At 72.8% G+C, this 224495-nt stretch carries 215 protein-coding genes, 1 tRNA gene, 1 pseudogene and 1 riboswitch (1 of these 218 cut by a window edge); of the genes and pseudogenes, 136 read left to right on the plus strand and 81 right to left on the minus strand.

What is annotated here, in order from left to right:
* Nucleotides 1-86 precede the first annotated feature (86 nt).
* Entirely contained in the window at nucleotides 87-695 is a 609-nt protein-coding gene (locus tag GFH29_RS07160; protein WP_153322691.1) for a sigma factor-like helix-turn-helix DNA-binding protein, read from the minus strand.
* Between the two features lie 81 nt (nucleotides 696-776).
* Complete coding sequence (locus tag GFH29_RS07165; RefSeq protein ID WP_228387821.1) at nucleotides 777-1244, minus strand: class I SAM-dependent methyltransferase; 468 nt, start codon at nucleotides 1242-1244, stop codon at nucleotides 777-779.
* Between the two features lie 196 nt (nucleotides 1245-1440).
* Between GFH29_RS07165 and dapB the strand changes: the two genes are divergently transcribed.
* On the plus strand, nucleotides 1441-2187 hold the full coding sequence (gene dapB, locus GFH29_RS07170; protein ID WP_153325683.1) for a 4-hydroxy-tetrahydrodipicolinate reductase: 747 nt from the start codon (nucleotides 1441-1443) through the stop codon (nucleotides 2185-2187).
* Nucleotides 2188-2199: 12 nt separating this feature from the next.
* Here the strand turns inward: dapB and GFH29_RS07175 are convergent, their stop codons facing one another.
* From GFH29_RS07175 to GFH29_RS07190, 4 genes are all read right to left on the minus strand, one after another.
* On the minus strand, nucleotides 2200-2502 hold the full coding sequence (locus tag GFH29_RS07175) for an AzlD domain-containing protein (RefSeq protein WP_153322693.1): 303 nt from the start codon (nucleotides 2500-2502) through the stop codon (nucleotides 2200-2202).
* The gene (locus tag GFH29_RS07180; RefSeq protein ID WP_153322694.1) at nucleotides 2499-3206 is read right to left on the minus strand and encodes an AzlC family ABC transporter permease; all 708 of its coding nucleotides are present in this window, start codon (nucleotides 3204-3206) and stop codon (nucleotides 2499-2501) included. The genes GFH29_RS07175 and GFH29_RS07180 overlap by 4 nt, the downstream gene beginning before the upstream one ends.
* A 65-nt stretch (nucleotides 3207-3271) precedes the next feature.
* Complete coding sequence (locus GFH29_RS07185; protein ID WP_153322695.1) at nucleotides 3272-3490, minus strand: hypothetical protein; 219 nt, start codon at nucleotides 3488-3490, stop codon at nucleotides 3272-3274.
* 112 nt (nucleotides 3491-3602) lie between these two features.
* Nucleotides 3603-4157 (minus strand): GNAT family N-acetyltransferase, encoded by a 555-nt coding sequence (locus GFH29_RS07190; RefSeq protein ID WP_153322696.1) that lies wholly within the window; start codon nucleotides 4155-4157, stop codon nucleotides 3603-3605.
* Between the two features lie 77 nt (nucleotides 4158-4234).
* Here GFH29_RS07190 and GFH29_RS07195 point away from each other — a divergent pair, with 77 nt between their 5' ends.
* Nucleotides 4235-5239, plus strand: a complete 1005-nt coding sequence (locus tag GFH29_RS07195) for an aldo/keto reductase family protein (RefSeq protein ID WP_153322697.1) — start codon at nucleotides 4235-4237, stop codon at nucleotides 5237-5239.
* Here GFH29_RS07195 and GFH29_RS07200 read toward each other — a convergent pair.
* Nucleotides 5236-6132 (minus strand): hypothetical protein, encoded by an 897-nt coding sequence (locus GFH29_RS07200; RefSeq protein WP_153322698.1) that lies wholly within the window; start codon nucleotides 6130-6132, stop codon nucleotides 5236-5238. The two genes, GFH29_RS07195 and GFH29_RS07200, sit on opposite strands and share 4 nt — an antisense overlap.
* Before the next feature lie 12 nt (nucleotides 6133-6144).
* Nucleotides 6145-6732 carry a DUF3043 domain-containing protein gene (locus GFH29_RS07205; RefSeq protein WP_153322699.1) on the minus strand — a complete coding sequence of 196 codons (588 nt, stop codon included), beginning with the start codon at nucleotides 6730-6732 and terminating at the stop codon, nucleotides 6145-6147.
* A 167-nt stretch (nucleotides 6733-6899) separates the two neighbouring features.
* Here GFH29_RS07205 and GFH29_RS07210 point away from each other — a divergent pair, with 167 nt between their 5' ends.
* From GFH29_RS07210 to pspAB, 4 genes are all read left to right on the plus strand, one after another.
* Nucleotides 6900-7685 (plus strand): PspA/IM30 family protein, encoded by a 786-nt coding sequence (locus GFH29_RS07210; protein ID WP_194289011.1) that lies wholly within the window; start codon nucleotides 6900-6902, stop codon nucleotides 7683-7685.
* Nucleotides 7682-7960, plus strand: a complete 279-nt coding sequence (gene pspAA / locus GFH29_RS07215) for a PspA-associated protein PspAA (protein ID WP_153322700.1) — start codon at nucleotides 7682-7684, stop codon at nucleotides 7958-7960. Before GFH29_RS07210 ends, pspAA begins: the two co-directional genes overlap by 4 nt.
* Before the next feature lie 101 nt (nucleotides 7961-8061).
* Nucleotides 8062-8988, plus strand: a complete 927-nt coding sequence (htpX, locus tag GFH29_RS07220) for a zinc metalloprotease HtpX (protein ID WP_153322701.1) — start codon at nucleotides 8062-8064, stop codon at nucleotides 8986-8988.
* A 14-nt stretch (nucleotides 8989-9002) separates the two neighbouring features.
* Nucleotides 9003-9584 carry a PspA-associated protein PspAB gene (pspAB, locus tag GFH29_RS07225; RefSeq protein ID WP_153322702.1) on the plus strand — a complete coding sequence of 194 codons (582 nt, stop codon included), beginning with the start codon at nucleotides 9003-9005 and terminating at the stop codon, nucleotides 9582-9584.
* Nucleotides 9585-9675: 91 nt separating this feature from the next.
* Here pspAB and GFH29_RS07230 read toward each other — a convergent pair whose 3' ends face one another.
* The 3 genes from GFH29_RS07230 to GFH29_RS07240 are packed head-to-tail and all read right to left on the minus strand — an operon-like array spanning nucleotide 9676 to nucleotide 12166.
* Nucleotides 9676-10032 (minus strand): zinc ribbon domain-containing protein YjdM, encoded by a 357-nt coding sequence (locus GFH29_RS07230; protein ID WP_153322703.1) that lies wholly within the window; start codon nucleotides 10030-10032, stop codon nucleotides 9676-9678.
* A gap of 5 nt (nucleotides 10033-10037) precedes the next feature.
* Nucleotides 10038-11213, minus strand: coding sequence for a quinolinate synthase NadA (gene nadA / locus GFH29_RS07235; protein WP_153322704.1), 1176 nt, complete (start codon nucleotides 11211-11213; stop codon nucleotides 10038-10040).
* A 59-nt stretch (nucleotides 11214-11272) separates the two neighbouring features.
* Nucleotides 11273-12166: a GNAT family N-acetyltransferase gene (locus GFH29_RS07240; protein WP_153322705.1), complete on the minus strand. Its 894-nt coding sequence runs from the start codon at nucleotides 12164-12166 to the stop codon at nucleotides 11273-11275.
* A gap of 23 nt (nucleotides 12167-12189) precedes the next feature.
* On the opposite strand from GFH29_RS07240, the gene GFH29_RS07245 reads away from it, so the two are divergent.
* Both GFH29_RS07245 and erpA read left to right on the plus strand, forming a co-directional pair.
* A complete protein-coding gene (locus GFH29_RS07245) occupies nucleotides 12190-13272 on the plus strand; it encodes a glycerate kinase (protein WP_153322706.1) in 1083 nt (360 codons plus the stop codon).
* 116 nt (nucleotides 13273-13388) lie between these two features.
* Nucleotides 13389-13751 (plus strand): iron-sulfur cluster insertion protein ErpA, encoded by a 363-nt coding sequence (gene erpA, locus GFH29_RS07250; RefSeq protein WP_153322707.1) that lies wholly within the window; start codon nucleotides 13389-13391, stop codon nucleotides 13749-13751.
* Nucleotides 13752-13977: 226 nt separating this feature from the next.
* Here erpA and GFH29_RS07255 read toward each other — a convergent pair whose 3' ends face one another.
* Together GFH29_RS07255 and GFH29_RS07260 are read right to left on the minus strand one after the other, a co-directional pair.
* Nucleotides 13978-15285: an HNH endonuclease signature motif containing protein gene (locus GFH29_RS07255; protein ID WP_153322708.1), complete on the minus strand. Its 1308-nt coding sequence runs from the start codon at nucleotides 15283-15285 to the stop codon at nucleotides 13978-13980.
* Nucleotides 15286-15869: 584 nt separating this feature from the next.
* Entirely contained in the window at nucleotides 15870-16133 is a 264-nt protein-coding gene (locus GFH29_RS07260) for a hypothetical protein (RefSeq protein WP_153322709.1), read from the minus strand.
* Nucleotides 16134-16196: 63 nt separating this feature from the next.
* Here GFH29_RS07260 and GFH29_RS07265 point away from each other — a divergent pair, with 63 nt between their 5' ends.
* Nucleotides 16197-17174, plus strand: a complete 978-nt coding sequence (locus tag GFH29_RS07265; RefSeq protein ID WP_153322710.1) for a carbohydrate kinase family protein — start codon at nucleotides 16197-16199, stop codon at nucleotides 17172-17174.
* 33 nt (nucleotides 17175-17207) lie between these two features.
* Here the strand turns inward: GFH29_RS07265 and GFH29_RS07270 are convergent, their stop codons facing one another.
* From GFH29_RS07270 to GFH29_RS07280, 3 genes are read right to left on the minus strand one after another with little or no spacing between them, the layout of a single operon-like run.
* Nucleotides 17208-17897: a hypothetical protein gene (locus GFH29_RS07270; protein ID WP_153322711.1), complete on the minus strand. Its 690-nt coding sequence runs from the start codon at nucleotides 17895-17897 to the stop codon at nucleotides 17208-17210.
* A gap of 59 nt (nucleotides 17898-17956) precedes the next feature.
* Complete coding sequence (locus GFH29_RS07275; RefSeq protein WP_153322712.1) at nucleotides 17957-18217, minus strand: sulfurtransferase TusA family protein; 261 nt, start codon at nucleotides 18215-18217, stop codon at nucleotides 17957-17959.
* Complete coding sequence (locus GFH29_RS07280) at nucleotides 18214-19371, minus strand: cysteine desulfurase family protein (protein WP_153322713.1); 1158 nt, start codon at nucleotides 19369-19371, stop codon at nucleotides 18214-18216. The genes GFH29_RS07275 and GFH29_RS07280 overlap by 4 nt, the downstream gene beginning before the upstream one ends.
* Before the next feature lie 95 nt (nucleotides 19372-19466).
* Between GFH29_RS07280 and coxB the strand changes: the two genes are divergently transcribed.
* The 4 genes from coxB to GFH29_RS07300 all read left to right on the plus strand — a co-directional run bounded on the left by coxB (nucleotide 19467) and on the right by GFH29_RS07300 (nucleotide 23920).
* Nucleotides 19467-20387: a cytochrome c oxidase subunit II gene (coxB, locus tag GFH29_RS07285; protein ID WP_153322714.1), complete on the plus strand. Its 921-nt coding sequence runs from the start codon at nucleotides 19467-19469 to the stop codon at nucleotides 20385-20387.
* 71 nt (nucleotides 20388-20458) lie between these two features.
* On the plus strand, nucleotides 20459-22135 hold the full coding sequence (ctaD, locus tag GFH29_RS07290; protein ID WP_153325685.1) for a cytochrome c oxidase subunit I: 1677 nt from the start codon (nucleotides 20459-20461) through the stop codon (nucleotides 22133-22135).
* Nucleotides 22135-22551: a cytochrome c oxidase subunit 4 gene (locus GFH29_RS07295; RefSeq protein WP_153322715.1), complete on the plus strand. Its 417-nt coding sequence runs from the start codon at nucleotides 22135-22137 to the stop codon at nucleotides 22549-22551. The genes ctaD and GFH29_RS07295 overlap by 1 nt, the downstream gene beginning before the upstream one ends.
* Nucleotides 22552-22690: 139 nt before the next feature.
* Nucleotides 22691-23920 (plus strand): L,D-transpeptidase, encoded by a 1230-nt coding sequence (locus GFH29_RS07300; protein WP_228387822.1) that lies wholly within the window; start codon nucleotides 22691-22693, stop codon nucleotides 23918-23920.
* Between the two features lie 22 nt (nucleotides 23921-23942).
* Here the strand turns inward: GFH29_RS07300 and GFH29_RS07305 are convergent, their stop codons facing one another.
* The 5 genes from GFH29_RS07305 to GFH29_RS07325 all read right to left on the minus strand — a co-directional run bounded on the left by GFH29_RS07305 (nucleotide 23943) and on the right by GFH29_RS07325 (nucleotide 29401).
* Entirely contained in the window at nucleotides 23943-24995 is a 1053-nt protein-coding gene (locus tag GFH29_RS07305; protein WP_153322716.1) for an LLM class flavin-dependent oxidoreductase, read from the minus strand.
* Between the two features lie 85 nt (nucleotides 24996-25080).
* The gene (locus GFH29_RS07310; RefSeq protein WP_153322717.1) at nucleotides 25081-26823 is read right to left on the minus strand and encodes a cytochrome b; all 1743 of its coding nucleotides are present in this window, start codon (nucleotides 26821-26823) and stop codon (nucleotides 25081-25083) included.
* A complete protein-coding gene (locus GFH29_RS07315; RefSeq protein WP_153322718.1) occupies nucleotides 26823-27875 on the minus strand; it encodes a ubiquinol-cytochrome c reductase iron-sulfur subunit in 1053 nt (350 codons plus the stop codon). The genes GFH29_RS07310 and GFH29_RS07315 overlap by 1 nt, the downstream gene beginning before the upstream one ends.
* Nucleotides 27872-28741 carry a c-type cytochrome gene (locus GFH29_RS07320; protein ID WP_153322719.1) on the minus strand — a complete coding sequence of 290 codons (870 nt, stop codon included), beginning with the start codon at nucleotides 28739-28741 and terminating at the stop codon, nucleotides 27872-27874. The genes GFH29_RS07315 and GFH29_RS07320 overlap by 4 nt, the downstream gene beginning before the upstream one ends.
* A 39-nt stretch (nucleotides 28742-28780) precedes the next feature.
* On the minus strand, nucleotides 28781-29401 hold the full coding sequence (locus GFH29_RS07325; protein WP_263457797.1) for a cytochrome c oxidase subunit 3: 621 nt from the start codon (nucleotides 29399-29401) through the stop codon (nucleotides 28781-28783).
* Between the two features lie 275 nt (nucleotides 29402-29676).
* Between GFH29_RS07325 and GFH29_RS07330 the strand changes: the two genes are divergently transcribed.
* Together GFH29_RS07330 and trpD are read left to right on the plus strand one after the other, a co-directional pair.
* The gene (locus GFH29_RS07330; protein WP_153322721.1) at nucleotides 29677-30087 is read left to right on the plus strand and encodes a response regulator transcription factor; all 411 of its coding nucleotides are present in this window, start codon (nucleotides 29677-29679) and stop codon (nucleotides 30085-30087) included.
* A gap of 1 nt (nucleotide 30088) precedes the next feature.
* Nucleotides 30089-31114 carry an anthranilate phosphoribosyltransferase gene (gene trpD, locus GFH29_RS07335; protein ID WP_153322722.1) on the plus strand — a complete coding sequence of 342 codons (1026 nt, stop codon included), beginning with the start codon at nucleotides 30089-30091 and terminating at the stop codon, nucleotides 31112-31114.
* Nucleotides 31115-31145: 31 nt separating this feature from the next.
* Here the strand turns inward: trpD and GFH29_RS07340 are convergent, their stop codons facing one another.
* Both GFH29_RS07340 and GFH29_RS07345 read right to left on the minus strand, forming a co-directional pair.
* Nucleotides 31146-31424: an Lrp/AsnC family transcriptional regulator gene (locus GFH29_RS07340; protein WP_153322723.1), complete on the minus strand. Its 279-nt coding sequence runs from the start codon at nucleotides 31422-31424 to the stop codon at nucleotides 31146-31148.
* A gap of 9 nt (nucleotides 31425-31433) precedes the next feature.
* Complete coding sequence (locus GFH29_RS07345; protein WP_153322724.1) at nucleotides 31434-33293, minus strand: DEDD exonuclease domain-containing protein; 1860 nt, start codon at nucleotides 33291-33293, stop codon at nucleotides 31434-31436.
* A 63-nt stretch (nucleotides 33294-33356) separates the two neighbouring features.
* Between GFH29_RS07345 and GFH29_RS07350 the strand changes: the two genes are divergently transcribed.
* The 5 genes from GFH29_RS07350 to GFH29_RS07370 all read left to right on the plus strand — a co-directional run bounded on the left by GFH29_RS07350 (nucleotide 33357) and on the right by GFH29_RS07370 (nucleotide 38741).
* On the plus strand, nucleotides 33357-34640 hold the full coding sequence (locus GFH29_RS07350) for an NYN domain-containing protein (RefSeq protein WP_153322725.1): 1284 nt from the start codon (nucleotides 33357-33359) through the stop codon (nucleotides 34638-34640).
* Between the two features lie 104 nt (nucleotides 34641-34744).
* Nucleotides 34745-34951: a hypothetical protein gene (locus GFH29_RS07355; RefSeq protein WP_153322726.1), complete on the plus strand. Its 207-nt coding sequence runs from the start codon at nucleotides 34745-34747 to the stop codon at nucleotides 34949-34951.
* 152 nt (nucleotides 34952-35103) lie between these two features.
* A riboswitch (cyclic di-AMP (ydaO/yuaA leader) is annotated at nucleotides 35104-35254 on the plus strand.
* 26 nt (nucleotides 35255-35280) lie between these two features.
* On the plus strand, nucleotides 35281-36276 hold the full coding sequence (locus tag GFH29_RS07360; protein ID WP_153322727.1) for a C40 family peptidase: 996 nt from the start codon (nucleotides 35281-35283) through the stop codon (nucleotides 36274-36276).
* 51 nt (nucleotides 36277-36327) lie between these two features.
* On the plus strand, nucleotides 36328-37512 hold the full coding sequence (locus GFH29_RS07365; protein WP_153322728.1) for a hypothetical protein: 1185 nt from the start codon (nucleotides 36328-36330) through the stop codon (nucleotides 37510-37512).
* Nucleotides 37509-38741: a M48 family metalloprotease gene (locus GFH29_RS07370; protein ID WP_153322729.1), complete on the plus strand. Its 1233-nt coding sequence runs from the start codon at nucleotides 37509-37511 to the stop codon at nucleotides 38739-38741. The genes GFH29_RS07365 and GFH29_RS07370 overlap by 4 nt, the downstream gene beginning before the upstream one ends.
* On the opposite strand, the gene GFH29_RS07375 is transcribed toward GFH29_RS07370, so the two are convergent.
* Entirely contained in the window at nucleotides 38732-40519 is a 1788-nt protein-coding gene (locus GFH29_RS07375; protein WP_153322730.1) for an AMP-dependent synthetase/ligase, read from the minus strand. The two genes, GFH29_RS07370 and GFH29_RS07375, sit on opposite strands and share 10 nt — an antisense overlap.
* A gap of 120 nt (nucleotides 40520-40639) precedes the next feature.
* On the opposite strand from GFH29_RS07375, the gene GFH29_RS07380 reads away from it, so the two are divergent.
* From GFH29_RS07380 to GFH29_RS07400, 5 genes are read left to right on the plus strand one after another with little or no spacing between them, the layout of a single operon-like run.
* Nucleotides 40640-41080 carry an SRPBCC family protein gene (locus GFH29_RS07380; RefSeq protein WP_153322731.1) on the plus strand — a complete coding sequence of 147 codons (441 nt, stop codon included), beginning with the start codon at nucleotides 40640-40642 and terminating at the stop codon, nucleotides 41078-41080.
* Nucleotides 41081-41109: 29 nt separating this feature from the next.
* Entirely contained in the window at nucleotides 41110-42324 is a 1215-nt protein-coding gene (locus tag GFH29_RS07385) for an ArsA family ATPase (protein ID WP_153322732.1), read from the plus strand.
* Nucleotides 42321-42806, plus strand: coding sequence for a hypothetical protein (locus GFH29_RS07390; protein ID WP_153322733.1), 486 nt, complete (start codon nucleotides 42321-42323; stop codon nucleotides 42804-42806). Before GFH29_RS07385 ends, GFH29_RS07390 begins: the two co-directional genes overlap by 4 nt.
* Nucleotides 42803-43744 carry an ROK family glucokinase gene (locus tag GFH29_RS07395; protein WP_153322734.1) on the plus strand — a complete coding sequence of 314 codons (942 nt, stop codon included), beginning with the start codon at nucleotides 42803-42805 and terminating at the stop codon, nucleotides 43742-43744. The genes GFH29_RS07390 and GFH29_RS07395 overlap by 4 nt, the downstream gene beginning before the upstream one ends.
* A 10-nt stretch (nucleotides 43745-43754) precedes the next feature.
* The gene (locus tag GFH29_RS07400) at nucleotides 43755-44714 is read left to right on the plus strand and encodes an ROK family protein (protein ID WP_153322735.1); all 960 of its coding nucleotides are present in this window, start codon (nucleotides 43755-43757) and stop codon (nucleotides 44712-44714) included.
* A gap of 12 nt (nucleotides 44715-44726) precedes the next feature.
* Here the strand turns inward: GFH29_RS07400 and GFH29_RS07405 are convergent, their stop codons facing one another.
* Both GFH29_RS07405 and GFH29_RS07410 read right to left on the minus strand, forming a co-directional pair.
* Nucleotides 44727-45125, minus strand: a complete 399-nt coding sequence (locus GFH29_RS07405) for a hypothetical protein (RefSeq protein WP_153322736.1) — start codon at nucleotides 45123-45125, stop codon at nucleotides 44727-44729.
* Nucleotides 45126-45157: 32 nt separating this feature from the next.
* Nucleotides 45158-45928, minus strand: coding sequence for an alpha/beta hydrolase (locus GFH29_RS07410; RefSeq protein ID WP_153322737.1), 771 nt, complete (start codon nucleotides 45926-45928; stop codon nucleotides 45158-45160).
* A gap of 57 nt (nucleotides 45929-45985) precedes the next feature.
* Between GFH29_RS07410 and GFH29_RS07415 the strand changes: the two genes are divergently transcribed.
* The 8 genes from GFH29_RS07415 (at nucleotide 45986) to bla (ending at nucleotide 52388) form a co-directional block, all read left to right on the plus strand.
* Nucleotides 45986-46726 (plus strand): lysophospholipid acyltransferase family protein, encoded by a 741-nt coding sequence (locus GFH29_RS07415; protein WP_153322738.1) that lies wholly within the window; start codon nucleotides 45986-45988, stop codon nucleotides 46724-46726.
* A gap of 65 nt (nucleotides 46727-46791) precedes the next feature.
* Complete coding sequence (gene macS, locus GFH29_RS07420; RefSeq protein ID WP_416224776.1) at nucleotides 46792-47874, plus strand: MacS family sensor histidine kinase; 1083 nt, start codon at nucleotides 46792-46794, stop codon at nucleotides 47872-47874.
* Nucleotides 47871-48452 carry a flavin reductase family protein gene (locus GFH29_RS07425; protein WP_153322740.1) on the plus strand — a complete coding sequence of 194 codons (582 nt, stop codon included), beginning with the start codon at nucleotides 47871-47873 and terminating at the stop codon, nucleotides 48450-48452. The genes macS and GFH29_RS07425 overlap by 4 nt, the downstream gene beginning before the upstream one ends.
* A gap of 70 nt (nucleotides 48453-48522) precedes the next feature.
* Nucleotides 48523-49155, plus strand: a complete 633-nt coding sequence (locus tag GFH29_RS07430; protein WP_228387884.1) for a response regulator — start codon at nucleotides 48523-48525, stop codon at nucleotides 49153-49155.
* Nucleotides 49148-50047 carry a hypothetical protein gene (locus tag GFH29_RS07435; protein WP_153322742.1) on the plus strand — a complete coding sequence of 300 codons (900 nt, stop codon included), beginning with the start codon at nucleotides 49148-49150 and terminating at the stop codon, nucleotides 50045-50047. The genes GFH29_RS07430 and GFH29_RS07435 overlap by 8 nt, the downstream gene beginning before the upstream one ends.
* Before the next feature lie 30 nt (nucleotides 50048-50077).
* The gene (locus GFH29_RS07440; protein ID WP_153322743.1) at nucleotides 50078-50695 is read left to right on the plus strand and encodes a GyrI-like domain-containing protein; all 618 of its coding nucleotides are present in this window, start codon (nucleotides 50078-50080) and stop codon (nucleotides 50693-50695) included.
* A gap of 118 nt (nucleotides 50696-50813) precedes the next feature.
* Nucleotides 50814-51419 (plus strand): hypothetical protein, encoded by a 606-nt coding sequence (locus tag GFH29_RS07445; RefSeq protein ID WP_153322744.1) that lies wholly within the window; start codon nucleotides 50814-50816, stop codon nucleotides 51417-51419.
* A 21-nt stretch (nucleotides 51420-51440) separates the two neighbouring features.
* On the plus strand, nucleotides 51441-52388 hold the full coding sequence (gene bla / locus GFH29_RS07450; protein WP_416224775.1) for a class A beta-lactamase: 948 nt from the start codon (nucleotides 51441-51443) through the stop codon (nucleotides 52386-52388).
* On the opposite strand, the gene GFH29_RS07455 is transcribed toward bla, so the two are convergent.
* Nucleotides 52372-53652, minus strand: a complete 1281-nt coding sequence (locus GFH29_RS07455; protein ID WP_153322746.1) for an HNH endonuclease signature motif containing protein — start codon at nucleotides 53650-53652, stop codon at nucleotides 52372-52374. The genes bla and GFH29_RS07455 overlap by 17 nt on opposite strands.
* A gap of 216 nt (nucleotides 53653-53868) precedes the next feature.
* On the opposite strand from GFH29_RS07455, the gene GFH29_RS07460 reads away from it, so the two are divergent.
* The gene (locus tag GFH29_RS07460) at nucleotides 53869-54747 is read left to right on the plus strand and encodes an alpha/beta fold hydrolase (RefSeq protein WP_153322747.1); all 879 of its coding nucleotides are present in this window, start codon (nucleotides 53869-53871) and stop codon (nucleotides 54745-54747) included.
* A 27-nt stretch (nucleotides 54748-54774) separates the two neighbouring features.
* Here the strand turns inward: GFH29_RS07460 and GFH29_RS07465 are convergent, their stop codons facing one another.
* From GFH29_RS07465 to GFH29_RS07475, 3 genes are all read right to left on the minus strand, one after another.
* Nucleotides 54775-55011: a DUF1059 domain-containing protein gene (locus tag GFH29_RS07465; protein WP_153322748.1), complete on the minus strand. Its 237-nt coding sequence runs from the start codon at nucleotides 55009-55011 to the stop codon at nucleotides 54775-54777.
* A gap of 84 nt (nucleotides 55012-55095) precedes the next feature.
* The gene (locus GFH29_RS07470) at nucleotides 55096-55956 is read right to left on the minus strand and encodes a sigma-70 family RNA polymerase sigma factor (protein WP_153322749.1); all 861 of its coding nucleotides are present in this window, start codon (nucleotides 55954-55956) and stop codon (nucleotides 55096-55098) included.
* A 34-nt stretch (nucleotides 55957-55990) separates the two neighbouring features.
* Complete coding sequence (locus GFH29_RS07475; protein ID WP_153322750.1) at nucleotides 55991-56782, minus strand: SDR family NAD(P)-dependent oxidoreductase; 792 nt, start codon at nucleotides 56780-56782, stop codon at nucleotides 55991-55993.
* A gap of 130 nt (nucleotides 56783-56912) precedes the next feature.
* Between GFH29_RS07475 and GFH29_RS07480 the strand changes: the two genes are divergently transcribed.
* Nucleotides 56913-57413: a MarR family winged helix-turn-helix transcriptional regulator gene (locus tag GFH29_RS07480; RefSeq protein ID WP_153322751.1), complete on the plus strand. Its 501-nt coding sequence runs from the start codon at nucleotides 56913-56915 to the stop codon at nucleotides 57411-57413.
* A 21-nt stretch (nucleotides 57414-57434) separates the two neighbouring features.
* Here GFH29_RS07480 and glpK read toward each other — a convergent pair whose 3' ends face one another.
* On the minus strand, nucleotides 57435-58910 hold the full coding sequence (glpK, locus tag GFH29_RS07485; RefSeq protein WP_153322752.1) for a glycerol kinase GlpK: 1476 nt from the start codon (nucleotides 58908-58910) through the stop codon (nucleotides 57435-57437).
* A 38-nt stretch (nucleotides 58911-58948) separates the two neighbouring features.
* Nucleotides 58949-59761, minus strand: coding sequence for a DUF1028 domain-containing protein (locus tag GFH29_RS07490; protein ID WP_153322753.1), 813 nt, complete (start codon nucleotides 59759-59761; stop codon nucleotides 58949-58951).
* Between the two features lie 66 nt (nucleotides 59762-59827).
* Here GFH29_RS07490 and GFH29_RS07495 point away from each other — a divergent pair, with 66 nt between their 5' ends.
* Complete coding sequence (locus GFH29_RS07495) at nucleotides 59828-60493, plus strand: hypothetical protein (RefSeq protein WP_153322754.1); 666 nt, start codon at nucleotides 59828-59830, stop codon at nucleotides 60491-60493.
* Between the two features lie 77 nt (nucleotides 60494-60570).
* Complete coding sequence (locus tag GFH29_RS07500; RefSeq protein ID WP_153322755.1) at nucleotides 60571-61599, plus strand: 6-phosphofructokinase; 1029 nt, start codon at nucleotides 60571-60573, stop codon at nucleotides 61597-61599.
* Here the strand turns inward: GFH29_RS07500 and GFH29_RS07505 are convergent.
* From GFH29_RS07505 to GFH29_RS20460, 3 genes are read right to left on the minus strand one after another with little or no spacing between them, the layout of a single operon-like run.
* On the minus strand, nucleotides 61556-62251 hold the full coding sequence (locus tag GFH29_RS07505) for a hypothetical protein (RefSeq protein ID WP_153322756.1): 696 nt from the start codon (nucleotides 62249-62251) through the stop codon (nucleotides 61556-61558). The two genes, GFH29_RS07500 and GFH29_RS07505, sit on opposite strands and share 44 nt — an antisense overlap.
* 8 nt (nucleotides 62252-62259) lie before the next feature.
* Nucleotides 62260-63594, minus strand: coding sequence for a UDP-N-acetylmuramoyl-L-alanine--D-glutamate ligase (gene murD, locus GFH29_RS07510; RefSeq protein WP_153337501.1), 1335 nt, complete (start codon nucleotides 63592-63594; stop codon nucleotides 62260-62262).
* On the minus strand, nucleotides 63581-64954 hold the full coding sequence (locus GFH29_RS20460) for a hypothetical protein (RefSeq protein ID WP_153337500.1): 1374 nt from the start codon (nucleotides 64952-64954) through the stop codon (nucleotides 63581-63583). Before GFH29_RS20460 ends, murD begins: the two co-directional genes overlap by 14 nt.
* A gap of 146 nt (nucleotides 64955-65100) precedes the next feature.
* Between GFH29_RS20460 and GFH29_RS07515 the strand changes: the two genes are divergently transcribed.
* From GFH29_RS07515 to GFH29_RS07525, 3 genes are all read left to right on the plus strand, one after another.
* Complete coding sequence (locus GFH29_RS07515) at nucleotides 65101-66555, plus strand: APC family permease (protein ID WP_153322758.1); 1455 nt, start codon at nucleotides 65101-65103, stop codon at nucleotides 66553-66555.
* A 74-nt stretch (nucleotides 66556-66629) separates the two neighbouring features.
* Nucleotides 66630-67982 carry a class II 3-deoxy-7-phosphoheptulonate synthase gene (locus GFH29_RS07520; RefSeq protein ID WP_153322759.1) on the plus strand — a complete coding sequence of 451 codons (1353 nt, stop codon included), beginning with the start codon at nucleotides 66630-66632 and terminating at the stop codon, nucleotides 67980-67982.
* Between the two features lie 20 nt (nucleotides 67983-68002).
* Nucleotides 68003-68995: a threonine aldolase family protein gene (locus GFH29_RS07525; protein WP_153322760.1), complete on the plus strand. Its 993-nt coding sequence runs from the start codon at nucleotides 68003-68005 to the stop codon at nucleotides 68993-68995.
* Between the two features lie 33 nt (nucleotides 68996-69028).
* On the opposite strand, the gene aroF is transcribed toward GFH29_RS07525, so the two are convergent.
* From aroF to pknB, 4 genes are all read right to left on the minus strand, one after another.
* Entirely contained in the window at nucleotides 69029-70084 is a 1056-nt protein-coding gene (gene aroF, locus GFH29_RS07530; protein ID WP_153322761.1) for a 3-deoxy-7-phosphoheptulonate synthase, read from the minus strand.
* A 163-nt stretch (nucleotides 70085-70247) separates the two neighbouring features.
* Nucleotides 70248-71165, minus strand: coding sequence for a deoxyribonuclease IV (locus GFH29_RS07535; RefSeq protein WP_228387824.1), 918 nt, complete (start codon nucleotides 71163-71165; stop codon nucleotides 70248-70250).
* A gap of 69 nt (nucleotides 71166-71234) precedes the next feature.
* Nucleotides 71235-71927 carry an MOSC domain-containing protein gene (locus GFH29_RS07540; protein ID WP_153322762.1) on the minus strand — a complete coding sequence of 231 codons (693 nt, stop codon included), beginning with the start codon at nucleotides 71925-71927 and terminating at the stop codon, nucleotides 71235-71237.
* A 200-nt stretch (nucleotides 71928-72127) separates the two neighbouring features.
* Complete coding sequence (gene pknB / locus GFH29_RS07545) at nucleotides 72128-74191, minus strand: Stk1 family PASTA domain-containing Ser/Thr kinase (RefSeq protein ID WP_416224773.1); 2064 nt, start codon at nucleotides 74189-74191, stop codon at nucleotides 72128-72130.
* A gap of 153 nt (nucleotides 74192-74344) precedes the next feature.
* Here pknB and GFH29_RS07550 point away from each other — a divergent pair, with 153 nt between their 5' ends.
* Nucleotides 74345-74719, plus strand: coding sequence for an Rv2175c family DNA-binding protein (locus tag GFH29_RS07550; RefSeq protein ID WP_153322764.1), 375 nt, complete (start codon nucleotides 74345-74347; stop codon nucleotides 74717-74719).
* A 127-nt stretch (nucleotides 74720-74846) separates the two neighbouring features.
* Here GFH29_RS07550 and GFH29_RS07555 read toward each other — a convergent pair whose 3' ends face one another.
* Nucleotides 74847-75923, minus strand: coding sequence for a polyprenyl synthetase family protein (locus GFH29_RS07555; protein ID WP_228387825.1), 1077 nt, complete (start codon nucleotides 75921-75923; stop codon nucleotides 74847-74849).
* A 74-nt stretch (nucleotides 75924-75997) separates the two neighbouring features.
* On the opposite strand from GFH29_RS07555, the gene metF reads away from it, so the two are divergent.
* Entirely contained in the window at nucleotides 75998-76888 is an 891-nt protein-coding gene (metF, locus tag GFH29_RS07560) for a methylenetetrahydrofolate reductase [NAD(P)H] (protein ID WP_153322766.1), read from the plus strand.
* Nucleotides 76889-76909: 21 nt separating this feature from the next.
* On the opposite strand, the gene GFH29_RS07565 is transcribed toward metF, so the two are convergent.
* From GFH29_RS07565 to GFH29_RS07575, 3 genes are read right to left on the minus strand one after another with little or no spacing between them, the layout of a single operon-like run.
* A complete protein-coding gene (locus GFH29_RS07565; protein ID WP_153322767.1) occupies nucleotides 76910-78226 on the minus strand; it encodes a phytoene desaturase family protein in 1317 nt (438 codons plus the stop codon).
* Nucleotides 78227-78236: 10 nt separating this feature from the next.
* Complete coding sequence (locus GFH29_RS07570) at nucleotides 78237-78614, minus strand: ArsC/Spx/MgsR family protein (RefSeq protein ID WP_153325688.1); 378 nt, start codon at nucleotides 78612-78614, stop codon at nucleotides 78237-78239.
* 10 nt (nucleotides 78615-78624) lie between these two features.
* Entirely contained in the window at nucleotides 78625-79107 is a 483-nt protein-coding gene (locus tag GFH29_RS07575; RefSeq protein ID WP_228387826.1) for a YbaK/EbsC family protein, read from the minus strand.
* A gap of 55 nt (nucleotides 79108-79162) precedes the next feature.
* Here GFH29_RS07575 and GFH29_RS07580 point away from each other — a divergent pair, with 55 nt between their 5' ends.
* The 4 genes from GFH29_RS07580 to GFH29_RS07595 all read left to right on the plus strand — a co-directional run bounded on the left by GFH29_RS07580 (nucleotide 79163) and on the right by GFH29_RS07595 (nucleotide 81666).
* Entirely contained in the window at nucleotides 79163-79675 is a 513-nt protein-coding gene (locus GFH29_RS07580) for a hypothetical protein (RefSeq protein ID WP_153322768.1), read from the plus strand.
* A gap of 115 nt (nucleotides 79676-79790) precedes the next feature.
* Nucleotides 79791-80252 (plus strand): SAV_6107 family HEPN domain-containing protein, encoded by a 462-nt coding sequence (locus GFH29_RS07585; RefSeq protein WP_228387827.1) that lies wholly within the window; start codon nucleotides 79791-79793, stop codon nucleotides 80250-80252.
* Between the two features lie 100 nt (nucleotides 80253-80352).
* Complete coding sequence (locus tag GFH29_RS07590; RefSeq protein ID WP_153322769.1) at nucleotides 80353-81084, plus strand: methyltransferase domain-containing protein; 732 nt, start codon at nucleotides 80353-80355, stop codon at nucleotides 81082-81084.
* Nucleotides 81085-81225: 141 nt separating this feature from the next.
* Nucleotides 81226-81666 carry a DUF3040 domain-containing protein gene (locus tag GFH29_RS07595; RefSeq protein WP_153322770.1) on the plus strand — a complete coding sequence of 147 codons (441 nt, stop codon included), beginning with the start codon at nucleotides 81226-81228 and terminating at the stop codon, nucleotides 81664-81666.
* Between the two features lie 97 nt (nucleotides 81667-81763).
* Here GFH29_RS07595 and GFH29_RS07600 read toward each other — a convergent pair whose 3' ends face one another.
* The 3 genes from GFH29_RS07600 to GFH29_RS07610 are packed head-to-tail and all read right to left on the minus strand — an operon-like array spanning nucleotide 81764 to nucleotide 86422.
* Nucleotides 81764-84145, minus strand: a complete 2382-nt coding sequence (locus GFH29_RS07600; RefSeq protein ID WP_153322771.1) for a transglutaminaseTgpA domain-containing protein — start codon at nucleotides 84143-84145, stop codon at nucleotides 81764-81766.
* The gene (locus GFH29_RS07605) at nucleotides 84142-85434 is read right to left on the minus strand and encodes a DUF58 domain-containing protein (protein ID WP_153322772.1); all 1293 of its coding nucleotides are present in this window, start codon (nucleotides 85432-85434) and stop codon (nucleotides 84142-84144) included. Before GFH29_RS07605 ends, GFH29_RS07600 begins: the two co-directional genes overlap by 4 nt.
* Before the next feature lie 10 nt (nucleotides 85435-85444).
* Nucleotides 85445-86422, minus strand: a complete 978-nt coding sequence (locus GFH29_RS07610; RefSeq protein ID WP_153322773.1) for an AAA family ATPase — start codon at nucleotides 86420-86422, stop codon at nucleotides 85445-85447.
* 442 nt (nucleotides 86423-86864) lie between these two features.
* On the opposite strand from GFH29_RS07610, the gene mraZ reads away from it, so the two are divergent.
* The 23 genes from mraZ to GFH29_RS20800 all read left to right on the plus strand — a co-directional run bounded on the left by mraZ (nucleotide 86865) and on the right by GFH29_RS20800 (nucleotide 107639).
* Complete coding sequence (gene mraZ / locus GFH29_RS07615; protein WP_153322774.1) at nucleotides 86865-87293, plus strand: division/cell wall cluster transcriptional repressor MraZ; 429 nt, start codon at nucleotides 86865-86867, stop codon at nucleotides 87291-87293.
* A 229-nt stretch (nucleotides 87294-87522) separates the two neighbouring features.
* Nucleotides 87523-87693 (plus strand): hypothetical protein, encoded by a 171-nt coding sequence (locus tag GFH29_RS07620; RefSeq protein ID WP_153322775.1) that lies wholly within the window; start codon nucleotides 87523-87525, stop codon nucleotides 87691-87693.
* Nucleotides 87694-87700: 7 nt separating this feature from the next.
* The gene (gene rsmH / locus GFH29_RS07625; RefSeq protein WP_153322776.1) at nucleotides 87701-88690 is read left to right on the plus strand and encodes a 16S rRNA (cytosine(1402)-N(4))-methyltransferase RsmH; all 990 of its coding nucleotides are present in this window, start codon (nucleotides 87701-87703) and stop codon (nucleotides 88688-88690) included.
* Nucleotides 88687-89313, plus strand: a complete 627-nt coding sequence (locus tag GFH29_RS07630) for a hypothetical protein (protein WP_153322777.1) — start codon at nucleotides 88687-88689, stop codon at nucleotides 89311-89313. The genes rsmH and GFH29_RS07630 overlap by 4 nt, the downstream gene beginning before the upstream one ends.
* 18 nt (nucleotides 89314-89331) lie before the next feature.
* Nucleotides 89332-91116 carry a peptidoglycan D,D-transpeptidase FtsI family protein gene (locus tag GFH29_RS07635; RefSeq protein WP_228387828.1) on the plus strand — a complete coding sequence of 595 codons (1785 nt, stop codon included), beginning with the start codon at nucleotides 89332-89334 and terminating at the stop codon, nucleotides 91114-91116.
* Nucleotides 91117-91222: 106 nt separating this feature from the next.
* Nucleotides 91223-92707, plus strand: a complete 1485-nt coding sequence (locus tag GFH29_RS07640) for a UDP-N-acetylmuramoyl-L-alanyl-D-glutamate--2,6-diaminopimelate ligase (RefSeq protein ID WP_153325692.1) — start codon at nucleotides 91223-91225, stop codon at nucleotides 92705-92707.
* Between the two features lie 130 nt (nucleotides 92708-92837).
* Nucleotides 92838-93908, plus strand: coding sequence for a phospho-N-acetylmuramoyl-pentapeptide-transferase (gene mraY, locus GFH29_RS07645; RefSeq protein ID WP_153322778.1), 1071 nt, complete (start codon nucleotides 92838-92840; stop codon nucleotides 93906-93908).
* On the plus strand, nucleotides 93908-94921 hold the full coding sequence (locus GFH29_RS07650; protein ID WP_153322779.1) for a hypothetical protein: 1014 nt from the start codon (nucleotides 93908-93910) through the stop codon (nucleotides 94919-94921). Before mraY ends, GFH29_RS07650 begins: the two co-directional genes overlap by 1 nt.
* 110 nt (nucleotides 94922-95031) lie before the next feature.
* On the plus strand, nucleotides 95032-96282 hold the full coding sequence (gene ftsW, locus GFH29_RS07655; RefSeq protein WP_153322780.1) for a putative lipid II flippase FtsW: 1251 nt from the start codon (nucleotides 95032-95034) through the stop codon (nucleotides 96280-96282).
* Between the two features lie 19 nt (nucleotides 96283-96301).
* A complete protein-coding gene (gene murG / locus GFH29_RS07660; RefSeq protein WP_153322781.1) occupies nucleotides 96302-97387 on the plus strand; it encodes an undecaprenyldiphospho-muramoylpentapeptide beta-N-acetylglucosaminyltransferase in 1086 nt (361 codons plus the stop codon).
* Nucleotides 97384-98811, plus strand: coding sequence for a UDP-N-acetylmuramate--L-alanine ligase (murC, locus tag GFH29_RS07665; protein WP_153322782.1), 1428 nt, complete (start codon nucleotides 97384-97386; stop codon nucleotides 98809-98811). Before murG ends, murC begins: the two co-directional genes overlap by 4 nt.
* On the plus strand, nucleotides 98804-99541 hold the full coding sequence (locus GFH29_RS07670) for a cell division protein FtsQ/DivIB (protein ID WP_153322783.1): 738 nt from the start codon (nucleotides 98804-98806) through the stop codon (nucleotides 99539-99541). The genes murC and GFH29_RS07670 overlap by 8 nt, the downstream gene beginning before the upstream one ends.
* Nucleotides 99542-99806: 265 nt before the next feature.
* Nucleotides 99807-101087: a cell division protein FtsZ gene (gene ftsZ, locus GFH29_RS07675; protein ID WP_153322784.1), complete on the plus strand. Its 1281-nt coding sequence runs from the start codon at nucleotides 99807-99809 to the stop codon at nucleotides 101085-101087.
* A gap of 49 nt (nucleotides 101088-101136) precedes the next feature.
* Nucleotides 101137-101859: a peptidoglycan editing factor PgeF gene (pgeF, locus tag GFH29_RS07680; RefSeq protein WP_153322785.1), complete on the plus strand. Its 723-nt coding sequence runs from the start codon at nucleotides 101137-101139 to the stop codon at nucleotides 101857-101859.
* Nucleotides 101856-102557 (plus strand): YggS family pyridoxal phosphate-dependent enzyme, encoded by a 702-nt coding sequence (locus GFH29_RS07685; protein ID WP_153322786.1) that lies wholly within the window; start codon nucleotides 101856-101858, stop codon nucleotides 102555-102557. The genes pgeF and GFH29_RS07685 overlap by 4 nt, the downstream gene beginning before the upstream one ends.
* Before the next feature lie 61 nt (nucleotides 102558-102618).
* Entirely contained in the window at nucleotides 102619-103110 is a 492-nt protein-coding gene (locus GFH29_RS07690) for a cell division protein SepF (protein WP_153322787.1), read from the plus strand.
* Between the two features lie 80 nt (nucleotides 103111-103190).
* On the plus strand, nucleotides 103191-103481 hold the full coding sequence (locus tag GFH29_RS07695; protein WP_153322788.1) for a YggT family protein: 291 nt from the start codon (nucleotides 103191-103193) through the stop codon (nucleotides 103479-103481).
* A 92-nt stretch (nucleotides 103482-103573) separates the two neighbouring features.
* Entirely contained in the window at nucleotides 103574-104332 is a 759-nt protein-coding gene (locus GFH29_RS07700; RefSeq protein WP_228387830.1) for a DivIVA domain-containing protein, read from the plus strand.
* A 203-nt stretch (nucleotides 104333-104535) separates the two neighbouring features.
* Nucleotides 104536-105405 (plus strand): TraR/DksA family transcriptional regulator, encoded by an 870-nt coding sequence (locus GFH29_RS07705; RefSeq protein WP_228387831.1) that lies wholly within the window; start codon nucleotides 104536-104538, stop codon nucleotides 105403-105405.
* Between the two features lie 56 nt (nucleotides 105406-105461).
* Nucleotides 105462-105926, plus strand: coding sequence for a signal peptidase II (gene lspA / locus GFH29_RS07710; protein WP_267128535.1), 465 nt, complete (start codon nucleotides 105462-105464; stop codon nucleotides 105924-105926).
* A complete protein-coding gene (locus GFH29_RS07715; protein WP_153322791.1) occupies nucleotides 105923-106858 on the plus strand; it encodes an RluA family pseudouridine synthase in 936 nt (311 codons plus the stop codon). Before lspA ends, GFH29_RS07715 begins: the two co-directional genes overlap by 4 nt.
* Nucleotides 106845-107309, plus strand: coding sequence for a GNAT family N-acetyltransferase (locus GFH29_RS07720; RefSeq protein WP_153322792.1), 465 nt, complete (start codon nucleotides 106845-106847; stop codon nucleotides 107307-107309). Before GFH29_RS07715 ends, GFH29_RS07720 begins: the two co-directional genes overlap by 14 nt.
* 9 nt (nucleotides 107310-107318) lie before the next feature.
* On the plus strand, nucleotides 107319-107639 hold the full coding sequence (locus GFH29_RS20800) for a transposase (protein ID WP_267128543.1): 321 nt from the start codon (nucleotides 107319-107321) through the stop codon (nucleotides 107637-107639).
* A gap of 66 nt (nucleotides 107640-107705) precedes the next feature.
* Here the strand turns inward: GFH29_RS20800 and GFH29_RS07730 are convergent, their stop codons facing one another.
* Both GFH29_RS07730 and GFH29_RS07735 read right to left on the minus strand, forming a co-directional pair.
* Nucleotides 107706-109019 (minus strand): HNH endonuclease signature motif containing protein, encoded by a 1314-nt coding sequence (locus tag GFH29_RS07730; protein ID WP_153322793.1) that lies wholly within the window; start codon nucleotides 109017-109019, stop codon nucleotides 107706-107708.
* Between the two features lie 8 nt (nucleotides 109020-109027).
* Nucleotides 109028-109435, minus strand: coding sequence for a hypothetical protein (locus GFH29_RS07735; protein ID WP_153322794.1), 408 nt, complete (start codon nucleotides 109433-109435; stop codon nucleotides 109028-109030).
* A 289-nt stretch (nucleotides 109436-109724) separates the two neighbouring features.
* Between GFH29_RS07735 and dnaE the strand changes: the two genes are divergently transcribed.
* Both dnaE and GFH29_RS07745 read left to right on the plus strand, forming a co-directional pair.
* A complete protein-coding gene (dnaE, locus tag GFH29_RS07740; RefSeq protein ID WP_153322795.1) occupies nucleotides 109725-113279 on the plus strand; it encodes a DNA polymerase III subunit alpha in 3555 nt (1184 codons plus the stop codon).
* Nucleotides 113264-113824: a hypothetical protein gene (locus GFH29_RS07745; RefSeq protein ID WP_153322796.1), complete on the plus strand. Its 561-nt coding sequence runs from the start codon at nucleotides 113264-113266 to the stop codon at nucleotides 113822-113824. The genes dnaE and GFH29_RS07745 overlap by 16 nt, the downstream gene beginning before the upstream one ends.
* On the opposite strand, the gene ybaK is transcribed toward GFH29_RS07745, so the two are convergent.
* Both ybaK and GFH29_RS07755 read right to left on the minus strand, forming a co-directional pair.
* Entirely contained in the window at nucleotides 113787-114275 is a 489-nt protein-coding gene (gene ybaK / locus GFH29_RS07750; RefSeq protein WP_228387832.1) for a Cys-tRNA(Pro) deacylase, read from the minus strand. The two genes, GFH29_RS07745 and ybaK, sit on opposite strands and share 38 nt — an antisense overlap.
* Nucleotides 114276-114300: 25 nt before the next feature.
* Nucleotides 114301-114966 (minus strand): LON peptidase substrate-binding domain-containing protein, encoded by a 666-nt coding sequence (locus GFH29_RS07755; protein ID WP_153322798.1) that lies wholly within the window; start codon nucleotides 114964-114966, stop codon nucleotides 114301-114303.
* Nucleotides 114967-115046: 80 nt separating this feature from the next.
* On the opposite strand from GFH29_RS07755, the gene hisD reads away from it, so the two are divergent.
* The 6 genes from hisD to hisF all read left to right on the plus strand — a co-directional run bounded on the left by hisD (nucleotide 115047) and on the right by hisF (nucleotide 120343).
* Nucleotides 115047-116345 carry a histidinol dehydrogenase gene (gene hisD, locus GFH29_RS07760; RefSeq protein WP_153322799.1) on the plus strand — a complete coding sequence of 433 codons (1299 nt, stop codon included), beginning with the start codon at nucleotides 115047-115049 and terminating at the stop codon, nucleotides 116343-116345.
* Nucleotides 116346-116352: 7 nt separating this feature from the next.
* Nucleotides 116353-117537 carry a histidinol-phosphate transaminase gene (locus tag GFH29_RS07765; protein WP_153322800.1) on the plus strand — a complete coding sequence of 395 codons (1185 nt, stop codon included), beginning with the start codon at nucleotides 116353-116355 and terminating at the stop codon, nucleotides 117535-117537.
* Nucleotides 117534-118142, plus strand: coding sequence for an imidazoleglycerol-phosphate dehydratase HisB (hisB, locus tag GFH29_RS07770; RefSeq protein ID WP_153322801.1), 609 nt, complete (start codon nucleotides 117534-117536; stop codon nucleotides 118140-118142). Before GFH29_RS07765 ends, hisB begins: the two co-directional genes overlap by 4 nt.
* 17 nt (nucleotides 118143-118159) lie before the next feature.
* On the plus strand, nucleotides 118160-118777 hold the full coding sequence (hisH, locus tag GFH29_RS07775; RefSeq protein WP_416224772.1) for an imidazole glycerol phosphate synthase subunit HisH: 618 nt from the start codon (nucleotides 118160-118162) through the stop codon (nucleotides 118775-118777).
* A 61-nt stretch (nucleotides 118778-118838) separates the two neighbouring features.
* Entirely contained in the window at nucleotides 118839-119585 is a 747-nt protein-coding gene (gene priA / locus GFH29_RS07780) for a bifunctional 1-(5-phosphoribosyl)-5-((5-phosphoribosylamino)methylideneamino)imidazole-4-carboxamide isomerase/phosphoribosylanthranilate isomerase PriA (protein ID WP_153322803.1), read from the plus strand.
* Nucleotides 119582-120343 carry an imidazole glycerol phosphate synthase subunit HisF gene (hisF, locus tag GFH29_RS07785; RefSeq protein ID WP_153322804.1) on the plus strand — a complete coding sequence of 254 codons (762 nt, stop codon included), beginning with the start codon at nucleotides 119582-119584 and terminating at the stop codon, nucleotides 120341-120343. The genes priA and hisF overlap by 4 nt, the downstream gene beginning before the upstream one ends.
* 35 nt (nucleotides 120344-120378) lie before the next feature.
* Here hisF and GFH29_RS07790 read toward each other — a convergent pair whose 3' ends face one another.
* A complete protein-coding gene (locus GFH29_RS07790; RefSeq protein WP_153322805.1) occupies nucleotides 120379-121044 on the minus strand; it encodes an AIM24 family protein in 666 nt (221 codons plus the stop codon).
* A gap of 389 nt (nucleotides 121045-121433) precedes the next feature.
* Nucleotides 121434-122618, minus strand: a complete 1185-nt coding sequence (locus GFH29_RS07795) for an HNH endonuclease signature motif containing protein (RefSeq protein WP_194289007.1) — start codon at nucleotides 122616-122618, stop codon at nucleotides 121434-121436.
* A 246-nt stretch (nucleotides 122619-122864) separates the two neighbouring features.
* Here GFH29_RS07795 and GFH29_RS07800 point away from each other — a divergent pair, with 246 nt between their 5' ends.
* The gene (locus GFH29_RS07800) at nucleotides 122865-123017 is read left to right on the plus strand and encodes a hypothetical protein (protein ID WP_153322807.1); all 153 of its coding nucleotides are present in this window, start codon (nucleotides 122865-122867) and stop codon (nucleotides 123015-123017) included.
* 39 nt (nucleotides 123018-123056) lie between these two features.
* Here GFH29_RS07800 and GFH29_RS07805 read toward each other — a convergent pair whose 3' ends face one another.
* Both GFH29_RS07805 and GFH29_RS07810 read right to left on the minus strand, forming a co-directional pair.
* A complete protein-coding gene (locus GFH29_RS07805; RefSeq protein WP_153322808.1) occupies nucleotides 123057-124421 on the minus strand; it encodes an FAD-binding oxidoreductase in 1365 nt (454 codons plus the stop codon).
* A 22-nt stretch (nucleotides 124422-124443) separates the two neighbouring features.
* Nucleotides 124444-124767, minus strand: coding sequence for a putative quinol monooxygenase (locus GFH29_RS07810; RefSeq protein WP_153322809.1), 324 nt, complete (start codon nucleotides 124765-124767; stop codon nucleotides 124444-124446).
* Between the two features lie 187 nt (nucleotides 124768-124954).
* Between GFH29_RS07810 and GFH29_RS07815 the strand changes: the two genes are divergently transcribed.
* The 6 genes from GFH29_RS07815 (at nucleotide 124955) to GFH29_RS07840 (ending at nucleotide 130272) form a co-directional block, all read left to right on the plus strand.
* Nucleotides 124955-126751, plus strand: coding sequence for an ABC transporter ATP-binding protein (locus GFH29_RS07815; protein ID WP_153322810.1), 1797 nt, complete (start codon nucleotides 124955-124957; stop codon nucleotides 126749-126751).
* Nucleotides 126748-128556 (plus strand): ABC transporter ATP-binding protein, encoded by a 1809-nt coding sequence (locus GFH29_RS07820; RefSeq protein ID WP_153322811.1) that lies wholly within the window; start codon nucleotides 126748-126750, stop codon nucleotides 128554-128556. The genes GFH29_RS07815 and GFH29_RS07820 overlap by 4 nt, the downstream gene beginning before the upstream one ends.
* A gap of 18 nt (nucleotides 128557-128574) precedes the next feature.
* Entirely contained in the window at nucleotides 128575-128919 is a 345-nt protein-coding gene (hisI, locus tag GFH29_RS07825; protein ID WP_153322812.1) for a phosphoribosyl-AMP cyclohydrolase, read from the plus strand.
* Entirely contained in the window at nucleotides 128916-129503 is a 588-nt protein-coding gene (locus tag GFH29_RS07830) for a Trp biosynthesis-associated membrane protein (RefSeq protein WP_194289006.1), read from the plus strand. Before hisI ends, GFH29_RS07830 begins: the two co-directional genes overlap by 4 nt.
* Nucleotides 129504-129572: 69 nt before the next feature.
* The gene (locus GFH29_RS07835; RefSeq protein ID WP_153322814.1) at nucleotides 129573-129767 is read left to right on the plus strand and encodes an HGxxPAAW family protein; all 195 of its coding nucleotides are present in this window, start codon (nucleotides 129573-129575) and stop codon (nucleotides 129765-129767) included.
* Nucleotides 129768-129828: 61 nt separating this feature from the next.
* The gene (locus GFH29_RS07840) at nucleotides 129829-130272 is read left to right on the plus strand and encodes a DUF2752 domain-containing protein (RefSeq protein ID WP_228387833.1); all 444 of its coding nucleotides are present in this window, start codon (nucleotides 129829-129831) and stop codon (nucleotides 130270-130272) included.
* A 40-nt stretch (nucleotides 130273-130312) separates the two neighbouring features.
* On the opposite strand, the gene GFH29_RS07845 is transcribed toward GFH29_RS07840, so the two are convergent.
* The gene (locus GFH29_RS07845; protein ID WP_194289005.1) at nucleotides 130313-130654 is read right to left on the minus strand and encodes a DUF4190 domain-containing protein; all 342 of its coding nucleotides are present in this window, start codon (nucleotides 130652-130654) and stop codon (nucleotides 130313-130315) included.
* 141 nt (nucleotides 130655-130795) lie between these two features.
* On the opposite strand from GFH29_RS07845, the gene trpC reads away from it, so the two are divergent.
* From trpC to pyk, 8 genes are all read left to right on the plus strand, one after another.
* Nucleotides 130796-131611, plus strand: a complete 816-nt coding sequence (gene trpC / locus GFH29_RS07850) for an indole-3-glycerol phosphate synthase TrpC (RefSeq protein WP_153322816.1) — start codon at nucleotides 130796-130798, stop codon at nucleotides 131609-131611.
* On the plus strand, nucleotides 131608-132876 hold the full coding sequence (gene trpB, locus GFH29_RS07855; RefSeq protein WP_153322817.1) for a tryptophan synthase subunit beta: 1269 nt from the start codon (nucleotides 131608-131610) through the stop codon (nucleotides 132874-132876). Before trpC ends, trpB begins: the two co-directional genes overlap by 4 nt.
* Complete coding sequence (gene trpA, locus GFH29_RS07860) at nucleotides 132873-133688, plus strand: tryptophan synthase subunit alpha (RefSeq protein ID WP_153322818.1); 816 nt, start codon at nucleotides 132873-132875, stop codon at nucleotides 133686-133688. The genes trpB and trpA overlap by 4 nt, the downstream gene beginning before the upstream one ends.
* Nucleotides 133681-134304: an SCO family protein gene (locus GFH29_RS07865; RefSeq protein ID WP_228387834.1), complete on the plus strand. Its 624-nt coding sequence runs from the start codon at nucleotides 133681-133683 to the stop codon at nucleotides 134302-134304. Before trpA ends, GFH29_RS07865 begins: the two co-directional genes overlap by 8 nt.
* A gap of 29 nt (nucleotides 134305-134333) precedes the next feature.
* The gene (gene lgt / locus GFH29_RS07870) at nucleotides 134334-135200 is read left to right on the plus strand and encodes a prolipoprotein diacylglyceryl transferase (protein ID WP_228387835.1); all 867 of its coding nucleotides are present in this window, start codon (nucleotides 134334-134336) and stop codon (nucleotides 135198-135200) included.
* 166 nt (nucleotides 135201-135366) lie between these two features.
* On the plus strand, nucleotides 135367-139920 hold the full coding sequence (gene gltB / locus GFH29_RS07875; protein WP_153322819.1) for a glutamate synthase large subunit: 4554 nt from the start codon (nucleotides 135367-135369) through the stop codon (nucleotides 139918-139920).
* Nucleotides 139913-141379, plus strand: coding sequence for a glutamate synthase subunit beta (locus tag GFH29_RS07880; protein WP_153322820.1), 1467 nt, complete (start codon nucleotides 139913-139915; stop codon nucleotides 141377-141379). Before gltB ends, GFH29_RS07880 begins: the two co-directional genes overlap by 8 nt.
* Nucleotides 141380-141495: 116 nt before the next feature.
* Complete coding sequence (pyk, locus tag GFH29_RS07885; protein ID WP_153322821.1) at nucleotides 141496-142971, plus strand: pyruvate kinase; 1476 nt, start codon at nucleotides 141496-141498, stop codon at nucleotides 142969-142971.
* A gap of 102 nt (nucleotides 142972-143073) precedes the next feature.
* On the opposite strand, the gene GFH29_RS07890 is transcribed toward pyk, so the two are convergent.
* Nucleotides 143074-143155, minus strand: a tRNA-Leu gene (locus GFH29_RS07890).
* Between the two features lie 49 nt (nucleotides 143156-143204).
* On the opposite strand from GFH29_RS07890, the gene GFH29_RS07895 reads away from it, so the two are divergent.
* Both GFH29_RS07895 and GFH29_RS07900 read left to right on the plus strand, forming a co-directional pair.
* Nucleotides 143205-143825, plus strand: coding sequence for an ANTAR domain-containing response regulator (locus GFH29_RS07895; protein WP_228387836.1), 621 nt, complete (start codon nucleotides 143205-143207; stop codon nucleotides 143823-143825).
* A gap of 189 nt (nucleotides 143826-144014) precedes the next feature.
* Nucleotides 144015-145286, plus strand: coding sequence for an ABC transporter substrate-binding protein (locus GFH29_RS07900; RefSeq protein WP_153322823.1), 1272 nt, complete (start codon nucleotides 144015-144017; stop codon nucleotides 145284-145286).
* Between the two features lie 101 nt (nucleotides 145287-145387).
* On the opposite strand, the gene GFH29_RS07905 is transcribed toward GFH29_RS07900, so the two are convergent.
* From GFH29_RS07905 to GFH29_RS07925, 5 genes are all read right to left on the minus strand, one after another.
* Complete coding sequence (locus tag GFH29_RS07905; protein ID WP_153322824.1) at nucleotides 145388-146233, minus strand: ABC transporter ATP-binding protein; 846 nt, start codon at nucleotides 146231-146233, stop codon at nucleotides 145388-145390.
* The gene (locus tag GFH29_RS07910; protein ID WP_153322825.1) at nucleotides 146226-147236 is read right to left on the minus strand and encodes an ABC transporter ATP-binding protein; all 1011 of its coding nucleotides are present in this window, start codon (nucleotides 147234-147236) and stop codon (nucleotides 146226-146228) included. The genes GFH29_RS07905 and GFH29_RS07910 overlap by 8 nt, the downstream gene beginning before the upstream one ends.
* On the minus strand, nucleotides 147226-148215 hold the full coding sequence (locus GFH29_RS07915) for a branched-chain amino acid ABC transporter permease (protein WP_153322826.1): 990 nt from the start codon (nucleotides 148213-148215) through the stop codon (nucleotides 147226-147228). The genes GFH29_RS07910 and GFH29_RS07915 overlap by 11 nt, the downstream gene beginning before the upstream one ends.
* 8 nt (nucleotides 148216-148223) lie before the next feature.
* The gene (locus GFH29_RS07920) at nucleotides 148224-149606 is read right to left on the minus strand and encodes a branched-chain amino acid ABC transporter permease (RefSeq protein ID WP_153322827.1); all 1383 of its coding nucleotides are present in this window, start codon (nucleotides 149604-149606) and stop codon (nucleotides 148224-148226) included.
* 348 nt (nucleotides 149607-149954) lie between these two features.
* Nucleotides 149955-150701, minus strand: coding sequence for a DUF554 domain-containing protein (locus GFH29_RS07925; protein WP_194289583.1), 747 nt, complete (start codon nucleotides 150699-150701; stop codon nucleotides 149955-149957).
* 172 nt (nucleotides 150702-150873) lie between these two features.
* On the opposite strand from GFH29_RS07925, the gene GFH29_RS07930 reads away from it, so the two are divergent.
* Nucleotides 150874-151452, plus strand: coding sequence for a GNAT family N-acetyltransferase (locus tag GFH29_RS07930; protein WP_153337498.1), 579 nt, complete (start codon nucleotides 150874-150876; stop codon nucleotides 151450-151452).
* Nucleotides 151453-151468: 16 nt separating this feature from the next.
* Here the strand turns inward: GFH29_RS07930 and GFH29_RS07935 are convergent, their stop codons facing one another.
* Nucleotides 151469-151936: a PaaI family thioesterase gene (locus tag GFH29_RS07935; RefSeq protein ID WP_153322829.1), complete on the minus strand. Its 468-nt coding sequence runs from the start codon at nucleotides 151934-151936 to the stop codon at nucleotides 151469-151471.
* A gap of 56 nt (nucleotides 151937-151992) precedes the next feature.
* On the opposite strand from GFH29_RS07935, the gene polA reads away from it, so the two are divergent.
* Entirely contained in the window at nucleotides 151993-154671 is a 2679-nt protein-coding gene (polA, locus tag GFH29_RS07940; protein ID WP_153322830.1) for a DNA polymerase I, read from the plus strand.
* Nucleotides 154672-154677: 6 nt separating this feature from the next.
* Here polA and GFH29_RS07945 read toward each other — a convergent pair whose 3' ends face one another.
* A complete protein-coding gene (locus GFH29_RS07945; RefSeq protein WP_194289004.1) occupies nucleotides 154678-155967 on the minus strand; it encodes a lipopolysaccharide biosynthesis protein in 1290 nt (429 codons plus the stop codon).
* A 117-nt stretch (nucleotides 155968-156084) separates the two neighbouring features.
* Between GFH29_RS07945 and GFH29_RS07950 the strand changes: the two genes are divergently transcribed.
* From GFH29_RS07950 to GFH29_RS07965, 5 genes are all read left to right on the plus strand, one after another.
* Nucleotides 156085-160137, plus strand: a complete 4053-nt coding sequence (locus GFH29_RS07950) for an alpha-(1->3)-arabinofuranosyltransferase domain-containing protein (RefSeq protein ID WP_194289003.1) — start codon at nucleotides 156085-156087, stop codon at nucleotides 160135-160137.
* Nucleotides 160134-161819 carry a hypothetical protein gene (locus tag GFH29_RS07955; RefSeq protein ID WP_153322832.1) on the plus strand — a complete coding sequence of 562 codons (1686 nt, stop codon included), beginning with the start codon at nucleotides 160134-160136 and terminating at the stop codon, nucleotides 161817-161819. The genes GFH29_RS07950 and GFH29_RS07955 overlap by 4 nt, the downstream gene beginning before the upstream one ends.
* Before the next feature lie 53 nt (nucleotides 161820-161872).
* Nucleotides 161873-162007, plus strand: a complete 135-nt coding sequence (locus GFH29_RS20805) for a hypothetical protein (RefSeq protein ID WP_267128536.1) — start codon at nucleotides 161873-161875, stop codon at nucleotides 162005-162007.
* A gap of 105 nt (nucleotides 162008-162112) precedes the next feature.
* Entirely contained in the window at nucleotides 162113-162907 is a 795-nt protein-coding gene (locus GFH29_RS07960) for a dolichyl-phosphate beta-glucosyltransferase (protein WP_153322833.1), read from the plus strand.
* Between the two features lie 2 nt (nucleotides 162908-162909).
* A complete protein-coding gene (locus GFH29_RS07965) occupies nucleotides 162910-164106 on the plus strand; it encodes a glycosyltransferase family 4 protein (RefSeq protein WP_153322834.1) in 1197 nt (398 codons plus the stop codon).
* Nucleotides 164107-164109: 3 nt separating this feature from the next.
* Here GFH29_RS07965 and GFH29_RS07970 read toward each other — a convergent pair whose 3' ends face one another.
* Both GFH29_RS07970 and GFH29_RS07975 read right to left on the minus strand, forming a co-directional pair.
* On the minus strand, nucleotides 164110-165150 hold the full coding sequence (locus GFH29_RS07970; protein WP_153322835.1) for a hypothetical protein: 1041 nt from the start codon (nucleotides 165148-165150) through the stop codon (nucleotides 164110-164112).
* A gap of 7 nt (nucleotides 165151-165157) precedes the next feature.
* Nucleotides 165158-165853: a class I SAM-dependent methyltransferase gene (locus tag GFH29_RS07975; RefSeq protein WP_153322836.1), complete on the minus strand. Its 696-nt coding sequence runs from the start codon at nucleotides 165851-165853 to the stop codon at nucleotides 165158-165160.
* Between the two features lie 153 nt (nucleotides 165854-166006).
* Between GFH29_RS07975 and GFH29_RS07980 the strand changes: the two genes are divergently transcribed.
* Nucleotides 166007-167011: a DUF3068 domain-containing protein gene (locus GFH29_RS07980; RefSeq protein WP_153322837.1), complete on the plus strand. Its 1005-nt coding sequence runs from the start codon at nucleotides 166007-166009 to the stop codon at nucleotides 167009-167011.
* A gap of 92 nt (nucleotides 167012-167103) precedes the next feature.
* Here GFH29_RS07980 and GFH29_RS07985 read toward each other — a convergent pair whose 3' ends face one another.
* Nucleotides 167104-167898 (minus strand): class I SAM-dependent methyltransferase, encoded by a 795-nt coding sequence (locus GFH29_RS07985; protein WP_153322838.1) that lies wholly within the window; start codon nucleotides 167896-167898, stop codon nucleotides 167104-167106.
* Between the two features lie 289 nt (nucleotides 167899-168187).
* On the opposite strand from GFH29_RS07985, the gene rpsA reads away from it, so the two are divergent.
* Nucleotides 168188-169666 (plus strand): 30S ribosomal protein S1, encoded by a 1479-nt coding sequence (gene rpsA / locus GFH29_RS07990; protein ID WP_153322839.1) that lies wholly within the window; start codon nucleotides 168188-168190, stop codon nucleotides 169664-169666.
* Nucleotides 169667-169762: 96 nt separating this feature from the next.
* On the opposite strand, the gene GFH29_RS07995 is transcribed toward rpsA, so the two are convergent.
* Entirely contained in the window at nucleotides 169763-170710 is a 948-nt protein-coding gene (locus GFH29_RS07995) for a helix-turn-helix domain-containing protein (protein ID WP_153322840.1), read from the minus strand.
* Between the two features lie 93 nt (nucleotides 170711-170803).
* Between GFH29_RS07995 and GFH29_RS08000 the strand changes: the two genes are divergently transcribed.
* Together GFH29_RS08000 and GFH29_RS08005 are read left to right on the plus strand one after the other, a co-directional pair.
* Nucleotides 170804-170950, plus strand: a complete 147-nt coding sequence (locus GFH29_RS08000; RefSeq protein ID WP_153322841.1) for a hypothetical protein — start codon at nucleotides 170804-170806, stop codon at nucleotides 170948-170950.
* Between the two features lie 45 nt (nucleotides 170951-170995).
* Nucleotides 170996-171505: a metallophosphoesterase family protein gene (locus GFH29_RS08005; RefSeq protein WP_153322842.1), complete on the plus strand. Its 510-nt coding sequence runs from the start codon at nucleotides 170996-170998 to the stop codon at nucleotides 171503-171505.
* Between the two features lie 10 nt (nucleotides 171506-171515).
* Here GFH29_RS08005 and GFH29_RS08010 read toward each other — a convergent pair whose 3' ends face one another.
* Nucleotides 171516-173138, minus strand: a complete 1623-nt coding sequence (locus GFH29_RS08010) for an arylsulfatase (RefSeq protein ID WP_153322843.1) — start codon at nucleotides 173136-173138, stop codon at nucleotides 171516-171518.
* Between the two features lie 135 nt (nucleotides 173139-173273).
* Between GFH29_RS08010 and GFH29_RS08015 the strand changes: the two genes are divergently transcribed.
* Genes GFH29_RS08015 through coaE form a run of 4 tightly spaced genes read left to right on the plus strand, consistent with a single transcriptional unit; the run spans nucleotide 173274 to nucleotide 177887 of the window.
* Nucleotides 173274-174386, plus strand: a complete 1113-nt coding sequence (locus GFH29_RS08015; RefSeq protein ID WP_194289001.1) for an extracellular solute-binding protein — start codon at nucleotides 173274-173276, stop codon at nucleotides 174384-174386.
* Nucleotides 174383-176131, plus strand: coding sequence for an ABC transporter permease subunit (locus tag GFH29_RS08020; protein ID WP_153322845.1), 1749 nt, complete (start codon nucleotides 174383-174385; stop codon nucleotides 176129-176131). Before GFH29_RS08015 ends, GFH29_RS08020 begins: the two co-directional genes overlap by 4 nt.
* A 5-nt stretch (nucleotides 176132-176136) precedes the next feature.
* Nucleotides 176137-177246, plus strand: coding sequence for an ABC transporter ATP-binding protein (locus GFH29_RS08025; protein ID WP_153337496.1), 1110 nt, complete (start codon nucleotides 176137-176139; stop codon nucleotides 177244-177246).
* 41 nt (nucleotides 177247-177287) lie between these two features.
* Complete coding sequence (gene coaE / locus GFH29_RS08030; protein WP_153322846.1) at nucleotides 177288-177887, plus strand: dephospho-CoA kinase; 600 nt, start codon at nucleotides 177288-177290, stop codon at nucleotides 177885-177887.
* A 187-nt stretch (nucleotides 177888-178074) separates the two neighbouring features.
* Here the strand turns inward: coaE and GFH29_RS08035 are convergent, their stop codons facing one another.
* Nucleotides 178075-179031 (minus strand): sigma-70 family RNA polymerase sigma factor, encoded by a 957-nt coding sequence (locus GFH29_RS08035; RefSeq protein ID WP_153322847.1) that lies wholly within the window; start codon nucleotides 179029-179031, stop codon nucleotides 178075-178077.
* A gap of 259 nt (nucleotides 179032-179290) precedes the next feature.
* Complete coding sequence (locus GFH29_RS08040) at nucleotides 179291-181495, minus strand: S9 family peptidase (RefSeq protein WP_153322848.1); 2205 nt, start codon at nucleotides 181493-181495, stop codon at nucleotides 179291-179293.
* A 23-nt stretch (nucleotides 181496-181518) separates the two neighbouring features.
* Here GFH29_RS08040 and GFH29_RS08045 point away from each other — a divergent pair, with 23 nt between their 5' ends.
* The 4 genes from GFH29_RS08045 to GFH29_RS08060 all read left to right on the plus strand — a co-directional run bounded on the left by GFH29_RS08045 (nucleotide 181519) and on the right by GFH29_RS08060 (nucleotide 184666).
* Nucleotides 181519-182241, plus strand: a complete 723-nt coding sequence (locus GFH29_RS08045) for a 5-oxoprolinase subunit PxpA (protein WP_153322849.1) — start codon at nucleotides 181519-181521, stop codon at nucleotides 182239-182241.
* An 82-nt stretch (nucleotides 182242-182323) separates the two neighbouring features.
* Nucleotides 182324-183118, plus strand: a complete 795-nt coding sequence (locus GFH29_RS08050; protein ID WP_153322850.1) for an SDR family oxidoreductase — start codon at nucleotides 182324-182326, stop codon at nucleotides 183116-183118.
* 46 nt (nucleotides 183119-183164) lie between these two features.
* Complete coding sequence (locus GFH29_RS08055) at nucleotides 183165-183761, plus strand: 5-oxoprolinase subunit B family protein (protein ID WP_153322851.1); 597 nt, start codon at nucleotides 183165-183167, stop codon at nucleotides 183759-183761.
* Nucleotides 183758-184666: a biotin-dependent carboxyltransferase family protein gene (locus GFH29_RS08060; protein WP_153322852.1), complete on the plus strand. Its 909-nt coding sequence runs from the start codon at nucleotides 183758-183760 to the stop codon at nucleotides 184664-184666. Before GFH29_RS08055 ends, GFH29_RS08060 begins: the two co-directional genes overlap by 4 nt.
* Here the strand turns inward: GFH29_RS08060 and GFH29_RS08065 are convergent.
* Nucleotides 184602-185975, minus strand: a complete 1374-nt coding sequence (locus tag GFH29_RS08065; RefSeq protein WP_153322853.1) for a DNA polymerase IV — start codon at nucleotides 185973-185975, stop codon at nucleotides 184602-184604. The two genes, GFH29_RS08060 and GFH29_RS08065, sit on opposite strands and share 65 nt — an antisense overlap.
* Before the next feature lie 236 nt (nucleotides 185976-186211).
* Between GFH29_RS08065 and GFH29_RS08070 the strand changes: the two genes are divergently transcribed.
* A complete protein-coding gene (locus tag GFH29_RS08070) occupies nucleotides 186212-187123 on the plus strand; it encodes a DUF4192 domain-containing protein (protein WP_194289000.1) in 912 nt (303 codons plus the stop codon).
* A gap of 113 nt (nucleotides 187124-187236) precedes the next feature.
* The gene (locus GFH29_RS08075; RefSeq protein ID WP_153322855.1) at nucleotides 187237-188703 is read left to right on the plus strand and encodes a glutamate--cysteine ligase; all 1467 of its coding nucleotides are present in this window, start codon (nucleotides 187237-187239) and stop codon (nucleotides 188701-188703) included.
* Nucleotides 188704-188732: 29 nt separating this feature from the next.
* Here GFH29_RS08075 and GFH29_RS08080 read toward each other — a convergent pair whose 3' ends face one another.
* A complete protein-coding gene (locus tag GFH29_RS08080; RefSeq protein WP_153322856.1) occupies nucleotides 188733-189188 on the minus strand; it encodes a hypothetical protein in 456 nt (151 codons plus the stop codon).
* Nucleotides 189189-189308: 120 nt separating this feature from the next.
* Here GFH29_RS08080 and GFH29_RS08085 point away from each other — a divergent pair, with 120 nt between their 5' ends.
* The 6 genes from GFH29_RS08085 (at nucleotide 189309) to GFH29_RS08110 (ending at nucleotide 194196) form a co-directional block, all read left to right on the plus strand.
* Nucleotides 189309-189713 (plus strand): universal stress protein, encoded by a 405-nt coding sequence (locus tag GFH29_RS08085; protein ID WP_153322857.1) that lies wholly within the window; start codon nucleotides 189309-189311, stop codon nucleotides 189711-189713.
* A gap of 29 nt (nucleotides 189714-189742) precedes the next feature.
* On the plus strand, nucleotides 189743-190135 hold the full coding sequence (locus tag GFH29_RS08090) for a hypothetical protein (protein ID WP_153322858.1): 393 nt from the start codon (nucleotides 189743-189745) through the stop codon (nucleotides 190133-190135).
* Nucleotides 190136-190239: 104 nt separating this feature from the next.
* The gene (locus tag GFH29_RS08095; RefSeq protein ID WP_153322859.1) at nucleotides 190240-191151 is read left to right on the plus strand and encodes a putative selenate ABC transporter substrate-binding protein; all 912 of its coding nucleotides are present in this window, start codon (nucleotides 190240-190242) and stop codon (nucleotides 191149-191151) included.
* Nucleotides 191151-191927, plus strand: a complete 777-nt coding sequence (locus tag GFH29_RS08100) for a phosphonate ABC transporter ATP-binding protein (RefSeq protein WP_153322860.1) — start codon at nucleotides 191151-191153, stop codon at nucleotides 191925-191927. Before GFH29_RS08095 ends, GFH29_RS08100 begins: the two co-directional genes overlap by 1 nt.
* Nucleotides 191924-193561, plus strand: coding sequence for a PhnE/PtxC family ABC transporter permease (locus GFH29_RS08105; protein WP_153322861.1), 1638 nt, complete (start codon nucleotides 191924-191926; stop codon nucleotides 193559-193561). Before GFH29_RS08100 ends, GFH29_RS08105 begins: the two co-directional genes overlap by 4 nt.
* A gap of 68 nt (nucleotides 193562-193629) precedes the next feature.
* Nucleotides 193630-194196, plus strand: a complete 567-nt coding sequence (locus GFH29_RS08110; protein ID WP_153322862.1) for an HhH-GPD-type base excision DNA repair protein — start codon at nucleotides 193630-193632, stop codon at nucleotides 194194-194196.
* Here the strand turns inward: GFH29_RS08110 and GFH29_RS08115 are convergent.
* Nucleotides 194156-195067 carry a hypothetical protein gene (locus tag GFH29_RS08115; RefSeq protein ID WP_194288999.1) on the minus strand — a complete coding sequence of 304 codons (912 nt, stop codon included), beginning with the start codon at nucleotides 195065-195067 and terminating at the stop codon, nucleotides 194156-194158. The two genes, GFH29_RS08110 and GFH29_RS08115, sit on opposite strands and share 41 nt — an antisense overlap.
* 56 nt (nucleotides 195068-195123) lie before the next feature.
* Between GFH29_RS08115 and GFH29_RS08120 the strand changes: the two genes are divergently transcribed.
* The 4 genes from GFH29_RS08120 to GFH29_RS08135 all read left to right on the plus strand — a co-directional run bounded on the left by GFH29_RS08120 (nucleotide 195124) and on the right by GFH29_RS08135 (nucleotide 201015).
* The gene (locus GFH29_RS08120) at nucleotides 195124-196437 is read left to right on the plus strand and encodes an LssY C-terminal domain-containing protein (protein WP_153322863.1); all 1314 of its coding nucleotides are present in this window, start codon (nucleotides 195124-195126) and stop codon (nucleotides 196435-196437) included.
* The gene (locus tag GFH29_RS08125; RefSeq protein ID WP_153322864.1) at nucleotides 196434-197090 is read left to right on the plus strand and encodes a DUF998 domain-containing protein; all 657 of its coding nucleotides are present in this window, start codon (nucleotides 196434-196436) and stop codon (nucleotides 197088-197090) included. Before GFH29_RS08120 ends, GFH29_RS08125 begins: the two co-directional genes overlap by 4 nt.
* A gap of 34 nt (nucleotides 197091-197124) precedes the next feature.
* Nucleotides 197125-200472, plus strand: coding sequence for a bifunctional lysylphosphatidylglycerol synthetase/lysine--tRNA ligase LysX (lysX, locus tag GFH29_RS08130; RefSeq protein WP_194288998.1), 3348 nt, complete (start codon nucleotides 197125-197127; stop codon nucleotides 200470-200472).
* 108 nt (nucleotides 200473-200580) lie between these two features.
* Entirely contained in the window at nucleotides 200581-201015 is a 435-nt protein-coding gene (locus GFH29_RS08135; RefSeq protein ID WP_153322866.1) for a hypothetical protein, read from the plus strand.
* Nucleotides 201016-201354: 339 nt separating this feature from the next.
* Here GFH29_RS08135 and GFH29_RS08140 read toward each other — a convergent pair whose 3' ends face one another.
* Entirely contained in the window at nucleotides 201355-202269 is a 915-nt protein-coding gene (locus GFH29_RS08140; protein WP_153322867.1) for an SDR family NAD(P)-dependent oxidoreductase, read from the minus strand.
* Between the two features lie 52 nt (nucleotides 202270-202321).
* Nucleotides 202322-203014 carry a nitroreductase gene (locus GFH29_RS08145; RefSeq protein WP_153322868.1) on the minus strand — a complete coding sequence of 231 codons (693 nt, stop codon included), beginning with the start codon at nucleotides 203012-203014 and terminating at the stop codon, nucleotides 202322-202324.
* A gap of 719 nt (nucleotides 203015-203733) precedes the next feature.
* Between GFH29_RS08145 and GFH29_RS08150 the strand changes: the two genes are divergently transcribed.
* The 3 genes and pseudogenes from GFH29_RS08150 to GFH29_RS08160 all read left to right on the plus strand — a co-directional run bounded on the left by GFH29_RS08150 (nucleotide 203734) and on the right by GFH29_RS08160 (nucleotide 207609).
* Nucleotides 203734-205119 carry a polysaccharide deacetylase family protein gene (locus GFH29_RS08150; protein ID WP_153322869.1) on the plus strand — a complete coding sequence of 462 codons (1386 nt, stop codon included), beginning with the start codon at nucleotides 203734-203736 and terminating at the stop codon, nucleotides 205117-205119.
* Between the two features lie 785 nt (nucleotides 205120-205904).
* A pseudogene (locus GFH29_RS08155) lies at nucleotides 205905-206876 on the plus strand (RNA polymerase sigma factor); the annotation flags it as partial.
* A gap of 148 nt (nucleotides 206877-207024) precedes the next feature.
* Entirely contained in the window at nucleotides 207025-207609 is a 585-nt protein-coding gene (locus GFH29_RS08160; protein WP_153322871.1) for a hypothetical protein, read from the plus strand.
* Between the two features lie 73 nt (nucleotides 207610-207682).
* Here GFH29_RS08160 and GFH29_RS08165 read toward each other — a convergent pair whose 3' ends face one another.
* Nucleotides 207683-207931 (minus strand): hypothetical protein, encoded by a 249-nt coding sequence (locus tag GFH29_RS08165; protein ID WP_194288997.1) that lies wholly within the window; start codon nucleotides 207929-207931, stop codon nucleotides 207683-207685.
* A 365-nt stretch (nucleotides 207932-208296) separates the two neighbouring features.
* Between GFH29_RS08165 and GFH29_RS08170 the strand changes: the two genes are divergently transcribed.
* The gene (locus GFH29_RS08170) at nucleotides 208297-210360 is read left to right on the plus strand and encodes a DNA gyrase/topoisomerase IV subunit B (protein ID WP_153322873.1); all 2064 of its coding nucleotides are present in this window, start codon (nucleotides 208297-208299) and stop codon (nucleotides 210358-210360) included.
* A gap of 154 nt (nucleotides 210361-210514) precedes the next feature.
* Here GFH29_RS08170 and GFH29_RS08175 read toward each other — a convergent pair whose 3' ends face one another.
* The 4 genes from GFH29_RS08175 to GFH29_RS08190 are packed head-to-tail and all read right to left on the minus strand — an operon-like array spanning nucleotide 210515 to nucleotide 216070.
* A complete protein-coding gene (locus tag GFH29_RS08175; RefSeq protein WP_153322874.1) occupies nucleotides 210515-211018 on the minus strand; it encodes a beta-class carbonic anhydrase in 504 nt (167 codons plus the stop codon).
* Nucleotides 211019-211039: 21 nt separating this feature from the next.
* A complete protein-coding gene (locus GFH29_RS08180) occupies nucleotides 211040-212848 on the minus strand; it encodes an MFS transporter (RefSeq protein WP_228387837.1) in 1809 nt (602 codons plus the stop codon).
* Entirely contained in the window at nucleotides 212845-213549 is a 705-nt protein-coding gene (locus GFH29_RS08185) for an LppX_LprAFG lipoprotein (protein WP_153322875.1), read from the minus strand. The genes GFH29_RS08180 and GFH29_RS08185 overlap by 4 nt, the downstream gene beginning before the upstream one ends.
* 4 nt (nucleotides 213550-213553) lie before the next feature.
* On the minus strand, nucleotides 213554-216070 hold the full coding sequence (locus GFH29_RS08190) for a DNA gyrase/topoisomerase IV subunit A (RefSeq protein WP_153322876.1): 2517 nt from the start codon (nucleotides 216068-216070) through the stop codon (nucleotides 213554-213556).
* Nucleotides 216071-216166: 96 nt separating this feature from the next.
* Here GFH29_RS08190 and GFH29_RS08195 point away from each other — a divergent pair, with 96 nt between their 5' ends.
* Genes GFH29_RS08195 through GFH29_RS08205 form a run of 3 tightly spaced genes read left to right on the plus strand, consistent with a single transcriptional unit; the run spans nucleotide 216167 to nucleotide 220630 of the window.
* Nucleotides 216167-218872, plus strand: a complete 2706-nt coding sequence (locus GFH29_RS08195) for a bifunctional GNAT family N-acetyltransferase/acetate--CoA ligase family protein (protein WP_153322877.1) — start codon at nucleotides 216167-216169, stop codon at nucleotides 218870-218872.
* A 55-nt stretch (nucleotides 218873-218927) separates the two neighbouring features.
* Nucleotides 218928-219512, plus strand: a complete 585-nt coding sequence (locus GFH29_RS08200) for a DUF5998 family protein (protein WP_153322878.1) — start codon at nucleotides 218928-218930, stop codon at nucleotides 219510-219512.
* A complete protein-coding gene (locus GFH29_RS08205; RefSeq protein ID WP_153322879.1) occupies nucleotides 219509-220630 on the plus strand; it encodes an alkaline phosphatase family protein in 1122 nt (373 codons plus the stop codon). Before GFH29_RS08200 ends, GFH29_RS08205 begins: the two co-directional genes overlap by 4 nt.
* A gap of 4 nt (nucleotides 220631-220634) precedes the next feature.
* Here the strand turns inward: GFH29_RS08205 and GFH29_RS08210 are convergent, their stop codons facing one another.
* The gene (locus tag GFH29_RS08210) at nucleotides 220635-221162 is read right to left on the minus strand and encodes a hypothetical protein (RefSeq protein ID WP_153322880.1); all 528 of its coding nucleotides are present in this window, start codon (nucleotides 221160-221162) and stop codon (nucleotides 220635-220637) included.
* 187 nt (nucleotides 221163-221349) lie between these two features.
* Here GFH29_RS08210 and GFH29_RS08215 point away from each other — a divergent pair, with 187 nt between their 5' ends.
* The 4 genes in view from GFH29_RS08215 to GFH29_RS08230 are tightly spaced (each overlapping or abutting the next) and all read left to right on the plus strand, a layout consistent with a single transcriptional unit that may run on beyond the window.
* Nucleotides 221350-222213: a hypothetical protein gene (locus tag GFH29_RS08215; RefSeq protein ID WP_153322881.1), complete on the plus strand. Its 864-nt coding sequence runs from the start codon at nucleotides 221350-221352 to the stop codon at nucleotides 222211-222213.
* On the plus strand, nucleotides 222210-222941 hold the full coding sequence (gene cpaB, locus GFH29_RS08220; RefSeq protein ID WP_153322882.1) for a Flp pilus assembly protein CpaB: 732 nt from the start codon (nucleotides 222210-222212) through the stop codon (nucleotides 222939-222941). The genes GFH29_RS08215 and cpaB overlap by 4 nt, the downstream gene beginning before the upstream one ends.
* Nucleotides 222938-224488: an AAA family ATPase gene (locus GFH29_RS08225; RefSeq protein WP_153322883.1), complete on the plus strand. Its 1551-nt coding sequence runs from the start codon at nucleotides 222938-222940 to the stop codon at nucleotides 224486-224488. The genes cpaB and GFH29_RS08225 overlap by 4 nt, the downstream gene beginning before the upstream one ends.
* A protein-coding gene (locus GFH29_RS08230) for a TadE/TadG family type IV pilus assembly protein (RefSeq protein ID WP_228387838.1) crosses the window boundary here: on the plus strand, nucleotides 224485-224495 show its beginning. Its footprint extends 349 nt past the window's final position; 11 of the gene's 360 nt are visible here — the first part of the coding sequence; it begins with the start codon at nucleotides 224485-224487; its stop codon lies beyond the right edge, outside the window. Before GFH29_RS08225 ends, GFH29_RS08230 begins: the two co-directional genes overlap by 4 nt.

Here is a 224495-nt window from a genome sequence, read left to right on the forward strand (position 1 = left end):
GCGCCCGGTGCGGCTCCACGAGCACGCCGCCGCGACGGTGGTGGCGGCGAGCAGCGCGGTGACCAGCTGGCCCCAGTTCTCCGGACTCATGGGCCCATCCCAGCACCAGGCACCCTCAGCAGGGGAGTGGCGAGGTGGGTGACGAGCTCGCGGGCGCGCCGTCCCTCGGCGAGCCCGGCGGCCTGGGCGCGTTGGCTGACCGCCGACTGGCTGATGCCCAGGCGGCGCCCGATCTCCTCGTGGGTGAGGCCCTGGTCGGCGAGGTCCACGACGTCCCAGCCCCGCGGCGTACGACGGGCGAGGACGGCCGCCCACAGCCACAGCGCCGACTCCAGGTGCCGGGCGTCGTCGGTGTCACCGTGCACGCGCAGGTGCCACGGGCTGTTCTTGGCCCGTCCGACCGCTTCGCGGGCGTGGAGGTACGCCGGGCCCCGGCCGGCGCGCGCGTGGTCGGGCAGCGGCTCCTCGACCGTGCCGGCGCCCAGGCCGATGTGCCAGGTGTCGTCTCGCAGCAGCGGCTCGAGCACGAGAGCCACGTGCTCGGGGCGGTCCAGGACGCCCTGGACCTCATCGCCGGCCGTGCGCTCGAGGGGCCGCAGGAGAGGCACCCCGGCGGTGGCCTCCATCGCGCGGGGCACCAGGTCGGCGCCGGCGCGGCTGGAGCGCTGGTCGACGGTGAGCACGAGCACGGGCACCGGCACCTCCGGAGTGAGCGGGTCAGTTCCGAGGATGCATCAGGAAATTTCCTAATGTCAATGCCAGATAAGGGGAAAACCTTATCGACGGCCGATGATGCCGATGACCGCCGGGTTCTTCTGCTCCACGACCGAGACCCGGAAGCCGCCCTTCGCGAGCGCCGCCGACGCCTTCGACACCACCGTGGGCATCTGGTCGGGGAACTTCACCTCGAAGAACAAGAAGACAGCACCGCCGGGCAGCACGCGCTCGTGCAGCAGCGCGATCTCGTCGTCGCAGTCACGCACCCAGAACAGGTTGACGTTGAACGCGTAGACCTTGTTGAGCCGCTTGACCGGGACCCGCAGCGTGGCCAGGTCGATCTGGCGCACCGTCAGTCGGCCGGCCTCCACGAAGCGCGCACAGCGTCGCTTCGTGCGGTCCACGCCAGACTCGGACCGGTCGATCGCGAAGAGCTTGCCGGTGGTCAGCCGGGAGCAAATAGCCTCCGCTCCAGCCCCGGGTCCACAACCGATCTCCAGGACGTGGTCGGTCGGCTGGACATCCATGAACTCAACCGCCCACCGAATCCGCGCAGGGATCGTCTGCACCACCATGGGGTCAAGACTGCCAGAAGCCCAGACCTCGTGGTGCCACCCGGTCCCCAAGGTGCGCTGAGTCTCACACCGATCGGTCTCGCCGGACCCGTCCCGGACCGGTCCTGGGGCCCCGACGTCCTAGGCTGGCGACGTGGCTGAGACGAGGGTGTTGAAGGTCGGTGTCCTGGGCGCGCGGGGCAAGGTCGGCTCGGAGGTCTGCCGCGCGGTCGAGGCCGCCGCGGACCTGGAGCTGGTGGCAGCTGTCGACGCGGGCGACCCGCTGGAGACGCTGGTCTCCGCAGGCGCGGAGGCGGTCGTCGACTTCACCCACCCCGACGTCGTCATGGACAACCTGCGGTTCTGCGTCGAGCAGGGCATCCACGCCGTCGTCGGCACCACCGGCTTCGACGACGAGCGGCTGGCGCGGCTCGGTGGCTGGCTGGAGGGCTCGCCCGGCACCGGTGTCCTGATCGCGCCGAACTTCTCCATCGGTGCGATCTTGATGATGCGCTTCGCCGCCGCGGCCGCCCCGTTCTATGAGTCGGTCGAGGTCGTCGAGCTGCACCACCCCGACAAGGCCGACGCCCCCAGCGGCACCGCCCGGCGCACGGCACAGCTGATCGCCGCCGCGCGTCGCGAGGCCGGCTGCGACCCGGTCCCCGACGCGACCTCGACCGCGCTCGATGGCGCGCGGGGCGCCGACGTGGACGGCATCCGCGTCCACGGCCTGCGCATCCGCGGCATGGTCGCCCACCAGGAGGTCGTGCTGGGCGGGGTGGGGGAGACCCTCACCATCCGCCACGACTCGATGGACCGTGCCTCGTTCACCCCCGGCGTGCTGACCGGGCTGCGCACGATCGCCGACCGGCCCGGCCTCACCGTCGGCCTCGAGCACTTCCTCGACCTGGACTGACGCGCCCAGCGCTCAGCCCAGGGCGCGAAGCGCCGCGGCGAGCAACGCCGAGCCGAAGACCACCACCAGGAACGGCGCCCGCAGCACCAGCAGCACCGCCGCCGCGGCGAGCGCCGCCAGCCGCGCGTCCACCACCAGCTCGCTGCCGCTGGCCGCGACCTGGACGGCGATCAGGGCGGCCAGCAGGGCGACCGGGATCAGGTCGGCCACGCGACGTACCAGCGGGTGCTCCAGGACCCGTGGCGGGACGCTGAGCCCGGCCAGCTTGAGCAGGTAGCACCCGGCCGCGGCGAGGAGCACCGCGAGCCAGGTCACGACGCCGCCTCGGGGCGCTCGGGGCGGCGCAGCAGGCCGGCGAGCACCGCGACCGCGCCCGCGGCCAGCACCGGTACGCCGGCGGGCGTGAGCGGCACCGCGCCCAGCGCGACCGCCGCGGCGAGCACCGCGACCACCCGGTGGTGCCAGGAGTCCAGGCGCGGCCACAGCAGCGCCAGGAACGCGGCGCCCACCGCGGCGTCGAGGCCGTAGGTCGCGGGGTCGCCGATGGCCGTGCCGGCGAGCGCACCGAGGAGCGTGAAGAGGTTCCACAGCACGAAGATCGAGACACCGGTCGTCAGGAACCCCAGCCGGGCTGCCGGCACCGAGTCGCGCCCGACGCTCATCGCCGTGGACTCATCGATCAGCAGGTGCGCCCCCAGGGCGCGTCGCCAGCCCCGCCAGCGCAGCAACGGGCCCACCTTGAGCCCGTAGAGGGTGTTGCGGGTGCCGAGCAGGAGCGCGGCGGCGGTGCCCGCCAGCGGCGCGCCACCGCCGGCGACGACGCCCACCAGCGCGAACTGCGAGGCGCCGGTGAAGACCAGCAGCGACAGCGCGCACGTCTGCCAGACGTCGAGCCCGGCCGCGACGGAGACGGCGCCGAAGGACACGCCGTACGCTCCGGTGGCGATGCCGACGCCGAGGCTGTCGCGCACGATCGCGGTGCGCTCCGGGGCCGGCAACGTCGGGTCGGACCTGGACACGCCGGGACCCTAACCGGTGGGCTCGGAGGCCTCGTGGGACGGGTGGCCGCAGGCGGCCGGGGCGCTCAGTGGCGGCGGGTGCGGGCCTGACGGGGGCGACGCGGCGCGTGCGGGTCGTGCAGGAGCCGGTGCGCGACGCCGACGCCGGTGAGTGCGCCGAGCACGGCGCCCCACGTGGTGGGAAGCGGTGTGGCCAGGGCGCTCCAGGCGCCGACCGTCGTGAGCGCCAGGATCACCACGGTGGCCACGACGAGCTGGTGCAGACGGGGCAGCGGGCCGAGCATGCGGGGGTCCTCTCTCCGGTGCGCGCGTACGGCGCGCCCCTCCATGGTGACGCATGTCACCACCCGAGCAAGACCTGAATGGGTGAAGTCGCCGCAGCGGCGTCTCCGGAGCTCAGGCCAGGGCGGTGTGCAGGCGCACCTGACGCACCCGGGTGACGCCGTCACCCTCGAGGTCGAGCTCGCGGTGTGCGCCGTCCGGCGCCCAGCCGGCGGAGGTGAGGAACGTGCGCAGGGTGTCGTCGACCGAGACCGCCCAGAGCACCGACCGGGTGAAGCGGTCCGCGCGCATGGTGTCGACGGCCGCTTGGAGCAGCCGCGAGCCGTGTCCGGCGCCGCGGTGTGCCGGGTCCACGGTCAGCTCCGCGAGCTCGGCGTCCGCGACCGGGTCGCAGTCGGGATCGCTCGCCGGGCCGGTGACCGCGAAGCCCACCACCTGGGCGCGCTCCAGCGCGACCAGCACCCGGTGGCGCGCGTCTCCCGGCTTGGCGAAGGCGGCCTGCCAGGCCTCGGTCGCGGCGGCCTCGGCCTCGGGGCCGCTGGGGAAGGCCTCCGGTGGGACCAGGCCGGCGTAGGTCTGCGGCCAGGTGCGCAGCTGCAGGCGCGCGACGGCCGGGGCGTCGTCGGCCCAGGCGACCCGCACGGACACGTCTGCGGTGGGGGAGCTCATGGCCTCATCCTTGCAGTCGCCGCCCGCGACCGCGTCGATCCCGCGCACGCGTTCGGGGTGCTGGCTATGGTCGGCCCATGGAGTTTCGCAACCTCGGCGCGAGTGGTCTGAAGGTCTCGGCCATCTCGTACGGCAACTGGCTCACCCACGGCTCCCAGGTCGAGGAGGACGCCGCGCTCGCCTGCGTGCGCCGCGCCCTCGACGAGGGCATCACGACGTTCGACACCGCGGACGTCTATGCCAACACCGCTGCCGAGAGCGTGCTCGGCAAGGCCCTGGTCGGTGAGCGCCGCGAGAGCCTGGTGGTCTGCACCAAGGTCTACTGGCCCACCGGTCCGGGCGGGCCGAACGACCACGGCCTCTCGCGCAAGCACATCGCGGAGGCCATCGACGGCTCGCTGCGCCGCCTCGGCACCGACCACGTCGACCTCTACCAGGCGCACCGCTACGACCACGAGACGCCGCTGGAGGAGACGATGCTCGCCTTCGCCGACATCGTGCGCGCGGGCAAGGCGCTCTACATCGGGGTCTCGGAGTGGCGCGCGGAGGAGATCCGCGCCGCCGCCGAGCTGGCGCGCGAGCTGCGGGTGCCGCTGGTCTCCAACCAGCCGCAGTACAGCATGCTGTGGCGCGTCATCGAGGAGGAGGTCGTGCCGGCCAGCGTCGAGGCCGGGATGGGCCAGATCGTGTGGTCGCCGATCGCCCAGGGCGTGCTCACCGGCAAGTACCTCCCCGGCGAGCAGCCGCCGTCCGGCTCACGCGCCACCGACGACAAGGGCGGCGCCGACATGATCAGCCGCTGGATGCGCGACGACGTGCTCGAGCGGGTGCAGCTGCTGCGCCCGATCGCTGCGGACGCCGGCCTCACGATGGCCCAGCTCGCGGTCGCGTGGGTGCTGCAGAACCCGCACGTCTCCAGCGCGATCATCGGGGCCAGCCGTCCCGAGCAGGTCAGCGACAACGTCAAGGCCGCCGGTGTGCGCCTGGACGCCGACCTGATGCGCTCCATCGACGAGGTGCTGGTCGGCGTGGTCGAGCGCGACCCCGCGCGGACCCAGTCGCCTCCGCAGCGGGACTTCTAGGCCCCCACGGGGTCGGGCCGGGTGGCCGCGCGGGCCTGGGCGCGCGCCAGCCGCACCGCGCCGTACGTCGAGACGAGCAGGCCGGCGACGACCGCCCAGCCCCACCCCTCCCGGACGCCGTCGCCGAGCGCGAGGATGCCGACGGCGGCCGGGATGAAGGTCTGCCCCACGATCATCGGCGCCGAGGCGGCGGCGACCGCGCCACCGCTCATCGCGCGGGAGTACACCCAGAACGCCACCAGGCTCAGCGACGGGACGGCCAGCGCGCACAGGACCGCAGGCCCGTCGAGGGGGAGCCCCACCCCGCGGACGGCGAGCGCGGACCCGGCGTACCCGAGGCCCGCCAGCGCGCCCAGACCTAGCCCGCCCAGACCCAGACCGCCCAGACCTGGCCCGCCCAGACCCCCGGCGAGCCGGCGCCGCTCCCGGGAGACGGTCGCGAGCGTGAGCACGCTGAGCACCACGAGGCCGGCCCACAGCCCGCCCGCGAGCCACCAGCTGGAGACCGCGTCGCCGGCGCTCCCGGAGCCGGCCGCCAGCAGCACGAGCCCCGCGCTGACCAGCCCGACCGAGCCCCACTGGCTCGCGTCCAGGCGCTCGGCGACGCGGCGCGAGGCCAGGGCCGTCACCGGCAGCGACATCGCCACGGTCGCCTGGGCCAGATAGAGCGGGAGCAGCCAGATCGCCACCGCGTGCAGCACGAACCCGACGAGGTAGCAGACCAGCACCACCCAGATCCAGGCGTCGCGCACGGCATGCCGGACGAACTCCACGAGCGTGTCCAGCCGGAAGCCGCTGCGGCGTACGGCGTGGGCCTGCGCGACCGCCGCGAGACCGAAGACCACGGCGCTGCCCAGGCCGGCCGACAGGCCGAGGACCTGGTCGGCACTCATGAGGGCCCCCGGTCAGCGGTAGGTGTCGGGGAGGCGCTGGCCGATCTTGACCTGCGACTTGGGCAGGCGCATGAACTTCATCTGCAGGGCGCGGGTGATCGCGTAGTACGTCGTGCCCTTGTGGGTCTCGTTCGGGAAGCGCGCGTCGAGCTCGCGACGCAGCCGCAGGCGCAGGAAGACCATGTCGAGCACGATCAGCACGATCGTGGCCATCAGCACCAGGCTGCTCAGGTTGGCCATGGCGGGGTTGCCGGAGTAGCCGAGGATCATCGAGACGATCAGCAGCGGGATCATCAGCTCGATGAAGGAGAAGCGGCTGTCGACGAAGTCGCGCACGAACCGACGCTCCGGGCCCTTGTCACGCGGCATGAAGTAGCGCTCGTCGCCGGTCTTCATGGCCTGGCGGACCTGCTGGCTGGAGGTCGCGCGGGCCTCGCGCTGGGCGCGGGCCTGCTCCTTGCGGGTGCGCGGCGCGGCCTTGGCACGCGCACGCGCGGCGGCCTCGGCCTCCTTGCGCGACGGCGTCGGACGACCCTTGCCCCCGGGCTTGGTCGCGACGGGCTCCGGGGTGACGGTGACGGTCTTGGTACGACGGAACAACGCGGGCCTTCTCGCTGAGGGCGTCCTGCTGCGGACGTGCGGGTGTGCGGAACGCCGCCACTCTACCGGCGTACTGGAGGTGAGGCCGCCGCACGGTTGGTCACGGTGCCCTAGAGTGAGACGAGACCTGCAGCACAGAACGTTTCGTCCGAGAGGGACCGCACCACATGAGCATCATGAAGCGCATGAGCCTGATCTTCCGGTCAAAGGCCAACAAGGCCCTCGACCGGGCCGAGGACCCTCGCGAGACCCTCGACTACAGCTATCAGCGCCAGCTGGACCTGCTGGCCAAGGTGCGCCGCGGTGTCGCCGACGTGGCGACCAGCCGCAAGCGCGTCGAGCTCCAGGTCAACCAGCTCGAGCAGCAGGCGACCAAGCTGACCGGCCAGGCCGAGAAGGCGATCCAGATGGGTCGCGAGGACCTCGCCCGCGAGGCCCTGACCCGCAAGTCCGCCCTCGCCGGGCAGATCAGCGACCTGCAGGGACAGCACGCCAACCTGATGGCCGAGGAGGAGAAGCTCACCCTCGCCCAGCAGCGCCTCCAGGCGAAGGTCGAGGCCTTCCGCACCCGCAAGGAGACCATCAAGGCCACCTACACCGCGGCCGAGGCGCAGACCAAGATCGGCGAGGCCGTCTCTGGCATCAGCGAGGAGATGGGCGACGTCGGCCTGGCGATCCAGCGTGCCGAGGACAAGACCGCCAACATGCAGGCCCGCGCCGGCGCCATCGACGAGCTGATCGCCTCCGGCGCGCTCGACGACGCGAGCTCGCTGAGCCGTGGCGACGACATCAGCCGCGAGCTCGAGGCGATGAGCTCGCAGTCCGACGTCGAGGCCGAGCTGGCCCGGCTCAAGGGCCTCGGCGCCCCCAGCCAGCCCGACGCCATCGAGAGCGGCGACGTGCTCTCGCCCGAGCAGCAGAAGCAGGCCGAGCCGCGCGAGGGCCAGGCATGATCGTCCGGATCCTGGGTGAGGGGCAGTTCGACCTGACCGAGGCCGACATCGACCACCTCAACACCCTCGACTCGGCCGTCGAGGCCGCCGTCGAGGCGGGCGACCAGGCGGCTTTCGAGCCCGCCCTCGCCGCGCTGCTGAACGCCGTACGCGCCCACGGGGGCGTGCACGACCCGGCTGCCCTGGACTCCTCGGACCTGATCCTGCCGCCCTCGGACGCCACGATCGAGGAGGTCCGCGCGATGCTCGGCGAAGAGGGCCTGCTGCCCGGCTGAGCACCTGGACCGCTCTGCGGTCCGCACAGCAGTCGCTGAAGGGCGCGTCCACCGGACGCGTCCTTCAGCAGTTTCTTGGGTGTGACAGGGACAATGTGGCCATGGCACACAGCCGCTTCCTCCCCGACCGTGGGCTCACCGCTCGCATGACCCTCGTGCTCTTCCTCCTGGGTCTCCTCTTCGTCGCCTTCGTGGCCGCCGTGATGGGTGTCTTCGCCCAGGCCGGCAGCCCCGGGATCGGCCTGCTGATCGGCCTCGCCGGTCTCGGGATCGTCTGGTACCAGTGGTACTCCTCCGACACGGTCGCGATGAAGGCGATGCGGGCGCGGGAGGTCACTCCGCAGCAGGCGCCGGAGCTGCACGGCATGATCGACCGGCTCTGCGCGATGGCCGACATGCCCAAGCCCCGCGTCGGGATCTCCGACAGCCCGATCCCCAACGCCTTCGCCACCGGCCGCTCGCCGCAGCGCTCGGCGGTGGTCGTCACCACGGGCATCCTGCACACGCTCACCACCGAGGAGCTGGAGGGCGTGCTCGCCCACGAGCTTTCCCACGTCGCCCACCGCGACGTCCTGGTCATGACCGCGGCCTCGTCGGCCGGCATCGTCGCCGGCATGCTCGCCCAGGGCTCGCAGTACGGCGCGATGTTCGGCGGCAACCGGCGCGACAACAACAACGGCCTGCCCATCTGGCTGCTGGTGCTGCTCGTCAGCATGGTGACCTACGCCGTGAGCTTCGTGCTGGTCAAGCTGCTCTCGCGCTACCGCGAGCTCTCCGCCGACCGCTCTGGCGCCTACCTGACGATGAACCCGCAGGCGCTCGCGTCGGCGCTGCAGAAGATCACCGGGGAGATGAACAGCATCCCGCAGAAGGACCTGCGCTCGGCGCAGTCGATGAACGCCTTCTTCATCGCCCCCGCCGTCCGCGGCGCCTCGCTGAAGACGCTCACCTCCACCCACCCGACCCTCGAGCAGCGCCTCGAGCAGCTCGCCCGGATTCAGGCCGACCTCGGCCGCCAGACGAACTGAGAGAGGCAGCACCCGTGGGATTCCTCGACGCCATCCTCGGCCGCACCAAGCCGAAGCAGGCCAACCTCGACTCGCTGTTCCTCGTGCCCGGCGCGGCGATCACCCTCGAGACCACCCTGGGCCTGCGCCCGACCGGCGACGGCTCGGTCTGCTACCGCGCGGCGAGCGGGCTGGCCTTCTCCCAGGTGCAGAAGGAGATCCTCGACCTGGTGCGCAGCACCGGCGAGGCGCCCGACGTGCGCGTCGTCCAGGACGGCTACGGCTACACCTGGGTCGAGGTCGACCGCGAGGAGGGCGCCGCGGTCGACGGCCTGTGCACCGCCCTGCACGCGGTGAACACGAGCCTCGAGGGACAGGGCTTCGGCCCCGGGCTGCTGTGCACGCTGATCGGCTTCGAGGACGGCGACGGGCGCCGGGTCGGGCTGGTCTACCTCTACAAGCAGGGCACCTTCTACCCGTTCGCGCCGGCCACGGGCGCGCGCGAGCAGCGCGACAACCTCCTCGAGCTGCAGGTGCGCGACGCCCTCGCCGGCGAGCTGCCCGTCGAGCAGGACCTCTCCCGCTGGCTCGCTGTCTGGGGCGCCCCCGGCCTCTGACCCAACCCCGTACGCCGACTCGGCGCCAATGGCGTGCCGAGTCGGCGCGTGTGGTGCGTCGAGTCGGCGCCAATGGCGGGGCGCGTCGCGCCTAGGAGCGCTTGACCACGCTCGACTTCAGCTGCATCGGCCCGAAGCCGTCGACCTTGCAGTCGATGTCGTGGTCGCCCACGCCCTGCACCAGGCGGATGTTCTTCACGCGCGTGCCGACCTTGATGGGCGTGGAGGAGCCCTTGACCTTGAGGTCCTTGACCACCGTGACGGTGTCGCCGTCGTGGAGCACGTTGCCGACCGCGTCGCGGATCTCGCGCTCACCCTCGGCGGCTCCGGGGTCCGCGGTGTCCGCGGGGGACCACTCGTGGGCGCACTCGGGGCACACCAGCAGGGCGCCGAGCTCGTAGGTGTACGCCGAGGCGCACGCCGGACAGGGAGGAAGCGCGTCGGACACCGCGATCAGGCCTGCGGCGCGGTGCGGCCGGGCAGCGCGAGCATCCGCTCCAGGGCGACCAGCGCCCAGCGCTCGGTCTCGGGGTCGACGGTGATCTGGTTGACGACCGTGCCCTCGACCAGCGACTCCAGCGCCCACACGAGGTGGGGCAGGTCGATGCGGTTCATCGTCGAGCAGTAGCAGACCGTCTTGTCCAGGAACGAGATGGACTTGTCGGGGTGAGCCTGCGCGAGCCGCTTGACCAGGTTGAGCTCGGTGCCGATGGCCCACGTCGAGCCGGCGGGCGCGGCCTCGATGGTGCGGATGATGAACTCGGTGGAGCCCACCAGGTCGGCGCGGGTGACGACCTCGTGCTGGCACTCGGGGTGCACGAGGATCTTGACGTCGGGGATCGTCGCGCGCAGTTCGTCGACGACCTCGGGGGAGAAGCGGCCGTGCACCGAGCAGTGGCCCTTCCACAGGATCATCCGCGCGTTGCGCAGCTCCTCCTGGGTCAGCCCGCCGTTCGGCTTGAACGGGTTCCACACGACGCAGTCCTCGAGGGACAGGCCGAGCTCGAGCACCGCGGTGTTGCGCCCGAGGTGCTGGTCGGGGAGGAACAGGATCTTAGCGTCCTCCTTCTGGGCGAAGGCCCAGTCGAGGGCGACCTCGGCGTTGCTGGAGGTGCACACGACGCCGCCGTTGCGACCGCAGAACGCCTTGATGTCGGCGCTGGAGTTCATGTAGGTCACCGGCACGACCTGGTCGGCCACACCGGCGTCGGCCAGCGCGTCCCAGGCGTCCTCGACCTGGGCGAGGCGGGCCATGTCGGCCATCGAGCAGCCGGCGGCGAGGTCGGGGAGGATCACCTGCTGCGCGGACGTGGTCAGGATGTCGGCGGACTCCGCCATGAAGTGCACACCGCAGAAGACGATGTACTCCGCGTCCGGACGCGCCGCCGCGTCGCGGGCGAGCTTGAAGGAGTCGCCGGTGACGTCGGCGAACGCGATGACCTCGTCGCGCTGGTAGTGGTGGCCGAGCACGAAGACCCGGTCGCCGAGCGCCTCCTTCGCCGCCCGGGCGCGGGCCACGAGGTCGGGGTCGGACGGCGACGGCAGGTCGCCGGGGCACTCGACCCCGCGCTCGGCAGCCAGGTCGGTGCCGCGGCCGAGGGGGAGCAGCGGGAGGTCGACGGTCGTCATGGGCCCATCCTATTCGGGCGCGCGGGGCCCGGGACCGTTTCGTCCCACGCCTCCGAGGCTCAGAGCAGCGTGCCGTGATGGACGTACGGCGTGGGCGGGCGCATCCCGCGCAGCGCCAGGTAGCCGCCCTGGCCGAGCTCGAGGCGCGCGGCCAGGCCGACGTCGAGGGCCCAGGTGTTCGCGGCGGTGAGGTGGCCCAGCCGCACCGGGCCGTCGCTCTCGGCCAGCGCGGCCCACAGCAGGCGCGCGGCGGTGCGGCGGTTGGTGGCGGCCAGCAGGCCCACCGACCCGCCCGGTTCGACGTAGACGTAGCCGGAGCCGGTGGTGGTGTCGGAGACCAGCAGCCGCTGCTCGCCCAGCAGCAGCTCGTGGTCGGGGCCGTGGCCGGCGCCGCGGGTGGCCCGGTCGACGGAGTCCATCAGGTCCACGTCGCCGGCCGAGCCGTCACGCACCTTCTCGATCACGGGGATCTCGGCCCGGTCGACGGTGCCGGTCAGGTGCATCTGCGGGTGCAGGGTGAACCCGGCCAGGCGGTAGCGCCGGGCGGCCTGCGGGTCGGCCATCGCGCTCACCATGCCCCGCAGGCAGGCGCGGCCGTGGTGCATCGCGGCCGCGAGCAGCTGGACCCCGGTCCCGCGGCCCTGGCGGCCCGGCAGCACGGCGTACGTCGCGAGGCACCAGGTGGTCTCGCGCACGAACGACGTCGCGAACCCGACCATCGTGTCGCCCTCCTCGGCGACCCAGCAGCCGCCGGGATCGGTGCGCAGCAGGTGGAGGGTGCGGCGCGCCCAGGACTCGCCGCGGTCGGCGGGGCGCGCCTGCGGCTCGGGAAGCGAGCGGGGGAGGTGGCGCCGCTCGACCTCCAGGAACGCCGCGGCGCTCAGCCGCTCGGCGGCCGGCACGTCCGCCGGCGTCATCGGCCGCACGATGACGGGATCGCCCTGCTCCACCATGCCTGGAACCCTAGGGTGAGCGCATGCGGATCCTCGTGGCGCCCGACAAGTTCGCCGGCACCCTCACGGCCGTGCAGGCCGCCCAGGCGGTGGCCGCGGGCTGGCACCGCCAGGCACCTGACGACGAGGTCGACCTCGCGCCGATGTCCGACGGCGGTCCCGGTTTCGTCGACGTGCTGCACGCCGCGCTCGGCGGGGACCTGCTCGCGGTCACCGTCCGGGGCCCCGGGCGCGAGCAGGTGCCCGGGACGGTGCTGCGGGTCGGCGACACGGCGTACGTCGAGTCCGCGCAGGCCTGCGGCATCCACCTGACCGGCGGCGCCTGGGAGAGCGCGACGACGCTGGGCGTCGGCGACCTGGTCGCCGCGGCGATCGACAGCGGCGCGCGGCGGGTGGTCGTCGGGCTCGGCGGGTCGGGGACCGACGACGGCGGCGCCGGGCTGCTGCACGCGCTCGGCGCGAGCGCGGACGCCGATCTCGACCGCGGCCCGGCCGGACTGGCCGGGATCACCGCCGTCGACCTTGCGGCTGCGCGTGCCCGGGTCGCGGGGGTGGAGCTGGTCGCGGCCAGCGACGTCGACAACCCGCTCACCGGGCTCTTCGGCGCGACGAAGGTCTTCGGTCCCCAGAAGGGGGTGCCGCAGGACCGCCTCGTCGGGGTCGATGCGTGGCTGGAGGGCTTCGCCGAGGCCACCGACCGGCGCCTGTCGCTGGCCAAGGGGGCCGGCGCCGCCGGTGGCCTCGGCTTCGCGCTGCTGCTCCTCGGTGGCACCCGCGAGCCCGGGCTCGGCCTGGTCTCCGCGGCCGTGCGGCTGCCCGAGCGGGCCCGTGCGGCCGACCTCGTGGTCACCGGCGAGGGTGCCTTCGACATCAGCAGCCGCGCCGGCAAGGTCCCGTACGGCGTGGGTGAGGTCGCGGCCGAGGCGCTGCGCCCCTGCGTGGTGCTCGCCGGCAAGGTGCAGGTCGGGGCCCGCGAGATGCGGACCCTCGGCGTGGAGTCGGCGTACTCGCTGGTGGACCTGGTGGGGGAGGAGCAGGCGTTGGCCGAGCCCGCCGCTGCCCTGGAGCAGCTCGCGGCCCGCGTGGCCCGCACCTGGTCGCGCTGAGCCTGCGAGGCTTTCTCGGGCAGGCCAGTTCTTGGCGGACCGGCGAGGAATATCCGGGTGTGTGCGACGATTGACGAAGTACCAACCCTTTGTCTTTCTATCTGGGAGCTGCACACATGACCGAGCAGGTGGACACGACCACTGAGCGTCGTACCGACCAGATCAACCTGAGCCCGGTGGCGGCGGCCAAGGTGAAGAGCCTCCTGGCCCAGGAGGGTCGCGAGGACCTCCAGCTGCGGATCTCCGTGCAGCCCGGTGGCTGCTCGGGCCTGCGCTACCAGCTCTTCTTCGACGAGCGCACGCTCGACGGTGACGTCGTCACCGACTTCGACGGCGTGGCCGTCGTCGTCGACCGGATGAGCGTTCCCTACCTCAACGGCGCGATGATCGACTTCGTCGACAGCATCGAGAAGCAGGGCTTCACCATCGACAACCCCAACGCGACCGGTTCCTGCGCCTGCGGCGACTCCTTCCACTGAGTCACCGCTGACGCTGGATCGGCCGGCCCGCACCGCGGGCCGCTCGACCCGGACACCCTCGACAGCCCCCGCCGCAAGGCGGGGGCTGTCGTCGTCTGTGGGGAGGCCGCGCCGATGATTCGAGCGGGGCCGGTGGCCGGGGGCGGTCCGGTGGTCGGGGCGCCCGATTGCCGGGCGCGGCCGGTTGAGGTTGTCGAGGCCGTCGCGGGCGGGGTCTCGACCGATCTCAATCGTCCGGTGGGTGCGCGGTGACGAGGCGCGTGGTGCCACTGTCCTTGATCAGGTGCAACCCGTGCGGGGATCGCCAGACGTAGGTGGCCGCGTCGGCCTTGTCATAGGTCCAGGCGGTGTGGGTCTTGGCCCGGTGATGTCGGCGGCAGAGCGGGGCGAGGTTGCAACTGCACGTCGGGCCGCCGGTCGGGCTGGCGCCGTGGGCGACGACGTGGTCGGTGTCGCAGCGGCGGGCGAGGCGCTCGCACCACGGGAAGGCGCAGACCGGCTGGGCCAGACGGGTCTGCTCGACCAACCGGTCGGGGATCGCGTAGGCGTCGGTGTGGTGGTGGGCCTCGAGGTCGATGATCGGCTTGATGACCACCTGGGCGTCGCCGCTGCACCACTCGCGGACCTGCTCGGTCGACACGATGCTGCGGGTCTCCTCGACCTGCGCAATCCCGGCCTCATCACGGGAGATCGCTGCGTGGGAAAGGTGCACGTGGATGACGACCTGGCGGGGCTTGACCACCGGTGCGGCACCGTCGCCGGCCTCCGCCCGGAGGTCGAAGGCGAGCTGGCGCCGGGCGAGCTCACCGGCGGCCATGGATCGGCGCACGTCCAACGACTCGGTGGATCCGAGGGCCGCGAGCTCCTCGGCGCCCTGCCGGATCGCGGTGTCCAGGTCGATCGCGTCGGCGAGGTCGAGGACACCTTCGACGTGGACGGTGCCGTCGTGGGTGGCCTCGCGGGTGTGGACGTCGAAGCGGCGTCCCTCGGCAGCGGCGAGACGTTCCTTCTCCGCACCTTCGGGGTCGAAGGCGACGCGGGCCTGGTCGACGAGCCGTTCGATCCCGGCCCAGCTGATCTTCCCGACGAAGGCGGCGAGCTGGCGGTCAACGAACTCCGCGCCGTCCATCGGCAGCGTGGTGGTCAGCTGCGCCAACCGCCGGGCCTTCCACAGCGGGACCTTGCCGGCCCGGACCAGCTTCCAGGTCCGCTTCAGCCGGTGTGCCAGCTCCAGCGCATCACCGACCAGCGCCCGCGCGGAGTCGGTCGACATGCCGATCGCGGCACCGAACTCCATCGGCGCGAACTCCGCCACCAGCGGAGCACCCTCCCCAGCAAGGGGCACCGCGAGCTCGCCGAAGACCAACCCGGTGGTCGGCGCCTCGGCGACCGACTCCTCCGGGTGCATCGACGCCCACACCAGAGCGGCCTCTAAGACCTCGATCTCCGCCCGCTGGGCGGCAGCCCGGCGGCGCTGTGCGAACGCCAGCACGGCGGCTGGGGTGTCGCAGTCGGGGAGTTCGGGGGAGGCCATGCCTCATCTTACCCGAACACACGTTCGAGAACAAGGGCTTTTCCACCGGTCGCTGATGATGATCTCGTCGCAGTCGTTGACCACGAGGACCTGACGCGTGGTCGACGTCGATCTTGGAGGAGGCGTTGTCGACGTGGATGGTGCCCGCGGTGCTCACCGTTCTGATGCGCGTGTCGGCGGGTAGGTCTGGGGCGGCTTCGGCCGGTGTCGCCCTTAGCTTCGCGGGACTCGACCCCCGGGCGTCGGGGGCCGGGGCTCGAGCACCGCAGTCGGCGCGTCGGTCTTCGCGCGGTAGAAGTGCCACCACCAACACCACCCGAACCGTCACCGATGTCTTGAGACATGACACCACCGTGTTTCAGGTTCCTCGACCGTGGTCTCGGCAAGCTCGACCAACGGGGTGCCGCTCGATCGTCGGATCGCCGTCCGGCGCGTGCCCCTGCGCGACACCAGCCCCCGCCGTACGACGGGGGCTGGCGCGGTCGGTGGCGATGGGAGGGGGGAGGGTGCCACCGACTCGAGAGCCGGGTGTCGTGGCTCTCGCTCGTCCGGGCCGCCGGCGTGCCTGCGGACCGGAGCGGTCGTCAGTCGAGGTGCAGGTGCAGCGCGTTGGCGAGGCGCTGCGCGGCGGCGGAGACCTCGATGCCGCGCTTGGGCTGCTCGGCGGGGTAGTCGGCGAACAGGATGCTCGGGGCGGGGCGCACGGCGGCGCGGGCGGCGCGCTCGAGGTCGCGGCCGCGGGCGCCGGCGGGGAGGTTCGCGGAGGCCGCGCGACAGTCGGCGTGCATCTCCTGGAGCGTGCCCAGATCGTCGTAGGCGGGGCGTGCGGCAGGCGGGAGGGCGGTCATGTCGTCGACGCTAGGGGCTACCGCAGGGTAGAGACAGCGGTACCGACGGGTAGTGTCCGCGCCATGTCTCTGCTGATCGCCGGATCGATCGCCACCGACCACCTCATGTCGTTCGGAGGGCGCTTCGAGGACTCCCTCGTTGTCGAGCAGCTGAGCAAGCTCTCGGTCTCCTTCCTCGTCGACGACCTCGAGATCCGCCGCGGCGGTGTCGCGCCCAACATCTGCTTCGGGCTGGCCGGCCTCGGTCTGCGCCCGGTGCTGGTCGGCGCGGCCGGCGAGGACTTCGCCGACTACCGCTCCTGGCTGGAGCGCCACGGCGTGGACTGCTCGCACGTGCGCATCTCCGAGAGCAAGCACACCGCGCGCTTCGTGTGCACCACCGACACCACGATGGCGCAGTTCGCCTCCTTCTACCCCGGCGCGATGAGCGAGGCCCGGCTGATCGAGCTGGAGCCGATCGTCGCCCGGGTCGGGGCCCCGACCTACGTGCTGATCGGCGCCGACGACCCCGACGGCATGCTGCGCCACACCGAGGAGTGCCGCCAGCGCGGCTACCCGTTCATCGCCGACCCCAGCCAGCAGCTGGCCTTCGGCGAGGGCGACCTGATCCGCCAGCTCGTCGACGGCGCCGCGATCCTGCTCACCAACGAGTACGAGTCGCACCTGATCGAGCAGAAGACCGGGTGGTCGGCCGACGACGTGCTGGCCCGGGTCGGCATCCAGGTCACCACCCTCGGCAAGGACGGCGTGCGCGTGCTGCGCAAGGGCGAGGAGCCGATCGTGGTCCCCGCGGCCCGCAACGTCACCGCCATCGAGCCGACCGGCGTCGGCGACGGCTTCCGGGCCGGTTTCCTGGCCGCCTCCGAGTGGGGGCTCGGCCTCGAGCGGGCCGCCCAGGTCGGCTGCGTGCTCGCCGCCTACGTGGTCGAGACCGTCGGCACCCAGGAGTACTCCTTCACCCGCGCGGAGTTCCTGGCCCGCTTCGAGGACTCCTACGGCGACGCCGCGGCCGCCGAGGTCGCCCCGCACCTCGCCGTCTGACTGGTGGGTCTCGTGCGCGCGGGCAGCTGATCCTCAGGGCTCCGGGTCGCTCAACGCCACGGCCTGGGGTTCGGTCCATCCGAGGAACTGAAGGATCCGCGCCCTCGTCCCATCGGGCTCGAGGTGTCCTTGGTCCCGTTCCACCCAGCGCCACAGGGCGCCGATCGCCTGTGCGGCCGACAGTCCCGGCCATGGTGAGCGGACCAGCCAGCGGTCGAGCAGCTCGTCGTCCTCGTCCTCGCCAGGACTCGGGCCCAGCTCGTCGAGCCAGCGCCGATGCTGCGAGGGCCAGAGCGGTCCGAGCCAGTCGGCCACCCCGGTCAGCTCGCGCAAGGGCACGAAGCCGTCCTTCCTGGCCTCGGTCAGGCCGGGCGGTTCCGGATCTGATCGCCGAGATCCCCGATCCGCCCGCCGGAACGCCGCAAGAGGCGCTCGGATGCCCTCTGTCACGTCCTCGTCGGCCACCGTCGGCCAGAAACCCGACGAGCGCATCAGCTCGGCTGCCGCGTCATCGTCCCCCGACGCGTAGACGTCTTCGCAGCGATCGCACAGCGCCCAGAACGTCGGCAGGGTGTAGCCCGTGCCCCGCACGCGAAAGGCCAGCAGGTCGTGGGCCAGGGGATGGACCCATGCGACATCGTGGGTGTCGCAGAAGGCGCACGACTGACCGACTCCACTCCTCGGCGTACCGTCCGGCCAACCCGGCGGATCCTCGGGCTCCATGGGCCCGATGCTCGCCCCTTCGGCTGGCCCTGGCAACGGGTCGAGCGGGGGAGTGCGGCTCAGCTGAGCCGGCGTACGACGTAGCGCGGCACGCCGTCCGCGGCGACGTCCTCCCCGACGTACTCCTGTCCGCGCATCCGGCACCACGCCGGTACGTCGTGGCGCGCGGCGACGTCGTCGGCGACGACGGCCACCCGTCCACCGACGGCGACCTCACCGACCCGGCGGCCCAGCGCGATCACCGGCAGCGGGCACAGCTGGCCGCGGCAGTCGAGCTCGAGGTCGACCTCGCCGAGGCCCGCCTCGGGCGCGCCGCTCACAGCCCCGCCTGGCGGCGCAGGTCGGCCACCACCCCGGGCAGCACCGCGAGGAACCGCTCCACGTCGGCCTCGGCGGCGTCGCGGGTCAGTGAGAGCCGCACGTTGCCGTGGGTGAGCGCCCCCATCGCGGCGAGCACGTGGCTGGGCTCCAGGCTCGAGGAGGTGCACGCCGAGCCGCTCGCGACGGCGAAGCCGTGCCGCGCCAGCCCGTCGACCAGCGCCTCGCCGTCGACGTAGAGGCAGCTGAAGGTCACCACGTGGGGGAGCCGGTCGTCGGGATGGCCCACCACCTCGACGTCGGGCATGGCCAGTACGCCGCGGCGCACCCGGTCCACCAGGGCGCGCTGTCGAGCGCCCAGCTCCTCGCTCTCGGTCAGCACCGCACGCAGCGCGGCGGCGGCGGCCAGGGCGGCCGGGACGTTCTCGAAGCCGGCGGTGCGCTCGTCGACCCGGTCGTCGCCGGGGAACGGGTTGCGCCAGCGCGCGCCCTTGCGCACCAGCAGCAGGCCCACCCCGGCCGGGCCGCCCCACTTGTGCGCGGAGGCGGCCGCCGCCGACCAGCCCCCCGGCAGCGGCACGCGTCCGGCCGACGCGCACGCGTCGACCAGCAGCGGCACCTCGCCGATCCGGGCCGCGACCTCGGCGACCGGCTGGCAGGTGCCGACCTCGTGGTTCGCGGACTGCAACGCGGCCACGGCGACCCCCGGCGCCGCGCAGGCCGCGGCGAAGTCGTCCACCCGGACCCGGCCGTCGCTGTCCACCGGGACCGCCACGTGGTCCCCGCCGGCCCAGGCGGCCGCGTGGAGCACCGCGGAGTGCTCCACGGCGCTGTGGACCAGGCGCTCGCCCACCCGTCGGCGACCGCGCAGCAGGCCGAGCAGGCCGCGGTGCACGGCCTCGGTCCCGGACCCGGTGAAGGACACCTCGTCGGGGCGCACGCCCAGGCAGCCGGCCACGACCTCGCGGGCGTTGTCGAGCATCAGGCGCGCCCCGCGGGCGGGCGGGTGCAGGCGCCGGGGGTCGGCGTACCCCTGCTCGAGCGCAGCGAGGAGCACCTCGCGGGCGGCCGGGTGAAGCGGCTCGGAGGACGCGGCGTCGAAGTACCGAGGCGGGGACTGTGGCGGGGACTGGGGAGTCCCAGCGTCGTTTGTCACACCGGGAACCTACCGGGCGACCCGCCCCTGACCGCCGGGCCCGGCCGCGATAGTGTGCGACGTATTCACGACCACCCGAGAGGAAGGCTCAGACGTTGAGTCTGCAACTCCCCAGGCGCAGGGCCGGATCCGGCGCTCGCCGGGTCCTCCTGCCAGCTGCCCTGGCTGCCAGCACGCTCGCTCTCGCCGGCTGCTCCGTCGACGAGGGCGCCATCAAGCGGATCGCCATGCCCGAACCGGCCACTACCCAGGGTGAGCACACCCTTGCCCTGTGGCAGGGCGCCTGGATCGCGGCGCTCGCCACGGGCGTGCTCGTGTGGGGCCTGATCTTCTACGTGATCTGGCGTTACCGCCGACGCCACGCTGATGAGGTCCCGATCCAGACGCGCTACAACCTGCCGCTCGAGATCTTCTACACGATCGCGCCGATCATGATGGTGGTCGTGTTCTTCGCGCACACCGTCCGCACGCAGAACGCGGTTCTCGAGGAGAGCCCCACCCCCGACAACATCGTCGAGGTGACCGCTCAGCAGTGGTCGTGGACCTTCAACCACGGTGTCGGCGAGCCCGACTACGCCGCGGAGGAGGACTCCAACGACGACGAGTGGGCCTACGACGAGTACGTCTGGGAGCTGGGCACTGGTTCCTACATCCCGACGCTTGTGCTGCCGGTCGGTGAGACGACCCGCTTCAACCTGCACTCGCCCGACGTCATCCACAGCTTCGGCATCCCCGGCTTCCTGATGAAGATGGACGTCATCCCCGGCCGGGTGAACCACTTCGAGGTCACCCCGAAGACCGAGGGCACCTACGTCGGCAAGTGCTACGAGCTCTGCGGCGTGTACCACTCGCGGATGCTGTTCAACGTGGAGGTCGTCAGCCCCGAGCAGTACGACGAGTACGTGGCCGACCTGGCCGCGGACAAGACGAGCACCAGCCCCCTCCGGGGCCAGGAGGACGCTCGCACGCAGGCTGGCCTTGCGGGCGAGGACGAGTCTGAGGGAGACACCGAGTGACCGCCACCGTTGCACGAGCGATCGACGTCGAGCCGGCCCGCCGGTCGCTCGGCCGTGAGCTCGTCCGCATCATGACGACCACCGATCACAAGCTGATCGGCAAGATGTACCTGATCACCTCGTTCGTGTGGTTCTGCGTCGGCGGCCTGATGGCGCTGCTGATCCGTTCCGAGCTGACCTTCCCGGGTCAGCAGGTCGTGAACGACGAGCTGTACAACCAGCTGTTCACCATGCACGGCACGATCATGCTGCTGCTGTTCGCGACGCCGCTGTTCTTCGGCTTCGCCAACGTGATGATGCCGATCCAGATCGGCGCTCCCGACGTGGCGTTCCCGCGGCTGAACATGCTCAGCTACTGGCTGTTCCTGTTCGGTGGCCTGATCGCGGCGTCCGGCTTCCTCACCCCGCAGGGCGCGGCCGACTTCGGCTGGTTCGCCTACACGCCGCTGTCGGACGCGGTCCGCTCGCCGGGTGTGGGCGGTGACCTGTGGATCATGGGTCTCTACATCGCCGGTATCGGCACGATCCTCGGTGCGGTCAACTTCATCACCACGATCATCTGCATGCGCGCCCCCGGCATGACCATGTTCCGGATGCCGCTGTTCACCTGGAACACCCTGATCACCAGCCTGCTGGTGCTGCTCGCCTTCCCGATCCTCGGTGGCGCGCTGCTCTCCCTGGAGGCCGACCGCCTGCTTGGGGCGCACATCTTCGACACCGCCCACGGCGGTCCGATCCTGTGGCAGCACCTGTTCTGGTTCTTCGGCCACCCGGAGGTCTACATCATCGCGCTGCCGTTCTTCGGCATCGCGACCGAGATCCTGCCGGTCTTCAGCCGCAAGCCGATCTTCGGCTACGTCGGCCTGGTCGGCGCGACCCTCGGCATCGCGATCCTCTCGGTCGCGGTGTGGGCCCACCACATGTTCGTCACCGGCGCGGTCGATCTGCCGTTCTTCTCCGGCATGACGTTCTTGATCGCGGTGCCAACCGGAGTGAAGTTCTTCAACTGGATCGGCACGATGTGGGGCGGATCGGTGTCCTTCGAGACCCCGATGCTGTGGACGATCGGCTTCCTCACCACCTTCCTCTTCGGTGGTCTGACCGGTGTCATCCTGGCGAGCCCGCCGCTGGACTTCCACGTCTCGGACTCCTACTTCGTGGTCGCGCACTTCCACTACGTCGTGTTCGGCACCGTGGTGTTCGCGATGTTCGCCGGCTTCTACTTCTGGTGGCCCAAGTTCACCGGACGGATGCTCGACGAGCGCCTGGGCAAGGTCCACTTCTGGCTGCTGTTCATCGGCTTCCACCTGACGTTCCTCGTGCAGCACTGGCTCGGTGTCGAGGGCATGCCGCGTCGCTACGCCGACTACCTGCCCGAGGACGGCTTCACCGCCCTCAACCAGGTCTCGACGGTGGGCGCGTTCCTGCTCAGCTTCTCGATGCTGCCGTTCTTCTACAACGTCTACGTCTCGCGTCGTAACCCGAAGATCGAGGTGGACGACCCGTGGGGCTGGGGCCGCTCCCTGGAGTGGGCCACCAGCTGCCCGCCGCCGCGGCACAACTTCCACAGCCTGCCGCGGATCCGCTCGGAGTCGCCGGCGTTCGACCTGCACCACCCCGAGGTGGCGGCACTCGAGCTGGAGGAGAACGAGGCGGCCCGTGACGGCTTCGCCGACGCTCCCGACATGGAGGGTCGCCAGCAGGTCATCGACGAGCGCACCCACGAGACCCCGGAGGACAAGTCCTGATGAAGGCCGAAGCCTGGATCTTCGCCACCTGCGCGATCTTCTTCACGCTGGTCACCCCGGCCTACTGGCTCATCACCGACGCCAGCGACACCGGCGCCGACTGGACCGGTACGTCGGCCCTCGCGATGGCGACGTTCCTCGCCATCATGGTCTCCCTCTACCTGGGGTTCCACGCCAAGCGCATGGACCCCCGTCCCGAGGACCGCAAGGAGGCGGAGATCGTGGAGGGCGCCGGTGAGCTCGGCTTCTTCCCGCCGTACTCCTGGTGGCCGCTGTGGTGCGCGAGCGCCATCGCCGTGATCGCCGTCGGCATCGCGTTCCTCGCCTGGTGGCTGGTGATCATCGGGTTCGCCCTCGGCGCCCTGGCCCTGTGCGGCCTGGTGTTCGAGTACTACCGCGGTGAGCACGCCCACTGATCCTGGGCACACTCGCAACAATCGCTGGCCCCCGTGCGTCTCAGACGCACGGGGGCCTTCGGTGTTTCCGGCCGCGTTCGTGCACGGCCGGTGGCACCCTGGAGGTCCCGCACCCATCCCCCCAGCATCCGGAGCACGCATGTCCACGCTGTCCCCGACCCGGCGCAGCCCCGCCGGGCGCCGTCGCGCCACCGTGACGGCCTCGATGCTCGCCGCGGTCCTCGGCCTCGCCCTGGTCGCCTGCTCCAGCGACGACGACGCGTCGCCATCACCGGACCGGCCCGCGGGCGGTGCGGCCGCCCAGGTCGCCCCCCTGGCCCTGCAGGTCAACGTGCGGCGCGACGCCCGCGACGTACCCGTCGAGCGCACCGTCGAGGTCGGCGCCGAGCACGGGCGGCTGAGCACCGTGCGCCTGGGCGCCGGCGATCGTCGCATCGCCGGCGAGCTAGCCGGCGACGGCGCGAGCTGGCGGGCCACCGAGCGCCTCGAGCCGGGTACGACGTACGCCCTGCGGGTGGTCGCGACCGACGAGGCCGGCAAGCGCGTGGTCGAGGTCCGGTCGTTCCGCACCCGCCCGCTGAGCCTGGCCGAGCAGACCTTCGCCTCGGTAGCGCCGCTGGACGGTGAGACGGTGGGCGTCGGCATGCCGGTCGTGGTCACCTTCGACGTCCCGGTGCAGGACCGCGCCACCTTCGAGCGCCACATGAGCGTCACCTCCGCACCCCAGCAGGCGGGCTCGTGGCACTGGATCTCCTCGACCGAGGTGCGGTGGCGCCCGCGGGAGTACTGGCGCCCCGGCACCCGGGTCAGCGTCGACCTCGACCTCAACAGCCTTCCGGCCGGCGCGGGCATCTACGGCCAGGAGAGCCGCCGCGTGGACTTCGAGGTCGGCGAGGCCCACCTCTACCGCGTGGACGCGGCGGCCCACCAGATGCAGGTGTTCACCGGCGACAAGCTGGTGAACAGCTTCCCGATCACCACCGGCAAGGAGGGGTTCACCACCCGCTCGGGAGTCAAGGTGATCATGGAGAAGTCGGAGAGCCGGCGGATGAACTCCGAGACCGTCGGCATCGCCGCCGGCAGCGCCGACGCCTACGACATCGACAACGTGCAGTGGGCGATGCGGGTGACCAGCTCGGGGGAGTTCATCCACGCAGCCCCGTGGTCGGTCGGCTCCCAGGGCGTCGCCAACGTCAGCCACGGGTGCACCGGCATGAGCACCGAGGACGCTGCCTGGCTCTACGCCCAGACCCGTCGCGGCGACGTGGTGGAGTACGTCGGCACCGACCGCCCGATGACCGTCGAGAACGGCTGGGGCGACTGGAACCTCCCGTTCCGCGAGTACCGCGACGGCAGCGCCCTGGGCTGACCCCCGCCAGCCCGCCAGCCCCTCAGTGCCCGGGCGCCGGGTCCTCGGCGAGCAGCGCGCGCACCCGCGGTGCCACCTCCGTGCCGTAGAGCTCGATGCAGCGCATCAGGCGGGCGTGCGGCAGCGGGCCGTTGCTGTACTTGAGGTCGAAGCGGCTGAGCCCGAGCGTGCGGACGGTGGCGGCGATCTTGGCCGCGACGGTCTCGGGGGAGCCGACCACCAGGGCGCCGTGGTCGGCCTCGCGCTCGAAGTCGGCGCGGTCCACCGGCGGCCAGCCGCGCTCGCGGCCGATCCGGTCCCGGCTGGCCTTGAAGTGCGGGAACAGCACGTCCCGTGCCTCGCCGTCGGTGTCGGCGACGAACCCGGGGGAGTGCACGCCGATCGGGAGGTCGGGTCGGCCGAGCTGGGCGAGCGCGCGGTGGTAGAGGTCGGTGTACGGCGCGAACCGCGCCGCCTCGCCCCCGATGATCGCGAGCATCAGCGGCAGCCCGTGCCGCGCGGCGCGTACGACGGACTCCGGCGAGCCGCCCACGGCGACCCAGGCGGGCAGGGGGCCGTGCTCGGGACGCGGGTGGACCTGGGCGTCGAGGAGGGGAAGGCGCGTGGTCCCGCTCCAGCTGACGGGGCCCTCGCCGCGGAGCGCGACGAACAGGTCGAGCTTCTCCTCGAACAGCACCTCGTAGTCGGCGAGGTCGAAGCCGAACAGCGGGAAGGACTCGGTGAAGGACCCGCGGCCCAGCGTCACCTCCGCCCGCCCGCCCGAGATCGCGTCGATGGTGGCGAAGCGCTCGTGCACCCGCACCGGATCATCCGAGCTCAGCACGGTGACGGCGGTGCCGAGGGTGATCCGGCTGGTCCGGGCGGCGATGGCGGCCAGCACCACGTCCGGGGCGGAGATCGCGAAGTCGTCGCGGTGGTGCTCGCCGACGTTGAACACATCGACGCCGACCCGGTCGGCCAGCACGCCCTGCTCGACGACGTCGCGCACGACCTGGGCGTGGGGGAGCGGGCGACCATCCTCGTCGACGGTGACGTCGCCGAAGGTGTCGAGGCCGAGCTGGAGCGGGCGGGTCATCGGGATCTCCTCGTGGGACGGGGAAGCGGGGACGAAATGGCCGAAGGCCCCGGACGGATCCGGGGCCTTCGGGTGACGCGGGTGATCAGTGCTTGTCGCGCAGCGGCTCGTCGTCGACGGGGTGCATGCCGTCGAACTGGTGGCCGTCGACGACGTGGCCGTCGAGCGCACCGGCGAGCTCGTGCTCGGGCTCGTCGTGGTGGTGCGCCGCCTCGAGCTCCGTGGCCGTCGGCTTCTGGACGTTGTCGGCGTACCAGAGCGCCCGCAGCTTGCGGCGCAGCTTCGCGCCGCGTCCGTCGTTCGACGGGTCGCCCTCGGTCTCGATGCTCTCGAGGTCCGGGTCACGGTCGCGGGCGGTGAGGGTGTAGGCCTCAGCCTCGCTGATCGGCAGGTGCTTCTCGGCGTAGGCACCCTGCGGCGAGCGCATGATGATGCCGGTCTCGTAGCCGTGCAGCAGCACGTCGTTGTCGTGACGCTGCAGCGAGATGCACCAACGACGGGTGATGAAGAACGCGATGGCCGGACCCACGATCACCAGGACGCGCATGGCGTAGGTGATCTGGTTGATGCTCAGGTGCAGCTTGATCGCGATGATGTCGTTGCCGCCGGCGGCCCACATCAGACCGTAGAAGGTCATCAGCGACACCATCAGCGCGGTGCGCGTCGGGGCGTTGCGCGGGCGCTCGAGCAGGTGGTGCTCGCGCTTGTCACCGGTGATCCAGGCCTCCAGGAACGGCAGGAGGAGCAGGATCGTGAACATCAGGCCCGGCAGGACGATGATCGGCAGGAAGACGTTCCAGGACAGGGTGTGACCCCAGAACTCCGACTCCCAGCCCGGCATGATGCGCAGCGCGCCGTCCGGCCAGCCCATGTACCAGTCGGGCTGGGAGCCCGCGGTGACCTTGGTCGGGTCGTACGGACCGAACTTCCACACCGGGTTGATCGTCATCAGGCCACCCATGAGGGCGCTGACGCCGAAGACGATGAAGAAGAAGCCACCGGCCTTGGCGGCGTACACGGGGAGCATCGGGAAGCCCACGACGTTGCCCTCGGTGCGGCCGGGGCCGGCCCACTGGGTGTGCTTGTGGTACACGAGCAGCAGCATGTGCGCCGCGATGAGCGCGAGCAGCAGGCCCGGCAGCAGCAGCACGTGGGCGATGTAGAAGCGGGTGATGATGTCGTCGCCGGGGAACTCGCCGCCGAAGATGAGGAACGACAGGTAGCTGCCGACCACCGGGATGGCCTTCATGAAGCCGTCCGCGGCCCGGACGCCGGTGCCCGAGAGCAGGTCGTCGGGCAGCGAGTAGCCGGTGAAGCCCTCGAGCGTGCCGAGGATCAGCAGCAGGCAGCCGATGACCCAGTTGAGCTCACGCGGCTTGCGGAATGCGCCCGTGAAGTACACGCGCAGCAGGTGGATCATCATCGAGGCGATGAAGAGCATCGCCGCCCAGTGGTGCATCTGCCGCATGAGCAGACCGCCACGGATGTCGAAGGAGATGTCCAGGCTCGAGGCGAAGGCCTCCGTGACGTACATGCCACGGAACTGGTCGTAGGAGCCGTTGTAGACGATCTCGGCCATCGTCGGCTTGAACCACAGCGTCAAGAAGACGCCGCTGATCAGCAGCACGACGAAGCTCCACAGGGCGATCTCGCCCAGCATGAAGGACCAGTGGTCCGGGAAGACCTTGCGCAGGTTCTTCTTCATCATGCCGGCGACGCCCAGGCGCTCGTCGGCCCAGTTGGCGACGACGCCGGCCTTGCTCGGCTTGGAAGGCGTGGCAGCGGTCTTGCCGTTGCTCGACGCCACCTTGCTGGTGTCGGTGCTCATCAGCCACGCTCCCAGTAACTCGGCCCGACGGGCTCGGTGAAGTCGCTCTGCGCGATCAGGTAGCCCTCGTCGTCGACCGCCAGCGGAAGCTGGGGGAGGGGACGGGCGGCCGGGCCGAAGACGACGCGGGCGGAGTCGCCCAGGTCGAAGGTCGACTGGTGGCAGGGGCAGAGCAGGTGGTGCGTCGTGCGCTCGTAGAGCGAGATCGGGCAACCCACGTGGGTGCAGATCTTGGAGTAGCAGATGATGCCGTCGACGCTCCAGTCCTCACGGCCGGGGCCGGGGATGATCTCGTCGGGCTCCATGCGGACGATGACGATGGCCGTCTTGGACTTGTTCACCTGCAGGTTGACGCCGTGGGCGTCCTCCGCCGGGTAGCCGTTCTCCGGAGTCGGGAAGAGCGCCTCGGGAAGACCGTTGACCAGGTCGCCGACCTCGAGGTCGGAGACCTTGATCGGGGTGCCGACGACGTCGCGGACCAGGCGCATGCCCGGGGCCCAGATGGTGCGGCCCAGCGCGGGGATGTCGATCTTGCCGAGGTCGCGCAGCAGCACGACGCTGGGCAGGGCGAGCATGCCGATCGCGCCGAGCATCGAGTTGCGGACCAGCGGGCGACGGGCGATGCCGGCCTCCTCCAGGCCCTGGGAGAGAGCCGCGAGGGTGGCCTCGCGGTCCTCCTCCGAGGACTTGGCGGGGTGGCGCATCTCCACGATCTCCTGGTCACCCATGAGCTTGCGGGCCCACTGGATGATGCCGATGCCGATGAAGAGCAGGGCGAGGCCGAGGAACACGCCGAGGAGGACGTTGGAGGCGCCGAGGTAACCCAGGCGAGTCGGGTTCTCGGTGCCGCCCTCCACGGCGAAGTACGCGACGACGAAGGCGATGGCGCTCAGTGCGGAGAGGCCGAAGAAGGCCGCCACCTGACGCTCGGCGCGCTTCTCCGCCTTGGGGTCGACATCGGTCGGGCGCCACTGGTGGGGCGCGAGCCCCGGGTCGCCGATCGGTTCCTGCTCCGCCGACTGGGCGGGCAGGTTGGGGTCGTGGGCGCTCACGCTTCCACCTTCTCCTTCTTCGAGCGCGTGGTGTGGGCCGCGATCCAGATCGCGAAGCCCACGAGGCCGCCGATGCCGAGCAGCCAGGCGAACATGCCCTCGCTCACCGGGCCGAGGGAACCGAGACCGAAGCCGCCGTAGCTGGGCTGCTCCTCGGTCGCCTCGAGGTAGGCGATGACGTCGCGCTTCATCTCGGGCGTGATGTTGCCGTTGGCGAAGTTCGGCATCTGCTGGGGTCCGGTCAGCATGGCCTCGTAGATGTGCTTGGCATCGACGCCGCGGATGGTGGGCGCGTTGCCGCCGCGCGGCATGGCACCGCCCGAGCCGTCGAAGTTGTGGCACGCGGTGCAGTTGGTGAGGAAGATCTGGCCACCGCGGACGATCGCCTCCTGGCGCTCCTCCTCGGTGAGGTCAGCGGTGCTGTAGTCCGCCTCGGTCGGGATGGCCGGGCCAGGACCCAGGGACGCGACGAAGGCCGCGAGCTGGTCGATCTCCTCCTGGTTGTAGACGACGTCCTTGCGGGGCGCCTGGGCGCCCGGCTGGGTCATCGGCATCCGGCCGGTGCCGACCTGGAAGTCGACGGCAGCGGCGCCCACGCCGACGAGCGAGGGGCCGATCTGGTTGCCGTTCAGGGTGCTGACACCCTCGCCGTTCTCGCCGTGGCAGAAGGCGCAGCCGACGAGGAACAGCTCGCGGCCCTTCTCCACCTCGGCTGCGGTGGTGTCGGTGTTCTCCGCGGTGGCCGGCGAGAGTGCGGCGTACAGGCTTCCGGTCAATACCAGACCGAGGAGCAGCAGCACCAGCCCGGCGACCTTCCCGCGACGATGGCGCGAGAGTCGTCCGGCGGAGCGGTTCAGAAGACGCACGGATTCAGTCCTGTTCGATGGCTGCAGGGACGGGGCGGATTACTGGACGAGGTAGATGGTGGCGAAGAGAGCGATCCACACCACGTCGACGAAGTGCCAGTAGTAGGACACGACGATCGCGCTCACCGCTTGTTCGTGGGTGAAGCGCCGCGCCATGTAGGTGCGTCCGAGGACGAAGAGGAAGGCGAGGAGACCGCCCACCACGTGGATGCCGTGGAAGCCGGTGGTCAGGTAGAAGACCGAGCCGTAGGCGGAGGACTGGATGGTGACGTCCTCCTGCACGAGGATCGCGTACTCCACGGCCTGACCGGCGACGAAGACCGCGCCCATCAGGTAGGTCAGGATGAACCACTCGCGCAGTCCCCAGCCCTTGACGTTGAGGAGCGATCCGGTGCGTCCCGCCTGGCCGCGCTCGGCGGCGAACACGCCGAGCTGGCAGGTCAGGGACGACAACACGAGGATCGTCGTGTTCACCGAGGCGAACGGAACGTTCAGCAGCTCGGTGTTCTGCGACCACAGGTCCGGTGAGACCGAACGGATCGTGAAGTACGCCGCGAACAGGGCCGCGAAGAACATCAACTCGCTCGAGAGCCAGATGATGGTCCCGACGCTGACCATGCTCGGACGGTCGTGATGCCCGTGAAGCCGGGATGCCGGAATGGAAGCTGCTGCTGTCGCCACCCGGCCATTATGTCCCGCCGGTATGTGCAGGCCACCACGACCCCCTGGATCGGACGCGTCGAGCTCCTCACGCGCGTCTCAGGAGGCTCTCAGGAGACTCTTGTGCAACTGTGCAAATACTCTTACCCGCCGCGCAGGATCCGCTCAAGGAAGATCGGCCACATCTGCGGCCCGGGCACCGCCGGTGGCGCCGACCTGCCCGGCCCCGCCGGGTCTGCGGGCGGGGAGGCGCTGCGCGTCGTACGATCGCCGGCGTGACCGACTCGAGGACAACCGCCCCGTTGAAGGTGCTCGTCTACAGCGATGACGTGAACACGCGTCAGCAGGTGATCCTGGCCCTGGGCCGGCGTCCCCACCCGGACCTGCCGGAGGTGGAGTACGTCGAGGTGGCCACCGAGCCGGTCGTCATCTCCAACCTCGACGCCGGCGGGATCGCCCTGGTCATCCTGGACGGCGAGGCCGTGCCGGCCGGCGGGATGGGCATCGCCAAGCAGCTCAAGGACGAGCTCACCCACTGCCCGCCCGTGGTCGTGCTCACCGGACGCCCCCAGGACGCGTGGCTGGCCACCTGGTCGCGCGCGGAGGCGGCGGTGCCGCACCCGATCGACCCGATCCAGCTCGCCGAGACCGTCGTCGGGCTGCTCGGCCCGCGCGTCGTCGCCTGAGGTGTCGAGCTGGGCCGAGGTGCTCTCGGCGCTCGTCGCGGGCGCCGACCTGAGCACCGACCAGACCGCCTGGGCCATGGGGGAGATCCTCAGTGGTGCGGCGACCCACGCCCAGGTCGCGGGCTTCGCCGTCGCGCTCCGGGCCAAGGGCGAGACCATCGAGGAGGTCTCCGGCCTGGTCGATGCGATGTACGACGCCTCCACGCCGCTGTCGGTGCCCGGTCGGGTGCTCGACATCGTCGGCACGGGCGGGGACCGCTCGATGTCGGTGAACATCTCCACGATGTCCGCCATCGTCGCGGCCGGCGCGGGCGCACGCGTGGTCAAGCACGGCTCGCGGTCGGCGTCGTCGAAGTCGGGCTCCGCCGACGTGCTCGAGGCCCTCGGCATCCGCCTGGACCTGCCCACCGACCGGGTGCCCGCGGTGCTGGAGCAGGCCGGCATCACGTTCTGCTTCGCCGCGGCCTTCCACCCCGCGATGCGGCACGCCGCGGCGCCGCGGCGCGAGCTCGGCATCGGCACGACCTTCAACATCCTCGGCCCCTTGACGAACCCGGCGCGTCCCGGCGCCCAGGCGATCGGCTGCGCGGACCCGGCGATGGCGCCGGTGATGGCCGGGGTCTTCGCGGCCCGCGGCGTGGACGCCTGGGTGATGCGCGGTGACGACGGGCTCGACGAGCTCACGATCACCACGACCTCGACGCTGTGGCGGGTGCGCGAGGGCGAGGTCAGCACCGTCGCCATCGATCCGCGCGACTTCGGCATCGCGCTCGCGCCCATCGAGAGCCTGCGCGGCGGCGACACGGCGTACAACGCCGAGGTGGTACGCCGCCTGCTCGCCGGGGAGACCGGTGCGGTGCGCGACGCCGTGCTGCTCAACACCGGTGCCGCGCTCGCCGTCTATGACGACCCCGGCGCCGACGTGTCCGAGGCGCTGGCGACCGGCATCGAGCGGGCCCGCGAGGCGCTCGACTCCGGCGCCGCGCGCGACGTGCTCGAGCGCTGGGTCGCGGCCTCGGCCGGTTGAGTCGGTCCCAGCCGGCCGGGCCCGCGAGCGATCAGTCCAGGCCGAGGGAGAACGCGGCCTCGAGGTCGTGGCGCGAGTAGGTGCGGAACGCGATGTGGGTCTCGGTCGAGAGGATGCCCGGGACCTTGTTGACGCGGTCGGCGACGACGGCGGCGACGTCCTCGTGGTGGCGCACGCGCACCAGGGCGACCAGGTCGATCTGGCCGGTCACGGAGTAGACCTCGCTGATGCCGTCGAGGGCGGCGATCGCCTCGGCGACCTCGGGGATCCGGGCGACGTCGGCCTTGACGAAGACGATGGCGGTGATCATGGCCAGACGCTATCGCGCCGGGCGGTGCACGGGTGTCACGTCGGTGCGCTCGCCGAAGGGGACCAGGGTGCGGCGCGACTCGGTGACCGCGTCGTGGAGGGCGAGGTGGCGGGCGGCGCCGGCGACCGGACAGGTCCACTCGCCCTCGACGTCGACGAGGCGGACCCCGGGCGACTCCAGCCAGCGCAGCACCTTCTCGGTCTCCTCGGCGGTCGCGGCCGGGACCGGGCCCGGCGCGGTGCGCACGGTCTCGGCGCTGGCGCGCAGCTGCTCGACGTAGGCGTGGGCGTCGGCGCCGGCCGGGATCACGCCGGCCGCGGCGAGCCGGCCGTAGCGGACCACGTGGACGCTCCAGCGGCCGTCGTCGTCGCGGCGTGCGGCGACCACCTCGGGGCAGCGGGTCAGGGCCGAGAGCCGCTGGGTGCGTGACGCGGCCCGCACGAACGCCGCGAGCCGGTCGCGGTGCACGCCGGCCTCCTCGAAGCGCTCCTCGGCGGCCAGCGCGGCCATCTTGGCGTTGATCGCCTCGACGACCTCGTCGGGGCGGCGTACGAGCGCATCGCGCAGCTGGCCGACGACGATGCCGTAGGCGGCCTCGTCCACGCTGCCGTCGCACGGCGAGAGGCACCGGCGCATCTCGGCCAGCACGCACGGCACCCGGGAGGCGACCCGGCCGAAGCGGTCGGCGCACTGGCGCACGGGGAAGGTGTCGTGCAGCGCGGCGAGGCACTTCTCGGCGACCTTGCGCGAGCCGAAGGGCCCGACGTAGTCGGCGTCGTCGTCGAGCACCTTGCGCACCAGGGAGAGGCGCGGCCAGGGCTCCCGGGTGAGCTTGAGGAAGTGGACCTTCTCGGGGAACCGGGAGCGGCGGTTGTAGCGCGGCTTGTGCTCGGCGATCAGCCGCAGCTCACGGACCTCGGCCTCGAGCGGCGTGGCGCACTCGAGGCCGGTCACGCTGGCGGCCAGCCCGATCATCTCGCCCATGCGCGAGCGGGTCTCGGAGGCGGTGAAGTAGGACCGGACCCGGGTGCGCAGGTCGCGGGAGGTGCCGATGTAGAGGACCCGGTCCTCGGCGTCGCGGAAGAGGTAGACCCCGGCGGTGCGGGGGAGACCCTCGGCGAGGTGGCGCTTCTGGCGCTGGGCGGTGCTGACCCGCGAGGAGAAGGTCTGCAGCTCCTCCAGGGTGTGCACCCCGAGGGCGCCGAGGCGCTCCATCAGCCCGTGCAGCACGTCGACGGTGGCGCGCGCATCGGCCAGCGCCCGGTGGTTGGGCGTCGTGCCTGCCCCGAAGAGTGCGGCCAGGGTGGAGAGCTTGCAGTTGGGCGCGTCGTCGCGGGTGATCACCCGGCGTGCGAGCCGCACGGTGTCGACGACCTCGAAGGCCGGCCAGGCGCGCTCCTGGCGGGCGGCGAAGTGCTGGAGGAACCCGATGTCGAACGGCGCGTTGTGGGCGACGAGCACCGTGCCCGCCGCGAAGTCCAAGAAGGCGGGCAGCGCGGTGTCGATGCCCGGGGCGTCGGCGACCATCGAGTTGGTGATGCCGGTGAGGACCGCGATGAAGGCGGGGATGTCGGTGTGCGGGTTGACCAGGGTCTGGAACTCGCCGAGCACCTCGCCGCCGCGGACCTTGACCGCGCCGATCTCGGTGATCATCGAGCCGCCCGCCGCCGAGCCGCCGGTGGTCTCGAGGTCGACCACGCAGAAGGTGATGTCGCGCAGCGGGCGGCCGAGCTCGTCGAAGGAGCGCTGGGACTCCCAGCGCGAGGGCGCGGGCGCGAGCGCGGCGCCCTCGGTCGGGTGCGGCGCTGGGCCCCCCTGCGATGCCGACTTCCGAACCACGTCACGTACTGCACTGCCGGCACTGCTCATGGGCTCGACCGTAGGGCGCGGCACCGACAACCCCGTGACGACGCGCGGCATAGGCTGGTCACGATGGACGAGGTCGTGAGCACCACCGCCGAGCCGGGGCTGGACGCGCTGCCGCCCGCGGCGCGCACGCGCGTGGTGACCCGCGCGGCCGAGGTGCTGCCCGAGGTCCCGCAGCTGCCGCCCAGCCTGCGCCGGGTCGCGGCCTTCGCCCCCGCCCGCCGCGCCAAGCTCGGCGCGGGCGCGATCGGCGCCGCGCTCGCCGACGACGACCTGCGCGAGCGGGTCGCGGTCCAGCTGAAGGCGCGCGCGCCGGCCGCCGCGGATCCCGCCGACGAGGTGGCGCTGGCCTGGCTGCTGCGCCCCGAGGGCTGGGTGGCGGTCGTCGCCGGCGGCGTACGCCGCCTGGCCGCGCAGTCCGGCACCGAGCAGCGCGACGCCGAGGTGGCGCGGCTGCGGGCGCGGCTGGAGCAGGCCGAGCAGGCCCAGCGCGAGCTGCGCGCCAGCCACCGCGTGCAGGTCGACGACTACAAGGCCGAGATCAGCTCGCTGCGCCGCCGCCTCGGGGAGAGCCGGGCGGCCGAGCGGGCGGCGCGCACGGGCGAGGAGCAGGAGCTGCGCGACGCGGTGGCCGCCCGCGATGAGGCGCAGGCCCGGACGGCTGCCCACCTCAAGGAGGTGCGGCGCCTGCGTGCGCAGGTGGCGGCGCTCGAGGAGGAGCTGGCCGCGGGCCGTCGTACGACGCGCGCGGCGAAGGACGAGGCGACGGTGCGGGCCCGGGTGCTGTTGGAGACGCTGCTCGACGCGGCCGGAGGCCTGCAGCGCGAGCTCGCGCTGCCCCCGGTGTCGGGCAACCCCGGCGACCGGGTGGAGGCCGAGGTGGCGCAGACGGGGGAGTCGGCGCGGGCCGGCGGTCCGGTCCGGCCCTCGGTGACGCCGGTGCTGCTCGAGCAGTACCTCGCCATGCCGCGGGCGCGCCTGGTCGTCGACGGCTACAACGTGAGCAAGACCGCCTGGCCGCAGTCGTCGCTGGAGGCCCAGCGGATCCGGCTGCTCAAGGCGCTGGCGCCCGTCGTGGCGCGCACCGGCGCCGAGACCACTGTCGTCTTCGACGCGGCCGCCTCGAGCCACCGCCCGGTGGTCGGTGCGCCGCGCGGGGTGAAGGTCCTGTTCAGCCCGGAGGGCGTGATCGCCGACGACGTGATCCGCGACCTCGTCACGGCCGAGCCGGTGGGCCGGGTGGTGCTGGTGGTCACCAGCGACGGGGCGCTCGGTGCCGACGTGGCTCGTGCCGGGGCCCGCGTGGTGCCCTCCGACGTGCTGCGCGCGCTGCTCGACCGCACCGCCTGAACCGGCCGGTCCCGGCTCGGTGTGGCTGGACGGGGGGCGACGCGACACGCCGCCCCGGGCGTCAGCGCGGTCGACTGTCGGTGGTCGCTGTCAGCGTGCGGACCATGACGACGAGGATCGACTGCGACACCTGCGTGGTGCGCGCCCTGGCCTGCCACGACTGCGTGGTGACGGTGCTCCTGGGGCCGCCGCCCGAGCTCACCTTCGACGACGACGAGCGCCGTGCGCTCGACGTCCTGGCCGAGGGCGGCCTGGTGCCGCCGCTGCGACTGGTGAGCGCGGTCGACACGCCCTACACCGAGTCGGCGTGAGCCTCGTCCCACGGTGGCGGGGCATCGATGTGACCGGTCGGTAAATTCCGGTCCACACCGGGGGAGGCGGATTGGCCGAGCCGGATCGCTGGGGTTAACGTGTCATCTCGAGGTGCCCGTGGGAGTGGATCACTCGATCCGCGCGGGCACCGCGCTGAGTCCCGGACCGTTCTCGAGCGGTCCAGGAGCCGGGGAACCACCATTCCTGGGGTGAATCCCTCGCAAGGCGGCGTGCGCGAGCACGCCGAGGAGCGGGGGTAGGGCAAGTCGTGCCCGAACCCGACAGCTCACCCGGTAGGCGTACGACATGCAAGGGAGACCGCCCGCTCGTGCAGCACGGTCGCAAGCGATTCATCAGTGCCCTCGCCGGCACCGGACTCATCGGGGCCATCGCGTTCAGCCCCTCGACCCCGGCCCACGCCGAGCCCGACATCGACGATGTCAAGGAGCGGGTGGACCGGCTCTACCACGAGGCCGAGCAGGCTTCGGAGCGCTACAACGACGCCAAGCTCGAGCTGACCGACCTCCAGGGCGACCTCACCTCGCTGCGCGCCGACGAGAAGCGGCAGGACCAGCGCCTCTCCGGCGTGCGTGACCAGGTCGCCGACTCGATCGTGACGCAGTACACCGGCCAGGGCCTCTCGGCCGCCGGTGAGGTCTTCGTCTCCGACGACCCCGGCGCCTTCCTCGCCTCGCTCACCACGATGGCGGCGTTCAACGACCTCCAGGGCCAGCTGCTCGGCAGCTACAGCACCGAGGTCAAGGCCCTCGAGCTGCGCCGCGCGGCCACCGAGAGCCGGATCGCCAAGGTCGCCGAGACCAAGGAGGAGATGGCCGAGGAGAAGGCGGCCATCGACGAGAAGTTCGACGAGGCCCAGGCCCTGCTCGACCGTCTCGAGGCGGAGGAGCGCGAGGCGATCGTCTCGCGCAGCACCTCTCGCGAGGATGCCCCCGCCCCCGCGAGCGTCCCGAGCTCGGGACGCGCCGGCGCGGCGATCCAGTACGCCATGGCGCAGGTCGGCGACGCCTACGTCTACGGCGCGGCAGGCCCCAGCGCCTTCGACTGCTCCGGACTGACGATGATGGCGTGGGCCCAGGCCGGCGTCTCGCTGCCGCACTCCTCGAGCGCGCAGTTCTCCTCGGGCCCCCGGATCTCCGAGGGTGACCTCCAGCCCGGCGACCTGGTCTTCTACTACAGCCCGATCAGCCACGTCGGCATGTACATCGGCAACGGCCAGATCGTCCACGCGGCCAACCCGGGCAGCGGTGTCACCACCGCGCCGCTGCGCTCCATGCCCTACGTCGGCGCCGTCCGCCCGGGCTGATCCGCCCTGGCACCCACGCCGTCCGCGAAGGCCGGTCACCCACGTCGGTGGGTGGCCGGCCTTTCGCTGTGCCTGCTGCTGGCGCTCGTGGCGGGCGTGGCCCTCGTGCTCACCTCGGGCCCGTACGTCGCCCCCGAGCACGACGAGCGCGGTGCCTCGGCCGGTGCGGTCGACCCGGCCGGCGCCGTGCAGGCGCTCGCCGCGCTGGAGCGGGCGGTCGGGGAGCGGCAGGACCCCGGGACCGGCCCGGAGGAGGTCGCGCACATCGTGACCAACGCCCGCCGGCTGCGGGTCGCCGACTTCGGCCTGCGCTACGTCGACGCCACCGGACCGGCGGACGACGAGGGCCGCTGGCGCGCCGCCGTCGAGACGACCTGGCGCTTCGCGGGCTTCGACACGGCCGTGGCCCGCGCCGAGCTCGAGGTGACGTTCCGCTCCGCCGAGGACGGCGTGGTCGTCGAGTCGGTGGGTGGTGCCGACCGGGCACCGTTGTGGCTGGCCACGCCGGTGCAGGTGCGGCGCACCCCGGAGACCCTCGTGCTGGTGGCCGAGAGCACCGACGACGCGCCCCGCTACGCCGCGCTGGCCCGCGAGGCGGTGCCCGTCGTACGCCGGGTGCTGCCGGCCTGGCCTGCCCGCCTGGTGGTGGAGGTGCCGGCGTCCTCGCGCGACCTGGACCGGGCCCTGGGTGCCGAGCCGGGGACCTACGCCGGGATCGCCGCGGTCACCGCCACGGTCGACGGCTCCCGCGACGCCGCCGCGCCCACCCACGTGCTGGTCAACCCCGAGGAGTACGACCGGCTGCGCCGCTCGGGCGCGCAGGTGGTGATGCGCCACGAGGCGGTGCACGTCGCCACCGGCGTGGCCACCAGCTCGATGCCGCTGTGGCTGCTCGAGGGCTTCGCCGACTACGTCGCGCTGCGCGACGTCGACCTGCCGGTGTCCACGACCGCCGCCCAGATCGTGCGCCAGGTGCGCGAGCGCGGCGCGCCGCGGGCGCTGCCCGACGCCCGTGCCTTCGACGTCGCCAACGGCCGCCTCGGCGCGGTCTACGAGAGCGCCTGGCTGGCGGCGGTCGTGCTCGCCGAGCGCGCTGGCGAGGCCGGCCTGGTCAGGGTCTACGAGAGCGTGCGCGACGGGGAGGACCTCGACGCCGTGCTCGGCAGGCTCGCCGGGTGGGACGTGGACGCGTTGACCGCCGCCTGGCGCGAGCGGCTGCGAGACTTGGCGGCGTGACCCCAGAGCACCGGCCGGCAGCGCTCGGCGTGAGCATCGTGGCCGGGCTGCTCTTCGTCGTTCTCGCCGCGTGGCTGGTGCCGTGGGACCCGGTCCCCGGCGGCGACCTGACCCCGGCCGACCCCGCGGCGTACTTCGGGCCCGAGCACCTCGCGCGCGCCGAGACCTTCACCACGTGGTCGCGGGTGTGGAGCTGGAGCTCGCTGGCGGTCTCGCTGCTCCTGGCCTGCTGGTTCGGGTTCACCCGGCGTGGGCGCGCGGTCGTCGCGCGCGTGCAGCGCGGGCCGTGGTGGCTCCAGGTGGTCGCGGCGGTGACCTTCCTCGACCTGGTCGGGCGGCTGGTCACGCTGCCCTTCGGCATCCGGCAGCGCCAGCACCTGCGCGAGTACGGACTCTCGGTGCAGTCGTGGGGCGGGTACGCCGCGGACCTGGTCAAGGGCGAGCTGCTCGACATCGTCGTGGTCTCGCTGGCGCTGGTGGCCGTGATGGCCTGCGCGCGGCGGTGGCGGCGTGCCTGGCCGGTGATCGCCGCGGCGGTCGCCGCGACGCTGGTGATGCTCGGCTCGTTCGTCTACCCCCTCGTCGTGGAGCCGCTGTTCAGCTCCTTCACCGAGCTGCCCGCCGGCGCGCTGCGTGACGGCGTGCTGGCGCTCGCCGAGGAGGAGGACGTCGACGTCGAGGAGGTGCTGGTCAGCGACGCCTCTGAGCGCACCACGACGTTCAACGCCTACGTCTCGGGCTTCGGCGGGACCCGGCGGGTGGTCCTCTACGACACCCTCGTCGAGGAGCTGCCGCAGGACCAGGCGCTCACGATCGTCGCCCACGAGCTGGCCCACGCCCGCCACGACGACGTGCTCGTCGGCTCGGTGCTCGGGGCGACCGGGGCGGCGTTCGGCGTCGGCCTGCTCGGGCTGGTGCTCGGGGGACGGCGCCGGGCCACCACGCTCGGGGACCCCGCGAGCGTGCCGGTGGTGCTGGCGCTGGTCGCGCTCGCGACGTTCCTGTCCAGCCCGGTGCAGAACACCATCAGCCGCCAGGTCGAGCTGCGCGCCGACGTCGACTCGCTGCGGGCCACCGAGGACCCGGAGACCTTCATCGACATGCAGGTGCAGCTGATGACCCGTTCGCTGGCCGACCCGACGCCGTGGACGCCCTCGCAGCTGTGGTTCGGCTCCCACCCCACCGGCTGGACGCGGATCGCGCTCGCGCAGCGGATGGCTCAGGAGTAGAGCGCGTCGATCTCGCTGCGGTACTCGCGCACGACCTCGCGGCGCTTGAGCTTGAGGCTCGGGGTGAGCAGGCCGTCCTCCTCGGTCCAGTCGACCGCGAGGATGCGGAACTTGCGGATCGACTCGGCCTTGGAGACCGCGAGGTTGGCCTCGTCGATGGCGGACTGGACCTCGGCGCGCAGGTCGGGGTCGTCGAGGTGGTCGGCGAGCGGGCCGGTCTTGCCGTTGCGCTCGGCCCAGCGCGGCCAGGTCTCGACGTCGATGGTGACCAGGGCGGCGATGAACGGCTGCCCGTCACCGACGACGAGGCACTGGCTGATCAGGTGGTGGGCACGCAGGCGGTCCTCGAGCACGGCGGGCGCGACGTTCTTGCCGCCCGCGGTCACGATGATCTCCTTCTTGCGCCCGGTGATGCGGATGAAGCCCTCGTCGTCGACCTCGCCGATGTCACCGGTGTGGAACCAGCCGTCGGCCTCCAGCGCCTCGGCGGTGGCCGCCTCGTCGTTCCAGTAGCCGGCGAAGACCTGGCCGCCGCGGAACAGGAGCTCGCCGTCCTCGGCGACGCGGACGGCGGTGCCGGGGAAGGGGCGTCCCACGGTGCCGATCTTGGTCGCGGTCGGCATGTTGGCCGAGAGGGCGGCGGTGGACTCGGTGAGGCCGTAGCCCTCGAGGACGGTGAGGCCGACGCCGCGGAAGAAGTGGCCGAGGCGCTCGCCGAGCGCGGCGCCGCCGGAGATCGCATAGCCGCATTGGCCGCCGAGGGCGGTGAGCAGCTTGGCGTAGACCAGCTTGGAGAACACCGTGTGCTGGACGCGTACGCCGAGCGGGATCCGACCGGCCTCGATGCCGCGGGAGTAGGCGATCGCGACGTCGGCGGCCCGGTCGAAGATGCGGCCCTTGCCGTCGGCCGCGGCGTTCTGCGAGGCGGTGTTGAACACCTTCTCGAACACGCGGGGCACAGCCAGGAGGAACGTCGGACGGAACGACTGCAGGTCGGCCATCAGGTTCGTGGTGTCCGGGGTGTGGCCGATGCGGGCACGCGCCTTGATGGCACCGATCTGCAGGATGCGCGCGAAGACGTGGGCCAGCGGCAGGAAGATCAGCGTCGAGGCGTTCTTGCCGGAGAACAGCTCGTGGAGCTCATCGACCGCCACGCCCAGCTCGAACATGAAGTTGCCGTGGGTGATCATGCAGCCCTTGGGCCGCCCGGTGGTGCCGGAGGTGTAGATCAGCGTGGACAGGTCCAGCGGGGTCGCGACCGTGCGCCGCTTCTCCAGGTCCGCGTCCGCGATGTCGCCGCCCAGGCTGGCGAGCACCTCGACGGCGCCGTCACCGATGGACCAGACGTGGTTGAGCTCGCTCAGCTCGCCACGGATCTCCGCGATCCGGGAGAGGTGGTCGGTGCTCTCGGCGATGATCGCGCGGGCGCCGGAGTCCTCGAGGATCCACTGGATCTGGGTCGCGGAGGAGGTCTCATAGATCGGCACCGACACCGCGCCGGCGAACCAGATCGCGTAGTCCAGCAGGGTCCACTCGTAGCGGGTCTTGGAGAGCAGTGCGACCCGGTCGCCCGCCTCGATCCCGGCGGCGAGCAGTCCCTTGGCGGTGGCCTGCACCTCGGCGAGGAACTCCGCGGCGGTGACGTCGGTCCAGCCCTCCGGGGTCTGACGGCTGAAGAGGACCGCGTGGGGCGCCTCCGCTGCGTTGCGCATGACGTCGTCGGTGAGGTTGCCCGTGCTGGGCACCTCGATCGTCATGGGCGTGGAGAACTCCCGCACGTGCTTCCTCCTGGTCGGACCGTAGGTGGTCAATGTCGTGCACGTTACCGCCGGGTTCGGCGGTGGCCGCATCCGGTACGCTGCCGACCGCCCTACCCGACCCGACCCCAAGGGGAACCGATGGCCGAGCAGACCACCTCCTCGATCGTGATCGAGGCCGCTCCGGGCGAGGTCATGGAGGTCATCGGTGACTTCGAGGCCTACCCCCTGTGGGCCAAGGGCATGCAGGAGGTCCGGGTCGTCGACCCGGGCGAGGACGGCTGGGCCAAGCGCGTCCACTTCGTGCTCGACGTGGCCCCGATCAAGGACGAGTACACCCTCGAGTACGACTGGGACGGCTACGACGAGGTCACCTGGAACCTCGTCGAGGGCAACATGCTCAAGGCCCTCGACGGCGCCTACACCCTGCGTGACCTCGGCGGCGGGCGCACCGAGGTCACCTACCGCCTGGCGCTGGACGTCTCGATCCCCCTGATCGGGATGCTGAAGCGCAAGGGCGAGAAGATCCTCATCGACACCGCGCTCAAGGGCCTCAAGAAGCGCGTCGAGTCGTCGCGCTGAGCGCGCCGCCGACGCCTCTCGCCACCGCCGTGCGCATCCTTCTCCTCACCGGCAAGGGCGGCGTCGGCAAGTCCACGCTCGCCGCCGGCACCGCCGCCCTGGCCGCCGCCGGCGGGGCGCGCACGCTCGTGCTGTCCACCGACGCCGCGCACTCGCTGGCCGACGTGTACGGCGTACCGGTCGGGGCGGAGCCCACCGAGGTGGCACCGCGGCTGTTCGTCCAGCAGGTCGACGCCCAGCTCCGCTTCGAGCAGTCCTGGGCCGACGTGCAGCGCTACCTGCTCCAGGTGCTCGACGCGGCCGGGGTGGACAAGGTCGCCGCCGAGGAGCTCACCGTGCTGCCGGGCGCCGAGGAGGTGCTGGCCCTGCTCGAGCTGCGGCTGCGCGCCCGCTCGGGGGAGTGGGACGCGATCGTGGTGGACTGCGGGCCGACGGCGGAGACCCTGCGGCTGCTCGCGCTGCCCGAGGCGCTGGGGTGGTACATGCGGCGGGTACTGCCCGCGGAGCGCCGCCTCGTGCGGACCCTGCGCCCGGTCCTGGAGCGCGCCGCCGGCGTCCCGATGCCCGGCGGGGACGTCTTCGACGCCATCGAGCGGTTGCACGCCGAGCTCGCCGAGGTGCACGCGCTGCTGACCGGCCCGGGCGCGAGCGTGCGGCTGGTGCTGACCCCGGAGGCGATGGTGCTCGCCGAGTCGCGGCGCACCTGGACCCACCTGTCGCTGTTCGGCTACACCGTCGACGGGGTGCTGGCCAACCGGGTCTTCCCCGACGGGGGCGGCGACGACTGGCGCGCCGGCTGGGTGCGCGCCCAGGGGCAGGTGCTGGCCCAGGTCGAGCAGTCCTTCGCCGGCCTGCCGGTGTGGCGCTCGCTCTATCGGGCCGCGGAGCCGGTCGGCGTCGAGGCGCTGGCCGCCCTGGCCCGCGAGGTGTACGACGGCGCCGACCCGCTCGCCGTACCGACCGGCGAGGGGCCGTTCGCGCTGACCCGCACCGAGAGCGGAGCCGTGCTGCGCCTCACGCTGCCGCTGGTCGAGCGTGGCGAGGTCGACCTCGCCCGCAACGGCGAGGAGCTGGTCGTGACGGTCGGCCCGTATCGTCGGCTGCTGACCCTGCCCTCCGGCCTCGCCCGGATGCGGGTCGCCGGCGCGCACGTCGCGGACGGCGCCCTGCGGGTCCGGTTCGCCGAGGGCGGACTCGAGTCCGTCCCGCACCACCCCGACCAGCACACGGAGGACCACGCGTGAGCGGCCCCCACGACGTACCCGGCGAGCACGCCGGCGGACCCGACGGCACCCCCGGACGTGACGACGGCGCCAGTGTCGGCAGCGTCGCGGAGGAGGCGGCCAAGCTCTTCGGCGCCCTCGCCGGCCTCGCCCGCGAGCACGCGCCCGACCTGGGCGAGGGGCTCTCCGGGCTCGCCGACCACGCCGAGCGCGCCTCGCAGGAGAGTGACGCGCACGGATCCGGTGATCACGGGGCCGGCGCCTCGGCCGAGTGCACCTGGTGCCCGGTGTGCCGCACGGTGCACCTGGTGCGCCAGACCAGCCCCGAGGTGCGCGCCCACCTGGCCAGCGCGGTGACCTCGCTGGCGCGGGCGGCGGCGGGCCTGCTCGCCACGGCCGTGCCGGACGAGGGGCCGACCTCACGCTCGGGGGTCGAGCACATCGATCTCGACGGGGACCCCGACGAGAACCACGACGAGAACCACGACGGAGGACAGCGGTGAGCCTGACCTGCGGCATCGACATCGGCGGCACCAAGATCGCCGGAGGTGTCGTCGACGAGCACGGAACCGTGATCGAGGAGCTGCGCGTCGAGTCGCCGGCGACCGACGTCGCCGCGATCGAGGACGCCGTCACCGGGCTGGTCAAGGACCTGGGCTCGCGCCACGACCTGAGCGCGGTCGGAGTGGGCGCGGCCGGCTACATCGACCGCGACCGGTCCAAGATCTTCTTCGCTCCCAACATCGCCTGGCGCGACGTGGCCCTGCGCGCCGAGCTCGAGGAGCGCGTCGGCCTGCCGTTCGTGATCGAGAACGACGCCAACGCCGCGGCGTGGGGGGAGTTCCGGTTCGGCGCCGGCCTCGACACCGACGACCTGCTGATGCTGACCCTCGGCACCGGCGTGGGCGGCGGGCTGGTGCTCGACGGGTCGCTGTACCGCGGCGGGTTCGGGGTGGGCGCCGAGATCGGGCACCTGCGCGTCGTGCCCGACGGACTGCCGTGCGGCTGCGGCAACCGCGGCTGCCTGGAGCAGTACGCCAGCGGCTCGGCGCTCGTGCGCGAGACCCGCGCCGCGGTGCGCCGCGACCCCGCCCGCGCCGCCGCCCTGCTGGAGCTCGCCGGCGGCGACGCCGCGGCGATCGACGGCCCGCTCGTCACCCGGGCCGCCCAGGCCGGCGACGACCTGGCCCGCGCCCGGCTCGCCGAGGTGGGCCGCTGGCTCGGTGAGGGCATCGCCTCGCTGGCCGCGGTCCTCGACCCGGCCGTCGTGGTGATCGGCGGCGGGGTGAGCGAGGCAGGCGACCTGGTGCTGGACCCGGCGCGTGAGGCCTTCGACGCTCACCTGCCCGGCCGCGGCTTCCGCCCCAGCCTGACCATCCGCCGCGCCGAGCTCGGCAACCGGGCCGGCATGATCGGCGCCGCCGACCTCGCGCGGCGCTAGGACGAGGAGGATGGCGCTCCACATCGGCGTCGACGTCGGCGGCACCAAGGTGCTCGCGGCCGAGGTCGACGCCGACGCGACGGTGCACCGCACCGCCCGGCGTACGACCCCGGGACGGCGGGTGGAGGTCGCCGTGCTCGAGGACGCGCTGACCGAGGCGGTCCTCGAGGTGGCCGGAGGGCGTCATGTCGACGGCGTCGGGCTGGCGGCGGCCGGGTTCGTGGACGCGGCGGGGGAGCGGGTGATGTTCGCCCCGCACCTGCCCTGGCGCGAGGACTCGGTCCGCGCGCGGCTCGCCCGGCGCTGGGAGACCACCGTCGTGCTCGACAACGACGCCAACTGCGCCGCGCGGGCGGAGGTCGAGCACGGTGGGGCGCGGGAGTTCTCCGACGCGCTGGTGATCACCCTCGGCACCGGGATCGGCGGAGCCGTGGTGCTCGGGCGCCGGCTGGTGCGCGGCCGCAACGGGATGGCGGGGGAGTTCGGCCACCAGCAGCTGGTGCCCGACGGGCTGCCGTGCGAGTGCGGCGGCCGCGGGTGCTGGGAGCAGTACTGCAGCGGCAACGCGCTGGTGCGCCACGCCCGCGCCCGGATCGGGCAGGAGTCGACGTCGCTGGAGCAGGCGTGCGGGGGTGACCCCGACCGGCTCGTCGGCCCGATGGTGACCGCCGCCGCCGAGGCGGGCGACGCGGTCGCGCGTCAGGCCTTCGCCGCCGTCGGTGACTGGCTCGGCGTGGGCGTGGCCAACCTGGTCGCAGCCCTCGACCCCGAGGTCGTGGTGGTCGGCGGCGGGGTGTCAGCCGCCGGCGAGCTGCTGCTGGAGCCGGCGCGCGCCGCCCTGAGCCGCAGCCTGGTCGGCGCCGGGCACCGGGTGGTGCCGCCGCTGGTGCGGGCGAGGTTCGGCCCGGAGGCGGGCGTCATCGGCGCGGCACGCCTGGCCGCGAAGGCGACGCTACGCGACCGGGTCTGACGCGAACTCACCTCAGACCCGGGCGCCGTCGTCCCAGGGGTCGCGCGGCTCGCGCGGCATCCGCCACACCAGGTAGACGAAGCCGCCGACGAAGCCCGAGACCAGCAGGTAGGACACGATCCCGGGCAGCCCGATGCCCAGCAGCAGGCACAGCAGCAGGATCGCGGGGGAGCCGAAGACCCCGATCCAGGCGATCAGCCGGTCCCGGGTCGGCCGGGGCAGCGGCGGGGGCGCCGGCGGCACGAAGCCGTCCTCGGGCTCCGGGTCGGGGTCCGGGTCGACGACGTACGCGGCGAACGGCTCGGGATCCGGCTCGACCGGCTCCACGGCGGGCACGTCGTCGAGCTGCGGCCGCTCGCCGTAGTTCTCGACGATGCCGCGCCACACCTCGTCGTCGTTTCCACGCTGCACCCCTCCAGCGTAGTTCCGTGGGGGTGGGGGCGCTATCGGATGCTCACGCGGGCGACGAAGTCGGCGGTCTCCTCGAAGATCCGCGGCGCGTCGTGGTCGAGGGTGGCCACGTGGTAGCTGTCCGCCAGGCGCACCACGCGCAGGTCGGTGGAGGACACCCGCTCGGTGATCAGCGGCTCGGAGAGGTCGTCGACCACGTGGTCGACCTCCGAGCGCAGGTACAGCAGCGGCGCGGTGACCCGGGGCAGCGCGGTCACCAGCTCGGGCCAGGCGCGGAACATCGAGCGCGCCGCGCGCAGCGGGGTGCGCGGATAGCCGTGCTCGGTCACGCCGGGCTTGGAGATGTCGTCGACGATGCCGGGCATCGAGGGCAGCACGTGCTGCAGCACCGGCAGCAGGCGGACGTCGAGGCGGCGGGTCGCCACCGCCGGGTTCACCACCACCACGCCCGCGACCCGGTCGGGGTGGTCGGCCGCGAGCCGCAGCGCCAGCGCGCCGCCCATCGACAGACCACCCACGACGACCGCGTCGTTCTCCAGGCACAGACCGTCGAAGACGCGCGCCAGCTCGCCGTACCAGTCCTCCCAGCGCGTGGTGTTCATCTCCTGCCAGGTGGTGCCGTGGCCGGGCAGCCGGGGGACCTCCACGGCGTAGCCCAGGGCGGCGAGGTGCTCGCCCCAGGGCTTGACCGAGGCGGGCTGGCCGGTGAAGCCGTGGCTGAGCAGGACACCGACGCGGCGACCACCCGTCAGCTCGGGGCGGGCGGGGGCCGAGAGCGGGGCGGCGAGCGGGTGGATCGTCATGGGCGGATCCTAGGTCTAGAGTTCGGCTGTCCGGGTCGTGTGCGGAAGGTGCTTCGCGTGTTGTATTGGTTCCTCAAGTGGGTCGCGCTCGGCCCCCTGCTCAAGGTCGTCTTCCGTCCTGAGCTGCACGGGGTCGACAACGTCCCTGCCGAGGGGCCGGCCATCCTGGCCAGCAACCACCTCTCCTACGCCGACTGGCTGTTCATGCCGCTGCGGCTGCCGCGCCGGGTGACGTTCGTGGCCAAGGCCGAGTACTTCAACGGCACCGGCATCAAGGGCGCCCTGCAGCGCGCCTTCTTCGGCGGCTCCGGCCAGGTGCCGATCGACCGCGCCAGCGGCAGCGCCGCCGAGGGGGCACTCAGCGCGGCCAAGCGGATCCTCGACGAGGGCCACCTGTTCGGCATCTACCCCGAGGGCACCCGTTCCCACGACGGTCGCCTCTACCGCGGCAAGACCGGCGTCGCGCGGCTCGCGCTCGAGACCGGCGCCCCGGTCATCCCGGTCGCGGTGATCGGCACCGACGTGGTCGCCCCGCCCGGCAAGAAGTTCGGCAAGTTCACCCGCCCGGTGGTGAAGTTCGGCGAGCCCCTGGACTTCTCCCGCTACGAGGGCATGGAGAACGACCGCTACATCCTGCGTTCGATCACCGACGAGATCATGTACGAGATCATGCGGCTCTCCGGGCAGGAGTACGTCGACATGTACGCCGCCCAGGCCAGGGAGCTCTCCAAGGAGCAGGCGAAGGAGCAGGCCCGCGCCGCCCGCCGCGAGGGCGCCGAGCAGAAGAAGGCGTCCTGATCGACCCGCTCGGGTGGCGACGCCCGGCGCCCACCGTCGAGGACCGGCTGTTCCGCGCGCTCGCCGTGCTGCGGGTGGTGTTCTGGCTCAACACGGTCGCGATCAACCTCTGGAACGCCGGGAACTTCCAGCGCCCGCTCGCCGGGGTGGTGGTCGTGGCGCTGCTCGGCGGGTGGACGGCGTACGTGCTGCACGCCTGCGCCGACGCCGCCCGGCGCACGCCGCTGCTCCTCGGGCTCGACCTCGCGGTCGCCGTCGCGGCGCTCGTCTCCTCACCGCTGCTGAAGGGCGAGGGCTTCCAGGCCACCGTCCCGGGCTTCTGGGTCGCGGGCCCGCTGCTGGCCTGCGCGGCCCGGTACGGCGTGCGCGGCGGGCTGTCCGCCGGCGCGGTGCTGGCCGGCACCGACCTGCTGGTGCGCGAGGACATCGGGCAGGGCAACTACGGCAACGTCTTCCTGCTGCTGATCGGCGGGCCGGTGGTGGGCTACCTGGCCGACTCGCTGCGGCGGATGGCCGCCGAGCGCGACCGCGCCCAGCGCGCGGCGGCCGCGGAGGCGGAGCGGGTGCGCCTCGGGCGCGCCGTCCACGACGGGGTGCTGCAGGTGCTCGCGCTGGTGCAGCGCCGCGGCGCCGAGCTGGGCGGGGAGGGCGCCGAGCTGGGCCGCCTCGCCGGTGAGCAGGAGGCCGTGCTGCGGCGCCTGATCCGCGCCCAGGACGCGGTCGACCCCGACGCCGCGAGCGCCTCCGGCAGTGCCGACCTGGCCGCCGCGCTCGCCGGGCTCGGCTCCGCCCGGGTCAGCGTCGCCACCCCCGGCACGCCGGTGGAGCTCGCGGCGCACGCGGTCGAGGAGCTGGTCGCGGTGGTGCGCGCCTGTCTGGACAACGTGCGGGTCCACGTCGGTCCCGACGCACCCGCCTGGGTGCTGCTCGAGGCCGTCGGGGACAAGGTCGAGATCTCGGTGCGCGACGAGGGCCCCGGTATCCCCGCGGGCCGGCTCGACCAGGCCGTGGCCCAGGGCCGCCTCGGGGTGAGCCAGTCGATCTGCGGCCGGGTCGCCGACCTCGGCGGCAGCGCCGAGCTCAGCACCGGCGGCTTCGGCACCGAGTGGGAGATCGTCGTACCCCGGGGCCCTAGGGTCGGCGCATGACGATCCACTCCACGCATCCCTTCCCCACGGGGGAGGACCCGGTGCGACGGCTGCGGGGACGCCTCGGCGGCGCGGTGTCGCTGTGGACCACCGGCGCCGGCGCGGACCGCGCCGGGCTCACCGTGACCTCGCTGATGGTCGCCGCCGGCGAGCCCGCCCGGCTGCTCGGCCTGATCGACCCCGACTCCGACCTGGCGGACGCGCTGGCGGATGCCGCTGGCGACTCGGGCGACTCGGGCGACTCGGGCGGCTCGAGCGGCTCGAGCGGCTCGGAGGGGGACGGCGCCCGCTGCGTCGTCCAGCTGCTGTCCTGGCCCGACCGGGGGCTGGCCGACATGTTCGCCGGCACCGCGCCCGCCCCCGGAGGGGTGTTCGGCCAGGCGGAGTTCGAGCAGACCCCGTGGGGCCCGCGGCTGGCGAGCGCGACCACCTGGGCCGGCGTACGACTGGAGTCGGTGACCTCGCTGGGCTGGTCGGACCTGCTCACCTGCGTGGTCGAGGAGCTGGTCGTGGGGGAGGACCGCGAGCCGCTGGCGCACCGCCGCGGGCGCTACCACCGGGCGGCGGCCGATGCCTGAGGCTCCCCTCCCCGCGCCCTCCCCGGCTCCCCTCGCTGCCGCGGGCACCGAGGCGGCGCCGGTGCGCGTGATGGTGGTCGATGACCACCCGATGTGGCGCGACGCGGTCGAGCGCGACCTGGCCGCGGCCGGCTTCGACGTGGTCGGGGTGGCCGCCGACGGACGCCAGGCGCTGGCCCGGTTCCCCGCCTGCCGGCCCCAGGTCCTGGTGCTCGACCTGCAGATCCCCGAGCCCAACGGCGTCGCGGTCACCGCGGAGGTGCTGCGCCACGACCCCTCGGCGCGGGTGCTGATCCTCTCCGCCTCCGGCGAGCAGGGCGACGTCCTCGAGGCGGTCAAGGCCGGCGCCACCGGCTACCTGGTGAAGTCCGCGTCGCGCGAGGAGCTCATCGACGCCGTACGACGGGTGGCGGCGGGCGACACGGTGTTCACCGCCGGGCTCGCCGGTCTGGTGCTGGGGGAGTATCGCCGCATCGCCGAGCCGGGCGCCGACGACCCGGGGCACCCGGAGCTCACCGAGCGCGAGACCGAGGTGCTGAAGATGGTCGCCAAGGGGATGAGCTACAAGCAGATCGCGGAGCGGCTGGTGCTCTCCCACCGCACCGTGCAGAACCACGTGCAGAACACGCTGCGCAAGCTGCAGATGCACAACCGCGTCGAGCTCACCCGCTGGGCGATCGAGCAGGGCCTCGACGGTGACTGACGACGCGCAGCTGCTGGAGATCGCCGACGAGCTCTACGCGTTGGCGCTCGCGGACTTCACCCCCGCGCGAGACGCCCGGGCCAAGCAGCTGCGCGGCACCGACGAGGCCGCCCCGGTGCGCAAGCTGCGCAAGCCGTCCACCGCGGCCTGGGTGGTCAACCAGCTGGTGCGCGGCGAGGCCGAGCAGGTCGAGCAGGTGCTCTCCCTCGGCGCGGCGCTGCGCGAGGCCCAGGAGTCGATGGACGGCGAGGAGCTGCGCGCCCTGACCAAGCAGCGCCGCCAGCTCACCGCCGCCGTCACCACCCGGGCGCGGGCCGTCGCCCGCGAGCGCGGGATGAAGGTCACCGAGGCAGTCGCCGGGCAGGTCGAGGCCACCCTGACCGCCGCGATGCTGGACCCCGAGTGCGCCCGCGCCGTGCGCAGCGGCCTGCTGGTCGCCCCGCTCGCGGCCACCGGGGTGGACCCGGTCGACCTCGCCGACGCGGTCGCGCTGCCCGGTGCGCTGGGCTTCACCGCGACCGCCCGCCCCGCGGACGCCCCGCCCGAGGCCCGCCCGGGACTGCACGTCGTACCGGACCCGGAGGCGGACGCCAAGGCGCTCGCGGCCGCCGAGGGTGCGCTCGCCGCGGCCGAGCAGGAGGTCCAGGACGCCGAGCGCGACCGGGACGAGGCCGCCGGTGAGGTCAAGGACCTCGAGGCCCGGGCCCTGCAGCTGCAGTCCGAGATCGACGAGCTGCGCCGGCGCCTCGCCGAGCTGGAGGCCGCCGTGGAGGAGGCTGACGACGAGCTCAGCGACGCCGAGCAGGTGCGCGAGGAGACCGAGGCCAGCCTCACCGCTGCCCGGCGTACCCGTGACGAGGCCGCGGCCGCCCTGGAGCGGCTGCAAGACTGAGCCGGCGTCGGGTCGAGCCGAGGAGGCGCCGTGAAGACCGACTTCAAGAAGACCCTGGACTCCTACCGCGCGCGGGTCGCTGAGCTCCGCGTGCTCGAGGTGCCGCCGCTGCAGTACCTCATGGTCGACGGGCACGGCGACCCGAACACCGCCGTCGAGTACGCCGACGCAATCGCCGCGCTCTACCCGGTCGCCTACGCCCTGAAGTTCCTCAGCAGGCGCGAGCTGGACCGCGACTACGTGGTCCCTCCGCTCGAGGCGCTGTGGTGGGCCGAGGACCACGCCCTCTTCACCTCGGCACGGGACAAGTCGCGCTGGGACTGGACGGCGATGATCCTGACGCCGGACTGGATCACCGCCGAGCAGGTCGCGGGCGCCGTCGCCGGCGCCGCCGCGAAGACCGACCCCTCACCCGCCCTCGATCGGCTGCGCCTGGAGACCCTCGCGGAGGGTCGCTGCGTCCAGACCCTGCACGTCGGGCCGTACGACGCCGAGGCCGCCGTCCTCGCCAACCTGCACGAGCGCTTCCTGCCGGCCACTGGTCTGCGGCCCCGCGGCAAGCACCACGAGATCTACCTCAGCGACCCGCGCCGGGTCGACCCCGCGAGGCTCCGCACGATCCTGCGTCAGCCGGTCGAGGCGGTGTAGCGGGCGTCCACGTGTCGGGCGTGAGGGTAGAGACGTCGCGGTCCTGGGTAGACCCGCTCCGAGACGAGCGCCAGGCACCGAGCCGCCGGGCGCCACCGACCCCGCGAAACGAGAGTCCGTGTCCGAGCAGCCCCCGACGCACCAGCCCCACCCGCAGCAGCCGCACGAACCGCAGCCCAACCCGCAGCCGCCCTACCCGCAGCCGCCGTACGGGCAGTCGCCGTACCCGCAACCGCCGTACGCGCAGCAGCCGCCACCCAACTACTACGTCGCGCCGCGAAAGAGCCACGCGCTGCGCAACGTGCTGCTGATCCTTCTCGGGGTCGCCATCCTGTTCGTCGGCGGGTGCGCGGTCATGGTCGGGGCCTTCTTCAACGAGGTGGGCAAGAACCTCGACGACTTCTCCAAGGACGAGCCGGTGACGGTGACCGAGGGCGAGGCGTTCGAGCGGGACGGCTTCGAGGCAAAGCGGGGCTGGAAGCTCGCGGCGGCGGACTTCGGCGACCTGACCGTCAAGGGCCTCGAGGTCACGCTCAAGGAGGACGAGGACACCAACGGGCGGACCGCCTCGTTCACGTTCCGCCTCTACGACGGCACGCGGGTCGCCGCCGAGATCGACTGCACCTCCAACGAGATGCAGCCGGGGGAGTCCTCGGAGATGGACTGCCGGTCCTTCGACCCCGACGTCACCTACGACACCATCAAGGTCGCCTCCATGTGGTGAGCTCGCACGGTCAGCGATGATGTGCCGGTGCCTCCCTCCCGCAGGTCCCTGTCGTCTCGCCTTGCCGCCTCCGCGTTGCTCCTCGCAGTCACCGCGGCCTGTGCCCCGTCCGAGCAGGGGTCGGCGGGGAACACCCCGCCCGGCCCGCGCTCGTCGACCACCCCGGCGGACGTCGCTTCGGATGAGGCCTTCGTCGCCCTGGAGAAGCGCTACGACGCCCGGCTGGGCGTCTTCGCGATCGACACCCACACCGGTGAGACCCTCGCGCACCGCGCCGACGAGCGCTTCGCCTACGCCTCGACGTACAAGGCACTGGCCGCAGCCGCGGTGCTCGCGCGCACGGAGGCACGGCGCTGGGAGGAGGTCGTGACCTACGGTGCCGACGACCTGGTCACCTATTCGCCGGTGACCGAGCAGCACGTGGGGACCGGGCTGTCCCTGCGGCGCATCGCCGAGGCGGCGGTCCGCGAGAGCGACAACACCGCCGGCAACCTGCTGCTCGACGAGCTCGGTGGCCCCGCGGGTCTCCAACGGGCGCTGCGTGGGCTGGGTGACGACGTCACGGTCGTCGCGCGCCGCGAGACCGCGCTCAACGACACCTCGCCCGGGGACCGGCGCGACACCAGCACCCCGCGAGCCTTCGCGCAGGTCCTGCAGCGCTATGCGGTGGGCGACGCGCTGCGCCCGCCCGCGCGGCGCACCCTGCTGCGCTGGATGCGCGGCAACGCCACCGGGGACACCCTGGTGCGCGCCGGTGTCCCCGACGGGTGGCGGGTCGCGGACAAGTCCGGCGCCGCGGCGTACGGCACCCGCAACGACATCGCCGTCATCGAGGTGCCCGGGCGCGACCCGGTCGTGATGGTGGTCTTCTCCGACCGGAGCACGGCCGATGCCGAGTACGACGACGCGCTGGTCGCCGAGGCGGCCCGGGTGGCGCTGGGGGACCTGGTCCCTATGTCCGCCGGGTGAATCTGATATCGCCGTTCGGCATGCGTTGGTGCAGATAACGGTCGTCGTGGATCAGATGATGGTGGTGGCCACACAGAAGAATGCCTTTGTCGAGATCGGTCTTCCCGCCTGCTGACCACGGATCCACATGATGTGCCTCGCACCAGGTCGAGGGAATGGTGCAGCCGTCGGCGCGGCATTCCCGATCTCGAATTGCCAAGGCCTTTCTCTGCCCCGGGCTGAAGAGCCGGTTTGCGCGACCGAGGTCGAGCGGCACCGAAGGCGTGCCGAGGACTGCGGGGACGAGATTGGCCGTGCAGGCCAGGCGCCGGGCCTCGCCGGCGGTGATCCGGGAACCGTCCGCGAGTGTCGCGGAGCCGAGGCCGTCGACCAGGGCCGCCAGGTCCATGGTGATCACCAGCGTGGTCGCGTCGCCGCCGTGCAGCGGCAGCCGCGACGGGTCGATGGCCTCGAGCAACGAGCAGAACGCCTCGCCCAACCGCCGCTCGTAGGGCACCCGCCGTCCGTCCGCAGCAGGCTCATCCGCCGCCCGCCGGGGGTTGGTGAACGACTCCAGCATCGTGCTCAGCCGCAGCGCCACCGACTCCGGGACCTGAGCCCGGATGATCGCCGAGCCGTCGCCGACGTGCCGCACGCCCAGCGTCGTACGCCGCCGGGCGCGGCGCTCCGCGGCGCGCAGCTGCTCCTCCTCGACCTGCTCGGCCCACTCGGGTGCGACCACCTCCAGCAGCCGCTCGGCCAGCCGGCCCAGCTCGCGCGGCCCGAAGTCGGCGGCCTGCTCGACCAGGTAGGTCTCCGCACGGGCCAGCATCGCCGACCACTCATCCGCGGTGGCCTCGACCAGCGAGAACGCGTCGGTCAGGTCGTCGAGCGCGGCGACGATGACGTGCCCCTGGTCGAGGCTGACGTGTCCGCCCGCAAGCGCGGTCCCGACGCGGTGCCAACGTCGCTCGCACGCCACCCCGAGCCGCTGCAACCGCCGCGCGTTCGGCCCGGCGGTGTGGGTGCGGTGCGCGACCCACGCGGCTACGTCGCGGCACCCGTCGGCGTCGGCCACGTCATCCGCGCAGGCGATCACCCGCGCGTGCATCGCCTGCGCGCGTGAGGCCAGATGGGCGGTCATCCGCAACGCCTGGCGCTTCTCCGAGACCGACAGGAATGTCGGATCGCGGTCAGCGATCTTGTCAAGAAATGCCTCCGCGCACCCCACGTCGGCGAGGTAGGGATGAGCCGTGTCGGCCATCGTCGCCTCCCGAGAGAACATGGTGGAGAAGTAATTCCGTAGGGCTCAGTCTACCGGCGTTCGAAAGTGTTCGAAAGTGTTCGAAAGGCCGCGAAAGGTAAAGACTGAATCTGTGGAAAACTGCGGCTGTTCGTCAGCCGGCCCGGCACCGCAGGGCATCGGTGGGGCGGAGGGCAATTTCGAGGGGGGCAGGCGATCGAGACCTGCCACGCCGCCGCCGCGGCGTACCCTCCCGCCATGGCCGACCTCGAGGTGCCCGTCGGTGACCGGGTGGTCATGGTGCGCGACGGCGGTGACCCGCACGGCGTACCCGTCGTGCACTTCCACGGCACACCGGGCTCGCGGCTGGAGGCAGGGTCGGGCGCCGAGGTCGGCCGGCGCATGGGCGCGCGGGTGATCGGTTTCGACAGGCCCGGGTACGGCGGGTCCGATCCGGCGCCGACCAGCCTGCGGCTCGTGGCCCGGGACGTCGAGGCGATTGCCGACCGACTCGGGTTGGAGCGGTTCGCGTGCCTGGGCTGGTCGGGCGGCGGACCCTTCGCCCTGGCGGCGGCGGCGGTGCTCGGCGAGCGGGTCACGCGCGTCGGGGTGTCGGGCGGGCCCGGTCCGGTGTCGGACGTGCCGGGGGCGCGGGACGCCCTCGACGCCAACGACCTGCAGGCGCTCGCGTACCTCCCGGACGCGCCCGACCGCGCGGCAGAGCAGTTCCGCGCCGGGAACGCCGAGCTGCTCGACGCCATGATGTCGGTGCGCGAGGACGCGGCGGCCCCGTGGATCGACTGGCAGTGGGCCGCGAGCGACCCGGACGTGGTCGCCGACGCGGGTGCGCGGCAGGCGCTGTTCGCCTCCTTCCGTGAGGCCCTGCGCCAAGGGCCGATGGGCATCGCCTGGGACAACGTCGCCTTCGTCGGGCCGTGGGGGATCCGGCTGGAGGACGTCGCCTGCCCGGTCCACCTCTGGTACGGCGACCGTGACGCGATGGTCGCGCCGGCGCATGGCGAGTGGCTGGCCGAGCACCTGCCGCACGCCGAGCTCGTGCGCTACCCAGGGGAGGGGCACCTGCTGCCACTGCGGCACTGGGAGCAGATGCTGGGCGTCCTGGTCCGTCCCGTCTGATCCGGCGGCGCGGGGGAGAGGGCTCGCTCAGTCCTCCGGCAGCGCGGCGAACGCGCGCTGGGTGTCGCGGTACCAGCCCAGCGACTTCTTCGGGTGGCGCCAACGGCCCTTCATCGCGTCGCGGGCCTCCTGATGGGTGGCGTCGCCGGCCTTCTCCGCCTCCTTGAGATGGCGGTCCTGGGCGTTGATCACGTCGTCGGCGCTCTCGCCGCGGTGGGCGAGGTCGCACGGGCCGCCGAGGGCCCGGCAGGTCATGGTCTTCATGTCGTCTCCCAATGGGTCGAGTGGGTGGTCCTGTGCTGATGACGAGCCGCAGCGCTCAGGTGTGACCCGCGGGGGACCGATGGTCTAGTCGCGCGCCCGCTCGCCGTCCCGGCGCACGACCTGCGCCAGCACCTCCGGCGCCGCGCGGAAGGTGATGGTGCGCACGAGGCCGTCCTCGACGGTGAAGTCGAAGACCACCTTCGCGGCGCCGAGGTGGAACCACGCGGTCCCGGGGCGCTCGCCGACGAAGACAGGGAGCGCGGCGGTGGCGCTTCCGTTGAAGAACGTCGCCACCTCCTGGCGCCCCGCGATCCGCTCCGGGGTGCCGGCCAGGACCGCGGCGTCGTCGGCGCCCACGGAGGCGTCGGGGGCGAGCAGCCGCAGCAGCCGCTCGAAGTCGCCCGCCTTCGCTGCGGCCATGAACGCGTCGACCACCTCCCAGTCCGTCAGGCGGTCCTCCGCACGCGGCTGCGCGACCTTGGCCCGTGCCCGCGAGGCGAGCTTGCGGGCCGCGGTCGGCGTGGTGTCCAGCACCGCTGCGATCGTCGGGAACTCGAAGCCGAAGCTGTCGTGCAGCACGAACGCCACCCGCTCGCGCGGGGAGAGCCGGTCGAGCACCACCTGGAGCGCGTGGCCCACGGAGTCCGCGAGCACCACGTCGTCGGCCGGGTCGCCGCCGGTCTCTGCGGCATCCGCGGGCTCGACCTCGGCGACCGGTTCCGGGGTGCGGGCGCGCAGCCGGTCCAGGCACAGCCGGGTGGTCACGGTGGTCAGCCAGGCCGGCAGGCTCTCGACCGTGGCGTCGCTGCGGTGCAGCCGCAGCCACGCCTGCTGCACGATGTCCTCGGCCTCCGCGTGGTCGCCCAGCACCCGGGCCGCGATCGCGACCAGGCGCGGCCGCTCCGCCTCGAACCGCTCCGCCTCGGCCTGCGTGCTCCCGTCCACGGCGTCCACCCTCCCACCCGGGCGGGCCGGGCGCTCAGATCATCGTCGTCAGGACGCCGCCGTCGGCACGGATCGCCGCTCCGTTGGTCGCCGCCGAGAGCGGGCTGGCGAGGAAGAGCGCGAGGTCGGCGATCTCCCCAGGCTCGATGAACCGCTCCAGCAGGGAGGTTCGGCTGCCCCCGATGATCGCCGCCTTCAGGTCCTCGGGGTCCACGCCCTGGGCGTCGGCGAGCCCGCGGACCGTGCCGGCGACGCCGTCGGAGTACGTCGGCCCGCCGAGGATCGTGTTCACCGTGACCGCTGTCCCGCGGGTGAGCTTGGCCAGGCCGTTGCCCAGGGCGAGGCCGGCGGCCTTGGTGACCCCGTAGTGCACCATGTCGGCCGGGATGTTCACCCCGGACTCGCTGCCGATGAAGATGATCCGCCCCCAGCCCGCGTCGAGCATGCCGCGGAGCAGGTGGCGCGAGAGTCGCACGCCGCTCAACAGGTTGACCTCGAGGTAGTGCTGCCACTCCTCGTCCGAGATCTCCTCGAACGCCCGGAGGTCGAAGAGGCCGACGTTGTTCACCAGGATGTCGACGCCGCTCAGCGAGTCCAGGAGCCGGCGCACCTCACCGGGATCGCCGAAGTCGGCCGCGAGTCCCGAGACCGACCCGTCAGGGACCTCGGCACGCAGTCGCTCGATCGCGGCATCGAGCCGGTCCTGGCTGCGTCCGTTGAGGACGACCGCCGCCCCCTCGTGGAGCAGACCAGAGGCGACCGCGTAGCCGATGCCCTGGGTCGACCCACTGATGAAGGCCTTCTTGCCGGTCAGCTGCAGATCCATGTCGCGTCCTTCTCGTCAGACCGTACGGCAGGCCGGATGACTTGCTTGGTCAAGTGAAATCTAGAAACGATCACTTGCTCAGTCAAGTCACGGCGATGCTCGTGGGCGCTTCATCGCCTACCCTGCTCGCATGCCAGACCCCAGCGACCGCACCGCCCTCAGCGACGAGAACCTCGAGACCTGGTCCGCGGTGGCGACGCTGCTGGAGTGGCTTCCTGCGGCGCTCGACGCCCAGCTGCAACGCGACGCGGGCGTGACCCACTTCGAGTACGGCGTGCTGTTCGCGCTCGGCGACGCCCCCGAGCGCACGCTGCGGATGAGCACCCTGGCCGGCTACTCCCACAGCTCGCTGTCACGGCTGTCCCGCGCGGTGGCCCGGCTCGAGGCGAAGGGATGGGTGCGACGCGCGCCCGACCCGAGCGACGGGCGCTACACCCTGGCCACCCTGACCGATCTGGGGACGCAGAAGGTCGCCCAGGCCGCACCCGGGCACGTCGAGCTGGTCGAGCGCGTGGTCTTCGGGTCCCTGACCCGGGCCCAGGCGCGCCAGCTCGGGGAGATCAGCCGGCGCATCACGGGCGCGATCCGGTCCGAGGACGGCTGGCGGCCGGCCTCGCAGGCGGCTCGCTGACCACCCGGGCGGGCCGGAGGCTCAGATCTCCGCCCACCCCTTCGCGCGCTCGACGGCCGCGAGCCAGCGGCGGTGGTCGGCGTCGGCGTCCTCGCGGGCGCGGGTCGGGGTGAAGGCGCGGTCCAGGGTCCAGGTCTCGCGCAGCTCGTCGGTGGAGGACCACACGCCGGTGCCGAGCCCGGCCAGGAACGCCGCGCCCAGCGCGGTGGTCTCGATCGTCCGCGGCCGCTCGACCGGTACGCCGACCTGGTCGGCCTGGATCTGGCAGAGCAGGTCGTTGGCCGCGGCCCCGCCGTCGACGCGCAGCGCGGACGGCTCGCCGGGCATCGTCTCCAGCACGTCGCGCACCTCGAAGGCGATCGCCTCCAAGGTGGCGCGCACCAGATGGGCGCGGGTGGTGCCGCGGGTGATGCCGACGATCAGCCCGCGCGCGTGCGGGTCCCAGTGCGGGGCGCCGAGACCGGTGAGCGCGGGCACGAAGACCACGCCGTCCGAGGACGACACGGTGGCCGCGATCGCGGCCGTCTCCGCCGCGGAGCCGACCAGCTGCAGCCCGTCGCGCAGCCACTGCACTGCCGCGCCGGTCACGAAGATGGACCCCTCGAGGGCATAGGTCAGCTCACCCTCGGGGGAGCGCCAGGCGGCCGTGGAGAGCAGCCCGGCGTCCGAGCGCTCCAGGGTGGTGCCGGTGTTGGTGAGGATGAAGGACCCGGTGCCGTAGGTGCACTTGGAGTCGCCGACGTCGAAGCAGGTCTGCCCGAACAGCGCCGACTGCTGGTCCCCGGCGATGCCGGCGATCGGCAGCGAGAGGTCGAGGAACGTGCGCGGGTCGGTCACCGCGACCTCGCCCCAGTTGGGCACCAGCTCGGGCAGCGCGTCGTCCGGCACCCCGAACAGCTCGCACAGCTCCTTGCTCCACGTGCCGGCCTCGAGGTCGAGCAGCAGGGTGCGGCTGGCGTTGGAGATGTCGGTGACGTGGTGCAGGCCGCGGGTCATCCGGGCGATCAGGTAGGAGTCGACGGTGCCGATCGCGTAGCGCCCCGACTCCACCAGCGCCCAGGTGTGCGGCTCGTGCTCGGCCAGCCAGGCCAGCTTGGTCGCGGAGAAGTACGGGTCCAGCCGCAGCCCGGTCAGCTCGCGGACCCGGTCCTCGTGCCCGGCCTCGCGCAGCCGCACGCACACGTCCGCCGTACGCCGGTCCTGCCACACGATCGCGCGCCGCGGGGAGCCCAGGGTGTCGCGGTCCCACAGCAGCACCGTCTCGCGCTGGTTGGTGATCCCGACGGCGGTCAGGGCGGAGCGGTCCACCCGGGTGAGCACCTCGCGGACCGCCTCGAGGGTGGCCTGCCAGATCTCCTCGGGTGCGTGCTCGACCCAGCCGGGCCGCGGGAAGTGCTGCCGGAACTCCTGCGACGCGCTGGCCTCGACGCCTCCCTCGGGGGTGACGACGACTGCTGTCACACCGGTGGTGCCGGCGTCGATGGCCAGAACGCTCATGGGCGGCACCCTAGCGAGGGGGCCCGCCCCGCGGGCGCTCAGTCGGCGCGGACGATCTCCAGCACCCGCCGGTCCACCCAGGACAGGTCGGGCGCGACGCGCATCTCGAGGTTCTCCACGCCCACCCAGGTGCGGAAGTCCGGCTGCCCGGCGGCGCGGGCGTGCTCCTCCAGCGACTGCTCGAGCTCGGGGGTGACGACGACCTTGTCCTCCTCGCTCGAGGCGGTGAGGTAGAGGTCGTTGAGGCCCAGCAGCCGCTCCAGCTCCGGGATCGGCGCGGCGTGGTCGTCGACGCGCAGGTCGACGGCGATGTCGTCGTTGCCGCCGTACCCCGCCTCGTCGCGTACGACGAGCAGCGCGGCGGACTGCCGCCCGCGCCAGTCGCCTCCGGCGGCGTCGCCGGCGGCCAGCGCGGCGAGCAACCGGCGCTCGAAGGGCTCCTCGGCGCTCTCGAGCCAGGTGCGCTCCATCGCCTCGATGACCTCGGGGCCGGCCAGGCAGTTGCCCTGGATGGCGTAGCCGTCACCGGTGGTGTGACCCGCGTAGGTGACGCAGCCGCGCCCGGTGTGGCTGGCGGCGCCGCCGTCGGAGTCGACGATGCCGACCTGGCGGTGCTCGCGGCCCTCGTCCTCCTCGAGCAGCCGCTCCAGCGCGATCTCGGCGGTCGCGCCCTCGTCGAGGTGGGACAGCGCCAGCCCCTTGTAGGCGACGTTGGCGTCGGCCTGGGTCGCGATCGCGCCCACCTGCGCGACGGCGGCCGGCACGGCGGAGCCCACCGCGAGGAACTTGGAGGCGACGGCGACGCCCCAGGACTCTCCGTCGGCGGACCGGGCCACGATCGAGAACGTCATGGCTGAAGGTTAGACAGGCCCGCGCGTTCCCCGGCGATCGGCGTGCCGCCGCCGTTACGGTGAGCCGTGCTCAACGACGTCTCGCGCCGAACCCGCCTGTACACCTTCGTCATGGGGCTGAGCGTCGGTCTGGTCTTCGGCCCCTTGGTGGCGACCATCGCCCGGCCCCTCGACGTCGGCACCGGCTCCGTGATCGCCTTCCCTGTCGCCGCGATCGTCGTCATGGTCCTGGCGAGCAACGTGATGTTCGCGTCGCTGTACCTCGACACCTTCCGCTTCTGGGAACAGGTGGTCATCGGGTCCCAGGAGATCGTGGCTGGCACCGTCTCGACGGTCTCAGTACCGGGCCGCGTGCTGACGCACCGGATCTCGCGCGGCCGACCGCACTTCTCGATCCTCGGCGGCCGGCAGGCGGGGGAGGGACTGCTGCTGCCCGTCACGGTCGTCGGCGACGGCCCGCCGCGGCGCGTCGCCCTCCTCGCGCCGGTCCTGCCCGCGCTCCAGCACCGGGACGCGCCGCTCGTGGTGGCCCTGCACCCGGAGCGCCCGGAGGTGGGCGTCCTCGACGACCGGGTCGGCGTCGCCGACCTCGAGGCCGCCGCCCACGACCCGCGCTGGGCCGACCGGCTGCCGACCAACGGCAGCACCGCCGGAGGCTGGGGGAAGCTGGTGGCGTGTGGCCTGGCCGGTGCGTTGGTGGCAGGCGTGCCCGTGTTCGCGCTGCTCACCTGAGCGACCGCGCTGGCCGCGGCTCGGCTGTCGTCGCTAGGGTCGCTGGTGGAACATCCACGGACGAACCAGGAGGACCCATGCGCGTCGGAGTGCTGACCGGAGGCGGGGACTGCCCGGGCCTGAACGCGGTGATCCGCGCTGTCGTCCGCAAGGGCGTGCGCGAGCACGGCTTCGAGTTCGTCGGCTACCGCGACGGCTGGAAGGGCCCCCTGGAGGGCCTGACCATGGAGCTCGGCATCGAGCAGTGCCGCGGCATCCTGCCCCGCGGTGGCACGATCCTCGGCTCCTCGCGCACCAACCCGTTCGCGATCGAGGGCGGTGTCGAGCGGATCAAGGACAACCTGGCCGCGCACGGCGTCGACGCGCTGGTCGCGATCGGCGGCGAGGACACCCTCGGCGTCGCCACCAAGCTCGCCGACCTCGGCGTCAACGTCGTCGGCGTGCCCAAGACGATCGACAACGACCTGTCCGGCACCGACTTCACCTTCGGCTTCGACACGGCCGTCAACATCGCCGTCGAGGCGATCGACCGGCTGCACACCACCGCGGAGTCCCACCACCGCGCGCTGGTCGTCGAGGTCATGGGTCGCCACGCGGGCTGGATCGCGCTGCACTCCGGCATCGCCGGCGGCGCCAGCGTCGTGCTCATCCCCGAGCAGCCCTTCGACATCGAGAAGGTCTGCGCCCACGTCGAGACCCGGTTCGTCTCCGAGTACGCCCCGATCATCGTGGTCTCCGAGGGCGCGGTCCCGGTCGCGGGCGGCGACATGACCGTGCAGTCCGGCGAGGTCGACGCCTTCGGGCACGTGCGCCTCGGCGGCATCGGCGACCGGATCGCCCAGGAGATCGAGCAGCGCACCGGCAAGGAGGCCCGCGCGGTCGTGCTCGGCCACGTGCAGCGCGGCGGCACCCCGTCGGCCTTCGACCGCTGGCTGGCCACCCGCTGCGGCCTGCACGCCATCGACGCGGTCGCCGACGGCGAGTTCGGCGTGATGGTCGCCCTGCGCGGCACCGACATGGTCCGCATCCCGCTGATCGAGGCCACCGGCGAGCTCAAGGTCGTCAGCCCGGAGGAGTACGCCGAGGCGGAGGTCTTCTTCGGCTGACGCTCACCGCGCCGTGCTCGTCCACGGCGTGCAGCGCCGTCGCGGCGCCGAGCTCGTCGGGACCGATCTCGACGACCTCGGCGCCGGTGCGGGCGTCCTCCTGCTCGACCGCCCAGCCGGTCCACGGCCCGCCGGCCGGGCGCGCCCAGCGCCCGCCCAGCAGCAGGTACGGCGTGCCGGCCGAGGAGGTCCGCAGCGCGCCGGTCGCCTCGGTGCGCAGCAGCAGCACGCCGTCCTCGTGGACAGTCGCCGCCTCCAGGCGCGAGAGCATCGGCAGCCCGGCGGTCGGGGATGAGGCCGGCCACGGCCACGGCGACACCCGCTCCTCGAGCACCCGCGTCCCGTCCGGCGCCTCGACCGGTACGACGCGGGTCCAGGGACGCCCCAGGCCGCGCACCAGGTGCCGCTCCCAGCCGCCCAGCACGTCGACCGGCCCGTCCCACGCCGCGCGCAGCCGCGCCCAGGGGAGCGGGTCGAGGTCGGCACCCGCCAGCGCCGCGACCGCCCGCGCCCCGGCCTCGGCGCGCGGCAGCGCCGCGGGACACGGCACAGCGAGGCGGAAGCCGACCCCGAGGAACGTCGGCACCAGCCGGGTCCAGCCGCGCTCGTCGAGGTCGACGGGCTCCCCGTCGTACCAGGTCCGGGCGGGCACGGTCGCGCTCAGCAGCCGAGGAGGGTGCGCAGCGCGTCGGCGCGGTCGCGGTAGTCGGCGTACTCGTCGAAGCTCGGCGCGCCGGGGGAGAACAGCACCCGCCGGGCGGGGTCCTCGGAGGCGAGCACCGCACGCACCGCGTCGGCGAAGCCGGGGCTCAGGTGCACCGGGTGCGGGCCGTCGCTGGGCAGCGCGGCCGCCAGCCGCGCCCCGGCCGCGCCGAAGGCGTGCACGCCGACCGGGCCGGTGCGCCCGGCCAGGTAGGCGACCAGGGGATCCAGCTCGAGCCCGCGGTCGGCACCCCCGAAGAGCAGCAGCACCCGCTCCTGCGGCCACACCTCGAGCGCCGCGACCACCGCCTCAGGAGCGGTGGCCAGGCTGTCGTCGTACCAGGCGCGGCCGTCGGGGGAGGCGACCGGCTCCAGGCGGTGGGCCAGCGGGGCGAAGTCGCGCAGAGAGGCCAGCGCCGTGAGCCGGCTCGCGTCGTCGTCGAGCAGCCCGGCGACCTCGAGGGCGCGCAGCGCGAGCGCGCAGTTGGCGGCATTGTGGCGCCCCGGCAGCGGCAGCTCCTCGGCGCCCAGACGACCCACGCCCGGCCAGACCAGGTCGCCGGCGTCGTCGGCGTGCACGTGCTCGGCGTCGGGGCGGTGCAGCGTGGTGGCCGCGCCCACCCGCGCCGCGGCCTCGTCGTACGCCGGGCCCGGCGCGGCGACCACGTGCTCGGGGCCGTGGGCGAGCAGGTTGAGCTTGTCGTGGACGTACTGGGCGTAGCCGCCGTGCCAGGGCAGGTGCTCGGCGTACAGCGAGGTCAGCACCACCACGCGCGGGGAGGTGGTCACGGTGCGGGCCTGATAGCTCGACACCTCCAGCGCGACCACGTCGAGCTCGTCGGCGTCGACGGAGAGCACCGGGGTGCCGACGTTGCCGACGACCGCGCTGCGCAGGCCCACCGCGCGCGCCACGTGGGCGATCAGCGAGGCGGTGGTGGACTTGCCCTTGGTGCCGGTGACGCCGATGGTCAGCCCGGCGTGCTCGCCCAGCCACAGGTCGGTCAGCCCGGTCACCGGCGTGCCGGCGGCGGCCAGCTCGACCTGGAGAGGCGCGGTGGCGGGGACGCCCGGCGAGGCCACCACGACGCGCGCGGCGCGCAGCGCCTCGACGGCCGCCGCGCCGACCAGCACCGGCAGCGGGGCGTCGGCGGGCGCGCCCGCGCTGTCGGTGGCGTCGGGCAGCGCGATGGTGGCGTCCAGGCCGCGGTGGGCGAGCTCCGCGGCGACGGCCGCGCCCTCGCGCCCGTAGCCCCAGACGACGGTGCCGGTCGGGGGCAGCTCAGAGAACCGCACGGGCGGCCTGCTCCAGCGCGGGGGACAGGGCGTGCTGGGGGGCGAAGGTGAAGGCCGCCTCCTCCTGCTCCGGGGTGACGGTGACCTCGGCGACGCCGGGCAGCGCGAGGAAGGGATGGTCCTTCCACTCCGGGTGCCGGCGCAGCAGCTCGACGGCGACCTGGCACTCCTCGGGCTCGCCCACGCACTCGAAGGGCTTGTGCGTGGGGCCGGTGCCGAGCAGGTCGAGGAACCCGTCGCGCTGCGCGGTGTCGCTCAGCGCGTCGGCGAACAGGTCGCGCCCGCCGTAGATCGCGAGCAGCTCGGCGCGCGGCAGGAACGGCGCCAGGCAGAGGAACACGAAGCGGCACTTGTCGCAGCGCCCGCACCACTCGGTGCGCTTCGCCGGGTCGAGGTGGAAGGAGCGGTTGCAGCTGGTGAACGCGCGGTGGTAGCCGGTGTGCGTGGCGAAGCGGCGCATGATCGCCAGCTCCGAGAGCGGGCGCAGGAACGACACGTAGTCGAGCGCGACGCCGGCGAGCCGCTCGCGCAGCAGCCGCTCGAACTCCAGGCCCTTGGACCACTGGTGGTTGACCTCGACGCCGGCCCAGGTGAGGTTGCCGTACGACGAGCTGCGCTCGTTGCTGAACACCACGCTGTCGAAGCCCGAGCGCAGCGCGACCAGACAGCCGATGAGGGAGTTGATCGCGGTGACCGGGACGTGCCCGTTGTGGGCCCCGGCCTCGTTGAGCGCCTTCAGCCCCGGGTCGATGGTGCGGCGCGCGGTGAGCAGCGGCAGGCCCGCGACCTCGGCGGTGCGGGTGATCGGGGCGTAGGTGTTGACCGAGAACAGCGCCACGTCGAAGCCACCGACGCGCAGCGCCTCGAGGGTGACGATGGAGTCCTTGCCGCCGCCGACCGCGGCGAGCACTCGGGCGCCCGGGCGGGTGGCCGTGGGCACCGCGGGGGAGTCGGAGGCGGCCGCGTCCGTGCCGGTGCCGCGGATCGCGGGACGCAGCGCCTCGGGCAGGTCGTTGCGGTAGGCGAACTCGCCCAGGCCGTGGCGGACCACGGTGGCGAGGAACTCCTGCTCACGCGGGCCGGCGCCGAGCGGCGTGGTGTCGATGCTGGCCGGGACCACTGCCTTGTAGTAGCTCAGCCCCGCGGCCAGCGAGAGCAGCCGCACCACGAGGGTGAAGTCGTCGTCGACGGGGCGCGGGTCGGCGACCTCGGGCAGCTCGACGACCTCGGTGAAGCGCTGCTGCGCACCGCCTCCGGCGATGCTCCAGTGCAGCTCCACGCGGGCGCCGTCGTCGCTGACGACGGGCTCCTCGTGGGTCAGGACGAGCTCTGAGCGGGGGACGTCGAGCAGGCGGGACACCTCCCGATCATAGGAGCGGGACCGCGGGCCCGGGCGCGCGCACCACGCGACGCTGCCCACACCGGGGCCCGGGGCGCCTGGACCGGTCTGGGTCGGGTGGGGCGCAGGGGGTTACGCCGGGGCGGTCCGGGGGCAATGGTGGTCCCATGAGCACCTCCGCGCCGGCGCAGCCGGATCGCAGCCAGCAGGGTCCGCAGCTGAAGCGGACCATCGGTCCCGGCCTGCTGCTGCTGTTCATCGTCGGCGACATCCTCGGCGCGGGCGTGTACGCCGTCACCGGCCGCCTCGCGGGCGAGGTGGGCGGCGTGGCCTGGCTGCCGTTCCTGGTCGCGTTCGGAGTGGCCACGCTCACGGCGTTCTCCTACCTCGAGCTGGTGACGAAGTACCCGCAGGCCGCGGGCGCGGCGCTGTACGCCCACAAGGCCTTCGGCATCCACTTCGTGACCTTCCTGGTCGCCTTCACCGTCGTGTGCTCGGGCATCACCAGCGCCTCGACGTCCTCAGGCCTGCTGGCCGAGAACCTCCTCATCGGCATCCACGAGCTCGTGCCCGCGATGCCGACCGGGGAGACCGCGTCGCTGGTGACCGCGCTGGTGTTCATGGGCGTGATCGCGGCGATCAACCTGCGCGGGGTGAGCGAGAGCGTGAAGTTCAACGTCGTGCTCACGATCATCGAGATGCTCGCGCTGGCGATCGTCATCGGCATCGGCATGTGGGTGGTCGGTCGCGGCAACGGCGACCTGTCGCGCGTCACGGTCTTCGAGAGCCCCGACGAGAAGAACCTCTTCATGGCGGTCACGGTCGCCACCGCGATCGCGTTCTTCTCGATGGTGGGCTTCGAGGACTCCGTGAACATGGTGGAGGAGACCAAGGACCCGCTGCGGATCTTCCCCAAGATGATGTTCACCGGCCTCGGCATCGCGGCGCTCGTCTACGTGCTGGTCGCGATCTCCGTGGTGGCGGTGATCCCGGCCGGGCAGATCGCCGCCCCGCAGAACCCCGAGGCCGGGGTGCTGCTCGACGTCGTACGGATCGGCGCCCCGGACATCCCGATCGACAAGATCTTCCCGTTCCTGACCGTCTTCGCGGTCGCCAACACCGCCTTGATCAACATGCTGATGGCCAGCCGGCTGATCTACGGCATGGCCCGCCAGGACGTCCTGCCCCGCAGCCTGGGCCGGGTGTCGCACCGTCGCCGGACGCCGTGGACCGCGATCGTGTTCACCACGATCCTGGCGCTCGCGCTGATCGTCCTGGTCCGCACCCAGTCGGAGACCACGATGGTCGCGGCGCTCTCGGGCACCACCTCGCTGCTGCTGCTCGCGGTGTTCACGCTGGTCAACATCTCCTGCCTGGTGGCCCGCCGGCGCCCGGACCGGACGGAGTTCCGTGCACCCACCGCGGTGCCGGTCATCGGGGCGATCGCGTGCGCCTACCTGCTCGGGCCGTGGGCGCGACTGGAGGAGGACATGGTGCAGTACCGCATCGCGGGCCTGCTGCTGGCGCTCGGCGTGGTGCTGTGGCTCGGGGCGTGGCTGACCAACCGCGGGGTGCGCGCCAAGAAGACCGGCTTCCGCGACATCGACCACCTCGACGGCTAGACCTCCTCACCCGGCCCGGTCGCCAGCGTGGACGGCGAGTCGGCCACCGGTCGCCCGCCGCGTACCCTGGGGGAGTGAGCAGCATCCCGTCCCTCGAGTCCCTGCACGCCATGGGCGCGGCCCAGCAGCCGACGTACCCCGACCGTGCCGCCCTCGGGTCCGCCGTCGAGCGGCTGCGCACGATGCCCCCGCTGGTGTTCGCGGGGGAGTGCGACGACCTCACCGCCAAGCTCGCTGCCGTGACCCGCGGCGAGGCGTTCCTGCTCCAGGGCGGCGACTGCGCCGAGACCCTGGCCGGCGTCACCGCCGACAACGTCCGCAACAAGCTGCGCGTGCTGCTGCAGATGTCGGTCGTGCTGACCTACGCCGCCTCGGTGCCGGTGGTCAAGGTGGGCCGGCTCGCCGGGCAGTACGCCAAGCCGCGCTCCAAGGACACCGAGACGCGCACGATGCCCGACGGGCAGAGCGTCACCCTGCCGGCGTACCGCGGCGACGCGGTCAACGGCTTCGACTTCACCCCCGAGTCGCGCACGCCCGACCCGCAGCGCCTCGTCGACGTCTACAACGCCTCGGCCGCCACCCTCAACCTGGTGCGCGCGTTCACGACCGGCGGGTACGCCGACCTGCGCCAGGTGCACACCTGGAACACCGACTTCGTGCGCAGCTCGCCCGCCGGGCAGCGCTACGAGGCGGTCGCCAACGAGATCGAGCGCGCCCTGGAGTTCATCCGGGCGATCGGCGCCGACCCCGAGGAGTTCCACCGCGTCGACTTCCACTCCAGCCACGAGGCGCTGGTGCTGGAGTACGAGCACGCGATGACGCGCATCGACTCGCGCACCGAGCAGCCCTACGACGTGTCGGGCCACTTCGTGTGGATCGGTGAGCGCACCCGCCAGCTGGACGGCGCGCACGTCGAGCTGCTGAGCCGCATCCGCAACCCCATCGGCGTCAAGCTCGGCCCGACCACGACCGCCGACGACGCGCTGGCGCTCGCGGCCAAGCTGAACCCCGACAACATCCCGGGCCGGCTGACCTTCATCACCCGCTTCGGCGCCGGCAAGATCCGTGACGGCCTGCCGCAGATCGTGGAGAAGGTCACCGCCGAGGGTGTCCAGGTGGCCTGGGTCTGCGACCCGATGCACGGCAACACCTTCGAGGCCTCCTCGGGCTACAAGACCCGTCGCCTCGAGGACGTCGTGGAGGAGGTCCAGGGCTTCTTCGACGTGCACCGCGCGCTCGGCACCTGGCCCGGCGGCCTGCACATCGAGCTGACCGGCGACGACGTCACCGAGTGCGTCGGCGGCGGCGAGGACCTGCTGGAGATGGACCTGCACAACCGCTACGAGTCGGTGTGCGACCCGCGGCTGAACCGGGTGCAGTCCCTCGAGCTGGCCTTCCTCGTGGCGGAGATGCTGCGCAAGGCCTGACCCCGGGCATCATGGGCGCCATGATCGACCTGCGCTCCGACACCGTCACCCGTCCCACCGAGGCGATGCGCGCCGCGATGGCGCGCGCCGAGGTGGGCGACGACGTGTACGGCGAGGACCCCACGGTCCTGGCCCTCGAGGAGCGGGTGGCCGAGCTGTTCGGCCACGAGGCCGCGCTGTTCACCCCCACCGGGTCGATGGCCAACGTGCTGGCGGTCGCCAGCCTGGTCTCGCCCGGGCAGGAGGTGCTGTGCGAGTCGCGCGCCCACATCGCCCGCGCCGAGCTCGGCGCCCACGCCAGCATCGGCGGGGTCACGATGCGCACCTGGGTCGACGAGGGTGGCCAGATCGACCTGCCGGTCATCCGCCGGCTCTTCGCCCCGGACATGGGGCCGTTCTTCGTGCCGACCGCGGCGATCTCGGTGGAGAACACCCACAACTTCGCCGGCGGCGCGGTGCTGCCGCTCGAGGACCTGCGCGACCTGCGCGAGTTCGCCACCGAGGTCGGCACCGGCGTGCACCTCGACGGCGCCCGGATCTGGAACGCCCACGTCGCCACCGGCACGCCGCTGCGCGAGTACGGCGCGGTGGCCGACGTGCTCGCGGTGTGCCTGTCCAAGGGGCTGGGCGCCCCGGTCGGCTCGCTGATGGTCGGCGCGGCCGACGCCGTCGCCGAGGCACGCGTGCGGCGCAAGCGGATGGGCGGTGGCATGCGTCAGGTCGGCATCCTCGCCGCGGCCGGGCTCTACGCCCTGGACCACCACGTCGAGCGGCTCGCCGAGGACCACGAGCACGCGCGGATCCTCGCCGAGGCCCTGGGCGCCGACCCCGCCTCGGTGTCGACCAACATCGTGGTCGTCGACCGCGCGGACGCCGCGCAGGTCGTCGTACGAGCGCGGGAGGAGGGGGTCCTGCTCAGCACCGTCGGCCCCACCGCCCTGCGCCTGGTCACCCACCTCGACGTGGACCGCCCCGCCGTCGACCGCGCCGCCCGCATCCTCGCCGCCCTCTGACACCTTCCCCGAGTCGGCCCGGATGGCGAGGGGTCAGCGAGCCGCCGCCCGGGCGACCTCCCCGGCGTCGAGGCGGCCGAGGACCGGGGGAAGCTTGCGCACCGCCTGCGCCAGCTCGCGCAGCTCGCTGCCGAGCAGAGCCTGCGGACCGTCGCACAGTGCGCTCTCGGGTGAGGGATGGACGTCGACGATGACGCCGTCCGCGCCCACCGCGATCGCCGCCCGCGAGAGAGGTACGACGAGGTCCTTGCGACCCGCGGCGTGCGAGGGGTCCACGATCACGGGCAGGTGGCTGCTGGCCTGGGCGACCGGGACCGCGGAGATGTCCAGGGTGTTGCGGGTCGCCGGCTCGAAGGTGCGGATGCCGCGCTCGCACAGCACGATCTCGAGGTTGCCGCGCTGGGCGATGTACTCCGCGGCCATCAGCCACTCCTCGATGGTCGCGGTCATGCCGCGCTTGAGCAGCACCGGCTTGCCGGCGTCCCCGACGGCCTGGAGCAGCCCGAAGTTCGCCATGTTGCGGGTGCCGACCTGGAGCATGTCGGCGTGCTGCGCGACGATCTCGACGTCGCGTGCGTCGACGACCTCGGTCACCACCGGCAGCCCGGTCAGCGAGCGCACGTCGGCGAGGATCTCCAGCCCCGCACGGCCCAGCCCCTGGAAGGCGTACGGCGAGGTGCGCGGCTTGTAGGCACCCCCGCGCAGGATCGTGGCGCCGGCGGACTTCGCCATCTGCGCGGCCTCGAGGGTCTGCTCGGGCGTCTCCACCGCGCAGGGCCCGGCCAGGAAGGTGAAGGTGTCCGGGCCGATCGGCACCTGCCGCCCGGGCGGGCCGACCCACACCGTCGAACGGCTGGGGTGGTGCTGCCGGCTGACCAGCTTGTAGGGGTCGGAGATCCGGTGCACGTCGGCGACCCCGGGCAGCGTGCGCAGGTTCAGGTGGTGGAAGGAGGTGATGTCCCCGACCAGGCCGATGATCGTGCGCACGACGCCCTTGCTGACGAACGCCGCGCCGCCGACGTCCTCGACGCGGCTGACGACGCGGGCGACGTCCTGCTCGGTGGCGTCCGGGGACATGACGACGACCATGGTGCTTCCTCTCTCTGGCCCGGCGCGGGCGCTGGAGCGGACGGCGCGCCCCGGCCGGTGCCGGCCCCACGAGGGTGCGCGACGAGGACGACGGTAATCAGCCGGTCGGACCTGCTCGACCCCTTTTCCGAGGCATGGGACCAGACGCTGCGTGACCCGCGCCTCAGACCGCGTGTGCCTCCGCGCGCAGCTTCTTCAGCAGCGCGATGTCGGGGTTGCCGGCGTCGCGGGAACCGGGCGTCTCGAGCACGAACGGGACCCCCGCGGTCTCGGGGTGGGCGAACAGCTCGCTGAACGCCTCGGTGCCGATGTGGCCCTGGCCGATCTGCTGGTGACGGTCCTTGAACGCACCCCGCACGTCCATCGAGTCGTTCGCGTGGATCAGCCGGAGCCGCCCGGGGCCGCCGATCTCGACGATCCGGTCGACGGTGGCGGTGGTGCCGCCGGGCTCGTCCAGCGGCGCGCCCGCGGCGAAGACGTGGCAGGTGTCCAGGCAGATGCCGGCCGACGGGTGGTGGTCGAGGGCGTCGAGGTACGGCGCGAGGTCCTCCACCCCGGCGCACAGCGAGCGGCCCTGGCCGGCGGTGGGCTCCAGCAGCAGCGACGGGACCTCGGGGCCCTCGCCCAGCTCCTCGAGCAACGGCAGGAGGCCCTCACGGACCTGCGCCATCGCGGCGGCGTACCGCGCCTCGCTCGCGCCGGGCTCGGGGTCGACGAACGACCCGGTGTGCACGACCACGCCCTCGGCGCCGATTGCAGCCGCCCGGCGCAGGTTGTGCGCGACGACGGCCACGGACTTCTCATACGTCGCGGGGGTCGGGCTGCCGAGGTTGACCAGGTACGGCGCGTGGATGAAGACCCGCAGGCCCCGCGCGGTGATCGCGTCGCGGAACGCCGCGTCCTCGGCGGGCTTGCCGGGGGACAGCGCCCAGCCGCGGGGGTTGCCCACGAAGACCTGGAAGGTCTCGCACTCGAGCTCCTCGGCGCTGGCGAGCGCGCCGGCGACGAGGCCCTTGCCGACCTGCACGTGGGTGCCGATCGGGTTGCGCAGGGACGGGCTGAGCAGGGCGGGGCTGGTCACCCCCGCACGCTATGTGAGGCGCGCGGCACGTCCGGCACCCAGGTCGAGGATCCGCTGGGCGTCCGAGACTCAGAGCACAGAGAGCGTGTCGCCGCCCCGGATGGTGCCGGGCGTGGCCACGTCGGCGTACACGGCGAGGGACAGGTCGCGCTCGGCGGCCAGGCGCGGCAGCAGCCGGCCCTCGGCGGTGGCGCCGTCCTGGTCGATGTCGACCATCCGGCACCGCGGGATGCGCTCGACCACCCGCAGCCGCGCGTCGCCGCAGGCCAGGGTGCGCCCGATCCAGGACTCCTCGACGAACGGCTCCTCGGAGGCGAACACGATGTTCACCCGCAGCCGGCGCGAGTCGGCCTGCACGCCCCAGTGCTCCTCGCACCAGGCCAGGGTGGCGGTGCCGACGAGGGAGACGGCGCCCCCGTCCTGGTGCGGCGTGCCCGCCTCCGGCAGCACGCGTACGGGGTCGCCCATCGTGCGGCTGAGCTCCGCGTCGAGGGCGGGGTCGCCGGCCCGCCACCGGCCGCCCGGCCCGACGACCACCACCTCGCCGGGGCGATTGCCGGCGACGGCGGTGTAGGAGAAGACCTCGTCGCGGCGGCGGAAGCGGTGGCTGCTCTTGCCCGAGGCGAGCCGGCCCTCGCCGTCCACCACGGCGTACCCGCGGTCGCCCGCGATGCCGCGAGGGTCGAGCACGGCGCTGTCGAGCTCCTCGCCACCCATCGACTTGACCGGGTAGTGGCGCAGGGACAGCACGAGGAAGGACATCCTCGAACCGTAACGGGGGACGGCTGTCGGCGGCAGGCCCGCTCGGGGCGGGTCTCGGGTGCGCGTAACTGCGCAATTGCGCGGAAAAGCACCGGTTTCGGCCCGCGGTAGGTGTCAAACCCAGCAATTGCGCAGTTACGCGCGCCACCTCGGCGACCGGCGGGACGACCCGGGGAACACCCGAGGGGCCCGGGGAACCCTCAGACCATCGAGAGCGTGACGGTGCTGCCCTTGGGGGCGAGCTTGCCCGAGCCGGGGCTGATGCTGACGACGTAGCGCAGCCCGACGTACAGCGCGCTCTCCTCGAGCTTGACCTCGAAGCCAGCGGCCTCGAGCTTGGCGACCGCCTCCTCGACGCCGGAGCCGCGCAGGCCGCCGGGGATCTCGACCAGCTCGGGGCCCTTGGAGACGACGAGGGCGACCCGGTCGCCGCGGAACAGGGTGCCCTCGCGCGGGGACTGCGAGATCACGACCCCCTTGGCGACGTCGTCGGAGAACTGCTCCTCGACCTCGGCGATCAGGTCGCGCTTGCCCAGCGCCGCCTCGGCGGCGTCGAGCTCCTTGCCCACCCAGTCGCCGACCGGGATGGGGCGGCGGCCCTTGCTGACGACGATCTCGACGTTGGCGCCGGGGGCCAGGATCTTGCCGGCGGCGGGCACGGTGCGGATCACCGCGCCCGCGGCGATCTTCTCCGACCAGCGCTCGGTGGTGCGCCCGATGCTCGCCTTGATCTCGGTGAGGGCGTCCTCGGCCTTCGCGAGCGGCTTGCCGGTGAGCCGGGGCAGCTCGTAGCGCTCCGGGCCCAGCGAGACCGTGAGCGTCACCGGGTCGCCGTCGAGGATGCGCTTGCCGGCCCCTGGATCGGTGCTGATCACCTCGCCCTTCGGGACCGTCTCGGAGTACGCCGGGTCGCCGGGCTCGACGTCGAGGCCCGCGGCCTCCAGACGGTCGGTCGCCGCGGACTCCGACAGGCTGATCACCGCCGGGACGTGGGTGTAGCGCGCCCAGCCGAACCAGTACGCGCCGCCGCCGACGGCCACGGCCAGCACCAGGGCGAGCACCAGCAGCTTGAGGCCGCGCCGGGAGCGACGCGGCTGCCGCGGGGAGCCGGCGGGCGCGGCCTGCCTCGGCTCGTCGTCGAGACCGTGCGCGTCGTGGTCCTCGGCCGCGGTCCGCTCGTCGAGCAGGGGAACCCGCGTGGTCGGGTTGGTCCCGGGCGCGCCGCGCAGCTCGGAGGGGTCCAGCACCGCGAACGGAGCGGTCAGCTCCCCGGTGTCGCCCGACAGCGTCGGGACCACACGGGTCTGCTCGGCGGCGGGGACCGGGCGCGGGCGCAGGTCGTCGGTGAGGTCGGCGTCCTCGCTGAGCCCGTCGGCGAGCGCCAGCGCCACCCGGCGCACGTGGTGCAGCAGCACCCCGGCGTCAGCGGGCCGCTGACCCCGGTCGCGTGCGGTGGCGCGGGCGACCAGCGCGTCGACGTACGCCGGGATGCCGGGCGCCAGCGACGACGGGGCGGGGACGTCCTCGTGGACGTGCTTCCAGGCCACCTGGATCGGGCTCTCGCCCTCGTGCGGCTTGCGCCCGGTGAGCAGCTCGAAGAGGACCACCCCGGCGGCGTACACGTCGGCGCGCTCGTCGGCGCGGCCCTCCACGACCAGCTCGGGGGCGAGGTAGGACAGGGTGCCGATCAGCACGCCGCCGGTGGCGGTGTGCTGGGTGTCGGCGCTGACCGCCTTGGCCAGCCCGAAGTCGGCGACCTTGATCCGCCCGTCCTCGGAGATCAGCACGTTCTCGGGCTTCACGTCGCGGTGCACCAGCCCGGCGCGGTGGGCGGCGGCCAGCGCGGCGAGGACCGGCTCGAGCAGCGCCAGGGCGCGGGCCGGCGGCATCGGGCTCTCCCGCGAGATCGTGTCGCGCAGGGTGTGTCCGACCACCATCTCCATGGCCAGGAACACCACGCCGTCGTCGTTGCCCTGGTCGAAGACCGCGACGACGTGGGGGTGGCTCAGGCGGGCGGCCGCGTGCGCCTCGCGCACGAAGCGGGCCGCGAACTCCTCGTCGTCACCGAGCCCCGGGTGCATCACCTTGACCGCGACCGTGCGGTCCAGGCGGGTGTCGGTGGCCTCGTAGACACTGGCCATCCCGCCGCGGGCGATCCGGCGCCCGACGCGGTAGCGACCGTCGAGGAGGCGACCGGTCAGCGGGTCGGGAGGGGACGCCGCGGACGCGGCGGTGCCCGACTGGGCGTGCCGATCCGTCTGCACAGCGACCCTCCTGCGACCGGACGGGGAAGGTTCCGGTGCGCCCATCGTACGGATCCCGCGGCCCCGGCGTCGCGCGTGTCGCCCTCCGGCGTGGCGCAGCGTGGTTTTCGTGGGCGGTTTTCCTGCTCGGACGGAGGGTGGGACGATGGGCACATGACCGAACCGCGCCTCGCCGACGCCGACCTCGCCGCGCTCGTCCCCGACTGGATCGACTGGGCCGAGGCCGCCCGTCGCCTCGGGGTCACGGTGGCCAAGGTCCGCACGATGATCCGCGACCACGAGCTCGCGGCGGCCGTGCCGAGCCCCGGCGCCGGCCAGCAGATCCCCGCCGACTTCATCCAGGACGGGCTGCCGGTCAAGGGCCTCGGTGGCCTGCTGACCGTGCTGCACGACGGCCGCTACGACGACCGCGAGTGCATCGCCTGGCTCTTCACCGAGCAGGACGACCTGCCGGGTCGCCCGATCGACGCGCTGCGGGAGAACCGCGGCTCGGAGGCCAAGCGGCGCGCCCAGGCGATGTCGCTCTGAGCTGACACCCTCACGTTTGGTCCCCAACGACAGTTCTTTCGGGGTTTGACGTGCCGTTCGTGACCATTCGTCGGGTGTCCGGCGCCTGCGACCGGGCGCCGCGGCACCCGGTCGAGGTCCGCGGGCCTCAGACGGTGCGCTGGGTGGCGGCCGCGGCCAGGTCCTCGAGCACGAGCGTCGCCTCGGGGTCCAGGCGCGCGCCGCGCAGCGCGTCGACGGCGCGCTCGCAGAGCGCCTCGATGACCTGCTCGAGCTGGGCGGGGGCGCCGGAGCCGGTCATGATCCGCTGCAGCTCGGCGACCTGCTCGGGGGAGAGGTGGGTGCCGAGCGCACGGTCGAGCACCGCGGCGTCCCCGTCGGGCGCGGCGTCCAGTGCGAGAGCGACCAGCACCGTGCGCTTGCCCTCCACCAGGTCGTCGCCGGCCGGCTTGCCGGTGACCGCGGGGTCGCCGAAGACGCCGAGCACGTCGTCGCGCAGCTGGAAGGCCTCGCCGAGCGGCAGCCCGAAGGCGGTGAGCGCCCGCAGCGCCGCCTGGTCGCCGCCGGCCAGCGCGGCGCCGATGTGCAGCGGGCGCTCGATGGAGTACTTGGCCGACTTGTAGCGCAGCACGGTCATCGCGGTGTCCACGTCGGCGCGGCCGCGCGCCTGCACCGAGACGTCGAGGAACTGTCCGGCGACCACCTCGGAGCGGCACAGGTCGAAGACCTCGAGGGCCGGGATCACCCGCTCGAGCGGCAGCCCGCAGCGGCGGATGAGCTCATCGGACCAGGTGAGGAGCAGGTCGCCCAGCAGGATGGCCGCCGCGGCGCCGTACTGCTCGGGGTCACCGCGCCAGGCCTGCTCGCGGTGCGAGGCCTCGAAGGCGCGGTGCGTCGCCGGACGCCCACGCCGGGTGTCGGAGGCGTCCATCAGGTCGTCGTGGACCAGCGCGCTCGCGTGCAGGATCTCCAGCGCGGCGCAGGCCCGCAGCAGGGCGGTCTCCTCCGCCTCGTCGGCCGGGGCGGCGATGGCGCGATAGCCCCAGTAGCAGAACGACGCGCGCAGTCGCTTGCCGCCGGCCACGGAACGACGGGCCTCCTCGATCAGCAGCGCCGCGTCCGGCCCCAGGGGCGCCAGCCGCTCGGCCTGCTCGTCGATGAACGCGTCCAGCGTGGCCTGCACGCGGTCGCGGAATCCGGGGCCGTCCCATCCGCTGGCTGTCACGGACAGGAGGCTAGCGGCCGACCCGCCGATGGACGGGCGCGGGGCTCGCCCGGCGCGGAACTTAGACTTCGGGCATGGCAGAGGACCGGATTGCGAGCATCGCCCAGCTCGTGCGCGACGGCGGACGCTCGTTCTCCTTCGAGTTCTTCCCCCCGAAGGACGAGGCCGGCGAGGAGCAGCTGTGGCGCGCGATCAGCGCCCTGGAGCCCTACCGGCCGACGTTCGTCTCCGTGACGTACGGCGCCGGCGGCTCCAGCCGCGACACCACCGTGCGGGTGACGAGTCGCATCGCGCGCGAGACGACGATGACGCCGATGGCGCACCTGACCTGTGTCGGCCACACGCGCGTGGAGCTCGAGGGGATCCTCGACAGCTACGCCGAGGCCGGCATCCACAACGTGATGGCGCTGCGCGGCGACCCCGCCGACGGCCCGCGCGCCCCGTGGCAGGCGACGCCGGGCGGGCTCACCTACGCCACCGAGCTGGTCGAGCTGGCCCGCGCGCGCGGCGACTTCACTGTCGGCGTGGCGGCCTTCCCCGAGGGCCACCCGACCGCCGAGTCGCTCGATCACGACGCCGACGTGCTGGTGGCCAAGGCCCGGGCCGGTGCGGAGTTCGCCGTCACCCAGATGTTCTTCCGTGCCTCGGACTACTTCGCACTGGTCGACCGGGTGCGGGCTCGCGGCATCGACATCCCGGTGCTGCCCGGCATCATGCCGATCCTCAACCTCAACGCGATCCGCCGCCAGGGCGAGCTGATCGGCTGCGACGTGCCGGCCGACATCGTGGCCCGCATCTCCGCCCACGACGGCGACCCGGCCGCGGTGCGCGCCGAGGGCATCGCACTGGCCGCGGAGCTGTGCGAGGAGCTGCTCGCCGGCGGCGCGCCCGGTCTGCACTTCTACACGCTGAACCGCTCCAAGGCGACGCTGGAGATCTTCGCCGCGCTCAACATGAGCGTCTGACCCACCGCGGCGCTGCCGCCCTCAGGCGGGCCCGACGACCTGGGCGACCAGGGCCGCCGAGAGCCCGACGTACGGGATCCCGCTGCCGGGCGTCGCGTGCGCGCCGGCGGCGAGTACGCCGGGGACCGGCGTGTGCGGGCCGAGGCGGCGGCGCACCGTGCGCCGGCCCTGCCACTGCACCCCCAGCGGGGACCCGCCCCAGTGCGCGACCAGGTCGCGGGGGCTGCGATCGACGCGGGTGAGCAGCCCGGGGCGCAGGTCGACGCCCTGGCGGGCCAGGGCGAGCAGGATGTCCTCGGCGAGCCGGCCGCGCCCGTGGACGGTCACCGCGCGGGCGCCGTCCGGGGCGGTGCCCCCCGGCCGGAGGACCAGCATCGGGTCGCCGTGGACGATGAGGTCGTGGGGCCCCTCGGGCAGCCCGGCGGCCGCGGCGGCCTCGGAGTCGATGCCCACGTGGCACACCACCGGCGGGATGGCCGGCGTCGTACGCGCGACGTAGGACGCCAGCGCCGGCAGCCGGCGCGGGTCGATCGCGCACACGACGACGTCGGCGTCGACCTCCCCGGCGCTGGTCGCGACGGCGACCGCGCGTCCGCCGCGCACGACGACGTCGGTGACGGTGACCCCGGTGCGCACGTCCACGCGGCGGGTGGCCAGCCGGGCGGTCAGCGCCTGCGCGAGGGCATCGGCGCCGCCGGCGAAGGACCAGGCGCCGAAGCGCTGCTCGACGTAGGAGTGCACGCCCGCCCAGGACGGGACGTCGCGCGGGTCGTGGCCGTCCGCGACGAACGGGTGCGCGGCCACCAGCCGCAGCCGCGGGTCGCGCAGGGTGCGGGCGAGACGGCGGCGCAGCGACTCGCGGCGATCGAGGATCGCGGCCAGCTCGCGGGGGAGCGCGGCCGGGTCCCAGGGGACCTCCAGGTAGTGGCGGCGCAGCACCTCCCACTCCTCGGCGTACGACGCGACGTGGTCGACCCAGGCCTGCCCGAGGCCGGGGGCGAGCTCGTCCACCGCGCGCAGCTGCCCGGCGCGGGAGGACGGGAGCCGCAGTGTGGTGCCGTCCTCGAAGCGGTGCTCGCGCACCAGGTCGGTCGCGACCAGCTCGAGCTCGCGCTCCAAGGGGCGCCCGCTCTTGCGGAACAGGTCGCGCAGCACGGCCGGGAGCAGCGTGGTCGAGGGACCGGCGTCCCAGGAGAACCCGTCCTCGGAGACCGCGACCAGCGCGCCGCCGAGGCGGTCCCCGCGCTCGAGCAGCGTGACGTCGTGGCCGAGCTTGGCGAGGCGCGCCGAGGTCGCCGCGCCGCCCAGACCGCCTCCGACCACCACGACCCGCGCCATGGCGCGAAGACTAGGACACCGGTGCGGACCCCGGACGCCCCAGGGCGACCGCGCGGGCCAGGGTCTCCCCGTCGCGGGCCACGAGCGTGGTGCCGTCGTCGGCGGTCACGATCGGGCGCTGGATGGCGCGCGGGTTCGCCGCCAGCGCGGCCAGCCACTCGGCGCGGGCCTGGGGCGTGCGCGGCAGGTCGATGCCGGCCTCGCGGGTCTCCCGGGGGCGCGCGACGTCCCAGGGTTCGAGCCCGAGCCGGTCGACCACGGCCCCGAGCTCCTTGGCCGTGGGCGGGTCGTCGAGGTAGCGGCGCACCGTGTGCTCGACCCCCGCCTCCTCCAGCGCGCGCTGCGCGGTGCGGCACTTCGAGCAGGCGGGGTTGATCCAGATCTCCATGCTCACGTGCTCACTCCATCTCCAGCTCGCGGGCGCCGGTCAGCGCGCGCAGCTCGTCGTACGTCGTGGAGAACACCGCGGAGGGGTGGCCCGCGGCGGCCCAGACGACCTCGTGGCGGCGCAGCCACGGGTCGAGCCAGGTCGGGACCGGCGCCGGGTGGCCGAGGGGCGAGACCCCGCCGATGACCTGGCCGGTGTGCTCACGGACCTGCTCGGGGCTGGCACGCCGCAGCCGCTTCACGCCGAGCCGCTCGGCCACCGCCACCGTGTCGACCCGGTGCGCGCCGGAGGTGAGCAGCAGCACGGGGGACCCGTCGGCGTCGAAGAGCAGGCTGTTGGCGATCGCGCCCACCTCGCAGCCGAGTGCCTCCGCGGCGAGTGCGGCGGTGTGGACGGAGTCCGGCAGAATGACCACCTGACCGGCTCCGCCGCGGCGGGTGTGCTCCGCCCGGAACCTCACGACCGAGGGGTGCTCCACGTTCATGGGGCTCATGGGGAAACCCTAGCCAGCGCGCGGACCGGCGCCGGGGACGACCTACGGAGGATGCATGGCTGCACAACAGGACAACACGAGGCCCGAGTCGGTGCGCCGCGCGCTCCAGGTGCTCTGGGCGCTGGTCGCCTTCGGGGCGGTCGCCGTCCTGCTGACCTGGATCTTCGAGGACAGCCTGATCCGATCGTGGGCGGAGGGCCACCGCTCGGTGCACGACGTGCTCGCGGCCGGCGGCGTCGAGGCGGTCAAGGACGGCGAGATCAAGCCGCCGGCGTTCGTGCCGGTGACCGCGGTCATCTACCTGGTGATGGGCGGGATGCTCGCGGTGCTGGCGCCGCTGCTGGCCGCCGGCTTCGAGTGGGCGCGGATCTGCCTGATCGTCACGCTGCTGACCCTCGTGGTCGGGGTCGGCGCGATCTTGATCACCGCGCCGCCGGCGCTGTTCCTGGTGCTCTCGGTGATCGGCCTGCTGCTGACCCTCGCCCTGCTGGTGCTGCTGGTGCACAAGGACACCACCGCCTACCTGCACTCCTGGTCCGAGGAGGACCGCGACACCGTCCAGCGCTGATCGGGGCGCGGGCCCACCGGCGTTGTCGGTGGGCGCGTGTAGCTTGCCGACATGCTCGAACGCGCGTTCGAGGATGTCGGTGGAGCCTCCCTCTCCGCCGACGCATCCAGGGTCGGTGAGCGAGAGGACAACCCCTGTGCCGTACGACGCCCCTCATCCCCATGCACTGCCGGCGACCACCCACGCCTACCTCGCCCGTTCCGCGGAGTCGCTGAGCGAGGCGATGGCGGCCCCGGACGCGCCGACCCGCTACGCCAGCGCCCACGTCGCCGCCCTGCGGGCCGCGGCGGCGCTGCTGGCGGCCCGGGCGCGCCCGGAGCCGGCCCGACGTCGGCCCCAGCGCAACGCCTGGGTGCTGCTCGCCGGGGTCGCGCCCGAGCTCGGCGAGTGGGCCGGGTTCTTCGCCGCCGGCGCCGCCAAGCGCGCGGCCTGCGAAGCCGGCTCGACCCGCGCGGTCACCGAGCGGGAGGCCGACGACCTCCTGCGTGACGCCGACCGGTTCCTCGCGGTCGTGGAGCAGGCGCTCGGACTGATGCCGCACGTGCCGGCCGCGGAGCAGGTCGTGCGCGCTGGTTGAGGCCGGTGGCCAGCGCGGTCGCAGTGGTCGTCAGCGGTGATCCGTGGCCGTCCGCGCGGCTCGCGACGGCGCGAAGGTGGCGACGCCCTAGGGTGGGTGCATGCCTAGCAGTGACCCGTTCGGGGACAAGCCCAGCGAGCGCCGGGCGGCCGCTCGGACCTCCGTGGTGTGGGGGGCCTTGCGTCCCGTTCTGGACGCCGGCCCGTGCGACGTGCTCGACCTCGGCGGTGGCACCGGCGTCTCCGCGGTGCGGGCCGCCGAGCTGGGCCACCGCGTGACGGTGGTGGACCCCAGCCCCGACGCGCTGGCCTCGCTCGACCGCCGCGCCCGCGAGCTCGGCGTGCAGGTCGCCGGCCACCAGGGCGACGTGAGCACGCTCCTGGACGTGCCCGGGCGTGCCGGCGCCGACGTGGTGCTGTGCCACGGGGTGCTCGAGGTCGTCGACGACCCGGCTGCCGCGCTGGCCACGATCCGCGAGGTGCTGCGGCCCGGTGGCACCCTCAGCCTGCTCGTCGCCCAGCGCTACGCCGCCGTGGTCGCCCGCGCGATGGCGGGTCACTTCGGCCAGGCTCTCGCGGCCCTCGACGACACCGCGCCCGCCGGGCGCGCCGGCCGCCGGGTCACCCGCGACGAGCTCGAGGCGCTGCTGGTCGGCGCCGGGTTCGAGGTCGCGCAGGTCCACGGCGTACGCGTGTTCGCCGACCTGGTCCCCGGCTCGCTGGTCGACTCCGAGCCCGGCGCGAGCGCCGCGCTGGTCGAGCTCGAGCACGCCGTCGCGGGACGCGAGGAGTTCCTCCCGCTCGCCACCCAGCTGCACGTCCTGGCCCGCTGAATGCGCGCCGACGGCACCGATGTCAGGGCGCGGCCATGAGATTTGACCGCCACGGGTACCGCGTTGGGAATCACCTGCCTAGACTTGCTGCAGGGGCCATCCATCAGGATCGGCTGGTCAGCACGACAGTGGGAGGATCCGGTGCCACTCTCTGAAGAGGAGCTGCGGCTACTCGAGCAGATGGAGCGTGCCCTCGTCGAGGAGGACCCCAAGTTCGCCTCGACGCTCCGCGGCACCTCGATTCGTCGTTCCGCCCGCCGTCGAGCGATCGCCGCGGGCTGTGTGTTCGTGGTCGGCATCGCCGTCCTGATGACCGGTGCCGTGGCCCAGCAGTGGGCGATCGGCGTCGTCGGCTTCGTGGTGATGCTGGCGTCGGCGACGGTGGGCCTCAACGCCATCCGCGGCCAGCAGGCCGCCGTGGCCGCCGACGCCCGCACCGCGGGACACCCCTCGCGAGGCTTCACGGTCATCGAGGGCGGCAAGCGCGGCCGCACCCGCCGCCCGCGCCGCAACGCCGGCTCCTTCATGGAGCGGGCCGAGGAGCGTTGGCGCCGCCGCCGCGAGGAGAACGGCGGCTTCTGAGCCCAGACCCGGCGCGCAACCATTGGCGCCGAGTCGGCGCGCCACAAGCGCCGACTCGCCCAACCATTGGCGCCGACTCGGCGTGCAGTGGGGGCGCTCAGCCGACGCGGTCGACCAGGTCGGAGCGGGTCCGCTCCGGCTCGCCGTCGCCCAGACGCCGGGGGGTCGGCGTACGGCGGGTGAAGGCGGTGCGCGGCCACCAGGCGGCGCGGCGGCGGGCGCGGCGCGGCGCCCCACCCTCGAGTGCGGCGAGGCAGGTCTCGGCGTCCGCACGGACCTGCGGCACCGGGTTTCCGGGACGCGCGTAGCGGCCGCGCTCCAGGGCCAGGACCAGCCGGTCCAGCGCGGCGGTCGCCTCCGGAGCGACCTGTGCCCCGTGGGCCGGACGCTCCTCGGGGCCCGGACCGGCGGGCGAGCCGAGGTGCTCGAGCAACACGCGACGCAGCTGACGCGGTGAGCGCCCGTCGGGCCACGGGATCCCCAGGTCGCGCGCGGTGTCGCGCAGCTCGGCCCAGACCTCCTCGGGCCCGCCCCGCAGCCGGCGCTCGCGCCGTCCACGTCGTACGCCGCCGGGCAGCAGCAGCGACCCGGTGAGCAGCACGACCGCGAGGATCCCGCTTGCCACGGTGCCCCACGGGAAGGTCTCCTCGGCCGCAGCGGCCACCGGGGCCTCCTCCTCGGCCGGGGCCGGTGCCGGCACGCTCTCCGGTCCCCGGGGCAGGTCGTCGCCGTTGGGCTGGGCGTTCTCGCTCGGCAGCATCGGCTCCTCGCCCGCACCCACCTCGATGCGCGTGTACGGCGGCACGTCGGCGGCGCGGTCCGGGGGAGTCGGCTCGAAGGCCACCCATCCCGAGCCCGGCACGAACAGCTCGGGCCAGGCGTGCAGGTCCCAGGTGCTGTACTCCCAGGTCTGCGCGTCCACCCGGTCCGGGCGCAGGAACCCCACGGCCACCCGCGCCGGGATGTCGAGGCTGCGCGCCATCACCGCCATGGCGGCGGCGAACTGCTCGCAGTACCCGCGACGGTCCTCGACGAGGAACTTCTGCAGGTCGTCGGAGCCGTTGCCGGGCTCGACGTCGGTGGAGTAGGTGAAGTTGCCGTCGCTGCGGAACCAGTCCTGCAGGGCCACCGCCTTCTCGTACGGCGAGCCCGCCCCGGCGGTGACGCTCGTGGCGAGCTCGTCCACGACGGGGGAGAGGCCGACCGGCAGGTCGAGGAACTCCTCGTCCACGAGCCCGGCACCGGACGGAGCCGCGACCATGTCCTCGGGCACGCGGACCAGGTCGACGGCCGTCATCTCATAGCTGAGGCCCGCGGTGGTCAGGTCGTCCTCCCCGGCGATGAAGTCCATCGTGGCGACGTCGTAGCGCCAGTCGCCGGGCGCCACGACCGCCGAGACCGGGGCCTGCGTGGGCAGCCAGGTCGACTCGAACTCCTCGGTCGCCTCGACCTCGTAGTCGTGCTCGATCCGCTCCACGTCGGGTGCCACGCCCTCCAGGTCGGGGAGCTCGCCGCGAGGCAGCTGGTCGACGGGGACCTCGCGGTCCCCGGAGCTCCACTCATCGGCGGAGAAGCGGTTGAGCACCGCGATGCGCAGGTACGACGGGTCGCGGTCGGTGGTGCGCACCCGCAGCAGCGGGAAGTCCTCGCCGCGGACGAGGTCACGCGTCAGGTCGACCATCGGGTTCTCCAGCTCGATCTCGCTGCCCCCCGCGCCCCCGCGCCCGGAGCCGAGCAGGTCGAGGTCGGCGCTCGGGATCACCAGCGGGAGCGCCAGGGCGATGCCGACCGACAGGGTCCCGACCGCGCCGGCGCTCGCGCGCAGCGGTCCCGGGTGCGCCGGCGTGCCCTGCTCGGGCCGGGTGCCGGTGGCGGCGTCGAACGGGCGGCCCCAGCGCGCCACCCGGTCGTCCTGGTCGAGGAAGAGCAGCAGCAAGAACCCGGCCGCGCTGAGCAGGAAGACCCACCAGCGTGGACCGGTCGCGAGCAGGCTGGTCGGCACGCTCTGCACCGCGAGCAGCGGCAGGCCGGCGAGGGCCACGCGCCGCAGCGTGCAGGCGAGCAGGTCGACCAGGACCAGGCAGCCCGCCCCGGCAGCCAGCATGAACGGGTCGATCGGCGGGGCGACCACCGGCACGGGAGCGGCGTACAGCCGGGCGCTGTCGCCGGCCGCGTCGAACGCCGCGGTCAGCTCGGCCCACGCGGGCCCGAGCGGGACCGGCGACCCGGTGACCTCGAGGCTGACGGCGGCGCCGGCCACGAGCAGCTGGACCGCTGCGACCAGGACCGCCGGTGCGCGCAGGCGGCGCAGGAGCGCCCCGGCCGCGACGACCGCGACGGCGATGAGCAGCAGCGGTCCGAGGTAGGCGCCGGCGTCGACGGCGAGCCCCGACCACGAGAGCATCGAGACCCAGGCAGTGCCCGCGGCGACCGCCGCGAGCCGCAGCGAGGCGCCCGGTGGCGGACGACGGCGGCTCATCGCCCGACCCCGGTGTACGTCGCCCGGCCCGCGCCGGCGGCCCCGGCACGCGCCAGCTCCTGCCAGGCCGTGTCGAGGCGGTCACGTGGCCGCAGGGGAGCGGCGCGCCAGCCGTGCTGGGCGAGGAGCGGCGCGGCGCTGCTCCCGGCCCCCTGACGGGTGGGGTCCGGGCCTCGCTCGGTGGCCCAGGCGTCCACGTCGAGTGCGATGGCCAGCGCGGCACCGGCGTGGTGCTGCATGCGGCGCAGGACCGGAAGATCGGTCGGCGCGACGGCACCGAGGACGGCCACGGTGAGGCCGCCGGTGCCGTGCTCGGTGAGCCAGGCAGAGTCGACTCGGGGCGTCGTTGCCGCCTCGACGACCGCCAGCGCCTCCAGCAGGGCGCGGCTGCTGAGCTCGGCGTCGCGCACGTGCCAGGCGCCGCCGGCCTCCTCGCCGGTGGCGGTGACGAGCCGGACGGTGAATCCGCGGTGGCCCAGGTGGACCGCGATGGACGCCGCGGCGGACACCGCGGTCTCCAGCGAGGACGCCACCCCTTGACCGCGGTGCGCCACCGCGCGGTTGTCGAGGAACAGCGTCGCGCGCGACTGCCAGGGCTGCTCCTCGCGGCGCACCATCAGCTCGCCCATCCGAGCCGAGCTGCGCCAGTGCACCCGGCGCAGGTCGTCACCGCGGCGGTACTCCCGCACGGTGACGTCCTCGGCCGAGCCCGTGGCGAACGCGCGCGGGCGGTTGTCGCCCGAGCCGGTCCAGGCGCCGCCCAACGGGATCGCCGGCAGCGGGACCGTGCGGGGGGTGACCGTGAGCGGCACCGAGGTCTGGAAGGCCCGGTCGACCTCGACCAGGCCGAACGGGTCGCTCACGCGCACCCGCATCGGGCCGAGCTCGAAGCGGCCGCGGACGTCGGAGCGGACCTGGTAGCCCACCTGGCGTCGCCACCCGTGCCCCACGCCCTCGAGCACGAAGCGCGGCCGGGAGCCGAGCACGTAGGGCAGCTGGTCCTCGAGCATGAGCACCCCGCTGGGCGCGCGCCCCTCGTTGGCCAGGGCCAGGCTCACGCGGGCCGGCTGGCCGGCGGCCACCAGCTGCGGGGTCACCGTGCGCACCAGCGAGAGCTGGTAGCGCGAGCGCCCCACGACGTACGCCGTGAGGAGCGGGAGCACGAGCACCAGGACCCCGACGCGGACCAGGGTGGTCTGGCCGAGCAGGACCGCGCACACGATCGCCGTCACGCCCCCGGCGACGAACGCGCGTCCCCGGGTCGTCAGACCGGCCAGTGCCTCACGCACGCTGGCCTCGTCAGCCCGGGCTGCCGTCGGGCACGGGCACGGAGGCGATGAGGCCGTCGAGGATCGCGGTGGTCGTGCGTCCGCTCATCGCCGCCTCCACTCCGGGCAGGAGCCGGTGGGCGAGCACCGGCTGGGCGAGCACCCGGACGTCGTCGGGCAGCACGTAGTCGCGCCCGTTGATCGCGGCGTACGCCTTGGCCGCGCGCACCAGGTGCAGGGTCGCCCGCGGCGAGGCGCCCAGGGCGAGGTCGCTGCTGCGTCGGGTCGCGGTCACCAGGCCGACGGTGTAGCGCTGGACGGCGGTGGAGACATGGACCTGCTCGACGATGCCGGTCAGCTTGCGGACCTCCGCGGCGTCGGTGACCGCCTCGAGGTCCTCCAGCGGGCTGGGCCCGGTGTGGCTGGCGATCATCGCGATCTCCGCCGCCTCCACCGGGTAGCCGACGGCGACCCGCGCCATGAAGCGGTCGCGCTGCGCCTCGGGCAGGGCGTAGGTGCCCTCCATCTCGACCGGGTTCTGGGTCGCGATCACCATGAACGGGGCCTCGAGGTGGTACGTCGTGGTGTCGACGGTGACCTGACGCTCCTCCATGCACTCCAGCAGCGCCGACTGGGTCTTCGGCGAGGCCCGGTTGATCTCGTCGCCGACCACGATGTTGGCGAAGATCCCGCCGGGGCGGAACTCGAACTGCCGGGTGTCCTGGTTGAAGATCGACACGCCTGTCACGTCGGAGGGCAGCAGGTCCGGGGTGAACTGGATGCGGCGCACGGTCGAGTCGATGCTGCGCGCGAGCGCCTTGCTGAGCATCGTCTTGCCGACGCCCGGCACGTCCTCGATGAGCAGGTGACCCTCGGCGAGCAGGACCACGATCGCGGCGGTGACGACGTCGGGCTTGCCCTCGATGACCCGCTCGATGTTGCCCCGGACCCGAGCCACCACGCGCGCCAAGGTCTCGAGGTCGGCTCCGGCAGGAGTCGGGTTGCTCACGTGCGCTCTCTCCCTGCTGTGACCAGCCGCACTCCGCGGTGTCACCACCGTAGGCCGTCGCCACAACCGACGGGGAGGTGTTGGCGGGACTAGAGCGGTCCGGACGCCTCCGCGCGCCACCGCCCCCCACCACGCCCCACCGGCGGGCGGCGTCGCCCCACCACGCCCCACCACCGCTCCCCACCACCGTGCGCCGCCGCCCCGCGGTCCCCGCCGGGGCGTCGCTGACCTGCGCAAACGCCGGGTCCGCGCCCACCGGAGCCCCGCCACGTGCGGCCGCTCCCAGATCGCGCCGCGCCCACGGTGATACCCGCGGCCGACCGCCGAACCCGGCTCCGACCTGCGCAAACGCGACCTACCTGGATCAACCGTGGTTGACGGTGGGGGATTGTGGAGTAAAGTGGAGCGAAGTGGAGGAGAGGTCGACCCTGGGAGGTGCCCGATGTTCTTCATGGGCACCTACACCCCGAAGCTCGACGACAAGGGTCGGCTCTTCCTCCCAGCGAAGTTCAGGGACCGACTCGCGGAGGGGCTCGTGGTCACGCAGGGACAGGAGAACTGCCTCGTCGTGTGGCCCACGGACGTCTTCATGGAGGAGGCCCAGCGAGCCCGGTCGACCCCGCTGACGGTGAAGAGCGCACGTGAGTACGCGCGCATCCTCTTCGCCGGAGCGGACGAGGGGTCGCTGGACAAGCAGGGCCGCATCGGCATCCCCGCGAACCTGCGGGACTACGCCGGCCTCGACAAGGAGGTCGTCGTGATCGGTGTCATGGACCGCATCGAGATCTGGGACCCGGCCCGCTGGGCCGACTACTCCACCGGCGCCCAGCAGAAGTTCGCCGAGCTCGACGAGCAGCAACCCCAGGACTGAGCCACCCGCCACAACTTCACAACGGACGACGCAGGACGAGGTCTCGTGCCCGCTCCCCGCAGCCCCCTCTGGGATCACTTCCCCGGTTCCAGACGGAGCGCCTTCCCCAGGAGGGGAGCGGGCAGGGACCTGGTCCTGCGTAGCCGTTCCCGGGCCGCACGCCCACCGCAGCACCAGCCACCAGCTACCCAGCACCCACCAGCAGGCGCACTCGAGCGGGGTCGAACCGATGAGCAGCACACCCTTCACCCACGCGGACCTCCGGTCCGCGCACGGGGCTGACGGGCCGCCGCGGCGGGTCCGTGAGCAGGCCCGTGACGTCGTCGCCGTGATGGCCTTCTCCGCGTCGGTCTCCATCGGCGCAGCCCTTCTCCTCCTCGTCCTGTCCCGGCTCGGCTGAGGGCGAGATGAGCAGCCCCCGCCACGTCCCCGTCCTCCTGGACCGGGTCGTCTCCCTCCTCGCCCCCGCGCTCGAGCGCGCCGACGGTGCCGCCCCTGACGGCCGCACCGTCATGGTCGACTGCACCCTCGGCCTCGGCGGGCACAGCGAGGCGGTCCTCGAGCGGCTCGACTCCGTGCGGGTCGTCGGCATCGACCGGGACCCCGCCGCGCTCGACCTGGCTCGCACCCGCCTCGCGCCGTACGGCGACCGGTTCGTCGGCGTGCACGCGGTGTACGACGAGATCGCCGAGGTCGTCGAGGACCTCGGGCTCGACCACGTCGACGCCGTCCTGTTCGACCTCGGCGTGTCCTCGATGCAGCTCGACGTGCGCGAGCGCGGCTTCGCCTACGCCGAGGACGCCCCGCTCGACATGCGGATGGACGGCACCACCGGACCCACCGCCGCCGACGTGCTCAACACCTACACCCACGCCCAGCTGACCCGCGTGCTGCGCGAGTACGGCGAGGAGAAGTTCGCCAAGAAGATCGCCGCCGCCGTGGTCCGCGAGCGCGAGAAGGAGCCGTTCACCCGCTCCGGACGCCTCGTGGAGCTGCTGTACGCCGAGATCCCGGCGCCCGCGCGGCGTACCGGGGGACACCCGGCGAAGCGGACCTTCCAGGCGCTGCGCATGGAGGTCAACGACGAGCTCGCGGTGCTGCGTCGCGCGATGCCGGCCGCGCTCGGCGTCGTCGGCGTCGGTGGCCGCGTGGTCGTGGAGTCCTACCACTCCCTGGAGGACCGGCTGGTCAAGCAGGCCTTCACCGCCGTCACCCGCAGCGAGGTGCCGCCGGACCTGCCGTTCGTGCCGGCCGGCAGCGAGCCGCCGTTCCGTCAGGTCACCCGCGGCGCCGAGAAGGCCGACGCGGACGAGACCGCCCAGAACCCCCGCGCCGCCTCCGTGCGCCTGCGGGCCGTCGAACGTGTTCACCCGTCTTCCCCCGGAGTGATGTCATGAGCAGTCCCGCAGCAGACCCGCGCCCCTACGGCGCGGTGCGCTCCCGCGTCCCCCGGATAGCCGAGGCCGCGGTCGAGCGGGCGCGGCTCACCGTCGTCCCGCGCGCCCAGGCGGTGCGAGCGGCGCGCCTGCCCTTCGTGGTGCTGATCAGCGCGATCATGCTCGGCGGGGTGATCGGGCTGTTGATGTTCAACACCTCGATGCAGCAGACGTCGTTCACGGCCACCACCCTCGAGGGCCGGGCGACCACGCTGCTGGCCCGCGAGCAGGCGCTCACCGCCGAGCTCGAGGAGCTGCGCGACCCCCAGCACCTGGCCAGCGCCGCGCGCGCCCAGGGGATGCGGACGCCGGTCGCCCCGGCCTTCTTGATGCCCGACGGCACGGTGCGTGGCGAGGCCGTGCCGACCCCCAGCGAGGACGGGGAGCGGATCACCGGCAAGCTGCCGCCGATGCCGGCGCTCCTCGCGCCCGAGCCGCCCGCACCGGCGGCGCCCGCCGACTCCGGCCGCGACTCCGCTGCGCAGGACGCGGCCCCGGGTGAGTCCGGCGACACCGGCGCGGGCAGCCGTGAACGGGAGCGCCGAGACGATAGGAAGAACAGGAACGAGCAGAACCGCCGCTGACCGAGACCGGAGATCCCCGTGCGTCGTACCCCGCAGCAGCGCCCCCGCGGGAGCATGCGTGGCTCGCCCCAGGTCCGCCTGCGCGTCGGCTTCGTGCTGATCGCGATGGTGCTCTCGATCTTCGGTGCCCGGCTGGTGCAGCTGCAGGGCCTGGACCCCAACTCCTATGCGCCGATGGCGGCGGCCGAGGGCCTGCGCGAGATCGTGCTGCCCGCCGAGCGCGGCGACATCCTGGACCGCAACGGCGAGCCGCTCGCCACCTCGGTCGAGGGCTCGATGGTGATCGCGGATCCCGCCCTCACCACCGAGGACGCCCCCGAGCTGGCCAAGTTCCTCGCGAACCGCCTCGAGGTGGACTACTTCACCGTCCTGGAGCGGCTGCGTGCCGAGGGCAGCCGCTATGAGTACGTCGCGCGCCAGGTGCCCGCGGCCCGGGCCCAGGCCGTGGTGGACGCCGCGCGCGAGCGCGGGTTCGACGGCCTCACCACCAGCCGCGACCCGATCCGCACCTACCCCGCCGGCGACGTCGCCGCCAACCTGGTCGGGTTCCTCGGGACCCCGGACCCGGAGGAGGGCGACCAGCCGCTGGCCGGCCTCGAGCTCGCCTTCGACCAGGTGCTCTCGGGCACCGACGGCTCCGCGCGCTACCAGGTCGGCGCCGGCAACCGGCTGCCGCTGGCCGACAGCACCACCGTCGACGCCGTCGACGGCGGTGACCTGACCACGACCATCGACCGCGACCTGCAGTGGTACGCCCAGCGCGTGCTGCGCCAGACCGTCGAGGACTCGGATGCGAAGTCCGGCTTCGCGGTCGTCATGGACTCGCGCACCGGTGACCTGCTCGCGGTCGCCGACCACCCGACGTTCGACGCCAACAAGCCGGCCGAGTCGGCCAAGGACGACCGGATCTCGCGCGCCATGACCGACGTCTACGAGCCCGGATCGGTGCAGAAGGTGCTGACCCTCGGCGCCCTCGTGGACGCCGGCAAGGTCACCCCGCGCACCCGGATCACCGTGCCGCCGGTGCTCGAGCGCCAGGACCGCCCGATCGGCGACTGGTTCGACCACGGCACGATCCGGCTGACCCTCGCCGGCGTGCTGGCCAAGTCCTCCAACATCGGCACCGTGCTGGCGGCCGACCAGTTCGCCGAGGGCGAGCTGCGCGACTACCTCACCCGCTTCGGCCTCGGCCAGCGCACCGGCATCGGCGTGCTGGGGGAGAGCCCGGGCATCCTGCCCTCGGGCTCGCTGTGGACCAGCCAGACCGAGGACCGCATCGCCTTCGGCCAGTCGCTCTCGGTCAACGCCGTGCAGATGGCGGCCGCGGTCAACACCATCGCCAACGGCGGGGTCCGCGTCGACCCCAGCCTCATCGAGGGCTCCGCGACGATGAACGACGGGACCGTCGTCGGCACCGAGCAGGCCGGCACCCGTCGCGTGCTCAGCGAGCGTGCCGCGCACCAGACCGCGGCGATGATGGAGCGGGTCGTGGACCCCGAGGCCGGGGTCGCCCCGGGTGCGGCGATCCCGGGCTACCGGGTCGCGGGCAAGACCGGCACCGCGCAGGCCGTCGGCGCCGAGTGCGGCTGCTACGACGGCACCTTCGACGTCTCCTTCGCCGGGTTCGCCCCCGCCGACGACCCGCGCTTCACCGTCTACGTCGTGGTCAAGGACCCGGGCAACGGTGGTGGCGGCGGCTCGGTCGCAGGCCCCGCGTTCGCCAAGCTGATGAGCTTCACGCTGCGTCGCTACGGCGTCCCGCCCACCGGCACGGAGCCCTCGAAGCTGCCGGTCGAGTGGTGAGGGTCCCGTCTCGGAGCGCCGGCCCCGACGGGGGTAGCCTCGACCGGTGAGTGACCCGACGACCACCCCCCGTCCGCGCCACCCCGCCCCCGTCGACCTCGCGGACCTGGTCCGCTGGACCGTCGCACACGACCCCTCCGCCACCACGCGGGGACGGGTCGAGGGCGTCTCGGTGACCGGAGTGTCCCTCAGCAGCCAGCGGGTCCGCCCCGGCGACCTGTACGCCGCCCTGCCCGGCGCCCGCGCGCACGGCATCGACTTCGCCGCCGACGCGGTGGCCGCGGGCGCGGTGGCGGTGCTGACCGACCCGACCGGCGCCGACCGCGCGCCCGCGGGGCTGCCGCTGCTGGTGGTCGCCCACCCGCGCGGCCTGCTCGGCGCGCTCGCGGCGTACGTCTACGGCGAGCCGGCCCGTGAGCTGCGGATGATCGGCGTGACCGGGACCCAGGGCAAGACGACCACCACCCGGCTGGCCGAGAGCGGCCTGGAGGGCTCGGGCACCCGGGCCGGCGTCGTCGGCACCGTCGGCACCCGGATCGCCGGCGAGGACGTGCCCACCACCCTCACCACCCCCGAGGCCCCCGACCTGCACGGGCTGTTCGCGCTGATGCGCGAGCGCGACGTGGCGGCGTGTGCCATGGAGGTCTCCAGCCACGCGCTGGTCATGGGTCGCGTGGACGGCGTGGTCTTCGACGTCGCGGTCTTCCTCAACCTGGGCCGCGACCACCTGGACTTCCACGGCACCGTGGCTGAGTACTTCGCCGCGAAGGCGTCGCTGTTCACCCCCGAGCGCGCCCGGCTGGGCCTGGTCAACCTCGACGACGAGCACGGCCGACGCCTGCTCGCCGAGGCCACCGTGCCGGTGCGCACCTTCTCGGCCACCGGCGGCGACGCCGACTGGCGCGCCGTCGACGTCGAGCTGCAGGCGGGCGGCTCGCGCTTCACCGTGCTCGGTCCCGACGGGGTGCGCATCGAGGCCGGCGTACCGCTGCCCGGGGACTTCAACGTCGCCAACGCCCTCGCCGCGATCGCGGCCTGCGCCGAGGCCGGGTTCGACCCGGCTCCGGTGGCCGCGGCCCTCGCCGCCGGGGCCGGCGTCCCGGGGCGCCTGGAGCGCGTCGAGGCCGGCCAGGACTTCGAGGTCGTCGTCGACTACGCGCACAAGCCCGACGCGGTCGCCGCCGCGATCGCCACGCTGCGCCCGCTCACCGAGGGCCAGGTCATCGTGGTGCTCGGCGCGGGCGGGGACCGCGACGCCGGCAAGCGCCCGATCATGGCGGGCATCGCCGCGGAGCTCGCCGACGTGCTGGTGCTCACCGACGACAACCCCCGCACCGAGGACCCCGCCGAGATCCGCGCCCAGATGCGGGCCGGCACCACCGGCGACCACGGCACCGTGCGCGCGGAGGTCCTCGAGATCGGCGACCGGCGCGAGGCGATCGCGACCGCCCTGCGCCGGGCCGGTCGCGGCGACATCGTGCTGGTGGCCGGCAAGGGCCACGAGACCGGGCAGGAGATCCACGGGGTGGTCCACCCCTTCGACGACCGCGCGGTGGTCCGCGAGCTGTTGGCCGGGGGAGACCCGGCATGACCGACGCCACCACCGCGATCGCGCCGGCCCCGGCGAGGGAGCCCCGACGGCGGGCGCCCCATGCGGAAGAATCCCTGGCCGGCACGCACCACCCAGCAGACCCCGTACAGACAGCAAGCGAGAGGCAGCGATGAGAGCGATCCTGATCGGCGGGGGACTCGCGCTGTTGATCTCGCTGCTCGGCACCCGCGTGGCGATCAAGCAGTTCACCAAGCTCGGCTACGGCCAGGAGATCCGCGACGACGGACCCACGAGCCACCACACCAAGCGCGGCACGCCCACGATGGGCGGCGTGGTGATCATCCTCGCCACCGTCATCGCCTACTTCGCGGCCAAGCTGCTCACCGGCGACGTGCCGTCGGCCTCCGGGATGCTGCTGCTGTTCCTCTTCGTCGGCATGGGCCTGGTCGGCTTCCTCGACGACTTCATCAAGATCTACAAGCAGCGCAGCCTGGGCCTGCGCAGCAAGGCCAAGATGGTCGGGCAGACAGTCATCGCCCTGATCTTCGGTGGCCTGGCGCTGTCGCCCTGGCTGGAGGACTCCCGCGGGGAGACACCCGCCTCGCGTCATCTGTCCTTCCTGCGCGACATCGACCAGTTCGCGCTGCCGGCGATCGTCGTGCTCGTGCTGATCTGGCTCTTCGTCGCGGGCTTCAGCAACGCCGTCAACCTCACCGACGGCCTCGACGGGCTCGCGGCCGGCGCCTGCGTGATGGTCTTCGCGGCCTACACGCTGGTCAACATCTGGCAGTTCAACCAGTTCTGCGGCGCCGCTCCCGGCCCGAAGTGCTACGACGTGCGCGATCCCCTCGACCTCGCGGTGATCGCCGCGGCGATCACCGGCGCCTGCTTCGGCTTCTTGTGGTGGAACGCCTCGCCGGCCCAGATCTTCATGGGCGACACCGGCTCCCTGGCGCTGGGCAGCGCCCTCGCCGGCTTCGCGATCCTGACCCGCACCGAGCTGCTGCTCGTCGTCCTCGGCGGCATCTTCGTCGTCGAGACGGTCTCGGTGATGCTCCAGGTCGGCTACTTCAAGCTCACCGGAGGCAAGCGGATCTTCCGGATGGCACCGATCCACCACCACTTCGAGATGCTCGGGTGGGAGCAGGTCACGGTGGTCATCCGGTTCTGGATCATCACCGGGCTCTGCGTGGCCACCGGCCTGGGCATCTTCTACGCCGAATGGGTGGCGGGCAGCTGATGGACACCCCCGACCTCGAGACCCTCGGGCAGCGCGACTCCTGGGCCGGCGTGCGCGCGGTCGTCGCCGGCTTCGGCCCCGGCGGCTTCGCGGCCGCCGACAACCTGCTCCACCTCGGCGCCGACGTGCTGGCCCTCGACGAGGAGCCCGGCGACACCGAGCGCACCGAGCGCGCGGAGCTGCTCGAGGTCCTCGGCGCCCGGGTCCGGCTGGGCGCGGGCAGCACCGCCACGCTGCCCGAGGACGTCGACGTGCTCGTCGTCCAGGGTGACCCGACCGCACCGACCCCGCTCGTCACCGCCGCCCGCGAGCGCGGCGTACCGGTGTGGGGCGAGGTCGACCTCGCCTGGCGGCTGCGCGCCCCCGACTCGCAGACGCCGTGGCTGTGCGTGACCGGCGCGACCGGCACCGCCCAGACCGTCCGGCTGCTGGACGCGATGCTGCGCGCCGCCGGGCTGCGCTCGCTGGCCGTCGGGCAGGGCGGGCTGCCGGTGGTCGAGGCGGTCATGGACCCCGAGACGTACGACGTGCTGGCGGTCGGGTTGACCCCTGCCCAGCTCCGCGGAGCCGGCGGCCTGCAGGCCGACTCGGCGGCGGTGCTCGCCGTCCCCGACGCCGACAGCCCCGGCGCCAGGGCCGACCGGCTCGCGATGGGACGTGTCTACGACCAGGTCCGGGTGGCCTGCGTCTACGCCGTCGCCGATCCCGGCACCGAGGAGCTGGTGCTCGAGGCCGACGTCCGCGAGGGCGCCCGGGCGATCGGGGTGACGCTCGGCATGCCCGGTGTCGGCATGCTCGGGCTCGTCGAGGACCTGGTCGCGGACCGGGCGTTCATCGAGGAGCGGGCGACCAGCGCCGCGGAGCTCTGCACGCTCGCCGACCTGCCGGTGGACGACGTCGCCGCGGAGCCGGAGACGGTGCGCAACGTGCTGGCGGCCGCCGCGCTCGCGCGCGCCGTGGGCGCGCCCCGCGCTGCCGTGCGCGACGGCCTGCGCGCCGCGCCGCGCGACTGAGCGTCGGTGCCGGCGCGCCACGACACGCGCCCCGGGTTGCCGCCGATCGGCACCGGCGACGGCGAGACTTGACCCTGCACGTCGATCGAGCCGACCGGGAAGGGGCCTGCGTGACGACCACCGCGAACCCGCCCACCCGCGAGGGCAAGCAGGTCGCCCCACCGGGCCGGCTGGGTTGGCTGGCCTCGGCGCGGGCCGCGCTGCGCAGCCCGCTGGCGCCGTACTACCTGCTGCTGGGCGCCTCGGCGCTGCTGCTGACCATCGGCCTGATCATGGTGCTCAGCGCCTCCAGCGTCTACAGCTACAAGACCCACGACGGCGACTCCTACGCCGTGGTCAAGCGCCAGCTGATGTGGGTGCTGATCGCGCTGCCGCTCGCCTGGCTGGCCAGCCGGGTGCCGCTGCGGCTGATCCGTGGGCTCACCTTCCCCGCGTACATCTTCTCCCTGGTGCTGCTGCTCGCGACCGCGCTCTTCGGCATCGTGATCAACGGCAACAAGAACTGGCTGGCGCTCGGGCCGCTGGTCATCCAGCCCGCCGAGATCGCCAAGCTGGCGCTGGTGCTGTGGGCGGCGCACGTCTACGCCAACAAGGAGCGCCGCCTCGGCGAGCTGTGGCACATGATCCTGCCGGTGGTCCCGGGCCTGGCGATCGCGACGGTCCTGGTGGTCGTCGGCCGTGACCTGGGCACCGCGCTGGTGTTCATGTCGATCGGGGTCGGGCTGCTGTTCGTGGCGGGTGCGCCGCGGCGCTTCTTCACGATCTGCATCCTCGGGCTCGGCGCGGCCGTGCTCGCGCTCGCGACCGGCAACTCCGAGCGGATGGGGCGCATCCTCAACTTCGCCGACCCGTTCAAGGACTTCCACGACGCGGGCTGGCAGCCCGCGCACGGGCTCTACGCGCTGTCCTCCGGCGGCTGGCTGGGCCAGGGCATCGGCTACAGCCGCCAGAAGTGGGGCGACCTGCCCGAGGCCCACACCGACTTCATCTTCGCGGTGCTCGGCGAGGAGCTCGGGTTGATCGGCACGCTGCTGGTCATCGGGCTGTTCCTCACCATCGCCTACGCCGCGGTGCGGGTGGCGCGGGAGACCCGCGACCCGTTCGTGCGCTACGCCAGCTTCGGCATCGTGGTCTGGCTGCTCGGGCAGATGATGATCAACGTCGGCATGGTGCTGGCGCTGCTGCCGGTCATCGGCATCCCGCTGCCGCTCGTCTCCTACGGCGGCTCGGCGCTGGTGCCTTCCCTGGTCGCGCTGGGGCTGCTGATCGGCTTCGCGCGCCGGGAGCCGACCGCGGCGCGCATTCTCTCGCAGCGCAAACGAGGCCGTCCGGCGGGTCTGTCCGCGCTCACGCACCGGTGACTTCCTAGAGTTGGCCCCGATGCGCGTCCTACTCGCCGGCGGAGGCACCGCCGGCCACACCTCGCCCCTGATCGCCACCGCCGACGCCCTGCGGCGTCTCGACCCCAGCACCGAGATCACCTGCCTCGGCACCCCTCGCGGGCTCGAGAACACCGTGGTCCCGGCCGCCGGCTACCCCCTCGAGCTGGTCCCGCCGGTCCCGCTGCCGCGCAAGCCCGGCATGGACCTGCTGCGCGTGCCCGGCCGGCTGCGTGCCGCGGTCCGCGCCGCGCACGACGTGTTCGACAAGGTCCGCCCCGACGTCGTGGTCGGCTACGGCGGCTACGTGTCGATGCCGGCCTACCTGGCCGCCCGGCGCCGCGGCGTACCCCTGGTGGTGCACGAGCAGAACGCCGTGCCCGGCCTGGCCAACAAGGTCGGCGCCCGGGTCGCCGGCCGCGTCGCGGTCAGCTTCCCCGACACCCCGCTGCCCCGAGCGGAGTACGTCGGCCTCCCGATCCGCCGGATGATCTCGACCCTGGACCGGGCGGCGCTGCGCGCCGAGGCGCGGGAGTTCTTCGGCCTCGACCCCGAGCGCCCGACCCTCGTGGTCACCGGCGGCTCCCAGGGAGCGCGCCGGCTCAACCAGTCGGTCTCCGGTGCGGCCCCCGCGCTCGCCGCGGCGGGCGTGCAGGTGCTGCACGTCGTCGGCCCGAAGGGCGAGGCCGACCCGCACACCGAGGGCGGCGCGCCGTACGTCGTGGTGCCGTTCGTGGACCGCATGGACTACGCCCTCGCCGCCGCCGACCTGATGGTCTGCCGCTCGGGCGCCTCGAGCGTCACCGAGGCCGCAGCCGTGGGCGTGCCGGCGATCTTCGTCCCGCTGCCGCACGGCAACGGCGAGCAGGAGCACAACGCCCGCCCGGTCGTCGACGCCGGGGGAGCCCTGCTGGTCGCCGACGGCGACTTCACCACCGACTGGGTCACCGCGCACGTCCCCGGTCTGGCCACCGACCCGGTGCGGCTGGCGGCGATGAGCGCCGCGGCCACCGGCCTGATCCCGCGCGACGCCGACGACAAGCTGGCCCGCATCGTGCTCGAGGCCGCCGCAGGGGGTGCGCGATGAAGGTCCCCGTCCCCGACGAGCTGCTGCCCGCCGAGCGCCTCGGCCGCGTCCACTTCGTCGGCATCGGCGGCGCCGGGCTGTCCGCGATCGCCCGCCTGATGCTGGCCCGCGGCGTCGCGGTCAGCGGCAGCGACGGCGTCGACAGCCCCACCCTGGAGCGGCTGCGCGACCTCGGCGCCCGCGTCCACGTCGGTCACGACGCCGCCCACCTGCGCGGCCCCGAGCACGCCGTCGACACCCTGGTGGTCTCCACCGCAGTGCGCGAGGACAACCCCGAATACCTCGAGGCCGTCGCCCAGGGCCTGCGGGTGCTGCCGCGCTCCGCCGCGCTGAGCGCCGTGATGGCCGGGCGCCGGGTGCTCGCGGTCGCCGGCACGCACGGCAAGACCACCACCACCTCGCTGCTCACCGTCGCCCTCCAGGCCGCCGGCGCGGACCCGACGTACGCCGTGGGCGGGGAGCTGGCCCAGACCGGCACCAACGCCGAGGAGGGCAGCAGCGACCTGTTCGTCGCCGAGGCCGACGAGTCCGACGGCGCGTTCTTGGTCTATGAGCCCTACGCCGCGATCGTCACCAACGTCGAGGCCGACCACCTCGACAACTGGGGCACCGAGGAGGCCTACCGCGCCGCGTTCGACCGGTTCGCCGATCGGGTCGACCCCGCCGGCTTCCTGGTCTGCGTGGCCGACGACGAGGGCGCGGCGGCGCTGGCCGAGCGCGCCGCGCGCGCCGGTCGCCGCGTCGTGACCGTGGGGGAGTCGGCCGCAGCGGAGGTCCGCGCGGTCGACCTGGTCTTCGCGGGCACCACCTCCGCCTTCACCGTCCTCGACCGCGGCACCGAGCTCGGCCGGGTCACCCTGCAGATCCCGGGCCGCCACTACGTCCTCGACGCCCTCGCCGCGCTCACCGTCGGCCTGCGCCTCGGCCTGGACTTCGACCGGCTGCGCGCCGGCCTGGAGGGCTTCGCCGGCACCCGGCGCCGCATGGAGCGCAAGGGCGAGGTCGCGGGCGTGCGGGTCTACGACAGCTACGCCCACCACCCCGTCGAGATCGCCGGCGACCTGCAGGCGGCGCGCGCCGTGGCCGGCGACGGGCGCGTCGTGGTCGCCTTCCAGCCCCACCTGGTCTCACGCACCCGCATCTTCGGCACCGCGATGGGCGAGGCGCTCGGCGCGGCCGACGAGGTCGTGGTGCTCCCCATCCACCTCGCCCGTGAGGAGGCCGACCCCGCGGTCACCGCGGCGCTGGTGGCGGACGCCGTACCGCTGCCGGCCGAGCGTGTGGTCCGGGCGTCCGACCTCCCCGGGGCCGCGCGCGAGCTGGCCTCCCGGGCGCGGCCCGGCGACCTGGTGCTGACCCTCGGCGCGGGCAGCGTGACGGAGGTCGGGCCGCTGGTCCTCGACCTGCTGGGTTCCGGTGGCTAGGAGCGCCCTCCCCGACGCGGAGGCCTCGCGTCGCCGGTTCGCCCGTCGCCAGTGGCGGCGGCGCTGGCTCACGTGGAAGTACGGCGTGGCCGCGTTCCTCGTGCTCCTCGTGGCCGGTGCGACGGTCTGGGCGCTGTGGTTCTCCTCCTGGCTCTCGGTGGAGGGCGTCGAGGTCCGGGGGACCTCGGTGCTCGACGCCGCCGCGGTCACGGAGGCCGCGCAGGTGCCCGACGGCCGGGCGCTGGTCTCGGTCGACCTGGCGGGCGTCGAGGCGCGTGTCGAGGCGCTCGCGCCGGTGCTGGACGCCGAGGTGACCCGCCAGTGGCCCGACCGGGTGCTGGTCGAGATCGAGGAGCGCACGGCGATCGCGGTCGTCGAGCTCAGTGGCCGGGTGCGCGGCATGGACGCCGACGGCGTGCTGTTCCGCGACTACCCGAAGATGCCCGACGACCTGCCCCGGGTGCAGGCGGCCAGCGGGATCGACTCCGAGGCGCTGCGCGAGAGCGCCGCGGTGATCGCCGCGCTCCCGGGCGACCTCGCCGCCACCGTCGACCACGTCGAGGTCGAGAGCATCGACCGCATCTCGTTCGTGCTGCGCGACGATCGCGAGGTGCTGTGGGGGAGCGCGGAGGAGACCGAGCTCAAGGCCGAGGTGCTGCCCGGCCTGCTGCGCCAGGAGGGGAGCGTCTTCGACGTGAGCGTCCCCGCGCGCCCCACCATCCAGCCCTGAGAAAAAGTTCGTGTGATCTTCCACGCCTCAGGCGCGTGTCGATGCGGCAGCACGCCGTGCTTCGCCCTACCGTGGTGATCACGACAAGGTTGACATAACTATAACCCTCAGCCTGAGGGTCAGGGTTTGCGCCGAGAGTGGCGCTCCCGAGTCGAGCAGCACCGCGTCCCCCCACCCCAGACATCAGCACCAGCAGCACAGCAGCACCCAACCGTCATCCGGAGCGTCCGGGCGACCGGACCCGATCAGCGAGAGGCAAGCCGTCGTGGCAGCAGCGCAGAACTACCTGGCCATCATCAAGGTCGTGGGCATCGGTGGCGGCGGCGTCAACGCCGTCAACCGGATGATCGAGATCGGCCTCAAGGGCGTCGAGTTCATCGCCATCAACACCGACGCCCAGGCGCTCTTGATGAGCGACGCCGACGTCAAGCTCGACATCGGCCGCGAGCTCACCCGCGGTCTCGGTGCCGGCGCGAACCCCGACGTGGGTGCGCAGGCGGCCGACGACCACGCCGAGGAGATCGAAGAGGTCCTCAAGGGCGCCGACATGGTCTTCGTGACCGCCGGCGAGGGTGGCGGCACCGGCACCGGCGGTGCGCCGGTCGTCGCGCGCATCGCGCGCTCGCTGGGTGCGCTGACGATCGGTGTGGTCACCCGCCCGTTCGCCTTCGAGGGTCGTCGTCGCGCCAACTCCGCCGAGGAGGGCATCGCCGCGCTGCGCGAGGAGGTCGACACCCTCATCGTGATCCCCAACGACCGGCTGCTCTCGATCAGCGACCGCAACGTCTCGGTGCTCGACGCGTTCAAGCAGGCCGACCAGGTGCTGCTGCAGGGTGTCTCCGGCATCACCGACCTGATCACCACCCCGGGCCTGATCAACCTCGACTTCGCCGACGTCAAGTCAGTCATGGCCAACGCCGGCTCCGCGCTGATGGGCATCGGCTCGGCGCGTGGTGAGGACCGCTCCGTCGCCGCCGCCGAGATGGCCGTGTCCAGCCCGCTGCTCGAGGCCTCGATCGACGGCGCGCACGGCGTGCTGCTCTCCATCGCCGGTGGTTCCGACCTCGGCCTGTTCGAGATCAACGAGGCCGCGGCGCTGGTCGCCCAGGCCGTGCACCCCGAGGCCAACATCATCTTCGGTGCGACGATCGACGACGCCCTGGGCGACGAGGTCCGGGTGACCGTGATCGCCGCCGGCTTCGACGGCGGCACCCCCAAGCGTCGCGACGAGGGCACGGTGCTGCGCCGCGAGTCCCGTCCTCAGCAGACCCAGGAGGAGACCCGCGCCGCCGCTGCGAGCACGCGTCCCGCCCCCGCCCAGGGGTCGCCGCTGCGTCCGGCCCCCACCGGCCAGGCGCCGCAGGCACCCCAGGGCCAGCCAGCCCAGCAGGGCTCGCAGTACGGCGCCCCGCAGGCCCAGCCCGCCCAGGGCGGCCCGCGTGGCAACCAGCCGCAGCAGCCCACCCAGCCGCCGGCGCCGCGCCAGGCCCCGCCGCAGGTGCAGTTCGACGACGACGACCTCGACGTCCCGGACTTCCTGAAGTAGCCGACGCGCTGCCTCGCCCGCCTGCTCACCCACGACACCTACGGACCGGATGTACGCCTACCGCGCCAGCCACGGCCCCGTCGACCTGGCCTTCACCGATCGTCTCGGTGGGGTCAGCGACGCGCCGTACGACTCGCTGAACCTCGCGATCTCCGGCGGTGACTCTCCGGAGTCGCGGGCGACCAACCTGCGTCTCGTGCTCGACGACTTCGCCCCCGGGGCGCGGGTCGCCGAGATGGTCCAGGTGCACGGTCGTGCGGTCGTGGACGCCGATTCGCTCGAGGCATCCGGCGTGCTGCCCGAGGGCGACGCGCTGGTCAGCACCCGTCCCGACGTCGTGCTCACGGTGCGGGTGGCCGACTGCGTCCCGGTGCTGCTGGCCGACGAGGCGGGGCGGGTGGTCGCGGCCGCGCACGCCGGTCGCGCCGGCGTCGCCGCGGGCGTGGTGCCGGCCACGGTCGAGGCGATGCGCGTGCGGGGCGCCGGCGCGCTGAGCGCCTGGATCGGTCCCCACGTGTGCGGGTCCTGCTATGAGGTGCCCGCGTCGCTGCAGGCCGAGGTCGTCGAGGCGGAGCCCGCCACCCGCGCCACGACGCGGCACGGGACTCCTGCGCTCGACCTCGGCGCCGGAGTGCGGCACCAGCTCGAGCGCGCGGGCGTCACGGTCCACGACGTCTCCCGCTGCACGCTGGAGTCGCCCGACCTGTTCTCCCACCGCCGCGACGGCGCCTCTGCGGGCCGTCTCGCCGGACTGGTGCGGAGGCGCGGATGAGCACGGATGCTCGCCGCGAGGAGCTCGCGGCAGGTCTCGAGGCGGTCCGCGGTCGGATCGCCCGCGCCTGCCACGACGCCGGTCGCACCCCCGACGAGGTGACGCTCCTCGTGGTCACCAAGTTCTTCCCGGCCTCCGACGTACGCCTGCTGGCCGGGCTCGGGGTCACCGACGTGGGTGAGAATCGCCACCAGGAGGCCGCCGAGAAGGCGCGCGAGTGCGCCGACCTCGGGCTGCGCTGGCACTTCATCGGCGGGCTGCAGTCCAACAAGGCGGCCGCAATCGCCGGGTACGCCGACGCGGTGCACTCCGTCGACCGCGCCAAGCTCGTCGCCCCGCTGGATCGCGGCGCCGCGGGCCGCGAGGTCGACGTGCTCCTCCAGGTCAGCCTCGACCCGCCCGGAGCAGCGGGCCGGGCCGGCGCCGACCCGGAGACCCTCGGTGATCTCGCCGAGGTCGTCGAGGGCGCCGAGCACCTCCGGCTGCGCGGCCTGATGGCCGTCGCGCCGCTGGGCGAGGACCCCGCCCGGGCGTTCGCGAGGCTCGCGGAGATCCGGCGTACCTTCCTCACCCAGCACCCCGAGGCCACCTGGTTGTCGGCCGGCATGAGCAACGACCTCGAGCAGGCCGTCGCCGCCGGTGCGACACACGTGCGGATCGGGTCGGCGGTCCTCGGTTCGAGGCCCCGGTTCCAGTAATGTCCAAGACACCGTCAAGTGCCCTCCCTACCTGGGGGGCCACATCCGAAGGGCAGCAGTCATGAGCGGCGCGATGCGCAAGATCGGCGAGTACCTCGGCCTCGTCGAGGACACCGGTCGGTACGACGACGAGTACGACGACGCCCACACTGCCGAGACCCAGGCGGTGCCGGCCTCGCGCCAGCCCCGCAGCCGCGAGCCGCGCCCCGCGCCGGTCGCCGACATCTCCGAGCGCCGCCGGCCCGCCGCCGTGCCGCCGCACGAGGTCGCCGAGCTCTCGCGCATCCTCACCCTGCACCCGCGCACCTACAACGAGGCGCGCACCGTGGGGGAGAACTTCCGTGAGGGCACCCCGGTGATCATGAACCTCTCCGAGATGGACGACGCCGACGCCAAGCGTCTCGTCGACTTCGCCGCTGGGCTCGTCTTCGCCACCCGTGGCACCATCGAGCGCGTCACCAACAAGGTCTTCCTGCTGTCCCCGGCCAACGTGACGGTCGCGGCCGAGGACAAGCAGCGCATCGCCGAGGGTGGCTTCTTCAACCAGAGCTGAGGCGGGCCCCACCAGGTCCGCGCAGCACCGCACCACCCCGTCCCACGTCCCGCACCCCGAGCATCAGGAGCACACCCGCAGTGGAGCTGATCGGCGTCGTCCTCTACGTCCCGGTCCTGATCTTCTTCGGGATGCTGTGGGTGCGTTTCATCGTGGACTGGGTGCAGGTGTTCGCCCGCTCCTGGCAGCCCACCGGTCTGCTGCTGCTCCTGCTCGAGGCGGTGTACACCGTCACCGATCCGCCGATCAAGGCGCTGCGACGGGTGATCCCGCCGCTGCGGCTCGGCAGCATCGCCCTCGACCTGAGCTTCCTGATCGTCATGATCTGCACCTACGTGCTGTTGCAGATCATCCGGGGCGCTCTTCTCTGACCGCGTCAGGCCGGGCTGCGGATCACGTCCGTCCCCGAGCCAGGCGCTATTGTTCGCACGTCACATCACTACCGAAATGAATGGGTGAGGTCATGCCGCTGACGCCTGAGGACGTGAGCAACAAGCGCTTTACTCCCGTCCGGCTTCGTGAGGGCTACGACATGGGAGAGGTCGACCAGTTCCTCGATGAGGTGGAGGCCGAGCTGGCACGCCTCACCAAGGAGAACGACGACCTTCGCGCCAAGCTCGCCTCGGTCCAGTCCGGCGCGCCGGCTCCGGCCGCCGTGGTCGAGCAGCCGAAGCCCGAGCCGGTGAAGGCGAAGGAGCCGGAGCCGGCCCCCGCGCCGACCCCGACGCCGGCCCCCGCGCCCGCCGCGGCGGCGACGCCGACCGAGACCATCCGCGTCGAGACGGTCCCGCAGGCCTCCAACGCCGCGGCCCGCCTGCTCGAGATCGCCACGCGCAACGCGGACGAGCTCGTGGACGAGGCCAAGAACGAGGCCGACAAGATCGTCGGCGCCGCGCGCACCAAGGCCGAGCGCCTGGAGTCGGAGTCGAAGTCGAAGGCCGACCGCCTCGAGGCCGACGCCCGCACCCGCGCGCAGATGCTCGACTCCGAGACCGCCGAGCGGCGCCAGCAGCTCTTCGGCGAGCTCGAGCGCGAGCGTGACCGCCTCACCGGTGAGGTGGAGACGCTGCGCTCCTTCGAGCGCGAGTACCGCTCGCGTCTCAAGAGCTACTTCAGCCAGCAGCTGGAGGCGCTCAACGGCTCCGCGGAGACCGCCGCGCCCACCGACGAGCAGCCGGCGCCCAAGCGTCTGCGCTCGATCCTGGGCGACGACGAGGGCTGATCGGACCGCATCGACGCAGCACTCGACGCCGCGGCCGGCCCCGACGAGGGGCCGGCCGCGGCGTCGTTCGTCCCGGGTCCTCGGGTCGTTCGTCCCGGGGAAAATCTGTCGGATGACGGGTTGGGAAGCGGCCGCGGAAGGACTAGTGTCCGCGGCACCGTCGTGGTGCAGACCACGTGAGCAGGCTCTCGAGGAGGCCCACCATGGCCCGTTCGACCACGAAGTCCCTGGCTGCCCAAGCGGCTACCGCCGCCCGCAAGGCCATGGGACGTACGCCGCTGCCCGCGGCCACCGAGGCTCCCGCCAGCGAGTCCCCGGCCGAGGTCGCGAGCCCGCCGGTGAGGCGGCGCGCGGGTCGGGTGCTCGCGTCGAGGAGCGGGCCGGCGGTGACGAGCGCTTCGACGGCGAAGCCGGCGACGAAGAGCACCACCAAGAAGGCGCCGGTGAAGAAGGCGCCCGCCGCGGAGCCCGCGGACAAGCCGCCCGCGGACAAGGCGCCCGCGAAGAAGGCGCCCGCGAAGAAGGCGCCGGCCAAGAAGGCAGCCGCGAAGAAGGCGCCGGCCAAGAAGGCGGCGCCGGTCGCCGAGCCCGCCACGGCCCCGAGGGCGGCCGGCTCGAAGACGGGCACCACGACCACGGCGCGGCGCGCCGCCGTACGCCGTCCGGTGCGGCAGTCTCCCTCGACCCTCGTCGTCAAGGCGGGGGAGTCGGCGTGGAGCCGCACCGAGCTCAAGGAGGTCGTGGACGAGCTTCACGGCCAGCGCAGCCACCTCGAGGAGATGGTGCACGACCAGGAGGTCGAGCTCTCCGCGCTGCTGCGCGACTCCGGTGACGGTGCGGGGCAGGATCAGGCCGATGTCGGTGCGGCGAGCTTCGAGCGCGACCACGAGCTGACCGTGCTGCGCAACGAGCGGGACAAGCTGGCCCAGATCGAGCGCGCCCTGGGGCGCATCGACGACGGCACCTACGGGGTGTGCGAATCGTGCGGCGAAGCGATCGGCAAGATGCGGCTCATGGCGTTTCCGCGTGCCACACTGTGCATGACATGCAAGCAGCGCGAGGAGCGTCGCTGAGTGCCCCGGAGGGGCCCGCGACCACACGGTCCGCCGGACGGCGGCGTTATGCCTATGTGTTCGCAGCCGTCGCGCTGACGGCCTACGTCCTCGACATCGCCACCAAGGTGCTCGCGGTCGCCGAGCTGCAGGACCGCGACGTCTCCGTCGTCGGTGACGTGCTGGTGCTGCACCTGGTGCGCAACCCGGGCGCGGCGTTCAGCGTCGGCACGGAGTACACGATGGTGCTCAGCTGCATCGCGATCGTGGCGGTCTGCGTCATCCTCTGGCTCAGCCGGCGCATCGGCGAGATCTGGTGGTCGATCGGCATGGGGATGCTGCTCGCCGGCGTCGCCGGCAACCTCACCGACCGGCTGCTGCGCGACCCCGGCCCGCTGCGCGGCCATGTCATCGACTTCCTGCAGATCCCGAACTGGCCGGTCTTCAACGTGGCCGACATGTGCGTCGTGGGCGCTGCGGGTCTGATCATCGTGCAGTCCTTCCGAGGACTGCGCCTGGACGGTACGAGAATCGAGTCATGAACCACCACGACCACCGCACCCTGCTGGTGCCCGACAGCATGGCCGGCGAGCGCGTCGACGCCGCGATGGCACGGCTCTTCGGCGTCTCGCGCAGTCGCGCCGCCGACCTGGTCGCCGCCGGACATGTCCGCCTGGACGGGGCCGAGGTCGCCAAGAGCGACCGGGTGCTGCCCGGCGCCGTCCTCGACGTCACGATCCCGACCATGGTCGACCCGCTCGAGATCGTCCCCGAGATCGTCGAGGGCATCAAGATCATCCACGACGACGACTCCATCGTGGTGATCGACAAGCCGGTCGGCGTCGCCGTGCACCCGTCTCCGGGTTGGAGCGGGCCGACGGTCGTCGGTCACCTCGCCGGCGCCGGTTTCCGGATCGCCACCAGCGGTGCCTCCGAGCGCCAGGGGATCGTGCAGCGCCTCGACGTCGGGACCTCCGGTGTGATGGTGATCTGCAAGTCCGAGCACGCCTACTCGTTGCTCAAGAACGCCTTCCGGCACCGCACGGTCTCCAAGACCTACCACGCGCTCGTGCAGGGTCACCCCGACCCGCTGCAGGGCACCGTGGACGCGCCGATCGGGCGCCACCCGAAGGCCGACTACAAGTTCGCGGTGATGGCCGACGGGCGGCCCAGCGTGACGCACTACGAGACGCTCGAGGCGCACCGGTTCGCCAGCCTGTTGGAGATCCACCTCGAGACCGGGCGCACCCACCAGATCCGGGTGCACATGGCCGCGCTCAAGCACCCGTGCGTCGCCGACCTGACCTACGGCGCCGACCCGGTGCTGGCCAAGCGGGTCGGGCTCGAGCGGCAGTGGCTGCACGCCGTACGACTCGGGTTCGAGCACCCCGACACCGGGGAGCACGTGGAGTACGAGTCGTCCTACCCCGACGACCTCGCCCACGCCCTCGACGTCATCCGTGACGCCAGCTGATCTGCTCCTGAGGCCCGCCGGACCCGAGGACGCCCCGGGCGTCGTCGCGGTGCACCTCGCCTCCCGCGCCGCCGCGGTGGCGGCCGGGACGATGCCCCCGGCCGCCCGCCCGGAGGCCGAGGTCCGCCGGTGGCTGACCGAGCGGCTGCGCACCGACGAGACGTGGGTCGCCGAGGTGGACGGTGAGGTCGTCGGCTACCTGCGCCTGGTCGCCGACTGGATCGACGACCTGTACGTCGCGCCCACGCATGCGAACCAGGGGATCGGCGGCCTGCTGCTCGACCTGGCCAAGCAGCGCTGCCCCCACGGCCTGGGTCTGTGGGTCTTCGAGATCAACACCCCCGCCCGCCGCTTCTACGCACGCCACGGCCTGGTCGAGGTCGAGCACACCGACGGCTCGGACAACGAGGAGCGCCAGCCCGACCTGCGCATGGAGTGGGCACCCGCCTGACGCTCGAGACTGCCCCGCGTAGTCGGCGGGTGTCCTGCTGCGGACTTCTCAGTTCCCGGCCGCCGGCCCGGCCGCCGCGCGGTCTTGCTGTGCGCCTGGTCCCACCCCGGCCGGATCCACTGCGAGGTTGCGTTCGCGATCCTCGCCGGCGCTGCACCGATCCCGGCCAACAGCGGCGAGACCTACGACCGCTACCGGCTCCACCGTTACGGAGGCAGCGAGATCCGCCGCTGCCTCGGGCGCTCCATCGCCCACGACCGATCTCTACCGACGCCTCGACAACCGCCGCCCCTGACTCCTCCACCAAACACAGGAGCGTCCGCAGGCTAGGAACCCGGGTCCAGGCAGGGGTGTAGCCCCGCCGGCTGGCTGCTGGCGGGGTCCGGGGCGGTCGACCTACTCGTCGGGCGGGTGCGCGGTGACGAGGCGGGTGGTGCTGCGGTCCTTGATGAGGTGCAGCCCGTGCGGCGATCGCCAGAGGTACGTCGTGGCGTCGGTCTTGTCGTAGGTCCACGCGGTGTGGGTCTTCGCCCGATGGTGGCGCCGGCAGAGCGGGGCGAGGTTGCAGGAGCAGGTCGGGCCCCCGCTCGGTCCCGCGCCGTGGGCGGTGACGTGGTCGGTGTCGCAGCGCCGGGCCGGCCGCTCACACCACGGGAAGGCGCAGACCTGCTGGGTCAGACGGGTCTGCTCGGTGAGCCGGTCGGGGACGGCGTAGGCGTCGGTGTGGTGGTGGGCCTCGAGGTCGATGACCGGCTTGACCGTCACCTGCGCGTCGCCGCTGCACCAGTCACGGACCTGGTCGGTCGACACGATGCTGCGGGTCTCCTCGACATGCGCGATCCCCGCCTCGTCGCGGCTGATCGCTGCGTGGGAGAGGTGGACGTGGATGACGACCTGTCGGGGCTTGACCACCGAGGCGGCACCGGCACCGTCACCGGCTTCGGCGCGCAGGTCGAAGGCGAGCTGGCGCCGGGCAAGCTCGCCGGCCGCCATCGAGCGCCGCACGTCCAGCGACTCGGTGGAACCGAGGGCGACGAGCCCCTCGGCACCCTGCCGGATCGCGGTGTCTAGGTCGATCGCGTCGGCAAGATCGAGGACACCCTCGACGTGCACGGTGCCGTCGTGGGTGGCCCCGTCGGTGCGCACGTCGAAGCGGCGCCCGTCGGCCGCTTCGAGGCGGTCCTTCTCGGCACCTTCGGGGTCGAACGTGACCCGGGCCTGGTCGACGAGCCGCTCGATCCCGGCCCAGCTGATCTTCCCGACGAAGGCCGCGAGGTGGCGGTCCAGGAACTCGGCCCCGTCGAGGGGGAGTGTGGTGGTCAGCTGCGCGAGCCGCCGCGCCTTCCAGAGCGGGACCTTGCCGGCGCGGACCAGCTTCCAGGTGCGCTTGAGCCGGTGGGCCAGCTCGAGCGCGTCGCTGACCAGCGCCCGGGCGGAGTCGGTGGACATACCGATCGCGGCGCCGAACTCCATGGGCGCGAACTCCGCCACCAGCGGCGTCCCCTCGCCCGCGAGCGGGACGGCCAGCTCCCCGAACACCAGCCCGCTCGTCGGCGCCTCGGCGACCGACTCCTCGGGATGCATCGACGCCCACACCAGAGCGGCCTCCAAGACCTCGATCTCCGCCCGCTGGGCCGCAGTCCGGCGGCGCTGTGCGAAGGCCAGCACGGCGGCTGGGGTGTCGCACTCGGGGAGTTCGGGGGAGGCCATGCCTCATCTTACTCGAACGCACGTTCGAGAACAAGGGCTTCTCTGCCGGAAGTTTCCAACCTTCGTGGCAGTGGTCTCGACGAGCTCGACCGACGGGGCGGCCGCCGTGCGCACACCACCGGCAGCTTCTGGCTGGCGAACCGGTCCCGTATCTGCTGCGGGGCGGCGATGGTCAGGGCGAACAGCTGGTATCGGGCATCGGTGGCGGTCTTGACTGCGGACCTGCGGGTGCTCAGCAGCGCCGAGAGCGCCTGCCGGGTCCCGCCGACGCGCGGGGTGCACGGCCGGGGCGGGGGCAGGGCCTCGCGGGCGGCACGGGCCGCCTCTAGGGGGTCGGACTTCGCGTCGTTGCGGCGCTTCGCGCGGACCAGGCGGTCGAGTTTGATGACGACCAAGACCTCACGCTCGACGGTCAAGCTACTGATCAGGCCAGCTACTCAAGCCCGGGCTCGAGCGACGGCCGCTCGCCGGCGCTTGCCGTTGCGCAACGACCAGAATTCGATCGACGGACCGTCCGGATCGACCCTCCGCCAGCGGACACGCCGGGTGCGCCGACGCACATCTCACACGGCGGAGGAGTGTCGGTGATGCCTGTCAGGGTGGAGGGCAACGGCACCGTAGGGTGGTGTCCTTCCCGAGGCGACCAGGAGTGGCACGTCGTCGGTTGTCGTCCTTCAGAGCTCGATCCAGGGAGAGTGCCGCAGCATGAGCGCCGGCTCCGGTGATTCCTTCGTCCACCTGCACGTGCACACCGAGTACTCCATGCTCGATGGTGCGGCCCGGCTCGGGGCGCTGGCCGAGCGCACCGCGGAGCTCGGCATGCCGGCGATCGCGATGACCGACCACGGCAACGTGTTCGGCGCCTATGAGTTCTACCGCAAGTGCAAGGCGGCCGACGTCAAGCCGATCATCGGCATCGAGGCCTACTTCGCCCCCAATGTCCCCCGCCAGGAGAAGAAGGGCGTCAGCTTCTACGGCGGCGGCCCCGACGACGTCTCGGCGCGCGGTGCCTACACGCACATGACGCTGCTCTCGGAGTCCACCAAGGGCATGCACAACCTGTTCAAGCTGACCACCGGTGCGTGGAGCGACGGCTACTTCAAGCAGCCGCGCATGGACCGTGCGCTGCTGGCCGAGCACGGCGAGGGCATCATCGGCACCACCGGCTGCCCGTCGGGTGAGATCCAGGTCCACCTGCGCCACGGCAACTACGACGCGGCGCGTCAGGTCGCCGGCGACTTCCAAGACATCCTCGGCAAGGAGAACTACTTCCTGGAGCTGATGGACCACGGTCTCGACATCGAGAACCGGGTCCGCGCCGACCTGCTGCGCCTGGGCCGCGACGTCGGGATCCCGATGATCGCGACCAACGACTCCCACTACGTCATGCGCGAGGACGCCAAGGCCCAGGAGCACCTGCTCTGCATCAACTCCGGCTCGACGATGGACATCCCGGCCGGTGACGGGCCCGGCCAGCGCTTCGCGTTCTCCGGCGACGGCTACTACATCAAGAGCCCGGCCGAGATGCGCGAGCTGTGGGTCGACAAGTACGACCTGCGCGAGGCCTGCGACAACACCCTGCTCATCGCCGAGCGCTGCGAGGTCGAGTTCACCGAGGGCATCGGCACCTACATGCCGCAGTTCCCGGTCCCCGAGGGCGAGACCGAGGACTCCTGGCTCATCAAGGAGGTCAAGCACGGCCTCGCCCGCCGCTACCCCGGCGGGGTGCCGGAGAAGTCGCGCCAGCAGGCCGACTTCGAGATCGGCGTCATCACCCAGATGGGCTTCTCGGGCTACTTCCTCGTCGTCGCCGACTTCATCAACTGGGCCAAGGAGAACGGCATCCGCGTCGGGCCGGGCCGTGGCTCCGGTGCGGGCTCGATGGTCGCCTACGCGATGCGGATCACCGACCTCGACCCGCTCGAGCACGGACTGATCTTCGAGCGCTTCCTCAACCCCGACCGCGTCTCGATGCCCGACTTCGACATCGACTTCGACGAGCGTCGGCGCAGCGAGGTGATCCGCTACGTCACCGACAAGTACGGCGACGACCGGGTGAGCTACATCATCACCTACGGCACCATCAAGGCGAAGCAGGCCGTCAAGGACTCCAGCCGCATCCTCGGCTACCCGTTCGCGATGGGCGACAAGATCACCAAGGCCATGCCGGCCGCGGTGATGGGCAAGGACGTCCCGCTCCAGGAGATCTTCGACCCCGAGCACAAGCGCTACTCCGAGGGCGGCGAGTTCCGCGCGCTCTACGACGCCGAGGCCGACGTACGCCGCGTGGTGGACACCGCCATCGGCATCGAGGGCCTCAAGCGGCAGTGGGGCGTGCACGCCGCCGGCGTGATCATGTCCAACACCCCGCTCGTCGAGGTGATCCCGCTGCTCAAGCGGCCCGCCGACGGCGCGATGATCACCCAGTTCGACTACCCCACCTGTGAGGGCCTCGGCCTGATCAAGATGGACTTCCTGGGCCTGCGCAACCTCACCGTGCTCGACGACGCGGTGAAGAACATCCTGGCCAACCGCGGCGAGGAGATCGTGCTCGAGGAGCTCGAGCTCACCGACCCCAAGACCTACGAGCTGCTCCAGCGAGGCGACACCCTCGGCGTCTTCCAGCTCGACGGCGGCCCGATGCGCGCGCTGCTGCGCTCGATGCGACCCGACGCCTTCGCCGACATCTCCGCGGTCGGCGCGCTCTACCGTCCGGGCCCGATGGGCGCGGACTCGCACAACAAGTACGCCCGCCGCAAGACCGGGCGCGAGCCGGTGGAGCCGATCCACCCCGAGCTCGCCGAGGCCCTCGAGGACATCCTGGGCGAGACCTACGGCCTGATCGTGTATCAGGAGCAGGTCATGGCGATCGCCCAGAAGCTCGCGGGCTACACGCTGGGTCAGGCCGACCTGCTGCGCCGCGCGATGGGCAAGAAGAAGAAGTCCGAGCTGGACAAGCAGTTCGAGATGTTCTCCGCGGGCATGAAGGAGCGCGGCTACTCGATGGCCGCGGTCCAGACGCTGTGGGACATCTTGCTGCCGTTCTCCGACTACGCCTTCAACAAGGCGCACTCCGCGGCGTACGGCCTGGTGTCGTACTGGACCGCCTACCTCAAGGCCAACTACCCGGCCGAGTACATGGCCGCCCTGCTGACCTCGGTGAAGGACGACAAGGACAAGTCGGCCATCTACCTCAACGAGTGCCGGCGCATGAAGATCCAGGTGCTGCCGCCCGACGTGAACCAGTCGGCCAACAACTTCACCCCGGTGGGCACCGACATCCGCTTCGGCCTCGGCGCGGTGCGCAACGTCGGCACCAACGTCGTCGACGGCATCGTGTCGGCGCGCGAGGAGAAGGGCCGCTACACCGACTTCAACGACTTCATGTCCAAGGTCCCCGTGCACGTGTGCAACAAGCGGGTGCTGGAGTCGCTGATCAAGGCCGGCGCCTTCGACGAGCTCAACCACAAGCGCCGCGCGCTGGTCGCCATCCACGAGAACGCCGTGGACCAGTACGTCGACATCAAGCGCAACGAGGCGATCGGGCAGGACTCGCTGTTCGGGGGGATGGACGAGGACGCCGGCGGCGGCTTCGGCATCACCGTGAACATCCCGGAGATCGACGAGTGGGACAAGACCACGCTGCTCGGTCACGAGCGCGACATGCTCGGTCTCTACGTCTCCGACCACCCGCTGCTCGGCCTCGAGCACGTCCTGGCCAACGGCTCGGACTGCAGCATCGGCCAGCTGATGCTCGACGAGGACCGCCCCGACGGCTCCCCGATCACCATCACCGGACTGGTCACCCAGGTGCAGCGCAAGATCACCAAGCGCGGTGACGCCTGGGCGATGATCACCCTGGAGGACCTCGACGGCGCCATCGAGGTGCTGTTGTTCCCCAGCTCCTACCAGCTCGCGGCGAGCTACCTGGTCGAGGACGCGATCCTGACCGTCAAGGGCCGGCTCTCGCGCAGCAAGGACCAGCCGGAGATCATGGGCCAGGAGGTCTCGGCCCCCGACCTGTCCGACGGCCCGAGCGGGCCGGTGGTGATCAGCCTGCCGCAGACCCGCTGCACGCCGCCGGTCGTCGCCCAGCTCAAGGACGTGCTCGGCACCCACCGCGGCGTGACCGAGGTGCGGCTGCGACTGATGAACCGCGACAAGACCCTGGTGATGTCGCTGGAGCACCGGGTCACCCCGAGCTCCGCGCTGTTCGCCGACCTCAAGGCGCTCCTGGGTCCCGGATGCCTCACCAGCTGATCCGCTTCCTCGCCGTCGTCGTGTTCCTCCTCGGGACCGGCGTCGTCGCCGGCTGGGTGTGGGAGGCCGTCTGGGAGGCACCGGTCGGTGGGGTCCAAGACGGGCGCTGGTTCCCGATCCCGACCGAGACCGGGCTGCGCGCGCAGTTCAGCGGCACCGCGATCTACGTGCTCGTCGCCCTCGCGGCGGGCCTGATCGCCGGCACCGTGATCGCGTTGCTGACCCGCGGGGGAGAGCTGCTCACCCTCGCCGCCGTCGTCGTCGGCTCGGCGATCGGGGGCGTGGCGATGGCCCGCGTGGGTGCCGCGCTCGGCCCCGAGGACCCCGCGGCGCTCGCCGCCCGCGCCGAGGACGGCGCCCGGCTGGTCGGCAACCTCGAGGTCACCGGCCTGAGCCCGTACGGCGCGCTGCCGTTCGGCGCGCTGCTCGCGCTGATGGTGGTCTTCTTCCTCACCGCCGGCCACGGACGCTACGACGAGGACCGCGACCGCCCGGGCGACAGCGCCGTCAGCGACGACCGACCGGGGCCGTCACCGCTTCCGTGACCGCCACCAGGTCGCTGGGGGAGAGCCCCAGGTCCAGTCCCCGTCGTCCGGCGGAGACGTAGACCACCGGGTGCACGAGCGCGCTCTCGTCCACCACTGTGCGATGGCGGCGCCGCTGGCCGATCGGCGAGATCCCGCCGACGACGTACCCGGTGGCCCGCTCGGCCGCGGCCTTGTCGGCCATCGTGGCGCGCGAGCCGCCGAGCGCGCGGGCCAGGGCCTTGAGGTCGAGCTGACCGGAGACCGGGACCACCGCGACCGCCAGCTCACCGTCGACCTCGGCCATCAGTGTCTTGAAGACCTGGGCCGGGTCGAGGCCGAGGGCACTCGCGGCCTCCAGGCCGTAGGACTCCACACGCGGGTCGTGCTCGTAGGGGTGCAGGGTGAAGGGGACCCCGGCCCGGGTCAGGGCAGTCGTGGCCGGCGTCGCGCCGGCGCTCTTCCTCGCCACGGACGAGATGGTCGCAGAGGCCGGCTCAGTTCGGCGACCAGCGCGTGCGCGCCACCTCGGTCGCCGGCAGCGAGGCGATGACGTTCATCGCCCGCAGCTCTTCGCGCAGCAGGTCGGTGACCAGCACCAGCCGCTCGGCGGCGTCGGCGGCCTCGAGCAGCTCCTGGCGCTGCGGCATCGGCAGCGGGGCCGCAGCCGCCAGCGTCCAGGAGAGGTACGTCGCGTCGCGCGGCAGCGGTCCGACCTGCGGGTCCAGCCCGAGGTCGGCCAGCATCGCGCGGTAGGCGGTGAAGGTGGCGCGGGCCTGCTCCAGGACCTCCTCGGACACGCCGTCGGTGGCCTCGGGGAGCTCGCGGACCTCGCCGACCGGGAAGTCGCCGGAGGTGTCGAGGCGGTCCAGCTCGAGACGGTCCAGGGCGACGGCGACGATGTCGTAGGAGCCGTCGGGGCGGGCCTCGATCTCGTTCACCCGGACCCGCACCCCGACGCGGAACAGCGACTGGGCGCCGTGGTCGCCGACCTCGTAGCCCTCCCGGATGCCCACGGTCCCGAAGACCCGGTCGACGGGGTCCTCGATCTCCAGCAGGTGCTCGATCAGGGCACGGTAGCGGTCCTCGAAGACCCGGAGCGGGACGCTCACGCCCGGGAAGAGGACCGCGTTGAGCGGGAACATCGGCAGCGTGGGTGTCACCTCGGCGACAGTAGTCGAGTCGACGTCCCAGCTGGCGTCGCGGGTTCGGTGCCACGGGGGCAGGCTCGTAGAATCGGGGCATGATTCGCCGGATCGACCTGCGGGGGGCCGCGAGCCCCGTCGACTATCGCGCCGCCGTGCCGCGCGCCGAGTTCGACGTCGAGGCCGCCACCCATGCCGTGCGCCCGATCCTCGAGGACGTCCGCACCCGCGGTGTCGAGGCGATCCGCGAGCTCTCCGAGCGCTTCGACGGCGTCGCCGTCGACGACCTGCGGGTTCCCGTCGCGGTGATGACCGAGGCCCTGGCGAACCTCGACCCCGCTGTGCGCGCCGCGCTCGAGGAGTCGGTACGCCGGCTCCGGGCCACCTGCACCGCCGAGCTCGAGACCGACGTGGTCACCGACCTCGCGCCGGGCGCCCGGGTGACGCACCGGATGGTGCCGGTCAACCGGGTCGGGCTCTACGTGCCGGGCGGGCTGGCCCCGCTGGTCTCCAGCGTGCTGATGAACGCCGTCCCGGCCCAGGTCGCCGGCGTCGGCTCGATCGCGCTGGCGAGCCCGCCGCAGGCCGAGTTCGGCGGACTGCCGCACCCCAACATCCTGGCCGCGTGCGCGCTGCTCGGCATCGAGGAGGTCTACGCCGTCGGTGGCGCCCAGGCGATCGCGATGTTCGCCTACGGCGTCGGCGAGTGCGCCAAGGTCGACCTCGTCACCGGTCCGGGCAACATCTACGTCGTGACCGCCAAGCGGCTGCTCAAGGGTGAGATCGGCATCGACTCCGAGGCCGGCCCCACCGAGATCGCCGTCCTCGCCGACGACACCGCCGTGGCCGCCCACGTCGCCGCCGACCTGATCAGCCAGGCCGAGCACGACCCGCTCGCTGCCTCGGTGCTGGTCACCCCCTCCGAGCGGCTCGCCGAGGAGGTGCTGGTCGAGCTCGACAAGCAGGTCGGCGCGACCAAGCACGTCGAGCGCATCCGCACCGCGCTCAGCGGCTCGCAGTCGGGCATCGTGCTCGTCGACGACCTCGAGCAGGGCCTGGCCGTCGTGGACGCCTACGGCGCCGAGCACCTGGAGATCCAGACCGAGGACGCCGCCGCCTGGGCCGCGCGGGTCACCAACGCCGGCGCGATCTTCGTCGGCGCCCACGCCCCGGTCTCCCTCGGCGACTACTGCGCCGGCTCCAACCACGTGCTGCCCACCGGCGGCTGCTCCTGCCACTCCTCGGGCCTGTCGGTGCGCGCGTTCACCAAGTCGGTGCACGTCATCGACTACTCGCGCGAGGCGCTGGCCGAGGTGGCCGACCACGTGGTGACCCTGGCCGAGGCCGAGGACCTGCCCGGTCACGGTGCCGCGGTGCGCGTGCGCTTCGAGAGCTGAGGCGGCCGTGACCCAGACGAACCCCACAGGGGAGAGGTCTGCCTGGCCGCCCCTGCGCGCGGAGCTGCGCGGCCTCGAGCCGTACGGCGCCCCGCAGCTCGACGTACCGGTGCAGCTCAACACCAACGAGAACCCCTACGGCCCCTCGCCGGAGTGCGTCGCCGACATCGCGACGGCGGTGGCGCACGCCGCGACCACGCTGAACCGCTACCCCGACCGCGAGTTCACCGAGCTGCGCACCGAGCTCGCGGCCTACCTCACCCGCGACCTGGCCGGCACCGGCCCGGAGCGGATCACGCCCGAGATGGTGTGGGCGGCCAACGGCTCCAACGAGGTGATGCTGCAGCTGCTGCAGGCCTTCGGCGGCCCGGGGCGCACCGCGCTGAGCTTCGCCCCGACGTACTCGATGTATCCCGAGTACGCCCGCGACACCCACACCCGCTGGGTGCAGGGGCGCCGCGAGGAGGACTTCTCCCTCGACCTGGACGCCGCGCGCGCCCTGATCGAGGCGGAGCGGCCCGGCGTCGTGCTGCTGCCCTCGCCGAACAACCCGACCGGCACCGCGCTGCCGCCCGAGGCGGTCAGCGTGCTGTGCGAGGCCGCGGCGTCGTACGAGCCGCAGGGCCTGGTCGTCGTCGACGAGGCGTACGGCGAGTTCCGTCGCGCCGGCACCCCGAGCGCCCTGGAGCTGCTCGGCACCCACCGCAACCTGGTGGTCAGCCGCACCATGAGCAAGGCGTTCGCGCTGGCCGGCGCGCGGCTCGGCTACCTGGCCGCCGACCCGGCGATCCTCGACGCCGTGCGGCTGGTGCGCCTGCCCTACCACCTCTCGGCGGTGACCCAGGCGGTCGCGCTGGCCGCGCTGCGCCACGCCCCCGAGCTGCTCGGCAAGGTCGACGACCTGCGTGCCGAGCGGGACGCCTGCGTGACCTGGCTGCGCGGGCAGGGCCTGCAGGTCGCCGACAGCGACGCCAACTTCGTGCTCTTCGGCACCTTCGCGGACCGCCACGCGGTCTGGCAGGGTCTGCTCGAGCGCGGGGTGCTCGTGCGCGAGACCGGCCCGGAGGGCTGGCTGCGCGTCTCGATCGGCACCCCGACCGAGATGGCGGCGTTCCGCGCGGCGCTCACCGAGGTCGTCGCCGCAGCGCCCGCCCCCGATCCTCACGACCCGCACACCCTGGAGGCACCATGAGCAGGACCGCCCGCATCGAGCGGCAGACGAGCGAGTCGAAGGTCCTCGTCGAGGTGAACCTCGACGGCACCGGCACGCACGACATCTCCACCGGCATCGGGTTCTACGACCACATGCTGACCGCGTTCTCGCGGCACTCGCTGGTCGACCTGACCGTGCACGCCGAGGGTGACCACTGGATCGACGCCCACCACACCACCGAGGACACCGCGATCGTCCTGGGCCAGGCGCTGCGCCAGGCGCTGGGGGACAAGAAGGGCATCCGTCGCTTCGGCGACGCCACGGTGCCGCTCGACGAGACGCTCGTGCAGGCCGTCGTCGACGTCTCCGGGCGTCCCTACTGCGTGCACACCGGCGAGCCGGAGGGCCAGCAGTACGTCCAGCTCGGCGGCAGCACCCCGGCGTACCTCGGCTCGCTGACCCAGCACGTCTTCGAGACCATCGCCTTCCACGGCCACCTCGCGCTGCACGTGCGGGTGCTGGCCGGCCGCGAGCCGCACCACATCGTGGAGACGCAGTTCAAGGCCTTCGCCCGCGCGTTCCGCGACGCGATCGCGCTGGACCCCCGTGAGACGGGCGTCCCGAGCACCAAGGGTGCGCTCTGAGCGCCCGGAAGCGGGTCGTGGTCCTCGACTACGGCTCGGGCAACCTGCGCTCGGCGGTCCGCGCGGTCGAGCGGGCCGGCGCCGAGGTCACCCTCACCGCCGACCGCACGCTCGCCCAGGACGCCGACGGGCTGCTGGTGCCGGGCGTGGGCGCGTTCGCCGCGTGCATGCAGGGCCTGCGCGCGGTGCGTGGTCCCGAGCTGATCGGACGCCGCCTCGCCGGGGGTCGCCCGGTGCTCGGCATCTGCGTGGGCATGCAGGTCCTGTTCGCCCGCGGCGTGGAGCACGGCGTCGAGACCGAGGGCTGCGATGAGTGGCCGGGCGTCGTGGAGCGGCTCCAGGCCCCCGTCGTACCCCACATGGGCTGGAACACCGTCGAGGTCCCGGACGGCTCCCGGCTCTTCGCGGGGCTCGAGGACGAGCGGTTCTACTTCGTGCACTCCTACGCGGTGCGCGAGTGGACCCTGGAGACCAACGACCGCACCGAGGCGCCGCGGGTGACGTGGTCGGAGCACGGTGGGGACCGCTTCGTCGCCGCCGTCGAGAACGGTCCGCTCTCCGCCACCCAGTTCCACCCCGAGAAGTCCGGGGACGCCGGCGCCGCGCTGCTGCGCAACTGGGTGCAGTCGCTCTGAGCGACCGCCCCGGCCCCGCCGGGCGCCCCGTCCCGACCGTCACGAGCCCGAAGAAGGAACCATGAGCGACTACCTCCAGCTGCTGCCCGCCGTCGACATCACCGAGGGGCAGGCCGTCCAGCTCGCGCAGGGTGTCGCGGGCTCCGAGCGCGCGTACGGCGACCCGATCGCCGCCGCGCTGCGCTGGCAGGAGGCCGGGAGCGAGTGGCTGCACCTGGTGGACCTCGACGCCGCCTTCGGGCGCGGCAGCAACCGCGAGCTCCAGGCGCAGATCGTCGGCGCCCTCGACATCGACGTGGAGATGAGCGGCGGCATCCGCGACGACGAGTCGCTCGAGGCCGCCCTGGCCACCGGCTGCCGCCGGGTCAACATCGGCACCGCCGCGCTGGAGAAGCCCGAGTGGTGCGCCAAGATCATTGCCGAGCACGGCGACCGGATCGCGATCGGCCTCGACGTGCGCGGCACGACGCTGGCGGCCCGCGGCTGGACCAAGGACGGCGGCGACCTCTTCGAGACCCTCGCGCGCCTCGACTCCGAGGGCTGCGCGCGCTACGTGGTCACCGACGTCAACAAGGACGGCATGCTGCAGGGCCCGAACCTGCAGCTGCTGCGCGACGTCTGCGCCGCCACCGACGCCCCGGTGATCGCCTCCGGTGGCGTCACCGAGCTCTCCGACATCGAGGCGCTCATGGAGCTGGTCCCACTGGGCGTCGAGGGCGCGATCGCCGGCACCGCGCTCTACGAGGGCCGCTTCACCCTGGAGGACGCCCTCGCGCTCACGCTCCCGGCCTCGCGGCGCGCGCGATGAGCCTCGCGGTCCGGGTCATCCCGTGCCTCGACGTCGACGCAGGCCGGGTGGTCAAGGGCATCAACTTCCGCGAGCTGCGCGACGCCGGCGACCCGGTCGAGCTGGCCCGCACCTATGACGCGGAGGGCGCCGACGAGCTGACCTTCCTCGACATCTCCGCCTCTCACGAGGGGCGCGCCACGACGATGGACATCGTCTCGCGCACCGCCGAGGAGGTCTTCATCCCGCTCACCGTCGGTGGGGGCGTCTCCTCGGTCGCCGACGTCGACCGGCTGCTGCGGGCCGGCGCCGACAAGGTGGCGGTCAACACCGCGGCGATCCGCCGCCCCGAGCTGGTCGCGGAGATCGCCGGCCGCTTCGGCAACCAGGTGCTGGTGCTCTCCGTCGACGCCCGCCGTGCCGAGGGCATGGACTCCGGCTTCGAGGTCACCACCCACGGTGGCCGCAAGTCCGCCGGGATCGACGCGCTGGAGTGGGCGGCGCGCGCCGCCGAGCTCGGCGCGGGGGAGATCCTGCTCAACGCGATGGACGCCGACGGCACCGAGGACGGCTTCGACCTCGACCTGATCCGCGCCGTACGCCGCGAGGTCTCGATCCCGGTGATCGCCTCCGGCGGCGCCGGCCGCGCGGAGCACTTCGCGCCGGCCATCGACGCCGGCGCCGACGCCGTCCTCGCCGCGACCGTCTTCCACTTCGGCAAGGTCCGGGTCCGCGAGGTCAAGGACGCGCTGGTCGCCGGCGGTCACCCGGTCCGCTGAGGCGGCCCGCCGCCTGCGGGGCCGACCGCGCGCCGTCAGTGGGTGTGCGAGGGAACGACCCGGCCCTCGCTGGCCTGGACGAGCACGAACCCCTGGCCGCTGAAAGCGAGCTGGAACGCCTCCCCGGACCCGCGCCCGATGAGGGCGCCGGCGCCCGCCGTACGCCGCACCGACGTGGTCAGCGAGGCCGACCACGCGATCGCCGACTGGATGTCGGCGTACGTCGGCGCGTCGACGTTCAGCATGACCGGCGTGCCGTGGGAGGTGACCGCGACGGTCCCGGTCCCGGTGAACGTGGTGTTGAAGACGCCGCCGGCCATCATGGACGCGCCCTCCACCCGCTTGATGTCCCAGGTGAGCGCGGAGTCGAAGGCCAGGACGTTGCTGCCGTTGACCGTCAGGGCGTCGCCCTCGAGCCGCACCAGGTGGATCTCCATCGCGTCGTCGGCGAGGAAGACGTCGCCGCGTCCGGACACCTTCATCAGCGGCATGCCCTCGCCGGTGAGGGTCTTCTTCAGGAACCTCCCCATGCCGCCCGATCCCTGGTAGGCGAAGTCCACCTCGCCCTGGTAGGCGACCATCGCGCCCTGGCGCGCCATGACCTCCCCGTCGAGCGCCACCCTGAGCATCTTGGAGTTCTGCAACGCGAAGCGGTCATCGCTCGTCGACTCGAGGTTGGTGTCGAACAGGTCGCTGCGCATGGGTCTCCTCCAGGGCGTGGATGTCGGTCGCAGGCTACGGGCTCGCGCAGCGGGGTCGGCGCAGCGAAACGCAGTGGCTGCACCGGTCGCTTGGTGCGTTGAGACGAGGACGCGGGCCGAGTTCGTCCTCGAGCTCGAGCGCCCGGTCCGCGCGAAGCGCCGCGACGGTGCGCACCGTGGCCGCCGTGTGCGTGCACCCCAGCTGGGCCACCGAGGCCACCATCACGATCACCGCACTGCGGTCCCTGGCCCGCCGGCTCCAAGCACTCACGGCCGAGGCCGTCACCAACCCACACCTCCGCGCCATAGCCCTTGACCAGCCAGAGGAGCGTCCCAGGCAGGGGTGTGGCCCCGCCGGCGTGGTGCCGGCGGGGTCTGGGGCGGTCGATCTATTCGTCAGGCGGGTGGGCGGTGACGAGGCGGGTGGTGGTGCGGTCCTTGATCAGGTGGAGGCCGTGGGGTGATCGCCAGAGGCAGGTCGTGGCGTCGGTCTTGTCGTAGGTCCAGGCGGTGTGGGTCTTGGCCCGGTGATGTCGACGACAGAGCGGGGCGAGGTTGCAGCTGCACGTAGGCCCGTCGGGACCATGGGCGGTGACGTGGTCGGTGTCGCAGCGTCGGGCGGGGCGTTCGCACCACGGGAAGGCGCACACCGGCTGAGCGAGACGGGTCTGCTCGGCGAGCCGGTCCGGGATCGCGTAGGCGTCGGTGTGGTGGTGGGCCTCGAGGTCGATGACCGGCTTGATCACGACCGGGGCGTCGCCGCTGCACCACTGGCGGACCTGCTCGGTCGACACGATGGACCGGGTCTCCTCGACGTGGGCGATGCCTGCCTCATCACGGCTGATCGCGGCGTGGGAGAGATGGACGTGAATCACGACCTGGCGGGGCTTGACGACCGAAGCGGCGCCGTCACCTGCCTCGGCGCGCAGGTCGAACGCCAGCTGCCGGCGGGCGAGCTCACCGACGGCCATCGAGCGGCGCACGTCCAACGACTCCGTCGACCCGAGAGCCGCCAGTTCCTCGGCGCCGTGCCGGATCGCGGTGTCGAGGTCGACTGCGTCGGCCAGGTCGAGAACACCCTCGACGTGGACGGTGCCGTCGTGGGTGGCCTCGCGGGTGTGGACGTCGAACCGACGCCCGTCCGCAGCGACGAGGCGCTGCTTCTCCGCACCTTCGGGGTCGAAGGCGACGCGGGCCTGGTCGACGAGCCGCTCGATCCCGGCCCAGCTGATCTTCCCCACGAAGCCGGTCACCTGGCGGCCCACGAAATCGGCACCGTCGAGCGGCAGGGTGGTGGTCAGCTGCGCGAGTCGCCGGGCCTTCCACAGCGGCACTTTGCCGGCGCGGACCAGCTTCCAGGTGCGCTTGAGCCGGTGGGCCAGCTCGAGCGCGTCACCGACGAGCGAGCGGGCGGAGTCGGTCGACAAGCCGAGCGCGGCACCGAACTCGATCGGCGCGAACTCCGCGACCAGCGGGGCACCTTCACCAGCCAGCGGCACCGCGAGCTCCCCGAACACCAGTCCGGTCGTCGGTGTCGCGTCGGCGACGGACTCTTCGGGGTCATCGACGCCCACACCAGGGCGGCCTCCAGGACGTCGATCTTCGCCCGCTGGGCTGCGGCCCGGCGGCGCTGTGCGAACGCCAGCACGGCGGCTGGGGTGTCGCACTCGGGGAGTTCGGGGGAGGCCATGCCTCATCTTACTCGAACGTGTGTTCGACGAAAAGAGATTGGGCGGAGCCGAAAGGTAGAGACTCTTCGGCAGGCGCGACCACGGACTCCCGCCCATGACCTCGCTGCTGCCGGGTACCGGGGAAGGATGATGACGACCACCCCTCCCGCACCTGAGCCCGACGTCGTGCCGTCCAACCCCGAGCCTGACGTGGTGCCGTCCCCGATGCCGCCGGCGGAGCCCGGCGAGGACCCGGGGGTGCCGCCGGCACCCGGCCCGGACACCGAGCCGGCGCCGGTCTGACCACCGGTCCGAGCAAGCCCGAGCAACCCCGAGCAGCGGCTAGTCCTCGGCCCCGAGCACACAGCCGGGGTTGAGGATGCCGCGCGGGTCGAGCGCGTCCTTGACGGCGCGCGACATCGCCAGCGTGCCCGGGTCCAGCTCGCGGTGCAGCCACCCGCGCTTGAGGCGCCCGACACCGTGCTCGCCGGTGATCGTGCCGCCGAGCTCGAGGGTCGCCTCGGTGATCGCGTCGAAGGCCCGGCGGGTCGCGGCGGCGCCCTCCGCGGAGCCGTCGTGGACCAGCGTCGGGTGCATGTTGCCGTCCCCGGCATGGCCGAAGACCCCGATCGTCACGCGCTCCTGCGCGGCGATCGCCTCGATGCGCCGCACCAGCTCGACCACGCGCGAGCGCGGCACACAGACGTCGTCGAGCAGCCAGCTGCCGAGTCGCTCCAGGGCCGGCAGCGCCTGACGGCGGGCCTCCAGCAGCGCCTCGGACTCCGCGTCGTCTTCGGCGACCGCCACGTCGAGGGCGCCGTGATCGGCGCAGGTCCGTCCTGCCGCGGCCACGGTCGCTGTGGCGTCCGGGTCGTCGGCCTGGAGCAGCAGCATCGCCGCCGGGTCGCCGAGCCCCATGCCGGTGAGCTCGTCGACGGCGCGCAGCGTGGTGCGGTCCATCAGCTCCAGCATCGACAGCGGCGTCGCCGACGCCGTGAGCGCCGCGACCGCGGCGCCGGCCGCCTCCAGGGAGGCGAAGGTCGCCACGGCTGTGCGCGCCGGAGCGGGGGCCGCGAGCAGCCGCACGGTGACCTCGGTGATCACCCCGAGGGTGCCCTCCGAGCCCACCAGCAGTCGAGTGAGGTCGTAGCCCGCCACGCCCTTCGCGGTACGCCGCCCCGGCCGCGCCACGGTCCCGTCGGCCAGCACGACCTCCAGGCCCAGCACGAAGTCGCCGGTCACGCCGTACTTCAGGCAGCACATGCCGCCGGCGTTGGTGGCGACGTTGCCGCCGATCGTCGAGAACGCCACGCTGCCCGGGTCGGGCGGGTAGAAGAGCCCGGCCGCGCGCGCGGCGGCGCGCAGGTCGGCGGTGACCACCCCCGGCTGCACGACCGCCACCCGCTCGACCGGGTCGAGCTCGAGGATCCGGTCCATCCGCGCGGTGCTCAGCACCACGCTTCCGGCCGGCGCCTGCGCGCCGCCGCTGAGCCCGCTGCCGGCGCCGCGGGGGACCACCGGCACCCGGTGCTCGTGGGCCAGCGCCAGCGCGGCCGCGACCTCGGCGGTGGCACGGGGGCGCAGCAGGCCCGCCGGGCCGCCGGCGCCGCCGCCCTCGGAGGCGTCGCCGGCGTGCGCCGCGACGACGTCCGGGTCCTCGACGTACAGGTCCGGGCCGAGGGCGGCGAACGGCGACCCGTCGCTCACCGCGCCGCCCCGGCGTCCGGCGTCACTTGACGGCGAGCTCGCCGAGCTCGGACCAGCCGGTGCCCGGCACCTCGGTGCTGACGATGCGCGGCGTCTCCACGAGGTACGGCGGCAGCTCGCGCTGTGCGGCCTTGAAGTGGTCGGAGGACACGTGCACGCCGCCGGCGTCGCCGTCGACGAACGCCTCGGTGAGGACGTACTCGTTCGCGTCGTCCAGGCTCCGCGACCAGTCGAACCACAGGCAGCCCTCCTCGGCACGGGTGGCTTCGGTGAAGGACCGGGAGATCTCCGGCCAGTTCTCGGCGTGTTCGGGCTTGATGCGGAACTTCGCGGTGATGAAGATCAAGGCTGCTCCTCGGCAGGGGGCGGACGAAGGGATCTGACCTTAACCAGCCCGCGCGGTGGACGGCCATGGCCCACCGGGCAGGCCCCGGACCGCTCCCGCCGCTGTCCTGCTCGGGGCGCCGGAATACCGTGGTGGCGACCCGGGTTGGCCCCGAGGCGGAGCAGCCGATTCCACGGACAGGAGCAGGGTGAGCGAGGAGCACGGCACGCGACGCGGCACGACCTGGGCGGGGTTCCGGGTGCTGGGGGTGGCGATCCGCCGCGAACCCTTCGTCTTCACGCTCTCCACGCTGGGCAGCGTGCTGTTCGGCGCACTCACGGTCGCCGACGCCTGGGTGCTCGGCTGGGCCACCGACCACGCGGTGCTGCCCGCCTTCGAGAACGGCGAGATCGGGCCCGGCGTGCTGGTCGCCGTCGTCGCGCTGTTCCTCGGCGTGGCGCTGCTGCGCGCGGTCGGCATCGTCGCCCGACGGCTCGGCGCCGGCATCATGCAGTACCGCATGCAGGCGCACACCCGGCGCGCGGTCACCCGCCAGTACCTCGCGCTGCCGATGGAGTGGCACCAGCGCCACCCGACCGGCCAGCTGCTCTCCAACGCCAACTCCGACGTCGAGGCCGCCTGGGCGCCGATCGCTCCGCTGCCGATGGCGGTCGGCACGCTGGCGATGATGGTGATCGCGGTCGCGCAGATGCTCTTCGCCGACCTGGTGCTCGCCCTCGTCGGCCTGCTGGTCTTCCCGGCGGTCGTGCTCGCCAACCTCGTCTACCAGCGTCTCGCCTCCCCGCTCATGACCCGCGCCCAGCAGCTGCGCGCCGAGCTCAGCGAGATCGCCCACGAGTCCTTCGACGGCGCCCTGGTCGTCAAGACGCTCGGCCGCGAGAGCGAGGAGACCGCCCGGTTCGCCGCGGTCGCGGAGGAGCTGCGCGAGGTCAACACGCGTGCGGGCAAGATCCGCGCGGCCTTCGACCCGACGCTCGCGGCGCTGCCCAACCTCGGCGTCCTCGTCGTGCTGGCGCTCGGGGTCTCCCGGGTGGTCAGCGGCGCGAGCGACGCCGGCGCCGTGGTCACGGTGGCCTACCTGCTCACGATCGTGTCCTTCCCGATCCGCTCGATCGGCTGGCTGCTCGGGGAGTTCCCGCGCAGCGTGGTCGGCTTCGAGCGGGTGAGCTCGGTGCTCGCCGCCACCGGCAGCATGGAGTACGGCGAGCAACGGCTCGCCGCCGACGGCGGGGCCCGCCTCGACCTCGAGGGCGTGGGCTTCGCCTACGACCCCGCCCAGCCGCTGCTGCGCGAGGTGACGCTGCGGGTGGAGCCGGGTCGCACCGTCGCGCTGGTCGGCGCCACCGCCTCCGGCAAGAGCACGCTGACGACCCTGGTCGCCCGGCTCATCGACCCCGACACCGGTCGGATCCTCATCGACGGCACCGACGTGCGCGACCTGGACCGCGGTGAGCTCGCCCGCTCGGTCGCGGTGGTGCCGCAGAGCGCGTTCCTCTTCGACGACACCGTGCGCGGCAACGTCACCCTCGGCCTCGAGGTCTCCGACGAGGAGGTCTGGGCGGCGCTGCGCGCGGCGCAGGCCGACGGCTTCGTCGCCGCCCTGCCCCACGGCCTCGATACCCAGCTGGGCGAGCGGGGCGCGTCGCTGTCCGGTGGCCAGCGCCAGCGCATCTCGCTGGCGCGCGCCCTCGTACGCCGTCCGCGCCTGCTCGTCCTCGACGACGCGACGTCCGCGGTCGACCCGGAGGTCGAGGCACGCATCCTCGCCGCGCTGCGCCGTGAGAGCGGCGGCGCCAGCCTGCTGGTCGTGGCCTACCGCAAGGCGACGATCGCGCTGGCCGACGAGGTCGTCCACCTGGCCGGCGGACGCATCGTCGACCGGGGCACCCACACCGAGCTGCTGGCCCGCAGCACCGCCTACGCCGAGCTGGTCAACGCCTACGAGGCCGACCCCGAGGCCCAGCCCGCGGGGGAGCGGTCATGAGCGAGACGCGCAACATCAGCGGCACCACGATGAACACCGGCGAGGACATCGGCGCCTTCGAGACCGTGCGCCGCGGCATCCGCTACTCCCCGCAGCTGCTCGAGGGCATCCGCGGCACCGTGGCCCTCGCCGTGGTCGCGTCGGTGGGCCAGGTGGTCGTGCCGATCGCGGTGCAGCAGACCATCGACCGCGGGCTCAACGGCCCCGACGGCCCGGACACCTCCTTCGTGGTGCTCATGGCGATCGCCGCCGCGCTCGCCCTCGTGGTGACCAGCGTGGCGTCGTACGCCATGACCTCGCGGCTGTTCCGCACCTCCGAGCGGGGCCTGGCCGTGCTGCGCACCCGCGCCTTCCGCCACGTCCACGACCTGCCAATGCTCACCCAGAGCACCGAGAGTCGCGGCGCCCTGGTCTCGCGGGTGACCAGCGACGTCGACCAGGTCAGCCAGTTCCTCACCTACGGCGGTCTGCTGCTGGTCGTCAGTGTCGGGCAGGTGGTCCTGGCCACGGTGGTGATGCTGGTCTACAGCTGGCAGCTCGCGCTGGTCGTGTGGGTCTGCTTCGCCCCGCTGTTCCTCAGCCTGCGCTACTTCCAGCGCAAGCTCTCCGACGCCTACGGCACCGTGCGCCGCCAGGTCGGCATCACGCTCTCCGCGATCGCCGAGCCGGTCGTCGGCGCCGCCGTCGTGCGCTCGTACGCCGTGGAGGGGCGCACCCAGCGCCGCATCGACGAGGCGATCGCCGCGCACCAGGCGGCCAGCACCCGCGCCCAGGGCATCACCGCGTTCTCGTTCTCCCTCGGCGGCATCTCCGCCGGCCTCGCCAACGCCGGGGTGCTGGTGATCGGCATCCTGCTCGGCTTCGCCGACGACATCACCGCGGGCGAGGTGCTCGCCTTCGCCTTCTTGGTCACCTTGTTCGTCGGGCCCGTGCAGACCGGCACCCAGATCATCACCGACGCCCAGAACGCGATCGCCGGCTGGCGCCGTGTGGTGGGCATCCTGGACACCCCGGCCGACCTCGTGGATCCCGGCCCGGACGGGCACACCCTGCCCGCGGGGCCGATCGACGTGCGCTTCGACCATGTCACCTTCGCCTACCCCGGCGGCCCGCCGGTGCTGCGCGACATCGACCTGTCGATCGCCGCCGGCACCCGGGTCGCGATCGTGGGGGAGACCGGCTCGGGCAAGTCCACCTTCGCCAAGCTGCTCACCCGCCTGATGGACCCCTCCGAGGGCGCGGTGCTGCTCGACGGCGTCGACGTGCGCACGATCGCCGGCTCCTCGCTGCGGCGCAGCGTCGTGCTCGTGCCCCAGGAGGGGTTCCTCTTCGACGACACCCTGGCCGCCAACGTCCGCTACGGGCGCCTGGAGGCGAGCGAGGAGGAGATCCGGGCCAGTGCCCGCGAGCTCGGCCTCGCCGACTGGCTCGACGCGCTGCCGCAGGGCCTTTCGACCCGGGTCGGCCAGCGGGGGGAGTCGATGTCGGCGGGCGAGCGCCAGCTGGTCGCGCTGCTGCGCGCCCACCTCGCCGACCCCGACCTGCTCGTGCTCGACGAGGCGACCAGCGCGGTGGACCCCGCGCTGGAGATGCGCATCGGGCGCGCGCTGGAGCGGCTGATGTCCGGGCGCACCTCGGTCACGATCGCGCACCGCCTCTCCACGGCGGAGAGCGCCGACGAGGTGATCGTGGTCGACCGCGGCCGGATCGTGCAGCGCGGACCGCACGCCGTCCTGGCCGCCGAGCCCGGCTCGGTGTACGCCGGCCTGCACGCCTCCTGGGTGGCCCAGCACGGCGTGGGATGACGGTGGGATGATGGGGACATGCCCCTCGACCCCGCCGTCGCCGCCCGTCTCAAGCGCTCTCCCGACGGGCTGGTCCCCGCAGTCGTCCAGCAGTACGACACCGGTGCGGTGCTCATGCTCGGCTGGATGGACGACGAGGCCCTCGCCCGCACGCTGAGCACCGGGCGGGCGACGTACTGGTCCCGCTCGCGCCAGGAGTACTGGGTCAAGGGCGACACCTCCGGGCACGTGCAGCACGTCAAGGAGGTCCGCCTGGACTGCGACGGCGACACCCTGCTGCTCCAGGTCGACCAGGTGGGCGCGGCCTGCCACACCGGGGACGCCACCTGCTTCGACGCCGACCTGCTGCTGGGAACGCCGTGACCGACGCACGCCCCCGCGCCCGCCGCACCTTCGGGCCGGTCGTCCTGGCCGGGCTGGCCGGCGCCGGCCTCGCTGCCTACGCGAGCACCCGGCAGTGGGCGCGCATCGACGAGGGCTCGACCGGAGCGGCGTTCACCCCGATGTCCGACTCCGCGGGGGAGTCGCCGCTCGCGGCGTCGCTCTCGCTGGTCGTGCTCGCGTGCTGGGGGGTCGTGCTGGTGACCCGCGGCATCGTGCGCCGCGCGGTGCTCGCGCTCTCGGTGCTCGCCGCGGTGGCCACCGTGGTGACCGTGGCCGTGGGCTGGAGCCAGACCGCGGAGCCGCTGCGCGAGGCGCTCGAGGGCGTGGACCTCGGCGGCTCGGTCTCGCACACCTGGTGGTGGGCCGCAGCCCTCGCGGGCGCCGTCGTGGCGCTGGCGGCGGGAGCGGCCGGCGTACGACTCGCGCCGGCGTGGCCGGAGATGGGCCGTCGCTACGACACCCCCACCGGCGGGCCGGTCGCGGACGACGCGACGCCGGCGGAGGAACGCAGCAACCTCGACCTGTGGAAGGCGATGGACGAGGGGCACGACCCGACCGCGTGAGGCCCGGAGCGGGTCAATACACTGAGCCCGCACCACCGAGACCACCGAGCGCGAGCACGAGGAGCATGCATGTCCGCCAGCCACGGCAACACCCCCGCAGCCTGGACGGGCGTCACCGTCGCCATGGCCGGCATCCTGATCGGCTGCGTCGGGCTGCTCTTCGACCCGGTCAAGATGCCGGTGTTCTGGATCGGCCTCGTGGTCACGTTCCTCGGCCTGGTGGTCTTCATCGTCATGGACAAGATGGGCCTGCACGAGGACTGAGCGAGCGGCCACCGCGCGGCGCGATGCCGACCCGGTGGCACCGAGACGACCGGGAGGTCGCGTGAGCGTCGTCGAACCGGCTGCGCCGGGTAGCACCACGACCTCGCGCGCCGCCCGGATGCGGGCCCCGCTGCTCACGATCGCAGCCCTGGGCGCGACCACCGCCGCCCTGCACCTGCGCGACCCGCACTCCTCCGGCAGCTGGGGCTACTGCCCCTCGGCGGCACTCGGCTTCGCCTGCCCCGGGTGCGGCGGCCTGCGCGCCGTCAACGATCTGACCCACCTCGACCTGGCCGCGGCCGCCTCGAGCAACCTGGCCTTCGTCGTGGCGCTGCCGTTCCTGCTCGCCGGGCTCGGCTGGTGGACGCTGCGTCGCTGGCGCGGCGCCCCCGCCCTGGGCGTGCCGGGTCCGCGGCTGCGGGTCGCCGGCTACGCGGCGTGTGCCCTGCTGGTGGTGTTCACGGTGCTGCGCAACCTGCCGGCCGGCAGCTGGCTGGCGCCCTGACGCGCCGGGGCCTCAGCGGCCCCGGCGCGGTCGGACAGGATCAGTTGAACTCGTTGGTGTAGGTGATGTCGATGACACCGGTGCCGACGAGGATCCAGTACAGGACGCTGAGGACGATCCCGGCGATGCCGAGGATGACGCCCCACTTCGCCAGGCCCTCGCCCTTCTTCGTGCCCTGGGACTCGCGGATCTCCTTCTTGCCCAGCTGGCCGAAGACGATGCCGAGGATCGAGAAGATGAAGCACCCCCAGAAGCAGGGCACGACCCCGATGATGCCCAGCACCAGACCGGCGACGGCCATGCCGGAGTTCTTCGGAGGCATCGCGCCGTAGGGCGGCTGCGGGGCTCCGTAGGAGGGCGGCGGCGGCTCGTTGTAGCTCACGGGGTTCGTTCTCCTCTGCAGTGGGCCGGGACGCTCCCGGCCGACTCCGGGGAACGTACCGCCTCTCGGGCCGATCAAACCTCGCTGTGGATCGGGTGAGAGGATCGCACGGTGCGAAACCATGACCGCGTTGGAGGCTCCGTGACGGTGCTCGAGCAGATCATCGCCGGCGTGCGCGAGGACCTTGCCGCGCGCGAGGCCGCCCGTCCGCTCGCCGACGTCCGGGCGGCGCTCAGCGACGTCGAGGCGCCGCTGGACCCGATGCCCCGCCTGCGCGCCGCGGAGAGCTCGGTCATCGCCGAGGTCAAGCGCAGCAGCCCCAGCAAGGGTCACCTCGCCGAGATCGCCGACCCCGCCTCGCTGGCCCGTGAGTACGCCGCCGGCGGGGCCGCCGCGATCAGCGTGCTGACCGAGCAGCGCCGCTTCTCCGGCAGCCTGGCCGACCTGGTCGCGGTGCGTGCCGCGGTCGACGTACCGGTGCTGCGCAAGGACTTCATCGTCACCAGCTATCAGCTGGTGGAGGCCCGCGCCGCGGGGGCCGACCTCGCGCTGCTGATCGTGGGCGCGCTCGACGACGACACCCTGCGCCGTCTCCACGACGAGGCCCGCGAGCTCGGGCTCACCCCGCTCATCGAGGTCCACGACGAGGCCGAGACCGAGCGCGCGGTCGCCCTGGGCGCCGAGCTCGTCGGGGTCAACAACCGCAACCTCAAGACCCTCGAGGTCGACAACGACACCTTCGCCCGGCTCGCGCCGCTGATCCCCGACGACCGGGTCAAGGTCGCCGAGTCCGGGGTCTTCGGCGTCGCCGACGTGCAGCAGTTCGTCGACGCCGGCGCCCGCGCCGTCCTGGTGGGCGAGGCGCTCGTCAAGGACGGCGACCCGCGCGCGGCCGTCGCCGCCATGACCGGCCTGCGGGCCGGCGACCACATCACTGCCCCGGGAGGCAACCGGTGACCACCCACCCCGAGCACACCACGTCCTTCGACGCCGACGACCGCGGCTGGTTCGGGGACCCGGCGACCGGCTGGGGCGGGCGGTTCATGCCCGAGGCGCTGATCGCGGCGCTCGACGAGCTCACGGTGGCCTGGCAGGAGGCGATGGCCGACCCGACGTTCGTGGGGGAGTTCGACACGATCCTGCGCGAGTACGGCGGCCTGCCCAGCCCGCTGTACCACGCCGAGCGGCTCTCCGAGAAGGTCGGCTGCCGGGTCCTGCTCAAGCGCGAGGACCTCAACCACACCGGCGCTCACAAGATCCGCAACGTGCTCGGCCAGGCGCTGCTGACCAAGCGGATGGGCAAGACCCGCGTCATCGCCGAGACCGGCGCCGGCCAGCACGGCGTCGCGAGCGCGACCGCCGCGGCGTACTTCGGGCTGGACTGCACCGTCTACATGGGCGCCGTCGACACCCGTCGCCAAGCGCTCAACGTGGCCCGCATGCACCTGCTCGGCGCCAAGGTGGTCCCGGTCGAGGCCGGCTCCGCCACCCTCAAGGACGCCATCAACGAGGCGCTGCGCGACTGGGTCAGCTCCGTCGACCACACGGCGTACCTCTTCGGCACCGCGGCCGGCCCGCACCCGTTCCCCAGCATGGTCCGCGACTTCACCCGCGGCATCGGCGACGAGGCGCGCGCCCAGTGCCTCGAGCGGTACGGCGTGCTGCCGGACGCGATCGCGGCGTGCGTGGGCGGCGGCTCCAACGCCATCGGCCTGTTCGCCGCCTTCCTCGACGACCCCGAGGTCGCGATCTACGGCTTCGAGGCCGCCGGCGACGGCGTGGACACCCCGCGTCACGCCGCCACGCTGCACTCCGGCACCCGCGGCGTGCTGCACGGCGCACGCACCTTCGTGCTCCAGGACGCCGACGGCCAGACCGTCGAGTCCCACTCGATCTCCGCCGGCCTGGACTACCCCGGCGTGGGCCCGCAGCACGCGCACCTGGCGGCGACCGGGCGGGCGACGTACCGGCCGGTGACCGACACCGAGGCGATGGACGCGCTGCACCTGCTCAGCCGCACCGAGGGCATCATCCCGGCGATCGAGTCCTCCCACGCGATCGCAGGCGGGCTGAAGGTCGCGGCCGAGCTGGCCGAGGAGAAGGGCCCCGACGCGACCGTGCTGATCAACCTCAGCGGCCGCGGCGACAAGGACATGGGCACCGTCGTCGAGTGGTTCGGACTCGGCAACCCCGACGAGGTCACGGAGGACCCGGCCAAGTGAGCACCCGTCCCGTCTTCGACAAGGCCCGCGGCGAGGGCCGCGCCGCCCTGGTCGGCTACCTGCCGGCCGGGTTCCCCGACGTGCCCGGCGGCATCGACGCGATCAAGGTGATGGTCGACTCCGGCTGCGACGTCATCGAGATCGGGCTGCCCTACACCGACCCGGTGATGGACGGACCCACGATCCAGGCCGCCGCGCTGCAGGCGCTGGAGAACGGCTGCCGCACCGCCGACGTGCTGCGCACGGTCGAGGCGGTCGCCGCGACCGGCACCCCCACGCTCGTGATGACCTACTGGAACCCCGTCGAGGCCTACGGCGTCGAGCGGTTCGCCGCCGACCTGGCCTCCGCCGGGGGAGCGGGCCTGATCACCCCCGACCTCACCCCCGACTTCGCGCCGGAGTGGATCGCCGCCGCCGACGCCCACGACCTGGACAAGGTCTTCCTGGTCGCGCCGTCCTCCACCGAGGACCGGGTCGCGATGACGACCGCCGCCTGCCGGGGCTTCGTCTACGCCACCGCCGTGATGGGGGTGACCGGTGCGCGCAGCACCACCAGCAACCTCGCCGGGCCGCTGGTCGCCCGCACCAAGGCGGCCATCGAGGCCCAGGGCACCGGCCTGCCGGTCGGCGTCGGTCTCGGCGTCAGCACCGGCGACCAGGCCGCCGAGGTCGGCTCCTACGCCGACGGCGTCATCGTCGGCTCGGCGTTCGTCCGCGCCCTGCTCGACCACCCCGATGACCGGGCGGCCGGCCTGCGGGCTCTGGGCGCGCTCGTCGAGGAGCTCGCGGAGGGAGTACGCCGGCGTGCGTAGCTCCCTGCGGGCCGTGGGGCGCTCCGCGGCTGCGGCCGCCGCCGCGCTCCTCGTGCTGAGCTCCTGCGGCAGCGAGGCGACCCCGGCGGACGAGCCGAGCGGCACCGCCGTGGAGCCGCCGTTCGACGTCGCCGCGACCACGCTGAGCGACACCGACGGCGAGCCGTTCGCGCTGGCCGAGGACACCGAGGACCCGCTCACGCTGGTCTTCTTCGGCTACACCCGCTGCCCGGACATCTGCCCCGCGGTGATGTCCACGATCACCTCCGCGCTCACCCGCCTGGACGAGGAGACCCGCGAGCAGGTGCAGGTGGTCTTCGTGACCACCGACCCCTCGCGCGACGACCCGGCCACCCTGCGCCGCTACCTCGACCGCTTCGACGAGGACTTCGTCGGGGTCACCGGCGAGCTCGAGGAGATCGGCGAGCTCGCCGAGTCCGTCGGCGTCTTCGTCGCCGGCGCCGAGGAGCTCGCCTCGGGCGGCTACGACCTCGGCAGCCACGGCGCCCAGGTGATCGCGGTGGACCAGGACGGCCAGGCTCCGATGTACTGGGGCCAGGACACCTCGTCGGCGGAGTACGCCCACGACATCGAGCTGCTGGTGGGAGACCTGTGATCGAGCACCTGGCGAGCCTCGCCCCGAGCGTGAGCGCCCCTGTCCTGTCCGTGCTGGCGATCCCCAGCCCGGACAACGGGGTCTGGCACCTCGGTCCGGTGCCGATCCGCGGCTACGCGCTGGCGATCATCCTCGGCATCGTCGCCGCGATCTGGATCGGCGAGCGCCGCTGGGTCGCCCGCGGCGGTCGTCCCGGCGAGGTCCAGGACCTCGCGATCTGGGCGGTGCCGTTCGGCCTGGTCGGCGCCCGGCTCTACCACGTGGCCACCGACCACAGCCTGTACTTCGGGGCGGGGGAGAACCCCTGGTCCGCGCTCTACGTGTGGCAGGGCGGGCTCGGTGTCTGGGGCGGGATCGCCGGCGGCATCCTCGGCCTCGCGATCGGCGCCCGGACGATGGGCATCCGGCTGGTGCCGCTGCTCGACGCGCTCGCCCCGGGCGTGCTGGTGGCGCAGGCGATCGGGCGCTGGGGCAACTGGTTCAACCAGGAGCTCTTCGGCAAGCCCACCGACCTGCCCTGGGCGCTCTCGGTCAGCGACACCACCGCGGTCAACGCCGGCTACCCGCCGGGCACGACGTTCCACCCGACGTTCCTCTACGAGAGCCTGTGGAACCTCGCGGCCTTCGCCCTGGTGATCTGGCTCGACCGCCGCCTGCGCCTGGGCCACGGCCGGGTGCTGGCGCTCTACGTGATGGCCTACACCGCCGGGCGTGCCTGGATCGAGATGCTGCGCATCGACTCCGTCGAGCTCGACGACGTCTTCGGCCTGCGGTTCAACGTGTGGACCTCGATCGTGCTGTTCGTCGCGGCGGCCATCTACTTCGCGATCAGCGCCCGCCGCCACCCCGGCCGCGAGGAGCAGGTCCGCACCCGCGAGCCGGCCCCCGTGACATGAGCCACTGAACACGGTCGACTCGTGTCCGTGACTTGCTGGTAATCTTTCCCTTCGCGCGTGGGCCAGTGCTGTCCCAAGCTCTTCATGCTTCTGCCGATCTGCCTGTCGTGCGCGCTCCCGGCCCTGCCGGTCGTCATGCAGGCACCGACGACGACGGGAGGATCCCGTGCCGTATCAGCACGCGTTCCCGCCGCCCCAAGGGCTGTACGACCCCACCAACGAGCACGACGCATGTGGTGTGGCATTCGTGGCAACCCTCACCGGGGTGGCCAGCCACAGGATCGTGCAGCAGGGCGTCACCGCACTGCTCAACCTCGACCACCGCGGCGCCGCCGGTGCCGAGCCCAACTCGGGTGACGGTGCCGGCATCTTGATCCAGGTCCCCGACGCGTTCCTGCGCGCGGTCACCGCCGAGCTCGGCATCGAGCTCCCCGGCGCCGGCCAGTACGCCGTGGGCACCGCGTTCCTGCCCGGCGACGTGGACCAGGTCGCCAAGACCCGCACCCAGGTCGAGGCGATCGCGGCCGAGGAGGGCCTCGACGTCCTCGGCTGGCGCGAGGTCCCGGTCGACCCGAGCTCGCTGGGCTCCACCGCCCGCGCGGTCATGCCGACGTTCTCCCAGCTCTTCGTCGCCGCCCGCGGCGCCCGCCTGAGCGGTCTGGCGCTGGAGCGTCTCGCGTTCTGCCTGCGCAAGCGCGCCGAGCGCGAGACTGACGTCTACTTCCCGTCGCTGTCCTCGCGCACGCTGGTCTACAAGGGCATGCTGACCCCGGTCCAGCTCGACGAGGTCTTCCCCGATCTGCGCGACGAGCGGATGGCCTCGGCGATCGCCGTGGTGCACTCCCGCTTCTCGACCAACACCTTCCCGAGCTGGCCGCTGTCGCACCCGTTCCGGTTCATCGCCCACAACGGCGAGATCAACACCGTGATGGGCAACCGCAACTGGATGCGGGCCCGCGAGGCGCTGCTCGCCTCCGACCTGATCCCCGGCGACCTGGAGCGGCTCTACCCGATCTGCACCCCGGGCGCCTCGGACTCCGCGTCGTTCGACGAGGTGCTCGAGCTGCTCCACCTCGGCGGCCGCTCGCTTCCGCACTCGGTGCTGATGATGATCCCCGAGGCGTGGGAGAAGCACGCCGAGATGGACGCCCGTCGCCGGGCGTTCTATGAGTTCCACTCCACGGTCATGGAGCCGTGGGACGGCCCCGCCTGCGTCGTGTTCACCGACGGCTCGCAGATCGGCGCCGTGCTGGACCGCAACGGCCTGCGCCCCTCGCGCTACTGGGTCACCGACGACGGCCTGGTCGTGCTCGCCTCCGAGGTCGGTGTCTTGGACATCGACCCCGCGAAGGTCGTGCGCAAGGGCCGCCTGCAGCCCGGCAAGATGTTCCTCGTCGACACCGAGGAGCACCGGATCGTCGAGGACGAGGAGATCAAGTCCGAGCTCGCCTCGGAGCACCCCTACGACGAGTGGCTGCACGCCGGCCTGATCCACCTCGACGACATCCCCGAGCGCGAGCACGTCGTGCACACCCACGCCTCGGTCACCCGTCGCCAGCAGGTCTTCGGCTACACCGAGGAGGAGCTGCGCATCCTGCTCACCCCGATGGCCAACACCGGTGCCGAGCCGATCGGCTCGATGGGCACCGACACCCCCATCGCGGCGCTGAGCGAGAAGCCGCGGCTGCTGTTCGACTACTTCAGCCAGCTCTTCGCCCAGGTCACGAACCCGCCGCTGGACGCCATCCGCGAGGAGCTCGTCACCTCGCTGAACGGCTCCATCGGCCCGGAGTCCAACCTGCTCGAGCCGACCCCCGCGTCGTGCCGCCAGGTCGTGCTGCCGTTCCCGGTCATCTCCAACGACGACCTCGCCAAGATCCGCCACATCAACCGTGACGGCGACATGCCCGGCTTCATCACCCACGTCTCCCGCGGCCTGTACGACGTGGAGGGCGGCGGCGCGGCGATGGCCGCGCGGATCGAGGAGATCTGCGCGGAAGTATCCGCGGCGATCGCCGATGGCGCCCGCATCATCGTGCTCTCGGACCGCCACTCGACCGCGGAGAAGGCGCCGATCCCGTCGCTGCTGCTCACCGGTGCGGTCCACCACCACCTGGTGCGCGAGAAGACCCGCACCCAGGTCGGCCTGCTCATCGAGGCCGGCGACGTGCGCGAGGTCCACCACGTGGCCCTGCTGGTCGGCTACGGCGCGGCCGCGGTGAACCCCTACCTCGCCATGGAGTCCGTCGAGGACCTGGCCCGCGAGGGCTACTACGTCAAGGCCGACCCCGAGGTCGCGGTCAAGAACCTGATCAACGCGCTCGGCAAGGGGGTGACCAAGGTGATGTCCAAGATGGGCGTCTCCACGGTGGCCTCCTACACCGGCGCGCAGATCTTCGAGGCGGTCGGGCTCGCCCAGTCGGTCGTCGACAAGTACTTCACCGGCACCGTCTCCAAGCTCGGCGGCATCGAGCTGGAGACGATCGCTGAGGAGGTGGCCCGCCGCCACGCCGCGGCGTACCCGAAGAACGGCATCGCGCCCGCGCACCGCGAGCTCGCGATCGGCGGGGAGTACCAGTGGCGCCGTGAGGGCGAGCCGCACCTGTTCGACCCCGAGACCGTCTTCCGCCTCCAGCACGCCACCCGCTCGGGTCGCTACGACGTGTTCAAGCAGTACACCTCCCGCGTGGACGAGCAGTCCGAGCGGCTGATGACGCTGCGCGGGCTGTTCCGGTTCAAGGACCCCGCCGAGACCGGTCGCCAGCCGATCCCGATCGAGGAGGTCGAGCCGGTCTCGGAGATCGTGAAGCGCTTCTCCACCGGCGCGATGTCGTACGGCTCCATCTCGCAGGAGGCCCACGAGACCCTCGCGATCGCGATGAACCGGCTGGGCGCGAAGTCCAACACCGGTGAGGGCGGCGAGGACCCCGAGCGTCTCTACGACCCCGAGCGCCGCAGCGCGATCAAGCAGGTCGCGTCGGGCCGCTTCGGTGTCACCTCGGAGTACCTCACCAACGCCGACGACATCCAGATCAAGATGGCGCAGGGCGCAAAGCCCGGCGAGGGCGGCCAGCTGCCAGGCCACAAGGTCTACCCGTGGGTGGCCAAGACCCGGCACTCCACGCCGGGCGTGGGCCTGATCAGCCCGCCGCCGCACCACGACATCTACTCGATCGAGGACCTGGCGCAGCTGATCCACGACCTCAAGAACGCCAACCCGCAGGCCCGCGTCCACGTGAAGCTGGTCTCCGAGGTCGGCGTCGGCACGGTCGCGACAGGCGTCTCCAAGGCGCACGCCGACGTGGTGCTCATCTCCGGCCACGACGGCGGCACCGGCGCCTCGCCGCTGACCTCGCTCAAGCACGCCGGTGGCCCCTGGGAGCTCGGCCTGGCCGAGACCCAGCAGACGCTGCTGCTCAACGGGCTGCGCGACCGGATCGTGGTGCAGGCCGACGGCCAGCTCAAGACCGGCCGTGACGTGGTCATCGCCGCCCTGCTGGGTGCCGAGGAGTTCGGCTTCGCCACCGCGCCGCTGGTGGTCTCCGGCTGCGTGATGATGCGGGTCTGCCACCTCGACACCTGCCCGGTGGGCGTCGCGACGCAGAACCCGGTGCTGCGCGAGCGCTACTCCGGCAAGGCCGAGTACGTCGTGAACTTCTTCGAGTACATCGCCGAGGAGGTCCGCGAGATCCTCGCCCAGCTCGGCTTCCGCACCCTCGACGAGGCCGTCGGCCGCGTCGGCGCGCTCGACGTCGAGCAGGCCGTGACCCACTGGAAGGCGCAGGGCCTGGACCTGACGCCGGTGCTGCACCTGCCCGAGCTCCCGGAGGGGGCCGCGCTGCGCAACACCACCACCCAGGACCACGGGCTGGAGAAGTCCCTCGATCTCACCGAGCTCGTGCCGCTGGCCCAGCCGGCGCTCGAGAACGGCGAGCCGGTCCGTGCCCAGGTGCAGATCCGCAACGTCAACCGCACCGTGGGCACGATCCTGGGCCACGAGGTGACCAAGCGCTACCGCGGCGAGGGGCTGCCCGACGGCACGATCGACATCACCTTCCTCGGCTCGGCCGGTCAGTCCTTCGGCGCGTTCGTGCCGAAGGGGATCACGCTGCGCCTGGAGGGCGACGCCAACGACTACGTCGGCAAGGGCCTCTCCGGTGGGCGGATCGTGATCCGCCCGGACCGCGCCGCGTCGTTCCGCGCCGAGGACCAGATCATCGCGGGCAACACGCTGGCCTACGGCGCGACCTCGGGTGAGATCTTCGTCCGCGGCGGCGCCGGCGAGCGCTTCGCCGTGCGCAACTCCGGTGCCCGCCTGGTCACCGAGGGCGTCGGTGACCACGCCTGCGAGTACATGACCGGCGGCCGCGTGGTGGTCCTCGGTCCGACCGGGCGCAACGTCGCGGCCGGCATGTCCGGCGGCGTCGCCTGGGTGCTGGACCTCGACGAGCGCCGGGTCAACGGTGAGCTGGTCGAGCTCGGCCCGGTCACCGGTCCCGCGGCCGCCGAGCTCGAGGAGCTCGTGCGCCGCCACGCCGAGGAGACCGGCTCGGCCGTCGCCGAGGCGCTGCTCGCCGACTGGGAGACGTCGCTGACCCGGTTCACCGAGGTCATGCCGCGCGACTACCGCATCGTCTTGGAGGCCAAGGCGAAGGCCGAGGCCTCGGGCCTCGACGAGAACGAGACCGCGAACGCGATGATGGAGGCCCTCCATGGCTGACCCGAAGGGGTTCTTGAAGACCTCCCGCGAGGTGGCCTCGCGCCGCCCCGTCGAGGAGCGGGTGCAGGACTGGAAGGAGGTCTACCCGGGAAGCGCCGGGCGGGCCCTCCTCCCGATCATCACCGAGCAGGCCGGGCGCTGCATGGACTGCGGCATCCCGTTCTGCCACAACGGCTGCCCGCTGGGGAACATCATCCCCGAGTGGAACGACCTGGTGTGGCGCGAGGACTGGGAGGGCGCGAGCGAGCGGCTGCACGCGACCAACAACTTCCCCGAGTTCACCGGCCGCCTCTGCCCGGCGCCCTGCGAGACCGCCTGCGTGCTCGGCATCAACCAGCCGGCGGTGACGATCAAGAACGTCGAGGTCACCATCGCCGACAAGGCGTGGGACGCCGGCTACGTGCGCCCGCAGCCGCCGGAGTGGCTCTCGGGCCGCACCGTCGCGGTCATCGGCTCGGGCCCCGCGGGCCTGGCCGCCGCGCAGCAGCTCACCCGGGCCGGGCACACCGTCGCGGTCTACGAGCGCGCGGACAAGGTCGGCGGGCTGATGCGCTACGGCATCCCCGAGTTCAAGATGGAGAAGCAGCACCTCGACCGACGCATCGACCAGATGCGCCGCGAGGGCACCGTCTTCCGTGCCGGCGTCGACGTCGGCGGCACGATCACCGGTGAGGAGCTCCGCTCGCGCTACGACGCGGTCGTGCTCGCCATCGGCGCGACCGTGCCGCGCGACCTGAGCGTCCCCGGGCGTGAGCTCGGCGGCATCCACCAGGCGATGGAGTTCCTGCCCCAGGCCAACCGCACGGCCGTCGGTGAGAACGTCGAGGGCCAGATCATGGCCACCGACAAGGACGTCGTCATCATCGGTGGCGGCGACACCGGCGCCGACTGCCTCGGCACCTCGATCCGCCAGGGCGCGCGCTCGGTCACGCAGCTGGAGATCATGCCCCAGCCGACCGAGGACCGTCCGGCGGGCCAGCCGTGGCCGACGTACCCGATGCTCTACCGGGTCTCCTCGGCCCACGAGGAGGGCGGCGAGCGGGTCTACTCGGTCTCCACCCAGGAGTTCCTCGGCGACGAGGACGGCAACGTCCGGGCGCTGCGCCTGATCGAGGTGCGCTTCGAGGGCGGCAAGCTGGTCGAGATCGAGGGCACCGAGCGCGAGATCCCGGCCCAGCTGGTGCTGTTCGCGATGGGCTTCCTCGGTCCGGAGAAGCCGGGCCTGGTCGAGCAGCTCGGGGTGGACCTGGACGAGCGGGGCAACGTCGTGCGCGACCTGTCCTACATGTCCTCGGTGCCGGGCGTGTTCGTGGCCGGTGACGCCGGTCGCGGCCAGTCGCTCATCGTCTGGGCGATCGCGGAGGGCCGCGCCGCGGCCGCCGCCGTGGACACCTTCCTGACCGGGTCCACGACCCTGCCGGCGCCCATCAAGCCGACCGAGCGTCCGCTGGTCGTCTGAGGCCGTACGACACCACTCCGGAGGCCAGGTCCCTGCTGCGGCGGGGCCTGGCCTCCGGCGTGTCCGGGCCTCTCCGCCGAATGTCAGCCCGGGCGTCGGGGCGGTAGGCTCGTGGCGTGCGTAGAGCCAAGATCGTTTGCACCCTGGGCCCCGCGACCGCGTCGCAACGTCGGATCCGCGAGCTCGTGTACGCGGGGATGGACGTCGCGCGCTTGAACATGAGCCACGGCAGCCACGCCGACCACGCCGAGTCCTACCGGATGGTCCGCGAGGCCGCCGACGCGAGCGGCCACGGCGTCGGCATCTTCGCCGACCTCCAGGGCCCCAAGATCCGCCTGGAGACCTTCGCCGACGGCCCCGTGGACCTGCACCGCGGTCAGGCCTGGACCATCACCACGCGTGACGTCCCCGGCGACGCCCAGGCCTGCGGCACGACGTACAAGGGCCTGCCCGGCGACGTCGCCCCCGGCGACCCGATCCTGATCGACGACGGCCGGGTGCGCCTGCGCGTCGTCGCGGTCGAGGACACCGATGTGCGCACCGAGGTGCTGGTCGGCGGACGGGTGAGCGACCACAAGGGCATCAACCTGCCCGGGGTCGCCGTCTCGGTGCCGGCCGTCTCGGAGAAGGACATCGAGGACCTGCGCTTCGCCCTGGAGCTCGGGGTCGACTTCATCGCGCTGAGCTTCGTGCGCGACGCCAAGGACGTCGAGGACGTCCGGGCGGTCATGGACGAGATGGGCATCCGGGTCCCGGTGATCGCCAAGATCGAGAAGCCCCAGGCCATCGAGAACCTCGACGAGATCATGACGGCCTTCGACGGCTTCATGGTCGCCCGCGGCGATCTCGGCGTGGAGTGCCCGCTGGAGGACGTGCCGTTCCTGCAGAAGCAGGTGATCGAGAAGGCGCGGCTCAACGCCAAGCCCGTCATCGTCGCCACCCAGATGCTCGACTCGATGATCAGCAACCCCGCGCCCACCCGTGCGGAGGCCTCGGACGTCGCGAACGCCGTGCTCGACGGCGCCGACGCCGTGATGCTCTCGGGTGAGACGAGCGTGGGGGAGTACCCCGTCCACACCGTCGAGACGATGTCGCGCATCATCACCGCGACCGAGCACTACGCGATGGCCGCGGACACCAGCGGCGTGATCCGCAAGATCCCGTGGGACCCGCACACCAAGGGCGGCGTGATCGCCAAGGCGGCCGTGGAGGTCGCGGAGCGGATCGGGGCCAAGTACCTCGTCGCCTTCACCCAGACCGGCGACTCGGCGCGCCGGCTCTCGCGCATGCGCCCCGACATCCCGCTGCTGGCCTTCACCCCCGAGGCACGGGTGCGCTCCCAGCTCGCCCTCACCTGGGGCATCGAGACCTTCCTGACCCACCCGGTGAACCACACCGACGAGATGGCGCCGCTCATCGACCGCACGCTGCTCGAGCTCGGCCGCGTCGAGGAAGGGGAGTTCGTGGTCATCATCGCGGGCGCCCCGCCCGGGGTCCCCGGCTCGACCAACGCGGTGCGCATCCACCGGATGGGTGACGCCCGCAACGGGGTGGCCTGGGCCTACCGCAACCCGCCCAGCGGCCTGGCCTGAGCTTCGGGGCCGGTCCCCCCACCACGACCAGACGACGAGGGAGCCGCGCGATCGCGCGGCTCCCTCGTCGTTCCTGCGCGTGTCGCCGCGCAGGTCTGTGGGTGCCGAGTGCGGGAGTCGAACCCGCACGCCCAGAGGGCAGCGCTTTTTGAGAGCGCCGTGTCTGCCATTCCACCAACCCGGCCCAGCGCCCACACGTTACCGGATCCACTCGGCCCGATAGCCTGTGGCCTGTGAGTCAATCAGCGTCATCGTCGCCCACCGCGGCACACACCCGCACCGTCGTCATCGCCGAGGACGAGGTCCTCATCCGCATGGACCTCGCCGAGATGCTCTCCGAGGAGGGCTACACCGTCGTCGGGCAGGCGGGCGACGGCCAGCGCGCCATCGAGCTGGTCGAGGAGCTGCGCCCCGACCTGGTGATCCTCGACGTCAAGATGCCGGTCCTCGACGGGATCGCCGCCGCCGAGCACATCGCCGGGCGCCGCATCGCCCCGGTCGTGATGCTCACGGCGTTCTCCCAGCGCGAGCTGGTCGAGCGTGCCCGGGACGCCGGTGCGATGGCGTACCTGGTCAAGCCGTTCTCGCAGAGCGACCTGGTGCCGGCGATCGAGATGGCGCTGAGCCGGTTCGCGGAGCTGACGCTGCTGGAGTCCCAGGTCGCCGACCTCTCGGACCGTCTCGAGACCCGCAAGGCCGTCGAGCGGGCCAAGGGCGTGCTCCAGGCCCAGCTGAAGCTCTCCGAGCCCGACGCCTTCCGCTGGATCCAGAAGACCGCGATGGACCTGCGGCTGTCGATGCGGCAGGTCGCGGACGGCGTCAACGAGCACGGTCCGAGCATCTCCCAGGGGTGACACGACGGCGCGGATCGTGCCGGAGACGCGGGTGCGGTGTGGGTCAGATCACGAATTGACAACGACGCGGCACCTTCCCGCTTCCTTTCCCCGCGTACCGGGCGGATCGGCACTAGGTTGCGGACCATCGAGAGTCGATACTTCGGGGTCCGCCGGTCCCCGGAGGTAGCCATTCCTCACGGAGGCCTCATGATCCGCTCCACTCGCGCACGTCGCGCGGCCGTCGCCCTGGCGGCGACCGCACTCGTCCTCACCGCCTGCGGCAGCGAGGACGACGACTCCGACAACAACGCAGCCGACGACACCGAGTCGTCGGCCCCCGCCGCCCAGGGCGACGGCGTCCTCAACATCGGCATGCTGCTTCCGCAGACCGGTGACCTCGCCTACCTCGGCCCGCCGGAGTTCGCGGGCGTCGAGCTCGCCATCCAGGAGATCAACGAAGCCGGGGGCGTGAACGGCAAGCCGGTCAAGTCCTCGCGCGCCGACTCCGGTGACGGCACCCCCGACATCGCCGGCGCGTCGGTCGACTCGCTCCTCGGTGACGGTGTCGACACCATCATCGGTGCGGCGGCGTCGGGCGTCTCGCTCAGCGTCATCGACAAGATCACCGGCGCCGGTGTGGTGCAGTTCTCCCCGGCCAACACGGCCGCGGCGTTCGACACCTACGACGACAACGGCCTGTACTTCCGCACCGCCCCCTCGGACCGCCTCCAGGGCCAGGTGCTGGCCAACATGGCAGTCGAGGACGGCTTCTCCAACGTCGCCGTCGTCGCCCGTCAGGACGCCTACGGCGAGGGTCTGGCCGAGCAGGTCGTCGAGACCCTCGAGGAGCAGGGCGCCACTGTGGCGTCCGACATCCTCTACGCCGCGGACGCCCAGAACTTCACGGCCGAGGTCAACGAGCTCGCGGCCGCCAAGCCCGACGCGATCGTCCTGGTGGCCTTCAATGAGACCACCAAGATCATCCCGCAGCTGATCTCGAAGGGCCTCGGCCCGCAGGACGTGCAGCTGTACTTCGTCGACGGCAACATGGCCGACTACTCCACGGAGAACTTCGACCTCACGGGCGTCAAGGGCACCTTCCCGGCGCCGGCCGAGGTCGACGAGGAGTTCAACAACAAGCTCAAGAGCATCGACAAGGGCCTCAAGGACTTCACCTACGGTCCGCAGTCCTACGACGCCACGATGCTGACCGCGCTCGCGGCCATCGCGGCCGGTGACGACTCCGGTGAGGCGATCGCCTCGGAGATCGTCAACGTCTCCAAGGACGGCGAGGCGTGCAGCACGTTCGCGGACTGCGTCGAGCTGCTCGAGGCCGGCGAGGACATCAACTACGAGGGCGTCTCCGGTCCCTCCGACCTCAACGACTCCGGCAGCCCGAGCGCTGCGACCATCGGCATCCAGGAGTACAAGGGCAACAAGTACTCCCAGATCGACTCGGTCTCCGGCGTCCTCGACTGATCAGTGTGACCTGCTGATCTGTTCCAGCACCCGCACATGCATCGGGCCCGACCTCCACGGAGGTCGGGCCCGATGTCGTTGCCCCAGGGGGCTGAGCTGGCTCAGGCCTGGGCGAGGGTGCCCAGGTAGAGCTCGATCACCTTCGGGTCGGTCGCCAGGTCGCGCCCGGATCCGGTGTAGGCGTTGCGGCCCTGGTCGAGCACGTAGCCGCGATCGCAGATCTCCAGGCAGCGGCGGGCGTTCTGCTCCACCATGACCACCGAGACGCCCGCCCGGTTGATCCGGCGGGTCTGCACGAACACCTCGTCCTGCATGACGGGGGACAGGCCCGCGGACGGCTCGTCGAGCAGCAGCACCGACGGGTTCATCATCAGCGCCCGGCCCATGGCGACCATCTGCCGCTCACCGCCCGAGAGCGAGCCCGCGCGCTGGCCGCGCCGGTCGCGCAGGGCGGGGAAGAGCTCGGCGACGAAGTCGAAGCGCTCCCGGAAGCTGCTCGGGCGCTGGAAGCACCCCATCTCCAGGTTCTCCTGGATGGTCAGCGTCGGGAACACGTTGTTCGACTGCGGCACGAAGCCGATGCCCTTGGAGACCAGCGAGTCGGCGCGCTCGTTGGTGATCGACTGACCGTGCAGCGTGACCGTGCCCGAGCCGATCTTCACCAGGCCGAACAGCGCCTTGAGCAACGTGGACTTGCCGGCGCCGTTCGGTCCGATGATGCCGACCAGCTCGCCCTCGTGGCAGTACAGGTCCGCGCCGTTGAGGATGTTGACGCCCGGCAGGTAGCCGGCGATCAGGTCGTCGGCGCGCAGCAGCGCGCCCTCGGCGCGGGCGAGGTGCTCGCGCCGCGCCGCGGCCGTCGCGTCCTCGCCGGCCGCGGTGGCGGGACCCGCCCCGGGGTCGGGCAGACCGGGGTCGGAGGTTGCGGGCGTTCCGGGATCAGCCATGCTCGTTCCCCTTCGGGTTCTCGTCGCGCCCGCCGGTCAGCTCGCTCTCGGCCTCGGCGAGGATCTCGTCCTCGGACGCGTCCAGCGAGACGTCGTGGTGGGCGCCCAGGTAGGCGTCGATGACGCGCGGGTCGCTCATCACGCTGTGCGGCGGCCCCTCGGCGATGATCCGGCCCTGGGCCATCACGATGACCCAGTCGGAGATGTCGCGGACCATGTCCATGTCGTGCTCGACGAAGAGCACGGTGCGGCCCTCGTCGCGCAGCGACTTCACGTGGCCCAGCAGGGACTGCTTCAGCGCCGGGTTCACCCCGGCCATCGGCTCATCGAGCATCACCAGGTCCGGGTCCGCCATCAGCGCGCGCGCCATCTCCAGCAGCTTGCGCTGACCGCCCGAGAGAGAGCCGGCGAAGTCCTCGCGCTTCTTGATGAGCAGGAAGCGCTCGAGCAGCGCGTCGGCCTTGCGGGTGTTCGCCTGCTCCTGGGCGCGCCACAGGAACGGGAACATCGCCTTGGCCAGCCGCTCGCCGCTCTGCCCGGTGGCTCCGGTGCGCATGTTCTCGATCACCGTGAGCTTGGAGAGCACCTTGGTGAGCTGGAAGGTGCGCACCATGCCCATCCGGGCGACCTTGTACGCCGGGACCCGGGCCAGGTCGTGGCCGCGGAAGGACCAGCTGCCCGAGTCGGGCTTGTCGAAGCCGGTCAGCAGGTTGAAGAAGGTGGTCTTGCCGGCGCCGTTGGGCCCGATCAGCGCCGTGATCGCGCCGCGCTGGATCTCGACGTGGTCGACGTCGACGGCCTTGAGCCCGCCGAACGTGCGGGTGACGCCGGTGGCCACCAGGATCGGGTCCGGCTTGCTCGCGCCGGGCTCGTGCTCCACCTCGGTGAACATGTGGGCGGCGCTCGACCGGGCGGTGGTGGCGCCGCCACCCGCACCCGGGGCGTCGTACGACGGGGTGGCGCCGGGCAGGCCGGCGTCCTCGAACTCGTTGTCAGCGGCCATCGATCGCCAGCTCCCTTCGGTCGCCGAAGATGCCTTGGGGTCGGTAGATCATGAGCAGCATCAGCGCGAGGCCCAGCACGATGAAGCGCATCAGCCCTGCCTGGTTCTGGTCCATGATCGCCTGCGGGATGACGTCGTTGGCAGCAGCCTGCCGGAAGAACGCGTCGAGGAAGTTGATCAGACCCCAGAAGATCAGCGCACCGGCCACGGGGCCGAAGACCCGCGCGGCGCCGCCGAGCAGCAGGATCGTGTAGGCGAAGAACGTCGTGTCGGTCGCGTAGTCGGTGGGGATCACCGCGGCCTTGCCGAGTCCGTAGATGTACCCGGCGAAGGCGCCGAAGATGCCGCCGATCACGAGCGACTGCATCTTGTAGGCGTAGACGTTCTTGCCGAGGCTGCGTACGGCGTCCTCGTCCTCGCGGATCGCCTTGAGCACGCGGCCCCACGGGCTGCGCATCAGCGCCCACACGATGAGGCAGCAGATCGCGACCAGGATCCAGCCGACGGTCATCACCCAGAAGTCGTTGGGGCTCCAGGTCACGCTGCCGATGCTGACGCTGGAGGAGTAGGGGTTCAGCTCGCGGAAGTCGCCCACGAAGCTGTTCAGGCCGTCCTGGCCGCCGAACCACTCCAGCAGGGTCACCGATCCGGCCGTCTGCCGGATCATCTCGGCGGCCGCGATCGTCACGATCGCGAGGTAGTCGGCCCGCAGCCGCAGGGTGGGGATGCCGAGCAGGAGGGCGAGCACCGCGGCGAGCACGATGCCGATGGCGATGCCCGCCCACAGGGACAGGCCCCAGGTGGCGACGGCGGAGGCCATCGCGTAGCCGCCGATCGCCATGAAGCCGGCCTGGCCGAAGTTGAGCAGTCCGGTGTAGCCGAAGTGCACGTTGAGGCCGATGGCGGCCAGACAGTAGACGATCGCGAGCGGGCCGAACGCCTGCTGCACCGTCGTGGTCAGGATGGTGCCGAAGTCCACGGGTTCTCCTAGCCGATGCGCTGGGCCCGGCCGAGCAGACCCTGGGGACGGATGAGCAGGACGATGATGAGGACGGCGAGCGCGCCGACGTACTTGAGCTCGGCGGGCACGAAGAGCGTGGAGACCTCGACGAAGATGCCGATCACGAAGGCGCCGATCATCGCGCCCCAGATGGTGCCGAGGCCACCGAGCACGACCGCCGCGAAGATCAGCAGGAGCAGCTTGAAGCCGATCTGGAAGTCGAAGCCCTGGGTGACGCCGAGGAGCGCCCCGGACATGGAGGCCAGGGCGACGCCGACGGTCCACACCAGCGCGATCACCCGCTGCACGTTGATGCCCGAGGAGGCCGCGAGGCCCGGGTTGTCGGCGACCGCGCGGGTGGCCTTGCCCATCCGGGTCATCTGGATCAGCAGCGAGACCGCGACCAGGACCACCAGGCCGGCCACCACGACGATCATGTCGCGCGGGGTGACGAGCAGCGGCCCGATCTCCCAGGGGGTGCTGGCGGAGTACTGGCTGTAGTTGTGGTTCGAGCCGCCCGCGATGTACTGGTAGACGCTGCGCAGGAAGATCGACAGACCGATGCTGACGATCATCATCGCGATGACGCCGGTGCCGCGGATGCGCAGCGGGCGCCACAGGGCGCGGTCGTTGAGGTAGCCGAACAGGCCGCCCGCGACGAACGCGACGACCACGCCGACGATGACGGTGACGTCCCAGCCGGTCCCGGGGATCGTGATCGCGCCCGGGAGCAGGTCGATGCCCCAGGCGACCAGGGCGCCGAAGGTGACCAGCTCGCCGTGGGCGAAGTTGGTGAGCCCGGTCGTGCCGAAGATCATCGACAGACCCAGGGCCGCCATCGCCAGGCAGACCGAGAACACCAGGCCGCCGACGGCGAGCTGGAGGCCCCGGGTGAACTTGCCGGCGGACTCCGGGAGCGCGTCACCGATCGGGAACGTGACCGTCTGGTCGCTGGTGGTGTCGAAGTTGACGGTGAGCTCCACCTGGTCGGGGTTCCGCAGGTCCGAGCCCTCGGGGAGGGTGTCCTCGTCGATGCGGATGGTGAAGTCCTTGCCGAGGTTCGACAGCGGCTCGCCGGGCAGCGCCACGTCGAAGACGCCGCTCTCGTTGGTCTCGACGGTCTCGATCGTCTCGCCCGCGGCGTCCACGACCGTCACCGTCACGCCGGGGACCGGAGCCGGGGGGTCCTCGCGCTGGTCGCGCAGGCAGCCCTTGAGGTGGATCTCGGGGTCGTCGTTCGGTTGGAACTGACAAGCGGCGGGCTCTTCGGCCGCCCGAGCAGGCGAGGCGCCGGCTCCCAGGAGCAGGACCATCAGCGCGACCAGCAGTGCGCCGGTCACCGCCGCGACCTGCGTGACTCGGGTGTGCATGTGCCTCCTGGGCCGGGGACGCGGGGAGCGTCGCGTGTGCGGGACGGTGTGGACGCACGGCCGGGCACGGGCCAGCGGCCCACATCCGGTGTGAGGGGCCCCACCTTAGGGGGATCCGTGTGACACGCGGCGCATTCCCCGGCAACAACAAGATCACGATCGGTGATCGGCTCGTGACCTGGCTCACCCGGATCGGTTCCGCGCGCGGGTGCTGCGCGCGTTCCCGCGCAATTGCTGGGAAAAGCACCCGCGCGCCGCCGGGGCCGGTGCTTTTCTGAGCAATTGCGCCGAAAAACACCTCCCCCGGGCCACCGCGCCCCGACCGCGGCCGAGGAGCACCCGCGCCGGTCAGGAGAACGCGGCGACCAGGCTCACGAGCAGCGGCGCGATGACGAGCGCGGGCAGCAGATCGGCGACGGGGACCTCGCGGATGCGCAGCAGGCGCAGCGCGATGCCGATCAGCAGCAGCCCGCCCACCCCGCCCACCGCGGCGAGGTGTGCCTCGGGCAGCACGTCGCCCAGGCCGAGACCCACCAGCGTGAGCGTGCCCTGCACGACCAGCACGGTGAGCGCGCTGGCCGCGACGCCCCAGCCGAACGACGCGGCGAACGCGATCGCGGCGAAGCCGTCCAGGGCGGACTTCAAGATCAGCTGGTCGGCGCCGGCGCCGAGGCCGTCGTTGAGGGAGCCCAGGATCGTCAGCGGGCCCGTGCAGAACAGCAGCGAGGCGGCGACGAAGCCCTGGACGAAGCGCTGTCGCTCGGCGCTCCCGGCCTCGCCGGAGAGCCGGCGCTGGAGGAAGCCGCCCAGCGCCTCCACCCGCTGCTCGAGGCGCAGCAGACTGCCCACGATCCCACCCAGCAGGACTGCGCCCAGGACGATCAGCAGCGGTGCACTGCTCCCGACCTCCGCCTCGAGGGCGGGGGAGAGCACGTCGGCGGCCGTGGTGGCGGCGATCAGCAGGGTGACCAGCCCGAGCCCGTCGGTGACCGCGTCGCGGGTGCGCTGCGGCAGCCGGTTGCCGAGCAGGACGCCGAGCAGCGAGCCGACCAGCACCGCGACGACGTTGACGGCCGTGCCTGTCCCTGGGATCACCCGACGCACCTCTCCTCATCGACCGGGTCGCCCGCCCCTGCGTCCGCACTGGTGTGACTTGGGTGAGCCGGACTGACGCCGAGGCCGGGCTGAGCGTAGTCTCACCTCCCGGAGGAGGCCTGTACGGGGACTTCGGCCTCCCGACACCCCGAGCCCGGAAGGCGTAGGAACGTTGAGCCGTACCCTCGTGTCCCTACGCGCCGCCACCTCCGGTGACGCGCCGTTCCTCGCCACCCTCTGGCGTGACTCGCTGCGCCGCGGCGACTACGCCGAGCAGGTCGCCGACGTCGAGGCGGTGATCGCCCGGGCCGCGGACTCCGCCACCATGCGGGTGCTGCTGGCCGAGTACGACGGCCACCCGGCGGGCGCGGTCTGCCTGCGCGTCACCACCAAGTCCATGATCAACCTCGAGCCGGCCGTGCAGGCGCAGTCCCCGCACGTGCTGCCCGAGTTCCGCCGCCACGGCGTGGGCCGCCAGCTGATGGAGGCCGCCGTGTCGTACGCCGAGGAGCTGGGCATCGCGCACCTGATGACCGCGGCCGCCTCGGGCTCACGCGACGGCAACCGGTTCATGGCGCGCCTGGCCCTGGGCCCGCAGGCGGTGCTGCGCATCGCCCCGACCCAGGTCGTGCGGGCCAAGCTCAACGCCCAGCGTCCGGCCGCCCAGCGCCCGGGTCGTCAGCTGGGCACCGTCCTGGCGGCGCGCCGCTCGATGCGCCGCTCCCACCCGCCGGTGCCGCAGGACGGCTAGGACCGGCAAGGACCGGCTAGGACTGGCGTGCGGTGCCCAGGCCGACGCGGTCCAGGGGGACCAGCGCGCAGGTGATCCGCGAGGTGCAGACCCGCTTGCCGCGCTCGTCGGTGAGCACCACGTCGTAGGACGCCGAGGTGCGCCCGAGGTGGATGGCGGTCGCCGTACCGGTGATCACGCCGCTGGTCGCCGAGCGGTGGTGGGTGGCGTTGATGTCCACGCCGACCGGCGCCCGGTCGGGGTAGCCGTGCAGGCCCGCGCCGATGGAGCCGAGGCTCTCGGCGAGCACCACCGAGGCGCCGCCGTGCAGCAGGCCGTAGGGCTGGGTGTTGCCCTCGACCGGCATCGTCGCCACGACGCGCTCTGCGGAGAGCTCGAGGAGCTCGATGCCCATCTTCTCGTTCAGGGCGCCCATGCCGTGGGGCATGCTCGCGATGTAGTCCTCGACGCTCGGGACGGTGCTCTGGTGGCTCTCGGCGCTCATGCGCTGCATTGTTGCCGACGACCGGAGCGTCGGTGCCGCCGGATAGAGTCAGGCGGGTGCCTGAGCCGATCACCCCGCGCCTGCTCCTCCTCGACGGCCACTCGCTGGCCTACCGCGCGTTCTTCGCGCTGCCGGTCGAGAACTTCTCCACCACGACCGGACAGCACACCAACGCCGTCTACGGCTTCACCTCGATGCTCATCAACGTCCTGCGCGACGAGCAGCCCACCCACGTCGGGGTGGCCTTCGACGTCTCGCGCCAGACCTTCCGCCTCGCGGAGTACGCCGAGTACAAGGCCAAGCGCGCCAAGACGCCCTCGGAGTTCGGCAGCCAGCTGCCGCTCATCGAGGAGGTCCTCGCCGCCCTGCGGATCCCGTTCCTGAAGAAGGACGGCTACGAGGCCGACGACATCATCGCCACGCTCACCACCCAGGCGCTCGCCGAGGGCATGGAGGTGCTGATCCTCACCGGCGACCGCGACGCCCTCCAGCTGGTGACCGACCGCTCCACGGTGCTCTACCCGATGCGCGGCGTCTCCGACCTGGCCCGGATGACTCCGGCGGCCGTCGAGGCGAAGTACGGCGTGCCCCCGCAGCGCTACCCCGAGCTGGCCGCGATCGTGGGGGAGACCTCCGACAACCTCCCCGGTGTCCCCGGGGTCGGGCAGGGCTTCGCCGCGAAGTGGATCAACACCTACGACGGCCTCGACAACGTCATCACCCACGCCGACAAGATCACCGGCAAGAAGGGCGAGGCGCTGCGCGCCCACCTCGGCGACGTGATCCGCAACCGCCACCTCAACGCCCTGGTCCGCGACCTCGAGCTCGACCTCGGGCCGGCCGACCTCGCGCTGCGGCCGTGGGACCGCCACGAGGTGCACACGCTCTTCGACGGCCTGGAGTTCCGGGTGCTGCGCGACCGCCTCTTCGAGACGCTCAGCTCGGAGGAGGAGATCGACGAGGCCGGGTTCGAGGTCGCGATGAGCCGCCCGGGCGCCGGCGAGGTCGGTGCGTGGCTGGCCGAGCACGCCTCCTCCGGCGCGCGCGTCGGCGTGGAGGTCCAGGGCCGGTGGGGCGCCGGCACCGGCGACGTCGACTCGATCGCGCTCGCCACCCCCGACGGCGCGGCCTGGTTCGCGGTCGCCGACCTCGACACCGCCGACACCTCGGCCCTCGCCGGCTGGCTGGCCGACGCCGCGCAGCCCAAGGTCCTGCACGACGCGAAGGGGCCCATGCAGGCGCTCGCCGCGTTCGGGATGCCGCTGGCCGGGCTGGCCCGCGACACCGCGATCTCGGCGTACCTCGCCCGTCCCGACCAGCGCTCCTACGACCTGGCCGACCTGACCGTGCGCTACCTCAAGCGCGAGCTGCGCCAAGGCAGCGCCGACGAGGGCCAGCTCAGCCTCGACGGTCTCGACGACGGCTCGGCGGGCGAGCTGGAGATGCTGCGCGCGAGCGCTGTCCTCGACCTCGCCGCCGCCCTCGACGAGGACCTGGAGGAGCGCGGCGGCACCCGGCTGCTCGAGGACATCGAGCTGCCGCTGGTCCACCTGCTCGGCGCCATGGAGCGCACCGGCATCGCCGTGGACGCCGACCACCTCGAGGCGCTGCAGGAGCACTTCGGTGAGGAGGTCCGCCGCGCCGCGGACGAGGCGTACGCCGTGATCGGCAAGGAGATCAACCTCGGCTCGCCCAAGCAGCTGCAGGTGGTGCTGTTCGACGAGCTGGGGATGCCCAAGACCAAGCGCACCAAGACCGGCTACACCACCGACGCCGACGCGCTGCAGTCGCTCTACGTCAAGACCGAGCACCCGTTCCTGCTCCACCTGCTGCGCCACCGCGACGTCATCCGGCTGCGCCAGACCATCGAGGGACTGCTCAAGACCGTCGCCCCCGACGGGCGCATCCACACGACGTTCAACCAGACCATCGCCGCGACCGGCCGGCTCTCCAGCACCGAGCCCAACCTGCAGAACATCCCGGTGCGCACCGAGGAGGGCCGGCGCATCCGTGAGGGCTTCGTGGTCGGCGAGGGCTATGAGTCGCTGATGACGGCCGACTACAGCCAGATCGAGATGCGGATCATGGCCCACCTCTCCGGTGATGAGCTCCTGATCGAGGCGTTCCGCTCCGGGCAGGACTTCCACTCGATGACCGCCGCCCGGGTCTTCGGCGTCCCGGCCGACGAGGTCAGCCCCGAGCAGCGCGCCAAGATCAAGGCGATGAACTACGGCCTGGCCTACGGGCTGTCCGCGTTCGGGCTCAGCCAGCAGCTCGGGATCGAGCCGGCCGAGGCGCGCGGGCTGATGGAGGAGTACTTCCTCACCTTCGGTGGCATCCGCGACTACCTCGGCGGCGTGGTCGACGAGGCCCGGCGCACCGGGTTCACCGAGACCATCAAGGGCCGTCGCCGCTACCTGCCGGACCTGACCAGCGACAACCGCCAGCGCCGCGAGATGGCCGAGCGGATGGCGCTCAACGCGCCGATCCAGGGCTCGGCCGCCGACCTGATCAAGATCGCGATGCTCGAGGTCGACGCCGCGATCGCCGAGGCCGGGCTGCGCTCGCGGCTGCTGCTCCAGGTCCACGACGAGCTCGTGCTCGAGGTCGCGCCGGGGGAGTGCGAGGAGCTCGAGGCCCTGGTGCGCCGCCACATGGGCGCCGCGGCCGACCTCAGCGTGCCCCTCGACGTCTCGGTCGGCACCGGTCGCAGCTGGCACGAGGCCGCGCACTAGGCACGGCTAGGGCGAGGGGGCGGGCGCCTCGGCGGGGCGCTCGTCCTCGCCGCCGACGCGGCTCATCCGCCACAGGCTCAGCGAGAGCAGCGCCACCAGCAGCACCGCGTCGACGCTGATCACTGTCACGATCAGGCTGTCGAGGCTGTCCGCGCGCAGGGAGAGCACGACCAGCACGGCGACGGCCAGCCAGATGAGGTACGCCGAGCGGGTGCCCTGGCGCGCGAGCACCGAGTAGACCAGCAGCTGCAGCATCGCCATCAGCGAGCCCAGCACGGCGAACGCCCAGAGGCGGCCCTCCACGTCGGCGTACTTCTCCCCGCCCACGAAGACCATCGCCACGCCGGAGAGCAGCACGGCACCGAGCACCGCGCAGACCGCCAGGACGATCATCAGGCCGAGGCTGCGCAGCAGGGCGAGTCGGCGCTGCCCGGCGGTCGACATCGACGGGAACGCGAGCACGACCACGAACTGCGGCAGGAAGAGCACGACCTTGGCCAGGATCAGGCCACTGGCGTAGAGACCGGCGTCGTGGGAGTCCAGGGCGTTGCGGGCCACCACGATGTCGGTGTTGGACAGCACGTAGAAGGCCAGCAGCGCCACCGAGCTGCGCGTGGCCTCGGCCAGCACGGGGCGCAGGCTGTTGGCGGCGGAGTGCTCGCCGGGTTCGCGGGGCCGGCGCAGCACGAGCCGGCCCACGACCACGGGGACGAACAGGGCGAGCGCGACGCCGAGCATCGCACCGGCCTCGGTCGGGCGGGCCAGCATGCAGACCGAGCCGATCGTGATCCGGCTCAGGCCCATGGCGAGGTAGAGGGCGCCGAGCGCGCCCCAGCGGCGCTCGCCCTGCAGGATCCCGGCCTGTCCGCCCTGGACGGTCAGCGGTACGGCGGCGATCGCGAGCAGGATCGCCGGGGTGATGGTGTCCAGGCGCAGCACGTGCCAGATCACCGGCGACACCAGCAGCATCAGCACCCCGAGCCCCAGCGCCGCACGGTAGGTCACCGCCAGCACCACGCGCTCGATCTGGCCCACGTGCTCAGGCGTTGCGGAGATCCGACGTGCCGCCGTGGCCTGGAGCCCCAGCTGGAGGACCGCCACCACGAGGAGCACGGCCATCAGGCTGGCGACCCCGCCGTACTGGTCGGGGCCCAGCAGACGCGCCGCGACCATCTGGAAGGCATAGGTCGAGACGTTCATGACCACGATCGCGACGGCGATGCCCGCCGTCCCGCGCAGCAGCCCGCGCAGGCCGCCCGCGCGCCCCGACGTGCTCGTGCCCTGGGTCGTCGTCATCCGGCGAGCCTAGACAGTCGCGACACACCGCGACGCGGGTGGCCGGGTTGGACATAGAGTGGCGCCGCCATGGAACGGACCGCTGATTCTCGTCGTGCAGGTCTGCTCTATTGGACAGTGCTCGCCAGCCTCGTCTTCCTGGTCTTCATGGAGAAGTTCGGGCGCACCACCACCGACACCCGACTGGATCTCACCGACGCTCCGGGCACGTTCCTGCGTGACGCGCTGAGCCTGTGGAACCCGCGGGTCTCCATGGGCGAGCTGCAGAACCAGGCCTACGGCTACCTCTTCCCCCAGGGGCTCTTCTTCTGGGCCGGCGAGCTCGCCCAGGTGCCGGGCTGGGTGGTCGAGCGGACCTGGTCGGCGCTCCTGCTGGTGGTCGCCGCCGAGGGCGTGCGGCGCCTCGCGCTGGCCATGAGCCTCGGTCCGTGGGCCGCGATGGTGGCCGGCCTGGCCTATGCCCTCACCCCGCGCCACGTCACCGAGATCGGCGTGCGCAGCGCGGAGATCCTCGCCGGTGCCGTGCTGCCCTGGGCGCTGCTGCCGATCGTGCTGGTGATCCTCGGCAGGATCCGACCCTGGCAGGCCGCGGTCCTCTCGCCGGCGGCCTACCTCTTCGCAGGCGGCGTGAACGGCACGGTGACGTTCTATCCGACGATCCTGCTGGGCATCGTCGTGCTCTGGGCGTGGGCGACACGGCGGGTGCGCTGGACCTTCGTGCTCGGCTGGGGATCGGTGATGGTCCTGGCCAACCTGTGGTGGGCGGTCTCCCTGCTCCGGCTGGGCGTCTACAGCCCGCCGTTCTATGACTTCGTCGAGGCCGCGAGCACCACCACCGACACCGCCGGCATGGCCTCTGCGCTGCGCGGCACCAGCAACTGGGTGCCCTACGTCGTGATCAACCGGCAGGCGTGGTGGCCATCCGGCTGGGACCTGCTCACCGACCCGGTCCTGGTGGTCGCCACCGGCTTCCTGGCCCTGGCCGGGCTGCTGGGCCTGGTGCGGATGAACCACGCCTTCCGGACCCCCCTGCTCATCAGCGTCGTGGTCGGTCTCGTCGCCATCACGGTCTCCCACGACGGGCTGCTCTCCCCGCCTTTCGCCGGCATGGTCCGCGACCTCCTGGACGGCTCGCTGGCGCCGCTGCGCAACGTCGCGAAGGCCGACCCGATCCTGCGGGTGCCGCTGGCCCTGGGCCTCGGTGCGCTGTTGGCCGAGGTCATCGCGGTCCTGCTCCGCCCGGGTCGGGGGGCGCGGCGTCGCCGCCGGCTGCACGCGGCGCGCCGGGTGAGCGCCGGCGTCCTCGCAGCGGCCATGGCCGGCTCGCTGGCCGCCGCGGCCTGGCCGGTGGTCAACGGCAACACCCGCACCCCGGGCTGGACCGAGTTCCCGTCGTACTGGCAGGAGGCGCTCGCGCACCTCGACGAGGACGACCGCGACGGCGTGGTCTGGGTGGTCCCCGGCTCCGGGTTCGGCATCCAGGACTGGGGCTGGACGATGGAGGAGCCCATCCAGGTGACCGGCACCAGCCGCTGGGTCACCCGGTCACAGGTCCCGCTGACCCCGGCGGCGACGATCCGGATGCTGTCGCGCCTGGAGGGCTACCTGACCACGGGCAGCGGGTCGCCGTTCCTGCGCGACATGCTGGGCCGGATCGGTGTCGACCGGATCCTGCTGCGCCACGACCTCGACCAGAGCGTCGCGCAGTCCTCACCCTCCAGCGTGGTGTCCCAGGCGCTGGCGCGCTCGCCGGGGATCGAGCGGGTGGCGCTCTTCGGCTCCCTCGACTTCGGCCCGGCGATCGAGGTCTTCGAGGTGCGGGGCGATGAGTCCGCCGACCGGGTACGCATCCGCGACACCGCCGACGCGGTCACGGTCGCCAGCTCCGTCGAGGACGTGATCGACGCCGTCGGCGCAGGCCTCGTCACCGGTCGACAGGCCGCTGTCGTCGCCGGACAGCCCGGCTGGGACCGTCGCGTCGACGTCCAGGGCGATGCGCTGCGCCTGCGGGAACGGGCCTTCGGCCGGGTCAACGACGCCGAGAGCAACGTGATGACGCCCGAGGAGCCCTACCGCGGCGAGCGGGTCGTGCCGAACTACCCGGTCCCGGACGGCGCCGAGCCGGTGGTCGCGCGGTACTCCGGGATCGCGGGCGTCCGCTCGTCCTCCTCGACCGCCTACGTCGACACGCTCGGCGTCGTACGTCCGGAGACCGCGCCGTGGGCGGTCCTCGACGGCAACCCCGACACCTATTGGCTGAGTCAGCCGTACGTCGGCTCCGAGGGGCAGTGGGTCGAGGTCGAGCTCGAGCGCCCGCGCCGGGTCGGCCGGGTCGTGCTGCGCCACCCGGTGACCCCGATCGGCATCAGGCACCCCGAGCGCTGGAAGGTGACAGCGGGTGACGTCGAACGGATCGTGACCCCGGACCCCCTGACCGGCGTCGGGCGGGTGGACTTCGGCGAGCACCGCGCCTCGAGCGTGCGGGTGACGGCGCTCGACACCCCGGACGCCACGGCGTCGATCGGCCTCGCCGAGCTGGAGATCGGCGGCCTGCGCGCCGAGCGCACGATGGTCGTGCCGCCGGTGGACCTCGACGCGCGGGCGGACTTCGTGTTCGGGACCCAGCCGGAGACCCGCACCTGCTTCACCACGCTGCTCGGCCCGGACTGCGACGTCTACCGGGCCCGGCCGAGCGAGGAGGCCACCGGCATCGACCGGACCCTCACCGTCCGCAAGGCCGGCGAGTGGCGCCTGGGCGCGACCGCCATCGCCGCGTCCGGGCCGGCGAGCGCGAACCTCCTGACCCCGTTCCTGGGCGTGCAGGTCGCGGCCAGCTCCTTCCTGGGGTCGGACCCGGCGGTGTCCCCGCGGATGGTGCACGACGGCGAGCCGACCACGTCGTGGATCTCCGACCCCCGCGACCCGCGGCCGGAGCTGCGTCTGGATCTCGGTCGTGAGCGGCGTGTCGACACCCTCGACATCTCCAGCTCGGGCGAGCTCGTCACCCGGCCCCGCCGTGCCGTGCTGGTGGGGGACGACGGCGAACGCCGCACGGTCGACCTCGGCTCCAGCATCCGGGTGGCGCGCGGCTTCGCGCCCATGCGCACCTCGACGCTCAGGATCATCTTCGAGCGCGCGGAGGGCGCGGTGCGGCCGATCGGCATCTCCGAGCTCTCCCTCGGGGACGTCCCGGTGACGGTGCCGATGGACGGCAGCACCGTCACCGGCGCCGCCTGTGGATTCGGTCCGACGCTGGTGGTCGACGGCGAGAGCTACCCGACCCGCGTGCGGGGCGCCATGGGAGCGGTGTACGGCAACGGGCTGCTCGCCGTCGAGCCCTGCGGGAAGCGCCAGCGGATCCGCCTCGACGCGGGGACCCACCGCGTCGAGCTGCGCTCCTCCGCGCAGTTCCAGCCGATCCAGATGCGGCTGGAGGCTGTCGAGGAGACCGCTGAGCCGCGGGCCTCCCGCAAGGTCGAGATGCTGTCCGCCGAGCGCACCGAGATGGCGATGCGGGTGAGCGACGGCGAGGAGGCGATCCTGTCGCTGCCGCAGAGCACGAACATCGGCTGGGTGGCCCGCGCCGGTGACCGGGTGCTCGATCCGATCGAGGTGGACGGCTGGGCGCAGGGCTGGATCGTCCCTGCGGACGTGTCCGGCGACATCACCGTGACCTTCGATCCCCAGGACTCCTACTTCCGCAACCTCGTGCTCGGTCTCGGCGTGGCCGCCGCAGTGCTCCTCGCCGGGATGGTCGCGCTGGTGCAGGTGCTCCGGCGCCGCCGCGAGCCCGGTGCCGCACCGGAGACCGAGCCCGAGCTCCCGGGCTCGGAGCGGCCCGTCGCCTCGTGGTACGCCGCCTCCGCCGTGCTGGCGGTGGGCCTCATCGCGTTCGTGCTCGGACCCCTCGTCGCGGCGGGCGCGGCGCTCGGCGTCCTCCTGCGGCGCCGCACCGTGGCGTTCGAGGTGCTCGGGCTGGTCCTGATCGGCGCCGGGCTCGTCGTGGCGGTCGCCGCGAGCACGGGGAGCTCGCCGGGGACACCTCCCGCGGCCGACCTGCTGACCGGCGCCGGCGCCGGGGTCGTCCTCGCCGGTGCGCTCGCCGGCACCAGGCCGGCGTACCACCGCGGTCGGCGCCGGGCGACGGCGCGGCCCGTGGCCCAGCGGTGAGACCGTCACGCGCCGCGACCGACCGCTGGGTGGACCTCGCGGTCGGGCTCGCGCTCACCCTCGTCATCCTCGGTCCGCTGCTGCTGGGGCGAGGGTTCTGGCTCTTCGGAGACATGGTCTTCGTGCCGGAGCAACCCTGGAAGGACGCCTGGCTGGGTCTGGACGGGCAGCTGCCGCGGGCGGTGCCGATGGATGCATTGATGTCGGCCCTGACCGCGGTCGTGCCCGGTGACCTGGTGCAGAAGGCCGTGCTGCTGGGCGTCTTCCTCGCCGGGGCGCTGGGTGCCGGCCGGCTCGTGGCCGGGCACGCGTGGTACGCCCGCGCCGCCGCGATCACGCTCTTCGTGTGGAACCCGTGGGTCCACGAGCGCCTGCTCATGGGGCAGTGGGCGATCCTGGCGGGCTACCTGCTGCTGCCCTGGGTGGCGCACGCGGCGCTGCGCGCCCGACGCGATCTGCGCGACGGGATGCCGCCACTGGCGGTCGCGCTGGTCCTGAGCGCCGTGTGCAGCCCCTCCAGCGGCCTGATGGCCGTGCTCGTCGCGGTGGTGCTCGCGGCACGCCGGACCCGGGCCCACGTCCCGGTGGTGCTGGGGACCGGGCTGGTCGCCAACCTCCCCTGGCTGGTCCCGACGCTGGTGGCCGCTCGCGGGAGCGAGGTGACGGTGGCGGGGGTCTTCGAGGTGTTCGCCCCCCGGGCCGAGTCCGCGGCCGGGGTCTGGGCCAGCCTGCTGTCCCTGGGCGGGACCTGGAAGTCCGCGGTCGTGCCGCCGGAGCGCACCGAGGCGCTGGTGGTGCTGCTGGCCTGCGGACTCACCCTCGTCGCCCTGCTCGGCGTACGGCGGGCGGGGCGCGGCTCCGACGAGCGGCGCCTGCTGGTGCTGGCGGGGGTCTCGCTGCTGCTCGCGGCGCTTCCGGTGCTGCCGGGAGGCACCCGGCTGCTCGAGGCGGTGGGCGGCGTGGTCCCGGGCGCCGCCGTGCTGCGCGACTCCCAGCGCTTCCTCGCACCGGCCGTCCTGGTGCTGCTGCCCGGTCTCGCCGTCGTGGTCTCCGGCATCCGGGCCAGGGTGCGCCCGGGCCGTGAGGCGCTGTGGGGCGTGGTCGTGCTGGTGGTCGTGGCGCCCGTGCTGCTGCTGCCCAGCCTGGCCTGGGGAGCCGCCGGGACCCTGCCCCGGTCGACCTTCCCGCAGGAATGGGGGACCGTGGCCGGGATCCTCGAGGAGGAGGGCGCGGCCCGGACCGTGGTGCTGCCGTGGCGGGGCGGCTACCGCGGCTACGAGTGGAACGGGCGCCGCGCCGTGCTGGACCCCGCGCCGCGCTTGCTCCCCGGTGAGGTCGTGATCGACGACCGCACGTTCGTCGACGGTGAGGTGGTGCCCTCCGAGGACCCCCGCGTCGGTGCCGTCGACGCGGCGCTCGCCGCACCGGACCCCGCGGCAGCCCTGCGCGCCGCGGGCGTGCGCTGGGTGCTCGTCGAGCACGGGATGGGCGGGGTGGGGGACGTCCCGGAGGGCGCCGTGCGCCACGAGGGGGAGGAGCTCACCCTCCTCGATCTCGGAGCTGACGCGCCGTCGAGCGAGGCGACCGACCGCGGCGACGCCGCGCTCGTGGTGCTCGCGGATATCGCCACGCTGCTGTTGCTTTCCGGAAATGCTGCGGCCATACTGCGTCGTCGGGTGTAATGGCCGTCACCAAGGCGGCTTGCCGCTGTGAGTTCTTGGGAGGGAACCCAGCAATGAATCTTCTTATCTCCGGCATCGTCGGTGCCGTCCTGTCCTCCGTCGTGCTGATCGGGGGCGTCCAGGCCTACTCCGGCGGTGACCCCGAGTCCCTCTCCGAGAAGCAGCTCTACTCCTACTCCGACGAGTGACGCCGGTGGGGTGAGCGCCCTGCATCGCCCCACCGCCACGCCGTCTCTGCGCTCCACGCAGCGCGTCTTCGGCGACCCTGAAATGTCAGCCCGGAGGAGGTCCGGATGCTCCAGCTGGTGATACCGGCTTTCAACGAGGAGGCCCGGCTTCCGCGCACCCTGCGTGAGCTCACGCGCTACGCCACGGCCAACCGCGCGGTCCTCGGCGGCATCGAGGTCGTCGTGGTCGACAACGCGAGCACCGACGCCACCTCCCGCGTCGCCCGCGACGCCGACTGTCCTGCGCTGCCGGTCCGAGTGGTGCACTGCGCCGATCCCGGCAAGGGCGCCGCGGTCCGCGCCGGCATGGCGGTGACCACCGCCGACGTCGTCGGGTTCATGGACGCCGACGGCGCGACCCGTCTGGACGCGTTGGACGAGGGCTGGCGGCGCATCCTCCTGGGCGCGGACATCGCGATCGGCTCCCGGGCCGTGCCCGGCAGCGACACGGCCGTGCGACACAGCCGGCTGCGCGAGCGCGGGGCCCGCGCGTACCGCTCCTGCACCGCACGCCTCGTCCCGGGCATCGTCGACACCCAGTGCGGGTTCAAGCTGCTGCGCGGGGACCTGGCCCGCGATGTCTTCAGCGTCCTGCGCACGCCCGGTTTCTCCTTCGACGTCGAGCTGCTCGCCCGCGCGCGTCGTCTCGGCGCTGTCATCGACGAGTTCCCCGTCGTCTGGGCCGACGTCCCCGGATCGACCTTCGACCCGGTGCGTCACGGAGCAGGGTCCTTCGTCGACCTCGGTCGCATCGCCTGGCAGATGCGGGCGGCCCGCCCCGCGACCGCCACCGTCCAGGTGATCGCGCCGCGCGCTGTGCCCTCCGCCGTACCGCCGGCCGCGGCCGGCGCCGAGTTCTGAGGATGCCCGCGACCCCGCACCCGCCCGTCCCGCCTCCGGGAGGCCTGCGCGGCCACCACGCGGTCGTGGTCAACTGGCGCGACCTCGGGCACTCCCTGGCCGGAGGCTCCGAGCGCTACGCCTGGGAGTTCGCCCGCGCGCTCGCCGAGGCCGGGGCGCGCGTCGAGTTCGTGACCGCTCGCGAGCGTGGGCAGGCGCGACGCGAGGTGTGCGACGGCATCCGGGTCCAGCGAGGCGGGGGAGCCTTCACGTTCTACCTCCACGCCGCGCTCGCCCTGCTGCGGCGGCGGCGCACGTTGTCGGTGGTGATCGATCCCGAGTGCGGCATCCCGGCCTTCTCCCCGTTGTTCGTACGCCGCGACACCGTGGTGGTGATGCCTGTGCACCACGTGCACCAGGAGCAGTTCGCGACGTACTTCCCCGCGCCGCTGGCCGCCGTCGGGCAGTGGCTCGAGCGGGTCCTCATGCCTCGGGTGTACCGGCGCCGCCGCACCCTCGCGGTGTCGGAGTCGACGCGTGCGGAGATGGTGCGTCAGCTCGGCTGGCGCGGCGAGATCGATATCCTCGCCAACGGCGCGCAGGTGCCGGACCCGGCGCTGGTGAGCGCACGCGACAAGGACCCCGACCGGGTGGTCGTGCTCGGCCGTCTGGTCCCGCACAAGCGGGTGGACCTGGTGCTGCGCGTCGTGCGCGAGCTCGCGATCGAGCGTCCCGGACTGCACCTCGACGTCTGTGGCAAGGGCCCGGACCTCGAGCGGCTGATCGGCCTGGCCCACGAGCTCGGCATCGCCGACCGGGTCCGCTTCCACGGGTTCGTCGCCGAGGAGACCAAGCGGGAGGTGCTGCGCCGCGCCGCGCTCCACGTGTGTGCCTCCGACATCGAGGGGTGGGGCCAGGTGGTGATCGAGGCGGCCGGCTGGGGGGTGCCGACCGTCGCTCGCGACGTGCCGGGGCTGCGCGACTCGATCCGGGACGGCCACACCGGCTGGCTGGTGCCGGACGAGCCCGACCTCGACCTGGTCGCGGCCCGTCTCGCCGACCGGGTGCGCTCCGCGCTGAAGGGTCTGGAGCAGCCCGAGGAGCGAGCGGTCACCATCCGCGAGTGCCAGGAGTGGGCCGGGCGCTTCAGCTGGACGCGCATGCACCGCGAGGCGCTCGCCGTCGTCCACCAGGAGCTGCGACGGGTGGGGCGCGGCTGATCCTCAGCCGGTGCCGGTCAGCGACGCGGTCAGGGTCTGGAGCAGTGCCGTCAGGGACGCGTCGTCCCACTCGCTGCGCCGCCCCCGCAGCCCCAGCACGGTGCGCTCGCCGATCCCCACCGCGCCGAGCGACAGGCCGGTCCCGCCCGCCGTGACCGGGTGGAAGGCGAGGTCGTCGACCCCGGGCGCCTGCACCTGCCCCAGATGGGAGACCAACAGGCTCGAGCCGAGGCGAGGGGCCAGGACCCGCAGCGCGGTCTCGACGACCCGGCCACCCGCGCTGCCGCCGGCCTCGACCGGCGGCTGGGTGGGCGCCTCGCGCACCAGGCGCTCGATCGCCGCCAGATCCAGGTCCTCGACTCCGCGCAGCCGCAGCAGCTCGCTGCGGTCCGCGATGCGCCGCGGCGTGCCGGGCGCGGTCTCCTCCCGACGCGCCGCGCCGATGGCGATCGCCACGTGACGAGTACGCCGGCCGGCCGCGCGGTTGTGGTGCACGAGCCCGGCGCTCGCGGCGTGCACGAGGCGTGCGGTGCCGTGGTGGCCCGGCACGCTCGCGACCGCGAACGCGTCGCCCCCTGCGGGCGCGACGCCGGGGAGCGCGAGGCGGGCGGGCGGGGTGAAGGCGACCTCGCCCAGGCGGCGTACCGCGGCGCCGAGGAACCCGCCGGCTCGGGGACGCCCCGAGACACCGCGAGCGCCCGAGGAGACGTCGGTGCCGGTCACCTCCGCCAGGACGTCGAGCAGACCGAGCCCGTCGACCCAGGCGTGGTGCGCGGACACCACGAGGTGCTGGCCGGCCATCCCCACGACCACCGGGGTCCCGTCCTCCTCGGCGAGCCGGGCCCGCAGCGCGTCCACGTCGTCGGCGCGCTCCATCGCGACCTGCCGCGCCGGTGGCCGCTCGTCGGGCCAACCGTGACGGGACACGAGGTCCTGCAGCCGCTCACCGAGCCGGTCCGCCTCCGAGGGTCCGAGCGGCGCCGCCAGGCGCGCCGTGAGGAGGATCCGCCAGCGGATTCGTGGGTCGGCGATCCAGTCGCTCATCGAGCGCTCAGCGCTTCACGGCGCGGGCGACCAGGCTGATGCCGGGCAGCCGGTGCACGGGCAGGAACCGCTCGCTGGCGACGGCGGCGCGCAGCCCGGCGTTGAGCACCGGGTGCACCTCCTCCATCTCGCTCTCGCTCTCGTTGTTCTTGCGGCGCATCCGTGCGACCGGGCGCAGCAGCACGTTCCAGGAGCGGATGTCGACGACCTCCAGGCCGGCGCCCTCCAGGAGGCTGGCCAGGTCGGCGCGCTCGTAGCGCCGCAGGTGGCCCAGCGCGACGTCGTGGCCGCTCCACAGCGCCATGCTGCACGGCACCGCGACCAGGACCCGGCCGCCGGGACGCAGCACCCGTGCGGTCTCGCTGGCCACGGCCTTGTCGTCCTCGATGTGCTCCCAGGCGTCGGTCGACATCACCAGGTCCATGGACGCATCGGCGACCGGCAGGCTCTGGGCGTCACCGCGGACGACCTTTAGGTCCCGACCGCGGGCGATGCTCGCCGCGACGGGGGAGTACTCGATGCCGGTGACATCCCAGCCGAGGTCGCGCAGCACGCCGGTGTTGCCGCCCCCGCCGCAGCCCACGTCGAGGGCGCGGCCCGGCGGGAGCGGGCGCACCAGACGTCGCACCAGCGCCCGCCGCTCGGCGTACCACCAGTGCTTCTTCTCCAAGGCCGCCGACTTGCGGATCTCCTGCGCGTCCACGCTGCGGAACACTACTGGTCGCTGGCACGGAGGGGGCCCGGATGACACGCGTCAAACCATCACGACGGTTCGGTGACGCGTGGGTTACTTCCTGGTACTCTGCCGCCGGGCCGCGTGACGTCTGTCACCTGGTGGGAGAGAAGGGGAGCTTTCATGCGTCGAGTTGTTCCAGCGGTACTCGTGGGGCTGGGGGTGTTCCTCCTCGTGGCGGCGGCGCTGTTGAAGTTCTACGCCTACCCCAAGCTTGCGGTCGCCCCCATCGACCAGAACAGCGAGACGACGTTGACGGCCGAGGGCGCGGTCATCTTCGACACCGACCCGTCGATGCTGACCGAGGTCATGGTCGACCTGGAGGCGGTGTCGACGACGCGTGGCGACGTCGACGCGAGCCAGGAGGCCAGCGATGACCTCGGCGAGGAGATCCGGGTCTGGACCGACACCCAGACGATCACCTCCGACGACGGCGTCATCCGCTCGCAGAGCCGCGGCCGGGCGGCGTTCGACGCCCACACCGGCGAGGCGGTCGACTGCTGCGGTGCGTTCAGCGAGACCACCGAGGACGAGCGCGTCTCGGTCGTGCGTGAGGGCCTGATCTACAAGTTCCCCTTCGACACCAAGAAGGAGACCTACGAGTGGTGGGACGGCACCGCCGCGACCACCGTCCCGGCGGAGTTCGTCGAGGAGACCGACGTCGACGGCCTCGCCGTCTACAAGTTCGAGGCCGACCTGCCGCCCGCCGTGGTGGGCACCCGCGAGGTCCCCGCATCGGTGGTGGGCGAGCGCGGCTCGGACAACATCGAGGCTGACGTCGTCTACGCCAACAAGCGCACCTTCTACGTCGAGCCGGTGACCGGCGCGGTGATCGACCGCGTCGAGGAGCAGCGCTCCACCCTGGCGATCGACGGCGAGGAGCGGGCGACTACCACCGAGGCCGACCTCAGCTTCACCGACGCCCAGGTCGCCGAGAACGTCGATGAGTACGAGTCCAAGGCCTCGCTGCTCTCGATGGTCAACGGGCTGTTCCCGATCCTCGGGCTGGTCCTCGGACTGATCCTGATCGCTGTGGGCCTCCTGCTCAGCCGCCGTGGCGGCGACGCCGCTCCGGCCGGCGCGGGCGCCAAGGGCGACGACACGCGGCGCGCGACCGCCAAGGTCTGAGCGCCGGGTGCCGATCGGCACCACCCAGTACCGCCCGAGACGGGGCGAGGCCACCGGCCTCGCCCCGTCTCTGCGTCTCGTGCAGGCCGGGCTCAGCCCAGCAGGTCGGCGCCGAAGATCGCGGTGCCGGGGGTGAACCGGCCCCGGGTCGCCGACCAGCCGCCCCAGACCCGGTCGTGCCCGGCGGGCCACTCGGGCTCCAGCAGCGTGGTGATCCGGAACCCGGCGCCGGCCAGCAGCGTCACCCAGTCGCCCAGCGTGCGGTGGTGCTCCACGTAGGAGACCTCGCCGGTGGCGTCGTCGACCTCGACGTACGGCGTGCGGTCCCAGTAGGGCTGGCTGGCGACCAGGCCGGCCTCGCCGGGGTCGTCGGGGAACATCCATCGCGTCGGGTGGGTGATCGAGAAGGCGAAGCGCCCACCCGGGCGCAGCACGCGAGCGGTCTCCGCGACCGCCACGTCGATGTCGCGCACGAACTGCAGCGCGCCGAAGGAGGAGAACACGACGTCGAAGGAGGCGTCGGCGAACGGCAGGTCGGTCGCGGTGCCCAGCACCGACGGCACGACGACCCCGGACTCGAGGTCGATGCGGCGCGAGTGCTGCAGCTGGCGCAGTGACAGGTCGATGCCGTAGGCGCGGCCGCCCTGGGTGCGGATCCACCGCGAGCACTGACCCGCACCGGAACCGACCTCCAGCACGTCGCGGCCGGCGACCGGGCCGAGCACCCCGGCCTCCGACTCGGTGAGGCCCTCGGGACCCCACACGAAGCCGGTGTCGCCCAGGAACTCGCCGTGGGTGGCCTGGTACTCGTCGGCGTAGCGGTCCCAGTCCGGACCGTTGGCGTGCCGGGACTCGGTCTCGCTGACGGCTCGGCGCTCGACATGCATCGGTGGAAGCGGAGAATGGTGTCGGGAGTCGGGTGCGGCGGGGTTGCCCGAGGTGCTGCTCACGACTCGACGTTAATACGTTCCGTCGGCCCCGGCAGCGCCTGGGTTGGACGGTGTGCGGCGTGCGGCGTACGCTGGCGGTTGCGCCAGAGGTCTGCCTGCGTCCCGGACGGAGTGGACACTCGCTCGCTATCACTGCTTCCGCTCGGGAGCGACTCTCGATCGGTAGCGAAACCGGCCTTCGCGCGTGCCCGCACGACTTTCTGCCCACCAAGGAAATACTTCCCTTATGACGAGCACCATCTCCGCTCTTCCGGACTACGACGCGCCTCAGGTCGCGATCAACGACATCGGGTCCGAAGAGGACTTCCTCGCCGCCATCGACGCGACGATCAAGTACTTCAACGACGGCGACATCGTCTCCGGCACCATCGTCAAGGTCGACCGCGACGAGGTCCTGCTTGACATCGGCTACAAGACCGAGGGCGTCATCCCCTCGCGCGAGTTGTCGATCAAGCACGACGTCGACCCGTCCGAGGTCGTCTCGGTCGGTGACGAGGTCGAGGCCCTGGTCCTCCAGAAGGAGGACAAGGAAGGCCGCCTGATCCTGTCCAAGAAGCGCGCTCAGTACGAGCGTGCCTGGGGCACCATCGAGAAGGTCAAGGAGGAGGACGGCGTCGTCGAGGGCACCGTCATCGAGGTCGTCAAGGGCGGCCTCATCCTCGACATCGGCCTGCGCGGCTTCCTGCCCGCCTCCCTGGTGGAGATGCGTCGCGTCCGCGACCTCCAGCCCTACGTGGGTCAGACCCTCGAGGCCAAGATCATCGAGCTCGACAAGAACCGCAACAACGTGGTCCTGTCGCGCCGTGCCTGGCTCGAGCAGACCCAGTCCGAGGTTCGCCACGGCTTCCTGACCCAGCTGCAGAAGGGTCAGATCCGCAAGGGTGTCGTCTCCTCGATCGTCAACTTCGGTGCGTTCGTGGACCTCGGCGGCGTCGACGGCCTCGTGCACGTCTCCGAGCTGTCGTGGAAGCACATCGACCACCCCTCCGAGGTCGTCGCCGTGGGCGACGAGGTCACCGTCGAGGTCCTCGACGTGGACATGGAGCGCGAGCGGGTCTCCCTGTCGCTCAAGGCGACGCAGGAGGACCCGTGGCAACACTTCGCCCGGACCCACCAGATCGGCCAGATCGTGCCGGGCAAGGTCACCAAGCTGGTGCCCTTCGGCTCGTTCGTCCGTGTCGAGGAGGGCATCGAGGGCCTGGTCCACATCTCCGAGCTGGCCGAGCGCCACGTGGAGATCCCGGAGCAGGTCGTCCAGGTCAACGACGACGTCATGGTCAAGATCATCGACATCGACCTCGAGCGTCGTCGGATCTCGCTGTCGCTGAAGCAGGCCAACGAGACCGCTGCGGCGAGCGACGTCGAGGAGTTCGACCCGACGCTGTACGGCATGCCGGCGACCTACGACGAGCAGGGCAACTACGTCTACCCCGAGGGCTTCGACCCGGAGACCGGCGAGTGGCTCGAGGGCTTCGAGGACCAGCGCGCCGTCTGGGAGGACCAGTACGCCAAGGCGCACGCCCGCTGGGAGGCCCACGTCAAGCAGCAGGCCGAGGCCCGCAAGGCCGAGGCCGAGGCTGGCGAGGCCACCTCGTACTCCTCCTCGGCCGAGGTCGAGACCAGCGAGGAGACCGGTGGCGGCTCGCTCGCCTCGGACGAGGCGCTGCAGGCTCTCCGCGAGAAGCTCACCGGCGGCGGCAACTGATCCGCTGAAGGACTTCTCCACCAGCTGAACCACCGAGGCCCGGTCACCGCGAGGTGACCGGGCCTCGGTGCGTCCCGGGCCGTGCGAGGAGCGGGTTCAGCAGGCGAAGCGGCGGCGGTACTGCTGGGGGCTCAGGCCGCGCGCACGGGTGAGGTGCAGGCGCAGGTTCGCGGCGTTGCCGAAGCCCACGTCGGCGGCGATCCGGTCGATGGTGTGATCGGTGCGCTCGAGCAGCTGCTCGGCGCGCAGCACCCGCTGGGCGGTCACCCAGGCGTGCGGGGTCGCGCCGACCTCGGCGCGGAAGCGGCGCGCGAACGTGCGCGGCGACATCAGCGTGCGGTGCGCGAGCGTGGCGACATCGAGCTCGAGGTGCAGGTTGTCCAGGGCCCACTGCTGCAGGGCGCCGAAGGTCTCCTCGCGCAGGTCGGGCACGGGGCGCTCGATGAACTGCGCCTGGCCGCCGTCGCGCTGCGGCGGCACCACCATGCGCCGCGCGATGGTGGCGGCCACCGCCGAGCCGTGCTCCTGGCGCCAGATGTGCAGGGAGGCGTCGATGCTGGCGGCGGTCCCGGCGCTGGTCACGACCCGGCCGGAGTCGACGTGGAGGACCTCGGGCACGACGCGAGCGCGGGGGAATCGCCGGGAGAGCTCCTCGGTGTAGCGCCAGTGGGTCGTGCACTCGCGGTCGTCGAGGAGCCCGGCCTCGCCGAGCACGAAGGCGCCGGTGCACATCGACATCAGCCGGGCGCCGCGGTCGTGAGCAGTCCGCAGTGCCTCGAGGACGGGCGGCGGGACGCTCTGGGCGAGCCCCTCGGTCGGCAGCGCCACCACCAGGTCGGCCCGGGTCACCCGCTCGAGGTCGTGGTCGACGCTGATCGTGAACCCCGCGCCGGTGCGGACCGGACCGGGGACGGCCGCGCACAGGGCGAAGTCCAGCACCGGCAGCCCGTCGTCGCTGCGGTCGCTGCCGAAGGCCTCGCAGGCGACCCCGAGCTCGAAGGCCGTGATGCCGTCGTAGGTGATCACGGCCACGTTGGTGAGCATCGATCCAGCATGCCACGCGGTTGGCAGGAAATCGATGGGCATAGACAGGTCTGCCACTCGTGGCAGGATCACGACGAGCGAAGGATTGCTGCCATGACCTTCGTGATCCTTCTTCTCGTCCTCGCGGCGGTGCTCCTCGGAGGCACGCTGCGTCTGCTCGCGCGAGACAGCCGCGGCCCGGCCGCGCCGCCGTCCTCGCACGTCCAGGACCCGCAGTTCCGGGCGCCGGGGGCGCGCTGACCCCCTCCCGTCGGCGAGCCTTGGTCCGGTGAGCATGATCGGTCCATGACGACCCGGTTGCTGCTCCTGGCCGACACCCACCTGCCGCGACGGGCGCGTGCCCTGCCCGAGCAGGTGTGGGCGGAGGTCGACCGCGCCGACGTCGTGGTCCACGCCGGCGACTGGGTCGACGTCTCGCTCCTCGACGACCTCGAGGCCCGGGCGCGGCGGTTGGTCGGGGTCTACGGCAACAACGACCACGGGGTGCTGCGCGAGCGGCTGCCGGAGGTCGCGCGCGCGGAGATCGACGGCGTGCGCCTCGGCGTCGTGCACGAGACCGGCTCCGCCGCGGGCCGCGAGGAGCGCTGCAGCGCGGCGTACGACGACCTCGACGTGCTGGTCTTCGGCCACTCCCACATCCCGTGGGACACCACGACCGCCACCGGCCTGCGACTGCTCAACCCCGGGTCCCCGACCGACCGGCGCCGCCAGCCGCACTGCACCTACATGACGGCGCTCGCCGGCGCCGGCGAGCTGCGCGAGGTGACGCTGCACCGACTGCCCCCGCGCGGTTGAGCCGACGCGCTCACTCCGCGAGCAGTCCGGCCCCGCGGCGCGCGTAGAGGTCGAGCACGACCTGGCGGTCGATGACGCCGCAGCGCTGCGCCCACTCGTCGTACGCCGCGGCGAGGTCGGCGACGAGCTCCGGGTGCTCGCCGGCGAGGTCGGAGAGCTCGGTGCGGTCGGTGACCATGTCGTAGAGCTCCCAGTCCTGGGCGTGCTTGCGCACCAGCTTCCAGCGTCCGCGCCGCGCGCCCGAGTTGCCCTCGTGCTCCCAGGTCAGCAATCGCTGGTCGTCGGTGGCGTCGTCGATCAGCGTCGGCAGCAGGCTGGAGCCCTCGGGCGGGTGCACCTCGCGGCCGGCCGCCGCGCGGTCGTAGTCGGCCCCGCTGACCTCGAGTAGCGTCGCCATGATGTCGGTCAGCTGGTGGGGCTGGTGGCGCAGGCGGGCCTTGGTGCCGAGCTCGGCCGGCCAGTGGACCACGAGCGGGGTGGCGATGCCGCCCTCGTGGATCCAGTGCTTGTACTCGCGGAACGGGGTGTTGGAGAGGTTGGCCCAGGATCGGCCGTAGGTGGCGTAGCTGTCCTCGCCGCCCGGTCGGATGCTCGGGTCGTTGCCCGGACGCACCGGCTCGCCGGCGCGGGTGGTGTCGTCGAAGCTGACGTAGGTGGTCACGAACTCCTGGGCGCTCTCCAGCGGCATCTCCTCGGCGCACCCGCCGTTGTCGGAGAGGAACAGGAACAGCGTGTCCTCCAGGGCGTCCTGCTCGCGCAGCTGGGCCACGATCCGCCCGACCCCCTGGTCGACCCGGTCGACCTGCGCGGCGTACACCGCCATCCGCAGTGCCTCCCACTCCTTGTCCTCGACCTGGCTCCAGGCCGGCACCCGCGGGTCACGGTCGCTCAGCGGCCAGTCGGGGGCGATGATCCCGGACTTCACCAGCCGCTCCAGGCGCTGCTCGCGCAGCTCGTCCCAGCCGGCGTCGAAGCGCCCGGCGTACGACGCGATGTCCTCCGGACGCGCGTGCAGCGGCCAGTGCGGCGCGGTGTAGGCGGTGTAGAGGAAGAACGGGGCGTCGGCGTGCTCGGCGTGGTGCTGGCGCAGGAACTCGACCGCGTGGTCGGTGATCGCGTCGGTGTAGTAGAAATCCGGGTCCGCGAGCGCCTCGTCGTCGATGGTGGTCTCGTCGCGGGTGAGGGTGCGCGGGCGGAAGAAGCTGCCGGCGCCCTCGAGGGTGCCGTAGAAGGCATCGAAGCCGCGCCGGGTGGGCCAGCTCGCGGCGGGGGTGTGGATGTCGCCGGAGAGGTGCCACTTGCCCGCGATGTAGCTGCGGTAGCCCGCGGTGCCGAGCGCCTCGGCGAGGGTGACGTTGCGGTCGTTGAGCGTGCCGGGGTAGCCCTCGGGGGAGTCGTCGTAGTTGAGGATGCCGATCCCGGTCTGGTGCGGGTGCAGGCCGGTCATCAGCGACGCGCGCGAGGGGCTGCAGCGCGCCGTGTTGTAGAACTGCGTCAGCCGCACCCCCGACTCCGCCAGCGCGTCGATGTGGGGTGTGCGGATCTCGCCTCCGTAGCACCCGATGTCGGAGAAGCCCATGTCGTCCACGAGGACGATCACGACATGGGGGCGGCGGGCGGTGCGCTGCGGCATGGGGGCTCTTCTCTGCTCGGCGGTCTCGGGTGCTCGGTGGTCCGTACGGCGCGCCGTGGCGGTGGACGCGGCCGCGGTCCGTGTTTAATGTGCACAATACCGATGGAGTTAATGAATCAGAGAAAGTTGGACGCCGTGAAGTCATCCCTCACCCGTTTCCTCGCCGCGGCGGCGGTCCTGCCGGCGGTGGCGGCCATCGCCTCGTGCGGCTCCGACGGCGCCAGCGCCGACGGTGGCGACGCGGAGATCGTGATCGCGCGCGGCGCCGGCGTCAACGGCGCGGCGATCGAGACGCTCGTCGGCGAGTTCGAGGAGGAGACCGGGGTCGAGGTCGACACCGTCGAGCTCAGTGACACCGACTACGGGCCCAAGATGCGGCTGATCCAGCAGACCGGGCGCTCCGACTTCGACCTCGCGATCGCGATCCCCGGCGACATCTTCCCGCTCACCGACACCGACGGGGTCTACGCGCCGCTCGACACCGCGGGCTTCGACCCCGAGGGCCTCGCCGCGCTCGAGGAGGCCGGATTGGTCGAGGACAACCACCTGGTCAACCAGGACATCACGCCGCTGACGGTGTACAGCAACGAGTTCGCGGACAACCCGCCGAACACCTGGGCGGACTTCTTCGACCTCGAGAAGTACCCCGGCTACCGCGGCCTGCAGTCCGGCGGCTTCGGCGTCCCGATCAACATCGAGATCGCACTGCTCGCCGACGGCGTCGCGCCCGCCGACCTCTACCCGCTCGACCTGGACCGGGCGTTCGCCAAGCTCGACACGATCAAGGACGACATCACCTTGTGGGACGCGGCTCCCAAGTCGCTCCAGGACGTGCTGGACGGGAACACGACGATGACCTTCACCTACTCCCCGGCGGCCCTGGGCGCGGTCAAGGACGGCGCGGACGTGGGCGTCACCCTCTTCGAGGACGCGCCGATCGTGCGCGGCTATGCGGCGCTGCTGGAGAAGGGCCCGAACGGCCCGGACGCCGGGCAGCAGTTCCTCGACTGGTGGAGCAAGCCCGAGGTGCAGGCGAGGTACGCCGAGCTGACCAACTTCGGCATCGTGCTGCCCTCGACGGCGGTCTATGAGCGCCTGGACCGCAAGGACCTGGCCTATGCGCCGTTCGTGGAGGGCCAGGAGCAGGGCTCGCTGCTCGACTACGACTACTACACCGAGACCAACGACGCCGACGTCAGCAACCTCGACGAGGTCCTCAACCGCTGGAACGAGTGGCGCGCTTCGTGACGGTCCTCGCCCCGCGTGCCCGGCAGGTGCCGGGGGTGCGGCGGGTGCGGCGGGTGCCCTCGCTCGCCAGCCCCGCCCTGCTCGCCCTCCCGGCCGTCGCGTTCGTCGTGGTCTTCGCGGTGTTCCCGCTCGCCGACTTCGCCTGGCGCAGCATCCGCGTCGACGGCTCCTTCACCCTCGCCCACTACCGCGAGATCGCGGAGAGCAGCTACTTCGGCGACGTCCTGGTGCGCACGGTCCTCACCAGCATGGGCGTGACCGCGTGCTGCGTGGTGCTGGGCTACCCGCTCGCGGTGCTGCTGCACCGCGCCCGCGGTCGCACCAAGATCCTGCTCGCCGCCCTGGTGGTGCTGCCCTACCTCACCTCGGTGCTGGTGCGCGTCTTCGCGTGGTCGGCGCTGCTCGGGCTGCGCGGCCCGGTGAACCGGGTGCTGGTCGCCCTCGGCGTCTTCGAGGAGCCCCAGCAGCTCGGGCACAGTCTCACCGGGGCGGTCATCGGGCTGGTCCACGTGCTGATGCCGATCGCGGTGCTGACGATGTGGGCGACCATGTCGCGCATCGCGCCGGGGCACGAGGTCACCGCCGGTGCGCTGGGCGCCTCGCCGGTGCGGGTCTTCACGAGCGTGTACTGGCCGCTGTCGCGACCCGGCGTCGCCGCGGGCGCGCTCCTGGTCTACGTGCTGGCGCTGGGCGCCTACGTCATCCCGGTGGCGCTGGGCGCGACCAACGGGCTGCTGTTCGCCCAGGTCGTGGCCGACCAGGCCACCGTCGCGCTGAACTGGCCGCTGGCCGGCGCGATGACCGTGGCGATGCTGCTGGCCGGCGTCGCCCCGCTGGTGGTGGTGCGGCTGGTGCTGCGCCGGCGCCGCGACCCCTACCCGGCCCGCCAGCGGCTCGCCTTGCGGTTCGTGCTGCCGGTGCTCGAGCTGGTGCCCGCGCCGGTGTGGCGGGTGCTCGCGCGGGTCCTGGCCCTGCTGGTGCTGGCCTTCCTGGTGATCCCCGAGCTCGTCGTGGTGGTGTTCTCCGTCGGCCCCACCAACCGGCTCTCGCTGCCGCCGGACTCGCTGACCCTCGACGGCTACCGGGCCTTCTTCGACGACCCGCTGTGGACCACGCCGATGTCGCGCTCGTTCGCGTTCGCCGCCGCCGACGGGGTGCTCGCGCTGGTGCTCGGCGGGCTCGCGGCGTACGGCCTGGTGAGGGCGGGGGGACGGGCGCTGACCCTCGGCCTGGGCCTGCTGGTCTTCCCGCTTGCCCTGCCCGAGATCGTGCCCGCGCTCAGCTTCTACGTCTTCGCCAACCGTTTCGGGCTGTCGGGGACGTCGTCGGGCGTGGTGATCGGGCAGGCGGTCACCGCGATCAGCCTGGCCGTGGTGATCATCGCGGCGGTGGTGCGCAACATCGACCTCGACCTCGAGCACGCCTCCCGGATGAGCGGCGCCTCGCGGCTGCGGACCCTCGCGCGGGTGGTCGTGCCGCTCGCGATGCCCGGGCTCCTCGTGGGTGGGCTGTACGCGTTCCTCAACGCCTTCGACAATCTCGTCCTGCCGCTGTTCGTGGCCGGGCTCAACACCACCGTGCCGGTGCGGATGTTCTCCCAGATGCAAGACACCCTCAGCTCCACGATCGCGGTCGTGGCCTCGCTGCTGATCGGGCTGCTGCTGGCGGCGACCGCGGTCGCGGTCGCGGTGATGTCGCGCGCCCCGGCCCGTATCGACCTCGCCGACGTGGCGAGCAGGAAGTGACGGACATGACGGTGACCACCTCCACCACCCCCGCACCCGACGCCACCGGGCGCGCGCCCGAGGCCGTCGGGCTGGACCGCGCGACCAAGCGGTACGGCGCCGTGGCCGCGCTCGACGGCGTCTCGCTGTCGGTCGGCGACGGCGAGTTCGTGACCCTGCTCGGGCCCAGCGGCAGCGGGAAGACGACCTGCCTGCAGATCATGGCCGGCATCACCCGACCCGACGACGGCACGGTGCGGATCGCGGGTCGCGACGTACGCCGGGTGCCGATGCACAAGCGCAACATCGGGATGGTCTTCCAGAGCTACGCGCTCTTCCCGCACCTCGACGTCGCGTCGAACGTGCTCTATCCGCTGCGCACGCGCGGGTGGTCGAAGGAGCGCGCGCTGCGGGCGATGCGCGAGGCGCTCGCGCTCGTGCGGCTGACCGGGTTCGAGGAGCGCCGTCCCGACCAGCTCAGCGGCGGGCAGCAGCAGCGGGTGGCGCTCGCGCGGGCGATCGTCTTCGAGCCGAGCGTGCTGCTGCTCGACGAGCCGCTGTCGGCGCTGGACCGGTTGCTGCGCGAGGAGATGCAGCTGGAGCTGCGCCGGGTGCACGAGCTCACCGGCATGGCGACGGTGTGCGTCACCCACGACCGCTCCGAGGCGCTGACGATGTCGGACCGGGTGGTGCTCCTCGACGGCGGCCGGATCGTCCAGGAGGGCACGCCGCGGGAGATGTACGACGACTCCGCGACGCTGTTCGCCGCGCAGTTCCTGGGGGAGGTGAACCGGTTCGCGATGACGTTGCGCGACGGGGTGCTGTCCGACGGCGCCCGGACGCTGCGCTCGACGCGTGCCGCCACGGTGCCCGAGGGCGACGTCGACGTGGCGTTCCGGGTCGAGAACGTGCGCCTGGAGCCCGCCGGGGACGAGCGGGGCGACGAGGCCTGGACGGGTGTCGTGCGCGACACGGTCTTCCTCGGCGAGGGGATGCGCTACGTCGTCGACCTCGGCGGCGGGTCGGTGGTCGCCCGGGTGGCGCGGGGCCTGGGCCCGGTCGCCTTCGTCGCGGGTGACCGGGTGCGGGTGCGGGTGGCGCCGAGCGAGGTGATGGTCTTCCCGGCCGCAGGGTGACGGCTGCTCGGCTGTCGCTGCGCGCCCGCTACCGTGACGCCATGCGAGTGGGACTCACCGGCGGGATCGCCTCGGGCAAGAGCACTGTCGCGGCGATGCTGGAGGAGCTCGGCGCGGTCATCATCGACGGCGACAAGCTCGCCCGCGAGGTGGTCGAGCGGGGCACGCCCGGGCTCGCCGCGGTCGTCGAGGCCTTCGGCGAGGAGCTGCTGACCCCGGAGGGCGACCTGGACCGGCCCGCGCTGGGCAAGGTCGTCTTCGGCGACGAGGCCAAGCGCCGGGTCCTCGAGGGGATCGTGCACCCGTTGGTCTTCGAGCGGTACGCCGCGCTCGAGGCAGCTGCCCCGCCGGACGCCCTGGTCGTGCATGACATCCCGCTGCTGGCCGAGTCCGGGCGCGCCGACACCTTCGACGCCGTACTCGTGGTGGACGTGCCGGTCGCGACCCAGCTCGAGCGGCTGGTCCGCGACCGGGGCATGGACCCTGCCGACGCCGAGGCACGCATCGCCGCGCAGGCGACGCGCGAGCAGCGCCTCGCCATCGCCACCCACGTGCTGGACAACACCGGCACCCGCGAGCAGCTGCGCGACCGGGTGCACGAGGTGGTCGCGGAGCTCCGCGGCGCGGCGGACCGGCTGTAACGCGGGGTTGTTGCCGCTCCACACGCGTCGTACGACGTGCGAAGCGTCGACACTCCGTGGGAAGAGCCCGCGGCCGCACCACAAGCGCCGACTCGCGCAACCACAAGGGCCGACTCGGCGAGATGCACGAGAGCCCCCGCCGTGCGGGACGGCGAGGGCTCGGGTGCGAGAGGTGACGCGGGCGGGGTCAGGCCGCCAGGTCGGGGTCGGCGATGCGGCGCAGCTTCTGCAGCGCCTCCCGCTCGAGCTGGCGGACCCGCTCGGCGGAGATGCCGTGCTTGGTGCCGATGTCGGCGAGCTTGTGCTGGCGCCCGTCGACCAGGCCGTAGCGCGAGCGGATGATGTCGGCGGCACGGTCGTCGAGGTGACCGACCAGGCTGTTGAGCCGCTCGCGCGACTCCACGTCGAGGACGGTGAGGTCCGGGCCCGGCGAGGTCTCCTGGGCCATCAGGTCGCCCAGCGAGGTGTCGCCGTCCTCATCGACCGGGGAGTCGAGGCTGACGTGCTCGCGGCCCCAGGCCATCAGGTCCAGCACCCGCTCGACCTCCATGCCGAGCTCCTGGGCGATCTCGGCGGGCTCGGGGTCGCGGCCGAGCTGGCGCTCCAGGGTGCGGCGCGCGCCGCCGACCTGGTTGAGCTCCTCGACCACGTGCACGGGCAGGCGTACGACCCGGGCCTGCTGGGCGATCCCTCGCGTGATCGCCTGGCGCACCCACCAGGTCGCGTAGGTGGAGAACTTGTAGCCCTTGGTGTAGTCGAACTTCTCGACCGCCCGGATCAGGCCGGTGTTGCCCTCTTGGATCAGGTCGAGCATCGGCATCTGCGCGCGGCCGTACTTGCGGGCGATGGAGACCACGAGGCGCAGGTTGGCGGTGATGAAGGTGTCGACGGCGCGTCGCCCCTCCTCGGCCAGCCACTCCAGCTCCTCGCGGGAGGCCGACATGGGGGCACCACCCTTGCGGCGACCGACGCGGCCCTCGCGCAGCAGCTGCTCGGCCATCAGCCCGGCCTCGATCGTCTTGGAGAGCTCGACCTCGGCGGCGGCGTCGAGCAAGGGGTTGCGCGCGATCTCGTCGAGGTAGAGGCCGACGCTGTCGCGGCCCTCGATCTCGCGTGTCCCTGCCGTCGCGGTTCGTGTAGCCATGGGGGACCCTCCTCGCTTCTGTGGTCGCCGCGCGGTGCAGTGCCACAAGGTGAACAACGCTCCCTGTGTCCCGAGGATTCCCCGGTCAAACGTGGAGCCTTCACCCCTGAACGACGTCCGGGACGGGCGCCGAGTTGCGTCGCGGCCGAACTCTCAGGGACTTCTCAGGGCCCCCGCCCCCCGGATGGGGAGCGGGGCCCTGGGAGTGGTTCGGCGCCGCGGGCGACACGGATTGCTCAGCGGGTCGAGCGCGCTTCGTCTAGGAGGTGGGCGGCGTGCTGGCCAGGCCCATCCGGTCCAGGATCCAGGCCAGCGAGAACGCTCGGTCGTGCCAGGCCTTGTAGCGACCCGAGACGCCGCCGTGGCCGGCGCTCATCTCGGTGCGCAGCAGGATGTCGGGGCTCGCGGTGCGCTCGCGCAGCCGCGCGACCCACTTGGCCGGCTCGACGTAGAGCACCCGGGTGTCGTTGAGCGAGGTCTCGGCCAGGATCGGCGGGTAGTCCTGCGCGGTGACGTTGTCGTACGGCGCGTAGGCGGCGATCCACTCGTACGCCGCGGGGTCGTCCTCGGGGTTGCCCCACTCGTCGTACTCGGTCACGGTCAGCGGCAGCGTCGCGTCGAGCATGGTGGTGAGGTTGTCGACGAAGGGCACCTGGGCGACGATCCCCCCGAACAGCTCGGGGGCCTGGTTGGCGACCGCACCCATCAGCAGCCCGCCGGCGCTGCCGCCCTCGGCGATGAGGGTCTCCGGGGTGGACCAGCCGGTGCGGACGAGGTGGCGCGCGCAGGCGATGAAGTCGGAGAAGGTGTTCTGCTTGTGGGCGAGCTTGCCCTCGTCGTACCAGCGCCGGCCCATCTCGCCGCCGCCGCGCACGTGCGCGATCGCGAACGCCGCGCCGCGATCGAGCAGCGAGAGCCGCCCGATCGAGAAGTAGGGGTCCATCGAGGCCTCGTAGGCGCCGTAGCCGTAGAGCAGCGTCGGCACCGGCCCGGCGCCGCCGCCGACGTCCTCGCGCGCGCCGATGCGGCACACGATCGAGATCGGGATCCGCTCGCCGTCCTCGGCGGTGGCCCAGAGCCGGTGCTCCTCGTAGTCGGCCGGGTCGTAGCCGCCGAGCACCGGGGTGCGGCGCAGCAGGTGCAGCTCGCGGGTGCGCACGTCGTAGTCGTAGACCGACGGCGGCACCGCCATCGTGGTGTAGCCGAGGCGCACCACCGGCTGGTCGAAGGCCGGGTTGGACCCGGCGCCGACGGTGTAGACCGCCTGGTCGAAGCCGACGAGGTAGTCCTCGCCGAGCCCGCTGTCCGCGTCGCCGCCGTCGCCCGTGAGCTCGATGATGCGCAGCTGGGTCAGCCCGCCGCTGCGCTGGTGCACGACCAGGTGGCCGGCGAAGGCGTCGACGCCCTCCAGGCGCACCGACGGGTCGTGGGCGATGAGCGGGCGCCACTGCTCCGGCGGGGTCGGCGCGACCGGCGCCACCGCGATCTCGAAGTCGGGGCCGGTGCCGTTGTGGTGGACCAGGAAGACCTCCTCACCGCCGATGCGGGCGGGCTCGAGGGAGTACTCCAGGTCCTCGCGGCGCTCGGCGAAGACCTGCCAGGTCGCCGCGGGGTCGGTGGTGTCGAGGTAGTGGTACTCGCTGGTGGTCTTCGAGCCGAGGGCGATCATCAAGAACCGCGCGTCGCGGCTGCGCCCGATGCCGGTCCAGAAGCGGCCGTCGGTCTCGTGGAGCACGAGCTCGTCCTCGGACTGCGGGGTGCCGAGGCGGTGGCGCCAGACCTTGTCGGGACGCCAGCTCTCATCCACGGTGGAGTAGTAGGTGTCCAGGCCGTTGGGGTGCCAGGTGACGTTGCCGAGCACGCCGGTGAGCTCGTCGGGGAGCAGCTCGCCGGTGCTGAGGTCCTTGAAGCGCACGGTGTAGCGCTCGTCGCCGGCGGTGTCGACCGACCAGGCCAGCAGCCGGTCGTCGAGGCTGACCGCGGAGCCGCCCAGGGAGAAGAAGTCGTGGCCCTCGGCGAGCGCGTTGAGGTCGAGGAGCACCTCCTCGCCGGGCAGCGCCGGCTGGTCGGGGGCGCAGTCCTCGGCGGGGCGGGGCGGGGTCCAGTCGTCGGCGTCGCGCACCGGCACGCGGCAGCTCGCGCCGTACTCCTTGCCCTCGAAGGAGCGGCCGTAGTACCAGTAGCCGCGGTTGCGGGTCGGCACCGAGAGGTCGGTCTCGAGGGTGCGCGAGCGGATCTCCTCGAAGATCGAGGAGCGCAGGCCGGCCAGGTGGGCGGTGCGCTGCTCGGTCCAGGCGTTCTCGGCCTCGAGGTGCGCGATCACCTCGGGGGAGTCCTTGTCGCGCAGCCACTCGTAGTCGTCGACCCGGGTGTGCCCGTGGATCTCGCGGGTGGTGGGGCGGCGGGGGGCGAGCGGCGGCTGCGTGAGCGGCTCCGCGGCGGCGGAGGCGGGACTGTCGGACATGTCGGCGACGATAGCGTCGCCCCATGACACGACCGACCGTGGACCTCAACGCCGACCTCGGGGAGGAGGTCACCGACGACACCGCGCTGCTGGGGGTGGTGACCAGCGCCAACGTCGCCTGCGGCTATCACGCCGGGTCCGCGGCGATCATGCGCGCGGTCTGCGAGGAGGCGGCCGCGCGCGGCGTGAGCATCGGGGCCCAGGTCTCCTACGACGACCGGGCGAACTTCGGGCGGGTGGCGCGCGACGTCGCCGCCGACGTCTTGCGCGAGCAGGTCGCCGACCAGGTCGGCACGCTCGCGCAGATCGCCGCGGCCGCCGGGACGGCGGTGCGCTACGTCAAGCCGCACGGCGCGCTCTACCACCGCGCGATCATCGATGCCGAGCAGGCCGGCGCGGTGCTGGCGGGCTCCGGTGACCTGCCCGTGCTGGGGATGCCGGGGCACCTGCTCGACGGGGCCCGGGCGGCGGGTCGCCGGGTGCTGCACGAGGGCTTCCCCGACCGCGGATACGGCGCGGACGGCCGGCTGCTCCCGCGGGGGCTGCCCGGCGCGCTGCTCGAGGACGTCGCCGAGATCGCCGCCCAGGCGGTGCGGCTCGCCGGCCGGGTGGACTCGGTCTGCGTGCACGGCGACAGCCCCGGGGCGGTCGCCCACGCCCACGCCGTACGACGTGCGCTGGAGGAGTCCGGGCACGTGGTCGGCTCGTGGTGGACGGGGGAGCCGGGGGAGCCGGGTGGCTCCTGATCCGGCGGATTCCCGGGCGAGCACTCCCTTCCGCGGATGTGAGGATATATGATCTGGATCTCACCGACCTGAGGAGTTCTCGATGTCCCACATCGTCGTCACCGGCAGCACCAAGGGAGTCGGCAACGCCCTGGCCCGTGAGTTCCTCCGGCGGGGGCACAGCGTGGTCGTGACCGGCCGCGGCGCCGCGGCCGTCGACGAGGCGGCCGGCAAGCTCGCGCCGGAGGCCACCGGCGGGGCCCGCGTCCTGGGCCGCGCCACCGACGTCACGGACGTCGAGGAGGTCCAGGCGCTGTGGGACTTCGCGGCCGGCGAGCTCGGCCGGGTCGACCTGTGGGTCAACAACGCCGGCGTCGCGAACACAACCGCCGCCATCGTCGACACCACGCCGGCCGACGTCCGCGCGATGGTGAGCACCAACATGCTGGGCACGATCTTCGGCTCCCAGGTCGCGGTCCGCGGCATGCTCGCGCAGGGCGGCGGGCAGCTGTTCAACGTCCTCGGCGGCGGCAGCGACGGCAAGATCCGCCCGAACATGGGGGTCTACGCCGCCACCAAGCGCGGCCTGGACATGTTCACCCGCGCGCTGGTCAAGGAGACCAAGGACAGTGCCGTGCGGGTGGGTCAGGTGCGCCCCGGGATGCTGATCACCGAGGGCTGGCTGCGCGAGGCCGCGGTCGCGCCCGAGCAGGTCGCCAGCCAGCGCAAGATCCTCAACATCCTGTGCGACCACGTCGACGACGTCGCGCCCTACCTCGTCGAGAAGATGCTCGCCAGCACCCGCTCGGGCGAGGAGATCGCCTGGCTGACCAACGCGCGGATGATGCGCAAGTTCATGTCGCCCAAGCAGGACGTGCTCGCCCGCTACGGGCTGTAGGACGGTCGGGCCGCACCGGACGGCGTCGCGCTGCCAGACTGGGCGCATGCGATTCCGGGCGGTCGGCGAGCACGCGCTGCTCGTCGAGGTCGACGATGCGGGCAGCGCCCTGGCGCTCGCCACCTGGGCGCGGCACGCCGGCATCGAGGCGACCGACGTGGTGCCGGGTGCCGGCACCGTGCTGTTCGACGGCGTGGCCGCGGACCTGGCCCACGTGGCCGACCGGCTGGGCGCCTGGCCGGGTCCGGCTGACGCGCCGCCCGGCGCGCTCGTCGAGGTGGCGGTCACCTGGGACGGCGCCGACCTGGAGTGGGTCGCTGAGCAGTGGGGGACCGGCCCGGAGGGGGCGGTCGCCCGGCTGTGCGACCTCGAGCTGGTGTCGGCGTTCTGCGGCTTCGCGCCGGGCTTCGCCTACCTCGCGGGGCTGCCGGCGGACCTCGCCGTACCCCGGCTGGCGACGCCGCGGCCGCGGGTGCCGGCCGGGTCGGTGGCGCTGGCCGACACGTGGTGTGGCGTCTACCCCTCCGCCTCGCCGGGCGGCTGGCGGCTGCTCGGGCACACCGACGCGCCGCTCTGGGACGTCGACCGGGCCGAGCCGGCGCTGCTCGCGCCCGGCACCCGGGTGCGGTTCGTGAGCGCGTGAGCGCCGGCCTGCTGCACGTGCTGCGCGCCGGGACGCTGAGCACCGTGCAGGACCGCGGCCGGCCCGGGCTGGCGCACCTCGGCGTGCCCCGCGCCGGGGCACTGGACCAGCCGGCCGCCGCGCTGGCCAACCGGCTGGTCGGCAACCCTGAGGGCGCCGCGGTGCTCGAGGTGACCCTCGGAGGTCTGGAGGTCCTCGCCGACGTCGGACGCTGGGTGGCGGTCACCGGCGCCCCCGCGCCGCTGCGCATCGACGGCGTCGCCCGGGACCTGGCCCGCGCGACCTGGCTGGCGCCCGGGGCTCGGCTGCGCCTGGAGGCGCCGCCCTCGGGGGTGCGGTCCTACCTCGCGGTCGCCGGCGGGCTGGTTCCGGCGCCGGTGCTGGGGTCGCGCTCCACCGACGTCCTGGCCGGGGTCGGTCCGCCGCCGGTCCGCGACGGGGCGCGGCTGCCGCTCGGCGTACCGACCGGGTCGCCCGCTCCCCACGACACCCCGCGCCCGCCGGTGCCGGGGCCGCTGCGGCTGCGTCCCGGGCCCCGCGAGGACTGGTTCGCCGCCGAGGCGCTCGCGCGGCTCGCCGCGACGTCGTACGTCGTGCTGCCGGCGTCCAACCGGGTCGGGCTGCGCCTCGACGGCCCGCCGCTGCCGCGGGTGCGGCACGGGGAGCTGCCGAGCGAGGGGATGGTGCTCGGGGCGGTGCAGGTGCCACCGGACGGGCGCCCGGTGGTGTTCCTCGCCGATCACCCGCCCACCGGCGGCTACCCGGTCGTCGGGGTGGTCGCGCCCGAGGACCTCTGGCAGTGCGCGCAGCTGCGCCCGGGGGAGCGGGTGCGGTTCGCGCTCACGCCGGCGCGTCGTCGCCCGGGTCCTCCTCCGCCTCCGGGGCCGGCGGGGTCCAGGCGCTGAGCGCAGGGTCGTCGACGGCGTAGGAGCGCACGGGGCCGGGTGTGGTCTCGGCGGTCTCGAAGCGGACCGTCACCACGCCGCGCCCGGATCCCCACACCCACCCACGGCCCATCTCGGCGTGCACGACGTCCATGCCCGGGGACCAGGTGCCGCGGGAGTGCCGGGGCACCTCGACGTCGGCGAGCGCGGCCAGCTCGGCGTCCTCGGCGCCGCCGTCCTCGCCGGTCTCCCCGAACAGGTCCTCCTGCACCCAGTCGGCCAGGCCCGACACACCGACGCCGAGCAGCCGCACGCCGCCGGAGAGGTCGGTGGTGGCGATCAGCTCGCCCAGCAGCGCCCGGGCCATCCGCCCGATCATCGCGGCCTGATCGGTGGGGGAGGCGAGCGTGGTGGAGCGGTTGACGGTGGTGAAGTCGTGCAGGCGCACCTTGATGGTGACCGTGCGCCCGGACATCCCGGCCTTGCGCAGCCGCGCGGCGACCTCGCCGGCCTGCCGGGTGAGCAGGCCCTCCAGCAGCCGCCGCTCGGTCAGGTCGGTCTCGTAGGTGCCCTCGACGCTCACCGACTTGGCCTCGCGCTCGGGGACCACCGGCCGGTCGTCGATGGCCCGGGCCAGCTGGTGCAGGCCGCGGCCCTGGGAGCGGCCGACCAGCTGGACCAGCTCGTCGAGCTCGACGGACTCGAGGTCGGCGACGGTGTGGACGCCGCCGCGGCGCAGCCGCTCGACGGTGGCCGGGCCGACGCCGGGGATCACGCTCACGTGCATCGGGCGCAGCAGGTCGCGCTCGGTGCCGGGCTCGACGACCACCAGCCCGTCGGGCTTGTCGAGGTCGCTGGCCACCTTGGCGATGAACTTGGAGGTGCCGATGCCCACCGAGGCGGTGAGCCCGCCGGTGGCCTCGGTGACCCGGGCGCGCAGCTGCTCGGCGAAGTCGCGCACGGTGGCGACCTCGAGGTCGGGCAGGTCGGCCTGCTCCAGGTCCACGAACGCCTCGTCGAAGGACAGCGGCTCCACCAGCGGGCTGACCTCGCGCAGCAGCCGCATGACGATCGCGCTGCTCTCGCGGTAGGCGTGGAAGCGGCCCCCGAGGAACGCGGCGTGCGGACAGCGTGCGCGGGCCTCGCGGGTCGACATCGCCGAGCGCACGCCGTAGCGCCGGGCCTCGTAGGAGGCGGTGGAGACCACGCCGCGGCCGCCGACGCCCCCCACGACCACCGGCTTGCCGCGCAGCGAGGGCTTGTCGCGCTGCTCCACCGAGGCGAAGAACGCATCGAGGTCGAGGTGGAGCACGGAGGCGTGGACGCGCACCGCGGCACGGTATCTCCCGGCGCCGACGACGCGGGCCGCCGCCCGCCGCGGGCGGCACCTGCGAGCCGTTCACGACACACAGGGGCCGCTGCGGACCCGTTCGTCCCCAGGGCGTCGAGGAGGGGCGGCGGTCCGCCGGTGCGGGCGGGCAGCGTCGGGGCATGACCACACCTCCCGCCCCGCCACCCGTCCCCTCGCCCCTGCCGCCCGGCCCGCCGCCCGCTGCAGGGACTCCCATGCAGATCACCGCGCGCCGCCCCGAGGACCTGCTCGCCGTCGTGCCGGTCGTGCTCGGGTTCCACCCGTCGGAGTCGGTCGTGCTGCTGACCTTCGGCGCCCGCCGCCAGTTCCACGCCCGCATCGACCTGCCCCGCACCCCGGCGGAGATCGCCGCCACGGTCGAGGCCCTGCTCGCGCCGTCGGTGCGCGAGGAGGCGCAGGCCGTCGCCTTCGTGCTGTACGCCGGCGAGCGGACGGCGGCCGTCGCCCGCTGGGCGTCGCGGGCTCTGGTGCGCGGCTTCGAGCGGGCCGGCATCCGCGTCGTCGACGCGATCCGCACCGACGGCGAGTGCTGGTTCGCGCTGCTGCCCGGGCGCGACCCCGCACCCTCGCGCGGGGTGCGCTACGACGTCACCACGCACCCGATCAGCGCCCAGGCGGTCTTCGAGGGACGTGCCGTGCTCGCCTCGCGCAGCGCGGTGGCCGACACCCTGCGCCCCAACCCGGCCGGGTCCGCCCGGCTCGCCGAGGCGGTGCGGGAGGCGCGCGCTGCCGACCACGACACCGTCGCCACCGCGGTGGCCGCCGCGGCCCGCGAGGGCCACTGGTCCGACCCGGTCCTCGCCTCGGTGCTCCTCGGCCTGCGAGACCCGAAGGTGCGCGACGCCGCCTGGGGCTCGATGCGCCGGCCCGAGTCGCCGCAGCACGTCCGGCTGTGGGCCGACGCCGTACGCCGTGCGCCGGGGGAGCTGTGCTCCGGCGCGGCGGCGGTGCTGGCCTATGCCGCCTGGCTGGCCGGCGACGGGGCGCTCGCCTGGTGTGCGGTCGACCGGTGCCGCGAGCACGACCCGGGCAACTCGCTGGCCCGGCTGGTCGCCGACCTGCTCGAGCAGGCCGTGCCGCCCGCGGTCCTCGGCGAGCAGGCGTGAGGCGCCCGACGCGATGGGGCAGGACCCGATGACGCAGGACTCGACGGGGCTGCTCCTGGGTACTGCGCGTCCATGCTCACGCCGACCCGCCACCCGGCCGCCTAGGACCTGCCATGGGAGAGGAGGTCAAGGCCCAGGAGTTCACTCGCGGCGACCGGACCCGCTACCGCGAGAAGGTCCGGCGCAACCTCGACGTGTTCGCCCGCATGCTCCGCGAGGCGCGCTTCGACACCGACGACCCGATGACGGGCCTCGAGCTCGAGCTCAACCTCGTCGACAAGGCGGGGGACCCCGCGATGTGCAACGCCGAGGTGCTGGCCGAGATCGCCGACGAGGACTTCCAGACCGAGCTCGGACAGTTCAACGTCGAGATCAACCTCGCTCCGGCGCGGCTGCGCGAGGGCGGGCTGAGCGCCTTCGAGACCAACCTGCGCCGCAGCCTCAACGACGCCGAGGAGAAGTCGGCCCGCGTCGGCGCCCAGCTGGTCATGGTGGGGATCCTGCCGACCCTCGACGAGGGCCACATGAGCCGCTCCACGCTGAGCGGGAACCCGCGCTACCGGCTGCTCAGCGAGCAGATCCTGCACGCGCGCGGGGAGGACATCGAGATCGCGATCACCGGCGCGGAACGGCTGCGCACCACCACCGACTCGATCGTGCCCGAGGCCGCCTGCACCAGCACCCAGCTGCACGTGCAGACCTCACCCGACCAGTTCGCGGCGTACTGGAACGCTTCGCAGGTGGTCTCCTCGGTCCAGCTGGCGCTCGGCGCCAACTCGCCGTACCTCCTGGGCAAGGAGCTGTGGCGCGAGACCCGCATCCCGCTGTTCGAGCAGGCCACCGACACCCGCAGCGCCGAGCTCGAGGCGCAGGGAGTGCGGCCGCGGGTCTGGTTCGGGGAGCGGTGGATCACCTCGGTCTTCGACCTCTTCGAGGAGAACGTGCGCTACTTCCCGGCGCTGCTGCCGATCCTCGACGACCACGAGGACCCGCTGACGGTCCTGGAGGCCGGCGGCACGCCGTCGCTGGCGGAGCTGAAGCTGCACAACGGCACGATCTACCGCTGGAACCGACCGGTCTACGACATCGCCCACGGCGTTCCGCACCTGCGCGTGGAGAACCGCGTGCTCGCCGCCGGCCCGACGGTGGCCGACACGATGGCCAACGCGGCGTTCTACTTCGGCCTGGTCCGCTACCTCGCCGACCACGAGCGTCCGCTGTGGTCGCAGATGTCGTTCAGCGCCGCGGAGGAGAACTTCCACGTCGCGGCCCGCGACGGCATCGAGGCGCTGGTCTACTGGCCCGGCGTGGGGCAGGTCCGCGCCACCGAGCTGGTGCTGCGCAAGCTGCTGCCCCAGGCGCGCGCCGGCCTGGACGCCTGGGGCGTGCCGGGCGCGGAGTCCGACCGCCTGCTCGGGATCATCGAGCAGCGCTGCCTGACCGGGGTCAACGGCGCGGAGTGGTTCGTGGGGCGCATGCGCGACCGGGGCGAGGAGAACCGCTTCGACGCCCTGCGGGCCACGCTCCTGGAGTACCGCGAGCGGATGCACACCAACGAGCCCGTCCACACCTGGGACTGAGCCGCAGCCGCGGCGCGGCCTGGGGCTTCTCAGCGTCGGCGCAGCCGCACCCAGTGCTGGGCGGCGCCGCTGCGCGGGTCGCGCCACCCGTGCCGGTTCACCACGACCATCGTCAGAGGAGCGCCGCACTCGGCGTGCGCGGCCCAGGCCGCGGCCAGCCAGGCCATGTCGAGGTCCTGCAGGTCCAGCTCCCCGGGCCGGGTGAGCCAGACCAACGGATGCGGCTCGGCGGCGGGGCCGCGGTGGTGGCGCGCGAGCATCGCCGCGACGACGTCGGTGCGCAGCGAGTGGTCGCCGATGTCGGCGACGGGCACCACACCCTGCCGCCCGCCCGGGTGCCCGAGATGCAACAGCGCGGGGTAGATCCGGCGACGTTCGGTGCTCGCGTGGTCGAGCACCGCATGCCGCAGCCGGCGACGCAGCGGTGCGGGGACAGGGTCCCGCACCCCCGCCTCGGAGCAGGGCGAGGACGGCTCCGGCGACATGCCGGGAGCCTGCCGCACGCAGCCGCGGCGCGCCGGTGCCCTCCACAGGTGCTGTCCGGTCGAGTTGTTCGATAGCGTGACCACGCGGCGGCCGGTCGCAGGGATTTTCAGGAGGGGCCGATGGGAACCATCGTGGTGGGGTACGTGCCGAAGCCGGAGGGGGAGGCCGCGCTCGCGAAGGCGATCGAGGAGGCCCGCCTGCGGGGCAGCAAGCTCGTCGTCGTGAACTCCCACCGGGGCGGCAACGAGTTCGACACCACCACCGCGCGGCGTACCGAGCAGGAGATGGCCGACATCAAGAGCCGCCTCGACGCCGCGGGGCTCGAGCACGAGATCCGGCAGCTGGTGCGCGGCTTCGAGCCCGCCGACGACCTGATCAGCATCGCCGAGGCGACCTCGGCCGAGCTGATCGTGATCGGCCTGCGCCGCCGCTCCCCGGTCGGCAAGCTGATCCTCGGCAGCAACGCCCAGCGCGTCCTGCTCGACGCGCACTGCCCCGTGATGGCCGTCAAGGCCGATTCCTGACGCCCCGGCGTCGGGACAGCGCGGCACGGATGGATGACGTGCTCGCGGCTGCGCTCGCGCCCGTCCTGGCCGACGTCCGCGCGACCGGGGCCCCTGAGCCCCGCGTCGTGGCTTCGGACTGGACCGCGGACCCCGCGCTGCCAGCCGCGATGTTGTGGAGCGCCGACGGCAGCGGGGTCGGGATGTTCGTCCGCGCCGCTGAGATGCCGGCCGCGCGCGCGGTGCATGCCTCCGAGCAGGTGCAGGACTGGGTGCTGGAGGAGCTGCCCGGAGTTCACGCGGTCTGGCCGCCCTGCCCGGCGCACGCTGCCGCGCACTCGCTCTCGCCGGTGCTGGTCGACGGCGTCGCCCGGTGGGTCTGCGCGAGTGACCGGGTGGTCATCGCCGCGATCGGCGAGCTCGGCACCACCCGCGCGTCCTGATCCCCGAGTCGGCGCCAATGGCGGCGCGAGGCGCTGGCGGGAGGCGTCGAGACGGTCCACGGACGGGTACGGTGCCTACACCGTCGTCGCCGTCGAGGAGAGTCATGTCGCCACGTGCCTGTGCCCCCGTCCTGGTCGCGGTCTCGGCCCTGCTGCTCGCGGGCTGTGGCGGAGGTGGGACGGCTGACAGCAGCGACCGACCCACGCTGCGGATCAGCGCGATCCCGGACCAGGACCCCGCGGAGCTCACCGCACGCGAGGAGTCGCTGGCCGAGTACCTGTCCTCGACCCTGGACGTCGAGGTGGAGTACGTCCCCGTCACCGACTACGCCGCATCGGTCAGTCTCTTCCGCGCCGGTGACCTCGACCTGGTCTTCTACGGCGGGCTGACCGGCGTGCAGGCCCGCCTGCAGACCCCGGGCGCCACGCTGCTGGCCCAGCGCGACATCGACGCGGAGTTCCGCAGCGTCTTCATCGCCAACGCCGACGCCGGGATCGATCCCGTCGAGGACGTCGCCGGGCTCACGGCGTTCGAGGGCACGCGCTTCACGTTCGGCAGCGAGTCCTCCACCTCGGGTCGGCTGATGCCGGAGTACTTCCTCGGCGAGGCGGGCCTGGACACCGCGAGCGACTTCGCCGGCCGGCCCGGCTACTCCGGCTCCCACGACGCCACGATCGACCTGGTCGAGGCGGGCTCCTACGAGGGCGGCGTGCTCAACGTCCAAGTCTGGGAGGCCCGCAACGCCGCGGGCACCGTCGACCGCGACAAGGTCGTCGAGGTGTTCACGACCCCGATCTACAGCGACTACCACTGGCTGGGCGGTCCCGGGATCGACGACCGCCTCGGTGAGGGGTTCACCGACGAGCTCGGCGCGGCGCTGCTCGATCTCGACGGCTCGACGCCGCAGGAGGAGGACGTCCTCGAGAAGTACGGCGCGGGCGAGCTCGTCCCGACCGACGCGGAGAGCTACGACCGGATCGAGGAGATCGGCCGCCAGCTCGGACTCGTGTCCTGATGGCACCTCCCGCCGACCCCCGCGGCACCGGCGAGGTCGTCGTCGCGCTGCGCGGCGTGGGCGTCTCGTACGCCGGGCGCCCGGCGCTCGAGGGCGTCGACCTGGTGGTGCGCGCGGGGGAGCGGGTGGCGCTCGTTGGGCCGAGCGGCGCGGGCAAGTCCACCCTGCTGCGGCTGTGCACGGGCGCGGTGCGACCCGACGCAGGCGAGGTCGAGGTGCTGGGCCGGTCACTGGGTCGGCTCGGTGCGGCCGAGCTGGCCGCCGTACGACGCCGCGTCGGCACCATCCACCAGCACCTGCACCTGGTCGGTCGGCTCCGGGTGGTGCACAACGTCAACGCCGGACGTCTCGGTGGCTGGAGCACCTGGCAGGCGCTGTCCTCGCTGGTGCGACCGCGCGAGGTCGAGGTCGCCCGCGCTGCGCTGAGCCGCACCGGGATCGCCGACAAGCTGCTGGCCCGCACCGACGAGCTGTCCGGCGGGGAGCAGCAGCGGGTCGCGCTGGCGCGGGTGCTGGTGCAGGACCCCGACCTGGTGCTCGCCGACGAGCCGGTCTCCAGCCTCGACCCGGCGCGCGCCGATGAGGTGATGCACCTGCTGTGCGAGCGGGTCGCGTCCCCGCGGCGGGCGCTGATCGTGAGCCTGCACGACTTCGAGCTGGCCGCGCGGCGCTGCGACCGGGTCGTGGGTCTGCGTGCGGGCCGCGTGGTCTTCGACCGCCCGGCCGCGCAGGTCCACGAGCTGCGGGACGCGCTGTACTCCTTCGACCGCGAATGACCGACCTGCCCCGGATCGTCTCGCTGGAGGCGGCCGCCGCCCCCGCCGCGCCGCATGCGCCCCGCCCGCGTGTCCGGGTCTCGGGTCGCGCCTGGCTGCTGGGGTGGCTGGCGGTCCTCGGGTGGTCGCTGTGGAGCTTCCTGGGCGAGGACCACCGGGTGTTCAACACCGGCGGACTGCCCGCCATCGGGGAGTTCTGGGGGGCCGCGCTGCGCCCGGAGCTGTCCGGGTCGTTCCTCCGGGCGACCCTCGAGGCGTCCGCGACGACCGTGGCGTTCGGGGTGCTGGGGACGTTGTTGTCGGTCCTGATCGGGATCGTGCTCGCGCCCGTGCTGAGCCAGACCTGGTGGGCGCCGGCGTCCGCCTCCGGGCCGGCCCGGGTGGCGCGGGGCGCCGGGCTGCTGCTCTCCCGAGCCGCGGTCGCGCTGCCGCGCGGCGTGCACGAGGCCGTGTGGGGCCTGCTGCTGATCAGCGTGCTCGGCCGTGACCCGTTGGTCGGGGTGCTGGCCATCGCGATCCCGTTCGGGGCGATCACCGCCAAGGTCTACTCCGAGCTGCTGGACGAGACCGACCGGGCGCCGTACGAGCTGCTCCGGGAGGCCGGCGCCGGCCGGGTCGCCGCGCTGGCCTACGGGCTGCTCCCGTCGTTGCTGCCCGGCGCCACGTCGTACGCCTTCTACCGTTTCGAGTGCTCGATCCGGTCCGCGGTGATCCTCGGCATGATCGGCGCGGGAGGGCTGGGCCTGCAGCTCACCTTGGCCTTCCAGGGCCTGCAGTACGCCGAGATGTGGACCTCGATCTATGCGCTGGTGATCGTCGGGGCGCTCATCGACCGCTGGGGCGCGCACCTGCGCCGAGGGACCTCGCGGCGCCGCTGGTCGATCTCGGGGGCGTTCCTCGCGGTGCTCGTCGCCGTGTCGGTCTGGCACCTCGCCCCGGACCTGGAGCGGTGGTTCTCCGGGCGGACGGCGCAGCTGCTCTCCCGGCTGGTCGACGACCTGGTGCCGCCGAGCCTGCCCGCCGGCGGCTGGTCGGAGCTGGGGGCCGCCTCGGTGGAGACCCTGCAGATGTCGGTCGTCGCGATCAGCCTGGCCGCCGTCTCCGGGCTGCTGGTGGCCACCGTCGCGGCGCGCGGGGGCACCTCGTGGCCGCGTCGGGTGCTCGGCTGGGCGGCGCGTCAGCTGCTGCTCCTGACCCGCGCAGTACCGCCTCCGGTGTGGGCGCTGGTCGTGCTCTTCGTGGTCTTCCCCGGCCCGCTGCCGGGCGCGATCGCGCTGGGCATCTACACCTTCGGCATCCTCGGCCGGCTCTTCGCCGAGGTCGTCGAGGACCTCGACCAGCGCCCGCGCGACGCCCTGAGCGAGATCGGCGCGCCCCCGTGGGCGTCCTTCGCCTACGCCGTCGTCCCCGCCGCCCTGGGGCGGCTGATCTCCTACAGCCTGTACCGCTGGGAGGTCACCGCGCGGGAGACCGTCGTCGTGGGGGTGGTCGGCGCGGGTGGCCTCGGCGCCCTGCTCGAGCAGCAGCGCGCCGGCTTCGACTATCCGGCGATGAGCACCACGGTGCTCGCCCTGATCGCCGTGTGCCTCGTCGTGGACCTGCTCAGCCTCGCCGTCCGCACGACCACCCGCTGACCCGTCCGCGAATCGGCGCATACGGGCCGACTCGGCGGGGGAGGTGGGGGCTCGGGCAAGATGGGGGCATGGGCTTCACGATCGCCAACGAACCAGCCGCTGACCGGGTCCTCGACGAGCACCCCTTCGCGCTGCTGGCCGGGATGATGCTCGACCAGCAGTTCCCGATGGAGCACGCGTTCCGGGGGCCGGCGAAGGTGCTGGAGCGGTTCGGCAGCCTGGACCCCGCGGAGATCGCGGCCGCGGACCCCGAGCGGTTCGCCGAGCTGTGCGCGACCCCGCCGGCGATCCACCGCTTCCCGGGCTCGATGTCGGCACGCCTGCAGGCGCTCGCGGCCATGGTCGAGGAGAAGTACGACGGGCACACCGAGCGGCTGTGGACCGAGGCGACCAGCGGGCGCGACCTGCTCAAGCGGGTGATGGAGCTTCCCGGCTTCGGCAAGCAGAAGGCGCAGATCTTCGTGGCGCTGCTGGCCAAGCAGGTCGGCGTCCGCCCCGAGGGCTGGGAGGCGGCCGTGGGCGACTACGCCCTGGAGGGCTATCGCTCCGTCGCCGACGTCGTGGATGCGACCTCGTTGCAGAAGGTGCGCGACTTCAAGAAGGAGAAGAAGGCGGCCGCGAAGGCGAAGGCCTGAGCTCCGCGTCGCGGGCGGCGCCGGCCGGCCGCACCTCCCCGTGGCGCGCCATGCTGACGGCCCCGGCCACCGCGAGCACGAAGCCCACCGCCGCCGCCGTCCCCCAGCCGGGACGGGTCTGGTCGCCGAGCAGCAGCAGGCCCACCAGCGCCGGCGCCACGGTCTCCCCGACGACGAGGGGCGCCGTCGCCTGAGTGACGCTCCCGCGCTGCAGCGCGATCGAGTAGGTCAGGATCGCCACCGCCCCCGCGAGCACGAGGGCGTACGTCGCCGGGCTGGCCAGCAGGGTGTCGAGCTCGCCGGCGATACGCCCGGGGGACAGGTCGCCGGGCAGCATCCGTGACGCGACGGCGGTGGCGCCGTAGGAGAGCCCGGCGACGGCGCCCAGCGCGGTCGCGCCGGCGGCACCTCCCAGCCGCGCCAGCGGTACGGCGAGGACGGCGAGGACCACCGCGGCCACTAGCACGCCCCACTGCTCGGCATCGCTGACCGACACGCTGCGGTCCTCGGTGGCGGACGCGCCCACCAGCACCAGCCCGGCGACCACGACGGCGACGCCGAGGCGGTCGCGGCGGCTCAGCGGCATCCGGAGGAAGACCGCGCCCAGGATCGCGGTGATCGCCAGGAAGCTCGCGATCACCGACTGCACCACGAAGAGCGGCAGGCTGCGGACCGCGACCAGGCTCAGGAGGAACCCCAGGCCGTCCAGGCAGATGCCCAGGACGTAGGTCCACGAGCGCAGCAGCCGCACCACCAGCCGGGGGTCCAGGCCCTCGACGGCGGTGGTCCGACGGGTCGCGACCGCCTCCAGGATCGAGCTCACGCCGTAGCAGAGCGCGGTCCCGGCGGCGGCCAGCAGCCCGAGCAGCATCCGGTCACGCTAGCCGAGCGGACCGCCACCGCAGCGGTGTCGTGCACACTGGCCTCATGGGGCGCGACCGCCCGCAGGACCGCAGCAGGTCGTGGAGCGAGGTGCTCGACGGCTGGCTGTTCGCGCTGTCGGGGGTCATCGGCGTCTGGTTCGCCTACGTGCTGCTGCGTGACGGGGTGCGGCCCGGCTGGCCCACACTGCTGCTGCTCGTGTTCTGGCTGTTCTTCAGCTATCTCGTGCTGCCGCGCCTGCACCGGATCCTCACCTCGATCTACCTGCCCGGCTACTTCGTCGGGCGGACCCGCACGAGCGACGGCCTGCTCGGCGACCCGGTCAACCTCGGGTTCCTCGGTGCGGAGGAGCAGGTGCACACGGCGATGGACGAGGGCGGGTGGACGCGCGCCGACGAGCTCGACCTGCGCAGCGCGGTCGGGATCGTGCGCGGCGTGCTGCGCGGGCGCAGCTATGCCGGTGCCCCGGTGAGTCCGTTGCGCCTCTTCGACCGCACCCAGGACTTCGCCTACGAGCAGGAGGTCGCGGGCAGTCCGTCCCAGCGCCACCACATCCGGTTCTGGCGCTGCCCGGACGGCTGGCTGCTCCCCGGCGGCGCGCGCGCCGACTGGCTGGCAGCGGCCACCTTCGACCGCGGAGTCGGCCTGTCCTGGTTCACCCTGCAGGTCACCCACCGCATCGACGAGGACACCGACGTCGAGCGCGACTTCGTCGTCTCGACGGTGCGCGCGGCGGCACCCGCCGCGGAGCTGAGCGTGATCAAGAACTTCTCCTCCGGCTACCACCACCGCAACGGCGGCGGGGACCGGATCCGCACCGACGGCGACCTGCCGATCCTGGACCTGCGCTGCGTACCCGTCCCCACCACCCCGCCCGCCCGGGCCGCCGGGGCCGCGGGCGACGATGAGGTGGCATCGGTGCCGCCCCGCAGGCACGTCCCCGAGCTGGTGGTGCTCGGCTGCGGTGTCGCGCTCGCCCGCGCCGCGACGTACGGCGCGGGCGCGCTGGAGCGCGCCAGCCAGGACTCGCCGAGGGCGCTGGCACTGGCCTTCGCCGTGATCGCCGCCGGCGAGGTCGCCCTGGCGCTCCTCGTGCTGTCGGGGCGCAACTGGGCGCGGCTGCTGCTGGCCGCCGGCTGCTCGGTGACCGCGGTGACCGCGATGCTCATCTCCGTCCTCGGCCACGAGCGGCCGGTCGGGGTGGGACAGCTGCTCGCCACGGGTGGCAGCATCCTGGTGCTGCTGGCGCTCTCCAGTCAGGAGGCGCGGGACTACGCGATCGGCCGGAGCGCCCGCGCGACCGGAGCAGGCCGCCGGGGCAGTGCCATGACCCGGGCCCGCGCGGAGACGTCACGATGACCGGGGTGCCGCGCCGCGGCCCGCTCCGCCCGGCCGTCATGGGTGCCGGCGCCGGCGTGCTCTACGCCAACTTCGCCCTCGACTGGGTACGCCGCGGCACGGCGAGCCTGGGGCACATGGTGAGCGAGCTGGCCGCTCCGGGGGAGCCGGACGCCTGGGTCTACCGCGCGTCCGAGGTGGGTGCCGCGGTGCTGGTCGTGCCGCTGCTGCCGGGCGTGCGTGCCGCCCTGCCCGCCGGGCCGGCACGCGAGGTCGTGGTCGGCGCCACGGCGGTCTTCGCGGCCGGTGCGGCACTCGCCGCGCTCGTGCCGACGCCGTTCGGGCCGCGGGTGGTCCGTGAGGAGGTCGACAGGCGTCCGCGCAGCGAGGTGCACGACCGCGCCAGCATCGTCTCCGACACGGGTCTCTACGTCGGCGTCGCGGCCGCCTGGGTGAGCACCCGGCACGCGGGCCCGCGCTGGGTGCACCGGGCCGCCGCCGCGGTGCTCTGCCTGGGGGGAGGCAGCAGCCTGGCGTTCGGCTACGCGAGGCCCTCGGCCCGGCTGCGGTGGGTGGGCGGCATCAGCCAACGGGTCAACGTGGTCGTGATCAGCGCCTGGCTGGGCTGCCTCGGCCTGCTCGCGGCGCGAGCCCGGGATGCTGTGCTCCCGTAACGTGATCGCCACCACTCTGAGCGGGGAGGTTCGGATGACCGAGCGCGCTGTCGAACGCCGCCTGCACCTCCACCTCCCGGCCGACGATCGCTGGCCGGACCGGTTCGCCGGGGTGATGTTCCTCTTCGCCGCGCTGACAGTGGCGGCGGCGCTGGTCCCGCCCTGGCGCGGCTACTTCGCGCGCCCCGACGACGTGGTCTCGCTGCTCGCCATCCCGGTCGTCCCGAGCCTGGTCTACGCGGCCCTGCTGTTCGTCACCGCTGTCGCGCTGCGGCGCCGGCTGCGGGCGGCCTGGTGGGTCACAGTGGTCTGGTGGCTCGGCCTGCCCGAGATCGGCCGGATCGACGCGCTGGTGGACGGCGAGGACGTGGCGCTGGCCGCGATCGGGCTGGTGCTCGTCGCGGCCGCGCTCGTGGTCGCGGTGCGGGTGCGCCACCAGTTCGTCGCCCGGCGGGTTCCGGGCAGTCTCCCGGCCGCCCTCGCGGTGTTCCTCGGCGGCGGGCTGGTGATGGTGCTCGGCGGTGCCGCGCTCGTGGGAGCCTTCGGCAGCTCCCCGTCGTACGCCGAGTCGGTGGGCTACGTCCTGGACCGGATGCTCCTGGACCTCGGGCGGATCGGGTTCGGCTCCGACGCCGCGTCGCCGTGGTGGGTGCGGCTGCTCATCGCGGCGGTCGGTGCCGTGGTGGTCCTCGGCGCCGCCCGCTTCCTGTTCCGCCCGCCCCGCGACACCCGCACGCTCGAGGTCGCCGACGAGGCACGCGTGCGCGGGCTGCTGCGCGACTTCGGCGAGCACGACTCGTTGGGCTACTTCGCGACCAGGCGCGACAAGTCGGTGGTCTGGGACACCGGGTCGGCGCAGACGGGGCGTGCGGGCGTGTCCTATCGCGCGGTCGGCTCGGTCAGCCTCGCCAGCGGCAACCCCGTCGGGGACCCGGCGTACTGGCCGCAGGCGATCGCGCGGTGGCGCGAGGAGGCCCGCGCGAACGGCTGGTCCCTGGCGGTGATGGGCGCCGGTCACGAGGGCGCGCTCGTGTACGCCGACGCCGGGTTGAGCCTGCTCGACATCGGCGACGAGGCGATCGTCGACATGAGCATGTTCTCCCTCAACGCGCCCGGCATGAAGGGGGTGCGCCAGCCGGTCACCCGGCTGCGGCGGCGCGGCTACACCACCCGGGTGCGGCGCCACGCGAGCCTCACCGACGCCGACTTCGCGGCACTCGGCGACGCGGCGGCGTCGTGGCGCGGGGACGGCGGCGACGAGCGGGGCTTCTCGATGGCGCTCGGGCGGCTCGCCGACCCCCTCGACGGCGACTGCGTGCTGGTCGAGGCGCACGCCCCCGACGGGCGGTTGCACGGCTTCCTCAGCTTCGTGCCGTGGGGGCGCGCCGGGCTCTCCCTGGACCTGATGCGCCGCGACCCCACGGCCGACAACGGGCTCGTCGAGCTCATGGTCGCGAGCCTCGCCGACGAGGCGGCGACGTTCGGCATCGGCCCGGTCTCGCTGAACTTCGCGATGTTCCGCGAGGCCTTCGAGCGCGGCGCCGAGCTCGGCGCCGCGCCGGTCGCGCGGCTGTGGCGCCAAGGGCTGCTGCTGGCCAGCCGGACCTGGCAGCTGGAGTCGCTCTACCGCTCCAACGCCAAGTACCTCCCCGAGTGGCAGCCGCGCTACCTGGGCTATGAGTACGCCTCCGACCTGCCGCGGGTCGGCACGGCCGCCGGCAGCGCCGAGGGCTTCCTCACCGCGCCGTCCATCGCCCGGCTGCGGCGCCGCGGCAGCGCCCAGGACGGCGCCGGCGTCGGGGGACTGGAGACCGGCACCCCCGACCACGCCGCCGCCGTCCGGGCGCTCATCCCCCCGGCCCCCGACGTGGTCGCCGAGGCCGTCTCGCCCGAGCACCTGCCCGAGCAGATGCGGGTACGCCGCGCCAAGCTCGACCGGCTGCGCGCCCAGGGGATCGACCCCTACCCGGTCACGGCCCCGCGCACCCACACTCTCGCGCAGGTCCGCGCCATGGTGGGCGCGGAGCCGGTCGTGGACCTGGAGAGCGGGGTCGTGGTGTCGGTCGCCGGGCGCGTGCTGCTCAAGCGCGACATGGGGCACCTCGGCTTCGCCACGCTGCGCGACGGCAGCGGGGACCTGCAGGTGATGGTGGACGCCGAGCACCTCCCGGCCGAGGCGCTGTCGTTCTGGGAGCACGAGATCGACCTCGGCGACCAGGTGAGCGTCACCGGCGAGGTGGTCACCACCCATCGCGGGGAGCTGTCGGTGCGCGCCACGGCGGTGGTGCTCACCAGCAAGGCGCTGCGGCCGCTGCCGGACAAGCACAAGGGCCTCATCGACCCCGACGCCCGGGTGCGGATGCGCTACGTCGACCTGATCGTGCGGCCCGAGGCGCGCACGATCGCCTACCAGCGCGCCGCGGTCGTGCGCAGCGTCCGGGACTCCCTGCAGGCCCGCGGGTTCACCGAGGTCGAGACCCCGATCCTGCAGACCGTCCACGGCGGCGCCAACGCGCGGCCCTTCGAGACCCACATCAACGCCTACGACCTGGACCTCTACCTGCGCATCGCCACCGAGCTGCACCTCAAGCGGCTGCTCGTCGGCGGCATGGAGAAGGTCTTCGAGGTGGGCCGGCAGTTCCGCAACGAGGGCGCGGACTTCAAGCACAACCCGGAGTTCACCTCGCTGGAGGTCTATGAGACCTACGGCGACTACGACACGATGCGGGTGCTCACCCAGGAGCTGATCCAGGAGGCGGCGACCGCGGTCTACGGCTCGCCGGTGGCGCGCCGCGCCGACGCCGACGGCCGGGTCGTCGAGCACGACCTGTCCGGGCAGTGGCCGGTCAAGACGATCTGCCAGGCGGTCTCCGAGGCGCTCGGGGAGGAGGTCACCGCCGACACCCCGCTGCGCACCCTGCGCGGCCATGCCGACCGGATCGGCCTCGAGCTCGACACCGACCGGTCGTGGGGCTTCGTGCTCGAGGAGCTGTACGGCGAGCTGTGCGAGGGCCAGACCACGACGCCGGTGTTCTACACCGACTTCCCCAAGGAGAACGCCCCGCTGACCCGCCCGCACCGCCACGACCCGCGGCTCACCGAGAAGTGGGACCTGGTGATCTTCGGTGCCGAGCAGGGCACGGCGTACTCCGAGCTGATCGACCCCGTCGACCAGCGCGAGCGGCTGGTCGCGCAGTCGCTGCTCGCCGCGGCGGGCGACCCCGAGGCGATGCAGGTCGACGAGGACTTCCTCCAGGCCCTCGAACACGGCATGCCGCCGACCGGCGGGATGGGCCTGGGCATCGACCGGCTGGTCATGAACCTCACCGGCCTCAGCATCCGCGACACCATCCTCTTCCCGCTGGTGAAGCCGCACCCCTGAGCTCCGGTCCTGCCCGGACCGGCGTCCGGCACGGCTGAGCGCGAGCCGAGACGCCCTCGTTGCCCGGATCGTGACCCGCTGCGCGCCGGTGGGGGTCAGACTCCGACCATGGCAGACACCCGCACCAACCGCTCGCGTCCGCTGCTCGCGCCCGCGCTCGGTCTGCTCGTGGCCGTGGGTGGCCTCACCGGCTGCGGCGACGCCGCGTCGGAGGTCGTCTCCGCCGGCGACGTCGAGGTCCTGGTCGCCGAGCCGCTGGGCGGGGTCATGGACGCTCTGCTCACCGGCAGGCTGGTCGTGGTGGACGGGTGTCTCGGCGTCGAGGGCGAGGAGGCCGGGGACCGGATGGTCGTCATCTGGCCGCACGGCACCGAGGTCATCGACGCCGCCGGGCCCGCCATCGACGTCCCGGGCGAGGGCGAGATCGGGATCGGTGACGCCGTCCACGTGGGCGGCGGCGCGGTCGACGACGGCAGCGGCGCCGGCATCGAGGTACCGCAGCCGTGCCGGGACAGTCCGCTGTGGCTGGCGAGCGGCTCGTGAGCGGAAAGGCCCGGAGGCTCCTCGACCGGTTGCGGGAGGAGCTCCCGGAGCGGTTCACGGTGACGTACCGCCCCTGGTAGGTCCGGCTCGGTCAGTGGGCCTCCGGCCCGGTTACGACGTACGCGTGAGGAACGAGAACGACCCGTCCGGCTCCGGCCTCGCCAGCTCGATCTGCGCCACGTCGCGGATCCCGTTCCCACGCGGCCTCGATGTCGCGGGCGTCATAGCTCTCAGCCTGGCCGCCGTCGTCGCCGGTTGCGGCTCGTCGCGCAGCGAGGAGGACCCGGGCGGAGACAACCGAGGTGTCAGCCAGGAGGCCCGCGACGTCGCAGCCGGCGCTCACGAGTCTGCGCCCTGCAGCAGCGCCTGAGGCACCGGAGGCGCGGGGTTGAACACCAGGTGGTCGGGCAGCAGCGAGGCGGCGTCGATGTCGGAGGGCTGCCAGCCCTCGAGGAGCGCCGTGCCGTCGAGGGTGCGGACCGGGCGGTCGAACTCCGTGATCAGCCCCAGCGAGTAGGCGACCCGTCCGGTGAGCTCGCGGGGGTCCGCGGTGCACAGCAGCAGGTTGGCCTCCGCCATCGTCTCCTCGGGCTCCGAGGGCCATCCGGGCACCGCCCGGGCGGCGTTCTCGGTGGCCACACCCCGGTTGGGGGCCAGCGTGTTGACGGCGATCCGGTCGTCGTACAGCTCCATCGCCGCTCCGGTGCTGAGCCGGTCGATCGCGGCCTTGGTGGCGCCGTAGAGCACCGAGCCGAGCAGCGGGTGGGAGTCGTACGGCGGCCCGACGCGGGGGCCGGCGAGGCGGGAGGACAGGTTGACGATCCAGCCGGCGCCCCGCGCACGCATGCTGGGCACGACCGCCTTCATCAGGTCCCAGGTGTTCCAGACGTTGGTCTCCACCGAGTCGTGGAACATGGTCCGGTCGATGTCGAGGAACGAGGCGCCGTGGTGGCGGGCGGCGGCGGCGTTGTTGACCAGGATGTCGACGCGCTCGCCGAAGGCGTCCTCGATCTCGGCGATGAGCGCGGCCCGGTCCAGCTCGGGACGACCGAGGTCGGCGACGAAGTGGCGGGCGGTGCCGCCCTCGGCCGTGATGATCTGGACGGTCTCCTCCAGGGACCCGGCCAGGGCCCCGTCCCCCGGGTGCAGCGTGCGGGAGACCGCGGCGACGGCGATGCCGTCGGAGGCGAGACGGCGGGCCATGGCACGGCCGATGCCGCGGCTGGCACCGGTGACGATGGCGAGGTGGGTCATGCGGGAGCCCCGATCGGGGTCAGGTTGGTCAGCAGGTCGCCGAGCTCGGTGATCACTCCCACGAGGCGAATCCCCGGGCGTCCACCACGTCGGCCAGGTCGGCGCGGGTGGTGCGGAAGTCGTTCACCACGTCGCTCTCGTCGGCGTACCCGAAGCTCACGGCGCAGACCACCTGCCGTTCGGCCGGCAGGTCGAAGAACTCGTGCACCAGCGGCGAGTACGACGCGATCGCCGCCTGGGCGATCGTGGCGATGCCGGCGTCGGTGGCCGCCAGCAGGAAGTGCGAGAGCCAGACCCCGGCGTCGACGAGCGCGTAGGGGCCCAGGTCGCGGTCGACACTGAGGACCGCCACGTGCGGGGCGTCGAAGAACGTGAAGTTGCGCCAGGCCTGCGCGAACCGTGCCGCCTTGTCGTCCCGGGCGATGCCCACGCTGTCGTAGAGCGCCAGCCCGGACTCGCGGCGCCGCTCGGCGTGGACGCCCGTGTAGGGCCCCGGCGGCGCGACGTCGTACGACGCGGTGCTCTCCGGGATCCGCTCGGCGAGGAAGGCGCGCAGCGCGTCGGTCTGCTCACCGGCGGTCACGTGCACCTGCCACGGCTGCACGTTGCACCACGACGGCGCCATTTGCGCGGTGTGGAGCAGGTCGCGGACGAGCGAGGGCTCCACGAGGCGATCGGTGAAGGCGCGGCAGCTGTGCCGGGCGGCGGCCACCTCGGCGACCGAACGGGTGGACAAGGACGTCACGGGCAGGCTCCAGGGTCGGGTGCGGGGCACCACCGTGGCGCGGGGACGGTCCGACGACGTCGGTGTTCCCGGTCAGTGGGCCGCCGGCCTCGGCCCGGGGTCGGCCTCAGGTGGGCTCGTGGGGGATCGCCGCGGCGACTGGTCGGCGAGAAGGACGGCGACGTACTCATCGGTGGGGAGCCCGGGTGCGGTCGACGTTCCCCGGTCAGATGGCGAGGACGGAGGCCGTGATCGTGGACGTCCGATTTCACGACGTAGCAGCGATGGGTGATCCTTCGCACGTGAAAGCAAGCGTCCTTATAGCAACGCTCTGCCTGGTCCTGGGACTCGGGGTAGGAGCGACTGCGCTCGTGTCCGCGCAGCCGAGCTCTGGGCCGTCCCAGCGTCAGCCGGCCACGACGGTGAAGGTGTGCGTCGGCAAGAGGGACGTCGTGGTCGCTGCGAAGTCGACCGGGCGATGCCCGCGCCGTTCCACGCTCACCACCGTCAATCGGACCGGCCCGCGAGGGCCACGGGGTTTCACGGGTCCCTCTGGCGCCGCGCTTCCCGACCTCATCGACGGAGGCACCCCGTGAGCGCCGACGAGGAGCCTCGCAGTCGGCGCGGGTTGTTGGGCTTCCTTCTCGCAGGCGCCGCAGTGAGCGTCGCTGTGACGGCACCACCAGCGGAGGCTGCGGAAGACACCATCGACGGCGGCACCCCCTAGAAGGCGAGCGACCATGACCACGATCAAGCTGCGGCGAGGCACGGCCGCTCAGTGGGCGACTGCCAACCCGGTCCTCGCGCTCGGTGAGCCCGGGTATGTCACCGACACCGGCCTGCTCAAGGTCGGCGACGGTGAGACCCCGTTCGGCACCCTTCCGGGTTTCCTCGACGAGGACGTCCTCCGGGACACGTTCGCTTCGCTCAACGAGGCCGGCGAGCTTGTCGTCGGCGGCAACGTGGTTGAGGTAGCCGGATCAACGGGGCCCCGGTCCGGTATGACCGTGGCTGCACCCAAGAGGAGCAGCGGGCTCGTCACGGACACGAGCTCCGGCTTCACGGACTGGTACGGGCAGGGCACTGTCGGTCACACCCTGACGGAGAAGAAGGCTGGCAAGGGCTCGGTCGTGATGACCGTGAAGCCCAACGACGCCGGACAGTCGATGATGCTGAAGGAGCTGGGCAGCCGCGATCTGTCCCACCAGACCTTCAAGCTGTGGGTCAAGTGCACCGACTGGACGGCCACCGCTCAGGTCCGGTTCCACACCACCCACAACAACGACTTCTTCTACGTCAGCGTCAAGGACGCCTTCGCCTCCACCGAATGGGTCAACAACGAGTGGATGGAGCTGAGCGTCCCGCGCAGCGCGTTCGGCATCCAGGGAGCCCCGGCGTGGGACAACATCAAGATGGTGTCGTTCCTCGGCTGGAGCAGGGTCGACACCACGCCGACGATCTGGTTCAACCACCTCACGGCACACCCTGACGGGGTGGCAGGCAAGGTCAGCATCACGTTCGACGACGGCTTCGCCAGCAACTACAGCGCGGCGACGATCATGGACGAGTTCGGCTACGTCGGAAACACCTTCATCATCCCCGAGCTGCTGGGCACGAGCGGCTACCTGACGCAGGCACAGGTCGAGGACCTCCACGACCGCGGCTGGCTGATCGGTGGGCACGGGGCGACCAACCTCGCCGCCCTGTCCGCCGCCGAAGCGGAGGCGGCTGTCAGCCGCTCCTATGAGTACCTCGCCAGTCACGGCTACCGGGGCTCGGAGCACTTCGCCTATCCGAACGGCGGCAACAACGAGCAGGTCCGCGGCATCGTCCGCCGCTACTTCTCATCGGGCCGCACCATCAACCCCAACGGCAACGGGCAGGGCTACCTCAACGAGTTCCGGATCAACGCTGTCTCGGTGTACGACACCCAGGACGATCGCCAGGTGACCGATCTCGTCGATGCGGCGGTCGCGAACCGCGAGTGGCTCATCCTGTGCTTCCACAAGATCAACGACGACACCGACCATGTGGCGTGGACCGAGACCCGCTTCCGCACCCTGCTCACCTACCTCAAGAACAGCGGCGTCAGCGTGGCACCGATGTTCACCGAGGCTCTGGCCTGATCGTTCGGAACGGTCCGGGTCAGGCTCCTGCTCCCGGGGCGGTGGCGCGCGACGTTCACGCCGCATGCATCCACGCCGCGAACGACGTCGAGCGCGCGTTCGGGCACTTCGGTGGCCATGAGCTCGGGCTCACGGTCGAGGACGATCTCTACTGATAGCGCGGGGCCGGAAACCGCGGCGTGGGCCCAGCGTGCGAATCCTGAGGAGGCGGGTACTGGGGCTCGAATACTATGAAGTCACCAACCCCGTGGCAGTATGTGGTTGCGGCTCTTGACGTTACCGGGCCTTGCCGCGCCCATGAGCCATCCGACGTGAGTAGTTGACGAGAGGTGTTCGTGTCCTCGAACGCGCGAAAGATTCCTGCCGAGGTGCTGGCGCACCCTGCCGTCGTGGCCCTGATCGAGCGCGGGAAGCCGACCGGCACCCTGTCGCCCGAGGATGTTCGGCAGGCCAGTGAGGACGCCGCCGTCGAGCCGCGTCACCTCAAGGCGCTGATGGCGCACCTGAGCTCTGTGGGGATCTCCATCGACCTCGGCGCGGCCAGCAGCCGCGCCGTCGCCGCGACGAGTGCCCGCAAGACCACCACCGCCTCGGCCAAGAAGGCGACGGCGAAGAAGGCCGCCGCCAAGAAGGCCGCGCCGGCCGCGAAGGCCGCCACGGCGGCCGCGGTCGCGGCTCCGGTGATCGGCCCCGATGGCAAGAAGATCCTGCCCGACCTGCCCGACGAGCAGTTCGAGAAGGACGTCGCCACCGACCCGACGATCAAGGAGGACGAGAAGGAAGCCGCCTTCGTCGTCTCCGACGCCGACGACGCCGGTGAGCCCGAGCAGCAGGTCATGGTCGCCGGCGCGACCGCCGACCCGGTCAAGGACTACCTCAAGCAGATCGGCAAGGTGCCCCTCCTCAACGCCGAGATGGAGGTCGAGCTCGCCAAGCGGATCGAGGCCGGTCTCTTCTCCGAGGAGAAGCTCGCGAAGGGCGGCAAGATCCGCCCCGCGCTCCAGGAGGAGCTGGAGTGGATCGCCGAGGACGGCCGCCGCGCCAAGAACCACCTCCTCGAGGCCAACCTGCGACTCGTCGTCTCGCTGGCCAAGCGCTACACCGGCCGCGGCATGCTGTTCCTGGACCTGATCCAGGAGGGCAACCTCGGTCTGATCCGCGCGGTGGAGAAGTTCGACTACACCAAGGGCTACAAGTTCTCGACCTACGCGACGTGGTGGATCCGTCAGGCGATCACCCGCGCGATGGCCGACCAGGCCCGCACCATCCGTATCCCGGTGCACATGGTCGAGGTCATCAACAAGCTCGCCCGTGTGCAGCGCCAGATGCTCCAGGACCTGGGCCGCGAGCCCACCCCGGAGGAGCTGGCCAAGGAGCTCGACATGACCCCCGAGAAGGTCATCGAGGTCCAGAAGTACGGCCGCGAGCCCATCTCGCTGCACACCCCGCTCGGTGAGGACGGCGACTCCGAGTTCGGCGACCTGATCGAGGACTCCGAGGCGATCGTCCCGGCCGACGCGGTCAGCTTCACGCTGCTCCAGGAGCAGCTGCACGCCGTGCTCGACACGCTGTCCGAGCGCGAGGCCGGCGTGGTCTCGATGCGTTTCGGCCTCACCGACGGCCAGCCCAAGACCCTCGACGAGATCGGCAAGGTCTACGGCGTGACCCGCGAGCGGATCCGCCAGATCGAGTCCAAGACGATGTCGAAGCTGCGCCACCCGTCGCGCTCGCAGGTCCTGCGCGACTACCTCGACTGACCCAGGCGCCCCGGCGCACAGACGGCCCGTCCCGCACACTGCGGGGCGGGCCGTTGCGCGTCGTACGGCGTCGTACGGCGGGCGCATGCCGACCCGCGAGCCGGGGGACCGGCCCAGAACATCTGTCCCCATCGGATCGGAGAGCATCGTGCGCACTACTGCTGGCAGGAACACCCCGCGAGGACGTGGCCGGTGGATCGCCGCGCTCGCGGCCGGTGCCGTCTCCGCGACGGTGCTCGGGACCGCGTCGCCCGCGGCCGCCGAGCGAGGCAGCTATCCCGACCCCGCCGACGCCACCGCGTCGCTCAACGACCTGAGGCGCGTGACAGTGGCCCACAACGACGGCGCCCTGCGCCTACGCGTCCGCGTGACCGACCTGCGCGCCACGAGCGACGGAGGATCCGCGGGCCTGACCGTCTGGGTCGACACCGATCGCGGCACGCCCGGCCCGGACCTGCGCCTCGGCACCGGTCTGCAGAGCGGGACCGACTACCAGCTGGTCCGCACCGCCGGATGGAAGCCGAGCAGCGAGGCCCTGACCTGTCCGTACTCGGTGCGGCTGCGCCCGGCCAAGGACGTGGTGGACCTGCGGATCTCCCGGCGCTGCCTGGGTGCGGCGACCGACGAGGTGCGCGTGGCGGTGCGCATGGACGATCACGACGACCCCTCGCACCCGGTGCGCGACTGGTTGGGGGCGCGGCGCTCGCTCACCCCGTGGCTCGAGCGCGGCTGAGAGCTCGGTACGCGCGACGAAGGCCCCGGACATCTGGTCCGGGGCCTTCGTCGAGGTGAGTGGATCTGGGTGTTCAGCGGTCCTCGTCGGAGGTCACCGAGGTGCCACCGAGCTTGTGGGTCTCGTCGATCACGTTGGCCGCGATCTCCTTGAGCTTGTCGCCGTGCTCGCGTGCGTGGTGAGCGCAGAACAGGAGCTCACCGCCGGTCTGGAGCTCCACGCGAAGGTAGGCCTGGGCTCCGCAACGGTCACAGCGGTCCGCTGCCGTCAGCGGAGTGCTGGGGGCAACTGCAGTGGTCACATCGGCCTCATTTCTCATCATTCGGTGTCTTGCTCAACGTATCGGCGGGGTCCAAGATTCCCGACCGCACGTGGTGCCGGACACCTCCATCCAACCATGTGTCCGCCATCACCGCTGGGGGTCCCCCGGGGTGAGACGCCGTCGTCTCGCCCCGCAGCGGCCCCCGGCCTCCGGGCTCGCGCCCTGATAGCGGCTGGTCCGTCGATGTTCAGCTGTGCTGTGCAGGCGGCCCGGTCGAGCGACCGTCCCCCGGTGGAGGAGTGGTGCCCAACCTAGTCGTGTGACATGCCCCCGCCTCGCAGCGTGCCTGCGTCGGTGGTCGGCGTGTCGCAGGTAGATTCGGAGGAGCACGCCGTACGGATTTCTCCCAGCGCAGGAGCCCCACGATCGCCGACAACACCTACAACGCCGCCCACCTGCTGGTCCTGGAGGGCCTCGAGGCGGTCCGCAAGCGACCGGGGATGTACATCGGTTCCACCGACACCCGCGGTCTCATGCACTGCCTGTGGGAGATCATCGACAACGGCGTGGACGAGGCCCTCGGCGGCCACGCGCGCAGCGTCGAGGTCACCCTGCACCCGGACGGGTCCGCGGAGATCCACGACGACGGGCGCGGCATCCCCACCGACAAGGAGCCCAAGACCGGGCTGCCCGGCGTCGAGGTGGTGGCGACCAAGCTGCACGCGGGCGGCAAGTTCGGTGGTGGCTCGTACGTCGCCACCGGTGGTCTGCACGGCGTCGGCCTCTCGGTGGTCAACGCGCTCTCCACGCGCATGGACATCGACGTGCAGCGCTCGCCGGCGGCGCAGGGGCTCTCGTTTCGTCGCGGCGTTCCCGGCGTCTTCGCCGCCGACGGGCCGGACGCCGACTTCGAGGCGCGCTCGGGGCTGACCCGCAAGGGCGCCCGCGTGCCGAAGGGGCGCAGCGGCACCACGATCCGGTTCTGGCCGGACCGCCAGATCTTCACCAAGGACGCCACCTGGGTCTTCGACGAGCTCGTCGCGCGTGCCCGGCAGACCTCCTTCATCGTCCCGGGCCTCGAGCTGGTCATCCGCGACCTGCGCGGCCCGGAGATGGTCGAGGAGAAGTTCCGCCACGACGGTGGCATCGCGGAGTTCGCGGAGTTCCTGGCCACCGACGAGCCGGTGACCGACGTGCTGCGCCTGCAGGGCACGGGCACCTTCACCGAGACCGTGCCGCTGCTCGACGACAAGGGGCACATGACGCCCCAGGAGGTCGAGCGCGAGCTGCAGGTCGACGTGGCGGTGCGCTGGGGCACGGGCTATGAGACCCAGCTGCGCTCCTTCGTCAACGTGATCGCCACCCCGAAGGGCGGCACACACGTGTCCGGCTTCGAGCAGGCCGCGACCCGCACCTTCAACGACGCCATGAAGGCCGCCAAGGTGCTCAAGGTCAACGACGACGACGTCACCAAGGACGACGTGCTGGAGGGTATGACGGCGGTCGTGACGGTGCGCCTCGCCGAGCCGCAGTTCGAGGGCCAGACCAAGGAGATCCTCGGTACGCCTGCGGCTCGCAGCGTGGTCCGCAAGGTGGTCGCCGCCGAGCTCAAGGAGTTCCTGACCTCCACCAAGCGCCATGAGAAGGCCCAGGCCCGGCTGGTCATGGAGAAGGTCCTCGGTGCGGCCAAGACCCGGATCGCCGCCCGCCAGCACAAGGAGACCCAACGCCGCAAGAACGCGCTGGAGTCCTCGACCCTGCCGGCCAAGCTCGCCGACTGCCGCTCCACCGACAACGACCGCACCGAACTGTTCATCGTCGAGGGAGACTCCGCCCTCGGCACGGCCAAGCTGGCGCGTAACTCGGCGTTCCAGGCACTGCTGCCGATCCGCGGCAAGATCCTCAACGTCCAGAAGGCCTCCGTCGGCGACATGCTGAAGAACGCCGAGTGCGCCTCGATCATCCAGGTCGTGGGAGCGGGCTCGGGGCGCAGCTTCGACCTCGACGCGCGGCGCTACGGCCGGATCATCTTCATGGCCGACGCCGACTCCGACGGCGCCCACATCCGCTGCCTGCTGGCGACGTTGTTCTTCAAGTACATGCCCGACCTGATCCGTGAGGGCCGGGTCTACTCGGCGGTCCCGCCGCTGCACCGCATCGAGCTGTCCAACCCCAAGAAGGGGATGGACAAGTACGTCTACACCTATTCCGACGACGAGCTGCAGCGCAAGCTCGCCGAGCTGAAGAAGAAGAACGTGCGCTGGAAGGACCCGGTGCAGCGCTACAAGGGCCTGGGCGAGATGGACGCCGACCAGCTCGCGGAGACCACGATGGACCCGCGGCGCCGTACCCTGCGCCGGATCACCATCGACGACGCCGACGCCGCCACGAACGTCTTCGAGCTGCTGATGGGCTCGGAGGTCGCTCCGCGCAAGGAGTTCATCGTGCAGGGCGCCTACGAGGTCGATGTGGAGACGCTGGACGCCTGAGGGTCTGGACTCGCGGGCCGGTTGCCCGCGGGTGCACGTAACTCAGCAATTGCTGGGAAAAGCACCGGCCGAGGGCCGTACGAGGTGCTTTTCCCAGCAATTGCGCGGTTATGTGCGCAACCCCGGGCCGAGCAGCCCAGGGTGCGCCGAGGGCTCAGACCACCCGGTCGAGCAGGCCGCTGTCCACGTCGTAGATGAAGCCGCCGATCAGGACCCGCTCGGGGATCAGCGGGTGGCTGCGGAGCTTGCGCACGTCCATCTCCAGGGTGCGGCGCTGGTCCTCGACCACGTGGAAGCGGTGCCAGGTGGCGTCGGTGCCGGCGGACTCGGAGACGCGCGCGGCGATCTCCTCCTCGGAGTTCGAGGCCACGGCGCAGCGGGTGTGGGGGACCACGAGCACGCGCTGCACGTTGAGCAGGTGCGCGCCCAGCACGATGGCCTCGGTCGCGGCCTCGGTGACGCGGCCGCCGGGGTTGCGGAAGATCTTGGCGTCGCCCGGCTGGAGACCGAGCATCCCGAGCGGGTCGATGCGCGAGTCCATGCAGGTGACGATGGCGATCCCGGCCTTCGCAATGCCGTCGAAACCGCTGTAGCGGAAGTCCGAGGCGAAGTCGCGGTTCGCAGCGAGCAGGTCGGCGAATTCGGTGTCGTTGTCCACGACCGGCAAGATATCGGGCGCTCAGCCCGCCGAGCGCAGCAGGTCGCCCGCCGGGAGCGCCCGCGTCGCTGCGCCGCGGAACAGCGCCAGCGCGAGCAGCGCCGCGACCACCGCGCACCCGGCCGCGCCGAGGAACACCGTCTGCTCCTGGGCCACGCCCGCCTCCCGCAGCAGGTCGGAGTACGCCGGGCAGCGGCTGGCGCCCTCGCAGACCTCGCGGACCCTCGGGAGGTCGCCCTGCTCGGCGTAGTACGCCCGCAGGCCGAGGGTGGTGAGCGCCGAGATGCCGACCAGCATGCCGACCATCCGCGCCACCACCACCAGCGCGCTGGCCAGCCCGTGCACGGCGTGGGCGGTGCTGGCCAGGACGGCGGCGTTGACCGGCGCCAGCGCGAGGCCGAACCCGAGCCCGGTCAGCACCAGCGGCACGTTGGCGGACAGGTGCTCGAGGGCGTCGGCGTTCCAGGTGCTCATCCACCCGAAGCCGGCCGCGGCCAGGCCCATCCCGGCGGCGGTCACGACGCCGGCGCTCACCCGGCGGGTCAGGAACCCGCCGAGGACGGCGCCGACCGGCAGAGCCACCAGGAACCGCACCAGCACGAGCGCGGCGAGCAGCTGGGAGTCGCGGTGCACCGTCGAGCGGGCGAACAGCGGGATGTCGATCAGCGCCGCGATCAGGGCGGCGCCCACGAAGAAGCTCACGAGCACCGCCCCCCAGGCCGGTACGGCGCGCAGCGCGCCCCGCGGCACGATCGGGTCCTCGGCTCGCCGCACGTGCCACACGAAGGCGCCGGCGGCCAGGGCGGCGCCGAGGAGGTACCACAGCCCCTGCTCGGAGAAGACCTCGATCTTGGGGTCGGCGGTCGCGAAGGCGAGCACCACCCCGCCCAGCGCCGCGGACAGGAACAGTGCGCCGAGCAGGTCGGCCTCGCGGGCGCTGCGGGCCCAGCCGCGCAGGTCCACCAGCGGTCGCCGGGCGGTGAGGCAGCGCGCGGTGAGCAGCACCAGCGCCGCGACGGCGACCAGCCCGACGGGAGTCAGCCAGCGGCCTCTGCCGACGACGGGGATGAACAGCTGTCCCCACGTCAGGTCGCGCAGCAGCGGCGGCGGCAGCGTGAAGACCAGCCCGGCGCTGAGCACGAGCACCAGGGCCAGGCCCAGCCCCGGCCAGTCGAAGCGGACCCGTGGCGGGCCTGCGGCCGCGGCGCCGGACGCGGGCCCGGCGCCGCGTGCCGCGGCGCGGATGGCCAGGGCCAGCACGACACCCACGAGCAGGTTGACCGCGAAGATCACCCGCCAGTCGTCGGCCAGCGCCATCACGACGGCGCCGAACAGCGGGCCCAGCACGCTGCCGATCTCCTGCACGGCCGAGACGACGCCGAGCGGCACCCCGCGCCGGTGGGCGGGGTAGAGGTCGGCGACCAGGGCCAGCGTCGCGGGCACCAGCCCGCCGCCGCCGACGCCCTGGAGGAACCGCCCGCCGACCATCGAGGTCATGTCGTAGGCGAAGGTCGTGATCAGCGAGCCGACCGCGAACAGCACCAGCGCGGCGAGGAGCACCGGGACCCGCCCGCGCAGGTCCGCGATGCGCCCGATCAGCGGCAGCATCGCGACGTACCCGAGCAGGAAGCCCGAGACGATCGGCGCCGAGCGCTGGAGCTCCTCCGGTGAGATGCCGACCGACCCGCTCATCTCCGGCAGCACCAGCACCACGACATAGGTGTCGGCCGCCGCGAAGGCCACCGCGACCGAGGCCAGGGCCAGCAGCAGACGCGGGCGGGTCAGCACCCGGCGCTCCGGGTCGCCGGGCGCCGCCGGTGCCGCGCTCACGGGGCCGTGATGTCCTGGCTGGTGCCGTAGTCGCTGAACCCGATCGTGTAGGTCATCGACTCGGAGTCGGGGTAGAACACCCCGGTCAGCACGACCTCGCGCAGCTCGCCGTCGTCGGAGACGGTGTACGCCGCGTCGAAGTCGCCCGACGCGGTCGGGATGATGTTCTCGACCGCGGAGCCGGGCACGGTGCCGGTGTACTCGGTCAGCACGTCGCGGTTGTCGGTGCCGCCGCGGACCTGCTCGCCCTGCTCGAGGTCGGTGGTGGCGGGCAGCAGTGAGGAGAAGCCCGCCTCGGGGCTCATCAGCTGCGCCGGGTCGGGCGCGCCGAACTCCCCGGGATCGATGTCGGACCAGCCGGTGCTCAGCGGGAGCTGGGCGTAGACGACGTCGTCGACGGCGACGACCGGCACGTCCGGCTCGAAGCCGGAGTAGCGGACCTTGATGGTCCCCTCGAAGGCCGGGGCGCGGGTGCCCACGCCGTCGGCGCCGATCAGGCCCTCGAGGCCCTCGGGCAGGTCGTCGGTGTGCAGGGTGATCCGCACCCCGCTGGTCTCGTCGAAGGTCGTCTTGGCCTCGGCCAGGACGTCCTCGGGCGTCTCGGAGCCGTCCCCGGACCCGTCGTCGCCGGAGCACGCGCTCGCGGTCAGGGCCAGGGTCAGCGCGGCGACAGCGGCGCGCGCGGGGAGGGATCGGCGCATGCGCTCAGCCTTCCACAGCGTCGGGCGCTGACGCGTCGGGTCCGGCGGGTCCGTCAGGCCCGTCGATGACCCCCAGCCGGGCCGCCACCGGCCCGGCGCACGCCGCGATCGGCTGGCTGGCGGGCAGGCCGGAGCCGTCCCGGCGCCCGGTGGCGTCCGGCAGCTCGACGGGGGTGCCGGAGTCGGAGGCCGCCCGCGCCGGGCCGACGCCGGCCCACGCGAAGACCAGCGCGTCCTCGCCCTTGAGGAAGCGGTGGCAGCGCACGCCTCCGGTCGCGCGACCCTTGGGCGGGTACTCCGCGAACGACGTCACCTTCACCGCGCCGGCCTCGGTGCCCGGCAGCGCGGTCGAGGAGCCCGACGCGGTGACCAGCACGGCGTCGGCGGGCTCGAAGGCGCCGAAGAACACCACCCGGTCGCCGTCACCGAGCCGGATGCCGGCCACGCCGCCGCCGGTGCGGCCCTGCGGGCGTACGGCGTCGGCGCCGAACTGCAGCAGCTGGGCCTGCGCGGTGACGAAGCAGAGCGTCTCCTCGCCGGTCGTGAGCTCGACCGCGCCGACGACCTCGTCGCCGTCCGCGAGCCGGATCACCTCCCACTCGTCGCGGTTGAGGACCTCGGGGTTGACCCGCTTGACCACGCCCTGACGGGTGCCCAGCGCGAGACCGGGGCCCTCGGTGGCCAGCGAGCACAGCGCGAGCGCGCGCTCGCCCTGGGCCAGCGCGAGCAGGTCCTGCAGCGGGACGCCGCCCTGGAGGTTGGGCTCGTTGGCGGAGCCGGGCAGCGCCGGCAGGTCGAGGACGCCGAGGCGCAGCACCCGCCCGTGCGAGGTGAGCACACCGATCTCGCCACGCACCGTGGTGCGCACCGCGGAGACGATCACGTCGTGGTTGCTGCGCCCGCCGCCGGTGCCGACGGCCTGGTCGTTGTTGGTGCGCGCGAGCCGGCCGTCGGAGCCGAGGAACGCGAAGCACGGGTCGTCGGCGACCTCGAGGGGACCGGCCGCGGCCTTCGGGTCGCTGCCGGAGGACTCCAGCAGCACGGTACGCCGCGGGGTGCCGTAGGTCTTGGCGACCTCGGCGAGCTCCTCGGAGACGACCCGGCGCAGCTGGGCCTCGTCGCCGAGGATCGCGTCGAGCTCCTCGATGGTGCGGCGCAGGTCCTCGCTCTCCTTCTCCAGCTCGAGCTTGGAGAAGCGGGTCAGGCGGCGCAGCTGCATCTCGAGGATGTAGCTCGCCTGGGCCTCGCTGAGGTCGAAGACCTGCATCAGGCGGGTCCGGGCCTGCTCGGCGCTGTCGCTGGCGCGGATCAGCGCGATCACCTCGTCGATGTCGAGGATCGCGATCAGCAGGCCCTCGAGGAGGTGGAGGCGGTCGGCGGCCTTGCCGCGGCGGAACACCGAGCGACGGCGTACGACGGTGAAGCGGTGCTCGAGGAAGACCTCGAGCATCTCCTTGAGGCCCATCGTGCGGGGCTGGCCCTCGACCAGGGCGACGTTGTTGACGCCGAAGGAGTCCTCCATCGGGGTCTGCTTGTACAGCTGCTCGAGGATCGCCTCGGGGTGGAAGCCGTTCTTGACCTCGATGACCAGCTGCAGGCCGTTCTCCCGGTCCGTGAGGTCCTTGAGGTCGGCGATGCCGAGCAGCTTCTTGGCCTGGACCTGGGTCTTGATCCGCTCCATCACCTTCTCGGTGCCCACGCCGTAGGGCAGCTCGGTGACCACGATGCCCTTGCGGCGACCGATGGTCTCGATGCGCGCGGTGGCGCGCATCTTGAACACCCCGCGCCCGGTCTCGTAGGCGTCGCGGATGCCGCTGAGGCCGACGATCTTGCCGCCGGTGGGCAGGTCGGGGCCGGGGATGAAGCGCATCAGGTCCTCGAGGGAGGCCCGCGGCGTCTTGATCAGGTGGCGCAGCGCCTGGACGACCTCGACCAGGTTGTGCGGCGCCATGTTGGTGGCCATGCCGACAGCGATGCCGGTGGTGCCGTTGACGACGAGGTTGGGGATCGCCGCGGGCAGCACGGACGGCTCGAGCTCGCGGCTGTCGTAGTTGGGGCGGAAGTCGACGGTGTCCTCGTCGATCGACTGGGTCATCGCGACCGCCGCCGGCGCCATCCGGGCCTCGGTGTAGCGCATCGCGGCGGGGGAGTCGTCGGGGGAGCCGAAGTTGCCGTGCCCGTCGATGAACGGCACGCGCATCGACCACGGCTGCGCCATGCGCACCATCGCGTCGTAGATCGCGCTGTCGCCGTGCGGGTGCAGGCGACCCATCACCTCACCGACGACGCGGGCGCTCTTGACATGGCCGCGGTCGGGCAGCAGCCGCATGTCGTTCATCGTGTAGAGGATGCGGCGCTGCACCGGCTTGAGGCCGTCGCGCGCGTCGGGGAGCGCCCGGGAGTAGATGACGGAGTAGGCGTACTCGAGGAAGGAGGACTCCATCTCCTGCTGGATGTCGGTGTCGAGGATGTGCTCCTCGAAGTCATCGGGGAGCTCTGGGGTCTTCGAACGCCGTGCCATGGCGCCCATTGTCCCCGGTAGGTGCGTCCGGTGTGCTCGTGGCTCGCCGGTGAGCAGCAGCGGCCTGATCACCGCCGATGGCGGTAGATTTCCCCTGTGACCCAGCAGGACGACGTGCCCAGCGCCCCGGCCCACTGGGAGGCCGACGTTCTCCTGCGGGACGGACGCACCGCCCACATCCGCCCGATCGGGCCCGACGACGCCGACCTGCTGGTCGATTTCTACGACAAGCGCGTCTCCGACCAGTCGAAGTACTACCGCTTCTTCTCGCCGATGCCGCACCTCTCCGAGCGCGATGTGCGGCGCTTCACCCACGTCGACCACGTCGACCGGGTGGCGTTCGTGCTGACCCTGTCCGGGCAGATGATCGCGGTCGGTCGCTTCGACGTGGTCCGCCCCGGCGAGGCCGAGGTCGCGTTCCTGGTCGAGGACCGCCACCAGGGCCGCGGCATCGCCCAGGTGCTGCTCGAGCACCTCGCCCAGGCCGCTCGCGAGCGCGGCGTGGAGAAGTTCGTCGCCGAGGTGCTGCCCGACAACAGCCGGATGATCCAGACCTTCCGCGACGCCGGCTACCGCGTCGCCAGCGAGTACGAGGACGGCGTGCTCGCCCTGGAGTTCTCCATCGAGCCCACCGAGACCGCCATCGGGGTGATGCTCAACCGCGAGCACCAGGCCGAGGCCGCCTCGATCCACCGCTTCGTCAACCCTCGCTCGGTCGCGGTCATCGGCGCGAGCCGGCGCCAGGACACCATCGGCCAGGCGCTGGTGCGCAACCTGGTGACCGGCGACTTCACCGGGCGCGTGTACGCCGTGAACCCGAGCGCCGCCGCGGTGTCCGGCCTCCCGGCGTACAAGACCGTGATGGAGATCCCCGACGAGGTCGACGTGGCGATCGTGGCGGTGCCGGCCGAGGCCGTGCAGGACGTCGTGCTCGACTGCGCGGCCAAGGGCGTCCACGGCCTGGTCGTGATCTCGGCCGGCTTCGCCGAGACCGGCGAGGAGGGCCGCCAGCGCCAGCGCCGCCTGGTCGGGCTCTCGCGCTCCTACGGCCTGCGCCTCATCGGCCCCAACGCGCTCGGCATCATCAACACCGACCCCAACGTCTCCATCAACGCCTCGCTGTCGCCGCTGATGCCGCCGCGCGGTCGCGCCGGGTTCTTCTGCCAGTCCGGTGCGCTCGGCTCCGCGATCCTGGAGAAGGTCAACAACCGTGGCCTGGGCCTGTCGACCTTCGTCAGCGCGGGCAACCGCGCCGACGTCTCCGGCAACGACCTCCTGCAGTACTGGGAGGAGGACGACACCACCGAGGTGGTGCTGCTCTACCTGGAGTCGATCGGCAACCCGCGCAAGTTCTCCCGCATCGCGCGCCGCGTCTCGCTGCGCAAGCCGATCATCGCGGTGCGCTCGGGGCGTACGACGCAGGGCGTGCCGATGGGCCACACGGTGCGCCGCATCGCCGCGCCCCCGCAGGCGGTCGACGCGATGTTCCGCCAGGCCGGCGTGATCCAGGTGGAGTCGCTGGAGGAGATGTTCGACGTCGCCCAGCTGGTCGCCCACCAGCCGCTGCCCCGCGGTCGCCGGGTCGCGATCGTCGGCAACTCCGACGCCCTCGGCCTGCTGGCCGCCGACGCCGCAGCGGCGGTGGGCCTGGTGGTCAACCGGTCGGTCGCGCTCAGCGCCGAGCCGAGCGCCGAGGAGTTCGAGGACGCCCTCGACGAGGCGATCGACGACCCCGAGGTCGACGCGGTCATCGCCGTCTACATCCCGCCGCTCAACATCTCCGGCGAGGGCGTGGCCAACGTGCTGGCCGCGGTCGGTGAGCAGTCCGACAAGCCCCTGGTCTCCTCCTTCCTCGGCGCCGAGGGCGTCCCGGAGCTGCTGCGCGTCCCCGACGTCGCCGGCTCCACGGCCGGTCGCGGCTCGGTCCCGTCGTACCCCGCCGTCGAGGCCGCGGTCCGCGCGCTGGCCCACGTCGTCGACTACGCCCTGTGGCTGCGCACCCCGGGCGCCCCGGTGCCCGACGACGACGAGGTGGACCGCCCGGCCGCCAAGCGGCTGGTCAACCAGGTGCTGCACCGCCACCCCGACGGCACCGACCTCGCCCAGCCCGAGCTCACCGAGCTGCTCGGCGCCTACGGCGTGCAGCTGTGGAGCAGCCGGCCGGTCACCTCCCTCGACGAGGCGCTCGCGGCCGGGGAGGACCTGGAGTGGGACGTGGTGCTCAAGGCCACCGCCGACCACCTGCGCGAGCGCCCCGACCTCGCGCACGTGTGGCGCAACATCGAGGGGCCCACCGAGATGCGCAGCGCCTGGTCGTCGCTGACCGCGATGATCAGCGACCCCGGCAAGGCCGGCTTCGTGGTGCAGAAGAACGCCCGCCCCGGCGTGCCGATCGCGATCCGCAGCATCGAGGACCCGCTCTTCGGCCCGGTGGTCTCCTTCGGCATCTCCGGCCCGCTGATCGAGCTGCTGGCCGACAAGTCCTACCGGATCCCGCCGCTGGGCCCGCACGACGCGGCCAGCATGGTGCGCGAGATCAAGTCCTCCCCGATGCTCTTCGGCTACCGCGGCAGCGAGGTCGTGGACGTCGAGGAGGTGGAGCGGCTGATCCGCCGGGTCGCGCAGCTGCAGAACGACCTGCCGCAGGTGCGCGCGATGGAGCTGTCGCTGGTCCTGGCCGGCGCCCACGGCGCCACGGTGCTGACCGCCGCGGCGCGCGTCGAGCCGGTCGCCGACCCGCGCTCGGACTGGTTCGTACGCCGCCTCCCGTCGCTGCCCGGCGACACGCTCCCGACCGGCTGAGCCAGCTCCGCCGACCGGCACACGCGGCGCAGTGGTTGCGTGACACACTTCTCCCATGCGTAGCAGGACCGACGACCGTGATCGCACGGTGGAGCTGAGGGCGGCCATCGACCGCACCGGGTACTACCCCGAGGTCGTGGCCGACGGGGTCGACGCCGCGGTGGCGGGGGAGCCTGTGGTGGCGTACTTCGTGCACCACGAGCCGACCTTCGACCACGACGAGGTGCGCCGTCACCTCAGCGTGGTGGTGCTGACCCCGACCCGGCTGGTGCTCGCGCACACCGACGAGCACGCCGGCGACGACCTGCTGCCCGAGCCCTACACCTCCACCTCGACCGAGGCGGTGCGCCTCTCGGCCGTGAAGTCGGTGGTGGTGACCCGGATGATCGCGAACCCGACCAGCGGGCCCTCGTTCCCCGCCGAGGCCAACATGACCATCGGCTGGGGCGGCGTGGGTCGCGTCGACCTCGAGCCCGCGGGCTGCAGCGACCCGCAGTGCGACGCCGACCACGGCTACACCGGTGTGCTCGCCTCCGACGACTTCTCGATCCGCGTCTCGGCCGCCGCCGACGGACCGGCGGCGGTCGAGCGGCTGCTCGCCTTCGCGGAGTCGCTCTCGGCGCGGACCCACACGGCGTGAGCTTCGTCCCGCCCGCCTACGGCCAGCGCTCGCTGGCCGACGTCGTGCCGGCGGTCGGGGTGGCGCTGGGGGCGCGCCTGCCCGACCGGGACGTGCCCGCGGGGCTGGTGCTGCCCGACGCGTCGGCGTACGTCGTGTTCCTCATCGACGGCCTCGGCGCCAACCTGCTGCGTCGCTACGCCCACGCCGCGCCGTACCTCTCCTCGCTGCTCACGCACAGCGAGCCCGGCACCGCCGGGGTGCCGTCGACGACCGCGACCAGCCTCACCTCGCTCGGCACCGGCCTGCCGCCGGGCGCGCACGGGCTGGTCGGGTTCACCTCGCGGGTGCCCGGCACCGGCAAGCTGCTCAACGCGCTGGCCTGGGACGCCGACGTCGACCCGGTGGAGTGGCAGCCGCACCCGACCGCGTTCGCGCTGCTGCAGGCCCAGGGTGTGTCGGTCACGGTCGTCAACAAGCGCGAGTTCGCCGACAGCGGGCTGACCCGCGTCGCGCACCGCGGCGTCGACTTCGTCGGTGCCGACAAGGTCGGCGAGCGGATCGCCGCCGCCGTCACTGCCACCCGCGAGCGGCCCTCGCTCACCTACCTCTACGACGGCGACCTGGACTGGACCGGGCACCGCTACGGCGTCTCCTCCAGCCAGTGGCTCCAGCAGCTCTCCATCATCGACTCCGAGGTCGAGCAGCTGCGCGAGGCGCTGCCGCACGACATCCGGCTGGTGGTGGTGGCCGACCACGGCATGATCGACTCCCCGCCGCAGAGCCGCATCGACGTCGACGAGCAGCTCGAGCTGCGCGACGGCGTGGCCCTGCTCGGCGGCGAGGCGCGCTTCCGCCACCTGTACTGCCACAGCGGCGCGGTCGACGACGTCGTGGCGACCTGGCGCGAGGTCCTGGGGGACCGTGCCGAGGTGCTGACCCGCGAGGATGCGATCCTGCGCGGCTGGTTCGGCGCGGTCCGTGGGCCGGTGCTGCCCCGTCTCGGCGACGTGCTGGTCGCCGGGTGCGGCGACCACGCGATCTTCTCCTCCCACGACTTCGCCTACGAGACGACGCTGGTGGGACTGCACGGCTCGCTCACGCCCGACGAGATGCTGGTGCCGATCCTCGTCGACTAGCGGCTCACGCGCCGCCGCGCCCGACCCGTGCCGGCTGGACCAACGCCGCGGCGACCAGCAGCAGGACCCCGAGGATCACGATCGACGTGGCGGTGAACGGGGGCGCGTCGGACGACGGCATCAGCCACAGCGGCTCGTAGTCGCTCGCACCGGAGCAGCGGATCGCGGCGTCGCCGCCGGAGTGCCCGTAGAGGGCGATCGCGGCGATGGGCACGCCGTCCACCACCCGTGAGCCGAAGGTGGTCAGGTCCTCCGGTTGCTCCGGGAGGTCGAGGCCACGCTCGGGCAGGCAGCCGACCTCCGCCGTGGACGGCGTCCGTCGCGGATCGTCGACCTGGCCGTAGAGCACCCACGGGCTCTGGAAGAACCTCGTCGGGGGCACCTGGGTCACCGAGTCGGCCGCGAGCTGGACCGGCTGCGGGGCGTCCGCACGTCCGGCGGCCAGGCCGAAGACGAGCGTCCCCACTCCGATCACCAGCAGGATCAGGCCGGCGACCTGTCGGCGCCGCCGGGTGGCGGCGGAGTTCTGCAACCGCCGGGACCGTGCGTCCCGCGCAGTGCGCAGACGCGCGAGCGAGCTCCCCACCGAACCTCCTCAGCCAGCGCGTGGACGCGGCACGACCAGCGTGGGCGTCATCGCCGCACGCGTGAGGAGGATAGCGGCCCGTCCCGTGGTCCTCGGGACGGTTGGCGCGGGGGAAAGGGGGTAGGAAGCGGCCATGTCCCTTGTCGTCGCGATCATGGATGAGCAGCCCGCCGGCTCATTCCGTGGCGCGGCGTCGTGGGGAGAGTGGCAGGTGCACCCGCTCTCCGACCCCACGGCGCTCGCCACCGACCCGCAGATCCGTTCCCCGCACACCCGTCACCTCCTCGTGCTCGCCCCGACCGCGCACGCGATGGCCGCCCACGTCGCCGCCTCCACCGTCGCCGCGGCCCGCCCCGAGCTCCCGGTGCGGGTGCTGTCGTTCCCGGTGTCCGCCGCCGTGCTGGTGCGTGCCGCGGAGCTCGTCCCGGCCGACACCGCGTCCGCGACGGCCGTGTACGACGCGATCCTCGCCGCCCTCGACACCGTGGTGTGGGGCGCCTGGCTTCCGTCCGTGGCGCGGCTCTCGCGCCCGGCCCCGACGCTGGGCCAGCACGTCCAGTCCTGGTTCGCCGGCGCCGACGGGTTCCTCGCGGTGCACGGCGACCCCGGGTGGGTGGCGAAGCTCCCGATCGCCGAGCTGGCGCCCGAGCGCCGGCTGCGCCGGGTGCCGACGCCGGGCGTCGTCGCCGCGTCGTTTGAGTGCCACGCCTACGGCGAGCTGCCCGAGGCCGCCATCTCCGCCCTGTTCGCGATGGGGCTGGCGACCCGGCCGACCCGCCGTGAGCCGGTCGCTGACGTCGCCCGTGCGTGGGGCTCGGCCAAGGCGGTGGAGTTCGTCATCTCCTGGCCCGCCGCCCCGGGTGCCGCCGGCACCCCCACGTCCCTGCGGTGCCCCTCCTGCGAGGAGCCGGTCCGCGACCAGATCTGCCCGTTCTGCCGGATCGCCGCCGAGGGCGTCGACCGCACCGAAGGATCCCTCCGAGGAGTCGCACGTTGAACGCTCGTCAGCGTCGGGGAGTGCTGTTCCTGCTCGCCGCGCTCGCCCTTGCCATCGCGGTCTTCGTCGCCGTGAGCAGCTATGTCTCCCAGGTCGAGAGCCAGGTCGGCCCCAAGATCACCGTCTATGAGGTCTCCGAGCCCGTCGACGCCTACCTCCCGCTCGGCGCCTCCAACGTCCGGGCCAAGGAGGTGCCGCGGCGCTGGGCCTCGCCCACGGCCGTCACCAGCCTGCGTGAGCTGGAGGGGCGCCGCGTCGGCTTCCAGCTGGCCGCGGGCACCGTGATCACCTCCGACATGCTCATCCCCTCGACCGACCTCAGCCCGACCGAGCGCGAGATCGCCATCAACGTCGACAGCGTCACCGGCGTCGCCGGACGGGTCCGCCCCGGTGACCGCGTCGACATCATCGCGGTGTTCGCCGACGTGCCGGGCCTGCCCAAGCAGGCGCGGGTCATCGTGCGCGACGTCCGGATCGTCTCGATCGGCGGCCAGCAGACGGTCACGGTCGACACCGAGTCGACCGTCGGCACCAGCAAGGACGTCGTGCCGGTGACTTTGGCGCTGGAGCCGAAGAACGCGCTCTCGGTCACCTATGCCGCGGCGTTCGCCCAGGAGGTCCGGCTGGTCGCGCTGCCGGGCGACGTCGGGGCCAACCGCTCCGGCGAGATCGACGACTTCGACGCCGAGGACCTCGGCGGCCAGGCAGTCCCGGAGGAGGCACGATGACGAAGGTGGTGGTCGGCGCGGCCGACCAGGCGGTCGTGAGGGAGCTGCGGGCCCTCCTCGCCGAGATCGAGGGCACCGAGATCCTCTCGATCGTCGAGTCCAGCCACGAGCTGTCGGCGATGGTGGCGCGGCTCAAGCCCTCGGTGGTGCTCCTGCACGACGCGCTCGGTCCGCAGTCCGCGCCCGACGTGGTGCGCGAGATCGTGTTCCGCTCCCCGACGACCGGCGTGCTGGTCCTCAACTCCGGCATGGACGGCGACACCGCGCTGCTCGCCATGGAGGCCGGCGCCAAGGGGGTGGTGCGCTACCCGATGGGCTTCGACGACCTGCTCTCGCGCTTCGAGGTCGCGCGCCAGTGGTCGGAGCGGATGTCCGGGCTGATCTCCGGCGCGGTGGCCGACACCGCCCGTGACCTGGGCCGGCACGGCCGGGTGACGGTCTTCGCCGGGGCCAAGGGCGGGGTGGGCACGACCACGATCGCGACCCACATGGCCATCGACCTGCAGCGCAAGGTCCCGGGCACCAAGGTGTGCCTGGTCGACCTGGACCTCCAGGCCGGGGACGTCTCGGGGATCATCGAGGCGCGGCAGCGCGTCTCGATCGCCGACGTGGCCAAGGTGTCCGAGGACCTCTCGGCCGGCACCATCCTCGACGCGCTGGTGCGCCACGAGTCCGGCATCTCCCTGCTGCTCGCCCCGCAGCAGGTCCACGAGTCCGAGTACGTCACCGCGAGCGCGGTCCGCGCGATCCTCGGCCTGCTGCGCCAGGAGTTCGACGTGATCCTGGTCGACGGCGGCTCGCACGCCACGCCCGCCCAGGCTGCGGCCATCGAGGTCGCGGACGCCGCGGTGGTGGTGGTCACCGCCGATGTGCTCGCGATGCGCTCCTTCCGCCGCTCCGTGCAGGCGTGGGAGGGCCTCGGGGTGCGCTCGGAGCAGGAGCTGCACGTCGTGGCCAACAAGGTCTCGCGCGACGACGCGCTCACCTTCGACGCGCTGGGCAAGCTCACCTCGGCCAGCGTCGTCTCGACCTGGCTGCCCTCTGCGTTCCGCAGCCTCGAGCGCAGCGTGAACTCCCGCAACCCCGACGAGATCCGCGAGGCCTCCTGGTGGTCGGCGCTCGAGCGGATCGGCGCCGAGATCGGCGTGAGCGGGGCGTCGGCGGTGCCGACCCCGACCAGCGAGCCCAAGCGGCGCGGACGCCGGCGGGCCAAGGCCGAGGCCGGGCAGGTGGCGATCGAGACCGTGGCCCTGGTGCCGGTGGTCGCTCTGATCTGCCTGCTCGCCTGGCAGGTCGGCCTGACCGCGCTGGCCTTCGTGTGGAACGGGCACGCGGCGAACGCCGCCACCCGGGCGCACGCCATCGGCGAGGACCCCGGCGCCGCGGCGCGCGACGCCGTACCCGACTCGATGCGCGACAGCGTCCACGTGACGGTGCTCCACGACGGGTCGGTCACGGTGTCGACGAAGGTGCCGGTGCTGTGCCCGGGATGCGCGGCGCTGCCCGGGGAGATCTCCCAGACGAGCGACGTGGTGGAGGAGCCGTGAGCACGTC

This window comes from Nocardioides sp. dk884, from assembly GCF_009557055.1.
Classification (GTDB): domain Bacteria; phylum Actinomycetota; class Actinomycetes; order Propionibacteriales; family Nocardioidaceae; genus Nocardioides.

What these genes read in the sequence shown, in the direction of transcription:
- GFH29_RS07165 (WP_228387821.1), bottom strand. Translation starts at nt 1,244, where the DNA reads ATGGATGTCCAGCCGACCGACCACGTCCTGGAGATCGGTTGTGGACCC.
- GFH29_RS07185 (WP_153322695.1), bottom strand. Translation starts at nt 3,490, where the DNA reads ATGCTCGGCCCGCTGCCCCGTCTGCACCAGCTCGTCGTGGCCACCGTG.
- GFH29_RS07190 (WP_153322696.1), bottom strand. Translation starts at nt 4,157, where the DNA reads ATGAGCTCCCCCACCGCAGACGTGTCCGTGCGGGTCGCCTGGGCCGAC.
- GFH29_RS07195 (WP_153322697.1), top strand. Translation starts at nt 4,235, where the DNA reads ATGGAGTTTCGCAACCTCGGCGCGAGTGGTCTGAAGGTCTCGGCCATC.
- GFH29_RS07200 (WP_153322698.1), bottom strand. Translation starts at nt 6,132, where the DNA reads ATGAGTGCCGACCAGGTCCTCGGCCTGTCGGCCGGCCTGGGCAGCGCC.
- GFH29_RS07210 (WP_194289011.1), top strand. Translation starts at nt 6,900, where the DNA reads ATGAGCATCATGAAGCGCATGAGCCTGATCTTCCGGTCAAAGGCCAAC.
- pspAA (WP_153322700.1), top strand. Translation starts at nt 7,682, where the DNA reads ATGATCGTCCGGATCCTGGGTGAGGGGCAGTTCGACCTGACCGAGGCC.
- htpX (WP_153322701.1), top strand. Translation starts at nt 8,062, where the DNA reads ATGGCACACAGCCGCTTCCTCCCCGACCGTGGGCTCACCGCTCGCATG.
- nadA (WP_153322704.1), bottom strand. Translation starts at nt 11,213, where the DNA reads ATGACGACCGTCGACCTCCCGCTGCTCCCCCTCGGCCGCGGCACCGAC.
- GFH29_RS07240 (WP_153322705.1), bottom strand. Translation starts at nt 12,166, where the DNA reads ATGGTGGAGCAGGGCGATCCCGTCATCGTGCGGCCGATGACGCCGGCG.
- GFH29_RS07245 (WP_153322706.1), top strand. Translation starts at nt 12,190, where the DNA reads ATGCGGATCCTCGTGGCGCCCGACAAGTTCGCCGGCACCCTCACGGCC.
- erpA (WP_153322707.1), top strand. Translation starts at nt 13,389, where the DNA reads ATGACCGAGCAGGTGGACACGACCACTGAGCGTCGTACCGACCAGATC.
- GFH29_RS07255 (WP_153322708.1), bottom strand. Translation starts at nt 15,285, where the DNA reads ATGGCCTCCCCCGAACTCCCCGACTGCGACACCCCAGCCGCCGTGCTG.
- GFH29_RS07260 (WP_153322709.1), bottom strand. Translation starts at nt 16,133, where the DNA reads ATGACCGCCCTCCCGCCTGCCGCACGCCCCGCCTACGACGATCTGGGC.
- GFH29_RS07265 (WP_153322710.1), top strand. Translation starts at nt 16,197, where the DNA reads ATGTCTCTGCTGATCGCCGGATCGATCGCCACCGACCACCTCATGTCG.
- GFH29_RS07270 (WP_153322711.1), bottom strand. Translation starts at nt 17,897, where the DNA reads ATGGAGCCCGAGGATCCGCCGGGTTGGCCGGACGGTACGCCGAGGAGT.
- ctaD (WP_153325685.1), top strand. Translation starts at nt 20,459, where the DNA reads ATGACGACCACCGATCACAAGCTGATCGGCAAGATGTACCTGATCACC.
- GFH29_RS07295 (WP_153322715.1), top strand. Translation starts at nt 22,135, where the DNA reads ATGAAGGCCGAAGCCTGGATCTTCGCCACCTGCGCGATCTTCTTCACG.
- GFH29_RS07300 (WP_228387822.1), top strand. Translation starts at nt 22,691, where the DNA reads ATGTCCACGCTGTCCCCGACCCGGCGCAGCCCCGCCGGGCGCCGTCGC.
- GFH29_RS07305 (WP_153322716.1), bottom strand. Translation starts at nt 24,995, where the DNA reads ATGACCCGCCCGCTCCAGCTCGGCCTCGACACCTTCGGCGACGTCACC.
- GFH29_RS07310 (WP_153322717.1), bottom strand. Translation starts at nt 26,823, where the DNA reads ATGAGCACCGACACCAGCAAGGTGGCGTCGAGCAACGGCAAGACCGCT.
- GFH29_RS07340 (WP_153322723.1), bottom strand. Translation starts at nt 31,424, where the DNA reads ATGATCACCGCCATCGTCTTCGTCAAGGCCGACGTCGCCCGGATCCCC.
- GFH29_RS07345 (WP_153322724.1), bottom strand. Translation starts at nt 33,293, where the DNA reads ATGAGCAGTGCCGGCAGTGCAGTACGTGACGTGGTTCGGAAGTCGGCA.
- GFH29_RS07350 (WP_153322725.1), top strand. Translation starts at nt 33,357, where the DNA reads ATGGACGAGGTCGTGAGCACCACCGCCGAGCCGGGGCTGGACGCGCTG.
- GFH29_RS07355 (WP_153322726.1), top strand. Translation starts at nt 34,745, where the DNA reads ATGACGACGAGGATCGACTGCGACACCTGCGTGGTGCGCGCCCTGGCC.
- GFH29_RS07380 (WP_153322731.1), top strand. Translation starts at nt 40,640, where the DNA reads ATGGCCGAGCAGACCACCTCCTCGATCGTGATCGAGGCCGCTCCGGGC.
- GFH29_RS07400 (WP_153322735.1), top strand. Translation starts at nt 43,755, where the DNA reads ATGGCGCTCCACATCGGCGTCGACGTCGGCGGCACCAAGGTGCTCGCG.
- GFH29_RS07410 (WP_153322737.1), bottom strand. Translation starts at nt 45,928, where the DNA reads ATGACGATCCACCCGCTCGCCGCCCCGCTCTCGGCCCCCGCCCGCCCC.
- GFH29_RS07425 (WP_153322740.1), top strand. Translation starts at nt 47,871, where the DNA reads ATGACGATCCACTCCACGCATCCCTTCCCCACGGGGGAGGACCCGGTG.
- GFH29_RS07430 (WP_228387884.1), top strand. Translation starts at nt 48,523, where the DNA reads ATGGTGGTCGATGACCACCCGATGTGGCGCGACGCGGTCGAGCGCGAC.
- GFH29_RS07455 (WP_153322746.1), bottom strand. Translation starts at nt 53,652, where the DNA reads ATGTTCTCTCGGGAGGCGACGATGGCCGACACGGCTCATCCCTACCTC.
- GFH29_RS07460 (WP_153322747.1), top strand. Translation starts at nt 53,869, where the DNA reads ATGGCCGACCTCGAGGTGCCCGTCGGTGACCGGGTGGTCATGGTGCGC.
- GFH29_RS07465 (WP_153322748.1), bottom strand. Translation starts at nt 55,011, where the DNA reads ATGAAGACCATGACCTGCCGGGCCCTCGGCGGCCCGTGCGACCTCGCC.
- GFH29_RS07475 (WP_153322750.1), bottom strand. Translation starts at nt 56,782, where the DNA reads ATGGATCTGCAGCTGACCGGCAAGAAGGCCTTCATCAGTGGGTCGACC.
- GFH29_RS07480 (WP_153322751.1), top strand. Translation starts at nt 56,913, where the DNA reads ATGCCAGACCCCAGCGACCGCACCGCCCTCAGCGACGAGAACCTCGAG.
- glpK (WP_153322752.1), bottom strand. Translation starts at nt 58,910, where the DNA reads ATGAGCGTTCTGGCCATCGACGCCGGCACCACCGGTGTGACAGCAGTC.
- GFH29_RS07490 (WP_153322753.1), bottom strand. Translation starts at nt 59,761, where the DNA reads ATGACGTTCTCGATCGTGGCCCGGTCCGCCGACGGAGAGTCCTGGGGC.
- GFH29_RS07500 (WP_153322755.1), top strand. Translation starts at nt 60,571, where the DNA reads ATGCGCGTCGGAGTGCTGACCGGAGGCGGGGACTGCCCGGGCCTGAAC.
- GFH29_RS07515 (WP_153322758.1), top strand. Translation starts at nt 65,101, where the DNA reads ATGAGCACCTCCGCGCCGGCGCAGCCGGATCGCAGCCAGCAGGGTCCG.
- GFH29_RS07525 (WP_153322760.1), top strand. Translation starts at nt 68,003, where the DNA reads ATGATCGACCTGCGCTCCGACACCGTCACCCGTCCCACCGAGGCGATG.
- aroF (WP_153322761.1), bottom strand. Translation starts at nt 70,084, where the DNA reads ATGGTCGTCGTCATGTCCCCGGACGCCACCGAGCAGGACGTCGCCCGC.
- GFH29_RS07540 (WP_153322762.1), bottom strand. Translation starts at nt 71,927, where the DNA reads ATGTCCTTCCTCGTGCTGTCCCTGCGCCACTACCCGGTCAAGTCGATG.
- GFH29_RS07550 (WP_153322764.1), top strand. Translation starts at nt 74,345, where the DNA reads ATGACCGAACCGCGCCTCGCCGACGCCGACCTCGCCGCGCTCGTCCCC.
- metF (WP_153322766.1), top strand. Translation starts at nt 75,998, where the DNA reads ATGGCAGAGGACCGGATTGCGAGCATCGCCCAGCTCGTGCGCGACGGC.
- GFH29_RS07565 (WP_153322767.1), bottom strand. Translation starts at nt 78,226, where the DNA reads ATGGCGCGGGTCGTGGTGGTCGGAGGCGGTCTGGGCGGCGCGGCGACC.
- GFH29_RS07570 (WP_153325688.1), bottom strand. Translation starts at nt 78,614, where the DNA reads ATGGAGATCTGGATCAACCCCGCCTGCTCGAAGTGCCGCACCGCGCAG.
- GFH29_RS07575 (WP_228387826.1), bottom strand. Translation starts at nt 79,107, where the DNA reads ATGAGCCCCATGAACGTGGAGCACCCCTCGGTCGTGAGGTTCCGGGCG.
- GFH29_RS07580 (WP_153322768.1), top strand. Translation starts at nt 79,163, where the DNA reads ATGGCTGCACAACAGGACAACACGAGGCCCGAGTCGGTGCGCCGCGCG.
- GFH29_RS07590 (WP_153322769.1), top strand. Translation starts at nt 80,353, where the DNA reads ATGCCTAGCAGTGACCCGTTCGGGGACAAGCCCAGCGAGCGCCGGGCG.
- GFH29_RS07600 (WP_153322771.1), bottom strand. Translation starts at nt 84,145, where the DNA reads ATGAGCCGCCGTCGTCCGCCACCGGGCGCCTCGCTGCGGCTCGCGGCG.
- mraZ (WP_153322774.1), top strand. Translation starts at nt 86,865, where the DNA reads ATGTTCTTCATGGGCACCTACACCCCGAAGCTCGACGACAAGGGTCGG.
- GFH29_RS07620 (WP_153322775.1), top strand. Translation starts at nt 87,523, where the DNA reads ATGAGCAGCACACCCTTCACCCACGCGGACCTCCGGTCCGCGCACGGG.
- rsmH (WP_153322776.1), top strand. Translation starts at nt 87,701, where the DNA reads ATGAGCAGCCCCCGCCACGTCCCCGTCCTCCTGGACCGGGTCGTCTCC.
- GFH29_RS07630 (WP_153322777.1), top strand. Translation starts at nt 88,687, where the DNA reads ATGAGCAGTCCCGCAGCAGACCCGCGCCCCTACGGCGCGGTGCGCTCC.
- mraY (WP_153322778.1), top strand. Translation starts at nt 92,838, where the DNA reads ATGAGAGCGATCCTGATCGGCGGGGGACTCGCGCTGTTGATCTCGCTG.
- GFH29_RS07650 (WP_153322779.1), top strand. Translation starts at nt 93,908, where the DNA reads ATGGACACCCCCGACCTCGAGACCCTCGGGCAGCGCGACTCCTGGGCC.
- murG (WP_153322781.1), top strand. Translation starts at nt 96,302, where the DNA reads ATGCGCGTCCTACTCGCCGGCGGAGGCACCGCCGGCCACACCTCGCCC.
- murC (WP_153322782.1), top strand. Translation starts at nt 97,384, where the DNA reads ATGAAGGTCCCCGTCCCCGACGAGCTGCTGCCCGCCGAGCGCCTCGGC.
- pgeF (WP_153322785.1), top strand. Translation starts at nt 101,137, where the DNA reads ATGTACGCCTACCGCGCCAGCCACGGCCCCGTCGACCTGGCCTTCACC.
- GFH29_RS07685 (WP_153322786.1), top strand. Translation starts at nt 101,856, where the DNA reads ATGAGCACGGATGCTCGCCGCGAGGAGCTCGCGGCAGGTCTCGAGGCG.
- GFH29_RS07690 (WP_153322787.1), top strand. Translation starts at nt 102,619, where the DNA reads ATGAGCGGCGCGATGCGCAAGATCGGCGAGTACCTCGGCCTCGTCGAG.
- GFH29_RS07700 (WP_228387830.1), top strand. Translation starts at nt 103,574, where the DNA reads ATGCCGCTGACGCCTGAGGACGTGAGCAACAAGCGCTTTACTCCCGTC.
- GFH29_RS07705 (WP_228387831.1), top strand. Translation starts at nt 104,536, where the DNA reads ATGGCCCGTTCGACCACGAAGTCCCTGGCTGCCCAAGCGGCTACCGCC.
- GFH29_RS07715 (WP_153322791.1), top strand. Translation starts at nt 105,923, where the DNA reads ATGAACCACCACGACCACCGCACCCTGCTGGTGCCCGACAGCATGGCC.
- GFH29_RS07730 (WP_153322793.1), bottom strand. Translation starts at nt 109,019, where the DNA reads ATGGCCTCCCCCGAACTCCCCGAGTGCGACACCCCAGCCGCCGTGCTG.
- dnaE (WP_153322795.1), top strand. Translation starts at nt 109,725, where the DNA reads ATGAGCGCCGGCTCCGGTGATTCCTTCGTCCACCTGCACGTGCACACC.
- GFH29_RS07745 (WP_153322796.1), top strand. Translation starts at nt 113,264, where the DNA reads ATGCCTCACCAGCTGATCCGCTTCCTCGCCGTCGTCGTGTTCCTCCTC.
- hisD (WP_153322799.1), top strand. Translation starts at nt 115,047, where the DNA reads ATGATTCGCCGGATCGACCTGCGGGGGGCCGCGAGCCCCGTCGACTAT.
- hisB (WP_153322801.1), top strand. Translation starts at nt 117,534, where the DNA reads ATGAGCAGGACCGCCCGCATCGAGCGGCAGACGAGCGAGTCGAAGGTC.
- priA (WP_153322803.1), top strand. Translation starts at nt 118,839, where the DNA reads ATGAGCGACTACCTCCAGCTGCTGCCCGCCGTCGACATCACCGAGGGG.
- hisF (WP_153322804.1), top strand. Translation starts at nt 119,582, where the DNA reads ATGAGCCTCGCGGTCCGGGTCATCCCGTGCCTCGACGTCGACGCAGGC.
- GFH29_RS07790 (WP_153322805.1), bottom strand. Translation starts at nt 121,044, where the DNA reads ATGCGCAGCGACCTGTTCGACACCAACCTCGAGTCGACGAGCGATGAC.
- GFH29_RS07800 (WP_153322807.1), top strand. Translation starts at nt 122,865, where the DNA reads ATGACGACCACCCCTCCCGCACCTGAGCCCGACGTCGTGCCGTCCAAC.
- GFH29_RS07820 (WP_153322811.1), top strand. Translation starts at nt 126,748, where the DNA reads ATGAGCGAGACGCGCAACATCAGCGGCACCACGATGAACACCGGCGAG.
- hisI (WP_153322812.1), top strand. Translation starts at nt 128,575, where the DNA reads ATGCCCCTCGACCCCGCCGTCGCCGCCCGTCTCAAGCGCTCTCCCGAC.
- GFH29_RS07835 (WP_153322814.1), top strand. Translation starts at nt 129,573, where the DNA reads ATGTCCGCCAGCCACGGCAACACCCCCGCAGCCTGGACGGGCGTCACC.
- GFH29_RS07880 (WP_153322820.1), top strand. Translation starts at nt 139,913, where the DNA reads ATGGCTGACCCGAAGGGGTTCTTGAAGACCTCCCGCGAGGTGGCCTCG.
- GFH29_RS07900 (WP_153322823.1), top strand. Translation starts at nt 144,015, where the DNA reads ATGATCCGCTCCACTCGCGCACGTCGCGCGGCCGTCGCCCTGGCGGCG.
- GFH29_RS07905 (WP_153322824.1), bottom strand. Translation starts at nt 146,233, where the DNA reads ATGGCTGATCCCGGAACGCCCGCAACCTCCGACCCCGGTCTGCCCGAC.
- GFH29_RS07910 (WP_153322825.1), bottom strand. Translation starts at nt 147,236, where the DNA reads ATGGCCGCTGACAACGAGTTCGAGGACGCCGGCCTGCCCGGCGCCACC.
- GFH29_RS07920 (WP_153322827.1), bottom strand. Translation starts at nt 149,606, where the DNA reads ATGCACACCCGAGTCACGCAGGTCGCGGCGGTGACCGGCGCACTGCTG.
- GFH29_RS07935 (WP_153322829.1), bottom strand. Translation starts at nt 151,936, where the DNA reads ATGAGCGCCGAGAGCCACCAGAGCACCGTCCCGAGCGTCGAGGACTAC.
- GFH29_RS07945 (WP_194289004.1), bottom strand. Translation starts at nt 155,967, where the DNA reads ATGACGACGACCCAGGGCACGAGCACGTCGGGGCGCGCGGGCGGCCTG.
- GFH29_RS20805 (WP_267128536.1), top strand. Translation starts at nt 161,873, where the DNA reads ATGAATCTTCTTATCTCCGGCATCGTCGGTGCCGTCCTGTCCTCCGTC.
- GFH29_RS07960 (WP_153322833.1), top strand. Translation starts at nt 162,113, where the DNA reads ATGCTCCAGCTGGTGATACCGGCTTTCAACGAGGAGGCCCGGCTTCCG.
- GFH29_RS07965 (WP_153322834.1), top strand. Translation starts at nt 162,910, where the DNA reads ATGCCCGCGACCCCGCACCCGCCCGTCCCGCCTCCGGGAGGCCTGCGC.
- GFH29_RS07970 (WP_153322835.1), bottom strand. Translation starts at nt 165,150, where the DNA reads ATGAGCGACTGGATCGCCGACCCACGAATCCGCTGGCGGATCCTCCTC.
- GFH29_RS07980 (WP_153322837.1), top strand. Translation starts at nt 166,007, where the DNA reads ATGCGTCGAGTTGTTCCAGCGGTACTCGTGGGGCTGGGGGTGTTCCTC.
- GFH29_RS07985 (WP_153322838.1), bottom strand. Translation starts at nt 167,898, where the DNA reads ATGCATGTCGAGCGCCGAGCCGTCAGCGAGACCGAGTCCCGGCACGCC.
- rpsA (WP_153322839.1), top strand. Translation starts at nt 168,188, where the DNA reads ATGACGAGCACCATCTCCGCTCTTCCGGACTACGACGCGCCTCAGGTC.
- GFH29_RS07995 (WP_153322840.1), bottom strand. Translation starts at nt 170,710, where the DNA reads ATGCTCACCAACGTGGCCGTGATCACCTACGACGGCATCACGGCCTTC.
- GFH29_RS08000 (WP_153322841.1), top strand. Translation starts at nt 170,804, where the DNA reads ATGACCTTCGTGATCCTTCTTCTCGTCCTCGCGGCGGTGCTCCTCGGA.
- GFH29_RS08005 (WP_153322842.1), top strand. Translation starts at nt 170,996, where the DNA reads ATGACGACCCGGTTGCTGCTCCTGGCCGACACCCACCTGCCGCGACGG.
- GFH29_RS08010 (WP_153322843.1), bottom strand. Translation starts at nt 173,138, where the DNA reads ATGCCGCAGCGCACCGCCCGCCGCCCCCATGTCGTGATCGTCCTCGTG.
- GFH29_RS08025 (WP_153337496.1), top strand. Translation starts at nt 176,137, where the DNA reads ATGACGGTGACCACCTCCACCACCCCCGCACCCGACGCCACCGGGCGC.
- coaE (WP_153322846.1), top strand. Translation starts at nt 177,288, where the DNA reads ATGCGAGTGGGACTCACCGGCGGGATCGCCTCGGGCAAGAGCACTGTC.
- GFH29_RS08035 (WP_153322847.1), bottom strand. Translation starts at nt 179,031, where the DNA reads ATGGCTACACGAACCGCGACGGCAGGGACACGCGAGATCGAGGGCCGC.
- GFH29_RS08040 (WP_153322848.1), bottom strand. Translation starts at nt 181,495, where the DNA reads ATGTCCGACAGTCCCGCCTCCGCCGCCGCGGAGCCGCTCACGCAGCCG.
- GFH29_RS08045 (WP_153322849.1), top strand. Translation starts at nt 181,519, where the DNA reads ATGACACGACCGACCGTGGACCTCAACGCCGACCTCGGGGAGGAGGTC.
- GFH29_RS08050 (WP_153322850.1), top strand. Translation starts at nt 182,324, where the DNA reads ATGTCCCACATCGTCGTCACCGGCAGCACCAAGGGAGTCGGCAACGCC.
- GFH29_RS08055 (WP_153322851.1), top strand. Translation starts at nt 183,165, where the DNA reads ATGCGATTCCGGGCGGTCGGCGAGCACGCGCTGCTCGTCGAGGTCGAC.
- GFH29_RS08070 (WP_194289000.1), top strand. Translation starts at nt 186,212, where the DNA reads ATGCAGATCACCGCGCGCCGCCCCGAGGACCTGCTCGCCGTCGTGCCG.
- GFH29_RS08075 (WP_153322855.1), top strand. Translation starts at nt 187,237, where the DNA reads ATGGGAGAGGAGGTCAAGGCCCAGGAGTTCACTCGCGGCGACCGGACC.
- GFH29_RS08080 (WP_153322856.1), bottom strand. Translation starts at nt 189,188, where the DNA reads ATGTCGCCGGAGCCGTCCTCGCCCTGCTCCGAGGCGGGGGTGCGGGAC.
- GFH29_RS08085 (WP_153322857.1), top strand. Translation starts at nt 189,309, where the DNA reads ATGGGAACCATCGTGGTGGGGTACGTGCCGAAGCCGGAGGGGGAGGCC.
- GFH29_RS08090 (WP_153322858.1), top strand. Translation starts at nt 189,743, where the DNA reads ATGGATGACGTGCTCGCGGCTGCGCTCGCGCCCGTCCTGGCCGACGTC.
- GFH29_RS08095 (WP_153322859.1), top strand. Translation starts at nt 190,240, where the DNA reads ATGTCGCCACGTGCCTGTGCCCCCGTCCTGGTCGCGGTCTCGGCCCTG.
- GFH29_RS08100 (WP_153322860.1), top strand. Translation starts at nt 191,151, where the DNA reads ATGGCACCTCCCGCCGACCCCCGCGGCACCGGCGAGGTCGTCGTCGCG.
- GFH29_RS08105 (WP_153322861.1), top strand. Translation starts at nt 191,924, where the DNA reads ATGACCGACCTGCCCCGGATCGTCTCGCTGGAGGCGGCCGCCGCCCCC.
- GFH29_RS08110 (WP_153322862.1), top strand. Translation starts at nt 193,630, where the DNA reads ATGGGCTTCACGATCGCCAACGAACCAGCCGCTGACCGGGTCCTCGAC.
- GFH29_RS08115 (WP_194288999.1), bottom strand. Translation starts at nt 195,067, where the DNA reads ATGCTGCTCGGGCTGCTGGCCGCCGCCGGGACCGCGCTCTGCTACGGC.
- GFH29_RS08120 (WP_153322863.1), top strand. Translation starts at nt 195,124, where the DNA reads ATGGGGCGCGACCGCCCGCAGGACCGCAGCAGGTCGTGGAGCGAGGTG.
- GFH29_RS08125 (WP_153322864.1), top strand. Translation starts at nt 196,434, where the DNA reads ATGACCGGGGTGCCGCGCCGCGGCCCGCTCCGCCCGGCCGTCATGGGT.
- lysX (WP_194288998.1), top strand. Translation starts at nt 197,125, where the DNA reads ATGACCGAGCGCGCTGTCGAACGCCGCCTGCACCTCCACCTCCCGGCC.
- GFH29_RS08135 (WP_153322866.1), top strand. Translation starts at nt 200,581, where the DNA reads ATGGCAGACACCCGCACCAACCGCTCGCGTCCGCTGCTCGCGCCCGCG.
- GFH29_RS08140 (WP_153322867.1), bottom strand. Translation starts at nt 202,269, where the DNA reads ATGACCCACCTCGCCATCGTCACCGGTGCCAGCCGCGGCATCGGCCGT.
- GFH29_RS08150 (WP_153322869.1), top strand. Translation starts at nt 203,734, where the DNA reads ATGACCACGATCAAGCTGCGGCGAGGCACGGCCGCTCAGTGGGCGACT.
- GFH29_RS08165 (WP_194288997.1), bottom strand. Translation starts at nt 207,931, where the DNA reads ATGATGAGAAATGAGGCCGATGTGACCACTGCAGTTGCCCCCAGCACT.
- GFH29_RS08185 (WP_153322875.1), bottom strand. Translation starts at nt 213,549, where the DNA reads ATGCGCCGATCCCTCCCCGCGCGCGCCGCTGTCGCCGCGCTGACCCTG.
- GFH29_RS08190 (WP_153322876.1), bottom strand. Translation starts at nt 216,070, where the DNA reads ATGGCACGGCGTTCGAAGACCCCAGAGCTCCCCGATGACTTCGAGGAG.
- GFH29_RS08200 (WP_153322878.1), top strand. Translation starts at nt 218,928, where the DNA reads ATGCGTAGCAGGACCGACGACCGTGATCGCACGGTGGAGCTGAGGGCG.
- GFH29_RS08215 (WP_153322881.1), top strand. Translation starts at nt 221,350, where the DNA reads ATGTCCCTTGTCGTCGCGATCATGGATGAGCAGCCCGCCGGCTCATTC.
- GFH29_RS08225 (WP_153322883.1), top strand. Translation starts at nt 222,938, where the DNA reads ATGACGAAGGTGGTGGTCGGCGCGGCCGACCAGGCGGTCGTGAGGGAG.